At 60.2% G+C, this 207,747-nt stretch carries 206 protein-coding genes, 1 tRNA gene, 2 rRNA genes and 5 pseudogenes (1 of these 214 running past the window's edge); 84 read left to right on the top strand and 130 right to left on the bottom strand.

Annotated elements, in window-relative coordinates:
• Positions 1–273 precede the first annotated feature (273 nt).
• From ACFOKF_RS23375 to ACFOKF_RS23360, 4 genes are all read left to right on the top strand, one after another.
• Positions 274–3,067 (top strand): 23S ribosomal RNA (locus tag ACFOKF_RS23375).
• A gap of 135 nt (positions 3,068–3,202) precedes the next feature.
• Positions 3,203–3,317: ribosomal RNA gene (gene rrf, locus ACFOKF_RS23370) — 5S ribosomal RNA — on the top strand.
• A gap of 69 nt (positions 3,318–3,386) precedes the next feature.
• A tRNA-Met gene (locus tag ACFOKF_RS23365) sits at positions 3,387–3,463 on the top strand.
• 197 nt (positions 3,464–3,660) lie between these two features.
• Positions 3,661–4,947, top strand: coding sequence for a tyrosine-type recombinase/integrase (locus ACFOKF_RS23360; protein WP_380798995.1), 1,287 nt, complete (start codon positions 3,661–3,663; stop codon positions 4,945–4,947).
• Here ACFOKF_RS23360 and ACFOKF_RS23355 read toward each other — a convergent pair.
• From ACFOKF_RS23355 to ACFOKF_RS23345, 3 genes are all read right to left on the bottom strand, one after another.
• Positions 4,932–5,129 (bottom strand): helix-turn-helix transcriptional regulator, encoded by a 198-nt coding sequence (locus ACFOKF_RS23355; RefSeq protein WP_380799345.1) that lies wholly within the window; start codon positions 5,127–5,129, stop codon positions 4,932–4,934. The genes ACFOKF_RS23360 and ACFOKF_RS23355 overlap by 16 nt on opposite strands.
• A gap of 258 nt (positions 5,130–5,387) precedes the next feature.
• On the bottom strand, positions 5,388–6,155 hold the full coding sequence (locus ACFOKF_RS23350; RefSeq protein ID WP_380798994.1) for a hypothetical protein: 768 nt from the start codon (positions 6,153–6,155) through the stop codon (positions 5,388–5,390).
• 56 nt (positions 6,156–6,211) lie between these two features.
• Complete coding sequence (locus ACFOKF_RS23345) at positions 6,212–6,838, bottom strand: hypothetical protein (protein WP_380798992.1); 627 nt, start codon at positions 6,836–6,838, stop codon at positions 6,212–6,214.
• Positions 6,839–6,985: 147 nt separating this feature from the next.
• On the opposite strand from ACFOKF_RS23345, the gene ACFOKF_RS23340 reads away from it, so the two are divergent.
• The 3 genes from ACFOKF_RS23340 (at position 6,986) to ACFOKF_RS23330 (ending at position 9,688) form a co-directional block, all read left to right on the top strand.
• Positions 6,986–7,957: a hypothetical protein gene (locus tag ACFOKF_RS23340; protein WP_380798990.1), complete on the top strand. Its 972-nt coding sequence runs from the start codon at positions 6,986–6,988 to the stop codon at positions 7,955–7,957.
• 73 nt (positions 7,958–8,030) lie between these two features.
• Complete coding sequence (locus ACFOKF_RS23335; protein WP_380798989.1) at positions 8,031–8,882, top strand: YozE family protein; 852 nt, start codon at positions 8,031–8,033, stop codon at positions 8,880–8,882.
• Between the two features lie 11 nt (positions 8,883–8,893).
• The gene (locus tag ACFOKF_RS23330) at positions 8,894–9,688 is read left to right on the top strand and encodes an HNH endonuclease (RefSeq protein ID WP_380798987.1); all 795 of its coding nucleotides are present in this window, start codon (positions 8,894–8,896) and stop codon (positions 9,686–9,688) included.
• Between the two features lie 12 nt (positions 9,689–9,700).
• Here ACFOKF_RS23330 and ACFOKF_RS23325 read toward each other — a convergent pair whose 3' ends face one another.
• Positions 9,701–10,408 carry a DUF6988 family protein gene (locus tag ACFOKF_RS23325; RefSeq protein ID WP_380798985.1) on the bottom strand — a complete coding sequence of 236 codons (708 nt, stop codon included), beginning with the start codon at positions 10,406–10,408 and terminating at the stop codon, positions 9,701–9,703.
• Positions 10,371–10,532, bottom strand: a complete 162-nt coding sequence (locus ACFOKF_RS23320; protein WP_380798984.1) for a hypothetical protein — start codon at positions 10,530–10,532, stop codon at positions 10,371–10,373. Before ACFOKF_RS23320 ends, ACFOKF_RS23325 begins: the two co-directional genes overlap by 38 nt.
• A 146-nt stretch (positions 10,533–10,678) precedes the next feature.
• Here ACFOKF_RS23320 and ACFOKF_RS23315 point away from each other — a divergent pair, with 146 nt between their 5' ends.
• The 4 genes from ACFOKF_RS23315 (at position 10,679) to ACFOKF_RS23300 (ending at position 18,503) form a co-directional block, all read left to right on the top strand.
• The gene (locus tag ACFOKF_RS23315) at positions 10,679–11,848 is read left to right on the top strand and encodes an ABC-three component system protein (RefSeq protein WP_380798982.1); all 1,170 of its coding nucleotides are present in this window, start codon (positions 10,679–10,681) and stop codon (positions 11,846–11,848) included.
• Complete coding sequence (locus ACFOKF_RS23310; protein ID WP_380798981.1) at positions 11,845–12,354, top strand: three component ABC system middle component; 510 nt, start codon at positions 11,845–11,847, stop codon at positions 12,352–12,354. Before ACFOKF_RS23315 ends, ACFOKF_RS23310 begins: the two co-directional genes overlap by 4 nt.
• On the top strand, positions 12,354–14,327 hold the full coding sequence (locus ACFOKF_RS23305; protein ID WP_380798979.1) for a DUF3732 domain-containing protein: 1,974 nt from the start codon (positions 12,354–12,356) through the stop codon (positions 14,325–14,327). Before ACFOKF_RS23310 ends, ACFOKF_RS23305 begins: the two co-directional genes overlap by 1 nt.
• 177 nt (positions 14,328–14,504) lie before the next feature.
• Complete coding sequence (locus ACFOKF_RS23300; RefSeq protein WP_380798978.1) at positions 14,505–18,503, top strand: nSTAND3 domain-containing NTPase; 3,999 nt, start codon at positions 14,505–14,507, stop codon at positions 18,501–18,503.
• A 212-nt stretch (positions 18,504–18,715) separates the two neighbouring features.
• Here the strand turns inward: ACFOKF_RS23300 and ACFOKF_RS23295 are convergent, their stop codons facing one another.
• The 7 genes from ACFOKF_RS23295 to ACFOKF_RS23265 form a co-directional block, all read right to left on the bottom strand.
• Positions 18,716–19,573 carry an alpha/beta hydrolase gene (locus ACFOKF_RS23295; RefSeq protein WP_380798977.1) on the bottom strand — a complete coding sequence of 286 codons (858 nt, stop codon included), beginning with the start codon at positions 19,571–19,573 and terminating at the stop codon, positions 18,716–18,718.
• A gap of 69 nt (positions 19,574–19,642) precedes the next feature.
• The gene (gene msrA / locus ACFOKF_RS23290) at positions 19,643–20,350 is read right to left on the bottom strand and encodes a peptide-methionine (S)-S-oxide reductase MsrA (RefSeq protein ID WP_380798976.1); all 708 of its coding nucleotides are present in this window, start codon (positions 20,348–20,350) and stop codon (positions 19,643–19,645) included.
• A 16-nt stretch (positions 20,351–20,366) separates the two neighbouring features.
• Positions 20,367–21,116: an HvfC/BufC family peptide modification chaperone gene (locus ACFOKF_RS23285; protein ID WP_380798975.1), complete on the bottom strand. Its 750-nt coding sequence runs from the start codon at positions 21,114–21,116 to the stop codon at positions 20,367–20,369.
• A complete protein-coding gene (gene bufB, locus ACFOKF_RS23280; protein ID WP_380798974.1) occupies positions 21,113–21,943 on the bottom strand; it encodes an MNIO family bufferin maturase in 831 nt (276 codons plus the stop codon). The genes ACFOKF_RS23285 and bufB overlap by 4 nt, the downstream gene beginning before the upstream one ends.
• Positions 21,944–22,005: 62 nt before the next feature.
• Positions 22,006–22,281: a BufA2 family periplasmic bufferin-type metallophore gene (gene bufA2 / locus ACFOKF_RS23275; protein ID WP_380798973.1), complete on the bottom strand. Its 276-nt coding sequence runs from the start codon at positions 22,279–22,281 to the stop codon at positions 22,006–22,008.
• 85 nt (positions 22,282–22,366) lie between these two features.
• Positions 22,367–23,008 (bottom strand): DUF1109 domain-containing protein, encoded by a 642-nt coding sequence (locus ACFOKF_RS23270; RefSeq protein WP_380798972.1) that lies wholly within the window; start codon positions 23,006–23,008, stop codon positions 22,367–22,369.
• Positions 23,005–23,544 carry a sigma-70 family RNA polymerase sigma factor gene (locus ACFOKF_RS23265; protein WP_380798970.1) on the bottom strand — a complete coding sequence of 180 codons (540 nt, stop codon included), beginning with the start codon at positions 23,542–23,544 and terminating at the stop codon, positions 23,005–23,007. Before ACFOKF_RS23265 ends, ACFOKF_RS23270 begins: the two co-directional genes overlap by 4 nt.
• A gap of 153 nt (positions 23,545–23,697) precedes the next feature.
• Between ACFOKF_RS23265 and ACFOKF_RS23260 the strand changes: the two genes are divergently transcribed.
• Together ACFOKF_RS23260 and ACFOKF_RS23255 are read left to right on the top strand one after the other, a co-directional pair.
• Positions 23,698–23,964, top strand: coding sequence for a BufA1 family periplasmic bufferin-type metallophore (locus ACFOKF_RS23260; protein ID WP_380798969.1), 267 nt, complete (start codon positions 23,698–23,700; stop codon positions 23,962–23,964).
• A 73-nt stretch (positions 23,965–24,037) separates the two neighbouring features.
• Positions 24,038–24,493: a DoxX family protein gene (locus tag ACFOKF_RS23255; RefSeq protein ID WP_380799344.1), complete on the top strand. Its 456-nt coding sequence runs from the start codon at positions 24,038–24,040 to the stop codon at positions 24,491–24,493.
• A gap of 166 nt (positions 24,494–24,659) precedes the next feature.
• Here ACFOKF_RS23255 and ACFOKF_RS23250 read toward each other — a convergent pair whose 3' ends face one another.
• The 5 genes from ACFOKF_RS23250 to ACFOKF_RS23230 all read right to left on the bottom strand — a co-directional run bounded on the left by ACFOKF_RS23250 (position 24,660) and on the right by ACFOKF_RS23230 (position 32,060).
• Positions 24,660–26,018, bottom strand: a complete 1,359-nt coding sequence (locus ACFOKF_RS23250) for an HlyD family type I secretion periplasmic adaptor subunit (RefSeq protein WP_380798967.1) — start codon at positions 26,016–26,018, stop codon at positions 24,660–24,662.
• A 309-nt stretch (positions 26,019–26,327) separates the two neighbouring features.
• Complete coding sequence (gene istB / locus ACFOKF_RS23245; RefSeq protein WP_007011060.1) at positions 26,328–27,095, bottom strand: IS21-like element ISSsp5 family helper ATPase IstB; 768 nt, start codon at positions 27,093–27,095, stop codon at positions 26,328–26,330.
• Positions 27,092–28,585 (bottom strand): IS21-like element ISSsp5 family transposase, encoded by a 1,494-nt coding sequence (gene istA, locus ACFOKF_RS23240; protein WP_011608156.1) that lies wholly within the window; start codon positions 28,583–28,585, stop codon positions 27,092–27,094. Before istA (ACFOKF_RS23240) ends, istB (ACFOKF_RS23245) begins: the two co-directional genes overlap by 4 nt.
• Before the next feature lie 76 nt (positions 28,586–28,661).
• The gene (locus tag ACFOKF_RS23235) at positions 28,662–29,339 is read right to left on the bottom strand and encodes a GAF domain-containing protein (RefSeq protein WP_380799343.1); all 678 of its coding nucleotides are present in this window, start codon (positions 29,337–29,339) and stop codon (positions 28,662–28,664) included.
• A gap of 150 nt (positions 29,340–29,489) precedes the next feature.
• Positions 29,490–32,060: an HWE histidine kinase domain-containing protein gene (locus ACFOKF_RS23230; protein ID WP_380798966.1), complete on the bottom strand. Its 2,571-nt coding sequence runs from the start codon at positions 32,058–32,060 to the stop codon at positions 29,490–29,492.
• A gap of 112 nt (positions 32,061–32,172) precedes the next feature.
• Between ACFOKF_RS23230 and ACFOKF_RS23225 the strand changes: the two genes are divergently transcribed.
• The 5 genes from ACFOKF_RS23225 to ACFOKF_RS23205 all read left to right on the top strand — a co-directional run bounded on the left by ACFOKF_RS23225 (position 32,173) and on the right by ACFOKF_RS23205 (position 36,009).
• Complete coding sequence (locus ACFOKF_RS23225) at positions 32,173–32,418, top strand: hypothetical protein (RefSeq protein ID WP_380798965.1); 246 nt, start codon at positions 32,173–32,175, stop codon at positions 32,416–32,418.
• Positions 32,408–32,776, top strand: coding sequence for a chloride channel protein (locus ACFOKF_RS23220; RefSeq protein ID WP_380798963.1), 369 nt, complete (start codon positions 32,408–32,410; stop codon positions 32,774–32,776). The genes ACFOKF_RS23225 and ACFOKF_RS23220 overlap by 11 nt, the downstream gene beginning before the upstream one ends.
• A 60-nt stretch (positions 32,777–32,836) precedes the next feature.
• Positions 32,837–34,972, top strand: a complete 2,136-nt coding sequence (locus ACFOKF_RS23215; RefSeq protein ID WP_380798962.1) for a TonB-dependent siderophore receptor — start codon at positions 32,837–32,839, stop codon at positions 34,970–34,972.
• Positions 34,973–35,239: 267 nt separating this feature from the next.
• Positions 35,240–35,407, top strand: coding sequence for a DUF1328 domain-containing protein (locus tag ACFOKF_RS23210; protein ID WP_093088302.1), 168 nt, complete (start codon positions 35,240–35,242; stop codon positions 35,405–35,407).
• A 152-nt stretch (positions 35,408–35,559) separates the two neighbouring features.
• Positions 35,560–36,009: a pyridoxamine 5'-phosphate oxidase family protein gene (locus tag ACFOKF_RS23205; protein WP_380799342.1), complete on the top strand. Its 450-nt coding sequence runs from the start codon at positions 35,560–35,562 to the stop codon at positions 36,007–36,009.
• Between the two features lie 113 nt (positions 36,010–36,122).
• Here ACFOKF_RS23205 and ACFOKF_RS23200 read toward each other — a convergent pair whose 3' ends face one another.
• From ACFOKF_RS23200 to ACFOKF_RS23165, 8 genes are all read right to left on the bottom strand, one after another.
• Positions 36,123–36,749, bottom strand: a complete 627-nt coding sequence (locus ACFOKF_RS23200) for a phosphatase PAP2 family protein (RefSeq protein ID WP_380798961.1) — start codon at positions 36,747–36,749, stop codon at positions 36,123–36,125.
• Between the two features lie 12 nt (positions 36,750–36,761).
• Positions 36,762–37,004 carry a hypothetical protein gene (locus ACFOKF_RS23195; protein ID WP_380798960.1) on the bottom strand — a complete coding sequence of 81 codons (243 nt, stop codon included), beginning with the start codon at positions 37,002–37,004 and terminating at the stop codon, positions 36,762–36,764.
• A gap of 184 nt (positions 37,005–37,188) precedes the next feature.
• Entirely contained in the window at positions 37,189–37,455 is a 267-nt protein-coding gene (locus ACFOKF_RS23190) for a hypothetical protein (protein WP_380798958.1), read from the bottom strand.
• A 67-nt stretch (positions 37,456–37,522) separates the two neighbouring features.
• Entirely contained in the window at positions 37,523–37,705 is a 183-nt protein-coding gene (locus tag ACFOKF_RS23185) for a DUF3008 family protein (RefSeq protein ID WP_380798957.1), read from the bottom strand.
• Positions 37,706–37,770: 65 nt separating this feature from the next.
• Positions 37,771–37,995 (bottom strand): hypothetical protein, encoded by a 225-nt coding sequence (locus ACFOKF_RS23180; protein WP_380798955.1) that lies wholly within the window; start codon positions 37,993–37,995, stop codon positions 37,771–37,773.
• A gap of 341 nt (positions 37,996–38,336) precedes the next feature.
• On the bottom strand, positions 38,337–40,628 hold the full coding sequence (locus tag ACFOKF_RS23175) for a xanthine dehydrogenase family protein molybdopterin-binding subunit (protein ID WP_380799341.1): 2,292 nt from the start codon (positions 40,626–40,628) through the stop codon (positions 38,337–38,339).
• A 17-nt stretch (positions 40,629–40,645) separates the two neighbouring features.
• Positions 40,646–41,632: an FAD binding domain-containing protein gene (locus ACFOKF_RS23170; protein WP_380798954.1), complete on the bottom strand. Its 987-nt coding sequence runs from the start codon at positions 41,630–41,632 to the stop codon at positions 40,646–40,648.
• Positions 41,629–42,150, bottom strand: coding sequence for a 2Fe-2S iron-sulfur cluster-binding protein (locus ACFOKF_RS23165; protein WP_380798952.1), 522 nt, complete (start codon positions 42,148–42,150; stop codon positions 41,629–41,631). The genes ACFOKF_RS23170 and ACFOKF_RS23165 overlap by 4 nt, the downstream gene beginning before the upstream one ends.
• Before the next feature lie 208 nt (positions 42,151–42,358).
• Here ACFOKF_RS23165 and ACFOKF_RS23160 point away from each other — a divergent pair, with 208 nt between their 5' ends.
• Both ACFOKF_RS23160 and gstA read left to right on the top strand, forming a co-directional pair.
• The gene (locus ACFOKF_RS23160; RefSeq protein ID WP_093088315.1) at positions 42,359–42,685 is read left to right on the top strand and encodes a hypothetical protein; all 327 of its coding nucleotides are present in this window, start codon (positions 42,359–42,361) and stop codon (positions 42,683–42,685) included.
• A gap of 10 nt (positions 42,686–42,695) precedes the next feature.
• Positions 42,696–43,286, top strand: a complete 591-nt coding sequence (gene gstA / locus ACFOKF_RS23155; RefSeq protein WP_380798950.1) for a glutathione transferase GstA — start codon at positions 42,696–42,698, stop codon at positions 43,284–43,286.
• Between the two features lie 560 nt (positions 43,287–43,846).
• Here gstA and ACFOKF_RS23150 read toward each other — a convergent pair.
• A complete protein-coding gene (locus ACFOKF_RS23150) occupies positions 43,847–44,053 on the bottom strand; it encodes a hypervirulence associated TUDOR domain-containing protein (RefSeq protein WP_380798948.1) in 207 nt (68 codons plus the stop codon).
• 294 nt (positions 44,054–44,347) lie between these two features.
• Between ACFOKF_RS23150 and ACFOKF_RS23145 the strand changes: the two genes are divergently transcribed.
• The gene (locus tag ACFOKF_RS23145; protein WP_093088319.1) at positions 44,348–44,719 is read left to right on the top strand and encodes a PRC-barrel domain-containing protein; all 372 of its coding nucleotides are present in this window, start codon (positions 44,348–44,350) and stop codon (positions 44,717–44,719) included.
• A 47-nt stretch (positions 44,720–44,766) separates the two neighbouring features.
• On the opposite strand, the gene ACFOKF_RS23140 is transcribed toward ACFOKF_RS23145, so the two are convergent.
• Both ACFOKF_RS23140 and ACFOKF_RS23135 read right to left on the bottom strand, forming a co-directional pair.
• On the bottom strand, positions 44,767–45,033 hold the full coding sequence (locus ACFOKF_RS23140) for a DUF2171 domain-containing protein (protein WP_380798947.1): 267 nt from the start codon (positions 45,031–45,033) through the stop codon (positions 44,767–44,769).
• A 110-nt stretch (positions 45,034–45,143) separates the two neighbouring features.
• Positions 45,144–45,995, bottom strand: a complete 852-nt coding sequence (locus ACFOKF_RS23135; RefSeq protein ID WP_380799340.1) for an SDR family oxidoreductase — start codon at positions 45,993–45,995, stop codon at positions 45,144–45,146.
• A gap of 106 nt (positions 45,996–46,101) precedes the next feature.
• Between ACFOKF_RS23135 and ACFOKF_RS23130 the strand changes: the two genes are divergently transcribed.
• Genes ACFOKF_RS23130 through ACFOKF_RS23120 form a run of 3 tightly spaced genes read left to right on the top strand, consistent with a single transcriptional unit; the run spans position 46,102 to position 47,873 of the window.
• Positions 46,102–46,710: a flavodoxin family protein gene (locus tag ACFOKF_RS23130; RefSeq protein WP_380798945.1), complete on the top strand. Its 609-nt coding sequence runs from the start codon at positions 46,102–46,104 to the stop codon at positions 46,708–46,710.
• Between the two features lie 34 nt (positions 46,711–46,744).
• Entirely contained in the window at positions 46,745–47,353 is a 609-nt protein-coding gene (locus ACFOKF_RS23125; RefSeq protein WP_380798944.1) for a DedA family protein, read from the top strand.
• Positions 47,346–47,873 (top strand): MgtC/SapB family protein, encoded by a 528-nt coding sequence (locus tag ACFOKF_RS23120; protein ID WP_380798943.1) that lies wholly within the window; start codon positions 47,346–47,348, stop codon positions 47,871–47,873. The genes ACFOKF_RS23125 and ACFOKF_RS23120 overlap by 8 nt, the downstream gene beginning before the upstream one ends.
• A gap of 524 nt (positions 47,874–48,397) precedes the next feature.
• On the opposite strand, the gene ACFOKF_RS23115 is transcribed toward ACFOKF_RS23120, so the two are convergent.
• The 4 genes from ACFOKF_RS23115 to ACFOKF_RS23100 all read right to left on the bottom strand — a co-directional run bounded on the left by ACFOKF_RS23115 (position 48,398) and on the right by ACFOKF_RS23100 (position 53,015).
• Complete coding sequence (locus tag ACFOKF_RS23115) at positions 48,398–48,889, bottom strand: AAA family ATPase (RefSeq protein WP_380798941.1); 492 nt, start codon at positions 48,887–48,889, stop codon at positions 48,398–48,400.
• Positions 48,890–49,703: 814 nt separating this feature from the next.
• Positions 49,704–50,261 carry a type 1 glutamine amidotransferase domain-containing protein gene (locus tag ACFOKF_RS23110; protein WP_380798940.1) on the bottom strand — a complete coding sequence of 186 codons (558 nt, stop codon included), beginning with the start codon at positions 50,259–50,261 and terminating at the stop codon, positions 49,704–49,706.
• Positions 50,262–50,282: 21 nt separating this feature from the next.
• Complete coding sequence (locus tag ACFOKF_RS23105; protein ID WP_380798939.1) at positions 50,283–50,819, bottom strand: hemerythrin domain-containing protein; 537 nt, start codon at positions 50,817–50,819, stop codon at positions 50,283–50,285.
• A 36-nt stretch (positions 50,820–50,855) separates the two neighbouring features.
• Entirely contained in the window at positions 50,856–53,015 is a 2,160-nt protein-coding gene (locus tag ACFOKF_RS23100; protein WP_380798938.1) for a catalase, read from the bottom strand.
• A gap of 299 nt (positions 53,016–53,314) precedes the next feature.
• Between ACFOKF_RS23100 and ACFOKF_RS23095 the strand changes: the two genes are divergently transcribed.
• From ACFOKF_RS23095 to ACFOKF_RS23065, 7 genes are all read left to right on the top strand, one after another.
• Positions 53,315–53,503 carry a hypothetical protein gene (locus tag ACFOKF_RS23095; RefSeq protein WP_093087388.1) on the top strand — a complete coding sequence of 63 codons (189 nt, stop codon included), beginning with the start codon at positions 53,315–53,317 and terminating at the stop codon, positions 53,501–53,503.
• 322 nt (positions 53,504–53,825) lie between these two features.
• A complete protein-coding gene (locus tag ACFOKF_RS23090; protein ID WP_380798936.1) occupies positions 53,826–54,158 on the top strand; it encodes a hypothetical protein in 333 nt (110 codons plus the stop codon).
• A gap of 1,041 nt (positions 54,159–55,199) precedes the next feature.
• Positions 55,200–55,493 carry a hypothetical protein gene (locus ACFOKF_RS23085; RefSeq protein WP_380798935.1) on the top strand — a complete coding sequence of 98 codons (294 nt, stop codon included), beginning with the start codon at positions 55,200–55,202 and terminating at the stop codon, positions 55,491–55,493.
• Positions 55,494–55,619: 126 nt separating this feature from the next.
• Positions 55,620–57,122, top strand: a complete 1,503-nt coding sequence (gene istA, locus ACFOKF_RS23080) for an IS21 family transposase (protein WP_380799335.1) — start codon at positions 55,620–55,622, stop codon at positions 57,120–57,122.
• On the top strand, positions 57,119–57,964 hold the full coding sequence (istB, locus tag ACFOKF_RS23075) for an IS21-like element helper ATPase IstB (RefSeq protein ID WP_380798881.1): 846 nt from the start codon (positions 57,119–57,121) through the stop codon (positions 57,962–57,964). Before istA (ACFOKF_RS23080) ends, istB (ACFOKF_RS23075) begins: the two co-directional genes overlap by 4 nt.
• A 160-nt stretch (positions 57,965–58,124) precedes the next feature.
• A complete protein-coding gene (locus tag ACFOKF_RS23070) occupies positions 58,125–60,962 on the top strand; it encodes a DEAD/DEAH box helicase (RefSeq protein ID WP_380798934.1) in 2,838 nt (945 codons plus the stop codon).
• A gap of 51 nt (positions 60,963–61,013) precedes the next feature.
• Positions 61,014–61,580 carry an SDR family oxidoreductase gene (locus ACFOKF_RS23065; RefSeq protein WP_380798932.1) on the top strand — a complete coding sequence of 189 codons (567 nt, stop codon included), beginning with the start codon at positions 61,014–61,016 and terminating at the stop codon, positions 61,578–61,580.
• A 7-nt stretch (positions 61,581–61,587) separates the two neighbouring features.
• Here the strand turns inward: ACFOKF_RS23065 and ACFOKF_RS23060 are convergent, their stop codons facing one another.
• The 5 genes from ACFOKF_RS23060 to ACFOKF_RS23040 form a co-directional block, all read right to left on the bottom strand.
• On the bottom strand, positions 61,588–62,457 hold the full coding sequence (locus tag ACFOKF_RS23060; RefSeq protein ID WP_218147021.1) for an inositol monophosphatase family protein: 870 nt from the start codon (positions 62,455–62,457) through the stop codon (positions 61,588–61,590).
• On the bottom strand, positions 62,438–63,328 hold the full coding sequence (locus ACFOKF_RS23055; RefSeq protein WP_380798931.1) for a diacylglycerol/lipid kinase family protein: 891 nt from the start codon (positions 63,326–63,328) through the stop codon (positions 62,438–62,440). Before ACFOKF_RS23055 ends, ACFOKF_RS23060 begins: the two co-directional genes overlap by 20 nt.
• A gap of 46 nt (positions 63,329–63,374) precedes the next feature.
• The gene (locus tag ACFOKF_RS23050) at positions 63,375–63,665 is read right to left on the bottom strand and encodes a hypothetical protein (protein WP_093087380.1); all 291 of its coding nucleotides are present in this window, start codon (positions 63,663–63,665) and stop codon (positions 63,375–63,377) included.
• Between the two features lie 403 nt (positions 63,666–64,068).
• Positions 64,069–64,632 (bottom strand): PRC-barrel domain-containing protein, encoded by a 564-nt coding sequence (locus tag ACFOKF_RS23045; protein WP_256215428.1) that lies wholly within the window; start codon positions 64,630–64,632, stop codon positions 64,069–64,071.
• Entirely contained in the window at positions 64,622–65,404 is a 783-nt protein-coding gene (locus ACFOKF_RS23040; protein ID WP_380798929.1) for a class I SAM-dependent methyltransferase, read from the bottom strand. The genes ACFOKF_RS23045 and ACFOKF_RS23040 overlap by 11 nt, the downstream gene beginning before the upstream one ends.
• Before the next feature lie 71 nt (positions 65,405–65,475).
• Here ACFOKF_RS23040 and ku (ACFOKF_RS23035) point away from each other — a divergent pair, with 71 nt between their 5' ends.
• The gene (ku, locus tag ACFOKF_RS23035; protein ID WP_380799339.1) at positions 65,476–66,369 is read left to right on the top strand and encodes a non-homologous end joining protein Ku; all 894 of its coding nucleotides are present in this window, start codon (positions 65,476–65,478) and stop codon (positions 66,367–66,369) included.
• Between the two features lie 28 nt (positions 66,370–66,397).
• Positions 66,398–66,631: a hypothetical protein gene (locus ACFOKF_RS23030; protein ID WP_380798927.1), complete on the top strand. Its 234-nt coding sequence runs from the start codon at positions 66,398–66,400 to the stop codon at positions 66,629–66,631.
• A gap of 6 nt (positions 66,632–66,637) precedes the next feature.
• Here the strand turns inward: ACFOKF_RS23030 and ACFOKF_RS23025 are convergent, their stop codons facing one another.
• Positions 66,638–66,886 carry a KTSC domain-containing protein gene (locus ACFOKF_RS23025; protein ID WP_256215426.1) on the bottom strand — a complete coding sequence of 83 codons (249 nt, stop codon included), beginning with the start codon at positions 66,884–66,886 and terminating at the stop codon, positions 66,638–66,640.
• Positions 66,887–67,019: 133 nt separating this feature from the next.
• On the opposite strand from ACFOKF_RS23025, the gene ACFOKF_RS23020 reads away from it, so the two are divergent.
• The 3 genes from ACFOKF_RS23020 (at position 67,020) to xth (ending at position 71,355) form a co-directional block, all read left to right on the top strand.
• Positions 67,020–67,952, top strand: a complete 933-nt coding sequence (locus tag ACFOKF_RS23020; RefSeq protein ID WP_380798926.1) for a GNAT family N-acetyltransferase — start codon at positions 67,020–67,022, stop codon at positions 67,950–67,952.
• 98 nt (positions 67,953–68,050) lie between these two features.
• Positions 68,051–70,555 (top strand): DNA ligase D, encoded by a 2,505-nt coding sequence (gene ligD, locus ACFOKF_RS23015; RefSeq protein ID WP_380798925.1) that lies wholly within the window; start codon positions 68,051–68,053, stop codon positions 70,553–70,555.
• Positions 70,552–71,355 carry an exodeoxyribonuclease III gene (gene xth / locus ACFOKF_RS23010; protein ID WP_380798923.1) on the top strand — a complete coding sequence of 268 codons (804 nt, stop codon included), beginning with the start codon at positions 70,552–70,554 and terminating at the stop codon, positions 71,353–71,355. Before ligD (ACFOKF_RS23015) ends, xth begins: the two co-directional genes overlap by 4 nt.
• A gap of 79 nt (positions 71,356–71,434) precedes the next feature.
• Here xth and ACFOKF_RS23005 read toward each other — a convergent pair whose 3' ends face one another.
• Positions 71,435–71,698 carry a DksA/TraR family C4-type zinc finger protein gene (locus ACFOKF_RS23005; protein ID WP_093087375.1) on the bottom strand — a complete coding sequence of 88 codons (264 nt, stop codon included), beginning with the start codon at positions 71,696–71,698 and terminating at the stop codon, positions 71,435–71,437.
• 436 nt (positions 71,699–72,134) lie between these two features.
• Positions 72,135–72,287 carry a hypothetical protein gene (locus ACFOKF_RS23000; protein ID WP_380798922.1) on the bottom strand — a complete coding sequence of 51 codons (153 nt, stop codon included), beginning with the start codon at positions 72,285–72,287 and terminating at the stop codon, positions 72,135–72,137.
• A 332-nt stretch (positions 72,288–72,619) separates the two neighbouring features.
• Here ACFOKF_RS23000 and ACFOKF_RS22995 point away from each other — a divergent pair, with 332 nt between their 5' ends.
• Complete coding sequence (locus ACFOKF_RS22995; RefSeq protein WP_380799338.1) at positions 72,620–73,504, top strand: extracellular catalytic domain type 1 short-chain-length polyhydroxyalkanoate depolymerase; 885 nt, start codon at positions 72,620–72,622, stop codon at positions 73,502–73,504.
• Positions 73,505–73,511: 7 nt separating this feature from the next.
• Here the strand turns inward: ACFOKF_RS22995 and ACFOKF_RS22990 are convergent, their stop codons facing one another.
• From ACFOKF_RS22990 to ACFOKF_RS22960, 7 genes are all read right to left on the bottom strand, one after another.
• On the bottom strand, positions 73,512–73,805 hold the full coding sequence (locus ACFOKF_RS22990) for a DUF3253 domain-containing protein (protein WP_380798920.1): 294 nt from the start codon (positions 73,803–73,805) through the stop codon (positions 73,512–73,514).
• Positions 73,806–74,002: 197 nt separating this feature from the next.
• Complete coding sequence (locus ACFOKF_RS22985; protein ID WP_380798919.1) at positions 74,003–74,269, bottom strand: hypothetical protein; 267 nt, start codon at positions 74,267–74,269, stop codon at positions 74,003–74,005.
• A 75-nt stretch (positions 74,270–74,344) separates the two neighbouring features.
• Entirely contained in the window at positions 74,345–74,548 is a 204-nt protein-coding gene (locus tag ACFOKF_RS22980; RefSeq protein WP_093087367.1) for a hypothetical protein, read from the bottom strand.
• A gap of 272 nt (positions 74,549–74,820) precedes the next feature.
• Positions 74,821–74,952, bottom strand: coding sequence for a hypothetical protein (locus ACFOKF_RS22975; RefSeq protein WP_256215424.1), 132 nt, complete (start codon positions 74,950–74,952; stop codon positions 74,821–74,823).
• A gap of 1,355 nt (positions 74,953–76,307) precedes the next feature.
• Entirely contained in the window at positions 76,308–77,462 is a 1,155-nt protein-coding gene (locus tag ACFOKF_RS22970; protein ID WP_380798917.1) for a lysozyme inhibitor LprI family protein, read from the bottom strand.
• Complete coding sequence (locus tag ACFOKF_RS22965; RefSeq protein ID WP_380798916.1) at positions 77,459–78,007, bottom strand: hypothetical protein; 549 nt, start codon at positions 78,005–78,007, stop codon at positions 77,459–77,461. The genes ACFOKF_RS22970 and ACFOKF_RS22965 overlap by 4 nt, the downstream gene beginning before the upstream one ends.
• Before the next feature lie 9 nt (positions 78,008–78,016).
• Positions 78,017–78,193, bottom strand: coding sequence for a DUF2256 domain-containing protein (locus tag ACFOKF_RS22960; protein WP_380798915.1), 177 nt, complete (start codon positions 78,191–78,193; stop codon positions 78,017–78,019).
• Between the two features lie 99 nt (positions 78,194–78,292).
• On the opposite strand from ACFOKF_RS22960, the pseudogene ACFOKF_RS22955 reads away from it, so the two are divergent.
• Positions 78,293–79,842: pseudogene (locus tag ACFOKF_RS22955) on the top strand (cryptochrome/photolyase family protein).
• A 135-nt stretch (positions 79,843–79,977) separates the two neighbouring features.
• Here the strand turns inward: ACFOKF_RS22955 and htpG are convergent.
• From htpG to istA (ACFOKF_RS22935), 4 genes are all read right to left on the bottom strand, one after another.
• A complete protein-coding gene (gene htpG, locus ACFOKF_RS22950) occupies positions 79,978–81,864 on the bottom strand; it encodes a molecular chaperone HtpG (RefSeq protein ID WP_380798914.1) in 1,887 nt (628 codons plus the stop codon).
• A 685-nt stretch (positions 81,865–82,549) separates the two neighbouring features.
• Entirely contained in the window at positions 82,550–82,921 is a 372-nt protein-coding gene (locus ACFOKF_RS22945) for a phosphatidylserine decarboxylase (RefSeq protein ID WP_380798913.1), read from the bottom strand.
• Between the two features lie 72 nt (positions 82,922–82,993).
• Complete coding sequence (gene istB, locus ACFOKF_RS22940; RefSeq protein WP_007011060.1) at positions 82,994–83,761, bottom strand: IS21-like element ISSsp5 family helper ATPase IstB; 768 nt, start codon at positions 83,759–83,761, stop codon at positions 82,994–82,996.
• Positions 83,758–85,251 carry an IS21-like element ISSsp5 family transposase gene (gene istA / locus ACFOKF_RS22935; protein ID WP_011608156.1) on the bottom strand — a complete coding sequence of 498 codons (1,494 nt, stop codon included), beginning with the start codon at positions 85,249–85,251 and terminating at the stop codon, positions 83,758–83,760. Before istA (ACFOKF_RS22935) ends, istB (ACFOKF_RS22940) begins: the two co-directional genes overlap by 4 nt.
• A gap of 443 nt (positions 85,252–85,694) precedes the next feature.
• Between istA (ACFOKF_RS22935) and ACFOKF_RS22930 the strand changes: the two genes are divergently transcribed.
• Positions 85,695–87,461: a GGDEF domain-containing protein gene (locus tag ACFOKF_RS22930; protein ID WP_380798912.1), complete on the top strand. Its 1,767-nt coding sequence runs from the start codon at positions 85,695–85,697 to the stop codon at positions 87,459–87,461.
• Positions 87,462–87,600: 139 nt separating this feature from the next.
• Here the strand turns inward: ACFOKF_RS22930 and ACFOKF_RS22925 are convergent, their stop codons facing one another.
• From ACFOKF_RS22925 to ACFOKF_RS22885, 9 genes are all read right to left on the bottom strand, one after another.
• On the bottom strand, positions 87,601–88,458 hold the full coding sequence (locus ACFOKF_RS22925; RefSeq protein WP_380798911.1) for a glycosyltransferase family 2 protein: 858 nt from the start codon (positions 88,456–88,458) through the stop codon (positions 87,601–87,603).
• On the bottom strand, positions 88,443–89,024 hold the full coding sequence (locus ACFOKF_RS22920) for an SAM-dependent methyltransferase (protein WP_380798909.1): 582 nt from the start codon (positions 89,022–89,024) through the stop codon (positions 88,443–88,445). Before ACFOKF_RS22920 ends, ACFOKF_RS22925 begins: the two co-directional genes overlap by 16 nt.
• Positions 89,021–89,683, bottom strand: coding sequence for a PIG-L deacetylase family protein (locus ACFOKF_RS22915; protein ID WP_380799336.1), 663 nt, complete (start codon positions 89,681–89,683; stop codon positions 89,021–89,023). Before ACFOKF_RS22915 ends, ACFOKF_RS22920 begins: the two co-directional genes overlap by 4 nt.
• Positions 89,683–90,789 carry an acyl-CoA dehydrogenase gene (locus tag ACFOKF_RS22910; RefSeq protein WP_380798908.1) on the bottom strand — a complete coding sequence of 369 codons (1,107 nt, stop codon included), beginning with the start codon at positions 90,787–90,789 and terminating at the stop codon, positions 89,683–89,685. The genes ACFOKF_RS22915 and ACFOKF_RS22910 overlap by 1 nt, the downstream gene beginning before the upstream one ends.
• Positions 90,786–91,835: a glycosyltransferase gene (locus ACFOKF_RS22905; RefSeq protein WP_380798907.1), complete on the bottom strand. Its 1,050-nt coding sequence runs from the start codon at positions 91,833–91,835 to the stop codon at positions 90,786–90,788. Before ACFOKF_RS22905 ends, ACFOKF_RS22910 begins: the two co-directional genes overlap by 4 nt.
• Complete coding sequence (locus tag ACFOKF_RS22900; protein WP_380798906.1) at positions 91,832–92,752, bottom strand: glycosyltransferase; 921 nt, start codon at positions 92,750–92,752, stop codon at positions 91,832–91,834. Before ACFOKF_RS22900 ends, ACFOKF_RS22905 begins: the two co-directional genes overlap by 4 nt.
• On the bottom strand, positions 92,749–93,855 hold the full coding sequence (locus tag ACFOKF_RS22895; protein ID WP_380798905.1) for a glycosyltransferase: 1,107 nt from the start codon (positions 93,853–93,855) through the stop codon (positions 92,749–92,751). Before ACFOKF_RS22895 ends, ACFOKF_RS22900 begins: the two co-directional genes overlap by 4 nt.
• Before the next feature lie 278 nt (positions 93,856–94,133).
• Entirely contained in the window at positions 94,134–94,334 is a 201-nt protein-coding gene (locus ACFOKF_RS22890; RefSeq protein WP_093087344.1) for a hypothetical protein, read from the bottom strand.
• Positions 94,331–95,077, bottom strand: a complete 747-nt coding sequence (locus ACFOKF_RS22885; protein WP_380798903.1) for a Crp/Fnr family transcriptional regulator — start codon at positions 95,075–95,077, stop codon at positions 94,331–94,333. Before ACFOKF_RS22885 ends, ACFOKF_RS22890 begins: the two co-directional genes overlap by 4 nt.
• A gap of 239 nt (positions 95,078–95,316) precedes the next feature.
• Here ACFOKF_RS22885 and ACFOKF_RS22880 point away from each other — a divergent pair, with 239 nt between their 5' ends.
• The 4 genes from ACFOKF_RS22880 to ACFOKF_RS22865 all read left to right on the top strand — a co-directional run bounded on the left by ACFOKF_RS22880 (position 95,317) and on the right by ACFOKF_RS22865 (position 96,489).
• On the top strand, positions 95,317–95,658 hold the full coding sequence (locus ACFOKF_RS22880; protein WP_380798902.1) for a hypothetical protein: 342 nt from the start codon (positions 95,317–95,319) through the stop codon (positions 95,656–95,658).
• The gene (locus ACFOKF_RS22875; protein WP_380798901.1) at positions 95,655–95,921 is read left to right on the top strand and encodes a hypothetical protein; all 267 of its coding nucleotides are present in this window, start codon (positions 95,655–95,657) and stop codon (positions 95,919–95,921) included. Before ACFOKF_RS22880 ends, ACFOKF_RS22875 begins: the two co-directional genes overlap by 4 nt.
• Complete coding sequence (locus tag ACFOKF_RS22870) at positions 95,921–96,094, top strand: ankyrin repeat domain-containing protein (RefSeq protein ID WP_380798900.1); 174 nt, start codon at positions 95,921–95,923, stop codon at positions 96,092–96,094. Before ACFOKF_RS22875 ends, ACFOKF_RS22870 begins: the two co-directional genes overlap by 1 nt.
• A 212-nt stretch (positions 96,095–96,306) precedes the next feature.
• Entirely contained in the window at positions 96,307–96,489 is a 183-nt protein-coding gene (locus ACFOKF_RS22865) for a hypothetical protein (RefSeq protein WP_093087339.1), read from the top strand.
• A gap of 443 nt (positions 96,490–96,932) precedes the next feature.
• On the opposite strand, the gene ACFOKF_RS22860 is transcribed toward ACFOKF_RS22865, so the two are convergent.
• The 3 genes from ACFOKF_RS22860 to ACFOKF_RS22850 form a co-directional block, all read right to left on the bottom strand.
• On the bottom strand, positions 96,933–97,445 hold the full coding sequence (locus ACFOKF_RS22860; RefSeq protein ID WP_380798899.1) for a hemerythrin domain-containing protein: 513 nt from the start codon (positions 97,443–97,445) through the stop codon (positions 96,933–96,935).
• Between the two features lie 113 nt (positions 97,446–97,558).
• Positions 97,559–98,209 carry a DUF6766 family protein gene (locus ACFOKF_RS22855; protein ID WP_380798897.1) on the bottom strand — a complete coding sequence of 217 codons (651 nt, stop codon included), beginning with the start codon at positions 98,207–98,209 and terminating at the stop codon, positions 97,559–97,561.
• A 159-nt stretch (positions 98,210–98,368) separates the two neighbouring features.
• A complete protein-coding gene (locus ACFOKF_RS22850; RefSeq protein WP_380798896.1) occupies positions 98,369–99,400 on the bottom strand; it encodes an alpha/beta hydrolase in 1,032 nt (343 codons plus the stop codon).
• 45 nt (positions 99,401–99,445) lie between these two features.
• Here ACFOKF_RS22850 and ACFOKF_RS22845 point away from each other — a divergent pair, with 45 nt between their 5' ends.
• From ACFOKF_RS22845 to ACFOKF_RS22820, 6 genes are all read left to right on the top strand, one after another.
• Complete coding sequence (locus ACFOKF_RS22845; RefSeq protein WP_380798894.1) at positions 99,446–100,021, top strand: SRPBCC family protein; 576 nt, start codon at positions 99,446–99,448, stop codon at positions 100,019–100,021.
• Positions 100,021–101,211 (top strand): zinc-dependent alcohol dehydrogenase, encoded by a 1,191-nt coding sequence (locus ACFOKF_RS22840; protein ID WP_380798893.1) that lies wholly within the window; start codon positions 100,021–100,023, stop codon positions 101,209–101,211. Before ACFOKF_RS22845 ends, ACFOKF_RS22840 begins: the two co-directional genes overlap by 1 nt.
• Positions 101,212–101,276: 65 nt before the next feature.
• Positions 101,277–102,005: an SDR family NAD(P)-dependent oxidoreductase gene (locus ACFOKF_RS22835; protein ID WP_380798891.1), complete on the top strand. Its 729-nt coding sequence runs from the start codon at positions 101,277–101,279 to the stop codon at positions 102,003–102,005.
• A gap of 9 nt (positions 102,006–102,014) precedes the next feature.
• Positions 102,015–102,197, top strand: coding sequence for a hypothetical protein (locus tag ACFOKF_RS22830; protein ID WP_380798889.1), 183 nt, complete (start codon positions 102,015–102,017; stop codon positions 102,195–102,197).
• A 28-nt stretch (positions 102,198–102,225) separates the two neighbouring features.
• Positions 102,226–103,320 (top strand): catalase family protein, encoded by a 1,095-nt coding sequence (locus ACFOKF_RS22825; protein WP_380798888.1) that lies wholly within the window; start codon positions 102,226–102,228, stop codon positions 103,318–103,320.
• Positions 103,321–103,331: 11 nt separating this feature from the next.
• Entirely contained in the window at positions 103,332–103,628 is a 297-nt protein-coding gene (locus ACFOKF_RS22820) for a plasmid stabilization protein (RefSeq protein ID WP_380798887.1), read from the top strand.
• A 551-nt stretch (positions 103,629–104,179) separates the two neighbouring features.
• Here the strand turns inward: ACFOKF_RS22820 and ACFOKF_RS22815 are convergent.
• On the bottom strand, positions 104,180–104,752 hold the full coding sequence (locus ACFOKF_RS22815; RefSeq protein ID WP_380798886.1) for a DUF4142 domain-containing protein: 573 nt from the start codon (positions 104,750–104,752) through the stop codon (positions 104,180–104,182).
• Between the two features lie 125 nt (positions 104,753–104,877).
• On the opposite strand from ACFOKF_RS22815, the gene ACFOKF_RS22810 reads away from it, so the two are divergent.
• Complete coding sequence (locus ACFOKF_RS22810; protein ID WP_380798884.1) at positions 104,878–105,312, top strand: DUF3597 domain-containing protein; 435 nt, start codon at positions 104,878–104,880, stop codon at positions 105,310–105,312.
• A 107-nt stretch (positions 105,313–105,419) separates the two neighbouring features.
• Here the strand turns inward: ACFOKF_RS22810 and ACFOKF_RS22805 are convergent, their stop codons facing one another.
• The gene (locus ACFOKF_RS22805; protein ID WP_380798883.1) at positions 105,420–106,313 is read right to left on the bottom strand and encodes an SDR family oxidoreductase; all 894 of its coding nucleotides are present in this window, start codon (positions 106,311–106,313) and stop codon (positions 105,420–105,422) included.
• Positions 106,314–106,476: 163 nt separating this feature from the next.
• Between ACFOKF_RS22805 and ACFOKF_RS22800 the strand changes: the two genes are divergently transcribed.
• On the top strand, positions 106,477–107,589 hold the full coding sequence (locus tag ACFOKF_RS22800; RefSeq protein ID WP_380798882.1) for a glycoside hydrolase family 15 protein: 1,113 nt from the start codon (positions 106,477–106,479) through the stop codon (positions 107,587–107,589).
• A gap of 55 nt (positions 107,590–107,644) precedes the next feature.
• On the opposite strand, the gene istB (ACFOKF_RS22795) is transcribed toward ACFOKF_RS22800, so the two are convergent.
• Positions 107,645–108,490, bottom strand: coding sequence for an IS21-like element helper ATPase IstB (gene istB / locus ACFOKF_RS22795; RefSeq protein ID WP_380798881.1), 846 nt, complete (start codon positions 108,488–108,490; stop codon positions 107,645–107,647).
• Complete coding sequence (gene istA, locus ACFOKF_RS22790) at positions 108,487–109,989, bottom strand: IS21 family transposase (RefSeq protein WP_380799335.1); 1,503 nt, start codon at positions 109,987–109,989, stop codon at positions 108,487–108,489. Before istA (ACFOKF_RS22790) ends, istB (ACFOKF_RS22795) begins: the two co-directional genes overlap by 4 nt.
• Positions 109,990–110,179: 190 nt before the next feature.
• On the opposite strand from istA (ACFOKF_RS22790), the pseudogene ACFOKF_RS22785 reads away from it, so the two are divergent.
• Positions 110,180–110,962, top strand: a pseudogene (locus ACFOKF_RS22785) (glycoside hydrolase family 15 protein); the annotation flags it as partial.
• 50 nt (positions 110,963–111,012) lie between these two features.
• Here ACFOKF_RS22785 and ACFOKF_RS22780 read toward each other — a convergent pair.
• The 5 genes from ACFOKF_RS22780 to ACFOKF_RS22760 all read right to left on the bottom strand — a co-directional run bounded on the left by ACFOKF_RS22780 (position 111,013) and on the right by ACFOKF_RS22760 (position 113,997).
• On the bottom strand, positions 111,013–111,210 hold the full coding sequence (locus ACFOKF_RS22780) for a hypothetical protein (RefSeq protein WP_380799334.1): 198 nt from the start codon (positions 111,208–111,210) through the stop codon (positions 111,013–111,015).
• Positions 111,210–111,653 carry a pyridoxamine 5'-phosphate oxidase family protein gene (locus tag ACFOKF_RS22775; RefSeq protein WP_380799333.1) on the bottom strand — a complete coding sequence of 148 codons (444 nt, stop codon included), beginning with the start codon at positions 111,651–111,653 and terminating at the stop codon, positions 111,210–111,212. Before ACFOKF_RS22775 ends, ACFOKF_RS22780 begins: the two co-directional genes overlap by 1 nt.
• A 100-nt stretch (positions 111,654–111,753) precedes the next feature.
• Complete coding sequence (locus ACFOKF_RS22770; RefSeq protein ID WP_093087319.1) at positions 111,754–112,551, bottom strand: alpha/beta hydrolase family protein; 798 nt, start codon at positions 112,549–112,551, stop codon at positions 111,754–111,756.
• On the bottom strand, positions 112,548–113,666 hold the full coding sequence (locus tag ACFOKF_RS22765) for a DUF3182 family protein (RefSeq protein ID WP_380798880.1): 1,119 nt from the start codon (positions 113,664–113,666) through the stop codon (positions 112,548–112,550). Before ACFOKF_RS22765 ends, ACFOKF_RS22770 begins: the two co-directional genes overlap by 4 nt.
• Before the next feature lie 121 nt (positions 113,667–113,787).
• Positions 113,788–113,997: a hypothetical protein gene (locus ACFOKF_RS22760; protein WP_093087316.1), complete on the bottom strand. Its 210-nt coding sequence runs from the start codon at positions 113,995–113,997 to the stop codon at positions 113,788–113,790.
• 148 nt (positions 113,998–114,145) lie between these two features.
• Between ACFOKF_RS22760 and ACFOKF_RS22755 the strand changes: the two genes are divergently transcribed.
• Positions 114,146–114,904, top strand: a complete 759-nt coding sequence (locus tag ACFOKF_RS22755) for a histidine phosphatase family protein (RefSeq protein WP_380798879.1) — start codon at positions 114,146–114,148, stop codon at positions 114,902–114,904.
• A complete protein-coding gene (locus ACFOKF_RS22750; protein WP_380798877.1) occupies positions 114,901–115,821 on the top strand; it encodes an NAD(P)H-hydrate dehydratase in 921 nt (306 codons plus the stop codon). The genes ACFOKF_RS22755 and ACFOKF_RS22750 overlap by 4 nt, the downstream gene beginning before the upstream one ends.
• 15 nt (positions 115,822–115,836) lie before the next feature.
• Here ACFOKF_RS22750 and ACFOKF_RS22745 read toward each other — a convergent pair whose 3' ends face one another.
• From ACFOKF_RS22745 to istA (ACFOKF_RS22735), 3 genes are all read right to left on the bottom strand, one after another.
• Positions 115,837–118,149 carry an FdhF/YdeP family oxidoreductase gene (locus tag ACFOKF_RS22745; protein WP_380798876.1) on the bottom strand — a complete coding sequence of 771 codons (2,313 nt, stop codon included), beginning with the start codon at positions 118,147–118,149 and terminating at the stop codon, positions 115,837–115,839.
• A gap of 170 nt (positions 118,150–118,319) precedes the next feature.
• Entirely contained in the window at positions 118,320–119,087 is a 768-nt protein-coding gene (gene istB, locus ACFOKF_RS22740; RefSeq protein ID WP_007011060.1) for an IS21-like element ISSsp5 family helper ATPase IstB, read from the bottom strand.
• Complete coding sequence (gene istA / locus ACFOKF_RS22735) at positions 119,084–120,577, bottom strand: IS21-like element ISSsp5 family transposase (protein ID WP_011608156.1); 1,494 nt, start codon at positions 120,575–120,577, stop codon at positions 119,084–119,086. Before istA (ACFOKF_RS22735) ends, istB (ACFOKF_RS22740) begins: the two co-directional genes overlap by 4 nt.
• A 92-nt stretch (positions 120,578–120,669) precedes the next feature.
• Here istA (ACFOKF_RS22735) and amyA point away from each other — a divergent pair, with 92 nt between their 5' ends.
• Positions 120,670–121,716, top strand: coding sequence for an alpha-amylase (amyA, locus tag ACFOKF_RS22730; RefSeq protein ID WP_380798874.1), 1,047 nt, complete (start codon positions 120,670–120,672; stop codon positions 121,714–121,716).
• Between the two features lie 152 nt (positions 121,717–121,868).
• Here amyA and ACFOKF_RS22725 read toward each other — a convergent pair whose 3' ends face one another.
• Complete coding sequence (locus ACFOKF_RS22725; RefSeq protein WP_380798872.1) at positions 121,869–123,113, bottom strand: AsmA family protein; 1,245 nt, start codon at positions 123,111–123,113, stop codon at positions 121,869–121,871.
• 880 nt (positions 123,114–123,993) lie between these two features.
• Between ACFOKF_RS22725 and ACFOKF_RS22720 the strand changes: the two genes are divergently transcribed.
• Complete coding sequence (locus ACFOKF_RS22720) at positions 123,994–126,075, top strand: catalase (RefSeq protein WP_380798870.1); 2,082 nt, start codon at positions 123,994–123,996, stop codon at positions 126,073–126,075.
• A gap of 37 nt (positions 126,076–126,112) precedes the next feature.
• Here ACFOKF_RS22720 and ACFOKF_RS22715 read toward each other — a convergent pair whose 3' ends face one another.
• Positions 126,113–126,310 carry a hypothetical protein gene (locus ACFOKF_RS22715; protein ID WP_380799362.1) on the bottom strand — a complete coding sequence of 66 codons (198 nt, stop codon included), beginning with the start codon at positions 126,308–126,310 and terminating at the stop codon, positions 126,113–126,115.
• On the opposite strand from ACFOKF_RS22715, the gene ACFOKF_RS22710 reads away from it, so the two are divergent.
• Positions 126,267–129,134 carry a hybrid sensor histidine kinase/response regulator gene (locus ACFOKF_RS22710; protein ID WP_380798868.1) on the top strand — a complete coding sequence of 956 codons (2,868 nt, stop codon included), beginning with the start codon at positions 126,267–126,269 and terminating at the stop codon, positions 129,132–129,134. The two genes, ACFOKF_RS22715 and ACFOKF_RS22710, sit on opposite strands and share 44 nt — an antisense overlap.
• A 5-nt stretch (positions 129,135–129,139) precedes the next feature.
• On the opposite strand, the gene ACFOKF_RS22705 is transcribed toward ACFOKF_RS22710, so the two are convergent.
• Positions 129,140–129,991 carry an SDR family oxidoreductase gene (locus tag ACFOKF_RS22705; RefSeq protein WP_380798619.1) on the bottom strand — a complete coding sequence of 284 codons (852 nt, stop codon included), beginning with the start codon at positions 129,989–129,991 and terminating at the stop codon, positions 129,140–129,142.
• 107 nt (positions 129,992–130,098) lie between these two features.
• Here ACFOKF_RS22705 and ACFOKF_RS22700 point away from each other — a divergent pair, with 107 nt between their 5' ends.
• Positions 130,099–130,707, top strand: a complete 609-nt coding sequence (locus ACFOKF_RS22700) for a flavodoxin family protein (protein WP_380798620.1) — start codon at positions 130,099–130,101, stop codon at positions 130,705–130,707.
• Between the two features lie 5 nt (positions 130,708–130,712).
• Positions 130,713–131,660 (top strand): cation diffusion facilitator family transporter, encoded by a 948-nt coding sequence (locus tag ACFOKF_RS22695; RefSeq protein ID WP_380798621.1) that lies wholly within the window; start codon positions 130,713–130,715, stop codon positions 131,658–131,660.
• Here the strand turns inward: ACFOKF_RS22695 and ACFOKF_RS22690 are convergent.
• The 8 genes from ACFOKF_RS22690 to coxB form a co-directional block, all read right to left on the bottom strand.
• Positions 131,657–132,592 (bottom strand): cation transporter, encoded by a 936-nt coding sequence (locus ACFOKF_RS22690; RefSeq protein WP_380798623.1) that lies wholly within the window; start codon positions 132,590–132,592, stop codon positions 131,657–131,659. The two genes, ACFOKF_RS22695 and ACFOKF_RS22690, sit on opposite strands and share 4 nt — an antisense overlap.
• Positions 132,589–132,987, bottom strand: coding sequence for a hypothetical protein (locus ACFOKF_RS22685; protein WP_380798625.1), 399 nt, complete (start codon positions 132,985–132,987; stop codon positions 132,589–132,591). The genes ACFOKF_RS22690 and ACFOKF_RS22685 overlap by 4 nt, the downstream gene beginning before the upstream one ends.
• Positions 132,988–133,264: 277 nt before the next feature.
• Complete coding sequence (locus ACFOKF_RS22680; protein WP_380798626.1) at positions 133,265–134,632, bottom strand: amidohydrolase family protein; 1,368 nt, start codon at positions 134,630–134,632, stop codon at positions 133,265–133,267.
• 26 nt (positions 134,633–134,658) lie between these two features.
• On the bottom strand, positions 134,659–135,693 hold the full coding sequence (locus ACFOKF_RS22675; RefSeq protein ID WP_380798627.1) for a c-type cytochrome: 1,035 nt from the start codon (positions 135,691–135,693) through the stop codon (positions 134,659–134,661).
• On the bottom strand, positions 135,690–136,280 hold the full coding sequence (locus ACFOKF_RS22670; RefSeq protein WP_380798629.1) for a cytochrome c oxidase assembly protein: 591 nt from the start codon (positions 136,278–136,280) through the stop codon (positions 135,690–135,692). Before ACFOKF_RS22670 ends, ACFOKF_RS22675 begins: the two co-directional genes overlap by 4 nt.
• Positions 136,277–136,657 (bottom strand): hypothetical protein, encoded by a 381-nt coding sequence (locus tag ACFOKF_RS22665; RefSeq protein ID WP_380798631.1) that lies wholly within the window; start codon positions 136,655–136,657, stop codon positions 136,277–136,279. Before ACFOKF_RS22665 ends, ACFOKF_RS22670 begins: the two co-directional genes overlap by 4 nt.
• A 10-nt stretch (positions 136,658–136,667) precedes the next feature.
• The gene (gene ctaD, locus ACFOKF_RS22660; RefSeq protein ID WP_380798632.1) at positions 136,668–139,190 is read right to left on the bottom strand and encodes a cytochrome c oxidase subunit I; all 2,523 of its coding nucleotides are present in this window, start codon (positions 139,188–139,190) and stop codon (positions 136,668–136,670) included.
• Entirely contained in the window at positions 139,187–140,158 is a 972-nt protein-coding gene (gene coxB / locus ACFOKF_RS22655) for a cytochrome c oxidase subunit II (RefSeq protein ID WP_380798634.1), read from the bottom strand. Before coxB ends, ctaD begins: the two co-directional genes overlap by 4 nt.
• A 182-nt stretch (positions 140,159–140,340) precedes the next feature.
• Between coxB and ACFOKF_RS22650 the strand changes: the two genes are divergently transcribed.
• Complete coding sequence (locus ACFOKF_RS22650; protein ID WP_380798635.1) at positions 140,341–140,997, top strand: sigma-70 family RNA polymerase sigma factor; 657 nt, start codon at positions 140,341–140,343, stop codon at positions 140,995–140,997.
• Between the two features lie 66 nt (positions 140,998–141,063).
• The gene (locus tag ACFOKF_RS22645; protein ID WP_380798636.1) at positions 141,064–141,936 is read left to right on the top strand and encodes a formate/nitrite transporter family protein; all 873 of its coding nucleotides are present in this window, start codon (positions 141,064–141,066) and stop codon (positions 141,934–141,936) included.
• A 7-nt stretch (positions 141,937–141,943) separates the two neighbouring features.
• On the opposite strand, the gene ACFOKF_RS22640 is transcribed toward ACFOKF_RS22645, so the two are convergent.
• Positions 141,944–142,903: a L,D-transpeptidase family protein gene (locus ACFOKF_RS22640; protein WP_380798866.1), complete on the bottom strand. Its 960-nt coding sequence runs from the start codon at positions 142,901–142,903 to the stop codon at positions 141,944–141,946.
• Positions 142,904–142,959: 56 nt separating this feature from the next.
• Here ACFOKF_RS22640 and ACFOKF_RS22635 point away from each other — a divergent pair, with 56 nt between their 5' ends.
• Positions 142,960–143,613: a DUF882 domain-containing protein gene (locus ACFOKF_RS22635; RefSeq protein ID WP_380798865.1), complete on the top strand. Its 654-nt coding sequence runs from the start codon at positions 142,960–142,962 to the stop codon at positions 143,611–143,613.
• An 8-nt stretch (positions 143,614–143,621) separates the two neighbouring features.
• On the opposite strand, the gene ACFOKF_RS22630 is transcribed toward ACFOKF_RS22635, so the two are convergent.
• The 5 genes from ACFOKF_RS22630 to ACFOKF_RS22610 form a co-directional block, all read right to left on the bottom strand.
• Positions 143,622–145,046 (bottom strand): L,D-transpeptidase family protein, encoded by a 1,425-nt coding sequence (locus ACFOKF_RS22630; protein ID WP_380798864.1) that lies wholly within the window; start codon positions 145,044–145,046, stop codon positions 143,622–143,624.
• A 63-nt stretch (positions 145,047–145,109) separates the two neighbouring features.
• The gene (locus tag ACFOKF_RS22625) at positions 145,110–145,748 is read right to left on the bottom strand and encodes a retropepsin-like aspartic protease family protein (RefSeq protein WP_380798863.1); all 639 of its coding nucleotides are present in this window, start codon (positions 145,746–145,748) and stop codon (positions 145,110–145,112) included.
• Positions 145,745–147,061, bottom strand: a complete 1,317-nt coding sequence (locus ACFOKF_RS22620; RefSeq protein ID WP_380798861.1) for a PQQ-dependent sugar dehydrogenase — start codon at positions 147,059–147,061, stop codon at positions 145,745–145,747. Before ACFOKF_RS22620 ends, ACFOKF_RS22625 begins: the two co-directional genes overlap by 4 nt.
• Complete coding sequence (locus ACFOKF_RS22615) at positions 147,058–147,447, bottom strand: DUF2231 domain-containing protein (RefSeq protein ID WP_380798860.1); 390 nt, start codon at positions 147,445–147,447, stop codon at positions 147,058–147,060. Before ACFOKF_RS22615 ends, ACFOKF_RS22620 begins: the two co-directional genes overlap by 4 nt.
• A 118-nt stretch (positions 147,448–147,565) precedes the next feature.
• A complete protein-coding gene (locus ACFOKF_RS22610) occupies positions 147,566–147,778 on the bottom strand; it encodes a hypothetical protein (protein WP_380798859.1) in 213 nt (70 codons plus the stop codon).
• Between the two features lie 146 nt (positions 147,779–147,924).
• Between ACFOKF_RS22610 and ACFOKF_RS22605 the strand changes: the two genes are divergently transcribed.
• A complete protein-coding gene (locus ACFOKF_RS22605; RefSeq protein WP_380798857.1) occupies positions 147,925–148,152 on the top strand; it encodes a hypothetical protein in 228 nt (75 codons plus the stop codon).
• 42 nt (positions 148,153–148,194) lie between these two features.
• A complete protein-coding gene (locus ACFOKF_RS22600) occupies positions 148,195–148,986 on the top strand; it encodes a transglutaminase family protein (RefSeq protein ID WP_380798855.1) in 792 nt (263 codons plus the stop codon).
• 279 nt (positions 148,987–149,265) lie between these two features.
• Here the strand turns inward: ACFOKF_RS22600 and ACFOKF_RS22595 are convergent, their stop codons facing one another.
• The 5 genes and pseudogenes from ACFOKF_RS22595 to ACFOKF_RS22575 form a co-directional block, all read right to left on the bottom strand.
• Positions 149,266–150,036, bottom strand: coding sequence for an SDR family oxidoreductase (locus tag ACFOKF_RS22595; RefSeq protein WP_380798854.1), 771 nt, complete (start codon positions 150,034–150,036; stop codon positions 149,266–149,268).
• A 13-nt stretch (positions 150,037–150,049) separates the two neighbouring features.
• Positions 150,050–152,557 carry a DNA ligase D gene (gene ligD, locus ACFOKF_RS22590; RefSeq protein WP_380798853.1) on the bottom strand — a complete coding sequence of 836 codons (2,508 nt, stop codon included), beginning with the start codon at positions 152,555–152,557 and terminating at the stop codon, positions 150,050–150,052.
• Positions 152,554–153,027, bottom strand: coding sequence for an MgtC/SapB family protein (locus ACFOKF_RS22585; protein ID WP_380798852.1), 474 nt, complete (start codon positions 153,025–153,027; stop codon positions 152,554–152,556). The genes ligD (ACFOKF_RS22590) and ACFOKF_RS22585 overlap by 4 nt, the downstream gene beginning before the upstream one ends.
• A pseudogene (gene ku / locus ACFOKF_RS22580) lies at positions 153,027–153,904 on the bottom strand (non-homologous end joining protein Ku). Before ku (ACFOKF_RS22580) ends, ACFOKF_RS22585 begins: the two are co-directional and overlap by 1 nt.
• Positions 153,905–154,006: 102 nt before the next feature.
• Positions 154,007–154,231: a hypothetical protein gene (locus ACFOKF_RS22575; RefSeq protein ID WP_380798851.1), complete on the bottom strand. Its 225-nt coding sequence runs from the start codon at positions 154,229–154,231 to the stop codon at positions 154,007–154,009.
• 469 nt (positions 154,232–154,700) lie between these two features.
• Here ACFOKF_RS22575 and ACFOKF_RS22570 point away from each other — a divergent pair, with 469 nt between their 5' ends.
• The 4 genes from ACFOKF_RS22570 to ACFOKF_RS22555 all read left to right on the top strand — a co-directional run bounded on the left by ACFOKF_RS22570 (position 154,701) and on the right by ACFOKF_RS22555 (position 160,661).
• Positions 154,701–155,171, top strand: coding sequence for an Lrp/AsnC family transcriptional regulator (locus tag ACFOKF_RS22570; protein WP_380799331.1), 471 nt, complete (start codon positions 154,701–154,703; stop codon positions 155,169–155,171).
• Positions 155,172–155,455: 284 nt separating this feature from the next.
• Positions 155,456–157,345, top strand: coding sequence for a hypothetical protein (locus ACFOKF_RS22565; RefSeq protein WP_380798850.1), 1,890 nt, complete (start codon positions 155,456–155,458; stop codon positions 157,343–157,345).
• A gap of 5 nt (positions 157,346–157,350) precedes the next feature.
• Positions 157,351–158,766, top strand: a complete 1,416-nt coding sequence (locus tag ACFOKF_RS22560; RefSeq protein ID WP_380798848.1) for an MBL fold metallo-hydrolase — start codon at positions 157,351–157,353, stop codon at positions 158,764–158,766.
• Entirely contained in the window at positions 158,763–160,661 is a 1,899-nt protein-coding gene (locus tag ACFOKF_RS22555) for a hypothetical protein (RefSeq protein ID WP_380798846.1), read from the top strand. Before ACFOKF_RS22560 ends, ACFOKF_RS22555 begins: the two co-directional genes overlap by 4 nt.
• A gap of 35 nt (positions 160,662–160,696) precedes the next feature.
• Here the strand turns inward: ACFOKF_RS22555 and ACFOKF_RS22550 are convergent, their stop codons facing one another.
• From ACFOKF_RS22550 to ACFOKF_RS22530, 5 genes are all read right to left on the bottom strand, one after another.
• Positions 160,697–163,957, bottom strand: a complete 3,261-nt coding sequence (locus tag ACFOKF_RS22550) for an error-prone DNA polymerase (protein WP_380798845.1) — start codon at positions 163,955–163,957, stop codon at positions 160,697–160,699.
• On the bottom strand, positions 163,957–165,780 hold the full coding sequence (locus ACFOKF_RS22545; RefSeq protein WP_380798844.1) for a DUF6504 family protein: 1,824 nt from the start codon (positions 165,778–165,780) through the stop codon (positions 163,957–163,959). Before ACFOKF_RS22545 ends, ACFOKF_RS22550 begins: the two co-directional genes overlap by 1 nt.
• Positions 165,698–166,474, bottom strand: a complete 777-nt coding sequence (locus tag ACFOKF_RS22540) for an ImuA family protein (RefSeq protein ID WP_380798842.1) — start codon at positions 166,472–166,474, stop codon at positions 165,698–165,700. The genes ACFOKF_RS22545 and ACFOKF_RS22540 overlap by 83 nt, the downstream gene beginning before the upstream one ends.
• Positions 166,475–166,559: 85 nt before the next feature.
• On the bottom strand, positions 166,560–166,979 hold the full coding sequence (locus tag ACFOKF_RS22535; RefSeq protein ID WP_380798840.1) for a DUF1810 domain-containing protein: 420 nt from the start codon (positions 166,977–166,979) through the stop codon (positions 166,560–166,562).
• Positions 166,976–167,599: an SOS response-associated peptidase family protein gene (locus tag ACFOKF_RS22530; protein WP_380798839.1), complete on the bottom strand. Its 624-nt coding sequence runs from the start codon at positions 167,597–167,599 to the stop codon at positions 166,976–166,978. Before ACFOKF_RS22530 ends, ACFOKF_RS22535 begins: the two co-directional genes overlap by 4 nt.
• A gap of 155 nt (positions 167,600–167,754) precedes the next feature.
• Between ACFOKF_RS22530 and ACFOKF_RS22525 the strand changes: the two genes are divergently transcribed.
• The 5 genes from ACFOKF_RS22525 (at position 167,755) to ACFOKF_RS22505 (ending at position 171,247) form a co-directional block, all read left to right on the top strand.
• Complete coding sequence (locus tag ACFOKF_RS22525) at positions 167,755–168,180, top strand: SOS response-associated peptidase family protein (RefSeq protein WP_380798838.1); 426 nt, start codon at positions 167,755–167,757, stop codon at positions 168,178–168,180.
• Positions 168,181–168,205: 25 nt separating this feature from the next.
• The gene (locus ACFOKF_RS22520; protein ID WP_380798836.1) at positions 168,206–168,802 is read left to right on the top strand and encodes an alpha-ketoglutarate-dependent dioxygenase AlkB; all 597 of its coding nucleotides are present in this window, start codon (positions 168,206–168,208) and stop codon (positions 168,800–168,802) included.
• A gap of 159 nt (positions 168,803–168,961) precedes the next feature.
• Positions 168,962–169,501, top strand: coding sequence for a hypothetical protein (locus ACFOKF_RS22515; RefSeq protein ID WP_380798835.1), 540 nt, complete (start codon positions 168,962–168,964; stop codon positions 169,499–169,501).
• A 30-nt stretch (positions 169,502–169,531) separates the two neighbouring features.
• Complete coding sequence (locus ACFOKF_RS22510) at positions 169,532–169,921, top strand: hypothetical protein (RefSeq protein WP_380798833.1); 390 nt, start codon at positions 169,532–169,534, stop codon at positions 169,919–169,921.
• 168 nt (positions 169,922–170,089) lie between these two features.
• Positions 170,090–171,247 (top strand): extracellular catalytic domain type 1 short-chain-length polyhydroxyalkanoate depolymerase, encoded by a 1,158-nt coding sequence (locus tag ACFOKF_RS22505; protein WP_380798831.1) that lies wholly within the window; start codon positions 170,090–170,092, stop codon positions 171,245–171,247.
• Between the two features lie 111 nt (positions 171,248–171,358).
• On the opposite strand, the gene ACFOKF_RS22500 is transcribed toward ACFOKF_RS22505, so the two are convergent.
• From ACFOKF_RS22500 to ACFOKF_RS22490, 3 genes are all read right to left on the bottom strand, one after another.
• Positions 171,359–171,988 (bottom strand): hypothetical protein, encoded by a 630-nt coding sequence (locus tag ACFOKF_RS22500; protein ID WP_380798829.1) that lies wholly within the window; start codon positions 171,986–171,988, stop codon positions 171,359–171,361.
• Positions 171,989–172,019: 31 nt separating this feature from the next.
• The gene (locus ACFOKF_RS22495) at positions 172,020–172,319 is read right to left on the bottom strand and encodes a thermonuclease family protein (protein WP_380798828.1); all 300 of its coding nucleotides are present in this window, start codon (positions 172,317–172,319) and stop codon (positions 172,020–172,022) included.
• A 271-nt stretch (positions 172,320–172,590) separates the two neighbouring features.
• Entirely contained in the window at positions 172,591–173,517 is a 927-nt protein-coding gene (locus ACFOKF_RS22490) for a bifunctional helix-turn-helix transcriptional regulator/GNAT family N-acetyltransferase (RefSeq protein WP_380798826.1), read from the bottom strand.
• A 196-nt stretch (positions 173,518–173,713) separates the two neighbouring features.
• Here ACFOKF_RS22490 and ACFOKF_RS22485 point away from each other — a divergent pair, with 196 nt between their 5' ends.
• The 3 genes from ACFOKF_RS22485 to ACFOKF_RS22475 are packed head-to-tail and all read left to right on the top strand — an operon-like array spanning position 173,714 to position 177,557.
• Positions 173,714–175,255 carry a UvrD-helicase domain-containing protein gene (locus tag ACFOKF_RS22485; RefSeq protein WP_380798825.1) on the top strand — a complete coding sequence of 514 codons (1,542 nt, stop codon included), beginning with the start codon at positions 173,714–173,716 and terminating at the stop codon, positions 175,253–175,255.
• Positions 175,252–175,893 carry a DarT ssDNA thymidine ADP-ribosyltransferase family protein gene (locus ACFOKF_RS22480; RefSeq protein ID WP_380798823.1) on the top strand — a complete coding sequence of 214 codons (642 nt, stop codon included), beginning with the start codon at positions 175,252–175,254 and terminating at the stop codon, positions 175,891–175,893. Before ACFOKF_RS22485 ends, ACFOKF_RS22480 begins: the two co-directional genes overlap by 4 nt.
• 2 nt (positions 175,894–175,895) lie before the next feature.
• Entirely contained in the window at positions 175,896–177,557 is a 1,662-nt protein-coding gene (locus ACFOKF_RS22475; RefSeq protein WP_380798822.1) for an ADP-ribosylglycohydrolase family protein, read from the top strand.
• Between the two features lie 52 nt (positions 177,558–177,609).
• Here the strand turns inward: ACFOKF_RS22475 and ACFOKF_RS22470 are convergent, their stop codons facing one another.
• Positions 177,610–177,738: a DUF3732 domain-containing protein gene (locus ACFOKF_RS22470; RefSeq protein ID WP_380798821.1), complete on the bottom strand. Its 129-nt coding sequence runs from the start codon at positions 177,736–177,738 to the stop codon at positions 177,610–177,612.
• Between the two features lie 88 nt (positions 177,739–177,826).
• On the opposite strand from ACFOKF_RS22470, the gene tnpA reads away from it, so the two are divergent.
• The 4 genes and pseudogenes from tnpA to ACFOKF_RS22450 all read left to right on the top strand — a co-directional run.
• Positions 177,827–178,219, top strand: a complete 393-nt coding sequence (gene tnpA, locus ACFOKF_RS22465) for an IS66-like element accessory protein TnpA (RefSeq protein WP_380798820.1) — start codon at positions 177,827–177,829, stop codon at positions 178,217–178,219.
• The gene (tnpB, locus tag ACFOKF_RS22460) at positions 178,216–178,572 is read left to right on the top strand and encodes an IS66 family insertion sequence element accessory protein TnpB (protein ID WP_347881915.1); all 357 of its coding nucleotides are present in this window, start codon (positions 178,216–178,218) and stop codon (positions 178,570–178,572) included. Before tnpA ends, tnpB begins: the two co-directional genes overlap by 4 nt.
• Before the next feature lie 55 nt (positions 178,573–178,627).
• The gene (gene tnpC / locus ACFOKF_RS22455) at positions 178,628–180,235 is read left to right on the top strand and encodes an IS66 family transposase (RefSeq protein WP_380798819.1); all 1,608 of its coding nucleotides are present in this window, start codon (positions 178,628–178,630) and stop codon (positions 180,233–180,235) included.
• Between the two features lie 20 nt (positions 180,236–180,255).
• Positions 180,256–180,684, top strand: a pseudogene (locus tag ACFOKF_RS22450) (plasmid pRiA4b ORF-3 family protein); the annotation flags it as partial.
• Here ACFOKF_RS22450 and ACFOKF_RS22445 read toward each other — a convergent pair.
• The 3 genes from ACFOKF_RS22445 to ACFOKF_RS22435 form a co-directional block, all read right to left on the bottom strand.
• Positions 180,596–181,381, bottom strand: coding sequence for a DUF3732 domain-containing protein (locus tag ACFOKF_RS22445; RefSeq protein WP_380799330.1), 786 nt, complete (start codon positions 181,379–181,381; stop codon positions 180,596–180,598). The pseudogene ACFOKF_RS22450 and the gene ACFOKF_RS22445 overlap by 89 nt on opposite strands.
• Before the next feature lie 1,325 nt (positions 181,382–182,706).
• On the bottom strand, positions 182,707–183,186 hold the full coding sequence (locus tag ACFOKF_RS22440; protein ID WP_380798818.1) for a three component ABC system middle component: 480 nt from the start codon (positions 183,184–183,186) through the stop codon (positions 182,707–182,709).
• A 2-nt stretch (positions 183,187–183,188) separates the two neighbouring features.
• A complete protein-coding gene (locus ACFOKF_RS22435; RefSeq protein ID WP_380798816.1) occupies positions 183,189–184,403 on the bottom strand; it encodes an ABC-three component system protein in 1,215 nt (404 codons plus the stop codon).
• A gap of 228 nt (positions 184,404–184,631) precedes the next feature.
• Here ACFOKF_RS22435 and ACFOKF_RS22430 point away from each other — a divergent pair, with 228 nt between their 5' ends.
• Positions 184,632–185,567, top strand: coding sequence for a hypothetical protein (locus ACFOKF_RS22430; protein WP_380798814.1), 936 nt, complete (start codon positions 184,632–184,634; stop codon positions 185,565–185,567).
• A 203-nt stretch (positions 185,568–185,770) separates the two neighbouring features.
• Here ACFOKF_RS22430 and ACFOKF_RS22425 read toward each other — a convergent pair whose 3' ends face one another.
• The 3 genes from ACFOKF_RS22425 to ACFOKF_RS22415 are packed head-to-tail and all read right to left on the bottom strand — an operon-like array spanning position 185,771 to position 187,356.
• Positions 185,771–186,691, bottom strand: a complete 921-nt coding sequence (locus ACFOKF_RS22425) for a HEPN domain-containing protein (protein ID WP_380798813.1) — start codon at positions 186,689–186,691, stop codon at positions 185,771–185,773.
• Positions 186,692–186,703: 12 nt separating this feature from the next.
• Positions 186,704–187,123, bottom strand: a complete 420-nt coding sequence (locus tag ACFOKF_RS22420; RefSeq protein ID WP_380798811.1) for a type II toxin-antitoxin system VapC family toxin — start codon at positions 187,121–187,123, stop codon at positions 186,704–186,706.
• Complete coding sequence (locus ACFOKF_RS22415; protein WP_380799329.1) at positions 187,123–187,356, bottom strand: FitA-like ribbon-helix-helix domain-containing protein; 234 nt, start codon at positions 187,354–187,356, stop codon at positions 187,123–187,125. The genes ACFOKF_RS22420 and ACFOKF_RS22415 overlap by 1 nt, the downstream gene beginning before the upstream one ends.
• A 155-nt stretch (positions 187,357–187,511) precedes the next feature.
• Between ACFOKF_RS22415 and ACFOKF_RS22410 the strand changes: the two genes are divergently transcribed.
• Complete coding sequence (locus tag ACFOKF_RS22410) at positions 187,512–187,937, top strand: hypothetical protein (RefSeq protein WP_380798809.1); 426 nt, start codon at positions 187,512–187,514, stop codon at positions 187,935–187,937.
• On the opposite strand, the gene ACFOKF_RS22405 is transcribed toward ACFOKF_RS22410, so the two are convergent.
• The 3 genes and pseudogenes from ACFOKF_RS22405 to ACFOKF_RS22395 form a co-directional block, all read right to left on the bottom strand.
• Positions 187,934–191,683 (bottom strand): conjugal transfer protein TraG N-terminal domain-containing protein, encoded by a 3,750-nt coding sequence (locus ACFOKF_RS22405; protein ID WP_380798807.1) that lies wholly within the window; start codon positions 191,681–191,683, stop codon positions 187,934–187,936. The genes ACFOKF_RS22410 and ACFOKF_RS22405 overlap by 4 nt on opposite strands.
• A 16-nt stretch (positions 191,684–191,699) precedes the next feature.
• A pseudogene (locus tag ACFOKF_RS22400) lies at positions 191,700–193,117 on the bottom strand (conjugal transfer protein TraH).
• Positions 193,118–193,163: 46 nt separating this feature from the next.
• Positions 193,164–193,742: a hypothetical protein gene (locus tag ACFOKF_RS22395; protein WP_380798805.1), complete on the bottom strand. Its 579-nt coding sequence runs from the start codon at positions 193,740–193,742 to the stop codon at positions 193,164–193,166.
• Between the two features lie 64 nt (positions 193,743–193,806).
• On the opposite strand from ACFOKF_RS22395, the gene ACFOKF_RS22390 reads away from it, so the two are divergent.
• Together ACFOKF_RS22390 and ACFOKF_RS22385 are read left to right on the top strand one after the other, a co-directional pair.
• A complete protein-coding gene (locus ACFOKF_RS22390) occupies positions 193,807–194,058 on the top strand; it encodes an AbrB/MazE/SpoVT family DNA-binding domain-containing protein (RefSeq protein ID WP_380798804.1) in 252 nt (83 codons plus the stop codon).
• The gene (locus tag ACFOKF_RS22385) at positions 194,055–194,453 is read left to right on the top strand and encodes a type II toxin-antitoxin system VapC family toxin (protein ID WP_380798803.1); all 399 of its coding nucleotides are present in this window, start codon (positions 194,055–194,057) and stop codon (positions 194,451–194,453) included. The genes ACFOKF_RS22390 and ACFOKF_RS22385 overlap by 4 nt, the downstream gene beginning before the upstream one ends.
• Positions 194,454–194,506: 53 nt before the next feature.
• Here ACFOKF_RS22385 and ACFOKF_RS22380 read toward each other — a convergent pair whose 3' ends face one another.
• The 15 genes from ACFOKF_RS22380 to ACFOKF_RS22310 all read right to left on the bottom strand — a co-directional run.
• On the bottom strand, positions 194,507–195,325 hold the full coding sequence (locus tag ACFOKF_RS22380; RefSeq protein ID WP_380799328.1) for a conjugal transfer protein TraF: 819 nt from the start codon (positions 195,323–195,325) through the stop codon (positions 194,507–194,509).
• Positions 195,326–195,384: 59 nt separating this feature from the next.
• The gene (locus ACFOKF_RS22375) at positions 195,385–195,984 is read right to left on the bottom strand and encodes a S26 family signal peptidase (RefSeq protein ID WP_380798801.1); all 600 of its coding nucleotides are present in this window, start codon (positions 195,982–195,984) and stop codon (positions 195,385–195,387) included.
• Positions 195,956–196,852 carry a type-F conjugative transfer system pilin assembly protein TrbC gene (locus ACFOKF_RS22370; RefSeq protein ID WP_380798800.1) on the bottom strand — a complete coding sequence of 299 codons (897 nt, stop codon included), beginning with the start codon at positions 196,850–196,852 and terminating at the stop codon, positions 195,956–195,958. The genes ACFOKF_RS22375 and ACFOKF_RS22370 overlap by 29 nt, the downstream gene beginning before the upstream one ends.
• A complete protein-coding gene (gene traN / locus ACFOKF_RS22365; protein WP_380798798.1) occupies positions 196,824–197,915 on the bottom strand; it encodes a conjugal transfer protein TraN in 1,092 nt (363 codons plus the stop codon). The genes ACFOKF_RS22370 and traN overlap by 29 nt, the downstream gene beginning before the upstream one ends.
• On the bottom strand, positions 197,912–199,861 hold the full coding sequence (locus ACFOKF_RS22360) for a hypothetical protein (RefSeq protein ID WP_380798797.1): 1,950 nt from the start codon (positions 199,859–199,861) through the stop codon (positions 197,912–197,914). The genes traN and ACFOKF_RS22360 overlap by 4 nt, the downstream gene beginning before the upstream one ends.
• The gene (locus tag ACFOKF_RS22355; protein ID WP_380798795.1) at positions 199,858–200,001 is read right to left on the bottom strand and encodes a hypothetical protein; all 144 of its coding nucleotides are present in this window, start codon (positions 199,999–200,001) and stop codon (positions 199,858–199,860) included. Before ACFOKF_RS22355 ends, ACFOKF_RS22360 begins: the two co-directional genes overlap by 4 nt.
• A 155-nt stretch (positions 200,002–200,156) precedes the next feature.
• Entirely contained in the window at positions 200,157–201,173 is a 1,017-nt protein-coding gene (locus ACFOKF_RS22350) for a TraU family protein (RefSeq protein WP_380798793.1), read from the bottom strand.
• Positions 201,170–201,754: a conjugal transfer protein TraW gene (locus ACFOKF_RS22345; RefSeq protein ID WP_380799326.1), complete on the bottom strand. Its 585-nt coding sequence runs from the start codon at positions 201,752–201,754 to the stop codon at positions 201,170–201,172. The genes ACFOKF_RS22350 and ACFOKF_RS22345 overlap by 4 nt, the downstream gene beginning before the upstream one ends.
• Before the next feature lie 31 nt (positions 201,755–201,785).
• Positions 201,786–202,019: a hypothetical protein gene (locus ACFOKF_RS22340; RefSeq protein WP_380798792.1), complete on the bottom strand. Its 234-nt coding sequence runs from the start codon at positions 202,017–202,019 to the stop codon at positions 201,786–201,788.
• Positions 202,016–202,351, bottom strand: coding sequence for a hypothetical protein (locus tag ACFOKF_RS22335; RefSeq protein WP_380798790.1), 336 nt, complete (start codon positions 202,349–202,351; stop codon positions 202,016–202,018). Before ACFOKF_RS22335 ends, ACFOKF_RS22340 begins: the two co-directional genes overlap by 4 nt.
• Complete coding sequence (locus ACFOKF_RS22330; RefSeq protein WP_380798789.1) at positions 202,348–204,873, bottom strand: TraC family protein; 2,526 nt, start codon at positions 204,871–204,873, stop codon at positions 202,348–202,350. The genes ACFOKF_RS22335 and ACFOKF_RS22330 overlap by 4 nt, the downstream gene beginning before the upstream one ends.
• On the bottom strand, positions 204,870–205,493 hold the full coding sequence (locus ACFOKF_RS22325; RefSeq protein ID WP_380798788.1) for a TraV family lipoprotein: 624 nt from the start codon (positions 205,491–205,493) through the stop codon (positions 204,870–204,872). Before ACFOKF_RS22325 ends, ACFOKF_RS22330 begins: the two co-directional genes overlap by 4 nt.
• A gap of 35 nt (positions 205,494–205,528) precedes the next feature.
• Positions 205,529–206,875: a TraB/VirB10 family protein gene (locus ACFOKF_RS22320; RefSeq protein WP_380798786.1), complete on the bottom strand. Its 1,347-nt coding sequence runs from the start codon at positions 206,873–206,875 to the stop codon at positions 205,529–205,531.
• Positions 206,872–207,591: a type-F conjugative transfer system secretin TraK gene (locus tag ACFOKF_RS22315; protein WP_380799325.1), complete on the bottom strand. Its 720-nt coding sequence runs from the start codon at positions 207,589–207,591 to the stop codon at positions 206,872–206,874. Before ACFOKF_RS22315 ends, ACFOKF_RS22320 begins: the two co-directional genes overlap by 4 nt.
• A gap of 40 nt (positions 207,592–207,631) precedes the next feature.
• Positions 207,632–207,747, bottom strand: the 3' end of a protein-coding gene (locus tag ACFOKF_RS22310) for a TraE/TraK family type IV conjugative transfer system protein (RefSeq protein ID WP_380798784.1). It continues 520 nt past the right edge of the window; only the last 116 of its 636 coding nucleotides appear in the window; its start codon lies beyond the right edge, outside the window — the gene reads right to left on this strand; its stop codon occupies positions 207,632–207,634.

The raw sequence follows: 207,747 nt of genomic DNA, 5'->3' as shown, positions 1-207,747 counted from the left end.
TTTCGCGACGCGGTTTAGATATTTCCAGAGATGAAGAGTAGCGGTTTGCCGACTTAGGTCGGTGATATGGCTCGCGCTGCGGGCCTCTTTGACATTGTGAATGGGTTTTTTAATCGATGCCGTGGCGACATGGTTCGGTTTTTGGCGGTTGCCGCAAGGCGGGCGCGCAAGGATCGAAGCGTTGTCGACACTTAAATATCTGGCTGAGTTTAATAACCGCGCGATCGACAGGGCTCTGAGCAATCAGGGTTGTTGTTGGTGGTGTGGACTCTCAAGCGTGAGGTAAGGGCATCTGGTGAATGCCTTGGCATGTACAGGCGATGAAGGACGTGGCACGCTGCGATAAGCGTGGGGGAGCTGTGAGCAAGCTTTGATCCCGCGATTTCCGAATGGGACAACCCACCTTCACCATTTAAGGTTTGCCCAGCAGTAATGCTGGTCGAGCGTTAAATGGGAGAGGTATCACTAAGCTGAATAAAATAGGCTTTGGTGAGGCGAACCCGGAGAACTGAAACATCTCAGTACCCGGAGGAAAAGACATCAACCGAGATTCCGTTAGTAGTGGCGAGCGAACGCGGACCAGGCCAGTGCCTGGATGGAAGTTAGCAGAACCTTCTGGAAAGTAGGGCCATAGCGGGTGACAGCCCCGTATGCGAAAATTACCATTCAGGACTTGAGTAGGGCGGAGCACGTGAAACTCTGTCTGAACATGGGGGGACCACCCTCCAAGCCTAAATACTCGTACATGACCGATAGCGAACCAGTACCGTGAGGGAAAGGTGAAAAGCACCCCGATGAGGGGAGTGAAACAGTACCTGAAACCGGATGCCTACAAGCAGTGGGAGGGTCCTTGAGACCTGACCGCGTACCTCTTGCATAATGGGTCTGTGACTTAGTGTATCATGCAAGCTTAAGCCGTTAGGTGTAGGCGCAGCGAAAGCGAGTCTGAATAGGGCGATTGAGTATGATGCATTAGACCCGAAACCCGGCGATCTATGCATGACCAGGTTGAAGGTGCGGTAACACGCACTGGAGGACCGAACCGTTTAATGTTGAAAAATTATCGGATGAGTTGTGCTTAGGGGTGAAAGGCCAATCAAGCCGGGAAATAGCTGGTTCTCCGCGAAATCTATTGAGGTAGAGCGTCGGATATTTGCCGTTGGGGGTAGAGCACTGGATGGATGCGGGGGTCGCGAGATCTACCAATTCTAACCAAACTCCGAATACCAACGAGTCTAGTCCGGCAGACAGACGGCGGGTGCTAAGGTCCGTCGTCAAAAGGGAAACAGCCCTAACCTACAGCTAAGGTCCCCAAGTCACGTCTAAGTGGGAAAGCATGTGGGATTTCCAAAACAACCAGGAGGTTGGCTTAGAAGCAGCCATCCTTTAAAGAAAGCGTAACAGCTCACTGGTCTAAATAAGAGATCCTGCGGCGAAGATGTAACGGGGCTCAAGACGTGCACCGAAGCTTAGGGTTCAGTCTTTGACTGAGCGGTAGCGGAGCGTTCCGTAGGCCGTTGAAGCGGAAGGGTAACCGACCGTGGAGGTATCGGAAGTGCGAATGCAGACATGAGTAGCGATTAACAGTGTGAGATGCACTGTCGCCGAAATTCCAAGGGTTCCTGCTTAAAGCTAATCTGAGCAGGGTAAGCCGGCCCCTAAGACGAGCCCGAAGGGGGTAGTCGATGGGAACCACGTTAATATTCGTGGGCCTGGTGGTGTGTGACGGATGGCGTAACTTGTTCGGCCTTATTGGATTGGTCCGGGCAGGGAAGTTGTCCCAGGAAATAGCCCCACCGTATAGACCGTACCCTAAACCGACACAGGTGGAATGGTAGAGTATACCAAGGCGTTTGAGAGAAGTATCCTGAAGGAACTCGGCAAATTGCCTCCGTACCTTCGGAAGAAGGAGGCCCCATCTTAAGGCAACTTTTGATGGGGGGCACAGGCCAGGGGGTAGCGACTGTTTAGCAAAAACACAGGGCTCTGCTAAGTCGGCTTCAAGACGACGTATAGGGCCTGACGCCTGCCCGGTGCCTGAAGGTTAAGAGGAGGAGTGCAAGCTCTGAATTGAAGCCCAGGTAAACGGCGGCCGTAACTATAACGGTCCTAAGGTAGCGAAATTCCTTGTCGGGTAAGTTCCGACCTGCACGAATGGCGTAACGACTTCCCCACTGTCTCCAGGATATGCTCAGCGAAATTGAATTCTCCGTGAAGATGCGGAGTACCCGCGGTTAGACGGAAAGACCCCGTGCACCTTTACTGCAGCTTCAGAGTGGCATTAGGAAAGAACTGTGTAGCATAGGTGGGAGGCTTTGAAGCATTGACGCCAGTTGATGTGGAGCCATAGGTGAAATACCACCCTGTTGTTTTCTGATGTCTAACCTCGCACCGTTATCCGGTGCAGGGACCCTCTGTGGCGGGTAGTTTGACTGGGGCGGTCGCCTCCTAAAGAGTAACGGAGGCGCGCGATGGTGGGCTCAGGACGGTTGGAAACCGTCTGTTAGAGTGCAATGGCATAAGCCCGCCTGACTGCGAGACTGACAAGTCGAGCAGAGACGAAAGTCGGTCATAGTGATCCGGTGGTCCCTCGTGGAAGGGCCATCGCTCAACGGATAAAAGGTACGCCGGGGATAACAGGCTGATGATTCCCAAGAGCTCATATCGACGGAATCGTTTGGCACCTCGATGTCGGCTCATCACATCCTGGGGCTGGAGCAGGTCCCAAGGGTTTGGCTGTTCGCCAATTAAAGTGGTACGTGAGCTGGGTTCAGAACGTCGCGAGACAGTTTGGTCCCTATCTGCCGTGGGCGTCGAAATTTGAGAGGAGTTGACCCTAGTACGAGAGGACCGGGTTGAACATACCTCTGGTGTACCAGTCGTCCTGCCAAGGGCGCAGCTGGGTAGCTATGTATGGACGGGATAACCGCTGAAAGCATCTAAGCGGGAAGCCTCCCTCAAGATAAGATTTCATCGAGCCGTCGTAGACCACGACGTTGATAGGTCGGATGTGGAAGTGCGGTAACGCATGAAGCTAACCGATCCTAATTGCTCTGTTCACGCTTAAACGGTTCATTACGAACCAATGAGTCCCACCATCAACAACAACCCTGATACCCAGGACCATGTTGATCATACGGTCTTATTCTCACCAGATATGCACGGATAACATCGATCAAAAAACAATGCGCAAGCTATATTGCTTGGTGACCATAGCGTCAGTGACCCACCCGATCCCTTCCCGAACTCGGCCGTGAAACCTGACTGCGCCAATGGTACTGTGGCTCAAGCCCCGGAAGAGTAGGGCGTCGCCAGGCATTATAGCTCGTGCATTAAACACAAAACCCATTCGCAATCTCAGGCTCCCCAAAAGAGCCAATCCATGGCGCGGGATGGAGCAGCCCGGTAGCTCGTCAGGCTCATAACCTGAAGGTCGTAGGTTCAAATCCTACTCCCGCAACCATATCCAGGTCCAAAAAGACCAACAACGTCCCAAATCGACGCCAAAAAACAGCCTATATTCAGGCTGTTATCTCATGTAACATGATCCCACACAGGATCATAACCGCTCAGGTGGTTGGCATGGGATTTGTTGGTAAATTTGTTGGTTCGAGAGCCAGGATTTTAAGTCCTGCGCACGGCATTCAGGAGTCCTGATCCGTGCTCACCGATACCCTTATCCAATCGATTCTCCCCGCCGATCGCATCATCAAGAAAGCCGATGGCGGTGGCCTCAATATCTGTGTCCTGCCCAATGGGCGACGCGAGTGGCGGCTTTCCTATCGCTGTGATCACAAGCAGAAGAGCATCACCGGTGGAGACTACCCGCTGATGAGCATCGATCGCGCCCGGGTGTGGCGCGAGGAAATGAAGGCGGCACTCGCCAACGGCAATGATCCGGCCAACATCAAGCGACAGCAAAGATATGAGGATCAGGCCGAACGTACGACATTCCGCCAACTGGCCCAGGAATGGATGATGGCCAAACGACCGGGGTGGTCAGATCGCTATGCTGGCGTGATCGAAAGACGGCTTGAAGCAGATATCTTTCCGACCATCGGCAAGCTGTCTGTCCGCTCTATCTTGCCGCGCGACATGCTCATTGCGCTCAAGACTATCGAGGACCGAGGCGCCATCGAGATGGCGCATCGGGTACGGGCCTATTGCAGCGAGATTTTCCGGTTCGGTATTCCAGACGGAAGAGTGAAATCTGACCCTTGTCGCGATCTCGGAACGGCCATGCGCAAGCGCGCCGCGGTGAACCATCGCTCCAAAGTCCCAATCAAGGAATTGCCACGCTTCTACGCAGCCCTGAATGCTGATACCGGCTCAAAGTTAAGTCATCTCGCCTTGCGCTGGACCATCCTCACGATGGTTCGGACAACGGAAACTCGCCATGCGCAATGGTCTGAGTTCGAGGGGCTGGGAGGACCAGAGCCGCTATGGCGAATTCCTGCTGAACGCATGAAGATGCGCGTAGAGCATCTCGTGCCCTTGCCACCGCAAGCTGTTACGCTTCTTCGGGAGATCAAAGAACTCAACGTCTATGGGAAATATGGCAACGAGCGGTTTGGGCAATATCTCTTCCCGGTGATCGGCAATCAGGGTGATACGATCAGTCAGAACCGCATGTTGACCTTGCTCCAGCGCTTAGGCGTCGGTGACAAAGCGACGGTGCATGGGTTCCGGTCGATCGCCAGCACGGTTCTCAACGAGACAGGGATGTTCAAGGCTGATTGGATCGAGCTTCAACTGGCGCATGTGCCGGGCGGCGTACGCGCCGTTTACAATGCCGCACGCTATCTGCCCCACCGTCGCAAAATGCTCGAATGGTGGGCGGACTATCTCGACAAGGCCGAACAGGCGTCAGCAGCCATCGCCATTGAGAAGGCGACTCCGGTTAGGCCTGCTGTAGGAACGCTGGAGTGGTTTCAGTCGTCCTGGTAAGCGCTCGGCGCCTGCATCCAGCGTAATATCCGTGATAGGCGCCAAGCGACCGCTCTGGCGCCTATCTTCTCTGGTGCCGGAAACCTACCTAAATGGATCTCGCGATAGATTGACGCTTTGGGCTTCCCCGTCTTCTCAATCACCGCCTTAAGCCGCAAAAACTGCTCGCCTCTTTCTGTCATCTGCAAACCTACTTTTAAAGTCTGGTCTGCCCGCGCCATCATCATGCCAATCCGGCATCGGCTTTTCAAGTGGAACCTGAGCCCGTCCCGAACCTAAATACCTATGGCCGCAATTGGGACCTAGCCGACAGTCAGCTTCAGAGTACCGCAGCGTTGATTCCGGACACCAAGCGTTGGCACAGAACATCTTCTCGCTTCGGTTGCAGCGCTGATCGAACTCGAAATCCGGGCAATCGGCCTGGTGATGAGGAGCTCAAGCTACTCGCTTAATCGCAAAGGCCCGGCCTGAAAGTCGATATACTCGTTAACTATGGGGATGAGCGCATCCGCTGTCGCCGGCGTGTAGGACGGCGAATGGCACAACAGGCCAACATCGAACGCTACGGTCGCGGCGAAGTCGTCCAATGTCGCCGTCGCAAATGGAACGGGCGCCAAGGCTAAGTCTGGCGCCAGTTTGACGAGGTGCCAATAGTCTGGCGAGGCGCCGTCCGCCGGCAGGTCCGGGCGCGTATATGCCTTCATCTCGATATAGCCCGATTCAACGTCCCCATTGCGGAAGTGGATCGCTGTCAGATCCTTTCCGCGCCGGGCCGGATGGACGTAGGTCAGCGCGGAGATGAAGTCCGCAGCGAGCGCATAGGCGAGCCAACTGCCCAGACTGAGAAGGTGATCGCCGCGTTTTGGATCGCGCCGCTCGGCGAGGGGCAAACCGACGTGCTCGATCAGGTCCACCCAGGATGCATCGCCCATCCCGAGATCGGCGTGCGCATCGACATGGACAACCTCGAGCGGTCGGCACGCATCGCCCACCAGCGCGCGCATGACGTCGAAGGCGCCGTCATGATCCTCCACGAACCAGCCCGGAATCGGGTGGTCCCTGGATAGGCCGCACTGGCGCTCTAAGAAATCGCGCAGCTGGGCTTCCGTCCATGGCTGATAGGCCTCGGGATCGAGGCGCCCACCGCCGTTGCGATAGAAGGCGACGGAACTGAGGAAGGCATCAAGGTCAATGTCGAGGAAACGCATGGGGCGGGTTTGCCGCGTCGGTGCAAGCGGCGCAAGCAGACGCCATCGACCATTGTTCAATAGGGCGGATTGGTAACGGCCAGCGGCTGCGGGTCGGCGAGACCCCAGAACCGGGTCGTCGCACGAATATAGTGCACGAGGTCGGTTTTCCGAAGACGAAGATGTTCGCTCGCAACGGGCGTGCCCGGAAGCAGGTCGAGATAGTCCGTGGCCGCGTCGTCCCACAATTCGGGCGCGAGCGCGCGCAGCCTGTCACAGGATGGCCCTTCGCCGTGGCGCACGACATTGGCGGCGACGAACATCTGGGTAAGATCCTCGCCCAGCCGATCGATTGCCAAATCGACCCCAGCCTCGCGCGCGCACCCTGCCAGGAGCGCCTCGAACCCGCGCAGCCGGCTCATATCGGTCTGGCCCAGGTCGTGGATCGCCCGCGCCCAGATGCTCATCTGCCTCTCGAAGACGCCGGCCAAGGTCAAGGTGAACGCCTTGGCGGCTTCGTTGCCCGTATAGTTGTCGACCTGCGCTGCGGCGCGGTCGAGGAACTGATCAAGGGTCGCGGCCACCCCAGTCTCCAGCACGGGATGGTGGGGCAGGTTCTCCAGCGCGGGGAGGATGACCCGCTCGAACAGTCGCGCTAGATTGGCTTGGAAGACGCGCGGCAGCGCATCCTTGGTCGCGTCCATGAAGAATCCCCCGCAGAATGTACGCCTCGTGAAGTGAATGACTATCATCGGCTTGCGAATCGTCATCGCCTCGCTGACATCCAGAGTGACGGCAAGGCAAGGATAGCCTTGGCATCGGTAGGGAGCCACAACGGACGCAAGCGAGAGATGACCGATACGCCGCCCGATATTGAGCGCCTGATACAGGATGTGCTCGCCGATCTCGGCTTCGACGCCGATGCCGGGGAGGTTGCCAGACGCGTGCGCAAACTCAACCACGGGCTCCCGGCCGAGGACGAATTTGCTGTTATCTGTGCCTGGCTTGGACGCACGGGGCTGCTGCACAAGCTCGACCAGCACCAAATCCCAGCCCGGTCCAAGTCCGATTTTCAGGTGCCCGATATCCTGGCGATGTTCGAAGCTGGCGGGCCTCTCCTGATCGAGGTCAAGGTCTGCAACGATCGGACGCTGTCGTTCAAACCGGACTATCATGCCCGCCTCATGCGTTACGCAGACCAGATGGGCCTGCCGCTGCTCCTTGCCTGGAAGCATTATTCGCTGTGGACCCTAGTGGACATTCGCCACGTCACGCTTGCTCGCAAGAATTTCAACATCAGCCATGGGGAGGCAATGCGGCAGAATCTTCTCGGCATCCTCGCTGGCGATGTCGCGTTCAAGCTGGCGGAAGGCGCCGGTATCCATCTCGACATCGCCAAGGAGCAATTGATCGAGACTCGCCCCAGCGACGATGGGTTCGAGGAGACATGGCAAATGCGCGTGACGGGCGTTCATTTCACGGTTGGTGGCGGCGCGGTGCGGACTGACCTTCATCCGGAAACCACTCAGCTCTTAGCGACATGGGATCTTGAGTCCTTTGAAGAGCACTCGCCCACCCATATCCGCCAGAGCTTCACCGTGGGTGCGGAAGGCATCGAATTCGCGCACCGGGCGCTTGTCTGCCTGCTGGCATGGGAGAAGCGTGCGGATGAGCCGACCAACTGGCGGACCTTGCTTCGGTCACCCGAGATAACGCGCAGCATTGCACATTTCGGCGCCGCGCTTGAACGCGGGTTGGCCGAAGGCGTGGTTCACCACATCCTTCATCAGCAACCCGTCGTCACTCCGGATTTCATGTGTTAAGAAAACTGAGTTTTCATCGAATCATTGAAAACTAAACTCAGTTGACATACATCAGCCTCGAAGGAGACTGCCGATGGCGATGACCGGAGACGAACTCAGAGCGATGCGCGTGCGCAAACGATGGACGCAATCGCAGCTTGCCACCCATCTGAAGGTCACGCCGCAATATGTTGGCATGATGGAGCGCGGGGAGAAAGACATTCAATCCCATGTCGAGGAGGCGGCGCGCAGCGCGATGGGCGACCCCGATCACCCGGATCTCTACGTGCCAGATGGTGCGCTCTACCGGGAAGCCCAGCAGGCCGTTCTCACCGCCCTGCGTCAGCATCCCGATCTGAGCCTGAATGGTTTTCGCTACACCGGCTTCGACAAGGATCCGTTCGAAGGCGCGAAATCCGAGCATGAGAGCCGGGCTCGGCTCTTTTCGGATGACAGCCTGGCGCAGATCGCGACGGCCATCCGGTGGATCGACAGCGTCAAAAGGATCAAGACCTACAAGTGCGGTTCCTATGGCGCGAAGCACCGAGCTGAAAAATGGGGCAAGGAAAATGGCCTTGCCTCTTATGTCGCCAATGGCGCGCTCATCGCCGCGGCCGTTCACCGCAAGGTCGGCCTTCGCCGGGAGCAGAACAATCCGAACGCCGAACTGGCCCTGGACCCAGATCCGATGCCGGAACCGAAGTCCGGCACCTTCGCGCACTGGCTGCACAAACAGGTCAAGCGGAATGACCCCGTCGGCGATCTCGCCCGCGATGCAGCGCAGGACCGCACTTTCCCGGTCGACACCAGCAGCGGCCCAAAGCTGCGATCCTATATGCGGTCCTGCTGGGCGAGCGACGCGGCGATCGACGCGCTTGAGGAGGCACTGACGGAATGGCGCGGTACCAAGACACGCCGTGTCCCCAAACCCGCAACCGGCCTTTGACAGGGGAGATCATGGGCGCGCGCAATCGGAAGCTCAGCACCGCGGAATTTCTCCTGCAGCATCCCCGTTGCTGTTTTTGTGGAGGGCGCCGTCCGGCCGTCGAGCGGGATCATGCACCCGCACGGATCATGTTTCGCGGCAAGCACGGGCCCGACCAATTCGAGTTTCCCGCCTGTGCCGAATGCAACCGCGCTGTGGCGCTGAGCGAGCAGGTCACGGCCTTCTATGTGCGCAGCATCGATCAGAGTTACGAGACGCTCGACGAAGAAGAGTATCAGAAGCTGATCGATGGCATCGTCAACAATGCCCCCGACGCGCTGCCCTACCAGGATCGGTCGCGGCCGCCGGCGCCCTATACTCGCTATATCGCGCCCGATGCCGAAGAGCGCACAGTCTCGATCCCGAAAAGCGCAAAGGCGCATCTGGAGCTGTTCGGCACCAAGATGCTTTACGCCATGTACTATCGCGTTACCGGCACGCCAGTGTCCTCGTCGTTGCGGCGGCTGGTCCACTGGGCGCAGGCAGGAACGCCGGCGGCAGATCAGATCCGGCAGAATGCCAGCCGGTGGTTCGATGATCTTCAGGTCGCCAAGCGCCCCAATGTCGATCTCGGCAACCAGTTTCGCTATCAAACCGGCCATAATCCAGCACATGGCTATCTGGGACTGCATATGTCGTTCGGCGAGGCGCTGGTCTATTTCTGCGTCCTCGGCCCGGCCCGCGAGATGATCCGGCTCAAGCCAAAGCCCGATCTCTATCAGAGCATCAAAGCCCTCGGTGATCGCATCAGCGTGCGCAACCCTTAGGTATGGCGCCGCTCAAGCGGCTGGGGCATCGGGGGAAGGGGCGCCCGTCATCAGCCCGTCGGCCGCCACGATAAGGTCTTCACGGTCGGCGAGTGCGGCGATCTGGCCGAAGGCGATCAGCGCCATCGTTGCCGAGAACTGGATGACCTCGAGCAGGGCGCCGTCCTCGAAACAGGGTTCGATATAGTCGCCATCCAGCCGGCGCGAGACCTGGTGGATGCCGCCATGCGTATAGCCGTGCATCGCCTTCATAGCGTTGTCCTTGACGGTCGACAGGAACTTGCTGTCGAAAGCCGGCTTCTGTTCGATCGCGTCGATTAGCGCGCCAAATGGCGGGTCGATTCGATCCTTTGCGATGAAGGTCTCGATCTCGGCGTCGCTGGCGCAATGGTGCAGCCAGGCACCGCGCACGAAGCATTCGAACTCGCTACGTACCAGTGCGAAGGCGCTCGAACAGATATTCGCCGCGATCAGATTGTTGATGCCTGAGCCGTGCTCTATAGCCAGATCGAAGAGCTGCGCTGGGATGCGATGACGATGATCGCCTTTCAGTTCGATACCGACCAGGTTTTCACGAATCCACGTAATCTGGGCGCATGCTCGATCGAGTCCGGTTTTTACCTCTTCAGAATGTGCCTTGCTTCCCATAGTCCCCCACGAATCTGCGGCGTGAAATCCGTTCTTACAGATCGAGATGATATTCCCAGAAGCCGAGGTCATCAGCCTCCATCGGCACGCCACTGGCCTGTTGGTCCTTCACGATCGCCTCGCCCTCCTCAGATGCAAGAAAGCTGACGAGGTCGTCAATCGCCTTCGACTTGAGCTTGGACCCATTCCATTGCACGGCATGCCCCTAATCCGTAGGCAGCATCTGGGACGAAGCCGTCATTCCAGTCGCATCGCCAATGTCGGCTTCTGGCAAAACCTGACATTTGACCGCTTGACCTTATGCTACGACTTGAACAGCATCGCCCTCAAGGGGGTGATCTGATGAACGCCGAGACAAAACCTGCCAAGCACAGCGCGCCGGGTCAGTATCTCGGTTTCGCTTTGCAGCCTGTGCGCGTCTTCTATCATCTCTTGACCGCACCCAGAGGCGCGAAAGTGTCCCTGGAATTCAAGGATGACGTGGCCGTCCACCATGCTGACGGCAAACTCGTGCTGGAGCAGACAAAGAGCGCTTTGCGCCAGAATCCGGTGTCGGACTGGGCTTCTGATCTCTGGAAGGCGTTCGAGAATTGGCGCGCCATGATAGTTGCCGAGGAGATTGATCCGAGCCTGACCGAATTTCGCTTATATGTGACACCGCAAAAGACGGGCGCTTTCGTTCAGGCGCTTTCTGCAGCTGGCGATGCTGCTGCGGCCGAAGCATCGCTGAAATTAATCCGCGCGAAACTTGCGAAGCTGAAGGTACCTCCCGGTTGCGCGGAGTATCTGCAGCCCTTCCTCGATGCGCCGATCACGCTGCAAACGGATATTGTGGTCCGGTTCAAGTTTGAGTCCGAGGGGACCGATCCGCTCGACGCCATCCGCACCGTACTGGCGCCCGTCATCAGCGAGAACCAGATCGATGTCCTCATCAAATCGGGTATCGGGCAGGCCAAGCAGCTGCTTGATCGCTTGATACAGCGTGGTGAAAGGCCGATACTAGATGCGGATGCATTCCGCCGCGATTTCCATGCCTTTGTCCGCCAAAATAACCTCCCCGGCCTGTTGACCTCTTTTGGGGGCGCCCCGAGCGATGGCCTCGTCACCGACGTCGCCTCCACCCGACCGACCTTTATTCGTCAACTCGAACTCATCGACGCGAACGATGAAGAGCGACTGAGGGCTGTCAGCGATTATCTGCGAGCATCGGCCGACAAAGCCGATTGGGCGGACCGCGGTGTCATCTTTCCAGGCAGCCTCGACACTTGGGACGATGATCTTATGCGCCGGTACGGAATGATCCGGGGCGATGTCGCCGATCTCCACGGCGATCGATCGGCGCTGGTTCAGGGGAGGCTCGTCTACCGCCAATGTGCACAGCATCAGGCACCGCTCGAAGGGCGGGCCGTTCCGGGCCATTTCGTCCATGGCAGTTACAATGATCTGGCCGACCGGCGCCTTGTGGGTTGGCATGCTGATTACGAAGCGCTGCTTGGCGAGGCCCCTGAATGACGGCCTTTGCCAGCGCGACCCTCACCGAACTCGATCTTGTCCAGAACCCCGCCATCGGCGCCTATTTGATCTGGAATTTCACGTTGGGCTATCAGGAGGATGGTCCTGACGCCGTGCCAGTGCTGCTCGCCTTCCTGCTCCTGCCAATGCTGCTGCACCGTCAGACCTTCGAGGCTGTCGCATCGACTAGGAAGACATCGGGGCTTACGCTCTTCGCAGCCAAGTTCGACCGTGAGCGCGAAGCGCTGGTCGAGCTGCATTCGCGTGCGCGCCTGCTCCGCCCGTTGACGCTTCAGTCTATCGGCGTCGCATCGACCTCGCGCCTCATCCGGATCGACCACGGCTCAGCTTTGATGCGCGGATATCCGCTCGATCTCCTTGAGGTAAAGAAGCCCGCCATTCCGGAACGGCTGAAGGGATTTCCGGCGGCTGCCGACAAGGTCGGTTACTGGTTTTCCAAGCTCGGACTTCCGCAAATAGCCTCAACCTTGAGGGTCGATTTCTAATGTACTTTCAGCTTCGCAAGTTGATCCTCTGGCCGCGTACGGACGAAAAGCCCCGCGAACTCGACTTCCACCCCGGCGTCGTGAACGTGATCAGCGGCGCGTCCAAAACCGGCAAGTCGGCCGTTATTCCAATTATCGATTACTGCCTCGCCTCCGATAAATGCGCGATCCCCGTAGGCGTCATCCGTGAAAACTGTAGCTGGTTCGGGGTCGTGATCGACACGGTCGAAGGCCAGAAGCTTCTCGCCAGGCGCGAGCCCGGCGATCAACAAAGCACGGGCGATATGGTCTTGATCGAGGGTGATGTCGTCGAGATACCGCATCGGATCGAGGACAAGGATACCACCCAAAAGAACGTCAAGAAGATGCTCGACCGATTAGCCGGGCTCACCAATCTGGGGTTCGACCCGGATTCCGAATCCGCCGCGCAATCCCGGCCGAGCTTCCGCGACCTGATGGCGTTCACGTTCCAGCCGCAGAACATCGTCGCCAATCCCGACGTCATGTTCTTCAAGGCGGACACCAGCGAGCATCGCGACAAGCTGAAGACGATCTTCCCCTACATCCTCCAGGCGGTCACAGCAGACGTCCTGCAGGCGCGGCATGAGCTTGATCGGCTGAACCGGTTGCTGCGGCGCCGGGAAGCCGATCTTCGCGCGCTCGTGACCGCCGGCAACGCCTGGCGGCTTGAAGCGACCTCCTGGCTTCGGCAGGCAATTGAATTCGGGCTGCTTCCGCCTGACCAGATAATCCCGACCGAATGGCCCGATATCGTCGACCTTTTGCGCGGCATCGTCGCCGCGAACAGCGAGGCAGCGCATCCGACCATTGCCGGGATCGATGCCGCGCTTGTGCGCCTGAAAGAACTGCGCGACGAGGAGACTAAGGTCGCCCGCGAGTTGACCCAGCGGCGACAGCGTTTGACGGAACTTCGCCGGCTGATCGAAAGCAGCGATGTCTATGGAAGCGCGCTGCGTATCCAGCGCGATCGTCTCTCAATCTCGGAATGGTTGAAGCAACTCTTGCCGGACGGCCGACCGGAGGATGCCATTGCGCTGCTGGGGGAAGGCGGCCGCGAGAAGGTTGAGCAACTCAGCGATGCTCTGGCCGCGATCGAGGTAAGACTGCGAACCCATCCTAGTGTGTCGGACACGCTCGATAAGGAAATCCTGCGGCTGCGTGCGGACGCTGAGACGTTTCTGGTCCGCTTGAACGAGATCAAGCGCGAGATCGGTCTGCTCGAACGCAACTCACAGCAGGCGAAGCAAGCGATCGACCGGTTCGATCGTATGGAGCGCTTCCTCGGGCGTCTCGAACAGGCGCTGGAACTTTACGACAAGACGGATCAATCGGCGGGGCTTCGTCAGCAAATCGATGCCCTCAAGGCCCAGATCGCGGAATTGCAGCGGCGGATCTCGGAAAGCGAGATTCAGCGCAAGCTCCGTAATGCCCTAGATAGTATTGAAGCCACAACGGGGCGCCTGATCCCGCAGCTCGACGCCGAATGGCCCGACGCGCCGGTGCGGCTCATGATCCAGGACCTCACGGTAAAGGTGATTCGCGGGACGCGTGACGATTATCTCTGGGAAATCGGGAGCGGGGCAAACTGGCTCGCCTATCATGTTGCGCTTACGCTGGCGCTGCAGACCTTCTTCCTGGCACTGCCACATCACCCGGTCCCGGGCCTGCTGATTTACGACCAGCCCAGTCAGGTCTATTTTCCACGGCGTGCGGCAGGCGACGACAGGGCCGATCTAATCTCTTGGCGCGATCAGGATGTCGAAGCGGTCCGGAAGGTGTTTGCATTGCTTGGCGAACAAGTCGTTGCTGCGTCGGGCCGACTGCAGGTCATCGTCCTGGACCATGCCGATGAGGACGTCTGGGGCGGTCTGGATCATGTCGTGCTTGCCGAACAATGGCGCGACCACGCGCTCGTTCCGCTCGATTGGCTTGAGCCTGACGAACAGGAATAAGGCTTTTGTCTTGATGCTTCCTTCGAGCGTTGCGGCTTCTGTCCCAAACCTCGCCCCTCGGCGTACAGTCGGCCCAATTATCGGGGCGAGAACAACGTGGTTCTGCCCGCCATTATCACGCCTTGCGTCGCAAACGATTTTACTCGCATTTGATAGTGAAGAAGCGAGATGACAAGGTTGTCGGGCAAGAAGACCTCACTTACTGGTGCTGCCGCAGCGCAGGCAGGCTATGACTACCAGGTCGACGTGTCGATCCTAGCGGCATTGCGACTTCTCCTGATCACCAAGGCGGCCAGTCGGCTCATCCTAGAACCCGCGAATGAGGAAGATCTCGAAGCGGACCTCGCGCCGGACGTGCCGGGGCGTGTCGAGCCGAGCGCGGTCGTGGCGGGTGGCTACAAGCTCGTCATCCAGGTCAAGCGACGAAGCGGAGAACCTTGGTCGATCGAAGATTTTCGCGCGCTGCTCAAGCATGGCAAGACGCGACGGCCCGCGCTTCACCATCTCGACGATCCGGCAGCGCGCTATCTTCTTGTAACTAGCGCCGATGCGAAAGGCGTCGCCCGAGACCTTCTGGTTAACGACTTTGAAGAGCCCTCCGACAAGAACGCCTTTCCATCGACCCTCAAGTCGACACTGAAGAGCAGCCCTGAAGGCAGGGTAGCGATTTGGGGAAGTCTGACCGAAAAGCAGCTCGCGGCCGACCTGCGCGACTTGATGTCCGACTTGCTGCATGTCCCCAAGGCACGACAAAATGACCTGCTGCTGGATCTCCGCGGAGAAGCAAAGCGGCGCATGCGCGCCTCGATCCCCGGCATCTGGACGCGCCAAGACTTGCTTGGCACCGTGAGAAAATATGGTGGTTTTCTCGCGAGTTCCGCCAGCCTTGAACTCTTCGTGCCGCCGTCCAATTTCGATCAGATGGCCAAGCTGCTCGAACAGCGCAGCGCGATCGTCATCCGCGGCCCATCGGGTACGGGCAAGACGCAGGCAGCCCTCAAGCTGTGTGAGTTCGCCCGGGACCGTGACGGAACATTGGAGATCGTGACGGTTGGACCCGACGACAGCCCGGCCAGCACGCGCAAGCTGGTCGATACCGGCCCCACCTTATACTATGTCGAGGACCCTTGGGGTCAGTATAGCCTGCGCGGCGGGTCCGAGGCCTGGACCACGCAACTGCCGCGCCTTCTGGAAAAGGCAAGGCCAGATCACCAATATGTGATCACATCACGCGACGACATGATGCGAAGCGCCGACGTGGGAACCGGGCTTAACCATTGGTCGATCGAGCTCGATGGCGATCAATATAGCGATGGTCCGCTCATCGCGATCCACGACAATCGCATGGACCAGTTGCCGGCCGACCTTCAGGCGAAGGCTTTCGCCTTTCGCACAGATGCGCTGCAGGCGTTCGAGACGCCGCTCGAGATCGATCTCTATTTCAAGGAATTGCAAGAAGGCCCTGCGGAAGGCGAAGCCGACCACGCCTTCTTCCGACGGCTTCGGGAGGCTGCGCACCGGGAAGCGGTGCAGAATGAAATCGGAAAATATCTCTCAAAGATCGACAGCGCGGGGCTACCCGCCATCGTCTGGGCACTGCTGGCGGCCCGATCGCAATTCGACCGCGCGCACCTGACCGCGCTTCAACGCGCGCTCCGCAGGATCGCGCCAGCTCTCGGCGATGAAGTCGACAAGGTCGTTGATCGTCTGGTGGCTACCCGTCATTTGCGCCAGCCTGCGCGAACCGTGGCATTTGCCCATCCAAGCGTCAAAGAGGGATTCGAGGCGTTCCTGCAGGCGAATTGGCCGCGCAGCGAGGGCGCGCTCGAACTGCTCATCGAGGCGCTCACAAAACTCGGCGGCAGCTACAGCGAGTGGGGGCTGGAAACCGCGGCGAGAGCGTTCCAGGTGACCAAGGCGTTCAGCAAGCGGATTGAGGGCATCGACCCACCCTTTGACATTGATCCGGACGCTCAGGCAGCGATCGATGCATGGCTGGACGATGGCTTGGTCGACGAAAAATCCGATTTCTCGCCTCTGCTCGAATTGTCGACCGATGTGGGATCCAGCGGATCGGTGCCGAGCGAAGTGGCGCGCTGGCTTCTCCTGGGCGTGCAGCGAGGCGCCTCAGTCTTCCTCAAGAAGTGGAAACCACCGACCTATTCTGACGAATGGTATGACCGTATCGCGGCGGATCCAGTGACAGCCAAGGTCGCAGGGCGCTTCGTGCGCGACGCCCTGCCATGGGAGCGAGGCAGCTTTGGTCGCGGCTTTCCTGACAAACTGGATCGCATCGCGCCCAACCTTGCTCCAGCCTATTGCGAGGCCGCCAGGAAAATGGTCGGCAATGGTTTCGAATCCAACGCCGACACCGTGGCAGTCGGGGCCGTTCGCGACCTCGCCGCCTTTGCGCCGATAGTCGAAGCCGCTCTCGATGATCTCACAAGCATCCGACGCTATTTCGCGCAGGAAGGCGCCGAGGAATGGCGCGCGATCCAGGATGGCGAGCGCGATCATGCCGTCGAGGAAGGCCACCAGTCGAATCATGAGGGTGACGGTTACACCTCGGGCGTCTTCGTCGACGCCTATATCGCCCAGCTGCGCCGCGAGGGGCGCTGGCGGAACGTCGCCGCCCACCCCCGCGTGGACGAGCTGCTCTATGCTTGGGCGCGCGATATCGCGACATCTGCCGAGCGCCCCGAGATCGTCGAACTTCGCGAGCTGATGAGGCTCAGTCAGGACAAGCCATCCGAGCATCAGGCATGGTGGGCCGCGCGAGAGAATTGGTACCCTGAACTTGCAGCCGATCTACGCGCACGCCTAATGGCCGACCCAGCTGAAGGCCAGCTGCGGTCGGAACTGGTCAGGACCGCCGTCCTACGTGCGCCTGACATGCTCATTGAGGTGATCAACGCTCTCAGTCAAAGGCCGGCCGCGCAGCTGCGACTGGTCGTCGACGTGTGGGAAGCTCGGGGCCGGCTCGGCGCGAGGGGGCGATCCGCCAAGCTCAAGCAGATTTCCGATAGGATCTCGCCGGACCTTGGCGAGATCGCTGATGCACTCGGGTTCAGGAAGCGCCCCGCGAAGGGCGTAGGCGCCACCGCGCTCGCCTATATTCTCAGCACGATCGGGAGCCTGTCCGCCTCCACGCTGACATCGCTCGTCCCGATCATTGTTGCGAGCGGCGGCGATGCCGCAGAGGCTGTAAAGCGATGGCTGATCGTCGCGGACGACAATGATGATGCGCGCGCGGCGGCTGAGGCAGCCGTAGGGCTTGGCAGTGAGCCTCTCATGGACCTGGCTTTGCATCACAAGCGCGCGGATGCCCGTCGCGTCGCGCTCATAGCGCTCGCAAAGGCACACGACACGCCGTTGCCGGACGCGGTCCTCAGACTAGCAAACGATCCTGGCAGCCGGGTCCGCCGCGCTTTGGTCGCGATCCTCAAGAACCGGCCGCATCCCGATCACCTCGCCGCGTTGCGCCCGCTCATTCACGACACTTGGTCGGACAACGACGCCTATCATCATGAGCCCGAGTCACATCCGATTGCCTGCGAAGCGATAGAGGCGCTTGCCCATTATGAAGATCTCCCGGCCGATCTGGGACCGGAGCTTCTGGATCTTGCGGACCGCACGCCCGATCGTGAGGTGAGCCAGTACGCCCTCATTGTGGCGGCCCATGCGTTCGGTGCGGATATCCGTACGAAGATATGGGAAATGGTGTTGATGCCAGTATCCCGCTGGATCCGGCTCGATGCACTCGATGCGTTGGCAGAGGCCGAGTTTGTCGAGCCGGAAATCGTGGTGCAGGTGACGGCGTCCTTACTGCTCAAGCTCCCGGCTGTCCTCGCCGTGTCGGCCACCGTCCTGCTCTGCAATCATGCCGCGCCGATGGAGGTGCTGAGCGTCTTCGAGCGCGTCGCCAGCTCGAACAACCGCCGCGCTCTGCTGCTGATCGGTGCAGCAACGCTCGCGCCGAATCATCCCGTGGAAGCTGATCAGATCCTCGATCTGTTGGAACCCGGTCATCCAGCGCGCGACTTGCTGTCGGCAGCAGCTCCCCTCCCAACGTCCGTGCTGGACGATCTCGGCACGGTTCGCCTGCGCCGGGCGGTACGCGAGCGGCTGGGAGATCGATTGATCGATCCGCCGGTAGTTGAAACTGCCACCACTTAGTACTGCGCCGTTGTCTGCCGGACGACGCCGTTCGCGCCGCCGGGGCTAACGGACAAGGGAAGTTCGGCTTTTTATTTAATCAACCGTTCAACTGCAAGTTGTTGAACGCCTTAATCTGGTCGAAAGGCATCGGAGAAGCGGACCGTCTGCAGCTAGGGATCGAAAATTTGGCTCTGAGCGACCGACATGGGTCGTTTTGCACTAGCAGGACGTCAATCAGTGTCTGCCACTGCCCTCATAAAGCGCGCGCTGTCTTCCAGCACTGATGCGCGAAAACGCAATGGCCGGGCGAAAGCGGTCACCATCCCGACATGACCAATGCCGGCATAGCGCTTGATTTCCACAGGCACGTTCACGGACCGCAGCCTGTCAGCCAGCGCTTCGCTATTATGTGCCCGAACGGTTTCATCCTTGTCGCCGATCAGCAGCAATGTTGGGGGATCGTCCGCGCCTGCCCATGTCACCGGCTGGGTTTCAGCCGCTTCAGGCCATTGCCCGAAGGCAGCTTTGCTGGCTGGCACGTCGAACGGGGCGAAATCATAGGGGCCTGCGATTCCGACCAAACCTCTGATCGCTCGACGCGACTGTCCGAGCCAGCGCCCATCCACTGCGAGCATCGCTGCGATATAGGCGCCCGCCGAATGACCGCTTAAGACGATCCTGTCGGTCGACCCGCGATAATTCCCGCCATGGGCGATCACCCATCGCACGACGTCGGCCCCATCGGTCACGAAATCGGGATAGACATTCTCAGGCCCGATCCGATAATCGGGGATGACAACCAGGAAGCCCTGCGCGGCGAGCGCCCGCCCGACAAAGCTGTAGCCGGTTCGTGTGCCGCTGGCCCAGGACCCGCCATAAAAGAAGATGATGATCGGCAGTCTTGCGCCGGCTTTGCGATTGCGTGGGGCGTAGATATCGAGCTTTCGCCGTGGCCCGCCTCTATAGGCGATGCCGCTTGCGATCCTGATGCCGCCGCTATCTTTGGGGACGAGGAAATCGAAGCTCTGGAGCGGAGTACGGACTGCAGCGAGCAGGCCCATCAACAGGCAAATGCCAATTCCTGTCATCAATCCGCGCTTACCCATGCTTGTCCCTAACACGGGATGCGGACATCCCCACCCCGCATATTCGTGCTTCTATCCCTTCACCAGCACTGGCTTGGCGCGGTACAATGTCGGGAAATTTGCTTTAAGCGCCGTGACCTTGGGCAGGTCGTTGGCGCGGATGTAGAAAGCGCCAGGATTGCGCGCAAGATAATCCTGATGATAGGCCTCGGCGGGATAGAAGCCTTTATAGGGCTCGACCCGCGTGACGATCGGCCGTTTCCATGCGCCGGATTTGCCCAGTTGCGCGATATAGCTTTGTGCCAACGCTTTCTGGCTGGATGAGAGAGGAAAGATCGCGGTTCGATATTGGGTGCCGTGGTCTGGCCCCTGATAGTTGAGCGTCGTGGGATCGGCGACGACCGAGAAATAGATGCGCAGCAGCGCGCCATAGCTGATCTGCGTGGGATCATAGTTGATCCGGACCGCTTCGGCATGGCCGGTGTTGCCCGATCCCACACGTTCATAACGGGCGTTCTCGCGACTGCCGCCGGAATAGCCGGATACCGCGCTGCGGACGCCTTTCACATGCTGGAACACGCCCTGCACGCCCCAGAAACAGCCGCCAGCAAAGATGGCGGTGTCGCTCTTCGCGGGATTGGGCGTATCCAAGGAAGGTGCCGGGATGCCGACCGCCGCCGGTGTCGCGGCGGTCGCCAGATCGGACCAGTTCCACAGGGCCGTGCCCGCGATCGTCAGTGCGGCGGCAGCGATGCCGATGGTCAGTTTGCGATAAGACATGCCATGTAGCTCCTTGTCATGCTGACGTTCCGACGATCAGGCCGTCACTGATCCACTGGCCCAGCAAGGCGGCGGCGCGAGCGATACCCTCGGTCTCGCCAAACGCATCGATCATCGACCCGCAAAGTGCGCCGAATGCCGCGCCGCCCATGCAGAGCGCTATCGCCCGTTCTTCCACCGCATCGACCGTCCGGAAGCAGGGGGTGAAATCCTGTCGCCAGACCAGCAGCGCGCCGGGCTCAGGCAAAGCAACAGCGTGGGGTGGCATCTCGCCTTTTGACAGCGCGGACCAGATGGCAGCGGCGTTGCTGGTCGCCGGAAGGATGGCGAGGCCCGGCGTGAAGTGAAGTGCGGCGCGGTCCCAATCGACACTAGCAAGCGCCTCCGGCGTCATCGCAATCGCATCGGCCGCAGTGAAGGCGCGGGAAAGCGCCCATTCCAGCGCAGCCAGTTCGGCGACCTCCGGATCGTCAGGATAGATCGCATCCAGGGTATCGACAAAATCGACAGGATAGGCGTCGAGCGTCCAGGCACTGGGCGGAGCAGCGTCGACATGGGTGGCAGCAGCAACGAGAAATGCCTCGTCACCCAACCATGCATGCGTCTGTTCACAGGTTTCGGCGAGGCATGCCATAAGCTGCGCGCGATAATTATTCTGATAGACCGACAGGCCGGGGCCGGCCGCTGGGCCGATCCGGGCCGCAGCTTCCGGCGATGCGTCGATCAGCCAGATGCGGAAATCGCTCTGAAGCGCGGCAAGGCTCATGCCGCCTTCCGATCGACCGATACGCCGATGGCGCGCGCGGCAGCAAGTTCGTCCAGCAGGTCGCCAAGCGGTGGGATAGCGTCGTCCCGCTCGATCATCGTCGCGACGGGACCGACACGCGCAATGGCCTGTTCGTAAAGCGCCCATACCGGTGGAGGGACAGGCTGGTCATGCGTATCGATCAGCATGTCAGCGCCCTGGCTGTGCCCGGCCAGATGAATCTGGCGCACGCGATCAAAGGGGATGCCGTCCAGGTAGGCAATGGCATCGAATCCGTGATTGGTTGCGCTGACGAAGATATTGTTGACGTCGAGCAGCAGGTGGCAGCCAGTGCGGGCGCACATCGCGTCGATGAACTGCCATTCGGTCATGGTTGATCCGTCGAAGGCGACATAGCTGGACGGGTTTTCGATGAGCATCGTCCGGCCCAGGACATCCTGCGCCATGGCGATGTTGGCGCATACGATGTCCAGAGCTTCCTGCGTGTAAGGAAGCGGCAGCAGGTCGTGGGAATTGAAGCCCTTAAAGCGGGACCAGCTCAGATGATCGGAAACGAACAGCGGCTCGATCTCGTCGACCAGCGCTTTCAGCCGATCGAGATAGGCGCGGTCGAGACCGTCCGCCGACCCGATCGACATGGACACGCCATGCAGTGCGACCGGATGGCGCTCGCGCACGCGGCGCACTATGTCGCGCGGCCGCCCGCCGGGAACCATGAAGTTCTCCGAGATGACCTCGACAAAATCCACCGCGACATGGGTTTCCAAAAAATCGCGATAATGATCCTTGCGCAAGCCAAGGCCGTAGCCGGAAAAAGATGCGATCAAGGCGACACTCCCGTGCGAAAGGATGTGCCCGGCCAAGGCGCACCATGACCGGGCAGGGAGACTTAGTTGGCCTTCGGCTCGGTCGTCGTGCCGCCAGCAGCGGTGCATGCCTTGGCCGACATTTCCTTGAAGCCATGGCCCTTGCACACATTCATGCCCTTGCAGTCATTCTGCGCGGTCTTGCAGTCCGACGTGCCCTTGCAGCTGTTGACGCCATAGCAATGGACGGTTTCAGCCTTTTCGCCCTTTGCATTGGCGGGAACGGAAGTGGCGGCAGCGCTGAGGGCAAGCAGGGCAGCGGTGGCGGCGAAGCTGATGCCGGTCTTGGTGGGGGTCATGGGATGCTCTCCAATAATATGTGCCTCATTGGCTTTGGAGATACGGAGCAAAAGAGCGGACGGTTACATGTCGCTCATATTATTTTTACCAGCGCAGCAGGCGCGGTCCCAGCAGGGCGCCGATCCCCGCCGCCAGAGCGATGCCGAGCGTATACCATGTGAGCACGAAGATGGCCGAAACCTCCGGGCAATGCAGGCAATAGAGTGTCGCCGCGCATGAGCCTGCCGCAAGGCCCGCCGTTGCCCCCGCCGCCCGCAGCCGGGTCGGAGCGAGCCGGCGGAACGACCAGAGCAGGCCGATGAAGATCGGCGCTGAGAGAGACAGCACCAGCCAGGGACAGATCTTCCAGCTATGGCCGAGCCACATCGCCAGCCAGTCGCGCGGCGGGGCATGGGCCAGTTCCAGCCCGCCGATCGCCGCCACCAGTCCAACCGGTATCGCCATCAGCCACAGCCAGCGCAGGTCCGTTCCGTTCGGCCGCGCCAGTCGCGCCACCATGAACAGCGCGCAAAGGCTGAGCGAGAGCGTGTAGGTCCATTTCATCCAGAAGGAATAGCCGCGCATCGCGAGGCCGAGATCGGGGCGGACGCCAAGGCCCATGATGATCAGCATTACCGTGACGACCGCGCCTGCCCCGATACCAAGCGCGATCCGGCGACCGACCGCGAAACGGCGCACGGGCCGCAGGTTGGACGACAGAGTTTCGATCAGGGAGCCGGTGCTCATCGCCTTTCCCCTGTTATGCGGGCGGCCAGCGCCTTCAGGCCGCGATGGATGGAAACCTTCACGTCGGACTCGCCGATCCCGGCGCGATCTGCCGCCTCCGATACGGACAGGCCGTCGATCTTCGTTGCGCGGATCATATCGGCCTGTTTGGCTGGCAGGCCGCCCAGCAGGCGATCCATATCCATGCGCGCATTGCTTGAGACCTCGAACCCTTCGGTGGCCAATATTTCTTCCAGTCCCTCGACTGTGCAGGTCTGCCGTCGGGTACGGAAATGGTCGATCATCTTGTAGCGCGCGATCGCGAACAGCCAGGCGGTGAACGGACGATCCAGATCATAGGTGGCGCGGCGTGTATGTACGGCTATCAGCGTTTCCTGCACAAGATCCTCGATATCGTCCGCGCCGTCGCGCATCCGGCGGCGGTAGAAGGCCTGGAGCAGCGGCACGAGCGCACGCAACAGCGCGGCATGGACCACGGCGTCGCCGTTCAGGCCGCCGATCATCATCGTCCGCAACTGATCTTCGCTTGCCCGCATCAATGCTCCTGACCCCCGTTCGGGGAGGACGCTGCAAAGGTTACAGGAGACATAGAATAAATTTCGACGCTTCGCACTGTAACCCGGTGGAGGTTGCAGCCGAATGCTCCTGCGTCACCGGCCCGATGTCCGGACCGGTTCAGGAGACCCGACATGAACAAGACTCACGCCACCATCGCCGCCGCTCTCGCCCTCTCGATCGCGGCAAGCGCCTCAGCCGCGCCCGCTGCCAAGCCAATGGAGAAATGCTATGGCGTATCGCTCGCGGGGAAGAATGACTGCAAGGCGGGCGCCGGCACCAGCTGTGCGGGCACGTCGAAAATCGACTATCAGGGCAATGCCTGGAAGCTGGTGAAGGCTGGCACCTGCGTCAAGACGAAGACGCCCAAGGGCTTGGGCTCACTCACGGCCAAGGCCTGACCCGCTCCCCAAGGCCCGCCCGCATCCCCTTTAGGATGCGGGCTTCCCATTCCCGTCTGTGGAGCATATCGCCATGTCGCTGATTGTGACTTCTTATGATCGCGCGACCGCGATCCTCGCCCGGTTGCTGCCCGATGCGCTGCTGCTGCTGATCGCGCGCATAGGCATAGCCGCCATCTTCTTCCTGTCCGGCCGAACCAAAGTGGACGGGTTGCTCACGATCACGCCCGCTACTTATGAACTGTTCCGCACCGAATATGCGCTGCCGCTAGTTTCGCCAGAAGTTGCCGCACATGCCGCGACTTATTCAGAGCATCTCTTTCCCATCCTGCTGATGTTGGGTCTCCTTACCCGGCCCGCTGCGGCGGCCCTGCTCGGTATGACAGCCGTCATCGAAATATTCGTCTATCCCGATGCCTGGCCAACGCACCTGAGCTGGGCGGCGATCCTGCTTCCGCTTATCGCGAGCGGTGCCGGGCGATGGTCGATCGATGCCCTGATCCGGACGGGGCTACGGCTGAAGGGATGAAGAGAAGCCGGATGAAGCTGGCTCCTTCGGCTCCGTTCACGGCATCGTCCCAGTGTCGTTTTCCCCCTATCGGCTTATGAGCCGCAGATTGAATACGGCAGACGGGCGCAGCGAGGAGCAAACAAGGCAACCACTATTTTGCGCCTCGCCACTGCCGGGCAATCCGTCACTCTTCCCTGAATCCAGTCCGCATCGTGTCGATCAGCGGCGAGAAGAGATAGTCGAACACCGTCCGATCGCGCGTGATGACCTGCACCGATACAGGCAGCCCCGGTTGCAGCCGGATGCCCGCCTGCGCCAGCGCTTTCGGATTGTCGATCCTGATCTGCGCGCGATAATGGCCTTCGCCACGCTCGCCATCCTTAACCTGCGCCGGGGAGAGGGTTAGTACCTTGCCGGCAAAGCTGGTCTGGCCGCTGGGCTTTATGCTCGTGAAGTTCAGTTTTACCGGGGCGCCTATCTGGACATCATCGATATCGGTTGGCTTGATCCGCGTCTCCACGATCAGAGAGCGAGAGGACGGCACGACTTCCATGACCGTCTGGCCGGGCGAGAGAACCGAGCCGGGACCAAGGCGGGCCAGACCCGATATGCGGCCATCGACAGGGCTGCGCAGCAAATCGCGCTGCGCATCATATTGCTTGATCCTGAGCGCCGGATCGACTTGGGCGAGTTGTTCTTCCACCTCGCCCAATTGCGTCGCGACCTGCATCGCCTGTTCGTCCGATACCCTTCGTGCCTGAAGGCCTGTGCGTTCGACATCACCCGCGCCGCTTTGGGTATCGGCTTCCAACTGGGCGACCGAGCGTTGCAGCGCCCGAAGCTGCGATTTGCGGGCGAAGCCCTTGTCATAAAGGGTCTGCACGCTGGCCAGCTCATCTCGGATAAGGGTCAACTGGCGGGCCGATGCGATCCGTTGGGCCTGCGCTGTGGCCAGTTGGGTATCGGCAATGCGACGATCGGCTTCCATGACCGAACGATGGCGCACGAAAATGGCCTGTTGCGCCTGCATGGAGGCTGTGACCGCCGGATCGGACATGCGCGCCATCAGCTCTGGCGGAAAGGCGATGGCATCGGCGCCGTCCCGCTCAGCGATCAATCGTGCCTGCTGGGCGCGCAGGGCATCGCGTCTGGCCTGCGCTTGTTGCGCTTCGGCTGCGGAGCGCACACCGTTCAGCCGAACCAGCGGTTGACCAGCCTTCACCATCTGGCCCTCACGAACCTGATATTGGTTGATGACGCCGCCTCGTTCCGGCTGGATGATGACGGGCGTGCCGCTGGCCGTGACTTCGCCTGCGGATTGCGATGCACCGGAAATCGGCGCCAGCAGCGCGAAGCCGACCAGCAGGCCGAAGAAAAGGATGGCAACGCCAAGCCCTACGCGGATGACGGGACGGGCATCGTCAAGCTGGCCGGGCAGGGGATCGTGGCGCGGGACAATTGTGGGGCGATGGGGTGGCTTACCTGCGCCTTTGCCACCATCGCCGTTGCCTGCGGTCGCGCCTGTCAGGAAATCGAGCTTCATGATCGTCAGGCCTTTACTGGTTCGCGGGCGATGGATTCGATGAGATCGGTCTTGACCTTGCGGAAGATGCGGGCACGCGGACCGTCCAGTTGCAGGCTGCCCTTGTTGAGGACGACCACCCGGTCGACGTGGGCGACCGGGTTCAGTCGGTGTGCGATCAGGATGATTGTCGATCCTTCGGCCTTGTGTCAACGGCGGAGCAAAAGTCGGCCATGCGGCGGCGTAAAACCAGGCCACGGTGTTACATGCCGGGGGGAGTGGCGTGAGGGCGTAGCCCGAAGGCCACTCCCCCCGGCATTGGCTTGATTTTCAGGGTCTGGTTTTGGCCTTTCGGGCCCGGCTGTGAGCGAGGCGATAGCTTTCGCCGTTCATCTCGAGGATGCTGACGTGATGGGTCAGACGATCGAGGAGCGCGCCTGTGAGGCGCTCGGATCCGAAGGTTTCGGTCCATTCGTCGAAGGGCAGGTTGCTGGTGATCAAGGTGGAGCCGCGCTCATAGCGCTGGGAGATCAGCTCGAACAACAGTTCGGCACCGGTCTTGGAGAGCGGTACGAAGCCCAGTTCGTCAATGATGAGCAGCTTGTATCCGGCCATCTGCTTCTGGAAGCGCAGGAGACGCCGCTCGTCGCGCGCCTCCATCATCTCGCTGACCAGCGCCGCCGCAGTGGTGAAGCCCACCGACAGTCCTTTCTGGCATGCTGCCAGTCCGAGCCCCAAAGCTACGTGCGTCTTCCCGGTGCCCGATGGCCCCAGAGCGATGGCGTTCTCACGCCGCTCGATCCACTCGCAGCGCGCCATCTCGAGCACCTGCATCTTGTTGAGCCTGGGGATGACGGCGAAGTCGAAGCTATCGAGGCTTTTGACGGCGGGGAAGCGCGCGGCCTTGATGCGCCGCTCGACCATACGACGCTCCCTGTCGATCATCTCCATCTCGACGAGACGGGCGAGGAAGCGGATATGATCGACGCCTTCAGCGGCACATTGCCGGGCGAGCTTGTGATGCTCTCGCAGGCACGTAGGCAGCTTGAGGGCCTTGAGATGGTGAGCGAGAAGAATCTCCGGTGCCTGATCGCTCATGCGGCCTCCTGCCTGTCGCAGAGCAGGCTCAGATAGGCTCTGGCAACGGTCTTCTCGACCGTGGTGCGAGGCAGGAAGGGATAGATGTCCAGGTCCAGTCTGGGCGGTACGCGTTCGACCCGGCACAGGACGAGGTGCTTGACGGCATCGAAGCCGATGGCGCCAAGGGCGATGGCCTGTTCCACCGCCGCCTGGAGATCGGCGAGGGTGAACGTTTCCAGCAGGCGCAGCACCTGCACATATTCGCGCCTGCCATGTTTGTGCATGCGCCCTTCCATCAACCGCTGCAGCGTCCCGAACGCTTCGGGCAAATCCCAGCCCTGCAAAGGGGCGGCCTGGTCGAATGCGTTGATCTTCTGCTCGACCAGCGGGAGATAGTGGAGCGGGGCGAAGATAACCTCCTCGCGGGCATAGCAACGAGGATGACGGGCGATAACTTCGCTGCGGCATCCGATCACCACTTCATCGACATAGGCCCTGATCCAGACCTCCTGATGGCCCCAGACTACCGGAACCGAATAATCGTTGGTCTTGTAGCGCACCAGAGATTGCGAGGAGACCCGCCCGCTCGTCTGATCGCAGGCCTCGAAGGGTGTAGCGGGCAGAGGCTGCATGGCCGCCAGATCGCGCTGCAAGCGCTCACCGATCGTCTCGCTCTCCCCGCGCACCTTGTCCTGCTGGCGCTTGCGGCATTGCTCCTCCAGCCACAGGTTGAAGGCCTCCCAGGTCGGGAACTTCGGGATCGGCACCATGAAATTGCGGCGGCAGTAACCTACCAGCCCTTCCACATTGCCTTTCTCGTTCCCCTTGCCCGGGCGGGCATAGCGGTCGCGGATCACGTAATGCGACAGGAAAGCGCTGAACAGCGTGGCACGCTTGCGCGTGCCGTCTGGCAGGATTTTCGCCACAAGGCAGCGATCGTTGTCATAGACGATCGAGCGCGGCACCGCGCCGAAGAACGCGAAGGCATGGACATGTCCGTCCACCCAGGCCTCCGCCACCGCCGCCGGATAGGCTCGCACATAGCAGGCATCACTGTGCGGCAGATCGAGCGCGAAGAAGTAGGCTTTTTGCTCCACCCCGCCGATCTCCACCAGAGCTTCCCCGAAATCGGCCTGTGCATCTCCCGCCGGGTGCGCCAGCGGCACGAACATCTCCCGGCTGCGCTGCTCGCGCTCCCGGATGTAATCCTTGATGATCGTATAGCCGCCGGTGAAACCATGCTCGGTGCGCAAACGGTCGAATACCCGCTTCGCCGTATGGCGCTGCTTGCGCGGGACACCGCGATCCCCCTCAAGCCATCCATCGATGATCCCCACAAACCCGTCCAGCTTCGGGCGCTGCGGTGCAGACTGACGCCGGTAACCCGGCGGCGATGAAAACGACAGCATCTTGCGCACCGTATCGCGCGACACATTGAAACGCTTCGCCGCCGCCCGCTGGCTCATGCCATCCGCGCAAGCCAAACGGACCTGAAGATAAAGTTCCACGCTGTAGATCCCCACACCCCCCTGACTTGGCAGAAAGGCTTCAAGGTGGACGACTTTTACGCCGCCCGCAGCAGGACTATCCCGCCGCTAGCGTGGCCGAATATTGCTCCGCCGTTCTCAGACGGACCTGATCCTCCGCCGCAATCAACTCGCGCGAGCGCGCCTCAACGCGGGCTTCCAGCGTTTCATTGAGGTCGCGCAACTGCTCTTCTGCGATCGTGCGTTCCAGCAGATCGGCTGCCTGACGGGCCACAATATCGAGCAGCCGCAAATCCCGTTCTGACGGCTGATGGGGTTTACCCCAATGGGTGGAGATCATGCCAAGCAATTTGCCGTTGCGTGACAGCAGTGGCGTCGTCTGAGCCGAACGAATGCCGGCGGCGCGAAACGCCTCCAGATCGGGCGTGCCGGCAATGGCGTCCCATGTCTCGAAATCGGGAATGATGGCACGCTGACCGAGCTTCAATGCCAGCGTGCAGCTGCTATAGGCCGCAGGACTGACCCACTGCCAGAAGCCGACGGCCTCGGGCGGAAGGCCGCGATGGGCCAGAAGCTGAAGCTGTCCGCCATGACCGGAAGGATCACCGGCGGGACAGAGAAGCTGCATCGTCCCGAACTGCGACCCTGTAATCGTCACCGCAGCCTCGACGATCCTGCCATAAAGCTCGAACCGGTCGTTTTCGCCGATCAGGGCGACGCTGATGCTGTGCAGCAGGTCAATGTCCGATGCGTCACCATCCGATGATGGCGACACAGACTTCAATGGCAACAGATCCGGACCCCGATGCGTGACAGTCATTGATACCCCCAAGGCGCGCTCATGATCTCGCCCAGAACGCTAAATCCTGCTGCACGCCAAAATGTTCCCGCCCGAGGGGGTGATCCCTTAACCTTGTCGCCTCGTTCAGTCGGCTTCCGTGCCAAACAGGTCCTCGATGGCCTTGGCGATATTATGCGTCGTATAGGGTTTCTGGACCACCGTGGCCGAACGATGCTCCATCGGCAGATTGGCCTGCTCCCCATAACCCGATGCGAAGAAGAAGGGGATGCCCAGCTCCGTAAGCCGGTCCGCGATACCAAAGCTGGTCTGATCGCCGAGGTTAATGTCCAGAATGGCGAAATCGACCCTGTCCTGATCCAGCGTATCATGCGCTGCCTCCGGCGTGGAAGCTGTAGCAACAGACGCACCGAAGCGATTGAGAATATCTTCAGCGTCCAGAGCGATGATGAGGCTGTCTTCGACCAGCAATACCGTCTTGTGCCCGGCCAAACCCGGATCGACAGGCTGCTGGCTGGAGACAGGCCTCCGGGAAAGGCGCATTTCAGGACCGCCACGGGATTTGGGCTCAGATACATGCCTTGATGGAATGCAAAATTCGGCGCGAACGCCATCGGGCGCATAGTCGATGCTCGCCTGTCCACCCAGGTCATAGGGGACGGACCGATTGACGATCGTTGTGCCGAAGCCTTTGCGCTTGGGCAGCGATACCGGCGGGCCGCCGACCTCCTGCCAGACCAGCACCAGATCACCCTTATGGTTGCGCGACCAGTTGATGTGCACCTCTCCACTGCCGGACAGGCTTCCATATTTGGTCGAATTGGTGACGAGTTCGTGGATCACCAGCGCCATCGTGGAATAGGCTTGGGGGTTCAGCAATATGGGCGCCCCCGTCGAAATGATGGCGCTCTGGCGCGTCGCGGCAAAGGCGGCGGCTTCCGCATCGATCAGCGCTTCGAGCGGAGCCGGCCCCCAATGATCGTCGGTAATCTGGTTATGCGCGCGTGCCAGTGCGTGAATGCGGCCGTCCACCAGCTTGACGAAATCCTTCACCTCCGCATTGTCCGGCTGGGATTGCCGGATGAGGCCGCGAATTACGCCCAGGATGTTGCGTACCCGATGGTTGAGTTCGGCGATCAGCATTTCCTGTCGCGCGGTCGACTGGCGCCGCTCCGCCGCCGCCTCATCCGCCAATCGCAGAACCACTTCGATCAGCGTTGCCCGTAATGTTTCCGCTACCCGAATTTCCGATGGGGAAAAGGGTTCGGCATGGCCGTCGACCAGTTCCTGCCACTCTGCAAAACTGGCACGCGGTGTAAGGCGCGGTCCGTTGGGACCATATTCGATCGGCTTATGCGGATCGCCAGCCCAGCGCACCGAATGTTTCAGTTCCGACCGGAACAGGACGACATAATCGCGCGGCGAGCGTGAGATCGGAATGGCCAGCAGCCCCGCTGCCATGTCCGCGAAGCCAGAAGCCTTATCGATCAGGCCGCCAATATGGTCGGTCGTATATACGCGGCCAGCGGCAAGGCCGTTTAATGCGCGAATGATCCGCCGGAAATCCTCGGTCGGCGGTGTCGATCCCGAAAAAGCATAATTGCCGTTAATCCATATGCCGACGCCATCGGCAGGGATCGCGCCCGTCAGAATGTCGGCTAGCCAATCGGGGTCATTGAGCAATGTCTCATCCGATGCGACCGCGCCCAGCAACTGATCGGAAATGTCCCGTGCGCGCCGGTCATAATCCGCAATCAGCCGGCGTTCCCGCGATTCCAGCCGCATCGAAAACATCTCGGCAAACAGTTCGCATACCGACCGTCGCTCGAAAGTCGGCGCACGCGGCGAATAATTATGACAGGCAAATAGCCCCCACAGCTCATCGTCAACCACGATGGAAATTGAGAGCGATGCCTGAACGCCCATATTCTTGAGATATTCGATGTGGATCGGCGATACCGATCGCAGGATCGAGAGCGACAGGTCCAGACGCTGTCCAGAAGCGTCGATGGTCGGCACGATCGGGATCGGCTCTGCATCTACGTCACGGATGACCCGAACAAGGTTCCGCTTATAAAGGGCGCGGGCCTGACGGGGAATATCGCTGGCGGGATAGTTGAGGCCGAGGAAGCTGCCGATGCCAGGTTTCGCCGCCTCCGCTACGACCTCACCCGCGCCGCTGGCCGCGAATTTATAGACCATGACCCGGTCATAACCCAGCATGGCGCGGACCTGACGGGCGCCTTCCCGATAAAAGGCTTTCATGTCCTTGGTCCGGTCAAGGCGCGACATCATGGCGCGCACGGAATTGGTGGCGTCGCCGCCACTCGCCACGCCCGGTTCCGCCTCGATCAGGATTTGGCCGGCGGAAAAATGCACGGCCACGTCATAAGGCTGGCCGGACGTGCCGATCTGACAGCCGAACATGCGTTCGACCATATCCGGCTCGGTAAGATAGGAAATCTTATTGCGCAGATCGTGCAGAAAGGCGCCGGGTACATAATCGGCCAAGGGGGTGCCGATCAGATGGTCGGGGTCGAAGCCCAGCAGGTCGCGAATATTCTTCGAAACCCGGGCAATGATCCAGTCCGTGCTTACGGCAATAAGGAAGCCGGGCGACTGGATGGCGCCCAGAAGATGGATCGGCTCGCGATCGCAGTTGGTGAGATCAACTTTGCCGAAATCCTGCACGTTCATCCTGCTATTTTGTCGGCACCGGGCCGGTTTTCCGCCCAAAGGCGCTCCACGCCATAACGCAAGAAGTGGAAACTTCGTTGCGGGTGCGTCGGATGGAACAGGGCTGCTGGTGATGGCGGCCGTCCTGATCGCGAGCATGGCCAGCCCCGGTCTTGCCGGCGATTATGTCTATTTCGGCGAGATGCGTCAGACGCTCAGCGCAAGCCAAGGACTGTTCGTGCTCCCCGTCGCCGGGCTTATCGGTGGCGTGGCCGGTGGGTGCTTCTCTCGGCTGATGCTGTCGGCAGGCAGGACGCCGTTCCGGCCAGTCGCGCGGTTGCGGTCGAGGCGGTTTTGTTCGCCGGGATATGCGGCATGACGGTGGCGATCTTCGGCGTCGAGACGGGGCTGACCTGGGCACGAGCTACCAGACCGCCCATGATGTCATCGCCGGGGACGATGTTCCTCTCTCGTTTGGCGCGGCCAAGTTTCTGGCGACGCTCGCCATGGCATCGGGTCTGCCCGATGGCATATTCGCGCCGTCCCTGTCGGTGGGAGCAGCAATTGGCGACGTGTTTCGCAGCATCTTACCCCCTTATCCGCCGGGAGCGGGAATGCTGCTGGGCATGGTCGCCTATTTCACCGGCGTAGTGCGGGCGCCTTCGACTTCCGTCATCATTATATCGGAGACGACGGCCAGTTGCGGCCTCACGTTGCCACTGCTCGGCGCTCCTTAGATATGCGATTGACCCGCAATAGCGATAAAGTTAAGTCGCCTTATGACGGAGGGGCCGACTATGAACAACAGATATTTGATTTGCTCGATCGCAGTGCCGGGGGTGCTTGCCATCGCTGCGACAGCAAAAGCAGCGGAAACTGCAGACCATGATGCGACCAATGAGCGCAGGGCGGACATCATCGTCAATGGCCTGATCGTCGATGAAGGCCAGAACAAGGTCACGGCTAATGGCGCGCTGGGCGCAAAGACGCTGCTCGACACGCCCTATTCGATCACGGTGGTGGATCGCGAAGATATTTCCAAACGGCAGGCTACTTCCATCGGACAGATATTCATCAACGATCCTGCCGTTTTTTCCTATTCTCCGGCTGGCACGACCGACTGGTGGGGCACGCAAATCCGTGGGCTGGGCGTGCGCAACTATTATATCGATGACGTACCGCTGATGCTCTATTGGGGCGGCACCTATCCGCTGGAATCGGTCGAGACGGTCGAGGCGCTGAAGGGTCTGTCCGGCTTCATGTATGGCTTTGGCGCGCCGGGCGGCACGATCAGCTATCGCACCAAGCGGCCGACGGCCGATCCGCTGCTCACGACCGAACTGGGATGGCGGGCGACGGGCGATGTCTATGCCCATGTCGATGCGGGCGGGCCGCTGACCCAGGATGGACGGCTGGGCTATCGCATCAATATCGCTGGTGAGAAAGGCCGGCTCTATAATGAGGCAAAGAACAACCGCTGGCTGGCGTCCGCCGCACTGGAATATGCGCTGACGCCCGACATCAAATGGTATGGCACGGCGGCATACGAGGAAAGCAAGCTCGAGGCGGAGCCGTTCCAGATTTATTGGTATGCCTATGAAGATGCGAAGCTGCCGAAGCCGACGACGGATTATGACAAGCTGAACATCGATAACAGCTTCTATCGCGTGCACACTCTGTCGGCAGCGACGGGCATCGACTGGGGCTTTGCCGACGGCTGGAACGCCAAGCTCACCTATGGCTATGCCAGTAAGAAACATTGGTCGAACAAGATGTTCGCCACCATCCATAATCAGGCGGGCGACTATACCGGCAACGCCTATAATTTCGCCTGGCTGGACAGAAGCCATTTTGCGCAGGCGATGGTGCAGGGCGAGTTTGAGACGGGGCCGATCCGCCATGCCATCGTTGCGGGCGCATCGGTCATCGCGACGGAAAGCTATCGAAGCAACGAATTTTACTGGAGTGAGGATTTCACCGGCAATCTCTATCAGGATCAGCCGTTCCGCGTGACGCGCGCCTTCGACTGGTCGATGGATCCGATCCCCGACAAGCAGCGTCAATATGCCCTGTTTTTGAGCGACACGATCCATTTCGGCGATCATGTGCAAGCGGTCGTGGGCGGGCGGCAGACCTGGTATCGGCTGCTGCCGCTGCCTGGCGATCCCGACAGCGGCTATCGGACATCTACCCTGTCGCCGACTTTCGCGCTGATCGGCAAGCCCGCGCCGTGGGCGTCGCTTTATGGCAGCTATGTCGAATCGCTGGAGCCGGGGTCTCAGGTCGGCGGCGAATATGCAAATGCTGGTGAGATATTGAAGGCGACCGTCAGCAAGCAGTTTGAGGTCGGCGCCAAGGTCGAGCATGGCGGCATCAGCCTCACTGCTGCCGCCTTCCGCATCGAACGTGTGAATACGGCCGAACGTTGGGAGGCCGGTGTAAGTCAGCCCTATCTGCGGCAGGACGGACAGACGCTTTATAGGGGCGTAGAACTGATCGGCAGCTGGCAGGTGGACAAGCAGCTGAAACTGGGCGCAGGCGTGGTCCGGCTCGACCCGGAATTGCGCAAGCTGTCGCCGGTGGTGGATGAGGATGGAAGCATCCTGCCGTCGCCGCTCATCGGCAACATCCCGGCGGAAGCCGCGAAATGGCAAGTCACGGGCAATGTCGAATATGCGGTGGCAGGGGTTCCGGGCCTCAGCCTGCACGCCAATGCCCGCTATTTCGGCAGGGCGCCTACGGGGGATGAGAATATCCTCTACATCCCTGACCGCACGATCGCCAACGCTGGCTTCCAATATGAGGCGCTGATCGGTGGGCGGAAGGTGGCCTTTACGGGCAACGTCAACAATCTGTTCAACAAGAAATATTGGGGCCTTGGCAATATCGGTGAAGGCATGAACGGCGCACTGAGCGCGCGCATCTACTGGTAACTGGAATTTTGGCATCCATTCGGGTCAACCGCCCGCCTGGATCGTCCGACTGGCAACTTATATGCTGCGCTGATTTTTATCGGGGCAGATGAGAACGTCGCACTTGGCGGACGCTGACATCATCTGAACGTTCGCGATCAGCGCGCCTCGAAATAGGATGACTGAATAGCTAACGTTGCGCATTTGGAACATTCATTTCGTGCGCTGGTTTTGACGATAGCGCGCTCTTGAACGTAATAGAAAGCCGCTTGTCTAAGGAGATATGTCATGTTTCGATGGGCCATTATTTTAGCAGTCGTAGCCATCGTGGCTGCGCTTCTGGGCTTCGGTGGTGTTGCAGGCCTCTCTGCTGAGCTCGCTAAGATTTTCCTTCTCGTCGCGGTTGTGCTCGTCGTCCTCGGATTTCTGTTCGGTCGGGGTCGCAGAGTGCCATAACCGTTTTGGCGGCGGGCAGCCAGTTTCCGCAAGACTCGCGCGATCGCGCGAGCCTTTGCTTCAGCGAAACCTGACTTGCCGCAAGGCGTTGTACTTCGCGCAACCTTGAGGAGAGTGAAATGGCAGTCGATACGCACAAGCTGAAGCAGCATATGTGGGATAAGCTTGAGAAAGGGCCTTTCATCATGATCGGCCTTGCGGACGACGAAAGTCATTCGGAGCCATTGACTGCGCAGCTCGACAAGGATCAGGTCGACACGATCTGGTTCTTCATCGGCAAGGACAACCGTCTTGCAAAAGGTGGCCGGGCGATGGCTCAGTTCGTGTCCAAGGGGCAGGACTTCTTCGCCTGCCTGTCTGGCAGCGTGGTCATCGACAATGACACTGCTATGATCGACAAGCTCTGGTCCAAGCAGGTGGAAGCTTGGTTTCCCGAGGGAAAATCCGATCCCAATCTCGCCCTTCTCCGCTTCGACATCGATGATGCCGAGCTGTGGGAGGCAGACCTGTCGCTGACCGGAAAGCTCAAGATGCTCTTCGGCGGCAAGATCAGGGCGGACGAAGAGGGTAGCCACGCCGTCGTATCGAACACCATCGTCTAATCCGCATAGGCGCACGGCAGCGCAGGGCTGTGCTGCCACGTCCCCCAAAGCAAACATTGTGGGGGCGCGAGCAAGCCAAACCTTCTGACTGACAGGGATAATAAGGGGCACGGCTAGGCAGCGGCCACAAGCTTCAGCCCCGTGGGCCGCAGCCCAATCATCCGGATCATGAGGTCGGCAACTTTCTCGGCAATTGCGCCCGCCACGCCGCCTGCCACGACGTCGCCAGGATAATGGGCGCCGCGGGGTATCTGCAAAGCGCCGATCACCGCTGCGGCCGCCAGCACCGACCCTGTATAGCGAGGATAGTCGCGAGAGAACGCCCGGGCGAGAGCCCAAGCGCTGGCGGTGTGGCCGCTTGGAAAGGAACGCAGCGCTGCAGCACGCGATTTGCCCTTCGCCATATGATAGCGGCCTGACCTCAGCTGCTTCTTCGGCCTCGTCCTGTCGACATTGTTCTTTCCCCATTGCTTGAGTGCGATCGCAATGAGATGGGCAAGAAGCATCCGGATTGCGGCTCTTTGCAATAGGGGCCTGCGCGCGATTGTCCCGCCGGCAAGCAGGGCAAGCGACAACCCCAGCAGCGGCGGTTCGTCGCCGACATTGCCGAGCTCCCCGATCCATTTTACGGTGGGAGCCTGAAGCACCGGCCGCAGCTTCTCGATGAATTCAACGTCTATCCGCTCGGGCAGCGACATCTTGGCGACGCGCTGTTTGGGAAGCCGCCTGACCTGTGGCATGATGTCCTCTCCTCAGATATTCCGGTCGATCGCAGCATCCACCATCGCACGGTAAATTGCTCGCGCCTGATCGATGTCACATCCACCCATTTTTGCGCCCGCTCGGGTCATATGCTCGGTCGGTTCAAGCATGCTGATCAGCAGGCCTTTCGCCTCGCGAGCGACGGCCTGCCATTGGGTATCGAAATCAAAATGGTGGTCGTCGGGCGGTACGCCTCGCAATTTACAAATGGTGCGGGCGAACCGCTCGATCATCTCGCTATCTTCCATGAGACTGAAACGACTGGTCAGCGCTACGGTTTGCCATCAATGCAAAAAAGGCCGGTCAGATGACCGGCGGATAAGTTTTAGGAAGATGCCGGAAAGGTACGTCCTCTTTCGCAGCACGACGCAAGCGCCGTAACAGATAGGGCGATTAACACCGTTGCAGGCTTTGCAATCAGGATTTCGCCTGCGGAAGGCCTTCATACCAACTTGCGTATGGCGTGTTCCTGATTAGGTGACGATTGTAATCCGGCGTGCCGTCGTCCCACCAGACCGGCCCGCGCTCGCCAAGCGCCCGCTTCGCCTCGTCCACAGTGGCGCGAGCCTTTTTCTTCGCCTCCATGTCCTGTGTCAGACGCGCGTCGCCCATTTCGCGACGAGCGCGCATCAGCACTTGGACCCAATGCTGGCGTTCTCGGTCTGACAAGGCTGGGTTGCTCATTCGCCATAGGCGCGCTCGCACCACGAAATATCGCCCGTCGGGCGTTACCGGATGGGTCGGTCTATGGTCAGTCTTTGTGCTCAGGCAGGTTCCTTCTCTTCGTACTGGCAAATTTTGCGAGCAGCTTTTCGGACATGGATTGCTCCATCTCTTTCGAGGCGCCCTTGAGTTTGAATTTGGGCTGCTCGCCGCCGGTGGCCGCGAGCGCCGCACCTGCGGCTTTCTGTCGAGCTTTCGACTTGGCAGGCATGATCTGCCGTCCTTTGTTGGCGGTGGAGCAGAGCATTGGCGGCCAACAGAACGGCTCTGCAGAGGCTAATTTATATTGCTGGTTGCCAAGTCACCCGCGTTGACATCGTCAGCGCCCGTGCGGTCGGTTTCAAAAAAGCCGGAGGCGAGCGCCAGGGCCAGAACAATCACGATCAAAAGGAGGCTGACCACCAGAATATTCCGGGTCATGCGTGCTGGCGATCCGCTGCGTGCTTCGGTTGTCGACAAATGCGTGACAACCCCGTCTTCTTCGCGGTCCTTGTGCATCATTGCTTCTCCTCATGGCCAAACCATTGTCCCAGGTCTGGGTTCCTTCGCGATGGAGAACGGGGCAGGGAGGCAACTGTTTGGCGAGGATTACCGCTTCATATGGACAATGGGATTTGACGACTACCAGTCGGAAAGCGGACGGCCGGCGGTTGAACAACTGATAACACGTCTGAATATAACATAAGGGGCACTTGTGCCCGACAAGGCGGTGGGTGTGGCCGATCTAAAATCGAGCTGACTAGAGCAGTTTCCGAGCCGATTGCATCGGCTCGCCTGCTCCAAGTTTTTGGTTTACCGCATTTTCCGGGTCAGCAGGTGATTCCACCTGCTTGGAAAACGCTCTAGATCAACTTGTCGAGTGTAATCGGAAGAGAGCGCACACGCTTGCCAGTGGCATTGTAGACGGCATTGGCTATTGCGGCGGCTGTCCCAGTGATCCCGATCTCACCGATACCGCGCGCACCCATGGGCGTGTGCGGGTCGGGAATGTCGGTCCACATCACTTCGATCTTCGGCACGTCCATGTGAACCGGGAGATGATAGTCGGAAAGGCTGGCGTTCATGATCCGCCCCTTACGTTCGTCAAACTGTGCCTCTTCGGTAAGTGCAAGGCCCAGCCCCATGATCATGCCACCGCGAAACTGGCTCGCGGCTGTCTTGGGATTGAGGATGCGGCCGCAGTCGAAGGAACCGAGGAAACGGCTGACGCGCGGTTCGCCGGTGATGGCGTTCACGCGCACTTCGCAGAACATGGCGCCATGGCTGTGCATCGACCAGTGCATGATCTCCAGGGGCATTGCCGGTTTAGCCTCGACCTGAAGCTCTTCGCGCTGCGCTCGGGCAAGGATGGCCGCGTAGCTTTCATGGGCGGCAGGATCGCCGATCTTGCCAAGGCCGCCATCGCGACCCTCGATCTCAGAGGGTTTGAGGCCTGCCAGTGGTGAGGTATTGCCTGCCAGCTTGAGCAATTCGGCGACCATAGCATCGAAGGCCGCGCGCACCGCAGCGCCGACGGCAGCGGTTTGCTGGGAGCCGCCCGCCAATATCGTGCCGGGGAGGGAGGTGTCGCCATAATTCACCGTCACCTGTTCCGAGGACAGGCCGAGCCGGTCCGCCGTAACCTGAGTATGGACTGTCGCCGTCCCCATGCCCATCTCATGCGCGGCGACATCAACGGTGACGTGTCCGTCCCTGCGCAGTGTCAGGCGCGCTGCGCTGCCGGGCATACGGTAATAGGGATAGGTCGCGCCCGCCGCGCCCATGCCTACCAGCCACTCGCCCTCGCGCCGCATCCCCGGCAGGGCATTGCGATCCGCCCATCCGAACCGCTCCGCGCCATCGCGCCATGCCTGGGCGCTGTGGCGGGCAGAAAAGGGGAGGCCATTGACGGGATCCTTTCCCGGCTCGTTGCGCAGGCGCAGTTCTATGGGATCGATCTCCATCCGCTCCGCCAGTTCGTCTATAGCCGATTCCAGCGCGAAGGTTCCGACGGACTCACCCGGCGCGCGCATGAACGTATTGGCCAGCATGTCGAGATCCGCGACCTGCACGTCCAGCTTGATCGCCTCGGCCCCATACATCGACATCGCAGGCAGGATGAACGGTTCGGGCATGGCGTTATGTGTGGTCATGGCGGCATAGCCGGTGTGGATCAGCGCCTTGAACTTGCCGTCGGTATCAGCCCCCAGAGCCACACGCTGTTCCGTATTCGCTCGTCCGCCGACGAGACGATAGACGCCCTCACGCGATAGCGTCACGCGCACCGGCCGCTTCGCGAGGCGCGCGGCTGCGGCGGCAAGGATCTGATGCCACCACAACGTCTTCCCGCCAAAGCCGCCGCCCACATAGGGTGAACTGACATGCACCTGGGATTCGTCCAGCCCGAATATCTGAGCCAGCGTCCATGCCGTATGCGCTACGCCCTGTGTGGCGTCGTGGAGCCGCAAGTCGTCGCCGTCCCAGATCAGGGTTGCAGCATGTAGCTCAATGGCATTGTGATTGTGGCGCGGAGTTTCATACAGTGAATCGACGGCGAACGGGGCGGCCGCAAGCGCTTCTTCCGCGTCGCCGATCGCGACCTGCAAAGGCTCGCCCTGAAATTCCACATGGCGGGCGTGTTTCTTCGCTTGCGCAAAGCACGTCTCTGCTGGCTCCTCTACATAGGTCGCGCGGATGAGCGATGCGGCATGCTGGGCCTGTTCATGGGTCTCCGCCAGAACCAGCGCTATGGGCTGACCGTTCCAGTAGATGCACTCGTCCTGCATGACGGGCAGGTCGCTGCCGCCCGCCGCCTTATCGTCCGACAAGAAGACGGGCGTGGGCTTGAGGCGGGGACAATTATGATGGGTCATGACGAGAAGGACGCCGGGGGAAGCTTCGGCTGCAGCGACGTCCAGCGCGGCGATGCGGCCCTTGGGGATGGTGCTGTACGCTAGGGCGGCATATGTCATGTTTTCAATATCGAACTCGGCCGCAAAGCGCGCGTGTCCCTGCACCTTTAGCGGACCGTCGATGCGGGAGAGAGCAGTGCCGATCGAGCCATTTTTGGCGCGCGCGATCAACGGATCGGGCACGCCGCCCGGGATCCAGCGATCAGGAGCGAGGCCAACACCCTTTTTCATGATCGCCTGCATCGCGCTCTTGAAACGGCTCACATCGGCTCTCCTGCCAGTTCGCCCAGCACAGCCGTTACGGTGCGTGCGGCCAACTCGATCTTGAACCCATTGCCGCTGAGCCGTCTCGCGTGCGCCAGTTCCGCCTCGGCCGCCGCGCGAAAACTGGCGGTATTTGCTGGTTGGCCAACAAGGTTATTCTCAGCTATCCTGGCCCGCCATGGCTTGAGCGCTACGCCCCCCAGGGCGACCCGCACGTCACGCACCAAACCATCCTCTACGGCCAGCGCCGCAGCGACAGAGACGAGGGCGAAAGCATAGCTAGAGCGATCGCGGACCTTGCGATAGGTCGAGTTCCAGGAGAAGGGCAAGGGCGGCAGTTCGACGGCGGTGATGAGTTCACCTGGTTCCAGCATCGTCTCGATCTCAGGATGATCGCCCGGCAGGTAATGGAAATCTTCGAGCGGCAGGGTGCGCGCGCCATTTGCGCCCTCCAGATGGACCACAGTGTCGAAAGTGGCGAGAGCAACGCACATGTCAGAAGGGTGGGTGGCGACGCAGGCAGGTGAAGCGCCCAATATCGCATGCATGCGATTGAAGCCGTCCACCGCGTCGCAACCCGAGCCCGGATTCCGCTTGTTGCAGGCGGACCCTTCCAGGTCATAGAAATAGGCACAGCGGGTGCGCTGGAGGATATTGCCCCCAACGGTTGCCATGTTGCGGATCTGAGGCGAAGCACCCGCTACGATGGCGCGGGTGAGGGCAGGGTAACGCGTCCTGACGGACCAGTTCTCCGCTAATGCCGTATTCTTCACGCTCGCGCCGATCAGCAGGCCGCCGTTGGCGCTGTCCTCTATGGTCGTAGAAAGACCGCTGACATCCACCAGGCTGCTGGGCTGTTCGATGGTTTCGCGCATCAGGTCGACGAGATTGGTACCGCCGCCCAGGAAGCGGGCTTGGCTCTCCTGCGCCTGGCGAACCGCTGATGCGTTATCATCGGCGCGCCCATAGCTGAACGGGTTCATTCCGCAGCCTCCTGCTGTTCGTCCTCTGCCCTGCAGTTTTCCGCGATGGCCGCGACGATGCCGTTATAGGCGCCGCAGCGACAGAGGTTGCCGCTCATCCGTTCACGCAGTTCGTCATGATTGAGCGCGATGGCGGCGGTCAGGTCCTGCGTAACATGGCTAGGTACCCCGCGCCGGGCCTCGGCTGACATCCCGATGGCTGAACAGATCTGCCCAGGCGTGCAGTATCCGCACTGGAAGCCGTCATGCTCGATGAAGGCCTGTTGCAACGGATGGAGGCCAGCTTCGCTTTCCAGCCCTTCGATGGTCGTGATCTCCCGCCCTTCATATTGGACCGTCAAAGCCAGACATGACAGGATACGCTCACCGTCGGCCAGAACGGTGCACGCACCGCATGCCCCCTGATCGCATCCCTTCTTGGTGCCGTGCAGGGAAAGATGCTCACGCAGATAATCGAGCAGCGAAACCCTGGCGTCTGTAGGCGCCGGTGCGGCGATGCCGTTGATGGTGATGGACATGGAGCGTGACCTCGCGCTGGGCAGTTCCTTTGTGGAGGAAGTCATCTCCGTACTCCTTGTTCCGCTCCACGCCGGCGCAGCGCGAATATCGAGCCTGTCCGGGTTGCCGTTGCGATGACCGGTTTTGATGCCGATCGGCCTGCGAGACGTACGGGAGGAAACCGGTCGACGCGGCGGGCGTTCCCTTGGCTTGAACGAGGAGAGGCGTATGTCCATGCAAAGTTACAAGCCCACCCTCAAAATGGCCTCAGCGGCCCGCAGGGGCTTGCGCCTGCGCGAAAAGTTCGACCGTGGTGGCACACAGGTGGGCGTTGATCGGGCCCATCAATTGGTTGAGCGCCGCGATCTGACGGCGGCAGACGTGAAATCCATGCACAGCTTCTTCGCGCGCCACGATGTCGACAAGGCAGGCAAGGCGCACAAATGGAATTCGGACAGCGATCCATCGGCGGGATTCATCGCATGGCTCCTATGGGGCGGCGACGCAGGCAAACAGTGGGCCGACCGCAAGGTTAGGACGATCAACGACGAATAGGAGAGAGACTGTGAAACTCTATTATTCCCCGGGCGCGTGCAGCCTGGCCGATCATATCGCGCTCATCGAAAGCGGCCTGCCGTTCGAAACGGAGAAGGTCGATCTCAAGGCGAAGACGACGGAAAGCGGCGCGGACTATGCCGCCATCAACCCCAAAGGCTATGTCCCCGCCCTGGCGCTGGACGAGGGCGGCGTGCTCACCGAGAACATCGCCATATTGAGCTATATCGCGGATCGGTCGGGCAATCTCATGCCGATCGACGACCGTGCCCGGTTCCGCGTCCTGGAAGCACTGGCCTATATTTCGACCGAGCTGCACAAGGGGTTCAAGCCTTTCTTCATGCCAGACGCCGACGACGACGCCAAATCGGCCGCAAAGGAACAACTTGCGAAGCGCTTTGCCCTGATCGATCAGAATCTCGAGGGGCGAGACCATGTGCTCGGCTCGTTCAGCATCGCGGACTGCTATTTGTTCGTCATGCTGTTCTGGGCGAAGACCAAGGTCGGCCTCGACTTGTCGCCCCGCTTGTCGGCCTATTTCGACCGCGTCTCGGCGCGGCCGGGCGTTCGCGCTGCGCTGGCAAGCGAGGGGTTGGACTGAGTCCAGGCCTTGTGGTCAGAAGCCTGACAGAAAGCCGTCATCGCGATCGGGTGATCCTTTCGCGCCAACGGCTTTGCAAATTTCCGCACGGCTGGTTTCGGCCCTTCCTCATAGGTCGGATAATAGAAGGGCATGGCCAAGAGATCGCTGGCAGTCAGACCTTGCGTAATCGCCCAGGCGAGCAGATGCGCGCTATGTTCGACGGAAGGGCCGACCAACTTGGCAAAGAGCAAGCGGCCCGCCTTCAGACCGACATAGATCCTGCCGATGGCTGCGTTGGTCATACAGACGTTGGTGCGGCCTTTCAGCAGGACCGGGCGCTGCATATCGAGGTTCGTGACGATACCGAAACTGGACGCGCGGCGCGCCGCTTGCGCAGCGGACGCCGCCGCGATCAGCAGTTTCGACGGCTTGCAGCCGACCGTTGCGCAGTTGGTCCCTGCAAAAGCTCATCGATAAGCACGGACGCCATGCGCACATGCGGCGCGTTCCGCCGCCAGCGCTGCTGTGCCTGCGCAGAAGATAGCGGCATCACATCGTATTTCGCGTGTCGCGCGCGATTAATCCTTGCGAAGGGCTTCGGGCTTGTGCGCAGCGCGCTTGCCATCTTGCGTCTCCACCAGATATTCAGGATTGTCGGTAGACGCAGCGACCTTATGTCTTTTTATCGTAGTTGGTTTCGTGAGCTTGCGAATGACCTTGCCACGCGCCTCCCCGCCGTGGCTCTTCCAGCTAACGGCGGTACCCTTCTTTAAAGACTTGGTCACATTGCTCTCCTCGGCGTCTGTTCAGGACAAACGGTCTCAGGGCAAAGGCGTTCTATGGGGAAGCATTCCGCGCGCCAATTTTCGGGAGGTAGAATATGACGCCGGAGTATAAAGCACGCACATAATAAAGGGAAACGTCCGCGCTTGAGAGCGAAAAAGAACGGCTTCCTCCTCTGCCACCAACGGCGATTCAACGACTTTTAGGGTCGCCCCGACGATCAGACCATGAACATTGGGATAGTGGGCCTGCTTGCCGCGTTCACCCTGAACCCCCAGCATGAAAGGAGAGATGTCATGGCACAGACCGACATCGTCACGGACGAAACCAATCGCCTCATCGCCTCGAACAAAGTCGAGGGCACCACCGTCTACAACGCGCAGCGCGAGAAGCTCGGCTCGATCTACAATTTCATGGTCGAAAAGCGCTCGGGCAAGGTTGAATATGCCGTGCTTCAGTTCGGCGGCCTGTTCGGGCTGGGGAGCGATTATTATCCGCTCCCCTGGGACGTGCTGACCTATGACACCGATCAGGGCGGCTATGTCGTCAATCTCGACAAGAGCGTTCTGGAAAATGCGCCTCGCTACGCAAGCGACAGCGAGCCAGCCTATGATCGCGCCTATGGGCGAGAGGTATATAGCTATTACGGGGTCAACTACCCCTACTGATCAGACAGAAGTGGCCGGCCCAGAGGGGCCGGCTATTTCTTTGCACCCTATGACGACTTGTCGCTCAGCGCCTCGCCGCCTTTTTCCTCTTCCAGGAGTATGGCTGCTGAGCCGGCGGCTGAAAGACGAACCATATTGCCTTCGACGGCAGTCACCAGTCCTCCAGAGAAATAATGATGGTGATCGGCGTGCGAACCGCTGTCCGCTTTCGTCATCTTGATCCGATCGCCTTCAATCTTGTCGACGGTGCCGATATGGACGCCATCTGCGCCGATGATCTCCATATGCTCCTTGATCTGGCTCAGGTCCGCCATCTCAGTTCCTTTCATCGGTTAAAAATTCTGTACTCATCCGTCGGGCCAAATTCGATTTGGAGGCTCCCGGCGTCGGGTCGTAATGCCCCTTGCTCGCTGGACGAAGCGATCTAGCCGTTCACAATGATCCCGCCATTTGGATGGAGAACCTGTCCGGACATGTAGCTGGAATCCTCGCAGGCGAGGAACAGGAAGGCGGGCGCGACTTCCTTGGGCTGACCCGGCCGACCAATGGGCGTGCTCTCGCCAAAATGCTCCAGCTTCTCCGGCTTTGCGCCACCGCATGGATTGAGCGGGGTCCAGATCGGCCCCGGCGCGACCGCATTCACGCGAATGCCATCGCCAACCAGATTTTCCGATAATGATCGCGTAAAGGCCGTGATCGCACCCTTGGTCGAGCTATAATCCAGCAGGTCCTTGCTGCCCTGGTACATGGTGACGCTCGTGCAGTTGACGATCGCCGCGCCAGCCTTGAGGTGTGGGCGTGCGGCCTGCGTCAGGAAGAACATACCAAAGATATTGGTCTGGAAGGTTCGACGCAGCTGCTCCTCGCTTATGTCTGTGATGTCCTCATCGGGATGCTGCTCGCCGGCATTGTTGACGAGAATGTCGATCCTGCCGAATGCATCGAGCGTCTGGCGTACGATCTCATCGCTAAACTCTTTCTCGCCGATATCGCCGCGGATGGCGATCGCCTTGCGGCCTTCGGCCTCTACGATCCGCTTCGTTTCGGCGGCATCGTCATCTTCGAGCAGATAGATGATGGCTATGTCAGCACCTTCACGGGCATAAAGCGCCGCCACAGCGCGTCCGATGCCGCTGTCGGCGCCGGTTATGATCGCGACCTTGCCCTTTAGACGCTCCGAACCCTTGTAGCGGGGTTGCCACTCGGGCTTTGGCTCGAGTTTGCTCTCATGCCCGGGAAGCGCATCTTCGTGGATCATCTGGACGGTCTCGGTCATGGCGGCATCTCCTTTGAAGGCAGAACCCTTTTCCCGCCGATGAGTTCTCCTGTCTGTAAACGGGTGATCGCATGCCTGCGGCAGCCGACACCAAAGGAGACGATCGATGCCACTCAAGGCCCTGGCTCTCAATTGCACGCTTAAAAGTGACGCGAACGAGGCAAGCTCTACCGACGCGATGATCGCGGTGTTGAAACAGGCATTTTCCGACCGTCAGGTCACGATTACCGAGACGGTGCGGGTGGCGGCGCTCGATACCAAAGCCGGCGTGACATCCGACGAAGGTGACGGCGATGCCTGGCCTGCGCTGCGCAAGAAAATAGTTGCGCACGACATCCTTATTATCGGCGGCCCGATCTGGATGGGGCAGATTTCCAGCGTCGCCAAGCGCGTGCTGGAGCGGATGGATGCATTCCTGTCCGAGACGGATGAGCAGGGAAGGATGCCGAGCTATGGCAAGGTCGCGGTGGCTGCGATTGTTGGCAATGAGGACGGCGCGCACTTCTCATCCGCCCAGCTTTTCCAGGCCTTGAACGACGTAGGCTGGACCATTCCAGCGGTCGCGGCATGCTATTGGGTCGGGGAGGCGATGGGCTCCACGGATTTCAAGGATCTGGCAACGACGCCGGACAAGGTGACGGAAACTGCAAAGATGGTGGCTGGTAACGCCGCCCATCTGGCCGGCTTGCTGCAGAAAAGTCCCTATCCCGGCTAAGTCGAAAACTTAATCATCTTCGGGATAGCGGCATATGACGGAATGGATCACAACCATTGTCGAGCAGATGGGGTATTGGGCCATCGCGCTGCTCATGCTCCTCGAGAATGTCTTTCCTCCCATACCCTCCGAAGTCATCATGCCCCTGGCGGGCTACACTGCAGCTAACGGCGGCCTCAACATCATGCTTGTCATCATGTCTGGCACGATAGGGACGGTAAATGGCGCCGCCTTCTGGTGGTGGTTGGCAAGCAAATGTGGCGAACTTCGATTGAAAAAACTGGCTGACCGCCATGGGCGCTGGCTGACCTTGTCGGCCAGCGATATTGATAAGATCGACGACTGGTTTGATCGACACGGCTCATGGGCTATTCCCGTCGCCCACGTCATTCCCGGTCTGCGCACGCTGATCTCGATTCCGGCAGGCCTGTTCGGCACCACTTTCCCACGGTTTATCATTTTGACTATCTCGGGATCAGCTGTGTGGACCAGTGTCCTTGCAGGCGCCGGATATTTTCTCGGCCGACAATTTTCGGCCGTCGATCACTATCTCGGGCCTGCTGGCCTGGCGATCATGGCGGCAGTCCTGCTATATTACCTCTACCGCGTCATCACCTTTAAGCCGAGTGCCGGAAATGCTTGAGGACGATCTTCCCGTCACCCTCATGAGGCTCGGGCTCGCAACGTTTCTGGGCCTCGTTCTGGGGTTCGAACGCGAACGCCACGGCCATGACGCAGGCCTGCGGACACATGGTCTTGTTGCGCTGAGCTCAGGCATGCTCACCTTGTCTGCCCTCGAACTTGTGGAGCAGCATGGAGAGGGCGACCCTGTCCGTGTCATACAAGGGCTTGCCCAGGCTATCGGCTTTATCGCCGGGGGCCTGATCTTTGTGCGCGGCGGTGATGTGCGCAACATGACAACCGCCGCCAGTCTCTGGATGGCAGCGGCCGTGGGCATAACGGCCGGTGCTGGGCAATATATTCTGGTCTTGGCCGGCACGGGCCTTGCTCTCTTGCTGCTAGTCGCTGCCAGCCTCGTTGAACGCATATTGCCAAAAAATGATAGTTTGCGAGATAGTGAGAAAACGGTGCAAATGCCGAATCGGCGTGGCTCTGCTGCACCGCCGCCTCCGCCCGCTCAGCTTAGCGAAGACGAAAAATAGAAATAGCTCCAAGAGCATTTCAGCAGGCTTAGGCTTTCAGCGTCGGGCGCGTTCCGCCTGTGGAATCCCGCCCAAGCGCGTAAATGAAATGGCTGATGGCGAGAGCCACCCCCATCGCCCTTTTTGAGCGGCAGGAAGCAATACTGCTCAATAAAAATGGACTGCCAGCTAACGGCCAGTCTCAAGCCTCCCGGTAGGTAAAGCGGACCGGCCGCATCGGGGGACGGAAAATTACGGCTCAGGGTCCGGGAAGTGTGCCCGCCGAAGCCATAGCGGCGCGTCCCTGATCGGTCGGCTTCGGGTTTGATGATCGGATTTCGTCATCAAAGCTATTTGATGTAGGCCAATCGACTTTTGGCTATCATCAAATATGCTGGAGGTGAGTAGATGATCATCAAGAATGAGGCTGCCAGGGCTTCATAGGATCGGGAGCTAAACGTACCCCTCCTATCTCCAAGCGCACCTATCCGCCCATCACCCTCTCCCAGCGCGCGCGCTTGGCGTAGCTGGGAGAGGATAGGTCGTTAGGCTCGATGCAGAACGACGTCGAACCCTTCCTCGGGCGCTGGCGGGACGAAATGCTTGGTGAATAATGCAAAATCATCATCACTCACGGTAAATTCGTGCGTACCGTCGCTGTTTCGCCGACTTAACCGGGATTTGCAGACTTCATCTGGTACGTCGAGGTAATGGAGCTGGTGCCCACACCTTGCCTCTTCAAACAAGGAGCGCATCCATGCCCGGATTACAGGTGTGTTTGCAGGAAAATCCAATACCACGGAAAGTCCTGACCGTAGCAGATCAATGAGATGTCCGCTCATTACATCTCGTAAACGTGTGGCGTTGCGAACATAATCGGCGAGAGAATTTTGCTCGCCAGGGAATAAGTGAGCCAGCCAATAATCTTCTATGACCACGACCGTATGGGGTTGCTTTCCCAAGGCGCTAGTAAGCGTGGATTTTCCAGCAGCGATTTTGCCGCACACAAGGTGCAGCGTTGGTTTTTCCAAAGACATTTCCAATCACCTTTGCAGATGCACGCAGCATCATGTCATTCACAAAGCGGATGGGCCCGGCCTGACGCGTCAAGCCGGGTCGTTAATTCGTCCGCTGATTGCAGTGGCGATGTGAATCACAAACGGCATGGCTTCGGGATGCCACTCTTCCTGTCGGCAGTCCAGTATGTCCAGCATGTTGCGGATTCCCGACTGGGAAGATGCAACAGGAGGCTGGTAGAGAGACCGTATTCATAGAGTCTGCAACATTTTTTCATAATGGCAGCTATCTTAACTCCATGCTGCAAAGCTGGCAGTCTCCTGCGGCTAGATGTACGCGGACGGCCCGCTAGCACCGCGCTTAATCCAGCCATTCAACTTCGATGATCGCAGATCGCAAAGCGGACATTCGGCGTGTGAGCAGAGCTGGGAGACACGGCCACTTCGACAGGGCGAAGAAGCCGCGCCCGGATGGGTGACGGGCGTCGACTAAGAAACCCAGAATAGGGTTGCTGCCTCGTCGGCTGCGATCGTCTTGCCCTCAACTTTGGATGAGCAAGCGATACGAAGCGGGATGCATAATATCTCCTTAGGGTCTCGCGGTGTCCCGGTCTTTTTCGGGATAGTCTTCAGGCGTCACGGTACCCACATTAGGTCGATCCTCGACCTTCTCCTGCGGCTGTGCGCCGCCCGTCCGCGGGTCCGCCTTCTCACGACCGGGCAGCGTATCACCGCCTGGCCCGCGAGGGGTTTCAGAATCCTCGCGGGGGTCTACTTTGTCGCTCATTGTTCATCTCCAGTTGATGCGCTTTTACCATCATCCGGCTGGTTGGCCTTATCTCGCACGTTCGTTCGCCAACGCAAACGCTTCGACCAGCTTCGCACAGAAGGCGGGCAGGTCATCGGGCTTGCGGCTGGTGATTATGCCCTCATCAACCTCAACTTCCCGATCGACCCAGTTTCCGCCAGCATTTTCGATGTCGGTGCGCAGAGTCGGATAGGATGTGATCGTGCGATCTTCCAGCACGGCTGCCTCGACCAGCAGCCACGGACCATGACAGATCGCGCCTACAGGCTTTTTCTGCGCCACGAAGTCGCGCACCAGCGCCACCGTTTCGCGGCTGGCCCGCAATTTGTCAGCGCCGACCGTGCCCCCGGGAATGATGATGCCGTCAAAATCATTGGCCGTTACATCCTGCACCACCTTGTCCACGGCATAGGCGTTACCGGGTTCGAGATCATGATTGTTGGTTTGCGCCGCGCCGCTTTCGAGGCTGACGACAGTGATGCGTCCACCCGCCGCCATGATCGCGTCACGCGGCTGGACGAATTCCGGTTCCTCGGTGCCCTTGGGGGCGATCAGGATAGCGATGGATTTGCCTTCCAGGGTCATGATAGTCTCCTATTTATGGGTCTATGCGAGGCTGGCGCCGTAACGCGTCGTTTCCTCGCGATAGCGTTGCGTCATGTGAGCCTGCACATGAGCCGGCAGTTCCTCATGCAACTTGAGGAAGCGGCTGCCTTCCTCCTCATAGACATGGTGCGCGACTGCGCCGCGCAGTTGGCCGAGCTTGTCGACCCAGTCCTGAGAGAGGGGATCGAGCGCCTCCAGGAGTGCGACCTGCACTTTGGCGGCCTGCTGCTCCTGATAGCTCATGCCCATTGGGCCTTTGTGCTCATGCGAAAGTTGCGGATAGATCACCGCTTCCTCCGCCATCGAATGGCCGGTCAGCAGCGCGCCCAGCTCCTTCAGAGCAGCGGTGCGATCGGTTGCACCGGTCGCGGCCTCCGCCTTGTCGAAGGCATCGTCGATCTGTTCATGATGAGTGAGGATTTGGTCGAGCCAGTCGCCGCTAACGGCGGTCTGCCGCGCCTCCTCCCGTGCCTTGGCCCGCGCTTCTGAACTTTCAGGCGGCGTCACCGCCGCGATAAGCTTGTCCATTACCGACATTAAGGGTCTTCTTGTAATAGACTGACATGTCTCCGCTTAGTTCGGCTGCGCGGCAAGGAAGCCAGCCGCGTCCAGGTCGACCTTATACTCTCGATCCCAAAGCCGCAGCGCGGCACAGTTCTGAAGGAACCGCTTCACGCTGTCCGCATCGGTCAGGGCGATCAGCCCCTCGTCCATGTCCGCCTCGCCGATACCTGCCGCGTCGATTAGCGGTAGTGCATCTTCGGTGTAGCCGATGAACTTTGCATGGGCGTAAGCATCGCTGACGAAGTCTTTTGCGGTTTTGTCCTGCGCCAATTGCGCCGCGCCATCGGGGGCCAGCATCAGGACGACCGCGTCATAGAGAACGGATGGTCCGCCATCGATCTTTTGTTTCGCCTCCACCAGACTTCCGTCATCCAGCGTGGCGCCGGCAATTTTTGGCGCGATAATTTCGTAAACGGCCCCCGCCGTCTCGACACCCGCCACGAGAGTCTTCAGCAATTTGGCCGGGGCCTCGTCGCTGACCACTATGCCGAGCTTTCGGCCGGCGAAGCTCTCGGGCCCCCGCGCCACAATGCTAAGCGCGGGCGAAGGTGGAAGGTCGGTGCGAGTGGGCACCGCCGCCTGCGCCGGCTCGGGGAGTTTCGGCAGCCCAAGGCCACCCGCGACTACGGTCGCCAGCGTTTCGTCGATGTGGCGCAGATGGCCGACGATCCGCTCGCGAATGTCCACGCGCTCGCATTTCGACAATTCGAACACCAATGCGTCACCGATATGTTTCTGCTCGATCGGCGCTTGGCTGATGAAGAATTGGCGGGCCTGGCTGTAATGGTCGGCGAAACTGGCGGATCGGACCTGCGCCTTTGGCCCATTTACCTCTTCGCCAAAATGACGATAGCCGCTCTTCGGGTCGGCGCGCGGATTATGCTCGTTCGCGGCCCAGCTATTGGGTTCATAATTGACGCGGCCTTTGGGGTTGCGCATCGCCATATGCCCATCCTGCTGGAAATTATGGATTGGGCACCCTTTGGGCGCGTTGATCGGGATATGGGTAAAGTTCGGGCCACCAAGGCGTTTTAGCTGCGTATCGAGGTAGGAGAAGTTGCGGCCCTGAAGCAGCGGATCGTTAGAGAATCCAATGCCGGGCACGACATTTTGTGTACAGAAAGCGACCTGTTCGGTTTCGGCGAAGAAATTGTCGACATGATTGTCAAGTACGAAGCTGCCAATGATCCGGACCGGCACCTGCTCCTCAGGGATGATCTTGGTGGGATCGAGCACATCGAACTCGAACCGCTCGGCGAAGTCATCGTCGAAAATCTGGACGCCAAAGTCCCATTCCGGCGGACTGCCCAGATCAATTGCGTCCCACAGGTCACGACGGTGGAAGTCGGGATCCGCTCCGTTGATCTTGACCGCTTCGTTCCAAAGGACCGATTGCAAGCCCTGCCGGGGCTTGAAGTGGAATTTGACGAAGACGCCCTTTCCATCGGCATTTATCAGACGGAAGCTGTGAACCCCGAAGCCTTCCATAAAGCGAAAAGAGCGCGGGATCGCCCGGTCCGACATGGTCCACATGATCATGTGCATGGATTCAGGCGTCAGGCTAATGAAATCCCAGAAATTGTCATGTGCAGTCTGCGCCTGCGGAAAGCCGCGATCCGGCTCCTGCTTTGCGGCGTGCACTAGGTCGGGGAATTTGATGGCATCCTGGATAAAGAAGACCGGAATATTGTTGCCGACAATATCCCAATTGCCCTCCTTGGTATAGAATTTGGCGGCAAAGCCGCGCACGTCTCGCGCCAAGTCGAATGAGCCCTTATTCCCTGCGACTGTCGAGAAGCGCACGAACATGGGCGTCGTCTCGCCCACCTCGGTCAGGATTTTGGCTGTGGTGAATTCTTCCAGGCTTTCAGCTAGCGTGAAGGTGCCATGCACGCCGAAGCCCCGGGCATGGACAACGCGCTCTGGAATGCGCTCATGGTCGAAATGGAAGAGCTTTTCGCGAAGGTGAAAGTCATCGAGCAGTGTCGGACCACGCTCCCCGGCCCTTAGGCTGTTCTGGTCGTCGGCTATCGGCACACCCTGCTGGGTCGTCAGGACCGTGCCATCGCCGCCGGGCAGCTGATGCAGTTCGCCCCCATTGCCAACATGCGTTTCGAATGTGCCGGCTTGCGCCGCTGCGCCCGTGTCCTGTCCAATCTTGCGCTTCATGCAACACCCTCCTTATCTGGATTACCATGTGGGCTATCAGGCGGAAGCGCTCGGGCGTCCGCTGGGCAAGGAAGCGCGCAAGGCCGGCGATGTTCCGCGCAAAACAACAGCGATTAATTTGTATCAGTCAGTTTCCTGGTAGCAGGCCTCGTATGGGCGATCCGTCCAATGGACCGTGCGCCTTTTTTGTACGAGCGAGCCCCCAACGAAATAGCTCCTGATCCAGATTAGTCGGCAATGAAATGCCGGAACAAGGCACTGGCCGGGCCGTTGCCCTATCTCAAGCACAGGAGAGAGACATGGTGGATGAAACGCGCGAAGGCGAAGAGAATCGCGATGTCCGAGATGACGAGATAGAGCAAATCGCGGAAGAGGCCGACGGTACCGATAGAGACGTAGATGTTGACGATGAGGACGACATCGACGCGCTTGAGGATGCTCAGAAAGACGCTGCCGAGAAGCGAGAAGCAGAGGGTGGATATCAGTAAGGAGGTTGGCCGTGTCAATATGACGCTCTCGCGTCGCTTAGTGATGTTGAACTTGTGGCGGCTTGGGATGCAGTTGAGGACTACTCTTCCCTGACGCAATTTGAGATCGCCATCTTTTTGGAGATGGCATCGCGTGACCTATGCGTTTGATCGTGTCCGCAGTTGGCACGCTATCTATCCCCTCAAGATCGCTACGATAATGAGTCTGAGGCTTTAACCAGATGGCGTTTCGCTCTGACGATGCGCACATCCGGTTCTCGAGCATCGCTCAGCTGGACGCTGGACACAAAATTCTCCACGAAGCAATGGAGTGCTGATCAAAATGAGCAAGGATGAACCCAAAGCGTTCGCACCGCCAGCCTATGACGGCGATCAGAAGGCCATCAACGGGAGCCTCGGTGTCACGCCGCTCAATAGGCCTTCTGTCCATGATCGGGGAAAGCGCGCCGAGCCCGGCTCCGGACCCGTCGTTGGCAGTGGCACCGGCGCAGGTGGTAGCTACGACGGAAATGAAGACTATGATGAGGACAGCGCCGGGGGCGGTGGCGCAACTTCGGCCCGAACCGATCCGTCGAGATCAAACAGTGCCGTGAAAGGAGACGCCTCTGGCGAGGCACAGGAGCCCAGCTTGCCTCCCGACACGACGTCCTTGTAATCGGCAGCTCTACGTTGCGCTGAACCCCAAATTCATGGCGCAAGTGCATCGACGATTTTTCTGCGCTATCTTTTTGTTGGGTTTGGCACGTCCGTCTGCAGACCCGCAATCTGCGGGTCGGCATCGGCTATGCTTTGAGGGGCGTCAGGATGTGATGGCTCTCACAACTACCTGCTCACCCCTCCTGGCAGCGCTTGGCGAAATCAGGCACCATAATTTATGGTAAAGTCTATTTGTCCGCAGGGCGTCGCGGACCCGGGACGGATCACCTCGTTCCAGCGCCTCGAAAGATGCGTGCATTTCGGCCAACCGCGAAGAAAAGTCGAGCCGACGTGTTATGCTACCCATGCGACAACAGGATGCATAATGTTCGCATAGGCCTTTCCATCAGGGTATGGATTTATCTGGAAGAATGAATGGCCGTCAGGTCGCCGAATGGCGGCCAAGTGGGGCCGTCCCAAACTCAGAATTTCGTTCGGCCCCGGCTATTCGAACAAATGCCCTAATCGGTTGCGGATGGCTGGAGTATAACATGCACATGATCGCCAAGCCCTTCCGTATCTACGCGATCGTAATAAGGTTCATGAGATAATAGACCGAGCGGATGAACTAAACCGAATGCGTGGCAGCCGATCAGCAGTAAGCCAAGCTGATCCTGAAAGCGGTCGCTAAGCGCGCGTCTTCCGTCTTTGGTTAGACCTGGACTTTTTGCCGCTGGTGGAACCTGCGACATCGTCGCGCAGTTAGCAGCCCACCTGTAGGAGAGGCGTGCTAGGATGGAAGAGAAAAGAAAGGGTCAGAACCCGGAGGCAGATCAGCGGAGGGTCGGGACGGGCGAGCTCTATGAGCAAGCCGCGCCAAAATCCAGCGCTCCTGCATCTGATAAGGAACGGGCCATAATCGAAGCTGCGCGTGAGCGTGCAGATCGCGATCGAGTGGCCTTGCGGGCAACCGGGCATGGCGATCATCAGGGCGAAGAAGGATTTTGATCCGGCTTATTATTAAGACTGCTCCGGTCGATTTTCGTGCGGCGGCGGGGCAATGAGCGTAGCTCTGGGGATTGGCGCGACCGCACTCATGCTGCTCGACGCGCTGCAGAACGGCGATTTGCTTTATCTGGCTGATGACGAGCAGGAAGCCGAAGCGGTGGCAGATGCTCTCATGTCCTTTGCGCCTGACGATCATGTCGTCTTTCTTCCATCGAGCGACACCTTGCCGGGTGACGGTGCGCCTTCGACTCCTTCGAATATAGGGAAACGTGTCGCCGCCTTGCTGCCGCGCGACAATCAGGATGAGAGAGCAGCGTCAATCAAGATGAGAATCGCCACCTGCTGATCCGGCGTAGGGCGTAGCCCGGAGCCGGATCAGCAGGTGGCGATTGCGCCCTTTCTGGGGGCGTTTCTGGTGGTTGCGGCCGGTCAGGTACTCAGAGGCATAACTTCGAGAGAGGGGATGCCGCGGATGCCGGGCCGCCACGTCAACGATCATCAGATGAGGCTCTACATGAAGTTCCGACATACCCATGCCGTGCCGGTGGCCGCTGCAAAGGCCGGGATCAGCACGGCGACAGCCTATCGCATTGAGGGAGATCCTCGGCTTCCATCCCAGAAACAGGCCCAGCGAGAGCGGCGGCGCCCGGATCCGTTAGCCGGGATATTCGAGGAAGAGGTCGTGCCCTTGCTTCAGGCGGCGCCTGGCATCAGGGTGGTTGCCATTTTCGAGGAGATGCTGCGCCGGCATCCTGATCTCGATGCGGGCATCCGACGAACATTGGAGCGACGTATCCGGGCGTGGCGGGCCATTCATGGCCCTGAACAGGAAGTGATCTTCCGACAGACGCATGAACCAGGACGGCTCGGCCTGTCGGACTTCACCGAGATGAAGGATGAGGAGGTAACGGTCGCTGGCGTGCCGCTCGACCATCGCCTCTACCATTTCCGTCTGATGTGGTCGGGCTTCGAACACGCCCATGTCATTCTGGGCGGCGAGAGCTATGTCGCTTTGGCCGAGGGGCTGCAAAACGCCCTGTGGGCCGTCGGCGGCGCCCCGACCGAGCATCGCAGCGACAGCCTGTCGGCCGCGTTCCGTAACCTGGATGCCGACGCCCGGCAGGATCTGACGCTGCGCTATGACGCCCTGTGCGAACATTATGGCATGACGCCGACGCGCAACAACCGCGGCATTGCCCATGAGAATGGCGGGATCGAGAGCCCGCACGGGCATTTGAAGGCGGCTATAAAGGACGCGCTGCTGATGCGCGGATCGCGGGACTTCGATGATCTGGCGAGTTACCGGCACTTCATCGACGAGGTCGTCAGCCGCAAGAACCGCCGCAATGGCCCGCGCATCGACGCCGAGCGTGCGGTATTGCAGCCGCTGCCTGGCGCGCGCACCAGCGATTATGAGGAGACGATCGTCACGGTCACCTCGAGCAGCAGCTTCACCCTTCGCAAGGTGTTCTACACCGTGCCCTCACGGCTGATCGGACACAGGCTACGGGTCCGGCTTTACGATGACCGGCTCGATCTCTTCATCGGCGGCACCCACCTGATGACGTTGCGGCGCGGACGGTCCTTCAACAATGGCGCCCACGGCCATGTGGTCGATTATCGGCACGTCATCCATAGCCTGCGGCGCAAACCCATGGCGCTCCTGAAGCTGGTCTATCGTGACCAGCTGTTCCCAAGGGAGCCGTATCATCAGACCTTTGACCGGCTCATCGCCGCGTTGCCCGAACGGACCGCTTGCCGGCAGATGGTAGAGCTGTTGGCAATGGCGCACGAAAGAGCCTGCGAAGCGGAACTCGCGGAACTGCTGGCCGCTGACGTGGCTGCCGATCGTCTCCCTGACATGGATGCCTTGCGGAAACGCTTTGCTCCAGATCCAGCGGCGCTTCCCGATGTGGTGGTGGAACTGGTCCCCCTTGCCACCTACGATGTTCTCCTGACGGGAGAAGCCGCATGAGCCGGAACGCACCCGCTATCGACGCCCAGCGCCTGAGCCTCATCCTCAACGACCTGCGCCTGCCGGCGATCAAACTGGTCTGGTCCGACTTCACCACGCGGGCCGATAAGGAAGGCTGGCCTGGCGCCCGTCTGCTCGCGGCGCTCGCCGAGCATGAGATCGCAGAACGGGATCGTCGCCGGATCGAAAGGCATCTGGGCGAAGCCCGCCTGCCACCGGGCAAGACCCTCGACAGCTTCGCCTTCGACGCGGTGCCGATGATCTCGCGCGCCCAGGTCACAGCGCTGTGTTCCGGCGATGGCTGGCTCGAAAAAGGCGCCAACCTCATCCTGTTCGGTCCACCGGGCGGGGGTAAAACCCATCTGGCAGCGGCAATCGGTCTCGCGCTGATCGAAAATGGCTGGCGTGTCCTGTTCACTCGCACCTCCGATCTGGTCCAGAAACTTCAGGTCGCCCGCCGCGAACTGGCGCTCGAGGCCGCGATCGCCAAGCTCGACAAATATCATCTGCTGGTCCTCGACGACCTCGCATATGTGACCAAGGATCAGGCCGAAACGTCCGTCCTGTTCGAGCTGATCAGCGCGCGGTACGAACGGCGCTCCACGCTCATCACCGCCAACCAGCCCTTCGGTGAATGGAACCGGGTCTTCCCCGATCCCGCCATGACGCTCGCCGCCGTGGACCGCCTTGTGCATCACGCGACGATCTTCGAAATGAACGTCGAGAGCTACCGCCGCCGCTCGGCGATCCAGCGACAATCACGCGCTGGCCGGCCAGCGACCTTCGCGACAATCAAGTCCACCGAGGAAATGTCGCGCAGCGACAATCAAACCTGCGAGTAGCGCTTGCCAGCGTCAATCAAAGCAGGCACCACATGAACACCGCGACGATCAGTTCTCATCCTGATTGACGCCAGCTTCTCATCCAGATCGCCGCGCTATAGCCTTGCGGCATCTTAGGCAGCTTGCCGAGAAGTCCAAGCGCCGCCCTCTTGCTACTATAATGAGCGGCGAAGCGGCCGCGCGGCTTTATGCAGACCCTGCCGACTTCGACGCTGCGCCCCCTAGTCTGCAGCTTGGCGAACGGATCGATCCGATCAACTTTGCCGCTGAAATGGAAAGGCTGGGTTATGTCGTTGACGATCGTGTCGATGAACCGGGTGAGGTGGCGGTGCGCGGCGAAGTCATCGACATCTTTCCTTCTGATGCCGGGCTGCCGGCCCGTATCGATATCGCTGCTGGGCGCATCGTCGGCATAAGACTTTATGATCCGATCACGCAGCTTACGCAGGAGCCATGCGAGCGTCTGGAGATCGGCCGCGCGGCTGAACCGGAATCGAAGAAGGTCACCATATTGGCCCACCTGCGGCCAGGACGACTTTACGTTTCGGCAAAGGCCGAGCAGCGTCGCGCGCGTTTCCTCCGCCTGGCCACCGAAGCCGCCAGCAATAGCGGTTCAGCGATCGATGCCGCAGCCCAGTCACTATGGGCAAAGGATCTTGCCGCTTGGTGTGCAGGCGATCCGGCAGATTGCGACGTGGCGCCCATTCCTCGCTTTGTAGAGGAACGCTCACCCCTGTCAGCATTGAAGCGCTTTGCGGCACCGCAATTACAGGAGAGTAAGCGCCTGCTGCTTGTCGGCAGCGAGCGGGATGTCCGCTTCCTCCGACCCAAGATCGCCAAGACATTCAAAGCCGCGGTCGAGGCCGTCGGCTCGATCGCGGCGGTCCATGAACTTGCGCCGGGAGCGATAGCTGTGCTGGTTGCGCCGGTAGACCGGGGCGCTGATGGCAGTGAGCTGATAATGATTGCTGCCGCCGATCTACTAGGTAGCCGGGCGATCATAGGCGCAGCGCAGGACAGCGTGGCCGTCGGGCTTGCCCAGGCGGTCGGCGACATTCGGGCGGGCGATCTGGTTGTACATCAGGACCATGGTGTCGCGCGCGTCATGGGTCTTGAGCCGGATCCAGGAGAAGGCGACGCAGAACTGATTGCGCTAGAATATGCCGATGGTGCCCGGCGCCTTGTTACGTCACAGGAGGCGGGTCTGATATGGCGTTACGGCGCCGATGGTGATGCGGTGCGGCTCGACAAGCTGGACGGGTCGAGTTGGCAAAAGCGTCGCGTTGCGATCGACGAGGCGGTGGCCCAAGGCGCCCGCGACCTCCTTCGACTGGCGCAAGAGAGGGCTCAGGTCAAAGCCCCGATCATCGAACCTGATAGTGCCGCGTACGAACGATTTGTGGCCAGCTTTCCATTCAACGAAACGGCGGATCAAGCCCGGGCAATTCAGGCGGTGCGAGACGATCTTGGCAGCGGAAGGCCGATGGATCGTCTGGTGATCGGCGATGTGGGCTATGGCAAGACCGAGGTAGCCCTACGGGCCGCAGCGCTAGCCTCGCTTGCAGGATATCAGGTTATCCTGGCCGCACCGACGACGGTTCTCGTTCGTCAACATATCGAGACATTTCAGCGCCGCTTTGCCACTACCGGCATGGTCGTCGCTGGTCTTTCGCGCCTTTCGAGCGCGGCGGAGAAAAGGGCAGCGAAGGCAGGGCTGGCGGACGGCTCGATCGATATTGTTATCGGCACGGCCGCAGTCATGGCGAAGGATATTCGCTATGCTCGACTGGGGCTTGTCATCATTGACGAAGAGCAGCGCTTTGGCGCGGCAGACAAGAAAAGGCTGCGGAGACGCACCGACCTTCATCTTCTGGTGATGAGCGCGACGCCCATCCCCAGAACCTTGCATCGCGCCATGATCGGCCTGCAACAGATGTCCGTGATCGCGACGCCGCCAGCCCGTCGCCAGCCGATCCGGACGAGCCTTGCCAACCCAGACGATGCGATGATCAGGACGGCGCTGTTGCGCGAGCGATCGCGTGGCGGACAAAGCTTTGTCGTAGTGCCGCGCATCGAGGATCTCGCGCCGCTGGCCGAACGGCTGGATCGGATCGTGCCAGACCTCGCGTTGATCCAGGCGCACGGCAAGATGGCGGCAGCCGCCATCGACGACACCATGGTTCGTTTTGGCCGCGGCGAAGGCGATGCTCTGCTCGCGACCAACATCATCGAGGCAGGACTGGACGTGCCGCGCGCCAATACGATGGTCATCTGGCACGCCGACCGCTTCGGTCTCGCCCAGCTTCATCAACTGCGCGGACGGGTGGGCCGGGGTAATCGCCGGGGCCAGGTCATTCTAATGACTGAAGCGGGCGAGATTGCGGAACGCACGATGAAGCGTCTACGCACGCTGGCGACCTATGACCGGCTGGGTGCGGGCTTTGCGATCAGCACAGCCGACCTCGATCAACGGGGCGCTGGCGATCCCCTTGCCGACACGCAGGCGGGCCATATGAAGCTGATCGGGGTCGATCTCTATCAACATTTGTTCCAAGCGGCATTGAAGGAGGCGCGCGGCGAAGATGCCGGACTGTGGACGCCCGAACTCAACCTGGGCAGCGCAGGCTGCTTGCCATCGGAATGGATACCCGATGCCGACATCCGCCTGGGCCTTTATGTCAGGCTCTCGCGGCTTGTCGACGAAACCAGGCTGGATGCTTTGGAGGGTGAACTGGCGGATAGGTTCGGTCCGCTGCCCCCTGCTGCCGAACGTCTGATCGATGCCAGCAGAATTGCTATCCTTGCGCGCGCAACCGGCATCGCACGGATCGATGCTGGCCCGGCGGCGATAGCGATTACCCCGCGCGAAGCAGCGCAAGACATGAGCAAATGTGTAGGGCTTGCCAAGAAAGATGGCCGGTGGCTGTTGAAGGAGCAGACCGACGACGCTGATCGGCTTGCAAGAGTGACCAGCCTGCTCGAAAGCATTGGCGCTTAGCGAAACTTACGCCTGGCGTTCGCGTCGATCGACATCACCTGCGGCACGGGAATGTCGGATCATCAAGGGTGCGGATTTCATAAGAAGGCAGCGGTGGTCACAGGCCGTGCTCATGGCATCGGCAAAGGTACCACCCAGACATTATGGGCCCAGGGCTGGAAAGTAGCGGTTCTGGATCAGGGTGCCGAAGCGGTTCGAGATCTTTCCGACGAGATGCCGACCGACGCGCTTGTTTCGATCCGAGCAGACGTTGACGGCGGGCGCGACGTCGAAAAGGCGTTCGATAAGATTACGGACTGGACCAAGGCCATGAAAGAGATGGAGGGTATTGATTGGCTCATCTCCAATGCGGGCATTGCCAATCCGGCCTCGATATCGGCGTCAATGCTTCCCTGCCCACGTGGATTGAAACTCGCCCCCTGCGCCAAAGCAGGCGTGCGCGGAGCGGTGGAGCATCGCACGATCAACCTGGACCGGCATCTAGTCGACAGCGTCGACGATCCATCAGGCATCGCGGCGACCGTTTCATTTCTGGTGTTCGAAAGTGCGGGGTTCATCACTGGGCAGCGAATCGCCGTCGATGGCGGCATGCCTCGAAAGATGACCTACCCGCATTGACGGTTTTCTATATCTGTTGGCTTTGATCCTGCGCATCCGCGCGCTGAATATCGGTCATGCGGACAGCATCCTCAGGCTTCCCAAGGATCAAGGGACGCCGCCACCGCGCCATCTGCGCTAGTTGGCCGCCAAAGCTGTTGAATGGCACCCAATTTCCATCCTCCTCCTGAAAAACGCAAGCGCCCGATGCGCGCGCAAGAGCTGTCCCCCCCGCGACATCCCAGATGTTTGGCGCCGCAAACCTGGCGACTTGCAGAAGACCTGCCGCCACGAAAGCACATTCGATCGCGGCCGATCCTGTCTTGCGCCCATCCCACGGACCCGCATCAGACTGGCCGTGCGGATCACCCGCAAGCCGTTTACGAACAGCCGGGTTGGGCATGCGTGACATCTGTGCGCCATCGAACCGCAGTCCGCCAGAGCCGCCGCAGTGATAGACGCCAGGCGTCAACAAATGCGTTGTGCTGCACCATAATGCGCCGACGACGGGAACGCCGCGATACAGGACGCCAACGGATGACGCGAATAGTGGAAAGCCATTGATAAAGTTGCTCGTCCCGTCGATCGGATCGACAGCCCAAACGAAATCATTGTCCAGTCCAGGATGGATGGCCATTTCCTCGCCGATGATGCCATGGTCGGGGAAATGTTGTGCCAGTTGGTTGCGGATCATTGCTTCGACCCGGCCATCGACTTCGCTTACCGGATCGCGCATCAAAGCAATGGCGTCATCATCGCCCTTATATTGAACGGCCATAAGGCTGCCCAACGTAGCCATGATTTCCCGACCTCCAATCGTGGCCAGTTCCACCGCCACAGCTTCCATGCGTGCAAGTAAGTCGGGCGTTGGCAAAAGCTCAGCAGGCGTCATCGTCATGTCCCGTCATGCTGACCGGCACCAATATCGTCACCGGCTCGTCGTCCAGCGCTACTTCGACCGTCCATGCGTCGTCAGGCATATCGATAGGGCGGTCATCGATCCGGGGACAAAGACCACTGGCCTGAAGCCTGACGACGCACCCCGTTTCCAATCGGGCCGGCGGCGGGCCGGAGAAATGTTCGGCCCATCCCACCATGGCGTCTCGATCGGCCTCGCTAACAAGCAGGATGTCGAGTTGCTTATCTTGCGTGTCGGCCCGTGGGGCGAACGGAAGCCGGGGGCCGATCGCGCCGATGTTGAGAATTTCCACAAGCAGCCATGGTCCGTCGAAGCGGCGTCCATCGATCTCGACGGTGCATGCGATCGGTTTAGCTGTGCGCAGCGTCTCCCGAAAAGCTGAGCGGCCGTTTTCGCGCTTTTCTTCCGGGGTGTCGGGCGATTCATCGACGAGTTCGATAGATTGATTGAGCGCGCCAAGACCTACCGCTTCCAGAAAGCCTCTGCGCCCGAACGGCCCGGTAATGCTGCCTACAGTGAGCCTCTTTTCGCGCGCATTGTCGAGACCACCAATGACTGCTTCGAGAGACTGACGAATGCCAAGTGCCCTTGCGACATTATTGGATCCGCCCATCGGCAGAATAGCAATGGGTACAGACCGGTCGGGTATCTGGGTGGCCACCGAAGCTACGGTTCCATCGCCGCCAGCGGCAATCGCCATGTCCATGTCGTTCATTCTGGATCGAATATCGTCCCGGCCATGTTCACAATAGCGGATGGCAAAACCAGTCTCTTCCAATTGACTGATGAGCGACCGGATCGGCTCGGGCTTTGTGCCCGCATTGGGGCTATGGACCAGCAGTGCTTTCACCCGGAGTATCTGCCACTCAACCTAGGTCGCATTACCGACATATCAATCATGGTTGCACACCAAATTCTTCCAACGCAGCCGTAACGACTTCGACTTTTGCGTCATCCTGCAAATCGATCGAGACCGTAATGCCTCCAGCAAGAGGGACATCATCTCTTCCGTCCTCATCCACCGTTTCGCTGTCTGCGCCTCCAATCCGATTGCCTACGCTGTTGTCCGGTCCGGATGCAGTCACGAAAATGTCGGTTCGTTCAATGCCGATTTCCTGGACCAGTCGTTCCACGGCCATGTCCGCCTGGTCCCGGCTATCAAATGTGCCTGTCAAAGTGGTGCTCATGGTGATCCTTTCATGGAATTGGCACGATAGGGATAAGGGTAATCTTCTGGTTTTGTCGCGCTGACGGAGTAGCAATCCTCTACATCCTCGTGCGACTGGCTACCGCCTATGCTAGGATCGGCATCAACGCCATTGGGTCGTACTTCGTGGGCAGCTCTATGACGGGGCGACATGTGCGATTGACCCTTTTCAAGGTAGAAAAATTTTCGTTCTAGCCATGTTTTCGATCCTTCGCCAACGCGGTGACTGGAAGCGACGCCCGGCCTTGGTATGAAGTGCTGGTGCGGCGATCGGTTGCATTCTGTTTCGACATTTATTGCAGGAACCAGATACAGTACGGCCCGCTCAAAGCGACATCGGACTGGGAGGCAAATAGTGCCATCGGCGCTCTGCCGGTCCGATCCTATGGGCGCCAATCGGGCATCCCATCAACCTCTTCTGCTTGCATGGACAACTGAATATGCTCTGCGCCGCAGCAAATCGCGTCTGCAGATATGGCAATCAATCGTTCCCCAACGCCAGCTATCCCGCCACGGCGCAAAATGATCGTTTGCAATTTTTGGCTCTTACAATCGAGCATGGCATCAACAAGGCTACCAATCTTGTTGTCCGATTGATCGAGCACGTCCATTTCGATCAGGCTGCTTGCTGTCAGCAGGGTAGGTGCGGGCGAGGCCTTACTCGCCTCGACCGCCAGCCGTCCCCCTTCTTCGTAACGGGCCTGCCGCCCAAGCCAGCGCCAGATGCCCACGCCGTTGACCAAAGTCAGGAAGCCGTTGGTCCAAAGCAAGTTGGCTTGGCCAGACGCTGCGCCAACAATCGACCAACAGATCGAACCGACAGTGAAGACGGCGAAGCCCCAACCGGTCACTCGTGCTCCGAGGTTCGAAGCCGTCATCACGGCGGCCAACATCGTCGCTGTTGGCGCGATCCAACCCGCCATATTCGTCAGATCTTCACCGCCCATGCCGCACGCCACTCTCGCCCAAGCATGCGCGATAAAGATGGCAAGGCGGCAGGTTCCACCACTCATAATCATGGCTGACCTTGTCAAACCGCGCTTCGAGATAGGGGCGAATTCCAGTTCGCATCTGATAGGCAAGGAAACTACCAGACGGGCGCAGAAGGCGCGCGCTGGCATCGATAATAAGACGCGCCTCTGCCTCGGACAGAGTCGAGAAGGGCAGACCCGAGAGGATGCAGTCAACGCGATTCAGTCCCTGCTCCGCGAGAATGGCTTCGACATCGCTAGCCGAACCGGTCGCGACGATAAGGCGGGGATCGCCGCAAAGGGCGCGTTCAAGATGCTGGGTGAAGTCAGGACTGGTATCGATAGCGAGCAGTCTCGCATCGGAGCGAAGCCGGGCGAGGGCAGTCGCGGTGAAAGCGCCGGCTCCCGGACCATATTCAACCATGAGATCAATCGCGTTCCAATCAACGCTTTGGAACATATGCGAAACCATTCGCCGGGAGGCAGGGAAGGATGACCCGACCATGCTGGGATGGCGGAGGAATGTCCGTGCCACGATCCAGAAATCTCGCAGCCCACCACGATGGGCAGCGCATACGCGGTTCCTGCTTGCGCAGTGACGTCCTGCTTCGATCATAAGATCTTCCTTACCAATCCGGTCGTCGTCATAATGGCGCGCCGGATCGCTAGGTTTCACGGCAGGCACGAAAATCGTGCTGATGCAGGTTAATCGCCATCGCATAAGAGCTTCATTCTTGCCGAGCTTCAAAAGCGCATGGCCCGAACTTTGGAACGGGGCTTGCCGGAAAAAGTTATCGGGAAAATGGGTTGGAGATGATCATGGCTGCACGACCTTATTGGAAAGGCCAGATTCGCCTGGCTCTGGTTTCGATCCCTGTCGAAATCTATTCGGCGACCAAGAGCGGCGCGACCATTGCGTTCAATCAAATTCATGAGCCGTCCGGCAAGCGCATCAAATATGAGAAGGTCGTGCCCGGCATCGGCCCGGTCGATCTCGATGAGATCGTCAAAGGCTTTGAATATGCCAAGGGCGAATATGTCCTGCTCGATGAGAAGGAGATCGAAGGCGTCAAGCTGGAGAGTAAGAAAACGCTCGAACTGACGCAATTCGTTGATAGCCACGATATCGACCCGATCTATTTCGAAAAGCCCTATTATATCGTGCCAGCCGACGACCTAGCCGAGGAGGCCTTCATCGTGCTGCGCGAGGCGCTTCGTCGCAGCCGGAAGACAGGACTTGGGCAGCTTGCGATGCGCGGCCGGGAATATGTAGTCAGCATCAAAGCCTGCGGACGCGGAATGGTCATGGAAACCCTGCGTTACGCTTACGAAGTCAACAAGGCGGCGAGCTATTTCCGTGAAATCGGTGATGGTGATCCCGATGACGAACTGCTCGATCTCGCCACGACCCTGATCGAAAAGAAGACCGGCAGGTTCGATGCCAGCGACTTCCATGACCGCTATGTCGATGCGCTCAAGGACCTGATCCAGCGAAAGAAGAAGGGAAAGACCCTTAACATCGACGAAGACGATGGCGAATCCGATCCGCGCGGCAGCAACGTCGTTGATCTGATGGCTGCACTCAAAAAATCTTTGGGCAGCGGCGGTTCCAAGCCCGACGCGAAGAAGACGCCTGCCAAAAAGGCAGCGAAAAGCGCCGATAGGAAAGCGGCAGCGAAGACCCCAGCCAAGACCACGCGCAAGCGGGCGTGATCTCATGCCCAATCAAAACCCCAGGGCGATGAGCAACGACGACGATGATGCCGCTTTCGCGGAGGGCGCCATCACTCTCTGGAGCAACCTGCTGGCGCTGATTGGCACGCACTTGCTCGAAACCGGCATGCCACGTCACGAAGTGCTCGATATGCTTAAAATGCTCCACGAAACCAATGAGGAAACCGTGCGATCGCCCCGCGCACGCGCCATCGCAGGACAGCATTTGAAGTCGGTCTACGACGCGCTTGGAAAGGCCTGAAGGTTCCTAATCTGTCGGACCAAAACGCCGACGCTCCGGGTCGCGACGGCACGCAAACCGACCCCTGATCTGCTCATTGAAAAATGAGCCCACCGAGGCGGCTTTGCACAACTCCTCAAAGATGATGGCAGGTACGTCATAATAGAGGTATTTGCCGGTCTGGCGGAACGAGATACTCAGCGTGCGCGCCTCATCATCGAACGCGACACGCTCAATCATCGAGGACTTGTTGAAACGGCAGGCACGCATCAGCATTTAGCGAAAGAACCAAGGGCGCGTTCCCTCCCAGTAGACGAGCGGAATCACAAACAAGGCCGGATGAAAGTCCCGTGCTGACATGGGGATGGATGCGCCATGAACCGGGGGCCAGCTAAAGGGTTGTCGTGAAATGGCAAAGGCAGCGACCGACGAAGAACTACGCGAGATGGCCGGCCATCGCGGCCTCAAGCTTGTAAAATCACGCAGGCGCAAACCCGGTGTAGGCGACTATGGCAAGTTGGGGCTGACCGACGCGGCTGGCAACCCGTTGCTCGGCATTGGGACGCAGGGGCTGGAAGCATCGGCACAAGATGTCGAGGCCTATCTGCGGGCCGGTGCCGCAAGAAATTGGAAGGCGTCGGCGGAAACTACCCCTGCTGCACCAGCACCCAAAGCCCGACGCGCGGGCAATGGCAGTGATAACCCAGATCTTGAACCGCCCATCCGGCCGCGCGCAAATCGCAGGTCCGTAAAACAGCCAGAACCGCTAAGCAGACGACATTCAGAAGAACAAAACAAAGCCGAAAATCGGCCAAGAGCTCGACTTAAACCCGCCGCAGACGAGGCTGCCAGTGTCAGGTCAGCATCTCGCTCAAGCGACCGCCGCTCCAAGCCTGCGCCGCTGCCTGTGCCGAAACTGGTCATCCGTGCCGCCAAGACAAGCGACGCGGAAGCACTTGTTCCGCTCGTGCGACAACTGTCCGGGGTAAGGCTGGACAAACTCGGTGTCGCCCGGAATTTGAAAGCGGCAATGAAGGCGGATGCCGGCATGGTCATCGCTGAATGCGGTGAGGTGGTCGGCTGCTGCCACTGGGTTGTTATACCTACGATTCAGAACGGGCTGGTCGGAAGACTGACATTGCTGCTCGTTGCGCAAGCGCACCGAAGAAAAGGTATCGCCACCGCCTTGGTAGATGAGGCCGTGACGTTGTTGCGCAAGGCAGGTTGCACCCGGCTCGAAGCAATGAGCGACATTGAGGTCAGGAATGCCCATAATTTCTTTCGGACCTTGAAGTTCGAGCAGACAAGCTACCGGTTCGCGCGATCAATCGGCCGGGAATGATTTTTTTTGTCCAGTTTCTCCGCGTCGACGAGGCGTGGTGCACGCAGGAACGAGTCACGGCATCTGCGGATTAAGGAGCAAAGGAATGTGAGATCAACATGGGCAAAGCGCAGATCAGGACAGAGGATAGTCTCGCAACATACCGCGCCAAGCGGGACTTCGCGCGCACTGCCGAGCCGACCGGGGCGACGCAGCACGCCGCCGGCAATGGCTTTGTGGTCCAGAAACATGCCGCGTCCCGTCTACACTATGATTTCAGACTTGAGCTCAACGGTGTTCTTCTTAGCTGGGCCGTAACGCGCGGCCCCAGTGCCAACCCGGATGACAAAAGGCTGGCCGTGCGGACTGAGGACCATCCGCTCGACTATGCCCGGTTCGAAGGCACCATTCCCAAGGGCGAATATGGCGGCGGCACCGTCATGCTGTGGGACAACGGAACGTGGGAATCCATCGCTGGCAAGGATCCGCGCGAAACCTTGCCCGAAGGCCATCTCCATTTCATCCTCCATGGTCGCCGGATGCAGGGCGAATGGATCCTGTTCCGTATGAAACCGCGCGGCAAGGAAAAGGGCGAGAACTGGATTTTGCGCAAGGTGAACGACGCCTTTGCTGGCGGCTCGGACGATCTGGTTGGGCTTCACCTGACCAGCATCGATACTGGGCGCACCATGGAAGAGATTGCGGCCGGCAAACCGATCGCAAGATCGAAGGCCAAGGCATCGCCTGCGGCCCCTGCTTCAGCCGGCAAATTTGCAAGAACTAAAAAGCGCAGTAAGGCTGGTGGTGTCTTGCCGTCATTTCGTCCGGTGCAGCTGGCGACTCTGGTCGATCATGTGCCTCCGGGCGACCGCTGGCTTCACGAGCTAAAATATGACGGATACCGGATGTTGATCGCAATCGGCGGTGGCGAAGGTCGCGCCTACACGCGCTCGGGGTTGGACTGGTCGGACCGGTTCGCGGAACTGATCGGCGACGCGGCCATGCTTGACGCACAAAGTGCCTTGATCGACGGTGAAGCTGTCGTGGTCTTGCCCGATGGTCGCACCAGTTTCCATGCTTTGCAGGCAGCGCTCAAGGGCGACCCAAACACAATCGATTATTTCGCATTCGACTTGCTCGAGCTCAACGGCGAAGATTTGACGCCACGGCCCCTGCTGGAGCGCAAGGAGCTACTAGCCGCGCTGATCGGGCAGAAGCAGGGCCATCTGCGTTATTCCGATCATATCATCGGGCGCGGCGAGCAGCTTTTCGAAAATTTTTGCGGCGCGGGACTGGAGGGCGTCATTTCGAAGAGCACCGACGCGCGCTATTCTGGCTCGCGCTCGGGGACCTGGGTCAAGACCAAGTGCATCCGCCGCCAGGAGTTTGTGGTCGTCGGATGGACACCTTCGGACAAACAGCGGGGCTTTCGCGCTTTGCTGCTGGGAGTGAACGAGAAGGGTGTACTGCGATACGCAGGAAAGGTTGGAACCGGGTTCAGTGGCGAGGAGATCGAGCGCTTGATGGCGTTGATGGCGCCGCTCCAACAGAAGACCCCGACCGTGGAGGCACCCAGGGCTGCGGTGCGCGGCGCACATTGGATCAAGCCGAAGCTCATTGCCGAGGTTGCCTTCATCGAACTTACCGACGAAGGCGTGCTGCGGCATTCGAGCTATCTGGGGCTTCGCGAGGACAAAAAGCCAGAAGCGGTGGTTGTCGAAACCGAGGTGCCGGTCGGCGAGCTGACCGCTCCCGCCGCCAGCGCCACCGTCAAGATCAGCAACCGCGAGCGTGTCATCTTTCCCGAGGGCAAGCATACCAAGGGCCAGCTCGCTGACTATTATGAAGCTGTTGCGGAGATCATGCTACCCTGGAGCGGCAGCCGACCGATAAGCCTGGTGCGCTGCCCGCAAGGGCGCGACAAGAAATGTTTCTTCCAGAAGCATGATGCTGGCAGCTTTGGTGACGAGGTCAAGCATGTCGCGATTCGCGAGAAGGATGGGCATGATGAACCCTATCTGTTCGTCGACACGCCCGCTGGCCTTCTGACCTGCGTCCAGATGGGCACGATCGAATTCCATGGCTGGGGTGCGCGGATCGAGGACGTAGAGAAGGCCGACCGACTGGTGTTCGATCTCGACCCGGACGAGGGCTTGGAGTTCAAGGATGTGGTCTCGGCCGCTCTCCACCTGCAGGATGTGCTAGGTCAGATGGGTCTAGCAACCTTCCCGATGGTAACCGGCGGCAAGGGCGTTCATGTCATTGCGCCACTCACCCCGACTGCCGAGTGGCCGGTGGTCAAGGATTTTGCGCACCGCTTCGCCATGGCCCTGGCGCAGGCCGACCCCGACCGGTTCACTGCAGCCCTGGCCAAGGCCAAGCGTACTGGACGCATTTTTATCGACTATCTTCGCAACCAGCGCGGCGCCACTGCTGTCATGCCTTATAGCGCGCGTTCGCGACCCTTCGCGCCGATCGCGGTACCGCTTAGTTGGGAGGAATTGCGCGATCTGGACAGTCCGGCCCACTGGCATATCAGCGATGCCGCCGAGATGGTTAAGCGTGCAAGATCCAAAGCGCTCGCGCAATGGGGCCGTGCCGACCAGATCCTGCCGGACCTGTGAAAATCGCGACCTACAATGTGAACGGCGTCAATGGCCGTCTGCCAGTCCTGCTTCGCTGGCTGGCCGAGGCTGAGCCGGACATCGTAGTGCTCCAGGAACTGAAGGCGCCGCAAGAAAAATTCCCGCTAAGCGCTTTTCGCGACCTTGGCTATCAGGCAATCTGGCATGGTCAGAAGAGCTGGAACGGTGTTGCCATCCTCTCCCGCGTCGGCGAAATTCATGAAACCCGCCGCGGATTGCCACATGACCCCGACGGCAGCCAAAGTCGCTACATCGAGGCGGCGGTCAACGGCGTGCTCGTCGGCGGCCTATATTTGCCGAACGGAAATCCGCGTCCCGGACCAAAGTTCGATTACAAGCTTTGTTGGTTCGATCGCTTGATCGATCATGCGACAGGGCTGCTGGGATTGGGCGTTCCAGTGATTCTGCTCGGCGATTTCAATGTCATGCCGACCGATCGCGATGTCTACAAACCCGAACGCTGGCGCGAGGATGCCTTGTTCGCGCCCGAAGTCCGGACGGCATTTTTCAGGCTTCTTGATCAGGGCTGGACGGATGCGCTCCGGACCATCCATCCGGACGACAAGATTTTTACTTTTTGGGATTATTTCCGCAATGCCTACGGCCGAAATGCGGGCCTGCGCATCGATCATCTGTTGCTCAGTCCATTGCTGCGCGACCGGCTAATCGACGCCCAGGTCGATGTTCATGTGCGGGGCTGGGAGAAGTCGAGCGACCATGCGCCAGTGTGGGTCGAACTCTCCGACAAGAAGGCTCGACGCCGTAGCCCCAAGCGATGATGCGCCAGGGCGGTCGGGCAGTTGACCGTGATCCCACCCATTTCGAACGACCGGTTTGGCTGGTCATGTCCGCAGCGGATTATCTGAGCTGACTGTCCTTGCTACCTCGGCGATTGATGCCGATGGAACGGACAGTGGCGTCACGTTTCGACTGGCACACAACACATGTCCGCGTGCCGGGCAACGCCTGCCGACGGCGCTCGGGAATATCCTCGCCGCAGTCGTCGCAATATTCCGCACTGTCGCCTGTCGGCATCATCGTTCGTGCGCGCTGAACAGCGTCCTTGATCGTATCATCGATTTGATCTTGCACTGCGCCATCGGGTGCCCAACCATTTGCCATCGCCTTCGCCTCCAGACCTTAAATGGCGTTCTGGTGTCCCAAGTTCCAAGCGTGTGAACTGCTCATTAAGCATATGTTCTCCTTTTTACGTCATCATGGAGAGCGACCGTGCCCGATCGAGAGTTGGCGATATCGGCACCGACAAGCGATATGTTCGGCGTGACGATGAAGGTAAGTTCATCGGGTCTGATGATATCGGCACATCGCTGGCATCTGATGTCCGTGAGCAGGCCAAAACGAAGACGGAGCCGGGGCAGGATGATCGCGGCAGTCAGAAGGTTCGCGGATGGGCTCTCGGCGAGGCATCAGGGGTCGTCAGCTCAAGTGCCTTATCAATGGCCCTCGCCACTAGGGCTCGTCAGACGGCAGTTATGGTCGCGCGTGGGATTGTTCTACCAGACAAGGACCGCTCTCGTCTGGCTCGCCCCTGGCACGATCAACCACTGACCACATCAAACTCTCGTTTCGCCAATATCTCAAGCGTTTCACGGCTTTCGCCGCGCAACACCTCTTCTTCGTATGCCAGTAAATGTTTTCCACTTTGAAAGATCGATACACCACGCCTTGCAAGCTGGTCTAACAACCCCATATTGTGCAGTGCAGCATAGATAAGTCGTGGCTGAGCAGGGGCTGCATTGACGGGATGGGAGACTTCGCGTGGCCAGATTATCCGCTACAATCGCCCGACTGGCAGCAATGCGCGCCAGCCATCCGGGCCACATTATTGCCGGCGGTCCAGACCGATTGACAAACTTCGATGCTTTTGGGACCAACCCTGGTGCATTGCGCGCTAAAATCTATGTCCCCGATCAGATAGGTGAAAAGCCGGCACTCGTCGTCATATTACATGGCTGCACGTAAACCGCCGAAGGCTATGATCGCGGCGCGGGTTGGTCACAATTAGCAGATGAGCACGGTTTCCTGCTGCTGTTTCCCGAGCAGCAGCGCGCAAACAACCCCAATCTCTGTTTCAACTGGTTCTCTTTCGCCGACAATGGCCGCGATCGAGGCGAGGCGCTGTCCATCAAACAGATGATCATGGCGATGGTGGAATACCATGGTGCTGATCCATCTCGGATATTCGTGACCGGTCTTTCCGCAGGGGGCGCAATGACCTCCGTTATGCTTGCAAGCTACCCGGAATTGTTCGCAGGTGGCGCTATCATCGCCGGCCTGCCGTACGGGTCTGCGTCCAATATGCCGCAGGCGCTTGAAGCCATGCGCGGGGCAGGAGCCTTTAGCGCAGGTGACCTGGGTAACCGAGTCCGGCGTGCGTCCAACCATAATGGTCCCTGGCCTCGCATCTCAATATGGCATGGCAGCGCCGACGCAACAGTCAGCTGCACAAACGCGGACGCTATTCTCGCCCAGTGGCTCGCTGTGCATGGTCTCAATGCGGCGCCGGACGCTTCGGAGCAGATAGCCGGGCACTGCCGACGCGCCTGGAACGATGCAGCCGGGCGCCCGCTCATCGAGGATTATCGCATCGCCAATATGGGCCATGGCGCGCCACTGGCCACGTTTGGGCAAGACGCTTGCGGTATGGCGATGCCGTACATGCTCGAAGCGGGTATCTCATCCACGCGCCGAATGGCATCATCCTGGAGCTTGCTGGAGACCGGAAGGGAGCGCATATTCGCGCCACCCGTCGGCAATGGCCAGAAGGCGACTCTGCCTTTGCCTGTGTCAGGCGCAAGCCGATCGGAAGCTTTGCCCACAGATCCCTCCCGACCGGAAGTATCGGGGAAAGCAGGAGTTGAAAAAGCCATCCACGACGCGCTCCGCGCCGCGGGCCTCATTCGGTGATGAAATATTACCGCTTGGGTGGCGCTCGGCCGATCCGATAGGGCCCATGGCGTGATGCCATGACCTTTCCCTTCCAACTCAATTTGACCAGCCCATCGACCACCATCTGATCAATCGTAGTATGGACGATCGGCATTATCGAACGCCAGGTCTGCCCTTCCGTGTCAGCGCTCGCACTTTTGGCAAGCACTCTGGCGACCTCGCTCGGACAAACTGTTGCCGTTTCCGTGCGGCAATTGATCAGCTCCAAGATGGCGGTGCGCGCATCTTCCATCTGTCGCAGGCTGATGTCAGGGGTCATCAGGCTAACTCTTGATCGATGCAAGATTTAAGATGTCTATCATGACAGCTGCCCGACCCGCCTTCCTTGCAACACCGCGCCGAACGAAATTATCTGGTCCCAATCCCTTTGCTATCTCTCACGCAAGATAGATGCGATACCGCAACAAAAGCCCGATTGTTCAAGAAAGCTTCAGCTTGTGGTGCGTCATAAGTCGTTTAGAGACCGATTGCTTCGAGTGCGGAAGCGACCTCGGGATCCATGGCTTGATCGGATTTGGACGTCAGGCGATTTAGTGCGGTGCGGAGCCGCCTTTGCGCAACCTGCAGTGTCTTATGCCGCGCCTCGCGCGTGACATTGGTTCGCCATGATCTGCTCTCGCCCAGCAGGGCTGACCATTTCGCTTCTTCCGCTGCAAGGATAGACAGTGCCAAACGCAGACCATCCCGCCGGCCATGTGCATAATCCGGTTCCATGGCCATCATTCGAAATTTTCATATTGCGCGCTTCTACAGCGCGCAATTCTGACGATTGGAGTAAGCAACATTGTCACAACGATGTCAGTCGGTTGAGTCAGTGTCGGACATAACGCTCTGCAGGGATTTCACGACGCCGTATCCAACGACGGCAAGCACACCGATCTTCAGCGCAGCACTGACAATCCGAGGCGCGAAGTAGCCCATGAGGGCACCCTTCGCACCGCTGTCACCGTCCCGCTGATCTAATTTGGATCCTATAACTGCACCAATGACTTCCGTGATCATATCCTGTTCCCCAGTTCAGATCAGAAAGCGCGTGACATCGCTTGAGGTTCCACCTTCTCGTCCGCGTCATATCAGCCAAATCGTGGATCAGACAGCACCGCCAGAGGCGGACCGGCGGCCAAAAATGCGGGGCACATGCCGGTATCGCGCACGGTAAGCACATTGTGATCGGCAATGGACTGCTGAGATGCCACACAAGATCGTTTGCAGGTCGGCCGATTTCCCTGCAGTCGATACCTTCTTTGTTAACGGCTTCAGCAACTCTCGGGACGTCAGCCTTTATCGGTGGCGCGGCGTTGCATTTCATCAAACACTTGCTGTTCATACTCGGTCGGGCTGTCCGGATCGGCAGCGTTCCACAGCGCGATCAGCGTCGCGTCATCGAGATCCTCTACATCTGGCATAGCGACATTCCGGAGTTATACATCATAAATCCTATCCAATTTCCTTCGCTAACATACCGGCCTTTTTCCGAGAAAAATGGCCCTACGTTTATGCTGTTCGATCAGTAGAACGTCGTCACGACGGCATTGAGCAATGAGCGCGGCCGTCTCTTCTTCGACAGCCAGATTAACCAGGCGAGCATGTGGGATCGATCCCGGTCATATTGCTGTTTAGGTAGATTCAATTTTGTCGTTTCCTCTCTTGTCTATTTTATCTTCGACTGCCTGCTTTTCAGTTCAACCGCCCTGTCCGCCTGTCGAGGACATGGCGGCAGCTGATCGTCCTGCATGGAGGCCGCTGTGGCGGCGCCCTTTAAGTGATCGTACAAGGCGTATCTCAGGAGGGTCGGATAAAACAATATGTCCGCTTTCAGCACCGCACTATAACGATAGAAATAACCGCGCCGTCGCTAGGCAGGGTGCGTGATTTCATAAAAGGGACCGCCGGAACGACAAATCGGATGGCAATTAGTTCCTTATCCGCAACGATAAAAATTCAAGACATCATGCCAAGTTTGATTTTGTTTGGAACCCCATCCCTTTGATACCGTTCTGGAGACGTTGGACGGCTTAACCCCCCCGAAAGGCGTTCAACAGACCCTTCGATAGACCCCGCTGGCGTTCCCATGGCTGGCGGGGTCTTTATCTTAGGTAGCCTTTCAAACGATCAATCCGGCCCAGTCTCCTGGATCAACATGGACGGTCAGTGGTTCATCCTAGATAGTCAAACCAACTGCGCATGCGCTTTGTTTGCTTCGATGGTAGTGCGATAAAAGGAGAGCGAGAATGCCCAAGACACCCAAAACGACCGAAGGCCCTGAAGATACTGGCGCTGGCGGACCCACCAATCGGAAAGCGGCAGAAAAGGTTTCGCCGGGAGATAAAAGTGCGACGATCGCAGGGGAAGGGCTGGGAAGCCCGGCTATCTTGAGCACAGATATCGAAGAGCCGAGGGCTCCTGATCCAACAAGTGATCGCCCCCAGCGCGGGCCAAGCGGTGCAGCGACAGCGAGCAGGTTCCCAGACAATTTGCCTAAAAAAGCCTCGGATCTAATTCCAAGGTGCAATCCGAATGGGCTGGCCTGCCACCATTGCGGGTTTCGTCATCATGAACATAATTTTGCATGACGACGCAGATTGGGTCGGCCTCTCCATGCCGATGGCGTTCGTCGGCAGACTGATTTAAGGTGCAGATGGAATTCATGGACGCGCGCTTCATACCGGTGATAGGTGGCCGGACCGTCGCACAAAGGGCTCGCCCATTTGGCAATACGTTCTTTATATTGCCGGTGAATTGCCATGGCTGCTCCTGACCTTCAGGTGCCGCAGCTATGCGCGCTCGAGAGGATGGCGCCGATGGTGTCACTTGCCAGTCTTTTGGCGTCTTCGGGGGACTTGGCCAGATATTTGACATAATATCCTGTCAGTTCGGCGCGCGCGCTGTCTATGCCGGATGCGGCGACCACACGCGGTCGACCGTTTTCGTCGGCCTGCGTTCCAGTTGATTGTCCCAAGCGCGCCGCGTCAAGGGCAACAGCATAGGCGCGATAGGCGGCAAAGCGGATCGTGCCGTCGCAGGCCGGCCAGTTGTTGAGGATTTTCCGGTCAAGTTGGGAAAGGGCAGGGAGCGGCGGCAAAGTACGGGCGCAATCCGTGCGAAAGACGAAATTGTCCATGGTGGAGCCGAAGACCGCACCGGTCGCATTCAGCAGATCGGGGTGCCTGATGATCGCGGAGCAGGGCAAATCCCGCAGCATGATGCCAGCCTCTTTCTCTTCGGACAGATAGGGGCCAAGAACATTGAGAAAAGCTGCAAAATGACGATCGGAACGAAAAATGTCGTTGATATGGCTGACAACCGGATCGTCGCCGCTGGGACGTGACAGGATCGACCAGCCAAATGACTGGCTCTCGTCCGACTGCAGGGCCGTCAGATAGGGCGATAACAGGGCGACGATACGCTTCCGGCTTGTCGCCCGTTCAGGGACCGACCAGGATGCGTCGACCGGTTCGGCGGCCCAAAGCGCAATGACTTCGAGTATCGGGGCAAAGCCTGTGCCGTCACGGCGAAGAACAGGGTTCGCCTTATCCGGCTCTCGCGTCAATATAGCGGTCGCCAGCTCGAAATTACGCCGCGCGTAGAGTGGTGCAAGGCATTTCCCAATGGGTAGCGATCGAGCCATCCCTTCGCACGACCGCATGTCCTTAAGGGTTTGGCGCTGTGTTGCCAGTTCGTTGGAAGGACCGTTGCCAAAGGCGCTCGTGCGGGCGAGCGCAAAGAGGCTCGCCATCTCGCGATCTGCCGATGACAGCGCTGGGTCAGCACAGACGGCTTTTTCGACTGCGGTACGTGCCGAAGCGCAGGAAAAGCTCGGAACAGGCGCCTTGGCCGGGGCAGGGCGGTCAGGCTGAGGGCTGGTCGCGGCCGTCAGCAGGAGCGCAGCGGTGATGATCAGAAGGTTATGCGTCATTCAGCAACCCTTATCAGTTCGATATCTGGTTCCGACAGGCCTTGGCCGGCTGCGGCGATACGCTGTTTGAGGACAGCCCCGTCAGTGAAACCGCAACTTGATGCCGACTGCGGATCGCGCGCGATGAAGCCGCCGCTGGCTTCGACGGCGCCTGCAGTCTCTGCGTCGCAGGCAAGGATCGTTATAGCCGGATGCTGTCTGCGCATGTCGAGCAGCATATAGGTCGCCTTGATGGAACGTTCGGGCCTCTTGGGATCGCTTTCCTGTAGCTGAAGTATGAACCTCCCGCTTCCCGCCTGAAGCAGCGGTACGGTCAGCACACGCCAGGGATGGTCCGGGCCTGTCACCAGTAAGCTGCCATCATATTGGTTGCGGATGTTCAGAACATCGCCGCCCGGAGCGCTCGATCCCGGCTCCGCCAGACGATAGGCTCCGTCTTCGAGGGATTTGGCAGCATCGACGGCGGTAAAGAGCAGCGGGCCAGTCCAGCAGCCTGTCAGCATCAGGGTCAGTGGCAGGATCAATAGACAGAGTGCGCGTGACATGGCCGAACCTTAAGCGACAGGGGCACTGGATGCACCTGCTCCGGGTTTGGCGTTGGACCGGCACCGGTCAGAGCAATAGATGACCTTATCCCAGTCACGCGCCCACTTCTTGCGCCAGCTAAACGGACGCTGGCACACAGGGCAGATTTTCGACGGGAATTCCGATTTCTTCTGCATGCGGGGCATCAGCGGCGTCTCTTTTGGCTATCGTGCGCAAACATGACCTGTTCCGGGCGTTAACGCATCCGATAGGATCTAAACCCGTTTGGAAACCGAAAAAATCACATGACCATCCTCATTCCTGTCCTTGGCGACCAACTCAGCCACGAACTAGCGTCGCTCCGCGATATCCGACCGTCGGATGCGGTCGTTCTCCTCATGGAGGTGAGGGACGAGGCCACATATGTGCGTCATCATAAACGCAAGATCGCCCTGATATTCTCGGCGATGCGCCATTTTGCCGAGGAGCTTCGCGTCAAAGGCTGGCACGTCGATTATATCAGCATTGATGATGCTGACAGCAGTGGGAGCTTTACAGGAGAGGTACAGCGCGCAGTCGACCGTCATCGTCCGACATCCATCCGCATCGTCCAACCCGGCGAGTGGCGGGTGAAGCTGATGATCGATGATTGGGCGAAGCGATTCCAATTGCCGGTGGATGTGCTGGACGATGATCGCTTCATATGCGGTATTCTCGAATTCCAGACATGGGCTCAGGCACGTAACGACCTTGTGATGGATTTTTCTACCGGGACATGCGGCGCAAGACCGACCTGCTCATGGATGCAGACGGTAAACCGGAAGGGGGTGAATGGAACTTCGACAAGGATAATCGCGCGCCGCCTAAGCGCGGCCTGAATTATCCTGAACCCATGCACTTCCAGCCCGATGCAATGACACAGCAGGTGCTGGCGCTGGCTGAAGACCGTTTCTCCGGACATTTCGGAAGTCTGGACAAATTCAGCCTGCCGGTGACAGCTGGGCAGGCACGACGGGCGCTCGCACATTTTGTCCGAACCGCGCTGCCGGATTTCGGCACATATCAGGACGCAATGGTTACGGGCCAGGACTGGCTCTACCATAGCTGGCTCAGTCCTGCGCTGAATCTCGGTCTCCTGACGCCGATCGAGGTGGCTCAGGCTGCCGCCGACGCATATGCGACAGGCAATGTTCCCCTGAATGCCGCCGAGGGCTTCATTCGTCAGATCATAGGCTGGCGTGAATATGTACGTGGATATTATTGGCTGGAAATGCCGGAGGTCGGCGATGCCAACGCTCTTGAAGCAGTGCGCCCACTGCCGGAATTCTACTGGTCGGGTGAAACCGACATGCTCTGCCTATCCGAGGCTGTCCGCAACACGCGGGACAATAGCTATGCCCATCATATCCAGAGGCTGATGGTGCTGGGCAACTTCGCCATGCTGGCGGGTGTTCGTCCCCAGGACGTCGCAGACTGGTTTCTGGTTGTCTATGCCGATGCCTATGAGTGGGTCGAACTGCCGAACGTCATCGGCATGAGCCAACACGCCGACGGTGGCCGTCTGGCGACCAAGCCCTATGCGGGTGGCGGCGCCTATATCAACCGGATGTCCGATTACTGCGGCAAATGTCATTATGACGTGAAAAAGAAGACCGGGCCGGATGCCTGTCCCTTCAATGCACTATATTGGGATTTCCTTGCACAGCACGAGCGTCGCTTCCGCCGGAACCGCAGAATGGTGCAGATATATGCAAACTGGGATCGCATGAAGCCGGAGATGAGAGATGCCTATCGCGCCAGCGCGGCAATCTTTTTGAGAACGCTTGAGCCTGCCGCGGAAGGTTGGGCGCGATAGGGACAGGGGATTGGTTCGCAATCCGCTCCTGGGAATCGGGATTTGACCGCTAGATGTCTCCAGTGGGGGCTGTTGGCGAAGTCGCTCGGCCGAACCTTTCAGTAGGTGGGGAGCCTGTAGGCTCCCCACGGCCATTCATCCCAGAGCTTTCGTCATCAAACGCTCCAGCCGCTCGGCAAAGGCCCGTGGATCAGCCGGCGCCTCGCCTTCGGCAATCCGGGCCTCATCAAGCAAAAGAAACGCCAGATCCCGTCGCCCTTCCTCATCGCCACTGGCCTGCCCCAGCTTTGCGATGAGCGCATGGCCGGCATTCACCTCCAGAACCGGCTTGGCTCGCTCGGGCGCACGGCCGGCCGAGGCCAACATCTTTTCCAGCTGAAGATCCATGGCGTTGTCCGCCGCAACGATGCAGACCGCGCTGCTGGTCAGGCGGTCTGAAATGCGGACGTCGGACACCTGATCTGCCAATGCCTCCTTGGCGAAGATAATGAAGTTATTGGCCTCTTCGCTTGGGGTTGCTGCAGCACTGCTCCCTCCAGCCAGCGGGATGAGGCTCAGATCAGCAGCGCCTTGGGTGACAGATTTGAAAGGCTTCCCCTCATAATCGACGCCCATCGTCGTCCAAAAACTGTCAACCTGATCGGGGAGAAGCAGAACCTCGATACCACGCGCCTTGAAGCCCTCGATCTGAGGCGATTGCGCAATCCGATCCAGGTCATGGCCGGTCGCATAATAGATGGCGGTCTGGTTTTCTTGCAGGGTGCTGACATAGTCCTTTAGCGAACGCCATTCGCCATCGGACGTCGTGCTTTTGAACCGGGCCAAGCCCAGCAACGCGTCGCGACGCTCGAAATCTTCGTAAAGCCCTTCCTTCAGGACCGGTCCGAAATTTTCCCAGATAGGGGCATATCGCTCAGGCTCGCTGACCGATAGCTTGTCGAGTTCGGAGAGGATGCGGTTGCTTACGCCCTTTTGAATGGCGGACAGAACCGGGCTGTCCTGGATCATCTCGCGCGACATGTTGAGCGGCAGGTCGGCGGAATCGACAAGACCGCGCACGAAACGAAGATAGCGCGGCAGGATATCCGCCTCATCAGTGATGAATACCCGGCGCACATAGAGCTTGATGCGACCCTTACGGTCGGGGTCGAACAGATCGAACGGTTTGGTTTCGGGAATGAAGGTCAGAACGGAATATTCGTGACGCCCCTCTGCGCGGTAATGTAGCGTCAGAGCTGGCTTGTCGAACTGCCCTGCCAGGCTGCGATAGAAATCGGCATAATCTTCCTCGCTGATGTCGTTCTTCCCCTTGGTCCACAGCGCGACGCCGTCGGCTACCTGCGCTGGCTCCTCCTCGCTTGCGACTTCCTGGAGGAAGATGGGAACCGGCACATGGCCAGATTGCGCCTTGATTATCCGCTCAACCGTGTAGCGCTCGGCATAGGTCTTGGCATCCTCGAGCAGGTGCAATGTGACGCGTGTCCCGCGCGCAGGGGCTGCTGCAGGATCGGCCGGTGCAATCGTATATGTACCCAGCCCGTCGGAACTCCAGATGGCTGCATCAACCTCTCCGGCACGGCGAGAAACAACCTCAACCTTCCCCGCCACCATGAAGGCTGAATAGAAGCCGACGCCAAATTGGCCGATAAGCTGCTGCCCCTCACCATTCTTGTCAGCAGCAAGCTTGTCCATGAACGCCTTCGTGCCCGACCGCGCAATGGTGCCCAGTGTCTCACCCATGTCGGCGGCAGTCATGCCGATGCCGTTATCCTCGATCACGAGCGTGCCGGTTTCCTTGTCCAGCTTCAGGTTGATGCGCGCTTGGGGTTCGTCGCCGAGCAGTGCCGGGCTGGAGATCGCCTCATAGCGCAGCTTTTCGCATGCATCGGCAGCATTGGAAACAAGTTCGCGCAGAAAAACGTCTCGGTCGGAATAGACCGAATGAACCATCATGTGCAGAAGCTTGGAAACATCTGCCTCGAAAGCATGTGTTTCAGGGGCGGTAACGGCATCCATTGTCATCGTCTCTCCGGCTCGCATTCCTAAATCGGCGTGCGACAGATGGATCGAAAGCTTTTGTCGTTCAAGAGGACAGAGCTGGCCATTTTTCAAAATGGTGGACCGGTCAGAGGGCGGAGATACGGTCGCGGATTGACGTCAATGAAAAGCGGACACGCGCAATCCTGCAACCAGGATTTTGCTGGCCGGCCTGCAAGGGGCGACGACCGCGACGGCAACCTATAGGCCAATCCAGGTCATGAACTTAGAAACGGACAATCTACCGCAACTAACCGCTGCAAACTTTAGGTTTTGTCAAAAAGCGGTGCCAGGTGGACCGCCCTTATGAGGCACTGAACAGTGACCATCCTTTCCGCCACATCATAGGTAATCAATAGTTCGCGCCCGAGCGCCAGCCTCCGCAAGCCCGGAGACAAATCATAGCGCGGTCATCCACGAACAGGAATATCGGCCAACGCCGCGATGCGTTCTTCAAGTCTGGCAAGATAACCACCGGCCGCGGGAACGTCGGCTTCCCCGCATATCCATTGGCGACGAGCATTCAAATCCTGGAGTGCCAATGGCTGAAGTTGTGCATCATAGATCGGGCGCGCCGATAGAGAGCCAGACCGGCAGCGCTGGAGAATAGAAAATCAGCCGCCGAACATCGTGGCAGGTCAGAACAAGCATTTAAGCCATCAACCCGGCTTCAGCTCCTGCGATTTCCCATCATTTCGCCGAGCCGAACAGGCCTTTCCGATCTCCATTCTTCATTAAATTTGATGGCCCCTCTCGTAAATAGCATCACGATGGTCGAGCCAAGCAGGAAACGGCCCATTTCATCACCTTGCTTCAAGCAGATTTGTTGATCGGGATACGTCCACTCAGACGACGTCTTAGTCCGTTTCGGGTTGACGACGCCGTGCCATGTCGTAGCGATGCTGCCGACAATCGTGGCACCTACCAATATCATTGCAAACGGCCCATGTTCCGGCGATTCAAAGATGCACACCACCCGCTCATTGCGGGCTGTCAACGGCGGAGCAAAAGTCGGCCATGCGGCGGCGTAAAACCAGGCCACGGTGTTACATGCCGGGGGGAGTGGCGTGAGGGCGTAGCCCGAAGGCCACTCCCCCCGGCATTGGCTTGATTTTCAGGGTCTGGTTTTGGCCTTTCGGGCCCGGCTGTGAGCGAGGCGATAGCTTTCGCCGTTCATCTCGAGGATGCTGACGTGATGGGTCAGACGATCGAGGAGCGCGCCTGTGAGGCGCTCGGATCCGAAGGTTTCGGTCCATTCGTCGAAGGGCAGGTTGCTGGTGATCAAGGTGGAGCCGCGCTCATAGCGCTGGGAGATCAGCTCGAACAACAGTTCGGCACCGGTCTTGGAGAGCGGTACGAAGCCCAGTTCGTCAATGATGAGCAGCTTGTATCCGGCCATCTGCTTCTGGAAGCGCAGGAGACGCCGCTCGTCGCGCGCCTCCATCATCTCGCTGACCAGCGCCGCCGCAGTGGTGAAGCCCACCGACAGTCCTTTCTGGCATGCTGCCAGTCCGAGCCCCAAAGCTACGTGCGTCTTCCCGGTGCCCGATGGCCCCAGAGCGATGGCGTTCTCACGCCGCTCGATCCACTCGCAGCGCGCCATCTCGAGCACCTGCATCTTGTTGAGCCTGGGGATGACGGCGAAGTCGAAGCTATCGAGGCTTTTGACGGCGGGGAAGCGCGCGGCCTTGATGCGCCGCTCGACCATACGACGCTCCCTGTCGATCATCTCCATCTCGACGAGACGGGCGAGGAAGCGGATATGATCGACGCCTTCAGCGGCACATTGCCGGGCGAGCTTGTGATGCTCTCGCAGGCACGTAGGCAGCTTGAGGGCCTTGAGATGGTGAGCGAGAAGAATCTCCGGTGCCTGATCGCTCATGCGGCCTCCTGCCTGTCGCAGAGCAGGCTCAGATAGGCTCTGGCAACGGTCTTCTCGACCGTGGTGCGAGGCAGGAAGGGATAGATGTCCAGGTCCAGTCTGGGCGGTACGCGTTCGACCCGGCACAGGACGAGGTGCTTGACGGCATCGAAGCCGATGGCGCCAAGGGCGATGGCCTGTTCCACCGCCGCCTGGAGATCGGCGAGGGTGAACGTTTCCAGCAGGCGCAGCACCTGCACATATTCGCGCCTGCCATGTTTGTGCATGCGCCCTTCCATCAACCGCTGCAGCGTCCCGAACGCTTCGGGCAAATCCCAGCCCTGCAAAGGGGCGGCCTGGTCGAATGCGTTGATCTTCTGCTCGACCAGCGGGAGATAGTGGAGCGGGGCGAAGATAACCTCCTCGCGGGCATAGCAACGAGGATGACGGGCGATAACTTCGCTGCGGCATCCGATCACCACTTCATCGACATAGGCCCTGATCCAGACCTCCTGATGGCCCCAGACTACCGGAACCGAATAATCGTTGGTCTTGTAGCGCACCAGAGATTGCGAGGAGACCCGCCCGCTCGTCTGATCGCAGGCCTCGAAGGGTGTAGCGGGCAGAGGCTGCATGGCCGCCAGATCGCGCTGCAAGCGCTCACCGATCGTCTCGCTCTCCCCGCGCACCTTGTCCTGCTGGCGCTTGCGGCATTGCTCCTCCAGCCACAGGTTGAAGGCCTCCCAGGTCGGGAACTTCGGGATCGGCACCATGAAATTGCGGCGGCAGTAACCTACCAGCCCTTCCACATTGCCTTTCTCGTTCCCCTTGCCCGGGCGGGCATAGCGGTCGCGGATCACGTAATGCGACAGGAAAGCGCTGAACAGCGTGGCACGCTTGCGCGTGCCGTCTGGCAGGATTTTCGCCACAAGGCAGCGATCGTTGTCATAGACGATCGAGCGCGGCACCGCGCCGAAGAACGCGAAGGCATGGACATGTCCGTCCACCCAGGCCTCCGCCACCGCCGCCGGATAGGCTCGCACATAGCAGGCATCACTGTGCGGCAGATCGAGCGCGAAGAAGTAGGCTTTTTGCTCCACCCCGCCGATCTCCACCAGAGCTTCCCCGAAATCGGCCTGTGCATCTCCCGCCGGGTGCGCCAGCGGCACGAACATCTCCCGGCTGCGCTGCTCGCGCTCCCGGATGTAGTCCTTGATGATCGTATAGCCGCCGGTGAAACCATGCTCGGTGCGCAAACGGTCGAATACCCGCTTCGCCGTATGGCGCTGCTTGCGCGGGACACCGCGATCCCCCTCAAGCCATCCATCGATGATCCCCACAAACCCGTCCAGCTTCGGGCGCTGCGGTGCAGACTGACGCCGGTAACCCGGCGGCGATGAAAACGACAGCATCTTGCGCACCGTATCGCGCGACACATTGAAACGCTTCGCCGCCGCCCGCTGGCTCATGCCATCCGCGCAAGCCAAACGGACCTGAAGATAAAGTTCCACGCTGTAGATCCCCACACCTCCCTGACTTGGCAGAAAGGCTTCAAGGTGGACGACTTTTACGCCGCCCGCAGCAGGACTATCCCGCCGCTAGCGTGGCCGAATATTGCTCCGCCGTTCTCAGACTTAATCCAGGATAAGAATAAGTGCGACCCAAGCTGAAGACTTTAGCTGCGGAAGATTGCAATCAGTCGATCGTTCGGTGGAGGATCAACATTTTATCCGGTGGTGCATCCGAGGAATAAGCTGTTGTGCTTCACAATCCGCCCTCGCATTCCAACCCTGACGACATGATCTTCCGTAACTGATCGACGGAATGGGACCAGTCAGCTTCGCCGCAAAGGGGAGACATGGTCTTTCCATCTACCGGAAAAAATCCATCGGTTCGGAGGAGTTCACCGCATTGTCCATGATATATTCGCTACTTTGCCATAGTCCGCGCTGCCATGGTTCGCGAATCGCCGATGCTACGCCTTTTGAAGAAAATCCTGGCTACCCTGTGCCTGATCGCCAGCGCGGGATTGGTAGGGCTATGTGGGTCATCGCCTGTATCGGCCCAGGCGCTACGGATAAATCATCCCCTGTGCCATGCAGTAAGCGAAGAAGTGGCACCCTGGAACGTCGCTCCCTCAACATTCGCGTGTATCGGCCAACCAGAGCGCTATCAGCGGGGAACGCTTTGGCTCCAGGCTATGATACCACCAAAAGCGTATGATCGTGACGACCTCTCTTTGATCGTTCATAGTTCCCGATTCGATCGTTTGATCGTTGCTTTCTTTTATGCGGATGGTGCCGTGGAACGGCAGGCTGTCCGCAGCGGAGATTTTGGAACGCATTGGCGGGCGGGTGGGCAGCTTGCTTTTCGTGCGCCACAACGAGACGCATCTTTGACAAAAGTGACGCTGCGCTTCGACAAGGTGGCGAGTGCCAGGCTGTTGCGCATGCGGCTGGTCGGACGAGGTGAAGAAGGCACCCAGACTACGGGATTAGCGACGCTGATCGGCGCGGCGCTTGTCCTGCTGCTGTCGGGCGCGCTCTACAATGCCTCGCTGGCACTTGCCGTGCGCAGACAGTTCTCGGCCTGGCAGGCGGCTTGGGCGGCCTCCATGCTGGCCTGGGGCACATGCTGGTCGCAACTCCACCTCTTCTTTTTTCCGGCCATGGCTGGCGCCCTCTCAGCACAAATATGCACGGGCCTCTCCTGCCTCGCCATTGCTCTTGCCACATTGAGTGCCATCACGGCACTTGAGCAGGTCCATGTGAGCGTCTACCTCAGGCGGACTGCACTTGGGCTCACGGGATGCGTGTTTGCGCTTGGCTTACCGCTCTCTTTGATGCGATCCGGGCCGATCGAGAGCCTTGGCGCCGTGCTTGCTATGCTCGTCCTTGCAAATTTGCTCTCAGTGGCCTTCTCGATCGGGCAGGCCTGGCGACGGGGGAGCCGCGAGGCGCGCAGCTTTGCAGGCGCCTGGGCGGTGCCGATGCTGGTACTTGGCTCCACGAGTTTCTTTGACGCTGATACCATGTTCTGGGGCGGAGGATCGCAGATCCTCGTCCTCTTTGCAGCAGCATGGCAGACATTATGGCTCTCGGTAGCGGCCTCGCGCACTTACGCCCGACTGCGGGTGGAACGTGACATCGCGCGCCAGGCTGAAGCCCAAGCACAGGAACTGGCACGTCGTGACGCCCTGACCGGACTCCCCAATCGGCGTGGATTCATCGAACGGGCCGGATCCATCCTCAATATATCGCGAGGTAGAGGCGACGTGGTGGCGTTGCTCCTGATCGATGTCGACTGGTTCAAGTCCATCAACGATGTTTACGGTCACGAAGCGGGGGATCTGGTTCTACAGGGGATTGCGTGTTGTCTTGCCCCCCACGAAAGCCCGTTCAGCGCAACCGCACGTCTGGGCGGCGAGGAGTTTGCGGTGCTGGTTGCCGGAATGGGAGATGTGGAACTTATGCGTTTTGCGGAGGCTCTTCGCCACGAAATTAGCAGTTACGACCATGGCGACGTCATCGGCCATCGCAAGGTCACCGCGAGCATAGGCATCACAAGATCCACGATCGCTGCCGATTTTCATAGTCTCTATCGCGTCGCGGACGAAGCCCTTTACGAGGCCAAACGGGGCGGACGCGACCGGGTTGCAATCCAATTGATGGACGCGCCTGATAGATATAGTGATCTTGGCGAAGTCGCGCTGAAATGCTGAGGATGGTTTCGGCCGCGCCGTGGCTGATGCCTGGCTACCTTGGAAATTGCAGGAATTAAAAGAAAAATGGAGCATGATCCGATCCGGAGGGACGGTTGCGTCACGATATCATTCTCAAACTGCGCTTCGTCAGTCCATCTCACCCGGTCGGTTCTACTCTGGACGCTTCCATTTCGGCGTGGGTTGGCAGACGCAGCAGCTCAAGCCTCTCGCCTTCCCATGCCACTAGCCCGATGCGGGCAAATGCGTCGAGCCAACCTTCCATCGGCCACCGATCCCAACGCGCCTTGAACCGCATCGCATTACGTACGATATCAGCGACATGCTGGACCGGCGGTTCATAGCTGTCATGATATTGGTGACAGGCAATCGCCCGACCCACAAACAGCAGCTTCAACCCGCATGTAGCGGCCCTGAAGCCAAAGTCGGTGTCTTCGGCGCCATAGCCTGTGAACCCATCATCAAATCCGCCAATTGTTTCGAAAGTCGATCGACGCAATGCGAAGGCGAGGGACCAGAAGAGCCCCGCATTCTTCTCTTCCCGGACCCCCCGATTGGGAAACAGGCGCGCCGGATGGGAACGGCCTTGCGCGAGTAAGTCCGTCTCCTCCCAGACGCCACGTGCGTCATATGGACCAAGATAGCGGACATCTGCACAAAGCAGGGCATCATGGCTGGAAAGAGTCTGACACAAGACAGTGATGCAATCACGCATCGGGATGCAATCGACATCGAGGAACAGCAGCATGTCATGGTTTGCGAGGGACGCTGCTCGGTTGCGCGCAGCGGCAAGCGGCAGGCCTTGCGTTTCGAACCGATCGATGCGAACCGGAAAACTGGTGGGCCCCACGATGACCGGCTCATCGCTCATATCGACGATAATGAGTTCGTCAGGCTTCCGATCACTGCGCCGAAGCCCTTCCACCAGCTGCGCCAGATGCGCGCTACGATTGCGAACAAGGGTGAGGACGGAGACCCCCATCAGCGACGCTTCCATAGATCGAGCCGATAAGTATCCCGGCGCTCTGTCTGCTCAATCTCAAAACTTGCGTCCAGCGCCGACCAGAGGATCTCGACTGCGTCATCGCCGCTATGGGGATAGTCGGTCTTTCCTGTATAATGGACAAGGATGACACGGCCGCCGGACCTCACCTTGTTGCGCAGCCACTCGCTTGCACAGTCGAGATCGACCAGATCCCAATAATAGGCTACCTCGGACAGGACTATGAGATCAAAGGGCTGGTCATCCGGAGCTTCCTTTGGAAATGCCATCCGGGCAAGAGCCACGCCGGGACGATCGCCAATGCGTTCATGCGCCTTTGCCAGGGCATTGGTGCTGATATCGATGGCCAGAAGCTGGTCACAGAGGCGCGCAAGGTGGCTTGTCAGCACGCCATGCGCACATCCAACCTCAAGCGCATGAACATATCGACGATCTGACAGCACATCATGGGTATGCGCGAACTTGGCGGCCTCATATTCGCTCGATGCCAAATTCCAGGGATCCTCATCCGACGCAAAGATGCCATCGAAATACGCAGCTGGCAGGCTCGAGCCGGTCATCGGCAATCACTCCTCAATGTGAGGACGTCGCATGCGGTCATGCGGAACTTGTCGCGCGGAAGCCGAAAGCCATCACCCAGGATCGGCGACATCTGACTGCGATGAGCCCGAAGGGCGTATCGGCGTCGGCCGGACAGCATGGGGGGCGTCGCGACACGCCGGGCACCAGGCGGTGGTTCGCTCCACACATGATAAGCGAACAAGGCGACAGCGCGCTTTGCTCTGCGCAGAGCAGCAGCAGCCAGATAATATGCCGCTACATGGTCGCAATGCGCTTCGCTATGATCTGACACGGCAACGGCATCGATCCGTTGCCAGCGGATCAGGGCAGCAATGCGATCAGCGTCTCGCGCAAATATGTTGCTGTTGACAGGATGGGGATGGGCGTCCCGCCAGCCCATCCAGACTGTGGAGATTTTTCCGGCACCCATCCTGCCGATGGCGTGGCGCGCTTCCCTTCGCCGGGTTATGGCTACGCGCGGCGTACCGTCAGGATGCGATCCGGTTCCGTCCGTCAGAAAGATGATCCCACCCAGTCGTTCATGGGCAGCGCAATGCGCTATCAAGGCTCCGGCACCCAGCGTTTCATCATCGGGATGGGGCGCAAATATGAGCCAGCGCGCCTTTGCCCAGCGACTGCGTCTCAAAGGTTCATTCATTACCATAAGCGCTCGCCTCCGGACCAGATGTCGTGATCAAGAAGCGTTTTGGCGGCTTCATCGTGCGCATGATCCGGGCCGCCCTGCCGCAAATAAAGAGAAAGGTCGCGGATGATCTTGTCAGTACGCTGCCCGTCAAAAGCGCTTTGCGTCCCAAGAATGCGCGCAGCCGCTTCCATAACCGTGAATCCTGCATTTTCGACAACCCTGCGCGTCAGTCGTGCCATTGTCACGGCATTCTCATGACCCGCCGCGAAGGACTCAGCCGACTTTGCTACCCACAAGCCAGCGGTTCGCATGGCGACCACCGCGTCAGCAAAGCGTGCCCGCTGAACCGGATTCGCGCGCGCGCCATCACACATGGAGCGCTGGATCTCCAAGACCAGCGCCTCGATGCCGCCAAGCTGGGTCGCGCAAAAGCGCCAGGCGCCCGCGGTGAAGCGGGGATCTAGATCATAGTCCCCTGGCTCGCCCAGCAGCATCAACGGTTCAACCGCAACGCCTTCCAATGAATAGCGTCCGCTGGCGCTCGCCCGCATGCCGCGCACCCGCCATCCAGACAGGTCAGCCCGTGCCTTGTCGCTGGCGGATACGATGACCAACCTCCGTGCATGGTCCGTGCTGGCCGCAGTTACGAGCGCATAATCGAGGCCGCCAGCACCGCTGGCGAAGATCTTCTCGCCTGAAAGTGAAGCGTTGCCAACCTGTGTCAGTCTGACACCCGGCGCCTTTTCCGTCGCCCACACGCCGAACCAGGCACCGGAATCGAGAGCGTGCGTCAGCCAGCGATGCTGCTCACTCGTGCCGTACCAGTCGAATAGCAGCATTGCGTTGACATGCCCTTCATAAAGGCGGCCAATGCTGAGATCTCCACGTCCCACTTGGCGCAGGTTCTTTGCCATTGCGCGGTTACGCGCGGCCTCACTGTCGAATGCTTGTCCACCACAGCCCTGCGGCGCAAAGCGCCGGTGATGTCCGCTTCTGATCAGAGCCGCCATGCTTTCGACAGGGAAATTGGGTGCGGCATCATAGCGGGCGCCGAGCGTCGCAAGCCGATCGACGATATCGACGGTGTCAGTGAATTGTTCCTCGATATCCTGGATCACGCGATGTCGCTCCTGCCTCTGATCGTTGCGGGGCAAAGGCTGTCGAGCCAGGAGGCCACCCTTTCCGCCCCGCCCTCGTCGGTCAGGCAGGCTGGCCAGTGATCAGCCTGTTCGATCGCCTGCAAGATCAACACAGGCCACTCTTCTTGCTTTGGCCAATCATAACGCACGAGCGCTCCGCCTGTTGCCGCAAGCCTCCTTGCCTTCGACAATTGTTCAGAGAAAGGTCGATCTTCAGGCAGACAAATGAAGGGACGGCGAGCCGTCAAAACGGCACTGACTACGCCATCCCCGGCGCCGCCGATGATCACGTCTGCCCCGCAAATATGCGGAGCGACGTCATCCACCCAGCCTCGCAAATCGAGATTGCCCGGAACGTCCAGCGGGATCGTGCAGGGACCGAGAATTCGCCACCGACGCCCGGGTGTCGATCGAGCGGCATCCGCCCACTTGTCGCCGTCGGAGATGCCGCCCCCGCGGCCCAGGATGACGAGCACAACGCCATCGCCTTCGTGCGACCTACTGGGAAGCGATCGAACGATATCAGGTGCATAGAAAGTCTTTCCGCGTACCCAGGCCGGTACATCGTCATCGTCCAGCGATTCATGAAAAGGGGCCAATAAAGCGGTTGCGCCACGGAAGGCGTCAAGATGCGCTGTATCGATCCGTCTGCCGTTCAAGCGAACATAAACAGTGGGCACAGAAGCTAGCCGGGCCAGCATTGCGACCTCGACTGACACATCGACCACCATCAAACGCGGTCGGGCCTGCGCTATCCAGCCCGTCATAAGTGCGGTGCGCTCCCGGATGCCTTCATGATCCAGCGGGGCGTAATGCAGCGCCGACGGCCGTTCCACATGGTCCACGCCGGAGAAATCCTCGCCAAGGCGGTCGTCAGGGAGATCGAGAGTGGGCAGATGATCCGCTTTCCCCGCCATTGCGGTCCCAATAAGCGTGACGTTGTTCAACATGGAACCGATCGCTAAGGCACGCTGACGGTGGCCGTCGCCATGATGATGCACATAATATCCGATCGGGCGGTTCACGCAGTTGCGCCCGCTTCTGGAAGCAGCATGTCACAAGGCATAGGGACAAGGGATCGTTCGGCCTCCCTTAGCGCTGTTGTCCCCAACACCTTCCTCGCTCGCCGGCGCCATCGCGCCCGAGCTTCCCAATGCACGAAGGCAGGCACGATCGGAACATTCCCGCTGTTTGCATAATCAATCCATCGCTGCATGTCGGCTGCCATGCCGGCTTCAGCGCGTCCCGCTGTTCTGGCGGAGGCTCTCGTCCATACGACATTGGGGTGGACGAGCCTTCCGCCTGCAGCAATTGCCGCGTCCACTAAAGCATGATCCTCTCCGGTGGAAATAAGCGGCACACCGCCAGCGCGCCGGTAAAGATCAACAGAGAGCGCGAGGCTCGCGCCAGTGTGGTCACCATGCCTGGGCGGCATATCCCATTCGACTGGGTCTATCGCATCCTCAATCGCTCGGACTGCTGCCCAATAGGCGTCGAAGCGACTACGTATCGAAAAGATCGCCGGCATGGCGTCAGCCTCCAGTTCGTCCAATTCGATACGGCCGCCGACAATATGATCCGTTGCACAATGCTGAAGATTGGCTTCCACCCAAATTTCTGGTGGGCGGCAATCTGCATCCGTGGATATGAGAATGCCGTCAGCGGAAAGCAGCTCAGCGCCCAGGTCCATCGCAGCACGTCGAGCAGATCCGGCATGGGCAAGACCGGGCTCGAACTCGCATTCGAAAACATGCAAATGAAATCGAGCGTTGATTTTTCTCATCGCGCTCATCGCCGTTGCGCGGGTGGCGTCGCTACTGTTGTTGATACAGATCGCAGCTGCGAAATTCTGGACAGTCTGTTGTGCCAAGGCCTCGATCAGCTGGCCGATATGCTGCGCCTCATTACGGGCCGGTACGCAGACGCACGCAGCCAAGTTCACGCCACGCTCGCAACAAGTGGAGCGGTGACGACCTGTTCGATGCCGCTGTCAGTATGAGTGGCAAAAACTTTTTGATAAACCGCTTCATATTGATCGACCATGCGTTGGGCATCGCAATATCGCTCAGCATGGGCTCTGCAGGCGCTGCGGCTCAGTATCGAAGCCGCAAGCGCAGCCGACGCGAGAGACGCAACGTCGTCTGGCTCAGCGAGAACGCCGCAATCTTCGCTCAGAAGCGCAGGTACGCCGCCGCGCCGGAAGGAAGCGACCGGCGTGCCGCAGGCGAGGGCTTCAGCTACCACAAGGCCGTAGGGTTCTTCCCACCGCGGCGTGCAGAGCGCGGCCGTCGCGCCGCCTACAAGTCGGGCAAGATCGCAATGGGCCAGATGCCCTACATATTCAACATCCAGCCCCAGGCGAGGGAGGATCGCGTTGTCAAAATAGCCCTGGTTAGAGATCGGCCCGGCGATGCGCAGAGGCAAGCCGGTCAGGCGCGCGGCATCGATCGCAAAGTCCAATCCCTTTTCTGGTACGATCCGCCCGTACCAGACCAGATAGGGCGTTTGGCTGGCGACGGGCTGGAAAGGAAATTGCGTAAGGTCGATGCCGTTCGAGATGACATGATCTGTTTTAGCAACATGGCTCCACATGGCGGCAGTCGCTTGCGATACGGCGACATAGGTCATAGGTCCCCGGTTCAGTCGAACGCCGCTTTCCAACCAGCAGAAGGGAGGGGTGTGAAGGGTGGTCACGACGGGCGTGGTGAGCGTGTCGGCCATGCTCACCGGAAGATAATGCAAGGAGTTATTATGGATCACGTCGAAAGAACGTGACCGCAGTTCGGTCATCAGGCCTAGATACGCATGATGCTCTCGAAAGAAGGCGACATCATTAGCCTCCGCTATGCCGGTCTCCAGAAGCGAGGTCTCTGGACATATGGCTTCCACGCCAAGCGACGGGTCCGAGCGCGTCGAAGCAAACAACGTAATTTCATGCCCGCGCTCGCGTAACGAGCGCGCAAGCATATGCGTGTGCATTTCGAGACCGCCGGCGAACGGCTCGGAGATGGGATATTTCAGATGAGCAATGATCGCGATCCGCATTTTGCCTCCCCGACGCGATGTGCAGGAAGTGCCATCAGTCCATGTCTAAACGTTGCCGCTGTATAAAATTTCCAAGGCGGTGACGTTGCACAGCCGGGATTCACATTGATAAAAATCAACTTCCGCTTTTATGGCTAATCGATCCCTTCAATCGGGATGCTGCCCTTTAGGTCGAAATTTGCGAAACGAATATGTACAAGATTTAGATCGGGCCCTTCCATCATGAATTCTTCAGTCAAAAAACTATATGTTCCCCAAAGCAGAAAATAATTGCCATGCTATGAGTTGGCTTCATCAGCGCCCTTTGTCTGCTCCAAAGCCGCTTCACCAGCTTCAACCAGGCTACGTCCCGTTGCCACGGCGGCTTGTGGTGTCAGAGTGATTGCGATCCCATCCGGGCCATCGAGAACGACGTGCCCATCTTCCACTGCGGCAACCCCGGCGTCGGCGAAGGGTTCGACGGATTGATTATCCTTCATTTCAACTCTTCCTCATCCTTGTTAGAAAGCGGACTTTGTTCCAGATACAGATAGTGGGGACTGAAATCCCCGCGCCGCATGAGGGCGGAGAGATCTTCAATTTCGACCAGCGAGGCGCGCATGTTGCAAAGCCCCGCCTCGCGCAATTGACGAAACGCTCTGTTGGTATGGACGGTGGTCAATCCGCATATTTCGGCAATATCGCTTTGGGTGAGAGCCAGCACGAAGCGCCGCCCGTCGGAAAGGGCAACAGCTTCGAGGCGCGCATTGATCTCACACAGAAAATGCGCAATCCGGCCTACCGCATCGAGCCGGCCAACCCGAAACAACCAGGCACGATGCATTGCTGCATCGATCAGGGTAGAAAACCATAGCTTTCGAGCGAGCTCCGGGCGCGGATTCAAAATTTTCTCGAGGGCGCTGTGCGGAACGATAGCGACGGTTGCCGCGGTCAAGGTGCCGACAGAATGATCAAGCTCGCGCATGGGATAGGCGTGCAGATCCACGAATTCTCCGGGCACATGGACGGCGACCAATTGTCGCAAACCTTTCTTATCGTCGATAAATCGCGATAATATGCCTTCCAGCAAATAGGTGCTGGCGCAAACTTTCTCCCCCGCTTCGATGAGCGTACGACGCGGTTCCACCGATCGAATTTCGCTGATCGCGCCTTCAAGCAGCGACCTTTCCTCATTGGTGAGATCGACGCCACGGCGGTTGGCAAGAAAACGGTCCAGAAACATGGTCGAGCAGCAGATCCTCGCAGTCAATGATCCAATTGTGCTTAACCGAAAAGCCGGCCGTGCGATCCCGCGCTCATGATCTTTCGCTATGATGTTTGTTAATCTGCGTCAGCGTGATGCAACAGCACGGGCACCGGATGGTTGGTCGACGATGCTTGAATTTCGTGCGTTCTCTCACTGGCATACAGGAGCCGTCTTCATGGCTATGGCCCCCTGACGGGCGCAAGGATCGCGCTGCTGTGAAAAGCTCGCCCAAAATGGGCGATCGGAAATTTCCCATTCGAGCGGGCGAGTTTGAGAATCGATTTGGTGACGGTGACGAAGTTCATCAGGTAGGAAAAGGAACCACACTCACTCCGCCGCAGGGCGTCCCCGTTCGGAATGATCAGAACAGCCTGAAACTGATGGAAGCCGCCAGCGTAGCCGAAATGAATCGCGACGAGGGTATCATCGCCATCGCCAGCGCTGCTTATGCTAAAGCCTTCCTTGAATTGCCCGATCAGGTCCGTTTTTGGGATCGCGCGCTTGTCGTCGACCTCGATGCTGCGGCGTTTGTCGAGGCTAGCTGCATAGAAGCATGACGCCGGGCATGTCAAACGACCCTAGGCAGCCGCTGTCTTCTGCAGAGCGACTGCAATCCTTGCTATTTGAAGAAGCACGGCTTGGCCGTGATGATATGATAGCTGCGCTTCTGCAAGCGGGGGGGGACATAGAGGCAGTCGATGAAAAAGGGCATAGCAGCCTCATACTGGCAAGCTATCATGGCCATGAAACAACGACTGATCTTCTCCTTTCATTAGGCGCAGCGCCAGACGGCGTTGCAAACGAGGAAATTCTGCGTTGATGGGCGTCGCCTTCAAAGGCAATGAAAACATAGCAAAGTCCCTGATCGAGGCCGGTGCTGATCCTGACCATGGCAACCGCGCCGGTCAGACCGCATCGATGATGGCCGCTTTGTTTGGCCGCGAGCCTGTTATCAATCTGCTACTTAAAGCAGGAGCAAATCCCGCTCTGTGAGCCCAGGATGGGAATGATGCGGCGGCCTTGGCGCTTGCTCAAAAGAGCGAGGAATTGCTACCCGCCTTACTGCAAAACAAGTTCTCTCGCCAAAATCATTGTAAAAAGCTGATCATGATCAAGATTTATCTTAGTTCGAATATAAGGTGGAAAAGGGAACGCGATGATTGGCTGGGTGTTCTGAATATGTCCCTACATTGAAGGAGATAATCATGAGCATCGAAGGTAAGGCAAAAGAGGCGGCTGGCTTTGTAAAAGAGGAGCTGAACGAGCATAGCGACACGCCTGAAGCGAAGAAGAAGGCGCAGGAAGGTCGCGATCTTCGCAACGAAGGCCGTATCGAGGACGGCAAGGCTCCCAAGACGACCGAGCCTGGAACCGGTGCCAAGGAATAATTCCACCGTCATGGTGTGCAACGCCGCCCGGTCCCGGGCGGCGTTTTCATTCCTATCGATTTAGTCCGCATCAAAGATTGGCTTGCTCATCTTCCGGCAGGTCGGCATGGGCGAATTATAAGGCGGCGCATTCTCGCGCAGGCATCCGCCTTCAATTACCATATCATCGCGGTAGGCGTCGGTGACAAGTGCGAGCGTGTCGACATGCTTTGCCTCGAAATATATTACATGCATATCTTCCCGTCCTGCGCCATTGATAAGTGTAAATTACAAAGCGCAAACGTCAGACAGGGTGACTTCGACGCTGGTCGATAGACGATTAGCTTCCGGGGACGCCTTAGCACATGAGAAGGCTTACTCCGAGTTGGAGGATTCCAGGCTTTTATCGCGGGAATAAGCCGCCGCCATTTTCAGACGCCGGCCCATCGCGTTTTACCGGCTGATCAGGCTGCGAGCAGGTTCACAGCTGTCGGCTTTGCAGCGGGCAGCCCGTCTGTCTTTGCTTGCGCGAGCAATTCCTTCTTGCGTGCGGCCATCGCGTCGCGAAGTGCCACAAGATCGACATCCGTCTTCCGACACTGAGCGAACATGCCCTCCGACGGCATTTCCTCCTCATGGACATGATGCTTGATTTCTTCCGAAAGTACCTTGACCTTTGCATCGTAGAAAGCGTCGTCTGGCGACCCGGCCTCCAAATCGTTGATCAGCACCTTGGCGCCATCATGTTCGACATAGGCTTCGTCGAGCGTGTCGTCCTCGATCAACCCGCGGAAAGCGGGATAGAAGATTTCTTCCTCGATGAGCGTGTGGATTTTGAGCTCGACGCAAATCTCGTGCGCCAGCGCCTGCTTGCGCTCTGCGGATTTCGCGCCCTCGAACTTCTCGAACAGATCCTCGACCTTGCGGTGGTCGGCCTTCAACAGGGCGATCGCATCGGTGAATTGCGGCTCGGCCATCCTAATTTTCCTATGGGGCGATGGCCAATGAAGCTATCGGCACCAACTATGGTTCCTCGCTAACGACTCGCAAATAGGAAGGAGGCCGGGAGTATGGAGCCATCCATACCTGCTTACTCGCCCGTCTGGTTATGATGGGCTGCAACAGCCTTGGATTCCGGCGATTCCCGTTGGCGCAGGAAAATGGATAGAAGCACCAGAACTGCAGTGGAGAGAAATTCGCTTTGCCAGTTTTGGAAGGATTCAAACCAAAGCTGAGTATCGCCGAGATAGGCTATCGTTGTCAGCGGCTGTTCTCCATGTGCTATTGCATCCTGCGCCGCCACCCTGGCGCTTTGGCTCCAGTGGATGACGAAAGAGATGACGAAAAGGGCGGCCAGAGCCAGGCCGAGCGATTGCGCATAGAGAGCGCGCCAGATTGGCCCCCATCGCAGGATTTTCGGTGCACCGGGCTTGCTCGCCTGGAGATCGAGGTCTGCGTCTCGCGGCGGCCCGTCCGGGTCCTTGGATTCGGCCGAACCGTGCTGGATGAGGAAAGCTGTCAGCACCACATAGGCTGACATCTGAAGGAACTCGCTCTCCCAATTTTCAAAGACACTGGAGAGAAATTCGGGGCTGAAGCTGTAGGCGCTGAGCGAAAGCGCCTGTTCGCCATGGCGGTGCGCATCTTCGACCTGAACATGCCAGCCCGCGATCCATTGCCCGATAATGCTCGCTCCAAAAAACAACAGTAGGACGAGTGTCAGTCCGTTGTTCCGCACCATGACCATCCTCCAATCCTCATGATCCTGTGGGTGACGGCTTCCTTGCTTTCGGTCCGTCGGTAAAGAATGCCACGTGACACTCCGTGGGCAGCAGTCCGGGGTTGAATGGACAAGTCTGCGCCGGCCCGAGGCGCCTTGCCTGCGGACCGGCAGGGGCTATCAGATGATCGCGCCGACGCTGGTTGCGGCGCTGTTGCGCTCGATAAACTGGTAGGCGGCTTCCGCGACATCCTGCCAGCCCGGTTCACTGCAAATATAGTGGCTGCGACCGGCGAAGGGCAGAAACTCGGTCAGGCTCGCGGCATCCGTGTACGCCTTGAAATTCTTCTCGGTGAGGTGCGCAGGGATGATCTGATCCTCTTCACCACCAATCAACAGCAGTGGCGCGTGGGGCGCGTCGAGATCGATCCGGCCATCCTCGCCCATGCAATCGCGCAGCACATTGCGGCTGTCATGCGTAGCCGTTGCCTCGAACTCGGCTGCAGCCTCGGCTTCGCTGAGCGTGTTGGCGAAGGTGCCATGGAAGGTTTTTTCATCCATAAGCACAGGCGCATTGCCCTTCAGGGGGTTTGCGATGATCGCGCTGTTCTTGATGAAGCCCCAGTCGAGATCGATCATCGCGTTAGGCGCGACCGAATTGATCGCAACGCCGCTCGACAGCAATCCGCGACTAAGCAGGATCTGGGTGATGAGCCCACCGACCGAATGACCGATCATGATCGGCAGGTCGTAACGCCGCACTTGGGCCTCGATCGCTTCGATCACCTCATGAAGGTGGAGATCGCCCAAGCCTTCAGGCGGGCTCTCACGCAGATCGACGGGGTTTCCCGCATGAAGCGGCCAGGCCGGGGTCACGCAATCATAGCCCTTCTCGCTAAAATAACTGGTCCATTTCTGCCAACTGACAGGATTTTGAAACATGCCATGGACGAATATTACAGTCTTCATGGAACACTCCTCGACTGGTGGGGATGGCCGAGCGAACGGCTCACGCCACTGTCCGTTCCAGCAGCCCAAGGCAGTATTTACACCAGAAGAGGCTTGAGAGGCCATTTGTGGCGCGGCCCAGCGCATAGCGCGGTGCCAAAACTGATCTCTATCAATAAGATTTATGCTGCCGGTCATGGGGCTATTGTCGAGACCGTAGCGTTGAGTAGCGGCGAGACCAAGGTTCGCCTTTGATGCGCCCATCCATGCTGGCGCAGCCCATTTTCCCATGCCCAAGGAGCTATGCCCATGAGCCATGCGACAGACGATGCCCCTGCGGCCACTGCAAAGTCGAGCGAGCAGAAGAAACAGGCCGCAACCGCCATCGAGGGGGCGGGCCATGAAAGCCTCATCGGCAAGTCCGTGACCATCAACTGCCCTCGCGCCGAACTTTTTGCCTATTGGCGCGACTTTACCCGGCTGCCCAGCTTCATGGACAATGTGGAGCGCGTGGACATTCTGGCCGCTGAACGCTCCCACTGGGTGGTGAAGGCGCCGGCGGGAAAGACCGTCGAATGGGATGCCGTGATCACAGAAGAGATAGACGGTGAGTTGATCGCCTGGACTTCTGTCGAAGGCGCTGACGTCCCCAATAGCGGCCGAATTGAATTTCGGGACGCAGGCGAACGCGGCACGATCGTCACGGCCACCATCGCCTATGACCCGCCCGCCGGGTTCATAGGCAAGATCGTCGCCAAGATGTTCCAGCGCGAACCAGCCATTCAGGCGCGGCGCGATCTGCGGCGCTTCAAGCAGCTTATGGAAACCGGTGAGGTCGCCACTGCCGCCCGCACCGCCCAGCAATTTGCCGAGGAGAAGAACTGATGCGCGCGCTCACCTGGCACGGTAAGCATGATGTCCGCGTGGATACCGTCGACGACCCTGAAATCCTCAATCCGCGCGACGCCATCATCAAGATCAGCTCGACCGCCATCTGCGGTTCGGACCTGCACCTTTACGATGGCTATATCCCGACGATGAAAGCGGGCGACATCCTTGGCCATGAGTTTATGGGCGAGGTGGTCGAGACCGGCGCAAAATCGACCTTGAAGAAGGGTCAGCGGGTCGTGGTGCCTTTCACCATCGCCTGCGGGAGCTGCTACCATTGCGGCAAACACCAATATTCCGCCTGCGATAACGGCAATCCCGCCGACAATCAGGACATCGGCCAGGAAATGTATGGCCAGCCGATGCCCGGACTGTTCGGCTACAGCCATCTGACCGGCGGCTATGCGGGGGGCCAGGCCGAATATGTCCGTGTCCCATTTTCCGACGTCGGGCCGATCGTCGTTCCCGATGGGTTGGATGATGACCAGGTCCTTTTCCTCTCCGATATTCTGCCAACCGGCTGGCAGGCGGCGGAATATGCCGACATCGAGCCGGGCGATACCGTCGCCGTCTGGGGCTGCGGGCCGGTCGGCCTGTTCGCGGTCCAGTCCGCGTTCCTAATGGGCGCGCAGCGGGTGATCGCGATCGACCATTTCCCTCATCGGCTTGAGCTGGCGAAGCGCTTCGGAGCCGAAACCATCAATTATGAGGAATCGAAGACCTATGAGGCGCTGATGGAGATGACCGGCGGCATCGGTCCTGACGCGGTTATCGACGCGGTCGGTCTCGAAGCGCACGGCTTCTTCCTCGACAATGTGGTCGATCAGGTCAAGGCGTCGATGTTCCTCGGCACCGACAGAACCCATTCGATCCGACAGGCGATCCATGCCTGCCGCAAGGGCGGACGGGTCTCCATGCCGGCCGTCTATGGCGGCTTTGTCGATAAATTCCCGCTGGGTGCCTTCATGGAGAAGGGGCTGACGCTCAAGACCGGCCAGACCAGCGTTCAGCATTATATGCCCGCGCTCTTGGATGCGATCGTCGAAGGGAAGATCGATACGACCTTCCTCATCTCGCACCGCATGGGGCTGGAGGATGCTCCCAAGGGCTACAAGATGTTCCACGACCAGCAGAACGAAGTGACCAAGATCGTGCTGAAGCCCGGCCTTGATCGCGTCGCCGCGTGAGGAAAAAAGATATGGCTGATTAATTCGCAATCATCACCGGCGCGTCGAGCGGGATTGGCGCCAAATTGGCAAAACTGGCGGCTAAGGACGGCTATGATCTCCTCGTCGTTGCCGACACGCCCTTTGCCGATGCCTCGGCTGGACTCGCGAGCTTCGGCGTTGCGGTCGATACGCTCGAGGTCGATCTTTCGACTATCCAGGGCGTCGATCAATTGTTCGATCGTGCTGGCGGGCGACAGGTCGACTTGCTCTGCGCGAACGCAGGGCATGGCCTGGGAAACGCATTTCTCGACCAGCAACTGTCCGATTGGCGCCATGTCATCGACACCAACATCACCGGCACCATCTACCTTCTTCAGAAGGTGCTTGGCCCGATGGTAGCGCGCGATTCGGGAAAGATCCTGGTCACCGGCTCGATCGCCGGTTTCATTCCCGGCAGCTTCAACGCGGTCTACAACGGCACCAAGGCTTTCGTCGACAATTTCACCGAAGCGCTGCGCAATGAACTGAAGGATCATAAGGGCGTCACGCTGACGACGCTGATGCCCGGCGTGACCGACACGGAATTTTTCGACCGCGCTGGCCTGGGCGCCGACACTGCGGTAGGTGCCGACGATAACAAGGCCGATCCGGCCAAGGTTGCAAAGGATGGCTGGGACGCGCTCCTGGCCGGAAAGGGCCATATCGTTTCGGGCTTCTCGAACAAGCTGCAGGTCGCAGCAGCGGGTCTAGTTCCACAATCAATATTGGCTGAGCAGCATCGTAAAATGGCTGAGCCCGGCAGTGCGCAATAGGAGGCTGAGATGTCCGAAGACACCCGCAAGGTAGCGCGAGGGCCGCTCGGCGATGCGCGTCCAGTCCATGAGGCTGAGGATGATCGGCCTAAGGGGAAGCCCTTCGAAAAGGTCGAGGACCGGCCTAATGTCGGCACGGTAAAACCCGAGGACTATCCGGCCGGGGATCGCGACAGCGCGCGCCCGGATTGAGATGTTTCAAACTATCGCCGGAGGCCCGATGAGCAGCCCGATCCCCTATACGACCGACATCGAGCGGATTTACCAGGATGAGGCGGACGTAAATGCCGAACTGGCGGACACTTTCCGCCAGATCATCGAGACTACATATCGTGATCTGGGCCACGGGTTTCGCGGCGTCCATGCCAAGAGCCATGCCCTCCTTCAGGCGCGCGTTCGCGTGCTTGAAGGATTGCCGCCTCACTACGCGCAGGGCGTTTTTACCGAGCCGAAGAGCTTTGATGCTTTGGTAAGAATATCCACCGGTGCTGGCGACATATTGCCTGACAGCGTCTCATTGATCCGTGGCTTTGCAATCAAGCTCGTCGGCGTCGAAGGCCAGAGGCTGGCAGGGAGCGAAGGCGACAGTACGCAGGATTTCCTGTTCGCCAATGGTGTTGCCTTTCCGACCCCGGGTCCAAAGAAGTTACTCGCGAACCTGAAGCTGCTCGCCAAGACCACCGACAAGGTCGAAGGACTTAAAAAGGCAGTATCTGCCGTCTTTCGAACGGCCGAGAAGGGCGTCGAAGCACTGGGCGGCGAGAGCGCCTTGCTCGAACAGCTTGGCGGCCATCGCCACACCCACCCCCTTGGCGAGAGCTTCTTCACCCAGGCGCCGATCCGTTATGGCGACTATATCGCCAAACTTGGCGTCGTCCCGCTCTCAGAGAATTTCAAGGCGCTCGAAGGCCAGGAAATCGACATCGCCGGTCGTGACGATGCGCTGCGGGAAGAGATTGCCAGCCTGCTGGCGGCGCAGGGCGGTGAATGGGAAATATGCGTTCAGCTTGCCCGTGATCTTACTGCCAATCCGATCGAGGATGCGGCGGTTGCCTGGCCTGAAGAGGACAATCCCTATGTTGCGGTCGCGGTCATCAGCATTGCGCCACAGCCGAGCTGGACTTGGGACAGAGCGCGGGTGCTCGACGATCAGACAGCGTTCAATCCTTGGCATGGGATCGAGGCGCATCGTCCGCTCGGTGCGGTGATGCGAGCGCGCAAAGTGGCCTATGCTGCGTCGTCCGAGCTGCGCGGGCGGTTGAACGGCTGCCCTTTCCATGAGCCGTCAAATGCGCAGCTACCCGATGCCGAATAAGGAGAGATGCGATGCCGAAAGGTGACAAGTCGAGCTATAGCGACAAGCAGAAACGCAAGGCCGCCCATATCGAAGAGGGATATGAGGATCGCGGCGTTTCTCACAAGGAGGCCGAGCGTCGCGCCTGGGCGACGGTCAATAAGGAATCGGGCGGCGGAAACAAATCGGGTTCCGGACGCGGCAAGGCTGAAAATCATGACAGTTCGCGCGAGGGCGGACGCAAAGGCGGTTCCAGCCGGAGCGCTTCCGACCGGTCCGCTGCCGCGAAAAAGGGTTGGGAAACGCGGCGACGTAAAGGCAACGCCTGATTTCCTGCCTCATGGGCAATCATGACCAGACACCAAAATCCTAATCTGCAAGCAGGAAAAGATCATGGTCCTCAAGGCGCTGGCGATAAATTGTACGCTCACCCTCAAATCCGGCCGAGCTTCGAAAAACTTTGAAAGCTATCTCGGCACAAGGCAGACCAAAGGCTGCCGGTCCCACGCCCAAAGAGCATCATCACAACAACAGTCTGGTGCATAGGGACCGGCATCGACCTGCCAATAGCCCATAACCGTCCGGTCATCGGCAAGATCGCACGACGACCCAGTCGATCGATGACGGAATATCCTGAAACACAATGGCCCGGCGTACTTGAAGTGAGAATATGAGGGCGTCGCAGCGTTGTGTCGGGTGCCTTCAGTCCAGGCCGGTACGAGGATAAACGCACGATATCCTCGACGCGGCATTTGCTGGCAGGGCCAAAAGCCCCGTCGATCTGCCTCATGCAAGATCGAAGGGGCAGGGAGCCGGGTCATTGGCGATCACCGCCATGGCCCGTCCGTACACGCAGAGATTCTGAAAAAGGAACCTTCGCTCAGGACTTGAGGCCCTTAGCCATGTTGAGATGGGCTGTCACGATGGGAACAAGCTTGGTCGCGAATTCCTTCAACGAGGGAACGTCCCCATTGGCAGAATAGGCTTTGAGCGTTTCGAGCGTCTCCTGATGTCCCCGGGTCTGCGCTTCGATATAGGCGGCATCGAAGTCTGCCCCTTTCTTGCCCTTGAGCGCGTCGAGCGACTGTTGCTGCGCGCTGGACAGGAGCGGCTTGGGTACGATGGCCGGGGACGCAGCGCTCGCAGCCTGGCCGAGCTTTGCCGTTGAATCGGTATGCGCCTTGATCATCGACTCCGCAAATTTCTTTACGGACGCCGACTGGCTGTTGGCTTGCGCCAATCTCGAGCTTTCGATTTCGAATGTATCGCTCGCCGCTGCTGTATTGGCGAACATCTGACCTGCGCTCTCCGCAACGCGCGCCGGTTCGATGGCGTTGACGCTGTTCAACGGCGCTGCCGCGGCATTGTTGGACGTCGTATCGACCTTCTTGCCGCATCCGCCAAGTGTTAGCGCTGCCAATGATATCGCCACTGTCGCGAACTGCATCTTCATCGATCGTCTCCCGGATCATCCTCTGTCGGAACGTCAACCCGCCGCGTCCAAGCTCGTTCCCATGGGAGCCTTCTTTGCCACCCGCCGTTTGGTGATGATTGAACCATCAAACGGAGGACAGGCACATGGGCATCTTCAGCAAGATCAGGGACAAGATTTTTGGTCATGACGACCAGAAGGCAAGCAATGGCGCTCCTGCACCCGCCACGAATGTCCAGACGGCCAGGCCGACCCCGCCAGCCACTACGCCCCCTGCGTCGCCCGCCGCGGCCACCGCGTCACCTGAGGCAGCCTCGCTGCCGCAGGTCGATGTCGGCGCGGTCCTTTCGGCCATGGCCGACGCCAAGGGCGGCGGTGGAAATTACCAAAGTTCGATCGTCGATCTGTTGAAGCTGCTCGATCTCGATTCCAGCCTTGCGGCGCGCAAGGAACTGGCCGACGAACTGGCTGTCCATGAGGGCGCTGATGGCAGCGCCGAGCAGAATATCGCGCTGCACAGGGCGGTGATGACGAAACTCGCTGAAAATGGCGGCGTGGTTCCCGATAGCCTGCGCGACTAAGACCTCTGGCCGTGCCGCTCCGTCTTGAGGTGGCGGCCCGGCGTTATCCTGTCAGAACCATATCTGTTGGGACGGTGGCCCCGCGGTGACGCGGGGCCATCCTTGCGTCAAGCGATCCCTGCGCCGCCGGTCACGCCATAGACTTCACCGGTGATATAGCTACCCTCCTGCGAGGCCAGCAGCACATAGACGGGCGCGATCTCGACCGGCTGACCGGGACGGCCGAACTGGCTCTGCTCCCCGAACTTGGTGACCTTGTCCTGCGGCTGACCGCCACTGGATTGCAGGACCGTCCAGAATGGACCGGGGGCAACCACATTTGCCCGGATGCCCTTTTCGATCAGCTGTTTGGCCAGCGCCTTGGTATAGGCGACGATGCCGGCCTTGGTCGTGGCATAATCGAGCAATATGGCCGAGGGCTCATAGGCCTGGACGGAGGCGGTTGTGATCACCGACGCGCCGGCGGGAAGATGCGGCACGGCGGCCTGTGTGATCCAGTGCATGGCGTAGAGATTGGTCTTGAGCGTGCGGTCGAAATCTTCCGAACTCACTGCCTCAACATCATCGCGATATTGCTGGCTGCCAGCGTTGATGACGAGAATGTCGAGCCCGCCAAGACCATTTACCGCTTCATCGACGAGCTTGCGGCACCAGTTCTCGTCCGTGATGTCGCCAGGCAGTGCGACCGCCTTGCGGCCCTCTGCCTCGATCAGGGCGATGACCGCCTTTGCGTCCTCCTCTTCGCTTGGAAGATAGGAGATGGCGACATCGGCGCCCTCGCGCGCATAGGCGATAGCGGCAGCTCGGCCGATGCCGCTGTCACCGCCGGTGACCAGCGCCTTGCGGCCCTTGAGTTTGCCCGAGCCGGTATAGCTTTCCTCGCCATGGTCAGGCCTGGGATCCATGTCCGCAGCGATACCGGGAACCGGCTGCGGCTGCTCTGGAAAGGGGGGCTTGGGATATTGTGCGCGCGGGTCCTGCATGGTGAGACGCTCTGCCATGTTCGCTCCTTGCTGATGGGGATGATGGACGACAGTCCGGTTTGCCGTTCTAGGCGACACGGCAAACTACGAGCCGCAGAGCCATCGAGTTCCACACCGGGCTCAGCAGGATGGCAATCTTATTCAAAGCTCTGATCTGGATCAGGAAAACAGGCCGCCTCTCGTGCGTTCTCGCCTGAAATCAGTTCAAGGGAATGTCGTCATTAACAGGACTCGGCTCGACAACGCTCGCCCCCGGCGCGACGCGGACAACTATCTTCATCTCGAACATTATGCGGCCCTGGGCGATGGCCGGACCGTGGCCCTGAGCGGTAGCGATGGGTCGCTCGACTGGTGGTGTGTCCCCAATCTCGATTCTCCGCCCCTGTTCGATCGGTTGCTTGATCTGCAGGAGGGCGGCTATTTCGCCATCACGCCTGTTGAAGCGTTCGAGGTCGAGCGGGCCTATCGTCCCGAGAGTAATGTCCTCGAGACTATATTCACGACCGCTGGCGGCAAGGCGCGAATGGTCGAATCGCTCAACAGCGGTTCTGCGGGACGCTTGCCCTGGTGCGAATTGGCGCGGCGTATCGAGGGTCTGGAAGGCTCGGTACATTTCGACATCGCGTTGAGGCTTGGCCACCGGGCGGGGACCGCCTCCCCCTATATGCAGAATGTCGGAGGCCATGATGTCTTCCATGTCGGCAGCGTGCTGGGCCTCTTTCTGCGGGGATCGGGCGTGATCATAGAGCATCTGGGCGATAATGGCGCGACCGCAAGTTTAGCGATCGAGGCAGGTGAGACGGAGTTTCTCGCGATCGTGGCAGGCGAAGACGAGCCGCTGGTGGTACCTTCGCTTGACGAAATAGACGCCCGAATTGACGGCTCGGATGAGGAATGGCGCACATGGGCGCAGACGGTCCAATGTGACGGACCTTATCGGGAGGCATTGATCAGAAATGCCCTCGTCCTCAAGCTCCTGCTCTTTTCGCCCAGCGGTGCGATCGCAGCGGCGGCGACCACCTCTCTTCCTGAACGGATTGGCGGGTCGAAAAATTACGACTATCGCTTCGCCTGGGTCCGCGACGCAGGCTATACCATTAACGCCTTCCTGCGCGTTGGTGCCCAGGCGGAGGCGAAGGCTGCTCTGACGTGGCTGCTCAAGCAAATCGAGAAAGTGGGGCCGCGCGTCTGCTATTCGATCTGGGGCGGCGCAGCTTCAGACGTCCGGACAGTCGATCTGCCTGGCTATTATAGCGCGGCGATCTGGATGAGAAGCTGGCGTCAATCAGGATGAGAACTGATCGTCGCGGTGTTCATGTGGTGCCTGCTTTGATTGACGCTGGCAAGCGCTACTCGCAGGTTTGATTGTCGCTGCGCGACATTTCCTCGGTGGACTTGATTGTCGCGAAGGTCGCTGGCCGGCCAGCGCGTGATTGTCGCTGGATCGCCGAGCGGCGGCGGTAGCTCTCGACGTTCATTTCGAAGATCGTCGCGTGATGCACAAGGCGGTCCACGGCGGCGAGCGTCATGGCGGGATCGGGGAAGACCCGGTTCCATTCACCGAAGGGCTGGTTGGCGGTGATGAGCGTGGAGCGCCGTTCGTACCGCGCGCTGATCAGCTCGAACAGGACGGACGTTTCGGCCTGATCCTTGGTCACATATGCGAGGTCGTCGAGGACCAGCAGATGATATTTGTCGAGCTTGGCGATCGCGGCCTCGAGCGCCAGTTCGCGGCGGGCGACCTGAAGTTTCTGGACCAGATCGGAGGTGCGAGTGAACAGGACACGCCAGCCATTTTCGATCAGCGCGAGACCGATTGCCGCTGCCAGATGGGTTTTACCCCCGCCCGGTGGACCGAACAGGATGAGGTTGGCGCCTTTTTCGAGCCAGCCATCGCCGGAACACAGCGCTGTGACCTGGGCGCGCGAGATCATCGGCACCGCGTCGAAGGCGAAGCTGTCGAGGGTCTTGCCCGGTGGCAGGCGGGCTTCGCCCAGATGCCTTTCGATCCGGCGACGATCCCGTTCTGCGATCTCATGCTCGGCGAGCGCCGCGAGCAGACGGGCGCCAGGCCAGCCTTCCTTATCGGCCCGCGTGGTGAAGTCGGACCAGACCAGTTTGATCGCCGGCAGGCGCAGGTCGTTGAGGATGAGGCTCAGGCGCTGGGCGTCGATAGCGGGTGCGTTCCGGCTCATGCGGCTTCTCCCGTCAGGAGAACATCGTAGGTGGCAAGGGGGACCAGTTCCACCACCACATCGGGAAGCGCCGCTGGATCTGGAGCAAAGCGTTTCCGCAAGGCATCCATGTCAGGGAGACGATCGGCAGCCACGTCAGCGGCCAGCAGTTCCGCGAGTTCCGCTTCGCAGGCTCTTTCGTGCGCCATTGCCAACAGCTCTACCATCTGCCGGCAAGCGGTCCGTTCGGGCAACGCGGCGATGAGCCGGTCAAAGGTCTGATGATACGGCTCCCTTGGGAACAGCTGGTCACGATAGACCAGCTTCAGGAGCGCCATGGGTTTGCGCCGCAGGCTATGGATGACGTGCCGATAATCGACCACATGGCCGTGGGCGCCATTGTTGAAGGACCGTCCGCGCCGCAACGTCATCAGGTGGGTGCCGCCGATGAAGAGATCGAGCCGGTCATCGTAAAGCCGGACCCGTAGCCTGTGTCCGATCAGCCGTGAGGGCACGGTGTAGAACACCTTGCGAAGGGTGAAGCTGCTGCTCGAGGTGACCGTGACGATCGTCTCCTCATAATCGCTGGTGCGCGCGCCAGGCAGCGGCTGCAATACCGCACGCTCGGCGTCGATGCGCGGGCCATTGCGGCGGTTCTTGCGGCTGACGACCTCGTCGATGAAGTGCCGGTAACTCGCCAGATCATCGAAGTCCCGCGATCCGCGCATCAGCAGCGCGTCCTTTATAGCCGCCTTCAAATGCCCGTGCGGGCTCTCGATCCCGCCATTCTCATGGGCAATGCCGCGGTTGTTGCGCGTCGGCGTCATGCCATAATGTTCGCACAGGGCGTCATAGCGCAGCGTCAGATCCTGCCGGGCGTCGGCATCCAGGTTACGGAACGCGGCCGACAGGCTGTCGCTGCGATGCTCGGTCGGGGCGCCGCCGACGGCCCACAGGGCGTTTTGCAGCCCCTCGGCCAAAGCGACATAGCTCTCGCCGCCCAGAATGACATGGGCGTGTTCGAAGCCCGACCACATCAGACGGAAATGGTAGAGGCGATGGTCGAGCGGCACGCCAGCGACCGTTACCTCCTCATCCTTCATCTCGGTGAAGTCCGACAGGCCGAGCCGTCCTGGTTCATGCGTCTGTCGGAAGATCACTTCCTGTTCAGGGCCATGAATGGCCCGCCACGCCCGGATACGTCGCTCCAATGTTCGTCGGATGCCCGCATCGAGATCAGGATGCCGGCGCAGCATCTCCTCGAAAATGGCAACCACCCTGATGCCAGGCGCCGCCTGAAGCAAGGGCACGACCTCTTCCTCGAATATCCCGGCTAACGGATCCGGGCGCCGCCGCTCTCGCTGGGCCTGTTTCTGGGATGGAAGCCGAGGATCTCCCTCAATGCGATAGGCTGTCGCCGTGCTGATCCCGGCCTTTGCAGCGGCCACCGGCACGGCATGGGTATGTCGGAACTTCATGTAGAGCCTCATCTGATGATCGTTGACGTGGCGGCCCGGCATCCGCGGCATCCCCTCTCTCGAAGTTATGCCTCTGAGTACCTGACCGGCCGCAACCACCAGAAACGCCCCCAGAAAGGGCGCAATCGCCACCTGCTGATCCGGCTCCGGGCTACGCCCTACGCCGGATCAGCAGGTGGCGATTCTCATCTTGATTGACGCTGCTCTCTCATCCTGATTGTCGCGCGGCACTGGCTATCGCCGTTCAGAGCCGGTTGTTGCTGGAAATCGCGCCACGGATCAGCGGCAGCATGGAATTTATGGCGATATCTTCGAGACCGCGGCATGCTTCGTAGACCATGGCAATATTCTGGACGCGCGCAGCGCAGAAATATTGGCCCATCTTGCCGATCAATGTGCAGACATCTGGCGCCAGAAGGATAGCGGCATCTGGGAGCTTGCCCAGGAGCAGCATTATACCATGTCGAAAATCAGTTGCTGGCAGGCCCTGGCCCGCGCGGTCGAGCTGGCCGACGCAGGACAATTGCCGACGACGTGCCGCGATCGCTGGTCACGCGAACGAAACAGGGTCGAGGCCTGGATAACGGAGCATTGCTGGTCCGAGAGCCTCGGCGCCTATAGTTTCTATCCGGGCTCGGATCGCCTCGATGCGTCCCTCGCCCTTGCTGTGCGCTTTGGGTTCGATGGACGGGATCGCCTTCGTCGAACGATCGAGGCGATCGATCGGGAGCTCGGCTGTGGACCCTATCATCATCGCTATTCCGGAGCCGACAAGGAAGAAGGCTGCTTCCTCGCCTGCACCTTCTGGATGGTCGAGGCCAAAATTCTGCTTGGTCAGCCTGAAGCGGCGTCCAGGGCATTTACCCAAGCGATTGAGGGGCTGGCGCACACAGCTGGCGTATATCCTGAAATGATCGATCCTGTGTCCGGCCGCTATCTGGGCAACATGCCGCAAGGGCTGACCCATCTTGCGATCATTCAGGCCCTCATGTCGCTGCAGGCTGGCAGCGGCTAGGCTCCCCTGAACATGGTCCAGCTTCCAAGCTCCGCTGAAACCTGTAGGGTTCAAGGCTGCTGGTTATAGGATGGGCCGCTATGCTCGGTCGCGACGTTGTTGCCGGTGGCCTGATCCTGTTCAAGTTCCTCGCCATGCCAGACATTTCTCGCGACAAATATGAAGATGAAGAGGGCGATGATCACGCCGCAAATGACCGCGCCGGCCTTTGCGAGGCGGCGCGGCGAGGGCTTCTCATCCGATCTCATCATCCGGCATCCTCCAAAAATAATTCGCCTTCCTCTTCGCCATCCCAAAAATGCGCACGTTCGCCAATCACCTGGATTAGGACGAGGCCAGGTGTCTGCGGGCCCTGCGGCCACCATTTTTCCAGGCCTTTCGTCCAATGCGCTTCAAATTGATCCTTATCGCGGATGAGCAAGGCGGTGCCTTCTACCGCCAAAAAGAAGGGGCGCTGGCCTAGCAAACCCGATTTTCCTTGATAGCTCAGGTTGACCGCGGGATCGGCCTCAATATCCGACACCATGCGCGCGGTATCTTCCGTAAAAAACCAGGCGCTACCCTTATAATCGACTTCACGATTATTGCTCATCGGACGCGATCCGATCGCACCGTCGCCTGTATGGGTGGCGAGCATGGCGAAATCGATCTCTTTCATCTTGTGCGACAGATCTTCAACCGACATGGACATGGCCATCAACTCCTATTGTTTCGGCACCAACGCACGAACAGGAATAATGGGCCATTCCACAGTTCAGCATCGCAACGAGTATCCATCTGCTTGCAAACAATTACCCCTGCGCAAGCTTTGTCGCCTGCGATGGAAGATTGGCCTCTGCCTGGGCGTCGGATGATGACGCACGGCGACCGCCACGGACCATTTCCTCTATCCAGGTCAAAAGCAACTGGTTGTAGGCGCGCCGGCCGCCTTCATCCCGCAGCGAATGATCAGCGCCCTTTAGAATACGGTAGCTCAGCGAATTACTGTTGTGGAACGCCGACATATAGGAGCTGATGGTCGCGTGCGGAACATAATCGTCATGTTCCGATTCAACGATCAGAACGTCGCCGGCAAAGCGCTCGCAAGCGGCAAGAGCCCTGTCTTCCCGGCCCGTTCGAAAGCGCGCCCGATAGGCATTGATGAGATCGCGGTCGAGCTTCGCCTTGGGCACATCCCAATGTTCGTCAGGATAGAGCGCAGGAACACGAAGCGCTAACCAGTTGACCGGACGAGCCGCAGTGAGCAATGCCGCGAGATAGCCGCCATAGCTGGTGCCGACGACCGCAATCGCCGACGGATCGACCTGGTCCTGCCTGACGAGATAATCATAGGCCGCTGTCACGTCTGCAAGACCGTGCGAACGGGTTACGACATTGCGCTCCTCGGCATGTTTGGCATGGCCTCGCAGATCGAACGTGAAGCAGATGCAGCCCAGTTGAGCGATCTCCTCGGCTCTCACCATATCCTGCTCGCGCGAACCGCCCCATCCGTGGATGAAAAGGATGCCAGGGACGAGCTTGTCAGGCGACAACAAGGTTGCTTCCAGGCTCTCTCCCTGGACATCAAAGGTTAACTGACTGCCTGTCATTCCAACTCCATCGCATATTTTGTCATTGGCCCTGCGACGGGATCGACACCGCTATAATAGATAATGCTGCCATCCGGAGCGGCATCGACCTCGCCATAAATCTCCATCGTCATGCATGTCACAGCCGACCGGTCGGGATCACGCGCCAGGGCTTCGAACGCCGCGATCTCCGCGCCGCTCGCGCCGCCAGCACGCCAACTCTGCTCGAGCACGCCGACGCGACGTTCCCCGTACGAATTGACGCCGGCTGCTACATCGTAATTGCGGCGAGACGCCAGCAAATCCGGATAGAAACGTGAGACGATAGCATCATAGGCTATCGCTTTATCGATACCCTGCTGCAATTCCTCGGCCAAACCGAGGCTCGCAAGCCGCTCCAGCCCCCCCCTCACGACATGTAGGGTGGAGCCGCCATAGACAGTCGCGCCGCTGTTGTTACTGGTGAGCCGCTGCGTACCCCAATAGGAAATCGCCTCGCCAAACAGTCGCGTCGTGCCGACGCTGTAAGTGACGACATCATCGAGATTCTCCTCGATCACCACGCCATGTCTGGCGATGGCAGCCTCGTCGAGCTGGGCCATTGCTTCGTTTAGTTCCTTGACCGACGTAACGACGAACTGGCCTAGTCCGGCAGTGGCTTCAACCTCCTTCAGGCGGATCGCCGTACGCCCGAGCATATCAAGAGCGGCAGCGCGGACCGTATCGAGAGTGAAGGCCGACCAGCCTGAAAGCACATGGGGCGCAAGAGCGGACCCCAGTTCAGGACACCATCCGGCCGGAATTGCAGGATCGTCCCTGAAGGCCGGATGTGTGATGACCTTGCTGCCGACAAAGGGAAACGGTACGACGCCCCCGTAGATCTGGCTCTCGGTCCGGATGCCCAGTTCTTTTGCCGTCGAAAGGTCGATCGTCCCCGTTGGAATGAACAGCGTGTCAGTTGGACCCCCTGAAGTCTGTTGGTCGCCCAAAATGTCATGATCGACAAATCTTCCCTTGCCGAGACTGGCTATCCTGCGCGCAAGCTCGCTTCGCGAGGCTTTGTCATGCTCATTGTTAAGGCTACTGGATTGACTGGGATGGATCTTCACAAAATGGGTCTGATGCGAGCGAGCCATTGGACCTCACGGAATTCGAGGGACTGCCAAGTGGCAGTCTTGCAACAACCCCACGCCCGAACATTATATCCATGGCTCGATAGACATGCCTTCCTTGTTGAGGGTTCATATGAGGATCTGGTCATGACTTTGTTTGGAATGCGCGCCACCAGGGCATTTCGCCGCGCAAATGCCCCTGTTCGCCCGCAAAATGATCCATGATTTCATGCAGGTGGTCAGCGCATGCGAGCACCAGGATCCAGCTTGGATCGCTTTTATTTTGCGTCGCAAGGTCTCGGAGGAGAGAAATTTCCTCCGCCATGAGCGTTAATGCTTCGACATCATCACGCATGCATGATTCCCGGCTAATAGGTTCCTCTCATTCCGGTGAACTCGATTGAAGAGAGAAATATCCTTGATCGTGCTTCATTTCCGGGCACTAACGGGGATCATTTGGGCACTCTATCCATTTCTGCGAAAAGGAAAAAGCGGAGAAGCCGATGCATTGGCCGAGGAAATTGACACTCGTTCGGCATGGTCAGAGCGCAGGCAATGTCGCGCGGGATGCTGCCATGCAGGCCAATGTCGATCGCATAGCTCTTTCCGAACGAGACGCGGACGTACCCCTGAGCGACCTGGGCCGTAACCAGGCCCGAGCGCTCGGACGTTGGTATGCCGGTGAGGCACCGCATAAGCGTCCCGATGTGCTTCTTGCGTCGCCCTACCGACGCGCTTGCGAGACTGCCGATCTATTTCGCCAGGCTGGAGGCTGCGCAAGCAATGTGCCCATCTGCTTTGATGAGAGGCTGCGGGAGAAAGAATTCGGTATCCTTGATGGACTTACATCCATGGGAGTGAATAGCATTGAGCCGCAGCAGGCAGAATTTCGCAAGCTGTTAGGCAAATTCTATCATCGCCCCCCAGGGGGTGAAAGTTGGTGCGATGTCATTTTGCGACTGCGCTCCGTCATGGACACGATTGCGCTTCATCATGCAGATCGGCATGTGATGATCTTCACCCATCAGGTCGTGGTGCTATGTTTGCGTTACATCGTCGAAGGCATGACCGAGGTTGAGATATTAGAGATCGACCGTGAAGGCGATGTCGCCAATTGCGCCATCACCGAATATGCGTTCGACGCGGACAGTGGCAAAAGGGGAGGACTATTGCTTGGTCGATACAATGTGACGGCCCCGGTCGAGCAGGACGACACGCCCGTGACCCGTGCGCCCGATGCCATTGCCGGCGCACGCGGATGAGCTGCCTCCCGCTCGACGAGGCGTGGCTGAAGCGACATCCGCTGCCGGCGATCAAGCAAGGTGCCGACAAAAACAGCCGTGGCCGCGTTCTGGTCGTGGGAGGTTCGGAATTTGTGCCTGGTGCGCTTCGCCTTACCGGAGAAGCCGCGCTGCGCGCAGGTGCCGGAAAGCTGCAAATGGCTACGGTGCAATCTTCGGCTCTGTCTTTGGGTGTTCTTGTGCCCGAGGCCGCCATGATCGCTCTGCCTGCCGACGGCGATGGAGAAATCGCTTCCAACGCGGCGACATTATTGACGGATCGGATCGCCGCCTGCGATACGCTCATTCTGGGGCCGGGTATGAGCACGACTGCAGGTACAAAGGCGTTCTTGATCGATCTGCTCGACCGGCTCTGCTTTTCTGGCAGTCTCATTCTCGACGCAGCCGCGCTTGTCGTTCTTCGTGAATATAGCCCGTCCGGTGGGGGCTTGGGCGATAGAGCGATTTTGACGCCTCATCATGGCGAAATGGCCGCCTTGAGCGGTTTGTCTCTCGAAGAGATCCGGGCTGAGCCCGCCGCGGTCGCAATCGAGATGGCGGCGCGGTGGAACGCGGTTATTCTCCTCAAAGGAGAGATCAGCTATCTGGCGTCGCCTGACGGACAATGTCTTGTCCACAGCGGCGGCTGTGTAGGTTTGGGGACAGCAGGATCAGGCGACGTCCTTGCTGGCCTCATAGGTGGCTTGACTGCCAGAGGCTCGGCAGCATCTCTCGCTGCTGCCTGGGGTGCGTGGATCCACGGACAAGCCGGTAAAGCCGCGGCGGCGGCGATTGGCGAACTGGGCTTTCTGGCACGCGAACTTATTCCGGTCATACCCGCACTGATTGAAGGCACGCTCAACAGCCTTCCTCGCAGTAAGACTGTTCAAAGACCCTGAATCATATCGCGCCGTTCACATAAACGGTTTCTGGCTGTTGGTGGGTAGGAGTTTGACCGGAACTGACTTGGCTGCAAGTACATGGCTCTGCTCTGCGTGATGCTCGACAGGGATGAGGCAGTTACATTCTGGATAATAAGCACCCAGGCATCCGCTAGGAATGTCGTACGGGGTCACGATCAGGCCTGAGCGCCGACGTGTAATTTCGTCATCCAGGGCGCACTCAAGCGTCACGATGTCGCCTTCGCTCAACGCTTCACGCACCATGTCTTCAGCGTTCATAAACAAAACGTCCCGCGTGCCCTTCACACCGCGGAAGCGATCGTGGAACCCATATATGGTGGTGTTGAACTGGTCATTCGAACGCAAAGTCATCAGGCGATATCGCCCTGCAACGTCAGCAAAGCCAGTGGCCGAAAGACCGGTTGGAACATGAAACTCCGCCTTCTTGCTAGGCGTGAGCCAAATGCGCTCGGATGCCTTATTGCCTTTCCAGAAGCCGCCGCGCTGAAAGAGGCGTTCATTGAAATTTTCAAAGATATCGGGGTAGGTCGCTTCAATCGCATCCCGGATGCGTGCATAGTCGGCAACCCATCCGTCCCAATCTATTCGAGGGTTGGATGGCACGATCCGTTTAGCGATGGCAGCCACAATAGCAGGCTCCGAAAGAAGATGTGGGCTGGCAGGCTTTGCCTTACCCACGGAGCCATGGATGCAGCTGCTCGAATCCTCGACTGAAACGGCCTGCGGGCCGCTAGCCTGGATATCCTGCTCGATCCGCCCGAGGCAGGGAAGAAGATAGGCGACGCGGCCCGGCAAAAGATGGCTTCGATTAAGCTTGGTGGCTATATGGACGGTAAGGTCTAGCGAAGGCCATGCCGCCTCCATCGGCCCTGTGTCCGGAACGGCACGGAGAAAATTGCCTCCCATCCCGATGAAGGCTTTGACCGACCCATCGATTACACCGCGACAGGTTTCGATCGTGTCCAGCCCTTTTTCCGTGGGCGGATCGAAGCTGTATAGCTCCTTCAACTTCTCGACAGGGGCCAGTTCTGTTTTCTCTGTAATGCCTACCGTGCGCTGTCCCTGAACATTGCTATGGCCGCGAACGGGTGTTGGGCCAGCACCGGGTTTACCGATGTTGCCGCGCAGGAGAAGGAAGTTGACCAGCATGCGAACGTTTTCGACGCCCCTCACATGTTGTGTAAGGCCCATGCCGTAGATCGCCATCACAGCTTTTGAGATCGCATAGACGCGTGCCGCTTGCTCCAGCGCGCCACGGTCGAGCCCTGCTTCCCGCTCGATATCGTGCCACTCGGTAGCGCGAACCCGGTCGGCGAAAGCGTCGAAATCATGGGTATGTCTTTTTATGAAATCATGGTCGAGAACAGGAGCATCTCCCGCTGCGGCAGCGACATCGTCCCATTCGATAAGAAACTTGGCGATGCCCATGATAGCAGCGATATCGCCGCCTGCCTTAACCTGATGATATTGGGTCGAAATGCCCGTTTCGGATAACGTCGCCATTTCGATCGGATTTTGTGGATCGGTAAATCGCTCGAGCCCGCGTTCACGCAGGGGATTGAAGGTAACGATCTCTACCCCTCGCTTGCGCGCGGCGCGCAGGTCATGGAGCATCCGCGGCGCGTTCGACCCGACATTTTGGCCAAAGAAGAATATTGCATCGCACTCTTCAAAATCCTTGAGCTGCGTCGTTCCGACAGGGACACCGATAGCCGCCTTGAGGCCAACAGAGGTGGATTCGTGGCACATGTTCGAGCTGTCGGGCAGGTTCTGGTTACCGTACATTCGGGCCATCAGGCCGTACATGTATGACGCCTCCAGACTGGTGCGGCCCGACGAATAAAATATGACAGAATTGGGATCATAGGTGCCTAGCGCCGCAGCAATGGCATCAAATGCTTCATCCCATGAACAGGCGACATATTTGTCTAAATCTATGTCATATCGCATGGGATGCGTCAGCCGCCCATGTTGCTCGAGATCATAGTCCCGCCACTGCCGGAGCGCGGTGAGACTATAGTCCTTGAAAAACTCAGGCGTTGTGCGCAGTTTAGTCAGTTCCCATGCCGTCGCCTTGGCACCTTCCTCGCAAAATTCGGCGGGATGAGGATGGGCAGGCTTGGGCCAGGCGCAACTGACACAGGCAAAGCCAGCGGGTTTGTTTTGCCGGGCAAGCTCTCGTAACCCTTGAACGGGCAGCTGCTCGCGAGGCAAGATTTCTGCGAGGGAACGAACCGACCCCCAGCCGCCGGCCGGCCCCTCGAACGTCTCGATACGAGGTTCGTCAGATTTTTGCCTGGCCATAGCTTTTCCGTTCCTTTTCCCAGTCAACGGCAACGAGCGGGGTTGGCTGTCAACGGCGGAGCAAAAGTCGGCCATGCGGCGGCGTAAAACCAGGCCACGGTGTTACATGCCGGGGGGAGTGGCGTGAGGGCGTAGCCCGAAGGCCACTCCCCCCGGCATTGGCTTGATTTTCAGGGTCTGGTTTTGGCCTTTCGGGCCCGGCTGTGAGCGAGGCGATAGCTTTCGCCGTTCATCTCGAGGATGCTGACGTGATGGGTCAGACGATCGAGGAGCGCGCCTGTGAGGCGCTCGGATCCGAAGGTTTCGGTCCATTCGTCGAAGGGCAGGTTGCTGGTGATCAAGGTGGAGCCGCGCTCATAGCGCTGGGAGATCAGCTCGAACAACAGTTCGGCACCGGTCTTGGAGAGCGGTACGAAGCCCAGTTCGTCAATGATGAGCAGCTTGTATCCGGCCATCTGCTTCTGGAAGCGCAGGAGACGCCGCTCGTCGCGCGCCTCCATCATCTCGCTGACCAGCGCCGCCGCAGTGGTGAAGCCCACCGACAGTCCTTTCTGGCATGCTGCCAGTCCGAGCCCCAAAGCTACGTGCGTCTTCCCGGTGCCCGATGGCCCCAGAGCGATGGCGTTCTCACGCCGCTCGATCCACTCGCAGCGCGCCATCTCGAGCACCTGCATCTTGTTGAGCCTGGGGATGACGGCGAAGTCGAAGCTATCGAGGCTTTTGACGGCGGGGAAGCGCGCGGCCTTGATGCGCCGCTCGACCATACGACGCTCCCTGTCGATCATCTCCATCTCGACGAGACGGGCGAGGAAGCGGATATGATCGACGCCTTCAGCGGCACATTGCCGGGCGAGCTTGTGATGCTCTCGCAGGCACGTAGGCAGCTTGAGGGCCTTGAGATGGTGAGCGAGAAGAATCTCCGGTGCCTGATCGCTCATGCGGCCTCCTGCCTGTCGCAGAGCAGGCTCAGATAGGCTCTGGCAACGGTCTTCTCGACCGTGGTGCGAGGCAGGAAGGGATAGATGTCCAGGTCCAGTCTGGGCGGTACGCGTTCGACCCGGCACAGGACGAGGTGCTTGACGGCATCGAAGCCGATGGCGCCAAGGGCGATGGCCTGTTCCACCGCCGCCTGGAGATCGGCGAGGGTGAACGTTTCCAGCAGGCGCAGCACCTGCACATATTCGCGCCTGCCATGTTTGTGCATGCGCCCTTCCATCAACCGCTGCAGCGTCCCGAACGCTTCGGGCAAATCCCAGCCCTGCAAAGGGGCGGCCTGGTCGAATGCGTTGATCTTCTGCTCGACCAGCGGGAGATAGTGGAGCGGGGCGAAGATAACCTCCTCGCGGGCATAGCAACGAGGATGACGGGCGATAACTTCGCTGCGGCATCCGATCACCACTTCATCGACATAGGCCCTGATCCAGACCTCCTGATGGCCCCAGACTACCGGAACCGAATAATCGTTGGTCTTGTAGCGCACCAGAGATTGCGAGGAGACCCGCCCGCTCGTCTGATCGCAGGCCTCGAAGGGTGTAGCGGGCAGAGGCTGCATGGCCGCCAGATCGCGCTGCAAGCGCTCACCGATCGTCTCGCTCTCCCCGCGCACCTTGTCCTGCTGGCGCTTGCGGCATTGCTCCTCCAGCCACAGGTTGAAGGCCTCCCAGGTCGGGAACTTCGGGATCGGCACCATGAAATTGCGGCGGCAGTAACCTACCAGCCCTTCCACATTGCCTTTCTCGTTCCCCTTGCCCGGGCGGGCATAGCGGTCGCGGATCACGTAATGCGACAGGAAAGCGCTGAACAGCGTGGCACGCTTGCGCGTGCCGTCTGGCAGGATTTTCGCCACAAGGCAGCGATCGTTGTCATAGACGATCGAGCGCGGCACCGCGCCGAAGAACGCGAAGGCATGGACATGTCCGTCCACCCAGGCCTCCGCCACCGCCGCCGGATAGGCTCGCACATAGCAGGCATCACTGTGCGGCAGATCGAGCGCGAAGAAGTAGGCTTTTTGCTCCACCCCGCCGATCTCCACCAGAGCTTCCCCGAAATCGGCCTGTGCATCTCCCGCCGGGTGCGCCAGCGGCACGAACATCTCCCGGCTGCGCTGCTCGCGCTCCCGGATGTAATCCTTGATGATCGTATAGCCGCCGGTGAAACCATGCTCGGTGCGCAAACGGTCGAATACCCGCTTCGCCGTATGGCGCTGCTTGCGCGGGACACCGCGATCCCCCTCAAGCCATCCATCGATGATCCCCACAAACCCGTCCAGCTTCGGGCGCTGCGGTGCAGACTGACGCCGGTAACCCGGCGGCGATGAAAACGACAGCATCTTGCGCACCGTATCGCGCGACACATTGAAACGCTTCGCCGCCGCCCGCTGGCTCATGCCATCCGCGCAAGCCAAACGGACCTGAAGATAAAGTTCCACGCTGTAGATCCCCACACCTCCCTGACTTGGCAGAAAGGCTTCAAGGTGGACGACTTTTACGCCGCCCGCAGCAGGACTATCCCGCCGCTAGCGTGGCCGAATATTGCTCCGCCGTTCTCAAATGCTTCACCGGCGTCGATCATATCGAGGAGCCGACCGAAGACGGGGTATTCCGGCTGGTCAACGAATATGGCGATGGCGAGTGGAATAGCGAGGTCGATAGCGAGAAGGGCAATTTCGATTATCTGATGGGATCAGACGTCGAGTTTCGAAACAACGCTGTTTACGAGGAACTAAAATATTGGGGGCGCTGGCTGGCGGAACAACTGCCGTGCGACGGGTTTCGCCTGGATGCAGCCAAGCATATCCCCGCCTGGTTCTTCCGCGACTGGGTGGGCCATATGCGCGAAAGCGTGAATAGCGAGCTTTTCGTCGTCGCCGAATATTGGCATCCCGACATGGAGGCGCTTCAGGCCTATCTTGATCTGGTGGATCAGCAACTAATGCTGTTCGACGTCGGTTTGCTGCACCGCTTTCATGACGCGGCGCGGGCCGGTGGCGATTTCGATTTGCGTACCCTATTCGATGGTGCGCTGGTTGCGGCATCGCCCGACCATGCCGTGACGACCGTGGGCAATCATGACACGCAACCCCTTCAGGCTCTCGAGGCCCCAGTCGAGGACTGGTTCAAGCCGCTGGCCTATGCATTGATCCTTATCCGTGAACAGGGCGTGCCGTGCATCTTCTACCCCGATCTCTATGGCGCGAAATATAGTGATGCGGGCGGGGATGGCGAAACCCATGAGATAGAGATCATGCCGGTTCCTTGCCTGCCAAAGCTGATCGAGGCCCGGCAGCTTTTTGCCAACGGGCCGCAGACCGACCTGTTCGACGATCCGGATTGCCTTGGCGTTATCCGGCACGGTACAGCGGGGCAGGCCGGTTGCATTCTCCTTGTCAACAATGGCGCAGAGACGACCAAGATCGTCGAGCTTGGGCCAGACCATGCCGGGGTAAGCTTTCGCGACTTTTTGGGTCATTGCGAAGAAGAGGTAGCCGCCGATGATGCCGGAAAGGCGGCGCTGCGCGTCAATGGCGGCTCCGTCAGTCTGTGGGTGCGGACGGACAGTCAAGGCTAAGTCGGCGAGGCGTCAGGATCGAGGCGGTCGAGCAGCCAATATTCGTCGTTCCATCGATCCGCAATCCACCGCCATAGGCGTAGCGTCATCATCCATATCGCGCTTCTTCGTTAGGCCCAGCGCCCCGCCAATCGATTTGCCAACCGCTTTGATTATGGAGCCCGCGCTCGCCTTGCTGCCGGGGGATCGCCGGCGGCGCTGAGGGTCGGTGCCGAAAAGCTGCCACCCACCCTGATCGGATCGACAAGGCGCAGGCCGCTCGGATCGCGCGATCTCCCCCTGATCGTGAGTGCTATGCGCTCGGTTGCAAGCGACATTGTTCCCTGGCCTGTACCAGAGGATATGGATGTATCGACCAGAAATGGAGAAGGGGTAAGGATGCCACCTTTGGCGGCAAAGTCGATGGCAAGGCAACGCAAGGGTATTTCCGCGTCCTTGTTGCGCAATGCAGCCCCGATCGCCTTGCCCAGATCCTGCCCCAGCACGGCGGCGAGCGTGCGTTTCACCTGCCCGTCGCGCACCACTAGCCCGGCATGTCCGTCGGCCCTGCCAAGCGCTTCGCGAATGGTATCGCCTGTACCCGACAGCTTAACCCGGCCGCGCAGAGCGCCGGTTGCGCCCTGCGTCCCGATCAATTTTTCAAGGCGCCCGTCGGTGAAGAGCAGGTCCATGGCAAAATATGGTTTTGTGGCGCCGCCGCGCTGATCGATCCTGACGGTGCCGTTCATCCGTCCGCTCGACATGTTCGCATGAATATCATCGAGTTCGAGCAATTTGCCGGTGAGCCGGATCGTGCCAGCCAGCGACTGGAACATCGAACCCGTCAGCAACAGCCGATCCGCCTTGAATCGGATGACGCCATCGGTCGGCCCCACCTTTGCAAGGTTGATGCGGGTGCCGGGCAGGACGCGGGGCCCGATCCGAGCTTCGACCGCTCTGGCTCTGGCTTTGCCTTGCGCGTCGGAAAGATCGTCGAAATCGAAGGCGCTGAAATGTACGTCGGCATCGATCTTCGTGCGCTCGTCGCGCTTCAGGATGTCGGCTTTCGCGACCAGCGGGGATCGCCCTATACGACCTGTCACATGCTCGACGAACCAGTCCCGCCCGGCATGGCGGACCTTGGCGTGGAGATCGATGGGCTGGGTGCCGAACAGGCCGGCTTCGATCACATCATCGAGATATTTGAGGTTCGGTGATGTCGCACGGATTTCGAGCGACATGGATCGCAGGTTGAGCGGCCCGCGTGTCTGCCCCGAAGCGTCAAGATGCAGCAAGGGCGACTGGAGTTTCAATGCGATCGGATAAGCCGCATCGGGCCTTCGGCCAGAGATGGACGCGCCCCTGATCGCCAGGCTTGCAGGTGCGTTGTGGAAGCGACCGGCTGTATCGATGCGCAAGCCCTTCCCATCAGAAGCAAAGGTGCCGGAAAGCGAAAGGGCGCGCTTGGCATCATTTAGGGAGAGGCGGCCATCGGGCACGAGCAATCGCCCCAGACCGGTGCCTTGAGCGTCGCTGTCATGTCCATCCTTTGGTCTTTCCCAGTTCGCCCGCCCTGACGCGTCGCGAACCAGCGCAAGGGATAGTCCGCGCGCCACCGCATCGTCTGGCCGGGCACCGCCGCCTGTCAAGAGAGAGAGGATCGAAATTTGGACTTCCACCGACCGGGCCTGAACCATATTGCCAGTGCCAGCCCATCGCGGCTGCCGGATCGCGAGATTCCGTATCAGGATCGTCGGCGTGAAGGAGAAAACCTCGCGCCGTCCGATCGAGCCGATCGACACATTCGTTGCGAACCTTGCGCCGATGTGACGAGCGATCCTGTCCTTGAATAGGCCAACGGGAAAGGCGGCGAGGGCGATGAGGCAGGCTGAAGCCAATATGGCGAGGCCAACCAATAGCCAGCCGATCCACCGCAGGCGGCGCCCTCTCTCCATCCTTATCATTGCGCGCTAACGCTTGGACCATTCGGCGGGTCCATGCTGGCGGGATACAGTGTGGAATTTTATGGGTCGAAATCGCGTGAATAGCCGCGCTGATGGCTGGCGATAACGAGCACAGTAAATCCAGGTTAAACCGTCAGGGGAAAATCGGTGTGGAGCGCGATCCAGCGGTGAACAAACTGCGTCTGGCGCGTTGTGAAGGCTCGGGTCGATCTCGTCGGCCAATGCCTCGAACAGCAGGGACGGACCTTCGACATGCGTGCGACAGACGCATCGCGACAGCAAAATATGGTCCGCCCCATTCCGATCGAACGACATGCAGAAAGGCGACATTCAAATGGCAAAGACTCCGAAATCCAGCAGCAAGGCAAGCGGCGGCGAAACCCATCAGACTGCCGGGAACCTGGATACGGCAGTCCTCACGACCAATCATGGCGTACCGATTTCCGACAATCAAAATTCGTTGAAGAGCGGATCGCGCGGACCCACGCTGCTGGAGGATTTCGTCCTTCGCGAGAAGATCTTTCACTTAGATCATGAGCGCATCCCCGAGCGGATCGTCCACGCGCGCGGATCGGGCGCCCATGGCATATTCGAGGCGACTGACGACATTTCCGATCTGTCCAGGGCAGCGGTCTTTACCAAGGGCGAGAAGACCGAGGTATTCGTCCGCTTTTCGACTGTGGCGGGTGGCGCGGGATCGGTCGACACGCCGCGCGACGTGCGCGGCTTTGCCGTCAAATTCTACACGCGTGAGGGCAATTGGGATCTGGTGGGCAACAACATCCCGGTCTTTTTCATTCAGGACGCGCTCAAATTTCCCGACCTCGTCCATGCAGTCAAGATGGAGGCCGATCGCGGCTATCCGCAGGCAGGAAGCGCGCACGACACTTTCTGGGACTGGGCTTCGCTGATGCCCGAAACCACGCATATGCTGATGTGGGCGATGTCCGACCGGACCCTGCCACGCTCGTTTCGCATGATGGAAGGCTTTGGCGTCCACACCTTCAAGCTGGTCAATGCAAAGGGTGAAGCGCATTTCGTAAAATTCCACTGGAAGCCGCGGCTTGGGCTTCAGTCGACCATCTGGGATGAGGCATTGAAGCTTCAGGCGGCCGACAATGACTATCAACGCCGTGACCTGTTCGAGGCGATCGATGCAGGCGATTTCCCGCAATGGGATCTGGGCATTCAGATCTTCGATGAGGCCTTCGCCAATGCGCAGCCTTATGACGTACTCGATGCGACCAAGCTGATTCCGGAAGAGGACGTGCCGGTGCGCCTTATCGGTACGCTGACGCTTAATCGCAACGTCGATAATTTCTTCGCCGAAACAGAACAGGTTGCATTCCTGCCCTCGAACATCCCGCCGGGCATCGATTTTTCGAACGATCCGCTGCTTCAGGGGCGGCTCTTTTCCTATCTCGATACCCAGAACTCGCGGCTCGGCACCACCAACTTCCATCAGATCCCAGTAAACGCGCCGCGCTGTCCGTTCGGTAATTTCCAGCGCGATGGTAAGATGCAGACAATGGTGCCCAAGGGGCGCGCCAATTATGAGCCCAACAGTCTGGCAGCGCATGGCGAGGAGGGCGGCCCGCGTGAGAACCAAGATACCGGCTTTGCCACGGTGAATGCCGCCACCAGCCCTGACGAGAGTGGTGACAAGCTGCGCATACGGTCGGAGACTTTCGCCGATCATTACAGCCAAGCCCGACTTTTTTACCGCTCACAGACGGCCAGCGAGCAGGCGCACATCGCTTCGTCCTTCGTGTTCGAACTTTCGAAGGTCGAACAGCTCGATCAGGTTCCGGATCGGATGGTCGCCAATCTGCGTAACGTCGACGACGATCTCGCCAGGCGGGTTGCCGATGGCCTTGGCATCGATCTGCCGAAGAAGGCGCCGGCAGCAAGGGCGCCGATCGATATGCCGCCGTCGGACGCGCTTTCGATCCACAAGAATATGCAGGCCACGCTTGAGGGACGAAAGGTCGGTGTTCTGATCGCGGATGGAAGTGATGCAGGCGAGTTGGCCGCGGTTGTGGCAGCAGTGAAGAAAGCCAAAGGCAAGGCAGTGATCGTCGCACCAAAGGTTGGAGGCGCGAAGCTCTCCGATGGCAAGCAGCAGAAGGCTGATGGTCAGCTTGCCGGGTCGCCCAGTCAGATTTTCGACGCGGTGGCGATCATATTGTCGAAAGAGGGCTGTGCGATGCTCGTCAACGAGGCGGCCGCTGTCGAATTCGTGATGAACGCCTACGGCCATCTCAAGGCCATCGGCGCAAGTGCTACAGCACAGCCGCTGCTCGACAAGGCAGGGGTGGTGCCGGACGCGGGTATTACCGGGATCGATGGCGCATTCGTGAAGGCGGCGGCTCTGCGCTTTTATGACCGTGAGCCGTCGCTACGTATCCTCGCCTGAAAGGATGTGATGATCCATTTTCCAAGCGCCCGGCGGTTCAGGTAAATCGCGAACGCAGGCTTGAGCCGCCGAGCGCTATGTTTTCATGAATGGAGCGCGCCAGACCAAAGGCGTCGGCACCCAATGGATGGCTGATCCATGTTGCAATCCTGGCGAATGACATGGCTGGAAAGACCGGATATTGGAGTTGAATGGCCTCGATTTTTTCCGCACCGCCCTCATCGGACGCTTCCATAAGGGTAAGCGTGAATAATTTTGACTGGTCCACCACCGCCCTTGGGGCTCGCGCGCAATGGCCCATATCCCTGCGGACGACCGTCGATCTAGCGCTCGCTTCTCATTTTCCGATGTTCGTCGCCTGGGGCGACGATCTCACTTTCCTATATAATGACGCTTACGCCCCGTTTCTGGGTGATCGGCATCCTGCTGCACTGGGCCAACCGATGCAGATGGTCTGGTCCGAACTCTGGGAAGATCTTGAGCCGCTCATTGCCCGCGTGAAGGCGGGCGAAACGGTGTCAGTCGAGGACATGCATCTCGTCATGACCCGCAACGGCTATGCCGAAGATACCTGGTGGACCTTCAGCTACAGCCCGCTGCGCGACGATCATGGGGCGATCGTCGGCCTTCTCGACGTTGCGGTCGATACGACGCAGAAATTTACCGATGCCCGGCGGATCGCGGAAGAAGGAGGCAGGCGCGCGGCCAGTGAATCGCGCTTCAGCGCGCTGGTGGGGGCGACGTCGGACGCCATCTATCAGATGAGCGCCGACTGGCAGGAAATGCGGCAGCTCGATGGACGGGGTTTTCTGGCCGATACGGAAGCCCCTTCGGTCCGCTGGATCGAAGCCTATATTCCGCCCGAAGAGCGGCCGGTCGTTCAGGATGCCATCGCGCAGGCCATCGCCACCCAATCGCCTTTCGTTCTGGAGCATCGGGTGTGGCAGGCGGACGGCGCGATCGGCTGGACGGCGTCGCGCGCCGTGCCGATCCTGGGGCATGATGGCGAGATATTGGAATGGTTCGGTACGGCGACGGACGTGACGGCGGCGTACAGGGCGCGCGAAGCGCTTGCCACGAGCCGGGACAAGCTTGAACTGGCGACCCGCGCGGCGCGAATGGGGCAGTTCGACTATTGGCCGCAGACCGGCCAGTTGGAATGGGATGACCGATGCCGTGCGCTATTCGGCCTCAGCCCCGGCGCTCCTGTCAGTTACGAGACGGCATTTCTCGCCGGTTTGCATCCCGATGACCGGTCGGCGGCGGATGCAGCCGTTCGCGCGGCTCTGGATCCTGCGGGAACAGGCGTGTTCGACACAGAATATCGGACGGTCGGAATCGAGGATGGGGTCGATCGCTATATCCATGCGCAGGGCGTGGCCCTGTTCGAGGATGACGTGCCGATCCGCCTGATCGGCACGGTGCAGGATGTGACGGCCGATCGCCTTGGGCAGAAAGCGCTGCGCGAGGTCGAGGAACGTCTTCGGCTGGCGGGGCGGGCCACGAACGACGCTATCTGGGACTGGGATCTGCGCGCCAATCATGTGACCTGGAATATCGCGCTGGAGCAGGCTTATGGCCATCGGCTGGAGCATGTCGCGCCGACCGGCGAATGGTGGCTGGAGCATATCCATCCCGACGATCGCCAGCGGGTCGATGACAGCATCCATCGCGTGATCGAAGGCACGGGCACAGACTGGACCGACGAATATCGGTTCAGACGCGGCGATGGCAGCTATGCCGATATCCTCGACCGCGGCTATGTGTTGCGCGACGAGAATGCCGCGCCGCTTCGCATGGTCGGCGCCATGCTGGATGTGAGTGAGCGCAAGGCGCTGGAACGCGCGCTGACGGAGGAGGTCGTCACGACCACGGCCGAGCGGGACAGGGCCGAAGAGGCGCTGCGTCAGTCGCAGAAGATGGAAGCGGTCGGTCAGTTGACCGGTGGGCTGGCGCATGACTTCAACAATCTGCTGACCGGCATTTCCGGCGCGCTGGAAATGATGCAGATACGCATCGCGCAAGGACGCATTGCGGAGATCGACAAATATTCGGTCGCGGCGCAGGGGGCGGTCCGCCGCGCCGCTGCCCTGACCCATCGTTTGCTCGCCTTCTCCCGGCGCCAGACGCTGGACCCCAAGCCGGTCGATGTGAACCGGTTGATCTTCGATCTTGAAGAGCTGATTCGCCGTACCGTCGGGCCGCAGATCGAGGTGGAGACGGTCGGCAAGGCGGGCATCTGGACCACGCTGGTCGATCCCAACCAGCTTGAAAATGCGCTTTTGAACCTGTGCATCAATGCGCGTGACGCCATGCCTGATGGCGGTCGTATCACGATCGAAACCGCCAACAAATGGCTGGACGAGGCGGCCTCGCGGGAGCGTGATCTCGATCCCGGCCAATATATCTCGATCTGCGTCACCGATACCGGCACGGGCATGACGCCGGAGGTCATTTCGCGCGCGTTCGATCCATTCTTCACGACCAAGCCGATGGGCGAGGGGACGGGGCTGGGCCTGTCGATGATCTATGGCTTTGCGCGCCAGTCGGGCGGCCATGTCCGGATTTACAGCGAATTGGGCATGGGCACGACGATGTGCATCTATCTGCCACGCCTGTTTTCCGGAGGGGAGAGCGCTGACGACGGGATCGGCGCTGCCCTGGTTCCCAGTCTGCAAGGAGAGCAGGAACAAAGGGCCGGTGCGGTGCTGGTGGTGGATGACGAACCGACCGTCCGCATGCTCGTCGTAGAGGTTGCCGAGGAGATGGGCTATACCGTGCTGGAAGCCTTTGACGGCCCCAGCGCGATGCGCCTGCTACAGGCGGATGCCGGGATCGACCTGCTCATTACCGACGTTGGGTTGCCGGGCGGGATGAATGGGCGGCAGGTCGCGGATGCGGCGCTCAGTCTGATACCCGATCTGCATGTTCTGTTCATCACCGGCTATGCCGAAAATGCCGTTATCGGGAATGGACAGCTTGCGCCGAACATGGCGCTTCTAACCAAGCCTTTCGCAATGGATATATTGGCGCAGCGCATCCGCGAGATCATGCCATAAATCAGTTATCCGTTGACGATGGTACCGCCATTGGGATGCAGCACCTGCCCGGACATATAGCTGGAGTCGTCACACGCCAGGAAAAGGAATGACGGCGCGACTTCATTGGGCTGGCCGGGGCGACCCATGGGCGTACTTTCACCGAAATGCTCCAGCTTTTCGGGACTGGCGCCCCCACAGGGGTTGAGCGGTGTCCAGATCGGGCCAGGAGCGACGGCATTCACGCGGATGCCGTCGCCGACAAGATTTTCCGACAGCGACCGGGTGAAGGCGGTGATGGCGCCCTTGGTCGCGCTATAGTCCAGCAGCTCGGAGCTACCCTGGTACATGGTCACGCTTGTACAGTTAACGATAGCGGCGCCCGCCTTGAGATGTGGGCGGGCGGCCTGCACCAGAAAGAACATGCTGAAGATGTTTGTCTGGAATGTTCGGCGAAGCTGGTCCTCGCTGATGTCGGTGATGTCTTTGTCCGGATGTTGTTCACCGGCATTGTTGACGATAATGTCAATCTTGCCGAATGCTTTCAGCGTCTGGGCTAAGACATCGTCGCAAAAGACTTTCTCGCCAAGGTCGCCGCGGAGGGTGATCGCTTTGCATCCTTCCGCCTCGACGATATGTCTGGTCTCTGCGGCGTCATCATCTTCCATAAGGTAGACGATCGCGATATCGGCGCCTTCTCGCGCATAGAGCGCGGCAACCGCCCGGCCGATGCCACTGTCGGCGCCGGTAATGATCGCGACTTTTCCGGCGAGGCGGCCAGATCCGATATAGCGCGGCTGCCAATCGGGTTTGGGCGAGAGCTTGCTCTCATGGCCGGGCAGCGCGTCCTCATGGATCATCTGTGCGGTATCGCTCATCAACTATCTCCTTCATTCCCAAGAACCCATTGATGGCTCAAGAGTTCTCCCTGTGATGAACGGACGGTCGCACCCTGCGGTCGACAAGACCGGAAAGGAGATGATCGATGCCGATCAAGGCTCTGGCGCTCAATTGCACCCTCAAGGCGGATGCCGGAGAGGACAGCTCGACCGACGCTATGATCGCCGTCTTGGCAAAGGCTTTTGGCGAGAAGGGGGTAACATTAAGCGAAACCGTTCGGGCTGCTGCGCTCGATATAAAGCCCGGCGTCACTTCCGATGAAGGCGATGGCGACGCATGGCCGGCACTGCGGAAGAAGATACTGGCGCACGACATTGTCATCTTCGGTGGTCCGATCTGGATGGGGCAGATCAGCAGCGTCGCCAAGCGCGTGCTGGAGCGGATGGACGCCTTTCTGTCCGAGACCGACGATCAGGGCCGGATGCCCAGCTACGGCAAGGTCGCGGTCGCCGCGATCGTGGGCAATGAGGACGGTGCGCATTTCTCGTCTGCTCAGCTTTTTCAGGCGCTGAACGACGTTGGCTGGACTATCCCGGCGGTAGCCGCCTGTTACTGGGTCGGCGAAGCGATGGGATCGACCGACTTCAAGGATTTGAAGGAGACGCCGGACATGGTGACAAAGACTGCGAAGATGGTCGCGAGCAATGCCGCGCATTTGGCAGATTTGCTGCAATCCAGTCCCTATCCGGGTTAAGCTGCATGACTGGTCCGTCAGGCAGGTTTCGCGAGAATATTGTCCTTTACGGCGCCCTGTTCGCCAATGTCGGGATCGCCATCGCCAAATTCGTGGCGGCGGCGATCAGCGGCTCCTCTTCCATGCTGACCGAAGGCGTGCATTCTTTGGTGGATAGCGGCAATCAGGTTCTGCTGCTGTACGGGCAGGCCAAGGCAAAGCGTCCGCCCGATACCACCCACCCTTTCGGCTATGGACGCGAACTTTATTTCTGGGCGTTCGTCGTCGCGATCCTCATCTTCGCGGTAGGGGCTGGTGTCTCGATCTACGAAGGCTGGTTGCACATTGCCAAGCCGGAGCCATTGCGCGACCCGACGATCAACTATGTGGTGCTGGGTGTTGCCGTCCTCCTGGAGGGAACGAGTTGGGCCATCGCGGTGCGGGAATTCAACGGGAAGCGCGGTGCGAGCAGTTGGTGGCAGTCGATCCGCCGGTCGAAGGACCCGGCAGGGTTTATCGTGCTGTTCGAGGATAGTGCGGCTCTGATCGGTCTTGGCATTGCGGGCATCGGCGTATGGGCCAGCCATCATTATGCCGATCCTCACATTGATGGTGTCGCGTCGATCGCGATCGGCCTTATCCTGGCGGGTGTTGCGGCCCTGCTCGCGCGCGAAGCGAAGGGCCTGTTGATCGGCGAAAGCGCGGAGCCAGCTATCGTCTCTGCGGTGTGGGCAATCCTCGACAAGCGGCCGCAGATCAGCGCGGTCAACCATGTGCGCACCATTCACACGGCGCCCGATGCCGTGTTTGTCGCGATTAGCGCCGATTTCGTTGACCACCTGCCGATGGGGGAGGCGGAGAGCCTGATCGAAGATATCGAGCGTGAGATGAAGGCAAGCGTACCGCAGTTGACCTCCATCTATATCAGGCCGGAGAAGCAGGCCGACGCGATCCGCCAGCCGCCGCCGATCTAGCTCTCATTGTCATTCTGCATTGGTGGAATAAAGCTGACCTGTGCCAGCCGCCAGGCCCGATCCTCCTCGTCGGGCCAATAATGTCGGGGATGGCGGCATTCCGACGGCGGATGGGTGTCATGCACCTCGGCCCGGATCAGCCGCCCGGTCTCGCGCAGACGCACTGTCGCATCGGGAAATTCTGCCTGTAGTCGATCGCAGACCTTCTGTGCGTCCTCAGACAGGTCCGTGCTGGACAGCGCCCGCGGCGCGCCGTCGACCAGTTCGGCGGTGGAGGACCGCAGCGCTTTGATCCCGTCATTGAGCACATCGACAGATATGATCGCCGCCGCCACCGAATCCGCCCACCACCAGCCAAGGCCAAGGCCGATGATCCCGGCCAGCCCCGCCGCGCCGGTCAGCCAGTTGGCCTTGTTCATGAGCGCGTCGGTATGGAGCAGCTTATCGTTGAGCTGTTCAGCGAGCGGCAGTTCCTTGCGCCCGATGAAGAGGGGAGGGATCAGCGAATAGATTTGCGCGGCGAGCATCAGCCAGCCGAGCCACAGATCGTGCCCCAGAATGACAATAGAGCCGACGGTGGCATGCTCCCGTGAGCCGAGCGCCATCAACGCATTATAGAGCAGCAGCGCGCCGACCGCCGTCAGCGCGACCGCCGCGACGAAGAAGCCAAGCCCGTTGACCCGTTCAAAGCCGAAGGGAAAGCGGCGGGAGCGATGGCTGTGGCGCTCCATATGCGCCGCGATCAGGAACATGATCGGCGGGACGAGTCCCAGCGTATCCTCGATCCAGGCGGTCTTCATCGTCTCGCTTTGGCCCAGCACCAGCCCCATGGTGACGATGATGGTGAGCGTCCAGAAGATGTTCCAATATTCAAGGCGGACCGCCTTGGCCATCGTGTCGCGCAGTTCCTGCGGAAGGCTGGTTTCGCTCATTGGTTGCGTGCCTCCTGCGATATTGTCCGGCTGGCGCGCTCGACGGTCATGATCCACCGGTTCTCGCCATTGCGCATCGCGGCTTTCAATTCGATCTGCGCGTCTCCTATGTCACTTGTCGAAAGGGCAGGAGCAAAGGCCACGCCGGTTGCCCAGGGGCTATCGGCCGTGAAGCGGCCGATGACCAGATCAAGGGAGCCATCGTCGAGTTGCTGGAACAAGGACTCACCCGATCCGCTGCGCCATTGAGCATGCGCATTGGTGCGCCGCTCGATTTCCGCGACAAGCCTGCCGACCTGCGGCGCGGACGAGATGGCGGGGTCTGCAAGCGCGACGGTGAAGGTGCGACTATGCTCGATCCGTGTCGATGTACCGGCCGGATCGTGCGGCAGCATGTCACATGCGCTAAGCAGCAGTAGTGCTAAGGAAGCTACCCGCGTCATTTTGCGGCCACCCCTCTGACACAGGCTGCTCATGACGGCTATTCCTTGTCGCACAGCAGGATGTGGGTCGGCGGGATGTCTCCAGTCCGCCTCCCTCGACGGTAACGTGGCGGCGCGGAGGTTAAGGGTTTCACTGAGGCCGGAGTGCGTCATGAAATCTTTCTGGATTATTGCTCGCGAACAACGCGCGAAACGCCAAAAGAGCCAATCGGCAGAACTGCGACACCCTTCAGACGGCAGTAGTCGATCGCATTCGCGCGATAGAAGCCGCCGCTTGCGCCTGGATCGCCGGCAGATCGACCCGGATCAAATGGCCATCGCGCTTGTGCACCACGCCGTCGATCAGGACGAGCGACACATCATCGGGTCGTGCGGAATGGGTTAGTAGCGAGGGCAGATCGGCGGGGGGCATCGTATTCAGTGTGTTTACCCGGACTGCAATGACATCGGCGCGCATCCCCGGCACCAGCGCACCGACCCGCTTCCCCAGACCCAGGCTTTGAGCACCAACTGCCGTGGCCCAGCGTAGCGCCGTCATGTCCTCCACCAACAGCTGATCGCGCGAGACCCCACGCGCTAGATCCGTCGACAGACGCATCACGGAAAACATGTCGGCCTGTCCTGCCAACACCATATTATCGACGGAGAGACCCATCAGCAATCCGGCCGCGATCATATCCGGAATGGGCGGCACACCATAGCCGACCTCCAGTTCGGTCCAGGGGCTAATTGACACGGGTGATCCGACCTTTGCCACACGGTCCATATCTGCGCGCGATGCAGCTGTCAGGTGGACGAGCTGTACGTCGGGGCCGAGACCATCTCTGGCCGCGAGCGCCGCGATGCCGCCGCCCGCTGCTGCCTTGGCGTCGGACGCCATATGGGTGGAAATTGGCAGGCCCAGCCGCCGCGCGGCGTCCCATTCCGCCTGCCAGACTTCGGCGTCGGAACGATCCGGGCCACGTGCGCAAATCCCGATGGAGACCAGAGCCGATGGCGGCCTACGTGCGATCGCGGACAGATGGTCGAGGTCCATCGGTTGGTCCTTGTCGGCATCTTGGGCGTAGCCATAGGCAAAGCGACCGCGAACGCCGGATCGGACCATTGCGGCAATTTCGGCTTCCGCGTGGGCGGGGCTGCGTAGATTATGCGCCCAGTTGTGGACGGTGGTGATGCCACTGCTCACCGCTTCGGCGAGCGCCAGATCGACGCCGATCGCCACGTCTGCTGGTGTGAAATGCGGTGCTATCGCCGCCATAGTTGGCATGAAGCCTCCTTTGGCGCTTCGCCATAGCCCTCGCGCCGCCGTGTTCCACATATGCCAATGGGTATCGACAAAACCGGGCATCAGGATGTGCCCTGAAAGGTCGATGACGTCTGCCTCCCTGACAGGCAGGTTGGGACCAATCGCCTCGATCCAGCCGCCGGAAATGAGCAGGTCCGTTTTCTGGCGCGGCACTCCGGTCATCGTCAGCAGGTGATCCGCGCCCCGCAGCAACAAGCGGCGCGGAGATGCCGCTCGCGCTGCTATCGTCATTGCCAATGGCGCTGTCGCCAGCAGGGCGCTTGCCTGCCTGCGGTTCATGATGGTCGGCAATTGCGATCCTTTCCGGTCGGGCAATTTCACGGTTCAGCAAAGGCGGCAGCGATCGCATCGATCTGATCCGGCGGAATGCGGCGCGCGATGACCGCCATGCCATGGGGAGGTTTGCGCGCATCGACCACGGTCGGGTCGCCCTGCCAATGGCGCAGACGTGCAGCGAGATAACTGCTTCGTTGACCGGACAGAACAGGCGCGTCCTTGCCCGGCGCATGACAATTGCCGCAGGCCGGCAGCTGGCGGGCAGGATCGCCCTTCGCAATGATGGGCAAGGTCGGCATCGGTCGCTGTTCCAGCCCCGGCATCGCTGCGAAATGTGCTGCCAACCTCTTCATCTCCTCCTGAGTGAGTGCGGCTGCGGCCACCTGCATCGGTGCGCTTTTGCGAGTCCCGGCCGCATAGTCGCGCAAGGCCGCAAGGAGCGAGGCTGGCTTTTGCCCACCCAGCAATGGAATATCGCGCTGCCCACGCCCGCGTCCGTCGCTGCCGTGACAGGAAGCGCATGCGGTCAGCGTGCCGGGGCGCGTGCCCGGAAGGTCGGCTGGCACGGCTTCCTGCGTCAGTGCGCGATATTGCTCTGATGTCATACCGGGCAAGCGCCGCACGAAGCCGACCATCCGCCAGACCTCGTCATCGCGATCCTCCACCGGCCAGGCCGGCATGGCGGTAAATTTGACGCCGTGGCGGATGATCCAGAAGAGTTGGCGATCACTCCATTCTTTTGCGGTGACCGACAGGTCCGGGGCTGGGGGTGTCGATGCCTGCATGACCGGGGAGGGCTTCACGCCCGGAGCCCCATGGCAGACCTGGCAAGCCTGCCGAAAATGACCGGCTGCGCTGACGAGATCGCGCTTGGGCGCCTTGCCTTCGGGTGTCTGAAATGTGGAATAGGTCCGCACCGAATTGCGCATTACCCAATGGAGGAACCAGTCGGTTACCTTCCAGTGGCCCGAAGACGCCGACACCTGCATCGCGCCAGACCAGGCGAACAACATCCCCGCCGCAAACAGTAAGGAGACAGCGATGATCGCGCGCTTCCAGGTGATGCGAATGATCATGCCGGTTCGTCCTCCCTCGCCCTGAGCAGTCCGGCCAGCAGGACCAACCCGCCGATCATGTAGCTGGCGCCACCGATGACGAGCATGACCACGCCGCCAAACTGCTGGTCGGCAAGGGCATCGAGGCCGAAATTTGTGTCGTGATGGGTGTAGAGCGGGCGAGGGGCGAGACCGATCAGCGCGCCCAGCAGGGTCATGTGCATGGAGGTAAGAAGCAGCGCGCCAATGCCGGCGATGCGCTGCGGCGCATGAAGGACCGATGACCAGAGGAGCAGGCCGGCCACGAGGAAGCAGGCTTGTTCAATCGCCATGACCAGCCATGAACTATGGGCGGCGGCGCGCAGGCCGGGCAGGTGCCAGAACCAGACCGTAGCGAGTTCGACCAGCATCATCGCCATGGGAGAGACTATGCGCGGCCAGCACGCTGCTGGATCGACGCGTGTGTTCGACAGGCCGTGGGCGATCAGCGGCGCGGCGATGGCGACGGTCATCATATGGCCAACCATATGACCGGTCATGCCCATGGCGCTGGCGATCCAGCCCAATGGCAGCAGCAGGAGGCCAGAGATAAGGCTCGTCCGCTTCATAGGCAGTCTCGCAGATAGATGACAGGCAAGGCGGTGAAGAGCACCGCAACGAAGCTGAGGCCCGCCAGCAACAGCGTCGATTTCGCCAGGAAGCGCAGCCGGTCGATATCGGTCGAATCCTCATGTGGCGCGCGGCCACCGGGCATCCGACCCTGGTTCCAGGCGATCCAGCCGGACAGGGCGATCAGGATCAGGGCAAGGACGGTGCCAGCGACGAACAAGGTAGGGAAGGTCGCGAACGCACCGACCTTGGCGCAGGATATGGATGCCCAGAGATAGGAGAAGAGGAAATGCCCCGCCCAGATGGTCGGCGGGACGATCAGCGTCCAGAGCGTGACCTTCAGCCGCTCGGACCAGTGGGGCCGTCGATCCCTCATGGTTTGGCGCTCATGACAGCACCGGGAACAGGCCGATGGTCGCATAGGCCACTACCGCAGTCAGCGCGAAGAAGTGCATGTAGACCGTGACGTTGCGAATGTCTGCGTCATGCTGTGGGTCCATCTTGCCTGCCATGCTGCGGGCCAGGGCATAGCTCTGCATGATCGCGGCGACGCCAGCATGGGCCACGGTCCAGATGACGAGCGTCCACACGATTGCGGGATAGCTGTGGCTTTCCGGGTTCATGCCATGCGTCCATGGTCCGGCCAGGCCCGTAGCGATGCCTGCGAGGCTTACGGCTATGCCCAGCACCAGCAGCAGGCGCGCGATCCCGACGCCACCGCGTGCGTGGACTTCGCGCGCGGCGATGGTGGCGAGCCAGCTCGCCAGCCCGAGCGCCAGCGCCGCCATCGGCCAGAATATGCCCGGCCCGTCCGCTTGTGCCACAGGTGGGAAATCCGCATGACGGGTCCAGAAGAAATAATAGCCGAAGACGAGGCCGGAAAAGGCGGTCGCGTCGGCCATCATGGTGATGAACATCGCCCACCATCCGGGCGCAGCGGGACCGGACATGTAGAGCGGCAGTTCGATCCCATGGCCGATCGGCTTGCATGGTTTTTCCGGGATTTCGGCCGTCCCGGTCCATAGCCACCAGAGCGTGCAAGCGAGCGTCGCCACGGCGCAGGCGAGCGCCGCCCAATAAAGATGATAGGTCGTCAGGATGAACACGCCGCCCAGCGCCAACGCGGTCAGGATTGGGATGACGCTGGGCGTGCCGAGGCGGATCACCGCCAGCGGTCGGGCGTCCAGCACGGTCGTCACGATCGTTTCGCGCCTTCCTTCTTCCGCATCGGGCAGGAAGAATCGGCCTTCATCGACCTTCTGCACGAAATCCTTCTGGTCCCAGATCGGGTAGCGACTTTCGATCAGTGGGACCGAGCGTATACCCCAATCCTCGTCATCGGGATGGGCCAGCCATTCGAGCGTCCCGGCGCCCCAGGGATTGCGCTGCGCCTTTGGCCGGCGCGGCGAGAGCGCGAGGTCCACGCAGATCACGGCTACGCCGGCGGCGAACAGCCACGCTCCAAGAGTCGAGGCCATGTTGAGCCCGCCAAGCCCCAGTTCAGCCGGATAGGTGAAGACCCGGCGCGGCATGCCCATCAGCCCCGAAAAATGCATCGGGAAGAAAGTGAGGTTCGCGCCGACGAACAGCATCCAGAAGGCGATGCGGCCGAGCCGGTCGGAGAGCTTCTTGCCTGTAATCAGCGGCCAATAATAATAGAGACCCGCAAACAGCGGCAACAACGTGCCGCCGATCAGCACATAATGGAGATGGGCGACGATGAAATAGGTGTCGTGCGCCTGCCAGTCGAAGGGCGCGACGGCGACCATCACGCCGGTCAGGCCGCCGATGACGAAGATGGCGAGGCTGCCCGTCGCATAGAGCAGAGGCGTGGACCAGGTGACGCGGCCCGCCCAAAGCGTCGCGATGAACGCGAATATCTGCACCGCCGTCGGGATCGCCACGGCTTCGGACGCAGCGGAAAAGAAGGCGAGGCTGATCTTGGGCAAGCCGGTCGTGAACATGTGGTGGACCCACAGGCCAAAGGACAGGAAGGCCGTGCCCACCGCCGCCAGCACGATCCAGGGATAGCCCAGCAGATGCCGGTTGGAGAAGGTCGGCACTAGCATGGCGAACAGCGCGATAGAGGGCAGGAAGACGATATAGACTTCCGGGTGGCCGAATATCCAGAACAGATGCTGCCACAGCAACGGATCACCACCCCGGCTCGCGTCGAAGAAAGGCCAGTTCAGCAGCCGCTCCATTTCGAACAATATGTCGCCCGCGATCAGCGGCGGGAAGGCGAACAGGATCATCACCGCCACGACCAATATGTACCAGGCATAGAGCGGCATGAGATTGAGCCGCATGCCCGGCGGTCGGCATTTGAGGACGCCCACGATCAACTCGACGGCAGCGGCGACCGAGGACACCTCGATGAAGGACAGGCCCAGCATCCAGATGTCTGCGCCAAGGCCGCTCAGGTCCGTTCGCGTGGTGAGCGGCGGGTACATGAACCATCCGCCATCAGGCGCGGCGTTGAAGAAGATGGAGCCGCCGACGAACACCCCGCCGAGCAGGAAGGACCAGTAGCCAAAGGCCGAGAGGCGCGGAAAGGGCAGGTCGCGCGCGCCCAGCAACTGCGGCAACAGGATGATCGACACCGCCTCGAACATCGGCACGGCGAAGAGGAACATCATCATCGAGCCGTGCAGCGTGAAGAGCTGGTTGAACGTCCCTGCGCTCACCAAGTCGTTGTCGGGCACGGCCAGTTGCGTGCGCATGATCAGCGCCAGCACGCCCGCAAACAGCATGAAGCCGAAGGCCGTCAGCACATACCAGACGCCGACCCTGTTATTGTTGCAGTCGGTCCAGCGCAGGAAAAACCCCTTGGGTGGCGCCCAGACGGCTCGCAGCCTCTCCTCCTGCGCAGCGCGGAGCGCGGGATCGTCCTGATCGTGCAGGCTCATTTCATGCCCTTCAGATAATGAGCGATAGCGCGGGCATCCTCTTGGCTGAGTTGCGGATAAGCGGGCATTCGCACGCCGGGCTTGGCCTGTTGCGGCGTGCGGATGAACGCGGCAATATTGTCGATGGTTGGCGGCAATATGCCTGCGCCCAAGGTCAGCCGCTCGCCAAAGCGGCTGAGGTCGGGACCGATGGTGCCGACATGGGGCGTGCCACGGATCGTGTGGCAAGCGCCGCATCCCTGCGCGTCGAACAGGGCGCGGCCAGGCGTAGCGATGGCAGGCAGCGGGACGACGGCGCGGGCATCGGCCAGCCATTTATCGAAGGGGGCCGGTTCCATCGCGATCACGTCGAACGCCATCAGCGCATGACTGAGGCCGCAAAATTCCGCGCATACGCCACGATAGCGTCCCGGCTTCTCCGCCTTCACCACTAGCCGGTTGGTGCGGCCGGGGATCATGTCCATCTTGCCGGCAAGGCCGGGTATCCAGAAGCTGTGGATCACGTCTTTGGCCATCAGTTCGAATACGACCGTCCGGCCGACGGGTACGCGAATTTCGTTGGCCGAAGACAATGGTGGAGCATTATCGGACGGCCAATAGGCAACCCGCCACCAGAATTGCTCGCCTTCCACCCGGATTACCAGATCGCCCGGATCGGCCGGGCGGGGACGCATGGCAGGCAAAGCGTAAAGCAGCAGCGCAGTCAGAATGAGCGTCGGCCCGATCGCCCCGACCCAGAGGATCATGCGCATGCCCTGTTCATGGCTGAAACTATGCTCGGACGCACGGACGGCCCGAACATAGAGGGCGACGGTGATTGCCAGGATGAGGATCGCGCCTGACGTCAGAATGATCGCGATGTGCCGGATTGCGCGCGCATCGGCGCCAAACACTGCCAGCGTCGATTGCTCCGCATTACAGCCGGTCAGAGCAGCGACCAGCATGGTCAGAAGCAGCATCCGCGCCATTTGGTGTGATAATCCCCTGTCGTTTCCCTGCGTTATATTCTCTTCCAACCCGTCAATTGTCGGGAGGTTCAAACATTTCTGCGGCGCAACAGACGGGCAATCGAAAATGGGGGCGACGTGGGCGCCGGAACCGATACCCTATCGAAATGTTCTTCTTCTCGAATAGTTTTAAAGGGGATTATATGTCGGACACCATCGCATCGCAGGCTGAGCCTGCCCGTCTTTCCGATGTCGCCTTCAAAGCAGAATTGACCAGGGTTATCCCACAGTTACGCGCCTTCGCCCGCAGCCTTTGTGGAAACCACGATCTGGCGGACGACCTTGTCCAGGAAACGATGATGAAGACCTGGGCTGCTCGGCAACGCTATGTCGCTGGCACGAATTTCCGTGCATGGACGTTCACGATTCTGCGCAATCATTATTTCAGCCTGACACGTCGCCGCCGCTTCACTGGGGAATGGGATGACCTGGTGGCAGACCGTGTTCTGGCCGCGCCCGCTTCGCAGGATACCAGCATTGAACTGCGTGACCTCATGCGTGCGCTTATGCAGTTGCCGGAGCCGCAGCGCGAAGCGTTGATCCTCGTCGGGGCCGGTGGAATCTCCTACGAAGAAACCGCTGAAATCACAGGGGTCGCCATTGGCACGGTCAAAAGCCGCGTGGCCCGAGCGCGCATGGCGTTGGACGCCTTGATGATTGGTGGGGTGCTCGAAACCGCGCGCGGCGATTTTGACAATGAAGAAGATGCCGTTGTCAGCATCTTTGCTTATCTCGACAAAATTCAGAACCGTCAGCCAACGCGACCTGATGTGTCAGGGCTGTTGGCACTGGCCGCCTGAGCGGATGAGGAAGCGGAACAAGGTTCGACCCGGCCCCGCTTCTCGGTTTCGTCGGGGCCATAGCCAATGACATCCGATCAAGTTCAGCCACTGGCGGACGATCCCAGCGCACCGGATGACGCGCTGTCGCCCGATGAAGCGCAGGAGGTCCGGCGGCGGCAGGCCAGTTCGCACATGGTGGTGCATGAGGCTGTGCGGCTCCAGGGCGAGGAGGAACTGGCAAGGCCGGTCGTCGCGTTGATGCTCTCTGGCCTCGCGGCCGGTCTCGCCATCACCATATCGCTGCTGGCTGAACTCTATCTTCGCATGCGCCTGCCCGATGAGCGCTGGGCTGAGCTTGTTTATCTGCTGGGCTATCCTGTCGGCTATGTGATCGTCATCTTGGGACGGCTACAGCTTTTTACCGAGAGTACGGTAACTGCCGTGCTCCCCGTGGCCGCACGGCCCAGCATTGCGGGGCTGGCGCGGCTTGCAAGGCTATGGTCTGTCGTATTGACCGCAAACCTCATCGGTGTGTTGATCGTAGTTGCGCTGATGGCGGGAGAGATCATCATCACGCATGAGCAAAGGCTCATCGCGATCGACATCCTGCAAAAACTACCCGCGCAGGAGGGCTTCAAGACGCTGACTCTGGGTATTCCGGCCGGCTTCCTGATGGCGTCCATCGCCTGGCTCCTGCCCAATGCAAAAGGCAGTGAATTCTGGGTAATCTCTTTATTGACCTATGTCATAGCGCTTGGTGGCTTCAGCCATGTCGTGACCGGCTTTTCGCAGACTGCCTTTCTCTGGCTGAACGGTTCCATGACCGTTGCGGACATGCTGCTCGACTTTCTTCTCCCAGCGCTTGCCGGGAACATCATCGGAGGCACCGGTCTCTTCGCGGTGTTGGCGCATGGTCAGATGCGGGGTGACAGCGAGGCAGCGGACGAGAAACACTAACGAATTTTCATTCCTGAAAAATGACCTGCGTTGAAGTACTGGTCATCTGTGCCAGACGCGCCGCATCCCAATTGCTCAGGCGAACGCAGCCATGGCTTTGCGAGCGTCCGATCCGCGATGGTTCGGGCGTACCATGAATGCCAAAATGGGGCTTGCCGAGGTCGATCCACACTACGCCGACGGGATTGTTGGGACCGGGCTGCAACACCGCTTTTCCGTCACCCTCGGCGGCATCCCAGAACAGGTCCGGATTATAATGATAGGTCGGCAGGAAGGCGATGGCCTCAATGGCCCATTGGCCGATCGGCAGGGGGTCATGATCGCTTCCGGTCGTCGCGGGAAATTGCGCGACGAGACGGTCCTGAGCGTCAAAAACCTTGAGCAGGCTTTCGGACTTGTCGACGAGGATCTTCGCGGCCTGGGGCTGTCGCGCGCTGATGTTTAGTGTCGCGAGCGTATCGCGCCATTGGGGCGACAGGCTGTTGCCATAGGCCCGATGGGCAGGGATCAGGCTTGGCAGTCGCAGTTCCATACCGGCCTGCGGCGCCTTGAGTGCGGGATTGAGCGCGAGCAGAACGTGCGGCGTCGTATGGAAGCGCTCGGCAAACCGTTCCACAATATCGCGGTAGCCCAAATTGGGCAGGGCGGCCTGGTCGACGATCTTTGCAGGAATGTCGGGCGTGAAGTCGGCCGCGAGGGCTTCATCCTTCAGCACCATGGTCATGAGCGCAGGGGCATTATCCTTGTCGAGGGCGGCCCGTGTCGCACCATCAAGCTCGCCCGATTGTGTCAGGCCTTGCGCAGCCTGATAGCCCTTCACCGCTGCCGTGAAGAAGCGCCCCTTGCGCCCGTCGATGACCCCTGGGCCAAAGCCCGCCCGGTCCAACTGGACCTGAACGCGAAATATGGATGGATCAATGTTGGTCGCCCTGAAAGCGTTAGCTTGCGTTGCGGCTGGGTTCGGCATCTGCGCTCCGGCTGCCGACTGCATAAGGCCAGCGGTGGCCAAAATCAGACAGTGCCATGGAACCCATCTTTTCATTCGGAAAATGCACCCTATCTCTCAGTGAGATAAGTAACGCGCGGGTGCGGCTTTATCTCCCTGACACGATTTCGGGACGAACGACTTACATGTTGATGGATAGACGGGCGGTGCTGCTGGGCGCCGCTGCTTGTGGTGCAACGCAGCTTTTTCCTGCCACCACATGGGCCGCTCTGCCGGAGCGGCGCCTGTTGTTTCGCAATGCGCACAACGGGGAGAAGGTCGACGTCTGCTATTTTTCGGGCGGACGTTTGCGGGCTTCGGGGATTGCGGAACTCAATCATTTCCTGCGCGACTGGCGCACCGGGGAAGTAACCCGCATGGACACCGATCTGTTCGATACGCTGGTGCAACTGCATGCGGCGACCGGCGCAGATAAGCGGGCTTTTTTCACGCTGATCTCCGGCTATCGCTCACCGAAAACCAACGCCCGGCTGCATCGCGGCAGCCATGGTGTTGCGTCGAAGAGCCAGCATATGCGGGGGAAGGCAGTGGACATCCAGCTTCGGGATGTCCGCCTCGCCAATCTTCAGAAAGCGGCGCTGTCCCTGAAGGCGGGAGGTGTCGGCTATTATCCGGATGACGGGTTCGTCCATGTCGATACCGGACCAGTCCGCCGCTGGAATGGCAATTAGGTCGAGTGTCAGGGGCCGATGTCGCCCCCTGATCCGCGCAGGCGCGCGCCGCTGCCGGCCTTGAAGCCGAGCGCGACCGAGACCCTGTCGTTCCAGCCATAGGGATCGGCGCGCACCACCGGTTCGCCCTGATCGTCGAACAGCACGGTCTGGTACAGCAGGCGAACCGGTATCTCGCGGGGTAGGGGCACGAAGCTCTCCTTCCCTGTTGCGCGGGCCTTGTTCCATTGATCCGTAATGCCCGCGTCCTGCGCCAGCATTGCGGCAAAGCCCTCTGCATCCTCGACCCGGACGCAGCCATGGCTGCGCTGACGCTGCACCTCTGCAAATAACTGCTTCGCTGGGGTATCGTGCAGATAAATCTGATGCTCGTTCTTCATGTCGAACTTGACGAGACCGAGCGAATTTTTGGGTCCGGGTTGCTGGACGATCCATCCATCCTTGCGGACCATATTATTGCGCCGCAGATAGGCCGCGCCCTTGCCGGCGATCTCCTTGCGTTCGATCGAGCGGGGCACCGTCCAGGTCGGGTTCGCCACCAGCCGATAAATGGGTGATCCAAGCTGCGGGGTTTCGGTGTCAGGATCCCCGACCACGACCTTGCGGACATTGGCGAGCTTGCCTTCGCGCCAGTAGCTGAGGCGCGCGGCGGCGAGATTGACGTCGATCCGCGTGGCGGGCGGATTGCGATCGAGCCAGCGCGTGCGCTCCATGGCGACGGCGATGGCGCGCGCGCGATCGGCATCGGACAGGTTCAGGATTTCCAGCGCCTGACTGCCGATCGAACCGTCAGGCTTGATGCCGAAGTCCTGCTGCATCCGTTTGATCGCGCGCACCATCGGCTCGCTGTAGCGCTCGCCGCCCGCCTGCCCCTTGTCGAGATAGTCGGACGCGACCAATTGTCGCGCGATGGCGGGAATGCGGCCATCGCTCTGTCCCGGCTCGATTGCTTTGCTTGTGGCGGGGATAGCCGTAGCGGGCGCGTCCGCCTGCCGGCTCAGCGCCACATAGGCTTTGGAGAGTGCGCGATATTCCTCGCTCTGCGGCGCAAGGCTTTCCAGCCAGTCGGACAGCTTGCCGTCCGCCATCGCCTTGGTCAGACCCGCGCGCAGATCAAGGTTCGGGCGCGGGACGGTGTAAATGTCGTAGAGCTTGGTGGGGTCGCTCGCGCCATGCGCCAGGGTTGCGGCGTAGCGCAGCGCGAGATCCGTCTGCGCATCCGGTCCGTCCCCCTTGGCCTCGAAAGTGAGATGATCGAGCCCGTGCTGGGCGCGGCGATCAATTGCCTCGCGCAGCTGGCGCAGATTGCCGTCCGTCCACTCCGCCTGACCCGTAGAGGCCGTTCTGTTCTGGGTCGTGACGATGTCGCAGGCGACGAGTGGCAGGGACAGGGCAAGGATCGAACCAGCAATCAGAAATCGGCGTAGCATCATATCTCTTTCACGTCGAATATGTTCAACGCGCCACGGCGGTTTGCGCTCCGTCATGCTGCGCGATCAGGGCGATGTGGGAACGAGGATCAAAATTCTGCCTTCGACGCGCCAGGAGGCGAGTTGGGACAGAAAGTTCATGCCCAGTATGTCGACCGGGCCGAGCGCCGGGGAGATGACCGTCTTGAGGTTGCGCGCTTGTATGGAGCCGACGGCGAGGCGGTCGATCGAACCAGTTTCAGCCCGCACTGCGCCATTGGCGGTCTGAAGAATGACCGGCACCAAGCTGGTTCCTTTGACGACATTCGCTTGGGTTGCAGTCTCCTCGGATATGGCCGAGATGGTCGCGCCGCTGTCGATCAGCATGCGGCGCTCGACTCCATTGATCGACACCCGTGCCCAGAAATGGCCATCGGGACTCATGGCGATGCGCACATCTTTGCCGGTCACGCGCTGGTCATCGAGGCCGAGTCGTGCCCTGATCCGGGAGAGCGTCGGATCGAACGGCGCCTGCTGGAACAGAAAGAAGAGACAGAGCGCCAGCAAACCGATCGAGAACAAAGTGCGCAAGATGCGGCCGATGAAAGGGATGTTGAAAAGGATGATGAGGACGAAGGCAACGGCAACGGCATAGATTGCCATTTGCTGCCATTCAGGGTTGGCGCTGATCTCGACTGGCCCGCGCCAGCGCAGGGCTGGGGTCATCGGGCGGGCTTGGCGTGGGCGGGCGCGACCCGCCAGACCGTGTTCGACAGGTCGTCTGCGACGATGAGGCTGCCGCGCGACGGATCATAGGTCACCCCGACCGGGCGGCCGCGTGCGTGCCCATCCTTGATGAAGCCGGTCAGGAAATCGATGGGCTTGCCCGCTGGGCGACCATTGGCGAACGGCACCCAGACGACCTTATAGCCCGATAAATCCTGTCGGTTCCAGCTGCCATGTTGCCCGACGAAAGCGCCCTGTGTGAAGGACGGGCCAAGGCCGGCGCCGGTCATGAAACTTAGACCGAGGGCGGCGACATGGGAGCCCAGAGCATAGTCTGGGCGGATCGCCTTTTCGACCATCTTCGGGTTCTGGGGATGGACGCGCGGATCGATATTGTTGCCCCAATAGCTGTAGGGCCAGCCGTAGAAGGCGCCGGGGCGCACGGATGTCAGATAGTCCGGCACTAGCTGCGGCCCAAGCTCATCCCGCTCGTTCACGACCGACCAGAGCGTCTGCGTCTGCGGATTTATGGCAAGCGCAGTAGGATTGCGGATGCCGCTGGCATAGGTGCGATGAGCGCCGGTCGCGCGGTCGATTTCCCAGATGACGGCGCGATCCTCTTCGACCGCCATCCCGCGCTCGCCCACATTGCTGTTCGAGCCAATGCCGACATAGAGTTTCGTGCCGTCCGCGCTGGCCGTCAGCGCCTTGGTCCAGTGATGATTGAGGCGAGACGGTAGCTTAGTGACTTCCTGACCGGGCGTCTGGATCCGTGTTATGCCGTCGCGATAGGGGAAACGCAGCAGGGCATCCTGATTGGCGACGTAGAGGCTGCCGTCCACGAAGGCGAGGCCATAGGGCGCGTTGAGGCCGTCGATGAAGGTGGTGCGCATCTCCGCCTTGCCATCGCCATCGGCATCGCGCAGCAGCGTGATGCGATTGCCACCCTTTACCGGCGTTTTGCCCATGCTCTTGATATAGCCTGCGATAACATCCTTGGGGCGCATTGGCGGTGCGCCGCCGCCTGACCCTTCTGCTACGAGAATGTCGCCATTGGGCAGGACAAGCGTCTGGCGCGGTATCTGGAGGCCGGTTGCCAGTGCGGTCACGGTGAAGCCCTGTGGCGCGGTCGGGCTTTCACCATCCCAGCCCTCGGGCGTCGCGATTCTGATCGGCGGCACAAGCGTCTGGCGCTGCCCCGGAAGGTCGGGATTGGCGCCGGTCTGGTCAAGCCCGGGCTGACTGCTGCCACATCCGGCGAGCGCGAGGGTGATAAGGGCAGCGCAAAGGCTGCGCGTCGGCGCGATGCTCATCGTGCCATCTCCCGAACGGTGCGGTGAGCGACCCAACTGGCCGTCAGGGCAAGGGCCGCGCTGATGATCGACAGGATGAGACCGGTAACGCCAACCGAACTCCAGCCGTCCTGACTATGTTGGAACGCGTTCACCAGACCCGCAATCCACATGATCGCGATCAACACGGCGTAGATCAACGATGGCTGCCGATGCGCCAGACGCCAGGCGACAACTGCGAGAATGATGCTCCAGATCAGCACCAGAGCGCCACCCAGCAGAGCGCCAACGATCAGCCAGGAGGAGAAATTGGTCCACTGGATTTCAGCGGTCTGAAGATAAGCGATGTCGGTGAATAGCGCGAACGTGAACAGCGCCACAGGAAAAGCGAGGAGCAGGCCATGCAAGGGATGCAAAAAGGGCCTGAAGCCCATAGGTATATTGGGCAAGGATGCTCTCCTGCGCGAATGGGAATAAGGAAAGAATGCGCCGCCTGCTCAAATGGTTGCGGCAATGACGCTGCGCCTAGCGGCTCCGGCCATAATCCCATAGGCGGCGGCGCTCGGTCGAGGTCGCAGCATCATGATGTCCGCCTGACGCTCGGCGGTTCATCTCGCCAAGAACGGCCTGATCGAGGGGGGACTTGTGGTTGGCCTCAGCTATCAGCAGGAAAGCCTCGACCAAATCCTGATCGCTCCATGCCTTGATGTTGCGCTGATCGGTTTCATGTCTGGGCATGCGTGATCCTCCAGATGCCGGCACTGTTGCGGCTTGTACGGCAGAACCATGCGCGCAGGCCCGTGTTCCGACGGATTGATGCAGATCAGCACACTTTTCCCGCGCGGAACAGAGCATCCTGACGGCGGTTCTGATCAGAGAGGAGAATGATGATGCATAAGGAAAAGGAAGATGGTGAAGTTGTAACGCACATGTCTACGACAGAAGCGCGCAGCGGCTCGCCAACCCGAATGACGCGAAACATATTGGTGATCAGCCTGATCCTGGTGGCGATCCTGTTGTTCATTGCCGTCGGCTTCGGGTTCTTTGAGACAGGCCAGACAGGCGCTGACAACATCAATGCTGACAATACAGCCGCCGGATCTGTGAATTGAAGCGATCATGTAATTGCTTTGACCATGGCGGGTATCTGACCCTTGAGCCGTGACATCAAGCTGGATAGCGCTGCGCTGGCGCTAAGTTCGCTCGATCATGCAGGCCAGGATATCGAACTCTATCTGGAACAGCTGCGCCAGATCAGCGACGCGGTCGAGGCTGCTCGCAAACAGCGCGTCGCAACAGATCTGGCATCCGGGGAAGGGCAGGGGGCGTTGATCGCAAAGGTGATTGGCGAACAACTGGGTTTCGTCGGCGATAGCGACAGCTATGATGCGCCGCTTAATGCAGACATGATCCGGGTTCTCGATCGACGCCGCGGTTTGCCGGTCAGCCTCTCCATCCTGTACGTGGCAGCTGCCCGCCGAATGGGCTGGCGCGCGGACGCGCTCAAGACGCCCAGCCATGCGCTGGTGAGCATAGGCCCAACGGATGCCCCGACGCTGATCGATCCGTTCAACGGCGGTCGGCTTGTGCTGCCGGAACAACTGCTGGCCTTGCTCGAACAGGTGTCGGACGCAGGCGGCTGGCCGAGCGAGACGCACGTCGCCCCCATGTCGAACCGCATGACTCTTGTGCGCCTGCTCCTCAATCAGGTCAGCCGTGCAGAGCAGGCGGGCGATACGCTCCGCGCCAGGGCGCTGTACGAGCGCATGACAGTGATGGCACCGGACCATGGCGCGGGCTGGTGGGAATTTGCTTGTCTTCAACTCGTCCATCGCGAAGTTGACAAGGCGCGAGCCAGCCTCGGGGCGATGCTGGAAGTCACCAGAGATATCGAGCGTCGGGCTCATATCCATGCTGCGCTCGCCCGCCTGACGACTGGTGATTGATCGGGCCGGGTGTGGCAATTCAGCCCGGCCATGATCGGGCCAGTAGGCCAGAAACAGAGTTGATGGAAAATTAGGGCGTTATTTGCGGGAACTGCAACGCTTGCCGTAGGTTATTGAAGGTGTCGGACTGATAATTTTGCCCCCCGCTCGATCCGTCCGGCTCCCATAGAGGCCCCGCCATCCCCCCGGCGGGGCCTCATTCTTTTTAGGCGATGTGGCCATCATGGAAATGCCGATCGATCCGGCGTGCTGATCGATGCGCGTAACCAGACGATAAAATCAGTGGGCATAGATCATCTTGCGAGTCATGCCGCCATCGACGGTTATCTGCTGACCTGTGATGAATTTCGCTCCGTCCGAGGCGAGGAACAAAACGGTCGCAGCGATGTCGCAGGGTTCACCGACGCGGCCGGCCGGATGTTGCTCCCTGTCAATATCGCGGTGCTCCACAGTCTCTCTGGTCTCCGCTTTCGCCCATGGCCTTGTCTCGATCCATCCCGGCAGGATCGCATTGACCCGGATGTCGGGGCCAAGGCTGATCGCCAACGCATGGGTCATGGCGCAGATCGCGCCCTTTGCAGCGGCATAGGCTTCCGTATGTGGCTCCGACTGCAATGCGCGGGTCGATGCCATCATGACGATCGCGCCCTTGCGCAGGCGCAGTAGGGATACCGCATTGCGGACCATCAGAAAGGCGCCGGTGACATGACTGTCCTGCCATGACTGCCATCTCTTGAGATCCAGCTGTTCGATCGGTCCGCTCGATGGATTAGCGATGCCGGCGTTGGACACCAGCAAATCGATACCGTCCTGTTCGCCGCTACCCTCCTGCCATGTTGCGATTTTCTGGAACGCTTTTTCAACATCCTTCTCGCTGGCGACATCGGCGCGGATCACGATGAGATGGGAAGAAGGCATCTCCGTGGTTAGGTCGCGAACGGCCTCGGCATCCTGGTCGATGACGGCGACGCGCCAGCTTTGCGCCAGCAGGGCCTGCGCAATGCCCCTACCGATGCCCTGCGCGCCTCCGGTGACAATGGCTGTTTTCACGGAGCCTTCCTTTCTAGATTTCCGGCAGGCTCTGAGCCGCGAAGCCCCAGCCTTTGAGTTTGGTCGCCCGTTTCAGCAGCGCTTCGACGTCATCGATTGAAAAGGGGTGGGCATTCTTCATGGCCGCGAGTTCACTCCACTCGATCGGTACAGCGACCGGGGCGCCCGGGCGGGCGCGGGCGGAATAGGGCAGGATCGCGGTGCTGCCGCGCTGGTTGCGCAGCCAGTCGATAAAGATGCGGTCCTTGCGCTTGGCCTTGCTCATCGTCGCGGTGAAGCGCTCGGGCTCTGCCGCGCTCAGCGCCTGTGCGAAGCGGGAGGCGAAATCCTTGTGCATGTCCCAGTCATGGCCCGGCGTCAGCGGAACGACGACATGCACGCCCTTGCCGCCCGAGAGCATGGCGAGGGAGACGACGCCAATATCGGTCAGATGATCGCGTATGTCTGCCGCCGCCTGCTTCACGATGTCGAAATCGAGCCCCTCATCGGGATCGAGATCAAAGATCATCCGGTCTGGTTTCTCCACCGCGTCCGCGCGGCTCGCCCAGCCATGAAACTCGATCGTTCCCATCTGGACGCAGGCGAAGAGGCCGTCGGCGTCCTCGACATAAATATAGTCTTCTGACCCGCCATTCTTTTCCCGGATCAGGATCCGTCGAACGGCGTCACCAAGCGCGCCGCTGTCATGCCTCTGGAAGAAGCATTGCTTCGCGCGGCCTTGAGGGCAGCGGACGAGGCTGATCGGTCGGTTGGCGGCGAAGGGCAGCATCAGCGGGGCGACAAGGGCATAATAGTCGGCGAGGTCGCCCTTGGTCTGGCCGCTATCCGGGAAGATGACCCGCTCGCGGTTGCTGATCTTGATGCTGCCGTCTGGGAAAGGGGCGGGCGCCGGCTTTTCGGGCTTTACCGTCTTTGCCGGCTTGTCGGCCCGCAGGCCCAGGAAACTGCCATGGCGGACGCGCCCGTCGCCGGTGAATTCCGCGAAGGCGACCTCTGCGACCAGCTTCGGCTTGATCCATGCCGCTCCGCGCGCCTCTATCCGAGGCACGTCGGCTGGCGCCTTGTCAGTGGCCAAGGGGCGCATCATTTCGGCGAGGTTGTCCATAGTCGCGCTGTCGAAGCCAGTTCCGACCTTGCCCTTATAGATCAGCGCCTTGGCCTCATGCTGCGCAAGCAGCAGTGATGCGAACGGACGTCCTTTCGCCTTGCTCCTCGACCAGCCGATGATCACGAACTCCTGTCGTCTCGTGCATTTGACCTTTACCCAGTTGCGGGTTCGTGCGTTGCGATAGGGGGCGTCGGCTCGTTTTGAGATGATGCCTTCCTGTCCTGCGTCGCACAGCGTCCGGAACAGCGTTTCGCCAGCGCCCAAGACATGGTCGGACATATGGATCGGGCTTTCGGCATCACCCAGTAACGCTTCTAGCCGTTCCTTGCGCTCGATCGTGGTTAGGCTCTTCAGATCCTGCCCATCGAGCGAAAGGAGGTCGAAGGCAAACAGATGCAGCGGATGGTCGGCATCTTCCTCGCCATGTCCCCGCTTCAGCGCATTCTGCAGTGTCGAGAAATCCGGATTGCCGTCATCGCCCAGCGCCACCACTTCGCAATCGATCAGGCAGGGCGGCAGGTCCAGCGCGGCGATCGATGCTACCAGCGATCCAAACTTGTCGGTCCAGTCGAGGCCGTTGCGGGTGTAGAGCCTGACCTTCTCCCCACTCGCCGTGACCAAGGCGCGATAGCCGTCATATTTGATCTCGTGCAGCCAGTCATTACCGGTTGGCACGGCGTCTACTAGCGTTGCGAGCTGGGGCTTCACGAAGCGGGGCAGGGCGGCGGAGCGGGCCTTGCGCCTGGGGGCGATCTTCGCATTATGATTTCCGGCTGCCTGCATTTTGGCGGAAAAGGCCTTTCCCTTCGCGCCCTCAAGCGATTGCTCGCCGCCCTTGTCCGCCTCGATCTGCGCCATGGAGCGGTCGGTGAGGACGCTCCTCAGCCCGCGCTCGACCAGCGTGTCGCCGGACCCGGCCTCCTCGTCGTCGATCTTGCGCAGCAGCCAGTTCTCGCGCTTCTCCTTGGGTCGGCCCTTCATCCGGACCAGCAGCCATTCGCCTTTCATCCGCTCGCCATGCAGGATGAAATGCAGATGCCCATCCTTGATATCGTCCGCGCTCTTGCCCGCGATCGGCTCCCAGGTGCCCCGATCCCACAGCATGACCGTGTCGCCGCCATATTCACCCTTGGGGATGGAGCCTTCGAACGTCCCATAATCGAGCGGGTGATCTTCAGTCCGCACCGCCAGCCGCTTGTCGGCGGGATCGATGCTCGGCCCCCTGGTCACCGCCCAGCTTTTGAGCACGCCGTCCATCTCCAGCCGGAAGTCCCAATGCAGTCGGGTCGCGGCATGCTTTTGCACGACGAAGCTGTTGCCGCCGGTTTTGGCGATCTTGCCCCTGGGCTCTCGGGTCCGGGCGAAGTCGCGTTTGGCATTATAGGTGGAAAGGGCATCCTTAGCGGCCATCATTCTTTCCGATCCTTCGGGTCGAGCCAGCGCCGTTCGAGGATGCCAAGCAGGGACAGCATGATGACGGCGATGGCGGTCGCGCTCGCCACCAGCGGCCATAGCGCTGCGCCGCAGGCGATGCCGATGACTGCCGCCAGCCAGATATGCGCAGCCGTCGTCAGATTCTTGATTTCTCCCTTGCTGAAGACGATCAGCCCCGCCGCTATGATACCGGTGAATGCCGCGGAAGCCTCGAACACGCGGAGCGGATCGATATTTCCTTGTCCCCGCAACTCGAGATTGAGGGCTATGGCGCAGACGGTCATCAGCGCGGAGGTAAAGCAGATAAGCCCATGGGTGCGTATCCCCGCCGCATGGCCGCGCAGTTCCCGGTCCAGCCCGAGCAGCAGGCCAAGGATCGCCGCGACGCCCAGACGAAGCAGGGCCGGACCGTCGATCAGGTGGAGCGGCGTGTCGGGATTGAGTTCCATCAGGCGCTCTTGCGCTTGGGCGGTGCCTTCTTCGCGGGGGCTTTCGGCTTTGCCGCCGTCTTCCTCGCTGGCGCGCCTTTCGCGCCGCCGGCCGACTTCTTCAGCGCAGCCATCAGGTCGATGACGTTTCCGGCCTTGCGTCCCGTCGGTTCGTCATCGACATCCTCGATGATCCGCTTGCCCTTAGCCTTTTTCTTCTTTTCGATCAGGCGATGGAGCGCATCGACATAGCGGTCGTGAAACTCGTCCGGCCTGAAGGGCGCGGTCTTCTTGTCGATGATGCTGACAGCGAGATCGAGCATATCCTCGTCTACCGTATCGGCCGGCAGCCCCTTAAAATAGCTCTGCGCCTTGTTCACCTCGTCGGCATAGCGCAGCACTTCGAGCACCAAGCCTTTGCCGCAGGGTTTCAGGGACACAAGCTGCTCGCGGCCGCGCACCGAGAGCTGGCCAAGGCCAACCTTCTTGGTTTGCCGCAGCGCGTCGCGCAGCACAGCATAGCATAGGCCTCTTCGGCCAGATCGTCTGCCGGAACCACAAAATAGGGCTTTTCATAATAAAGGACATCGATCGCATCGGCTTCGACAAACTGGACAAGGTCCAGCGTCTTGCGGCTCTCGATTTTGATCGCTTCGATTTCCTGCTGCTCCAGCAGAACAAAATTGCCCTTGGACAGCTCGAAGCCCTTGAGGATCTCGTCGCGATCAACCGGGCCGACCCCGCTGACCACCTTCTCATATTGGATGGGCTTGCCAGTGGGTTCGTGAATCTGGCGAAATGAAACCGCTGCACCGGATTTTGTTGCAGGATAGATTTCGACCGGGATCGACACCAGCGCAAGCTTGATCTGACCCTGCCAATATGCGCGCGTTGCCATGAGAGACCTCCGACAGCTTTAGCGAGCAGCATTTGCTTTAGTTCCTTGGAGGAACAAGCCAATATGAACCGCGCCTCCCAATGTTTTGATAAGACCCTCGCTTCAACCTCTGACCTTGACGAGCCGATCATCAGCCCACCGCAAAACCTGTTGGGAAACATATTTTCCTGTAACGATGATGTCGGACCTGTCTGACGTTTCGGGAGCATCTGTCGCCCAGGCCGAACCGATAGGAAATGCGATTGCAGCAAGGGCGGTCGTATTCACAAGAAGTTTGGAAAGTCGGCAGCGGGCGCGGGCATCCAGGCGTGCGGATTTTTGCTTCATATATCCCCCGTTGTTTGGAACATTTTTGTTTGAGCCGCGTGAGTTCGCGGCCGGCTGACCTCTTCGGACGCAGAAAGACAAAATTTTGACGCTCTCCGCCTAACGTTCGTTGGGTGGCTGCGTCTGAGCTGAAAATTATGCGCTATCGCGAGGGCCTGATCTCGCGTGCGCGGGCGCTTGGATGGTTCTGCGTGCCTGAATGTTCAATCCTCGCCCCCGATGCCGCATTGGCATGCGCTCGCTGAAGGAAGGTGGAACCAGGAATTGCAGATCGTGATCGATCGGGTTGGACAGTAATGGACGAATGAAATGCCGCTCGCGACAGGTTAATCGCACGAGAAAGCCATGGCCTGTCATATCTTCTCCCGTCTTTTCGAGAGAATGATGACGAAGGACGGGGAGGAAATGTGATCTTTTTTAGGTGGAAATCGCAGGCGCAGCGACGGGTTCTGACTATAGGTTGGCCGAAATGGAGAAAATAATTCTCGACAGGGTCGATCGAAAGCTCCTCGCTCTTCTTCAGGAAGATGCCACCATGTCGGTCGCGACGATTGCGGAGCGTATCGGTCTGTCAAGTACGCCGGTCTGGAAGCGGATCAAGCGCCTTGAAGAGAGCGGTCTGATCAGTCGGCGTGTGGCGATCCTCGACAGGGAGAAGTTGGGCCTTGGAATCGTCGTCATGGTGGCGGTTCGCGCGGCGAGCCACAGCGACGAATGGCTGAGCGCGTTTTCGGAAGGGGTAGCTCGCATTCCCGAAGTTCTGGAGTTCTATCGGATGAGTGGCGAGATTGATTACCTGCTCAAGGTGATCGCTCGCGACATTGGCGACTATGATCGGATTTACAGAAAGCTGATCAAAGTCGCGGACCTGCGCGACGTTAGCTCGTCATTCGCGATGCAAGAAATCAAATCGACCACCGCTCTTCCGCTGTATGAGTGAACGCTGATCGGGATTTCTATCTGGCCGGCGACTGACGGATCCTTGCCATGGCGTGATGGCCGGCAAGTGGTCAGGAGTGCGTGATCCTGTCCTGGATCCATTGATTAGCTGCTTTAGAGGCTGCAGCTGTCGCGGCCATAAAGGAGCGATGACATTTATTGGTCCGCTCTGGACTATCCTGCTTCGTCCGCGCGAATTTTATGATAGGTTTACCGCAGCGACGCATGCCGAAGGGGGCGACTGCGGATGAACGGTATTTCCGTACATGTCAGGCTGGTCAGGGGATGAGCAAGGCTTCCTACCCCAAGCCGACGGCTCGTCGGTTCCGCGTCTATGCCTTCGATCCCAGGGCGAGCCTTGCACCCGAAACAGCGCTCATCAACAGGGCGGTCATCTCACTTCCTTATGAGGAAAATTACGAATCGCCCCTCGGTGCTGGGCCAACCAACGAATATATAGAGGTCGTTGATTTCGACGCGCCGGCAAGGCTTTTCTATGCGCCGATCGACCCGAACCATCCCGATCTGCTCCCGGAATATGGGCTTTGGCCCGACGAAGGCAGTCCGCAATTTCATCAGCAAATGGCTTTCGCCGTGGCGATGAAGACCATCAAAGGGTTTGAAAACGCATTGGGCCGAAAGGTGCTTTGGGCGTCATCGCTTTCCAGTCAGCGCGATGCCTATATCCAGCGGCTGCGCATTTATCCGCATGCCTTGGCGGAGCCCAATGCCTATTATTCGCCAGAGAAGACCGCGCTCCTCTTCGGCTACTTCCGCGACTCCTCGGACCTGGGGCAAGGTCTGCCTGGTGGATGGGTCTATACGTGCCTGTCCCATGATATCATTGCTCATGAGACGGCCCACGCCATCCTTCATGGAATGCACCGTCGGTCGATTGAACCCACCGGGATTGATACGCTCGCTTTCCACGAGGCTTTTGCCGACATAATCGCATTGCTCCAGCATTTTACCATGACGGACGTGGTTGCCCATCAGATCGCTGCGAGCGGTGGGCGTCTACGTATGGATAGCCTGCTGAGTGACATAGCGGGACAGTTCGGTGAGGCGACGCGGATCGGCAAGTCGTTGCGAAGCGGCCTGGATCGCAAGGTCGATCCGCTGACCGGCCGCCTGGCGCCGCCGGATCCGACCCTCTATGCCAAAACCGACGAACCCCATGGGCGAGGCGCGATCCTTGTCGGAGCACTCTTCGACAGTTTCCTTACCATTTTCGAGAACCGAACCCGTGATTTGATGCGCCTGGCCACCGGGAACTCGGTTCCGACCGGCGCCGAACTTCCTACAGAGCTTGTCCATCGTCTGGCGCGCGAAGCAGGTAAGGCCGCCGAACATCTGTTGAGGATGTGTGTGCGTGGCCTGGACCTCCTACCCGTCACGGATCTTACGTTCGGCGAATTTCTTCGCGCCGTCATCACAGCTGACATGGACCTCATTCCTGAGGATATGGCCTGCTACCGCGTAATTCTCTCCGATGCTTTCCGCCGCCGCGGCATTTTCGACCGCGGTTGGCCGTCCATGGCTCCGGAGAGCCTTCGGTGGGACGGACCCGATCATGTGTTCCCAGAAGCAAGCTTTGCATCTCTGCTCAGTTCCCTGGATCTCGTTCCTCAGTTCCGACGCGAGGATATCGCCAAACAGGAGCGCAAGAACCGCCGGGCTGTTCATAAATGGCTGGTGATTGCTGACGAGGGCAATCCGGATAGTGCGGAGGATTGGGAAAGGCTTCTAGGCGTTCGCTTCTATCGTGACGCGCCCTATTCCATTCGGCGTAATGACCAGGGCTTTCCAGCGATCGAGGTTCATTCTGCCAGGATCGCTCGGCGAACAGGCCCGAACGGGCGGGAGACACGTGAGCTTTTCGTCGAAATCACGCAGCAGCGTGGCGGTTATTTCGCCTTGGCTGACCAGAAGGCCGCCGAAAAGCCAAAAGCCAAAATGGGTAAACCAGATTTTGTGATGCGAGGCGGTTCGACGCTGGTGATCGATCTTACAGATGGCAGCCTTCGCTATACGATCCGCAAGCGGGTCGACGACGACAAGCGCCTGGAAGCGCTGCGGCAATGGTGTCTCTCAATCAGGGACTCGAACCTGGCCGCCACCTATTTCGGAGTTGATGCCGCGCGTGAACCATTTGCTCTGGCCCACAGGAGCTGACGATCATGAGCCGTCCGCCTGTCCTCGTTCGGATGTATCGTGACCTCCTTGGCGATTGCTTCCTGCTCACGATTGGCGATCCCAAGGCGGAGCGGTCAGCCCGCGCGCATATTCTCATCGATTGCGGCGTTCTCCAGCATGTGCCGGGCGAAGCCGACCTCATGAAGGCGGTAGCGGAGGATCTTCGCAAGACAGTCGGCGGCTATGTCGATCTGCTCGTCATCACTCATGAACATTGGGACCATATTTCGGGTTTCTCTCATGCGCGCAGTGAACTCATCGATACGCTCGAAATAAAGCAGCTCTGGCTCGCCTGGACCGAAGAGCGGGGTGACCCGCAGGCGGACGCTCTGCGGGCAAAATCCACCGGGGCCAAGGAGGTCATCGCTCGCCTCGATGAAATTCCCGGTGGTCGCGCGGCAACGGCCGGCTTGGCCGATTTCACTGGTGCAACAGCTGGCAAGCTGCGCAGCACCGACATCATTCCGGCACTTATAGCCCGGGCGGAGAAGACTGGTGCCATCGATTATCTCGAGCCAGGGCAGGTTTTGCCGACGCCCGGACCGCTCTCGCTGCGCGCCAATGTGCTGGGCCCGCCCCGCAGAATGGACCGGATTACCAAGGATCTCCCAACTCAGGGAGCGCCAGAGACATATCTGGCCGGTGATCTCGCGGCTGGCCTGGCGCACCGATACGCGATGGCGGACGCTTTGAGCAGCGCACTCGAATCGCGGGGCGATGGGCCTTTTGATCGCGCATATCGCCTCACTCCAGACGAGGTGCGGGATGGGCAGGGTGACGATTGCAACTGGCTACGCGCCCGGTATTTCGACAAGCAGCAGGCTTGGCGCACGGTCGATGACGACTGGCTGGATGCAGGCGGCGCGCTGGCGCTAAAGCTCGACAGCGACACGAACAATACGAGCTTGGTCCTCGCGTTCGAACTTGAGGCCGGCGGAGACGTGCTGCTGTTTGCTGCCGATGCGCAGGTGGGTAACTGGCTCTCCTGGCATGACCAGAGCTATCCGTTCCCTGCTCAAGCCGGATCGCACTCGGTAACCGCCCGCGAACTGCTTGGCCGTACCATCTTCTATAAAGTCGGGCACCATGCGAGCCATAATGCGACGCTCGAAGATCTCGGGCTGGAGTTAATGACCCATCCCAAAATGTGCGCGATGATTCCCGTCGTCGAAGCGGAAGCCCGCCGAGTGAAGAATGGCAAGGCGGTCCACCGCGGCTGGAACATGCCATTTCCCGATCTCTACACGCGCCTGCTCGAGAAAACGGGAAAGAGGGTTCTCCGAGGCGACGCCGAAGCGGGGTGCGGCCCTGGCCCGGATAATAAGGTCATCTGCAAAGACAAGGCATTCCTGTCGCGGGTAGAGAGTACGGACCTCTATCATGAGCTTCGCTTGCAATGACCGAAACGGTGGGCGAACAGGTACGCTATTGCGACCTCGTCATGAAGGGCGGGATCACCAGTGGTCTCATCTATCCGACCGCGGTCATGGAGATCGGGAAACGATATCGCTTCAAGAACATCGGGGGTACTTCGGCAGGAGCCATTGCTGCGGCTCTTTCCGCTGCTGCGGCACTCGGTGAACGACGCAAGGCCGCTGGCCAATCAGCCTCAGGTGGGCTTGAACGACTTGAGCCAACTGCCAAGAATCTTTCCAGCAAGGGCTTCATCTTCTCGTTGTTCCAACCAGTCCCGGCGTTGCGGCCAGCCTATAAGCTTCTTGCCCGGCTAAGCGCCAAGCCTTCCAAACTGATGGTGTATGCGCTGATCGTTGTCGGCAGCCTCTGCCTCGCACCTGTTCGCTTCATTCTCGTCCTGGGTATTCTTGCCCTTCTTGGATATCTTGTCGCCGGCTGGCCGGGGGTTGGCGCTGCGGCGCTGCCTGCGCTCGCCTGCGCCGTGGCGCTGGCTGTTCACGGCGCGATCATCGGAACAGCCGAGCGGCTGCGGGCCAATCACCTTGGCATGTGCCCGGGAACCAGACAGCGCGGCTATGCCAAGCCGGCCCTTTCCGACTGGATGCACGCCGAAATACGCGCGCTTGCCGGCCTTGGCGAGGATGACGGACCTCCCGTGGTGTTCGGCGACCTCTGGAGTGCGCCCGCCTATCCGGGCGAAGCGCCTGCGGGAGAGGGCGAGCGCATGCTTTCGCTTGAGGTCATCACGACGGACGTCTCCCACTCGGAGCCACGCACACTCCCCTTCTCCAAAGGTGCGCTCTGGTTCCGAGAGGCGGATATGAGGGCGCTGTTCCCTTCAAAGGTGGTCGAGGCCATGATCGGTGCCGAGCCCGAAAAGCTCAGCTTGGCCGACATGACCTATCATCGTTTCCCGCGTGCCGAGCGGCTCCCGCTCGTCGTCGCCGCACGCATGAGTTTGAGTTTTCCGGTGCTGATCTGCGCGGTGCCACTCTATGAGCAGCATTTCCTGCCCAAGCGCAATTCGGAGTCCGAAGCAGACGAACGCGCCGCACCTGCCGATGTAGCCGTTGGGTCCACGTCCCTTGACAAGGCGACGGAAGCCTTGACCTCCGTCGATGCCGGAAAGGACAAGGAGGCTAGCCAGTTCGAGATGCGGATTTGCTGGTTCACCGACGGCGGCGTCAGCAGCAATTTTCCTCTGCACCTTTTCGACCGTCCAATGCCGCGCTGGCCTACTTTCGCCATCGACCTCATCTATCCGCCCGAGGGTGCGCCGCCAGCCAAGAACCCGGTCTTTCTGCCGAATGCCAATAATCAGGGGTGGCGTCCCCGCTACACGAGCATCCGGCATAAGGACGGGCTTCAGGAAATGAGTGCCTTCCTGTTCGGTATCATTTCTACGATGCAAAATTGGCGCGATCAGCTTCAAGGACGCGCACCCGGGCATCGCGACCGGATCGTTCAGATCGAGATCACTCCCAAGGAAGGCGGTATGAATCTGGATATGGACATCGCTGCGCTCAAAGCGCTCAGTGGCAAGGGCGCAAAGGCCGGCGAAGTCCTGGCGACGTTCAATTTCGAAAATCATTTCTGGGTTCGTTATCGCAATCTACAGGCGGCCGCCGAGCGCTATGGCCTCGATCTCCATCGGGCGATGGCGACGCCGCCGGTAGGTGCCGAGGATGCATATAATCGGGCAATGAATGCCGGAGCGAACGAAGGGCCTTATCCTTATCGAGTTGAGCAGGCGCAGGAGGCGCAGCGGCGTCTCACAGCCGCCCTTGAGAAGATGGAGACCTGGGCGGATTGGGACGGAAGCCTTGCCGACGGCGCGCCCAACCCACCGCCCCAACTGAGGATCGTGCCAATCTTCTGAGGGCGGCACTTCGTCGGCGTCGTACCATCTGTCGCTCAATGGAAGTCATGACTGCGAATGGGGAGGATGCTGTCTTTCGTGCGTTCATGTCCATATGGAGGCGATCCGATTGTCCGACCATTTGGAAAGGCCGGGTCGCGTGGATCGGGGCCGCCACCATGGCTTGCGCCGTCGCCTCGCCCGGGGGCTACAGAAAATTCCATTCGTCCCACGGAGCGGAGCATCTCGTCATGGTCGATGATCCGGTCGCAGATAATGTGAATGACTTCTCCTTCCTTCTGGAGCCGTCCGCGCATGGCGATCATGGAGGCGGACATGACCTGCCGCCGGTAGATTTCGAACCTGTCAGGCCACAGGATGCCCTGAGCGACCCCTGTCTCGTCCTCGATCGTGACGAACAGTACGCCCTTGGCTGAGCCGGGCCGCTGACGGACCAGAATAACGCCTGCCACCTCGATATTGCGACCATCGCGGATCGACTTGAGGTCTGCGCACCGCACGATCCGCATGGCGTTGAGCTGAGGCCGCAGGAAACTCAGCGGATGATTGCGGAGCGAGAGCTGGAGCGAGCGGTAATCCTCCACAACTTCGCGGCCTTCGCTCATCGGCTGGAGCACGACCGACACCTCCTGGCCTTCAGACGAAAATTTCCCCTCCCGTTCGTCGGCCGCCGCAAAAAGGGGCAGCGGCGCTTCGCCCAGGCCCTTGACCTTCCAGAGCCCCTGCCGCCGGTCCTGCGCGATGCAGGCAAAAGCGTCGGCTTCCGCAAGCCGCTCGATTGCGGCGCGCGGCACGCAGGCGCGGCGCCAGACTTCTGCGACGCTCTCGAACGGCGCTGGGCCACGCGCCCCGACGATCGCGGCGCCGTGCAGATTGGCAAGGCCGCGCACCTGTCGGAAGCCCAGGCGCACTGCCTTATATCGCCCGCGTGCCGGTTCGAGCGTGCAGTCCCAATGACTATGGTTGATCGAGACCGGGCGGACCTCGACGCCATGGTTGCGGGCGTCGCGCACGATCTGGGCGGGCGCATAGAAGCCCATGGGCTGCGCGTTCAGGAGTGCGGCGCAGAAGACGTCTGGATGATGATGCTTCATCCAGCAGGAGGCATAGGCGATCTTGGCAAAGCTCGCCGCGTGGCTCTCGGGGAATCCATAGCTGCCGAACCCCTCAATCTGCTTGAAGGTCCGCTCGGCAAAATCCTTGGGGTATCCCCGCGCGATCATGCCGTTCACCAGCTTGTCGTAGAAATGGCTGACCCCGCCCGTCAGCTTGAACGTCGCCATCGCGCGGCGGAGCTGATCAGCCTCGGCCGGCGTGAACCCGGCACCGACGATCGCGACCTTCATCGCCTGTTCCTGAAAGAGCGGAACGCCCAGCGTCTTCTTCAAAACCGTCTCCAGTTCGGGCTTGGGATATTCGGGCACCTCCTTGCCCTCGCGGCGGCGCAGATAGGGATGGACCATGTCGCCCTGAATGGGACCGGGGCGAACGATCGCGACCTCAATCACGAGGTCGTAAAATTCTCGTGGGTTGATCCGCGGCAGCATCGACATCTGCGCCCTGCTCTCGATCTGGAAGACGCCCAATGTGTCCGCGCGCTGGATCATGGCATAGACGGCAGGGTCATCGTCCTGGAGATCGGCCATGCCGACGCGCAGGCCCTTATGCTCTTCCAGCAGATTGAATGCCCGGTTCATGCAGCCCAGCATCCCCAAGCCCAGCACATCGACTTTCATGAACTTGAGGGCATCGATGTCGTCTTTATCCCATTCAATAATCTGCCGATCTTCCATCCGCGCCGGCTCGATCGGCACGAGATCGTCGAGCCGATCCTGGGTGAGGACAAAGCCGCCGAGATGCTGGGAGAGGTGACGCGGCGTGCCGATGAGCTGCCGGGAAAGTTCCAGGGTGAGCTTCAGCCGATGATCCTCGGCGTTCAAATTGGCGCTCGCAATCTGTTCGTCGGTGATGCCGTCCATCGACCAGCCCCAGACAAGGCCCGTCAGCATCTTGGTGAGATCGCGCGGCAGGCCCAGCGCCTTGCCGACCTCGGCGACCGCGCCGCGGGTGCGATAGCGGGTGACGACGGCTGTCAAGGCTGATCGGGTGCGGCCATAAGTCTCATAGATCCACTGGATGATTTCCTCGCGGCGCTCATGCTCGAAATCGACGTCGATATCGGGCGGTTCCTTGCGCTCGCCCGAAACGAACCGCTCGAAGAGAAGCTCATGCTTGATGGGATCGATCGAGGTAATGCCCAGCATATAGCAGACACAGCTGTTCGCCGCGGAGCCTCGGCCCTGGCAAAGAATGCCGCGCCTGCGGCTTTCCGCGACGATCGAATTTACCGTCAGAAAATAGGGTGCGTAACCGAGCTGGTCGATCAGTCGCAGCTCATGGTCGATCTGGTTCCGGTAGGCTTTGGGAAGGCCTGCCGGGAACATTTTGTCCGCGGCGGCTTGCGTGAGAGCAGCCAGCGCCTGCTGCGCCGTGCGCCCTTCCATCACCTGCTCATAGGGATATTGATACTGGATTTCGCACAGATCAAAGCGGCACATGGCGGCGATATCGACGCTCGCCTGGATCGCGTCCGGGAAGGCGGAAAAACGCCGCTCCATCTCCACAGGGGATTTGAGGTTCCGGTCCATATAGCGTTCGCGCCTGAACCCCAGGCCATCTATCGTCGTCTTCTCCCGGATGGCGGTCATCACATCCTGGAGCGGCCGGACATCGGGCGAATGGTAGAGGATGTCGCCGGTGGCGACGCTGCGCACGCCTGCCGCGCGCGCCATCGCATCCAGCCGGTGAAGCCGGGCGATGTCGTCCGGTCGGCGGCGGAGTGCCAGCGCCATATGGGCGCGCACGCCGAAGACGGCCTTGAGGTCGCGCAGATGGGCCAGCGTCATATCGTCGGGCTGGTCCGGCAGGAGGATCGCGATGTGCCCTTCGGCATGGGCGACGACATCGGCCCAGTCGAGGAGGCAGCAGCCCTTCCCGCCGCGCGCCTTGCCGATCGAGAGGAGGCGGGTCAGCCGCGACCAGGCTGGGCGATCGGTCGGATAGAGGAGCAGGGCGCGGCCATCGTTGAGATCGACCCGCGCGCCCGCGATCATGCGCACGCCGGTCGCCTTCTGCGCATCCCAGCCGCGCACCACACCCGCAACGCTGCCCCAATCGGCAAGGCCCAGCGCCTTGTGGCCGAGCAGGGCAGCGGCGGAGAAAAGCTGTTCGGGAGAGGATGCGCCGCGCAGGAAGGAGAAGTGGCTCGTCACCTGGAGTTCGACATAGCGGGCCATCAGCCAAAGACCCCATGCATGAACCAGCTCAAATTGCCGGTCTGTTCGTCGACGCCGTCGCCCCGCCGGAACAGCCAGAAGCGCTGGCCACCTTCCGCTTCCACCCGGAAATAGTCCCGGACCGCCCACATTTCGCTCGCATTGCGCCACCATTCGCCATGGATGCGTTCCGGACCATCGCCGGCGATCACGCGATAGCTCGATCCTCGCCAGACAAAGCGCCGCGGTGGATGATCGGGCAGCAGCGCCACGACGGTAGAGAGAAGCTCGGGTCGCCGGAGCATCCGCACCGGACGCTTCCAGCCAGGCCAGCCCTTGCTCTTTGTCAGCGGCCCAACCCTGCGCACCGCGCGCTCCGGCACGTCGCTTTCATGGGAGGAGAGGCGGAAAGGCATGTCTGGATCAATCCGGCCCGCGAGTTGGTCGACCAGCAGCGCTATATCGGGCGCGCAATCGCCGGTGATAAGGCCAGCCTCCAGCGTCTGCGCCCTCAGTTCCTCGACGCGCGGCGCGACCAACGTCATTGCTTCAATGCCAAGGCCCGGATCGATCCGCTCGACCCGCATGGCCAGCATGCGCTTCAGATGCCGGGACTCCCGCGTGGCCCTTGCCGTGCCGATCGCGATGCGCTGCTCGCTCCCATCGACGATCTGGCAGGCGAGTATTGCGGTGCGGAGGCCAAGGCCCCGTCCGGCCAGCAGGGTGACAAGATCGTCGACCAGATCGCCGATGACCTGGTTGATCGCCTCAGCGGTGCCGATCGGTTCAAGCAGCCGCCGCTCCATATGGGGCGTCTCGAAGGGGACGACCGGAACGATGGGTTCGGCGATCATCCCGCGGGCCTGATCAAGACGCCGGACGGTGGCAAGGCCGAGGCGCCGCGCCAGCGGCCCGCGCGGCATGGGATAGAGCTCGGCGATACGCTCCAGACCGAAGCGGGCAGCAGTCTCCAGCACCCCCGGCTCCAGCCGAAGCGCGGCGAGAGGCAAATCGGCAATGGCCTGCGTCTCACTGCCTTCGGGAAGAAGGGTGATGGCCTCGCTCCTGTAGCGCGCGAGCGCATGAGCGGCGCCCGGCGTGCCAGCGATCGCGATGCTGGCGGTGAAACCCAGACGTTTCAGAAAGCGCAGCAGTCTGCGGCAGAAACGTTCCTCGCCGCCGAACAAATGGGTCGTGCCGGTCAAATCGAGCCAGAGGCCGTCCGGTTCCGAAACGCAGGCCGTCGGCGTCCAATGCGCGACCGCGTGTAGCGCCAGCCGGTCGAGCCAGGCGCGGTCCGCCTCCGGCTCCGCGTCGCACACCTCAAGGTCGGCCACCAGCGCGCGCGCATGCGCGGCCGCCATTCCGGGGCGAAGACCAAGCTCCAATGCAAGCGGGCAGGCGGCGGTCACGACGTCTCTTTGGCCAGTGCGCGTGACCAGGACGGTGGGCCTCCCCCACAGTGTCGCCCATGTGAGCGGAGCGACGGTCGTCGACGGGCCGCGGCCGCCACTGTCATCGGCGGGCATGGCCTTAAAGACATGCTCGGCCGCCTCGCTGCGCCGTCCCATCTCACGCATGGTTGGGCGCTGATGGGATGGCAGAGCGTCGATCTCGGCCTGGCTGGGCCTGCTACCGAGCGCCCCATCGCGCGCCCAACGCGCACCGGGACGCCAGCCGCCCGCCTTGGGGACAGAACAGGCGCCAGGATTGTCGTCGATCGGCGGAGCGAAGCGCGGAGTGATCGAAACGGAGGCAGGCTCAGGCTGCCTGGCGGGACGCTCTGCCTCCCGCAACCGCTCTATCGCGAGCTGCGGCAGGTAGAGCGAGGCGACCCGTGTCATCGCACGCTTCCAGTTCGAGAGAGAAGGGATTGCCGTTCCGCTGCCGGACAAGCTCGACCGACCAGCGCGGCCGGCCGAGCCCGGCATGGGGGAGGGGGCTTGAAGGCGCAGCGCCGATGCGCCAGCGCGTCATCGCCGACGAAAGCCCGCTCAAGGGGCAACGGTCGCGGCTGCGATGGCGGCGGAAGAGCAGCATCGGCGTCTTGCCGTCAGACGCCGCAAGTTGAAGCCTGCGGGTCGCGGTCTGGTCGGCGGCCTTCACCTCGGCGACGACGCAGGCGAGCGAGCCGTCGCGCAGGCCATCTTCGGCAAGCGCCAACACCTCGCTATCCTTGCGGCCCTGCGCATAGAGGATCTTGTCGGGGCCAAGGCCGATCTGCTCAAGGCCCGGCGCATAAAGATCAAAGCGCGTCACTGCCCAGAGGATGCTGAACCCCGGCTCGGCGGCGAACCGCGCCGCGATGCCCGCGGCAAACAGCGTGGCACAGGCATCGTCGGTGAAGCTTGCCGACGCGGCGGCGATCTCGTGCAGCCCCGCGCCATCAATACCATGATCGGCTAGGCGCTCGTCCATTTCGGACAGCCCGAAGGACAAGGCCGGCCCGCGCGCGGCTCGGGCTTGCACCAGATTTGCGCGAAGCGCGGTAAGCTGGTCGACCCGGTTCTGGTCGAGGGAGGAGGGGCAAGCGGACATGGGAACAACGACTCAATTTGTTCCCTATATGTTCCTTTGAGTTTGTCCATTCGTCAAGATGGATGAATCGGGTGGAAGGAATGGCTTAGGCGAGGAGGTGGAGCGTCGAGGCATCCCGCTCGCCGTCGAACCAGCGTTCGAGCGCGTCGCCGAGCAGCGCCGGTCCGCCGGCGGCTTCGAACAAGGTGAGCGATGAGCGCAGCTTCATCGCGTCGACCGATCCGAAGACGGCAACAGGATCGCTGCCGGCCAACGCCTGAAGCGCCTTCACGCAGTTCAGATAGCGCTGGCCCAGCACGGGATGATCGAGATAGGACCGGGCTTCGGAGAGCGAAGCGATGCCATAATAGTGGGCGGTTGGGCTGTGACCGAGCCCCCGAAGTTGCGGGAATATAAACCACATCCAATGACTGCGCTTGGCGCCCGCCCGGATTTCGGAGAGCGCCGTCTCATAGATTTTCGCCTGCGCCTCGACGAAGCGGGCAAGGGTGGCATCCTGCGTCACAGCAACACCTGTTGCGCGGGGGGAGAGCCATAGACCTGGGTAACGGGCAGACTGCCCTGCGGCAGCCAGCGCAGCACGTCTCTTGCCGGCACGGTCGGATCGAGCCAGTCGGCCCACTGGTCGCGTGTGAGAGGAATGATCTGGCGATGATGGTAGGGCGCCACATCGGGTCCGGCATCCATGGTCAGCATCGTGAACGCTTCACCCGCTGCGCTTTCCCGCCAAATGCCCGCGATGCAGAACCAGTCATGATCCTTCATGGCGAACAGCCATTTGTCGAGCCGCTTGTCCTTCGGGCGAGGGACGGGCGGATCGGTAAACTCGTAGAAGCCGTCAGCCAGGATGAGGGCGCGATGCGATCTGAACTCGCGTCCCTCGGTCCGGAAATTATAGACGGGCTTCCCATTGTTGCCCGGCCAGCTCCAGCGCCGATTGACCAGTTCGCCCATGCCGCGCTCGCACTCGACGCTGCGCACGATCGGCCCCATGTCGGTCACCCTGATATCGTCGCGCGCCGGCACATTGGGTTTGCCTTCGGGCATCTTGATCTTGATCTCGAGGTCTTCGAAATCCTCGACGATCGAGGCGATGTCGACCTTCAACGTGTAATCGTTGCACATGAGAGTCTCCGCGCGGATTTCTTCAGCTTGCCCAAATCGATCGTTCGCTATATGTTCTCATCATGGACTCGAAAGCAACACCCTTCGACTCCGACGCTCTCGGAAGTCGCCGTGCCATCATCCGACGCAATCCGGATGATTGCCAAGAGATTGAGATGATCGAGGCGGCCTGGGGTTCCAACCCGCGCTTTTCCGATGGCGTTTCCTACGAATTTATTCGCTCCGAAGGGAAAAGCTTCCCGAGTAGCCGCTGCCTTGTTCCGGCCTCGGAATTCCATATCCGCAATGGCGAGAAGAAATTCCGGGCCTTTCGCGAGGACGGCAATTTCTTCTATCTCGCCGCCATCTGGGAGCCGCCCATGGGCGACTGGCCGGTCAGCTACCGCATTCTCACGGTTGACTCGAACCCCGACGTCATCCGCTATCAGAGTCGGCATGGCGCGATCATTGAGCGGCGGCAGGTGATGCAGTGGCTGGATTGCAAGGTGCCCGAGGAGCAACTGCTGGTGACGCCGCCGGGTGACCTCTTCACGATCGAAGAGATGCTGACCAAGCCTGTCCAGACGAGCTTCGCCCTCTGATGGGCTAGACCCGAAGAACATTCCCATGACCCTGATGCTTCCCCTGGATATGCCGGCCCGGCCATGCCTTTCGGACGAACCGGTCCTGCCGGGGCTGCGCTTGGCGGAGGATTTCATCACGCTTGGCGAGGAGCAGGCGCTTGTCGCCGGGATCGATCGCGTAGGCCTCACGCCGTTTCTCTTCCAGCAATGGACCGGCAAGCGGCTGACCAGGAGCTTCGGCTGGAGCTATGATTTTCAGACCGGCATATTCGCGCGCGCAGAGCCCATTCCGGAATGGGCGACACCGCTCCAGGCGCGCGCGGCGCGGTTTGCAGGCCTGGAGCCGGATGATCTCGAGCAATTGCTGCTGATCCGCTATGATCCGGGCGCCGGGATTGGCTGGCATCGAGACCGGCCCGCTTTCGAGCATGTGATCGGCGTCTCGCTGGGTGAGCCGGCCACCATGCGCTTCCGCCGCCGCACCGAGACAGGGTTCGACCGGGCGAACGCGCCGCTTCCGTCCCGCTCCATCTACCATATGAGCGGTGAGGCCCGATATGACTGGGAGCATAGCATTGCGCCCATGGAGGCGCTGCGCTGGTCCATAACATTCAGAAGCCTCAGGCGGCGGGCGGCATAGCGAGGAAATGCGATCGTCCCGGAACCGAGGACCTATTTGCCCGTTCTTCTTTCATCGAGCCGCATATCATTGCCCCCCGCTCTAGCGGTTCGATGAAATCGGCGGCCCGTCAGTTCCCCCGACTGACGGGCCGTCTTCATCTGGCGGATGGCTGGCTTCATGGCGTCCAGACTGAAACTCTTTCGAACCCCGATCGGCTTTCACGACGCCTACGTCGCCGCGCCCAGCCAGAAGGCGGCGCTGAAAGCCTGGGGCGCCGACGCCGATCTGTTTGCACGAGGCATTGCCGAAAGGGTCGATGACCCCATGCTGCTGGCACAAGCGGCCGAGCAGCCGGGCACCGTCATCAAGCGCGCTCGCGGGACCGCGGAGGAGCATCTGGCCTTCGCCGGGAAGCGAGCGAAAACCGCGCCGCGAAAAGCGAATGGCAGAGCGAAGGTTGAGCCGCCGCTGGCGAAGCCCCGGCCGCGACCCAGTCGGAAGGCGCTGGATTTGGCGGAGCAGAAGTTGGCCGCGCACCAGCAGTCCGTCCAAACACGCATTGCGGAGCTGGAGGAAGAGCGCGCCTGCATTGGGGCGCAGATTGCGCAGGTCCGGAAAGAGGAGAGGGGACAAGCCGGCAAATTTCAGACGGCGGTCGACAAAGCCCGTGCGAAATATGAGGATGCGCTGGACCAATGGCGTAAGCAGAGCCGCTAGAGCTGAGCGAGCCGGCAGGATTGCTCTGGCATGGCTGACATGGAGGCGGGCATGGCTGATGACATGTTGACCGAGGAAGAGAAGGCCTTCTACACCCTCGCCTTGGTGGAGCAGTGCGTGCGTAACACCGGGCTGGAGGATCTCCATGCTGGCGTCACGCCCAACAGTGCGACCGGCGATTATAGCGATGTGAAGGTCGTTACCCCCTATGGCGAAATTCCCTGGACCAACCTCTCGCGCATTTCCGATGAGGAAATGAAAGCTCTAATGATCGAGGTGACGAACAAGGTGTTCACCTTCCTGACTCGCGGTGACGACCTGATGACGCTGGGGTCAGCGGCACGATGGAACAAGCCAGAGCTCGACCAAGGACTATCGGCGAAAGCGGATCGTCGCGCAGCGCAGCGCGGGCGCCGATGAAGGCAATATTGCCGTAAAGGTGTCTATGGGCGCAATTTTGCGTTATTTGTGCCACGATCTGGACAACGCTGCTCCGGCATTTTCAAAAATTATTGTGCGGTGCAGCAACGTATTTCGCAGTTGCAGCGTTATAGGGTCGGATGGGCGTCTGCCCATGGAGGGACAGTTATGACGAAACTGCACTCGACGATCGCACAACTCGGAAAATTCAGGGCATTATCGCTCCAGCCGCCGCCACCGTCTGACCGGGGACGGCTCAGCGACATGGAGGAATTCGGTTCTAATCCCGGAGGGCTGCGGGCCAGATATTATATCCCCAAAAATTTGGGTGGCTCAGATCAGAGGGGTAAGGCGCCGCTGGTCGTGGTGCTGCACGGCTGTACGCAAAATGCCGATGCCTATGACCATGGTGCCGGCTGGTCGCAATTGGCGGATGAGTTGGGCTTTGCCTTGCTGTTCCCGGAGCAGCGGCGCGCCAACAATCCCAATTGCTGCTTCAACTGGTTCGTGCCGGGCGACGCTGTGCGGGATTCCGGTGAGCCGCTATCTATCCGTCAGATGATCGCCGCCATGGTAGCGGCGCATCCGATCGACGAGGCGCGCATTTATGTGACCGGCTTATCGGCCGGCGGTGCGATGGCGTCGATCATGCTGGCGACCTATCCTGAACTGTTCGCCGGCGGCGCGATCATTGCCGGCCTGCCATACGGCGCGGCGGCGACCGTGCCGGAAGCCTTCGCGCGCATGCGGGGCGAGGGCTATCCCGATGACGATGCGCTGGGCGCCCTGGTCCGGTCCGCGACCGATCATGAAGGGCCGTGGCCGACCCTCTCTGTCTGGCAGGGCAACGCGGACCATACGGTGGACGCATCAAATGCCGAACGGATCATTGCCCAGTGGCAGGCCGTTCATGGCAGAGACGCCTCAGACGTTGAAACGCGGATCGTGGACGGCGCGCGCCAGCGCCTCTGGCGAGAGCCTGATGGCCGGGTGGCGATCGAAGCCTATGAGGTGGTGGGTATGGGCCATGGGACGCCGCTTGCGGTCTCCGGTCCCAGCGCTTGCGGGATCGCCAGCCCCTATATGCTCGACGCCGGGATATCATCGACCCGGCATATTGCGGCATTCTGGGGTCTCGGTGAGAAAGCGGCGGCTATGCCGATGGCGGTTGAGGCGGGCGAGGAGAGTAATCCCGTCGCGCACGAGCCTGCTTTAATTCCCTTCCCAATGCGAAAAAGCGTGTTCCCTTCTCGCCAAGCGCGAGGCCACATGAATGTGGGGACGATCATCGAGGACGCTCTGCGACGAGCAGGCATCATGCGATAGCGGTCTATCGTCTGTCATGGCACGAAGCTCGCGAACGGCTAGCTTACAGCACGGTGAAGCTCTGCCTGCTCTGCGAGCGTCGTCACCATCGCGGGCCGCGTGGTTTGCGCTTCAATCGGGCGCGAAGCCAAGGAGTCCGCGTTGATAGTCTTCAACAACATAGGCGATCGGCAGGCCATCTGCCCGGCTCATGACCGCGCGCTGGGAAAACAAAACCTGCGGCGGCTTAGTCGCTGCAGCTCCGCCTTCCTTCGGCGGCCATGCGGACGACGATCCGGCCGATTTCCGGTCGAGATGCATGGGCGCGACCACCCGGCCAAAAGGCGTGTCCGTCTGCTGGAGGCTTGCCTCCATGGAAGCGGGCAAGCGGGATGGGACATACCAGAGCCTTGCGACCGACAGGACATGCCCGTTGCAGCGCAATCGGACGTGCCGCAGCTGAACGCGGTCTGATGATCTGATCTGCAAAATGCGGCGCAGGGGAGCGGTGGCGGCGACCGGCTTGTTGGCGATTTTCTCGGCGATGACCGTGCCTTCTGGCGCCATATGTTTGGAGACACACCACCGGTCCAGCACTTGGGTCGCGGATGCAGCCTCGCTGATCTCGTCCCGTAATGCTCTGATCTCGGTGACAGATTTCGAGGTAGTGACGGCGCGCGCGGCCGCGATACCGGGGCCAGCGATCGATGGGGCGGCCAGTCCAGCCGCGAACAGGATGAGGATGTCGGATGGCCGAAGCATGCTCGCCCCTATGCCGTTGGGACTGCGGCTTTTACAAGCAAAGGATATAACCGTAGCGGCGCACCGCCTGTCCCGCGCTCAACTGACCACAGGACAGGTCCACGCCATTCGACGTGCATCTGGCGACCGTGCGGCCATATTTGTCTATGTCGGTCTTGCGGCATTGAACCGAACCAGCCGAGACAAGATTTTGGAGATTTTGCGTGGCCGCATAGGGATCGCCCGGCGTGCATTGGCGTCCCTGGCGGCAATGACCGGGGAGCTCTGGCGCGTCGATCCCTGACAGACGAATGCGCGTTGATCCACAATCAAACGTGTCACCGTCGATCACGCGGATGCTGCTGCATTGGAAGCTCGCCTCTTCCGAAGCGAAACCCGTCCCGCCGATCAGCTTCAGCCCCAGGGACGCCCCAAGCAACAGGCCGATGACGACGAGGATGCTTTGCCTGCGCGTCCATCGCCTTCGTTTCGTCCCGCGCCGATACGGCTGCCTGGATTGGGAAGAAGGTCTACGGCCATTCGGCGGCTTCCTAAATTTGTGAACATCCCCCATGAGCCTTGTATTGGGCATCGAGGGTTCACATGCAATCAGGAAGCCGACGTCACAGCGTCAGTGACCACGTCTGTCCGATCAGGTCATGGCCAAAGCTATGGTGCGGCGCTTCGTCCACCAATTTGAACCCGGCTCGCTGGTAAATGGCGCGCGCCGCTGTGAGGACGCTGTTGGTCCAAAGATCGAGCTGCTCATATCCCAGGTCGCGCGCCCGCGCGATGCAAGCCTCGACCAGCATTTTGCCCACGCCGGCGCCGCGGGCATCAGGCTCGACATAGAGGAGGCGCAATTTGGCGACCGCATCGCTCTCGCCTTTCACCAGAAAGATCGAACCGACCATTTGGTTGTCCATCTCCGCAATCCAGGCATCTTCACGGGCGGGATCGAATGACTGGTGGAAATCAGCCACGATCCGGGCTGCCAGCGCCTCATAGTCCTGGTTCCAGCCATATTCCTGCGCATAAAGTATCGCTTGCCGCTCGACGATCCGGCCAAGGTCGCCTGGTTGGAGGCTACGCAAGCGAACGGTCGGCTTCTCCTCGGCCTCGAAGATTTCCGAAATCGTTTCTGCTGCTGCGATCAGGCGCTTCCGTCGGAAAGCCGGCAACCCGAATAACAGCTCGCTCACCGCTTGTTGGGTTTTCGTGTCCAGAGCGTTGAACGACGCTTTCCCTGCCGCAGTAAGGGATAGCAGTTGCTGACGCCCGTGCGAGGGGTCGTCATTTATCTCGACCAGCCCGCGATTTGAAAAGCGCTTCAACGTCCTGCTGATTTGCCCGCGATCGAGGTGAAGCGCTCTGCCGATTTCGGCAGCGGTCGGAGCCACGCGATGGGCGAGTTCGTAGAGTATCCGCGCTTCGCTGAGCGTAAACGGGCTGCCATCGAGATGCGGGTTCAGCAGGCCGAGCCTGTTCGTATAAACCCGATTGAAGGCCCGCAAAGCCGCAACATCCTGTGATCGATCGTCAGTGACCATTACCGAATCCATTGTTGATTGAATCAACATTATTCGATGTTGTCTGAATCAACAAGGGCAGGGGCAAGAGCCCACGCTTTTTTTGGCCTTGCTCGAAAAAATTTAGGTTCGCTAAGTGCGGACCCGCAGCCTTCTGACCCTCAATTCCCAAATTGGCCGAATGAGAAATTCCCGTTTGCCCTAAAGCAGTTCCATAATGTTGGCTGGCGACGTTTGCGGCGGTCGGACTATTAGCAGGCTCCGCCTAAACCATTGTCAATGCCGGCTTGCTCTAAAAGAAGAGAGACGCTTAGCTACTATTGAAGGGAATCGAGTCGAATATCGCGGGGGATGTTGGAGAATGCGTGTTCTAAGGCGGGTGCCGCCTACGCCCGAACAAATCGCTGTAGTGCGACGGATACAAACGGGCGTCTCACTCATTCGGGGGGCTGCGGGAAGCGGCAAAACCACGACGGCGTTATTGGCGTTAAGGGCAGCAACGGGCGCCACGGTCAATCAATTTCGGAACGACGGTCGCCTTCCCGCAAATGTTCTTGTACTAACTTACAACAACTCGCTCCGCAGCTACATTACCGCTGTGGCGGAAGGTGAAATGGCGGATTATGCGGACGATGTCCGATTGTACATCTCAACATTCGATCGGTGGGCACTCGATACGTTGGGTTGGCGGGGGCCTGCCGTCGCATCTGTGCGACAGCGCCTCCTTCAACTCGCGTTCCCTTTTCCTCGAGACACGCCGTTCGTTAAGGACGAAGTGGAATATCTTCTTGGCCGCCTGCGGCCAGAACAGCTTGGTGACTATATCGCAATCGAAAGAACAGGGCGCGGAGCGTCTCCAGCTATGCCGCGTCCAATCCGCACGCAGCTACTTGAGCAAGTTGTTGAACCTTATTTGACCTGGAAGCAGGACAACGCCGCGCGAGATTTCAATGACATTGCGGTCGCCATGATGGAGGCTGACCCTGCCTTTCGCTATGATGTGATTGTTGTCGACGAGGCGCAAGACCTGTCAGCAAACCAACTTCGTGCTGTCATGCGTCACGCTGCTGATGATGGTACGGTGATGATCGTGACCGATTCCGCTCAACGGATTTATCCCCGAGGGAGTCCTTGGGCAGAAGCCGGCATCGTTATCGCCCCCGGGCGCAGCTTTCGACTGAACGTAAACTATAGGAACTCGCGTCAAATCGCGACTCTCGCGGCGTCGATTGCAGCAGGCCTCACACTTGACGACGATGGGAGTTTGCCTAACCCGGCGGTGTGTCGTCGCGACGGCCCAGTTCCCACATTGCTACTCGGTAGGTTTAGCAGACAGCTTGAATTTGCTATGGACCGACTGCGCCAGATCGATTTGTCGAGAGAGACAGTGGGTTTTCTCCACCTCAAAGGAGGTGGTTGGTTCGAAGATATACGCGCGGCTCTCAACGGCAGCGGCTTCGATTATTGTGAGTTGCAAGGCGCCACAGAATGGCCGGAAGGACCAGCAAACATCGGCTTATGCACTCTTCACAGCGCGAAGGGTTTGGAATTTGATCATGTGTTCATGATCGGCCTGTCGGGTCAGCATGCTACATATGGCAACGCGCCGGATGATGATCGATTTGAATCGCATCGCAGGCTTGTCGCAATGGGTGTAGGACGCGCACGTGAGACGGTATTGCTCGGCACCAAGCCCGGAGAAGATTTGCCACTGCTGGGCGTCATACCCGACGCCGTAATGGAAAGAGTCCAGTTATGAGTGTCGCGGATTTGATAGCGGCCCGTGGCATCAGCGAGGTCGTTCATTTCACCACGAACCATGGGTGCCTTGGAACTCTTTACACTGGAACACTCCTCTCTCGCGCGCGTCTCGAGGACGACGAAATGGTGCGCTTTTTATTTGGCGCAAACGCCGAACTTCGGCGCGACATAGCGTTCCTCGACCACATCAGCCTATCTATCGAGCACATTAACACACAATTTTATCGGGTGAGCGCCAATAACTGGCATCGGGAAGAGCCGATCTTTTGGTGTATCCTAGCCTTCGATCCCCTCGTGCTAACGCACAACGATGTTGTATTCGCAACAACCAATAATATCTACTCATCAGTCGCGAGAGGGGAAGGAGAAGCCGCTCTTCAACGCCTTTTCGATAACCCTGTGGTTCGATGGCGGGGCAATTCGATCGGTAGGCCTCAGACCATTCGATCATGCTATCCAACTTGCTTTCAAGCTGAGGCTCTCTATCCGGGATCGCTTTCAACTGAGCATCTGCAGCGCATATATGTGCGAACGGCTATGGATCAGTCGGAAACCGTCGGCTTCCTAAAAGCAACGTTTCACAGGGAGGTCGATGTGGTAGTAGCACCTGAGAAGTTTGAATTTCGGCCAGATTGAGTATGGATCGCGAGAAGCAAAACAGATTGTCGGCCGAATGGGCCGCCTATGGCGACGCTTTAGGCTTCATGACCGAGCTCGCTGACGCTGGGCGGGTGCAATACCGAATCGGCGCGGACCAAGTTGAAAACACAGTCCCGTGGCGACGAAAGGTTGGTGGCTATTCCGGGGCAAGCGTAGACTTTCCCGCAGGATCCTATTCAGATGACACTCAACTACGCCTTTCGACATCGCGGTCGATTCGGGCTGATGGAACTTTCGACGTCGCCGCGTTCGCTAAGGTAGAGCTGACAGCCTGGGCAAATTATGCGTTAGGAGCAGGCATCGGATCGAAGGAGGCGGCATCAAATCTCGCTCGTACTTCCGCGACTTGGTATTCCAATTTTTTCGATAGTAAACGGGCGAGCTACCTGTCCGCAGGTGGAAACGGAGCAGCAATGCGCGTGCAGCCGCACGCTTGGGCTGCACGTGACCTCTCCGATGAACGGCAAGTCCTCCTCGACGTATTCCGCAATTCAATTTGCACCCATGGTCATCCGCGTGGAATAATTGGAGCGTGCTTTCATGCCTGCTCGTTAATTTTCGCTCTGCGCGAAGGGCGGCCCGCACGGCTGCTCGAACTCAATCCGATGGTAGAGCAGCTGCGATCGCTATCAAGCCTCATACAAAGCGATGGTGATTTGCGACTTTTCTGGCTCGGCGCTTGGGAGGAAGCCAGCGGAACGTCGTTCGAGGAAGCAGCTGCTGTTGTTCTTCAAGAGATTGAAGAAGATTTGGCATTGCTCGAACGGTTCGAAGGCGCCCAACTCCCTGCAATTTACGTCGAAACCCTCGAAGCGCTTGGTGGGTATGAGCCATCTTCACGTGGTTCGGGAACGAAAACGGCTATTATCGCCGCTTTCGCGGCTTCGCTCTCGGACATATCAGACCCCCGGGACAGCCTGTTGACAATAATCAATGCTCTGGGCTCCGATACCGATTCGATTGCTACGATGGCTGGCTCGATCATCGGTGCTTGCACTAATCGCGAATGCGATGGGACGATTCAGGATCGGGAATACATTCAGTCAGAGGCAATTCGGCTCGCGTCGGTCGCGGAACGCCGCGAAGTAACATCGTTCCGATACCCCGATCTGCGATCATGGAAACCGGCCCGCGCAGCGATCGATGCTATAGGAGTCCTCGAAGGGAAATTGTGGCTAAGCGGGCTCGGCCAACTTGAGCCGCTGGATCGCATGATGAGGACCGGCGCAGATGCCATGGGTTGGTGCCAACTGCCGTTTGGGCAGACCATTCTTGCGCGGATTAGGTCAGATCCAAATCCAATCTCACCGGCGCAAGCTGGTCTCGCACGATCGAGTGAACAGGCAGCAGGGCGTGATGCGCCACCTCCACCGGGTAAATTACGCGACTTGTTCGGACAAGGCGATCCACGCTCTGCCGCCACGTCCGTGAAGCCGGATATTCAAGTCGGCGTTGAAGGGTTGACGCTGAATGAGCTTTTGCAAAAGGTTGTAAGCGAGGGCTTTCCAGCTGAACTAATTGGCCGGATACTTCTCGAGCAAGTCGATAGCGGCGCGAAGGACTTCGCTGAGCGAGGAATCGCGCTTACGGCCAATATACTCACCGCCTACGAAGCGCGTTCCCGACGTCGTCGCAGGTAATGGACAAGCAAGGCTGCCGCAACGCTATCTGCCCGATTCATTGGGGAGCGGATCAAATCTGCCAGTGAGCAGGGATGAGGCCATGGCCTCCGCGCCAGTTAGCAGCCTCCGCCACATTGGGGACTTCTCCCCAGGTGTCTTTGTCTGCGTGTTCTAGCACGATGATTTGAAGTCCCTTCAAGCCCTGTCTGACCGTAAGTGCCGACGGAAGGCGGCCTTGTCGGTAGTGCCGGAATAGGAAAGCTCGCGACCTTTAAGGAGGCGTGAGCATGGACATTGAGCAGTCAAACGAGCCTCGTATGAGCGGTCGTGGTGATGGCGGAGCGCTTGTACGGGTGGAGCGGCGTCGGAACTGGAGCGACGAGGAGAAGCTGGCGATCCTGAAGGAGACGACGGTGCCGGGGGCGATCGTCTCGGCCGTGGCTCGGCGGCACAGCGTTGGAACAGGCCAGCTTTATACCTGGCGCAAGCAACTGCTCCGCGGAGCGATGGCAGGCTTCGTGCCTGTCGAACTGGCATCGTCTTCGCCGGCGGCCAAAGCTCGGGAAGCTGGGCGGATCGAGGTTCGAGGGCGGTGCGGCCTGACGGTGTTGGTTGATGGCGAGGTTGATCGGGGAGCCCTGAAACAGGTGCTCGATGTCCTGCGGGAGCTGGATCATTGAGCCTGGCGTTCCCGCCTTCGACGAAGATTTACCTGTCGCTGGCGCCGTGCGACATGCGCAAGGGATTCGACGGGCTGTCGGCGCAAGTGCGCAATATCCTTCAGCTCGATCCATTCTCGGGGGCGGTCTTCCTGTTCCGCGGCAAGCGGGGCGACAGGTTGAAGGCCTTGGTGTGGGACGGCTCCGGGCTATGTATGTATGCAAAGCGTCTCGAGCGCGGAAAGTTCGTGTGGCCCCGTGCTCATGAGGGCGCGCTCCGGCTGTCGGCCGCCCAGCTTGCGATGCTCGTCGAAGGGCTGAACTGGAAGCAGGCGATCGTCCACGACGAGGTGATCACGCCGAGTCTCGCATAGCCAAAAAGATCAGGAAAACCGCCATTTTATGTAGGTTTTACCGTGGTCTTTCGCTATGGTCGAGGCCATGCGGTTCGCCCTTGATCGCCTTCCCACAGACACGGTCCTCCTGCAGAAAATGCTGCTGGAGATGGCCGATGTCATGGAGCAGGAACGGGCCGAACTGACGGCGGCGCAAGCCACGGTCAAAGCCCAGACCTTGCGGATCGAAAAGCTCGAGCATCGCGTCGCGCGACTGCTGCGCGTCCAGTTCGGCCGTAGCTCCGAGAAAATGGATATCGCCCAGCTGCGGCTGATGTTTGAGGAGGTCGAAGCCCCGGAACCTGCCAACGATGAGGCGCCGGCGGCGCCTGTGACGAAATCGGCCCGCAAACCCGGCGGTCGCGTTCCGCTTCCTGCGCACTTCCCGCGTCAGACGGTCGATCATCAGCCCAGCCCGTGCAGTGGCGGTTGTAACGGACCGTCAGCGCAGATCGACGAGGCCGTCTCTGAGGTCCTCGATTATGTCCCGGCGCGCTTCCGCGTCATCCGCCACGTCCGACCCAGGCTGGTGTGCCGATCCTGCGAACAGATCCGCCAGGCCCCCGCTGTCGATCTGCCGCTGCCCAAGGTCATGGCGAGCAGCGCCTTGCTGGCCCATCTCGTCGTCAGCCGCTTTGTCGATCATCAGCCCTGGCACCGGCAGTCGGTGATCTTCCGCCGGGTGGGGTTGCATATCGATCGGGATGTGATGAGCCGCTGGGCGCGAAAACTGGCATGGCTGCTGGCGCCGCTGGGCGAGCGGCTGTTCACCTATATCCGGGAAGCCGCCAAGATCCATGGTGACGACACGCCGGTCACGCTGCTGGGCAATGGCGATGGCAGCCGGACCGGGCACTTCTGGGTGTATCTGCGTGATGACCGCTCCAGTGGTGACATGAGCCCGCCTGCCGTAGCCTTCCGCTTCAGCGCAGATCGTGGCGGAGCGCATCCGGCAGAACATCTCGCCGGCTATCAGGGGTATCTACAGGCAGACGGTTTTGCGGGCTATAACGCGCTTTACCGCGACCCCAAAACCAAGGCGCCCAGGGACATCATCGAAGTTGGATGCTGGAGTCACAGTCGCAGGAAATTTACCGACATACTGGAGAAGAGCCCGTCTCCGATCGCGGCGGAGGCGGTCGTGCGGATCGCCGAACTCTTCGCCATCGAGCGCGATATCAAGGGCGCGCCACCTGAGGAGCGAAGACTTATCCGCCAGAGCAAGGCGGTGCCGAAGCTGGAGGCTTTACGCGTCTGGCTTGAAACCCAGAACCGAGGTCTGTCGTCCGACAGCAATCTGGCGCGTGCCTGTCGCTATCCGCTCAACCGCTGGCAGGCCATGATCCGCTACTGCGATGATGGTCGGCTCGAGATCAGCAACAATCTGGTGGAAAACGCCCTGCGCGGTGTCGCGCTCGGGCGCCGGAACTGGATGTTCGTCGGCTCCATGAAGGGTGGGGATGCGGCCGCGCTCTTTTACTCCCTGGCCGGCACATGCCGGCTCAACGGCGTCGAGCCCGAGGCGTGGTTCACCGACGTCATCGAGCGCATCGGCAACCACCCGATCAATCGGATCGATGACTTCCTGCCGTGGAAGTGGCAGGCATCAAGGCTGACCAACGATCTGGAGAAGGCTGCGTGAACAACGGCACTGTCGTGCGGATGAAGATTACGCTGGACGATGTCACACCGGCCGTCAGTCGAACGCTGGAGGTGCCGCTCAATATCCGGCTCGACCGCTTGCACACCGTCATCCAGACCGCCTTCTCGTGGACGGACTCTCACCTGTGGGAAATGAGCTTCGGGCAGACCGGCTTCGGCATCCCTGATCCTGAATACGGCTTCGACGGGCCGCTCGACGCTCGTAAGGCCACTCTCGCCCAGGTCCTGGCGGATACGAGGCGCAAGACCTTCCGATATCTCTACGACTTTGGCGATGCCTGGGACCACAGCGTCAAGATCGAGCGCATCAGCCCGGCCAGCCCGCACCTGACATATCCGCTCATCCTCGATGCAGTAGGCATGCGCCCGCCGGAGGACAGTGGCGGGCCATGGGGCTATGCCGAAAAGCTCGAAGCGCTCGGCGACCCCCAGCATGAATATCATGAAGAAGCGCTCGATACTCTCGGCGACGACCATGATCCCAACGCCCAGCCCGATATCCCACTGATCGAGGCAAGGCTGGAAGCGCTCGCGAAAAAATGGGCGCCGCGGACACGCCGGAAAGCCTGACAGGCCGCGTCAACGCCACCTTCCGTCGGCGCTTACGTCTGACCTTTGCCATCATCTCAAATATCTGGCGCGTTCGCTTCAGGTCTTCGCCTTTCATGGGAGCCACCTGATCCGTAGGCGGTTTTTCGATGAATTCCTTGTAGGTGTCGCTGGGGAAATACACCTGGCTGGGCTGATCAATCACGAGGAATGTAGGCACCGGGTTGTTCTCACGCCGGTTCAGGAAGACGGTGTGCAGAGCGAGCAGCATGGCTAGGTGGTACGCCATCCAATTCTCTCCGCTCCCAATCTCCCAAAGAAAATCATAGTGGTCGAAGCCATGACGCCGGAACCTCACATTCAGCTCTTTTTGGTCGAGGCTAGGGACACCATCCGCTCCTTTGACATCTAGAAGCTCGATCACTCGCCGGATCCCTTTTGTGATTACGCGATTGATCCCCGCTTCACGATCCAGCTTACCGGACTCATCGAGTTGCTTGTCTATTTCCCCTACACGTTCAAGGATGTCCTTGACCTGATCGGTAAGGCCACCCTCACCATCGATCTCTCCGAGCATTCGCAACGCCTGTTCGGTTCTACCGATGAATCTGTAAACCTTCTCAAGGGTTTGGGATTGACCGTGCTCCCGGTCAACGTCAGATTCGGCTATGATCCTCGTCTGACGCACGGTTAGCATGGCCTCCTCCGCAAGCAGCAGTTCGCGTTCGATATCCAGAATCTCTCGATCGACGATCGGTGGTGTGGATAACGCGCCAGCGGAAAGATCTTCAAGTTCCGCAATCGGTGCCTCAAGTTCTTCAAGCGCTCGGCGGGCGGCTCCACTTTCGGAACCACACAAAATACATTCATCGGCGACGATCGCTTCGCGAAACCATCCGACGCCACGCACCCTTTCCTGCTGATCGGTGAGAACTGCGCCATATTCTGAGATGGAGCCGCGGAGACTTTGAAACCGTCGAAGCCGACGCCGCGCATCGGCGATCTGGCGATCAAGTTCCCGCTCCTGTACGCGAAGCGCCTCAAGCCGCGATACAGCCTTCGAAATTCGTCCTGCAGTTGCCGCGCTTTTCCCACCGGCATCGACAACCTGACGTAGCAGACTTACGACCGCTTCAATTTTCTCTGGCATCTCTCCGGTCGGTAGAAGTCCCAGTTCCTGAGCCTGATAAAATGCTCCTGTCACGTTGCTTCGCCAGCGCTCCACCGCCTCCCGCCTGAGTTTCAACTCAGCTTCAAGTTGGCGCATTCGGTCGCGCAGCAATTTGCGATTGTGCATCCGGACAAGGTCGTCATTGGTGATAATCCCCAAAGCCAGCGGCATGACATTGCGCAGCTTTTCACGATGCTTGGTCGTGTCGGCCTTGAAAAACATGGTGTAGGGGTTAGCAACGATATGCTGCGGCAGAAAATTGAACGCTGCCATATCCCGAAAGCTCGCGCGCCCCGTAAACCCGCCGCCGTCGGGATCAGTGTCGAGGTTGGAGAGCTTGCTGAGATCATCGAATAGCAGTTTGATCCGGTCGGCCTTAGCATTGGCATTTGGGCGCCGCGGAAGCGGGTCTGAAAGATCATCACCCTGCTGCCACCAATAGGCGTCCGATACAGATCGCGTCCCTGGCTTCTCCCGAGCCAAACGCATCAGGCCGAGGTCGGTATCGATGAGGAGGCCATACCAAGAGGCTGTCTCACGGATGACGCCTAGCGGGATTGTGCTCGTTCCTGACCCGAGAACATAATTGATGATCGATACGATCGAGGTCTTGCCCGTTCCGCTCCAGCCCGTGACCACCATGATCTTCTCTGGATCGAATGGCACGATGTGAGGTTCGAAATTGGGATCCTCGGGCCAGATGATCAATTCGCGGATGAACAGCTTCATATTTAGAGCTTCACTCCCAGTCTTGCCTGCAGGATTGGTAGATCATCAGCGGCAATCCACGCTCCGAGTCTACGGGCAGCCGAATTCGTCGAATTATTCTGGCGGATCGGAATCGGAAGGGCCGCGCCACCTGCGCGAAAGGCTGGGAGTCCCGAATCACCGTCACGCATCAGCAACTGCGTGGACACCCCTACCTGAAGCGCTGTGAGACAAACTGGCAAAGCTGCTTCCACCCGGCGTTGCAAGCCAGCGAACAGCTCCGGTTCTTCGACGACAGCCTTTAGTAGGCCGCTTTCAAATTGCATCCGCGCGATTTTCTCGACGGTTCTCTCATGAAGAAGCATCGCGGTAGCGAGCACCATGTGGGCTAGCGTCGGGGAACGTCCTTCACGAGAATCCGAGAAGGTACGGGCGAAATACCAGAGCGCACAGGAGACGAATGCAGGATTCCGCAGGACAAGTTCCTCGTGATCCTCGCGCACTGTCAAACAGCCTTATAATCCGGATGCCAGCGAACCCGTTCATCATCCGCAAGGCGATGGTAGTGACCCGCAGTCATATATAGTTCGTCGCAGTTATTGCCGCCAAGATTTTCGCGGTGATTATAGGTGGTTTGGGAATACACATGGTAGCCGCGATCAACCGCCGAAACGTTCCTGTGCGTGCGAGCAGCCAAACGGTCGATATTTTCCCATCGGAGCCGAAGGCGTTCAGCACGATCCCCCCATTCCTCGTCAGGAATGTCACCGGAAAGCGCAAGGCGGTGACGCTCGGTGTTGAACCTCACCCAATGCTCGATGCCCTGCACGATCTCATCGTTATCAAGTTCAATGCGCTCAAGCTGATGGACAAAAGCCTTGCCCCTCGCGTTCGCGATCACATTCTCTGCGACCGGCAACTCCCGAGGAGGGCGGGGTAGCCATCGTCTCCTAATCTGACGGGCTTCGACCCCCCGGACATATCTCAGACAGTCTTCCTTCGAGATAGTCCCGCTTTGCTTGCTGTCCCAAGCCAATTTCAAGCAATTGACGATCCAGCCCATTGTCGCATCGAGGACGACATCGCGGTCCACATCCGGATGCAGTCCGAGCCTTGCTGCGATACCCGGACGCGCTGCCGCGCTATCATAGTTTTCGACAAGTTCGGTGCGAGCTGCGAGATCCAACAGTGTATCATCGTCCGTGGATAGCACATCATCGATGATAGTCTGGATCTTGCTGGTCGAGCGAATATCTGACCCGTCTGTCCGACGAAGTCGGCCTGCGGCCTTGAGAGCAGCGACGATTGCGGCATTCCGAGTAACATCTGCCGGGCGACGGATGGCCTCTGCGATTGTGCCACCGGGTTTCGCATTCGTGACGAGAAGATAGCGCGCGCTAGGCGTTGAGGTTTCGCGAATTCCTTGGACCCAGATTTGAAGCGTACGCCAAAGGTCTAGGCTTCTGTCACCAAGTATGGAATTTTTGCGCGTGAGGGTCTTCTTATTTTGTTCCTGTTCAACGGTCGCGCCAGCCTTGTGCCGAGATACATCATCTACCTGCTCGACAGCAACGGATTCGCCGTCAGCGGCCATAGCAAGATGGTAGAGCGCGCGTTCAAATTGGAGAATGACCCCCGAAACCATGGGCGCCGCGCTGTGATTAAATCGGGTCGCCAAATCTGCCTCATCCCTTCCAAACTCGGCATGATATTGCGTCACTCTTTGTGTTTTGCCAAGAACATATGAACTGATTGGGTTTGTACACATCCTGATCATTTGGCTGTCGCAAATCGAGACAAGAAATCGCTGTCGGATTGCCGCAACGAGCGGTGCGGGTGCACGGTTAGTTATCGACTGAGCACATATTTCCAAGGTTCAGATTTTTACAGCGACCTACTATATCCTTACACACAAACGATCCGCACAATGATGAACAAGGGAAGAAATATGGCGTTCGACGCAGCCACATTGTCCTACGTCGAGGACGCACTCAGCGAAGGGTTCAAGTTTCACAGCAATCTGGACGCTTTTCTTTTGAGGAGTGGCCTGAAGTCGGCGGTGCTCGCCGCTGCCCGGGGGGCTGCGGAGGATCGCAGCATCGCATCAGGCAAATATGCCAAGGCTCCGAAGCGATTCGTCGTTCAAGCGGTCATGGCAGAATTGGCTGAACAAGGTGATGCAGGCGATCACGTCCTCGCCGCGATAATCACGAGCCTAACGCAGCTAACGACATCTGACGCGAGTGACGCCGCCAAATCAGCAATCGAAGCTCTGCGCGGCAAAATCCGGACTGACCGGGAATTGAAGGCGGAAATGCGCGAGGAGAGGGAGAAGGCCGCTCGTGAAGCCGATGCCGCTGAGCATCGGGTCCGAGCGGAAGCACGTACGAGGCGAACTGAGACGCGCGACGCATTGCGCGATCGCTTCACCGGGTTGATGAGCGAGGGTAATGCTCAAGCCCGAGGGTATCTATTTGAGACGTTCCTCAGCGATTTGTTTGATTTCGAAGGATTGGACGCCCGTCGTTCATTCAAGCTGACAGGCGAGCAGATCGATGGCTCCTTCCTTTGGCGCGCGCGGACGCATCTGGTCGAGGCTAAATGGACTAAGAATCCGGCCGCGGGAAGCGAGTTTGGTGCGTTTGATTATAAGATACGCGGGAAAACGGCAGATACCCGGGGCCTGTTCGTTTCAATCAATGGCTATTCGCCCGAAGCTATCGCAGGAATGAACGGGAAGGGCGAGTTGAAGTTCGTCTGCATTGATGGAGTGCATCTGATGCGTGCCTTGTCGAGCGACGAGGGCCTCACGCCGTTAATGGAAAAGATTTGGCGGCATGCCGACGAGACAGGCGAGGCCTACTTACCAGCTTCGCGATTTTAGATATGTTTGACAACGACCGGCACCGTAGCCACCGGATGGGGGCGTCCGAGATCAGTGGCCCTTACTGAGTGCGCCGCGGAGCAGTCGCGCCGCTCTACGTATCATTGGCCGCTATCTCCATAGCCTTGCTCCGGAGAGGATTGGCTGGAAGGTCCGAGGGGCAAATGGAAATCCGCCAGTCCCTTCATGACCCTTTGGCTTCATTATGTGGCAACAGCCGCCTTCAACTCGGCGATCTTCTCGCTGCACACGATATGGGCCACGCGGCCCAGTTCCTCGACCTGTTTACCGAGCCAAGTCAGTTCTTCCTCGCTGATAGTATAATGCTTGGAATAGCGTGCCTTAACATAGGCGTCCTTCAGCTTCTCGAACATTCCCCGCTCGGCCCGCGTCTCGCGCGGCCAGACGTTGTACAGGCGAAAATCAAGCCGCTCGGCCTGGGTTCGCAGGAATCCGAGATTGTGGACGTGTGGGGTATAGAAGGTCGAGACGAGTAGGACGCAATGATATAGCCGCTCTGCCGCTTGGTGAAGCTGAAATGCCGCATTGTTGTATCTCGACAGGCCAAGATTGAATTTAAAGTTGTCGAAAAACTCGACGCCGCTGGGCATCCATTCCTCGAAATATTCTTTCGCCATAGCCAGCGCTTGCGCCGATGTTTTTGGCCTGGGTTTATGGAGTTCGCTCTCGTCTGCCTGATAGAGCGCGACCCCCTCACTGGCGACGTCCATGAAGAAATATCGCCCATGGGCGAGGCCGTCGTTGACCTCCTGCAAAGTGTGGACGATGAAGTTCACCGGGGTTTTGAGCGTCTGGGTGATGGCCAGTTCGCGCATCAGCCGCTCGTCGGTCTTTTCCCAATATTGGACCCGGTCGGTCAGCTCCTTCTGGTTGACGATGATGAGCAGGTCATAGTCAGACTTGTAGCCCTTGGCGGTGTGCGGCTCGTCCACCCATCCGCCCCGCGCATAGCTGCCGTAGAGGATGATCTTGTGAATGCGGCCCGCCTTGCGCTTGCCGGTGGCGAGATTGTTGGCATCCCCGAATTCCTCGAAGATGATCTGCACCACGCGCTCCAGTTCGCGCTGCTTTGAGGCTGGAAGGTGATCGAGGTTTGTTCGCATGGTTTTGAGCTGTCAGTGCGAAATCCAAGGGTTGATAACCGTGACGCCAACTGCATCGAAAGGCGCGGTGTCGCGGGTCGCAACGGAGAAGCCTGTCGCCTTTGCGATGGCGGCAATGTAGCCATCCGGGGTTGGAAAGCCTTTGCCGACCGCCCTGGCATGGGAGGCGAGGGCCGCGTAGCTTTGCGCAGCCTTGGTCTCAAACGGAAGAATCCGCTCATCAAACAGTTTCAAGAGTCCATTCAATGCAAAGGACAGGGCATGTTTGCGCTTGCCTTCGGGCAGCGCCGTAATGCCGAACAGCAATTCTGCGAGGGTCACGCTGGTCAAGTAAAGCGTCTCAGCAGGCTGGCGATTGAGCCAGTCGATGACCTTGGGCTCCGCTGACGGCTTCATGGCCTCGGAAACAACATTGGTATCCAGAACGATCATCAATCAAAGCTCATGGGGGCCGCTGGCCCACGCTTCTGGGCAAGCAAGTCTCCGTCAGCATCCGTCAGGCCCGCCTCCCTGCCGATCTGGGCGAGAGCATCCCCCATGCGAACACGGTCGGACGGTTTCACTGCCTGCTCCAAAATGTCCCGGATTTCCGCTTCCGTGCTTCTTCCATGGGAAGCTGCACGCGCGCGAATTGCCCGATGAACCTCATCTGGCAAATTCCTCACAGTCACCGTTCGCACAGGGCCTCCTCATAGCGCAAGCAGATTGCTATCACTTTACCGATTATGCTATCACTTGCAAGGAAGATGCGCCATATCGGCGACATCTCATAGCGCGAAGCAGGCGGAAATTTGCAACTGTCTGCGCGAGGCAGTGAAGCATGGATAGAACCGATAAAGCCCCGATCCCAGAGCCGTTAAAACGGCCGCTGCTGCGCGACTGGTTTTGGCGACCCTGGTACGCCAAGCTGTGGATAGCGCTCATTCTTCTCGTTCTGCTTCTTGGTCTCTTCCTCCCTCGCGACTTTTTGCGGTCTCATGAGGACGTCGCCACGTTGACGATGGCGCTTGTCCTGAACCCCTACCTTTTCATTGGTGGTCTCGGCTTCGGCTATTTTCGGGCCGCTTGGCGGTATCGATTTGGTTCCATGCGGCCGCTGACCGAGGAGGAATGGGAATTGCATAGGCGGCGGCGCGGAAATGATCCTACCGATCCCGGTAATCCAGATTGGTATTGGCATCCGATGAATCCGATGAGCTACCGGCATCGTCAGCAGCGCTTGGAGAGAGCCAAGGGAAAGCATTAGCGCTTTTTGAATGTGGGATCTCCATCGATCCAACTGCCACTGAGGTCGCCAGAGAACCGCCCGTCGCTCAGAATTTTCGCCTGCTCGGCCGAAGTAACTGGAGCAGATGCATCCCAAACGCCTCGGCCCGCATCTGCGTCTCCCAGATAGCGGTTCCGTAGACCTTGATCCCCAAGGATCTGTCTCCCTAACTCATGGGTGAATGCGGCTTCGGGGTGCGAGGAACTGGCCGCTGCCTTCTCTGCGTTGGCTAAAGAAGAACGCACGTCATAGTTCAATATGTCGATGGTCGAGCTGGCGTCAATCGCGCCCGATCCGCTGTCTGATGTACGACCACTCAGTTCAAAACCGGAATGGCCCAACGCTTGGTTTGCTCCCGCCTTGCGCCCCCGACTTTGGGCCCCTCCCAGTACATTCGATTGTCCGCCGATCTCGGCACCGACCGTGATGTTGTTCGATGTCTCATGCGTTGCGCTACGGCTCAGCGATCTCGTCCATCCCGATTGGGATATGAAGGCTTGAACATCCCGCTGTAAGGTATCTGCCACCTGCGGTTTCAAACGCCATTGGCCATGCCGGTCCATTTCAAACCCGCCTTTCAGCCATCTTGCCATCATTTCGTGACCTTCTTGACCGCCGCCCAGGAAATGCTCGACGGTGTCCGGGCCTGCCTGTTTGCCAGCCTCGAACCGCGTACTCGTGTCGCTCCGCGCGCTCTGCTCAAATCCCGCGCTGGACGAAACCAGCAGGTCGTTCCCCGCAAAGCTGAAGCGGGCATTGCCGCCATTGGCCACCACTCCAAGCTGGCTCTCGTTGATGAGGCCGGCCCGCCACATCTGCGCTGCGGTCTGCGGCGTCAGATTGAGGCTGAGGTCGCCATTCTGGTCCATCGCGAGCTGCCGCTTGGACATGGTGATGCCATTGGCGCGGAGCAGCCCCTGCATACGGGTGAGGCGTTCGGCATCTACGATCCGGGTGAGGCGGTCATTGCGCGCCCGATCGGCAATGCCCTCGGCGCCGCCTTCTGCCCGGTCGACCTGATTTCCGGCGGTTTGGCTGAGCGTCTTGATGAAGGCGTCGAGATTTGCGGCACCCCGGACGGACGTGCCAGCAGCTTCTGCGCCTTCGGCAAAGCCGAAATTATCGGATTGCCGCCGCTGCTCGCCGATGCGCGCCGCGGCCCGGGTGCCGTCATGCCCGACCTCCCGTTGGGCATCGAGCTTGCCCGACCGTTCGGCAAAATCATAGCCCGCTGCTTCTCTGGTCCGGCCATAGACGCTCGTGCCTTCCCGCGCGGCCTCGGCGGTCGTGCCGTCGGCGGTGCCCAGTTGCGTGGCCGCCGAGAAGGTGGCGAGAGCCTTTTCGACCTGAGCCTCGTTGCGTCCGGTCGCACGGGCAAGCTGGGTGATGGCCGAAGAGCGGGCTTCGCCGGAGAGGGCATTGATGAAGGAAATGCGGCGGCTCGTTTCCTGAACCGACAGGCCAAGCATGGCCGAGGCATTGCGCTGCCCCTGATTTCCGCCGGTCCGATGGGCCTGCTCGGTCGCGACGTTTCCGCGCTCGATTTGGGAGACATCCTGGCCAGCGAATTCCCGTCGGCCCTCCATGGCGCCAACATTGACCTGCGCGCCGGTGAGATCGTTCCGCAGCATCTGCTCCTGATCCCAGGCATTTGCGATGAGCTTGCCGAACGTGGGATCGCTCGACGCCTCGGCGATGATGCTCGTGGCCTTGAGTTCGGCGTCCTGGGCGCTGTAGCCCCCGCGCTCATAATGACGGGATGCTGCCTGATGCATCATTGCATAGGAGCGATTGTCCCCGAACGCCTTCCACTGAACCATGGTCTGGGCGAAGGCGGCAAAGGCGCGCTCGCCGGATTGCCCTTCACCAAAATAGCGGGTGCCCAATGACCTGAGTGCGTCCTTTTCGGCGAACTGATGGATTGCCGAGGTGGTGGCATTTGCGCGGACCGCCTTTGCGGCTTCAGGGCTGATGAGATCGCCTTTGGCCAGTGCTGGTGCGAAGCCGCCCAGCTGGCGCTGGGCTTCGAGGCCGCCGAGGCTGAGCGCCGTCTGGCCGGGCGTTGTGGGGCTTCCTTCGCCGATGATGGTTCCCGCCTCACCGAAGGACCGGGAGGCGGCGAAGGAGGCCCGCTCACCAAAGTCCCCGAAGCTGGAGGTTGCGGCCTTGCGGTGCGCCGTGCCCATGGCCGATCCCTGAGCTTCGAGCGCGGAGGCATAGCCCTCGCTGGTCGCCATGGGAGCGGCGGCACCAGCGGCCTGATTGTGGATGCCTTGGGAGGCGCTTGTCAGCGAGCTGAACATGTTGCCCGAGAAACGGAAGACGGTGAATACGAAGGCGCCGGCGAGGCCGGCGGCGGCCGTTCGGAACGTCCCGAAGATGGCGAGCGCCTTCATTGCGGAGGAGGGGGCCAGCATCCAGGCATTGGCCGCGACATGGTTAGCCCGCATCTCAGCGAGCACATCCATCGCCCGACCAAGTGTCAGCTGATAGATGCCCGCATCAATGACGCCCCAGAGCGCCACGAACACAAAGAGGCCCAGCGCATAGCTCAGGACGCGCAGGTTGATGGGCGTCAGCACGAACAACAGCGCGACCGGCACCATGAAGAGCATGATGCCGAAGATCGTCGCCCGGATCGTGGGCATCCACTCATTGGCCGCCGACATGGTCGCAAGTCCGTTGGAGATGACCGCCCGGTTCGCCATGACCCGGGCCGCGGTCGCCGGCGAATCCTCGAACAGCACATCGCCAACGGTGGTGCCGAGCATCACATCGGTCATGAAGGCCTGAAGCGAAAGCGGCGTCCCCATCATCATCTCGCCCATCTCGGCCAGCTGGCTCTTGCAGCGGGCGAGCTGCCCGGCATCGTCGACGTCGAATCCGGTGCGGATGCAGCTTTGCAGCACATAGTCGTCGAACAGCGTCGGTTCGGCGAGGCGAGCCGAGATGTGCTCCCAGGCGTCCGCGCAGCTCATCGTTTCGCCCGCTTTGTTCGCGGCTGTATAGACGGTCGAGAAGGTCGCCGGCCCAGCCATCGCAGCGAAGGCCGCGGGGAGATCGGTCGCCGTGCGGAACAGCATGTCGTCGTCCACGCCATAGGCGGGCGAGACGCGCGCGACCGGATAACATTGGCGGACATAGTCCTTGAGGGTCGCGTCGAGGAAGGTGTCGGTTATGGGGCCGCGCGGCGAGGCGGCGTTGAAGAAGAGGTTGAAGGCATGGCCGCCCGCGCCGAACTCCAGCTTTGCGGCAGGATCGAGCGTGTTGTCGTCGATCGTTTCAGCGAGCGACCTTTCGATGAGATTGGTGGTGCCCGCGACCAGCACAAGCAGATTGGGGACGTCACCCACGGCCTGATAGGCGTTGCGCACCCGGTCATAGACATGGACCGTCCCAGTGGTTGCGACAAACCCGACGAACAGGCCGACCCCCATCAGAATCTGGAAGCCAAATGCGACCAGCCCCATGCCCTGGCCCCTGATGCTGGCGAGGACGGCACCAAGCGCAATACCGGCGATCGCCATGATCAGCACCAGCGTCTCATAGCGCGGATCGGCAAATATCATCGAGACGAGGCGGAAAGCATCGACCGTTTCTTCAAAGCCATCGTAACTGCGATAGCTCGCTTCTAACGCCAGGGCAGGCGAGGGCAGGGCGGTCAGGGCCGCCGCCGCTATGGTGCCGAAGCGAGAGGCAAGGGCGGGGCGGATGGAACTTTGCATGGGTCAGCCTTTCCCTTCAGCGATTGCGGCTGGCGGCAACGCCGGCGGCGTTTCGCGCATCCTGATCGCGCTGCCGAAGCAGGCCGGCATAGTTGGCGGAGAGGTTGGCCTGGTTGAGCGCGGCCAGATAGGATTGCCGCATCTGCGCGCGCTGCCGCAGCACTTCCTCGCGCAGGTCCCGCAGCTGCTCGATCCCCTTGGTGAGGATGCGGGTTTGGCAGATATTCGCATTGCCGCTGTCGGCCGTGCCCGCCGTGGTCGCGCCGCGCTCGGCGTTGGTGAGCGCGAAGTCGATCGTCCGGGTGAGATCGTTCAGCATCTGATAGGCGAGGGTGAGGGCCACCAGTTCGTCGGTATCGGCGATCACCGAGTCCACAACGCCCTGCCGCACGCCCCATTCGAGCATACGATAGACGGGAAGCGTGCGGACATTGGCCACGAACTGGCGCTCATCGGTCGTGAGCGCCGCCTTCGTGCGGATCTTGCCGGCGATCGCCTCCAGCCGCTCGCGCGATAGGGCCAGCGCGCCTTTGCCGGCATCCTGCGAGCAGTCGCTGGAGGTCGCCGGGATATTGAGCGCGCGGGTCTGGACCTTGCCGGTCAGGAAATCGTCGGGCGCATCGCTATCCTGCGCCGGGCACGCGGGGATCGCGGAGAAGAGCGGGACTTTGTCATTATCGTCCCAGCGCATGTAGACATCACCCACCCGCGCGCGCATCACGCCCGCCCAGGCGCTTGCACCCACGCGGGAGGCTGCATGGGAGAGAAGCGATCCCGTCCGGAAGATGTCGGTAACTTCCGCCGGGCAGTTCGAAAGCGCGTCCTTCAGATCCTCGGTAGGATTGTTGGAATTGGATTCGATCTTTTCCCGGCTCTGCTGATAGCTTTTTGCAAAGCCCTGCTTCACCGAGCGATATCCGGTCATCTCCTCGATGATCCCCGACATATTGTCGTCGCCCTTGGCGATCTGGACCATGCGATTGGAGAGGCGGCAGTCGTTGACCTGAATTGAATTGAGGTAATTGGTCGCCGCCTCCATCTTACTGATTATATTGCCCATTTTCTCGTCGAGCGTTTCGAGCAGATACTGGAACGCAACCGCGGGCGCGGCTTGGAGAATGCTTTCGAGCTTCTGGACCAGATAATCGGGATCGAGGAACGACATGCCGCCCAAGAACATGTCGATTCCGCCGCACCCGGCCTTCACCTTGGGCAGTGTGAGGCTCATCAGATAGTCATTATGGACGTCGACCCGGCCCGACATGCCCCCAGCCGTCACATAGCCCGGGTCTGGTCCTCGAAGCTACCGGGGCTGGTGTACGTCACATTGTCGAACCAGCTCTCCGCCCAACCCTGGGCATGGGCGGCAGGGGCCGTGAGGCCGAGACCGACGGCAACGAGGCTGGTCAGCGTGCGCTTGGAAGCATGAACCATGGCGGGTATCCTTGTTGGAGGGGAAGAGGGCTGAGACCCGCCATGGTCAGCCCCCTTTACGCTTCGGTGTGGTCGAGGCAGCGGCGCTGGGCGCCACGATGCCGGTATATTTGGACATGGCGCGCAGGCCGATGTCTGGCCGGACGCCGGTCAGCATCTTGGTGGCCAGATAGATGTTTCGACGGAGATTCTCGTCATGATCGGTGCCGATCGCGGCCGGTACGAGGCGGGCCGGATCATTTGTCGGCCGCACCCAGAGGACGGGATGCCCCACCCATGGAAGCCCGAGCAGTCCGGAACGCAGCAGTGCATCGCTGGAGGAAATGGTGCGGACCTGCCAGCCATAGCTACGACCGAAGCGGAGGAGGCGCGCCCAAAGGTCGCCGCAGGGCAGGCAGCCGGGTGCCGAGCTCATCTCGACGACAAAGGTTCCACCCTCCGCGCGCAATGTCGGGTCGAGATCCGTCGGGAACTCGCGCGTGCGTGGAACCCTTGCCAGCCAGGCGCTCAATTCGCGGGGCGTCGTGACAGGATGGATCGCTGCGCGCTCGGCCTTGGCCTTGTCATTTCCTGTGCCATGTGCGGGCGTGGACACCGTCAGCAGTGCGAGGGGGAGAGACACCATAACCGCTCTCGGCTTGAATGTAATGGAAGTTTCCATTACATGACGGATTGAAAGGATCAGCCGGATGAACGCGCTCACCGTCACCGCCAAAGGGCAAATCACGCTTAAGAAGGATTTGCTCCAGCATCTGGGCATCCATCCCGGCGACAAGCTCAGCATCGACAAGATGCCAGGAGGCGAAATTCGGATCCGGGCTGAGCGGCCTTCCGGCAGCATTGCCGATTTCTGCGGATCGTTGAAGCGGGAAGGGCAGCCTTCCCTCTCGATCGAAGAGATGAACGAGATCATCGGCAAAGGCTGGGCCGGAGAGCTGTGAAGATCACGGCGGACACCAACATTCTGGTTCGTGCGGCTACCCAGGATGACCCCAAACAAGGGCCAATCGCGCGTAAGCTCGTGTCCAGTGCGGAACTTGTCGCCGTCCCGCTTTCGGCGCTTTGCGAGTTTTGCTGGGTTCTCAAGGTCGGCTACAAATTGAGCTCTGCCGAGATCGCTTCCTCGGTCCGGCTGCTGCTGAACGCCGGCAACGTCGTCATGGACCGCGGTGCGGCAGAGGCTGGCCTCGCTCTCCTCGATGCCGGGGGTGATTTTGCCGATGGCGTCATCGCGCATGATGGGCAGTGGCTGGGCGCTGATATCTTCATGAGCTTTGACCAAAAGGCCGTGAAGCTTCTGCAGGCCGCCGGGCAGAATGCGGCCCATCCCGACTGAGAGGGAAAGGCCCTCAGTCAACTGGGCTGAGTTCAGGGAAATGGGCGTTCGCATCATCGGTCAGCCCGCAATTCACTCGCGCCTGACGCATCATCAGCAGCGCTCGCTGACACCGGGCCATTGGCGAGGGCGTCGAAGAAGCCACCTTCTTCTCCTGCGCCCGTCATGAACTGTTCGGGGCGGATGTCGCCGTTCAACAGCCGAACCGCCTGATAGGCCATGGCCGAGAGATTGGGATAGGCCTCGACGCCGCTGGCGATCACCATCCGCTGAGCGCTGTCGCGCTTGATGACCATGATCGTGGGGGTCACGTCGACGCCGAACCGTTGCCCCAGCTCGGGATGAGTGTCGAGATCCTGCCGGATCACCTGCCAGCCATATTCCTCCTGGAAGCGCTGCGCGATCGGCCATTGCACCCGGCAATAGCCGCAGCTTGTCCGGCTGAACATCACAAGCGCATAGGCGCGGGCATTGGCGCGCAGATAGGTGCGGCGGGCGGCTTCCTTCTCCGCTCCCAAGGCGGCGCGCGCGTCTCCGACCATGGGATTGGCGGATTTGGAATTCAGTTCCGGGTGGGTCAACATCGCAATCTGCGTGACGCCGGCAAAGGCGCGGGCCTTGCGCCGCGCAAAATCCTGAAGCCGCCAGAAATCGGAGACCGCCTCGACGCTCAGCACGGTTGCGGCATAATCGCGCTGGGCCTCGATCAGTTTGCGGATGCGGGGTGGCGACCATCTGGCGAGTTCCGGCATCGGGGGAATGACCGGCTTCTCGATTTTCTCCTCCTCGACCTCTGCCGGCGCTGGGGGCGCTTCATACCACCAATAGCCCTGGCGAATTTTCGTGGGCGCCGTGGGGGAGGCTTCAGCCATGCCGCCGGTCGGGCTGATCAGTGCCGCGGCAAAGACCAGCGGCGAGAGAGCGCGCCGGATCACAGCACCCGCTCCATGCGGGTCAGCGCCGAGATCGGCACCAGCCCGAAATAGCGGCTGTCGAACCCGTCCTTGTAGGCGGAGCCGATATAGGCGCGGCCCTCGGGCACAGGACCGTTCTTCCAGCGGAAATAGTCGAGCCGCTGTCCGCTGCGGCCATAGGGCTTGCTGACTCCGATCAGGCTGCCGTTGCAGAAGAAGGCGGCCTCCAGCCGTTTGGGATAGCGGTCGGAGTGCATGGTGTAGGAGGCGAGCCTGTCTCCGGGCAGACAAAGCGCATATTTGGTGACGTTGACCGGCAACGGCCCTGCGAGCGGGTGACGCAGTTCGAACATGACGAGGTCATGTCGCTCGACCGTGCCGCCGACCTTTCGAACCGCCCAGGCATCGATCGAGGGACTACGCACCCAGATGAGCTGAGGAAGCGCCCACCAAACGAACAGCGCGATGGCGCTGACGATCAGGATTGCCTTCGCCAGACGGGTCTGAATGAAAGGCTGGCCGGGTTCGATCGATTGGAGGGCATCGGCAGCGTTCCGGGCCAGGTCGCGGATCTTGGGCCAGGCGACCTTACCGGCGTTCCAGGCGAGTCGCAGCATCGCGAACCTCCTCTTTTCCGCCGAGGCGGGAATAGGTTTCGAGCATCCCTGAGAGCGCCGCGTCGCCATAGACGAGGTGGCTCGCCCTGGCGGATGCCGGGCCTTCTTCCTCCCGCTCGCAATAGGGCTTGGTGGGATCACCGGGCAGCATCCCGAGCGCGGGCACGCGGGCTACGCCATGCTGGCGGAACAGGATTGGATCGACGATGAGCTGGACATCGCGCATCGCGCAGGCAGGCCCCTCGCAGCCCGGATCGAGCCGGAGGATCTGCGCCGAGAGCTTTGCCATGGGGCCAACCTTTGTCAGCCCTCCCGTTATCCCGCGGAACGCGAGCACGCCGCGGGCGCGTTCGAGCTGGCCGGCATAGGTTCTCAAAGTTGATACCGGCATAGACGATGAGACGAAGAGGACCGGCACCCATGCGCTTGGCGCAACCGGCGTCACAGCCTGCGCCACCGCCATCGTCGATGGCGCTTCGAGCCCGAGTGCCTCCGCCAGCCGCTTGCTCATCACCTCGCGGTCCCGCGCTAGCTGGGCTTCGCCGGCCTTGCGCGCCGCGCGTGCCCTTTCTTCAAGGCGCGGATCGGTCTTGTGCGACCGCATCGCTTCGAAGGCGCGCTTGCGCAATGCCGGGGACGGCGCGGGGATGTTGGGGGATGGGATCGGCTTGTCAGGCTTGGCATCGTTGCGCGCCCGCGCCTGTGCGTCCGCCAGCGCTTCCATGGCCTTCTCGCCCTCGGCCGCCGTGGCAGCCTTCGCCTTGGGCGGGGCTGCATCGGGGGCGGCCTGCGCTGCCGCGATCGACCATCCGGCAGCCAGCGTCAGGGGTATGATCAGCCTAGCGCTGAACGGCGTTGAGATACGCATCGACGCTCTCCTCCATGTCGGATTGGATGAGATCGGCCGAGCGGGCCTCGATCTCGTCATAATATTCGGCGAGGTCCATCTTGCTGAAGTCGAGGGCCTGAAACTCTTCGGCGGTGAAGCCGCGGCAGTTGGGCGACTTGACCTCGCCCCAGCCATTGGCGAACGCCTTCAATTGCGGGCGCCCCTGTTCCTGGATGATGCGGCCAAGCTTGCTGTTGAAGCAGCACTGGCTCTTCGCCTTCTGGACACAGAGCCCAAGAATCTTGGACGAACAATAGGTGCCGACCTCATGGCACATGCCCGAGCCGCGCAGCATGCCGGCCTCCATATCCTGCTGGTCGCAGCCCTGGAGCAGCACCTCCATCATGAAATTGATGGCGAGGCTGATGGCGATCGAGGTCGGATCGATGCCGACGATCAGCGCATTGGCGCCCGCGCTGGCGGCCTGGCTCGCTGTCGCGCCGGCCTTGAAGGCGGTGTAGGCGGCCTTCATGCCGGTGAATACGCCCTTGGCGATGGCGATCTTGGTGCCGATCGAACTGATCGACGATCCCATGCCATCCTTGATGATCTTGTCCTTGTCCTTGCAGCAATTCTGGAAGGTGACGCTGAGGCCCGGCGGTCGGCAGCGGAGCTTGCGTCCGCCGAAAATCTCGATCGTTCCGAGGCAATTACCGTCCGCGTCGACCTCGCCGTCGGCGGGGGTGCCGGGATCGTCGACCGGCACTTCCTCTTCGACCGGATTGGCGCTGGTGTCGATGCAGCTGTGGGGCGAGCAGCTCGGGGCCGATACGCCGTCGGGCGAGAAGCAGGCATATTGAGACCCGAGGGGGCAGGAATAGCCGCCGGTGGCGTTCAATGTGCAGGCCGTCTGCTCGATCGGGCAAAGATGATCGCCGCTCGCCGTCACAGCGCAGCTGGCGATCTCGCCGTCATCGGCCGCATCGCCATTGCCGTTGAGGTCGGCGGCGCACAGCCATTGCTGCGCATGAGCGAGCTGGGGCTGACCGCAGGTGGCGAGCAGCAGCGTCGCCCAGGCGAGGAGGGATTTTGGCGCCCTCATTGCGCGCCTGCCGTGCAGACCAGGTCCGCGCCCGCGAGCCGGACGGTTTGCATCATGGTGACGGCTTCGGGAAAATCATCAAGGCAGCCGCAGGCCGAGACGATCTCCTCGCCATCGCCTGCCGGACAGACATTGTCGGACGAGCAGACATGATAATAGCTGTTCCAGCCCTGGTCGGAGGTCTGAAGCTCGCCCACCACGCCGTCGAGCGCCGCATCGCTATTGGTGCGGGCCTTGCGGGTCTTGCAGATCGGTTCGCACGCCGCGACGGGGTCTTGCGCAGGCAGCGAGAAGGCGCGTGAGGTTTCCTGAACGCTGCCATCGGCCGCCTGAATGCGGTCATTGAGCATGGTCTCGGTTGAGCGGTCGATGATATAGGCGGCGCGGGACAGGTCAGGGGAAGCCTGGCTCCCTGTATCTATGACGCAAGCGTAACGACGTTCCTTCAGGAAGAAATCCCGCGTCAATTGGACGGCGCAGGTGCCGGTGCCCATTGTCCGGGTCTGCGGCAGCGGCGAGAGACCCGTGCCGACCCCGTTGTTGAACGTCACGACGTCATCGACGGTCTCGCTCTTTAGGTGGCATTGCGGGTCGGCCGCATAGCCTGAACACAGATCGACCAGTCGCTCGGTCGTCTCGCAGCTTGTGTCCACCTGCACTTCGACGGTGACATAGCCCCAATTTCCGCCGCCGCCGCCGCGCACACGCGCGCCGACGACCGTCGCGCCGCTGGTGACCTGGGAGGTGATGTCGATGGCGGTCCTGTTGTACCAGGGATCGTCGCTGATGCGGCAGTCGCCCGATGGCAATGCCTCGCCGAGCCAGGGACGCTTGCCGGCATAGCCGACGATCTGTCCGTTGACCCTGGCCTGGACCCAGTCGTCCGCGCCCATTTCGACGATGCGCGCAGATTTTATCCGGGCCGGCGCCAGTGGCTCGAATGTCGCGCTGTAGATGGGCGGTACGCTGTCACATGTGCCCGAGCCCCGGATCTCATAGCGCCGGCAGTCGGTGCCGCAGCTCGTGACCTTCGTGACCGATCCGCGCACGGCCAAAATGTCGTCGAAACTCCATTCCTTGACGGCGACCTCACGCTCGATCGAGCAACTGCGGATCTGCTCCCTCTTGCCGCTCCCTGCGGCCGACCCCGCCAGCGCCTGAAAGACGCTGCTGCCTTGCGAGACGGAAGTGGCGTCAGCCTGAATGTCCGTCGGGTTGCTGCGGTAGCGGGTTGCAGAAACTTGCGGGTCGGCAGTGCAGGACGTCGTCTGTGCGCCGGTGTAGCGGATCACCGTTCCCTCAATCTGCGCCTGCGCGACGCCGATCCGCGGGTCGGCGGTTGTGAGGGCGCCGACCACGCCGCCGCCCAGATCCTTCAGAACCTCCGAAATGTTGCCCCAGGCAAGGTTCGTACCGCAGCTGTTGTTTAGACAATAGCAGCCGGAAAGACTCGTCATCTGGGTCTGCTGGAGGTTGATGTTAAGCGCGCTATCGACCGCCCAGCCATAATAGCGGCAGCCCTCCCAGGTGCCGGGGTTGCAGGCGATGACGCCATTAGCGCAGATGCCTGAGACCGGCACCGGAAGCAGCGTCTGGCTGTCGAACGTGCCGTCGAAATCGCGGTCATGGGAGATACGGACCTGGCTGAGGTCACCAGTGCTTCCCGGCTGCACCAGCACTTCCAGAAGGGTCGATGTCTTCTGACAGCTAAGGTTCGCCGTAAAGCCGGTCTTGCCGTCAACGGTCGTGATCGTCTGGCCGCTCAGCCCCGGCGTCACAAAGTTGGACTGGAGCGCGTCGCTGGAGCTGGTACGGGCGCGCGAGGCGGTCGCAGCGCTGCGGGCGCGATCCTTGACGCTTGGTTCCGGTTCTTGGGCCAGCGCAGCGGCGGACAGCAGAAGCGTGGAACTCAAAGTTGCGAGGACCAGATCGCGTCGGAGGATCATGATTGATCTCCCTCGACGGTGCGGCAACCGTTGCGCAGCTGGATGAGGTCGCCGGTCGAGAGGCGAAATGCGGCCTGGCCTTCAAAGATGGTCAGCGCGGCCGTGAGCGGCGGGCGAGGAGAGGGGGCGCCCTGGCTCATGGGGGTTACGGCCGCGCTGACCGGGTTTGGAGCGACGCCGTCTGGGGGCGTCGGCGCCGCTCCGGCATCGCGCGCGCCTAGCCGGCCCCGAGGGCTGTGGCGGGCAGACGAGGAGGCCTTTGGGCCGCGCGCGGTGCATGGGGTGGGCGACCTGCTCATGGCGTCGAAATCCCGGCGCAGCAGATCACCTTTTCAAAAAGCATGAACTGGGCGTTGTCCTTGGCGGGCGCATGCTTGGCCGATGACCAGAGCGCGCCGGGTCGGCCGATATTGACGCACTTGCCGCCCTTCACAGGCTCCATGATCTGGAGCTTGTAGCGGCTCTTGGTCCAGATCGGCTGCGCCTTGAACGAGCAGCCGTCGGCCGAGGAGATGGTGAGGGCGCCAAGGCGTCCCATCATGAAAGTGCCGCGCGCGGCCAGCCCCGCCCAGGCCTCGACGCTGTCGCCAAAATGGATGTCGCCTGCGACCGGATAGGTCGAGCCCCACGACCCCAGGCACCAGAAGAGCGGATCGATGACCTTGCCGGCCGCCGCCGCGGCGCTGTCCGCCATGCAGGCAAGGCCGGCTGCTGGATTGCCGAACAATATGCCTTCGGGCTGGATGATGGCGCCCAATGTCCCCGACTGCCAGGTCGGCAGTACCTCGGTGATGAGCGCGACGTCGAACCCGTCATCCTCGATGCAGGGCAAGTCGGTGAACATGTCGAGCATCTTCCAGACCGGCGCGATATAATAATGCATCTGGGCGAACATCTTGTTGCTGTTCGTGCCGTCCGCGATGCCACTCTGGCTGCCCTGTAGCTTGCCGCCCGTCGGCATGAGGTCGGCGCCCAATGCCATCATGCAGCCCGGTTCCGTCACCACATCGACCATACGATTGGGGGACCAGAAGCTGACCTTGACCCCGAACCAGAAGCTTACCCCCTTGCGGCAAGCACAAAGCGGTTTACTCGCGGATTGGGCGTCCAGTTCCTTGTCCAGCTTGTCGAAGCTCCCGACCTTCACCCCGCCGATCGTGATCGGAAAGATGCAGGTCCAGCGAACCTTGGTGATGGGGTTGAAGATCGTTCCCGCCTCGCATTTTGAAGCTTGCGCGGGCGTGGCGGGTGCGATGAGGACAAGCAGGATCACGGCGGCAGCGGCGCGCAGGAGCGGAAGGAGCCGGCTCATCGCACCACCTGCTGCGGCTCGCGCGTCGGGGGCACCTCGGTCAGCAAAAGCCGCTGCCCGGCCTGGGCGACGATGACGGGCGCGACGGTGAGGCCAAGCCGGTCCTTCACCCGTTCCTCGAGAATGAAGAGCGGGCGACCGACCTTCTCCCCCAGCGCCAGCGCGTCGCCCGCCGTCAGGAGGATGAAGTCGGCGGGCCGCGCGGTGCGCAGCGCCCAGCCAAGATCACGCGGATGGACGACCACCAGGCGCTGGGGCAGCGACACATAGGTCAGCGGGTTGAACGTGTAGCCCTTGGGATAGAGCATCGTGCCGTCGGGCAGCTTGATGTCGAAATCGAGGGTGTAGAAGGGAATGACGCTCCGGGTCTGCGCCAGCGTCGCGATACCGAGCGACGCCGCCTGCATAGCCGACCAATTGGCCCGCGGCCCGAAATTTTGGGCGATGTCCGTCGGCTGCCTTGCGGCCCGCGCCTCGATCTCGGCCAGGGCATCGGGTTCGGCGATCGGCCAGGTCCGGCCGATCGTCGCGACATTGGCCTGCGCAGGTTGGGTCGTAGCCGTGGCGACCAGCGCGATCAGCCAAAGGCGCTTTGCAGGCCGTGCAGACGCGTTAGCCACGGGGCCGCCTCCAATAGGGCTGGAGGTCCGATTGTTCATTGCGGATCGCGAGCAGGAAGGCGGCCATGCCGGTCAGCAGCATGAGACCGACTGCGGCCCTCAGCATGATGGCGGATGGATCAGGCGCCATCAGCACCAATATGCAGGCGAGGCTGGACTGGATCAGCCCGCCGATCATCAGGCGCGCGGAAGCCGTCGAGGGGCAAGCAGAAAAGATGCCGCTCATGACCGCCACCGGCGGAAGCGCTTCGTGAGGGCGGTCCAGCCATGGGTGGCGCCGGCCGAGAGCCCGATGAGGATCATGCCGCTGCCAAAGCAGCCGGCGGCGACCAGCACGGCTGCGCGGAAAATCTCGAATGGCCCTTTGCCAAGAAGAATGCCCGCGACCGCGATCAGGCCCGCCATCATCATCGTCTCGATCGTGATCAGCCGGAAGCGCCAGAGAAAGGCCTTGTCCTTCATGCGCTTGGCGACGCGACTTTCGATCTCGCGCTCGATCGCCTCGCGCTGTTCGAGCGGCAGGACGAACTGGTTGCCGTTGTTGGGGCCGTGTTTCATTGCGCGGCCTCCCTCGGCGCGAACCGCGGCCCTAGAACATGGTCGGGATCGATGCCGGCCAGCTCGCACACCGCTTCCAAGGGCGAGGCACCGCGCGCCAGGAGGCGCTCGAATGCTGCCACCTCCTGGGGGGCGCTGGTGTTGATCCAGTAGGAGAAGGGATCGACGACAAGGCGCGCGATGCCGAGGCCCAGCGGTGAGTCGATGAAGACCTCGCTGTAGTTGGGCTTGTTGTTCCGGACCGATTTCAGGAGATCAAGGACGAAGCCCGAATAGTCGAGGATCTTGTTCTCGACCGCCTTGTCATAGGTCGAGCCCTGGAGAAGGAAGCGGGTTGCGGCATTTTCGAGGATCACCTGGCCGGTGCCGCCAAAGAGCAGCAGGTCGTTCATCGACTGGAGGACGATGCCGAAACTGCCCTGATATTTGCGCGCGCGCCGGTAGCCCTGGCCAAAGGCCTCGGCGAGGCGCGACAGGTCCTGGCCATCGCTCTTGCTCATGAACTGGGCGGCTTCATCGCAAAGGACGAAGCGGGGGCGATCGCGGCCCGAGAGATAAAGCTCCTGCGTGACCGCATTCACCACCACCATCACGATGACGTTGAACAGGTCCGGCATGTTCTTAAGCCGTTCAAGTTCCAGCACCACAAACTCATCGCTCGATATGTCGAGGGTCGAGGGGCCGTTGAAATAATGGCCATAGGCCCCATCGCTGGCGAAATCGCGGAGGTTGAAGGCGAGTTCGCGCGCCACCGGCACGAGATGATCGACCCGGTCCAGATCGGTGGCGACATGGGCGGGATAGGCGCCCAGCCATTCGCGGACCGCGTCGATGCCAGTGGTGGCGCGGCCCGTATCGATCGTCCACTGGACGGCGGACTTGATCAAATTCCATTGCGAGGTGGAGACGCCCTTGCGGGTCGCGGCATTGGCCATCTCGGCCACGATCGCGACCGCCATGGCGATCGCCGACTGCCGGTCATCGCCGTCGATCGCGAGCCCCATGTCGAACGGGTTGAGGACCAGTTGCTCCTCGCCGATATCGATATAGCGGCCTGAGCAAAGGGTGCAGAGCTTCCGGTAGCTGCCCCCGATATCGATGATCCGGATAAGCGCCTGGCTCGCATAATATTGCTGGCACAAATTATTGAGGAGGAAGCTTTTCCCTGCGCCGCTCTCGGCCGAGACGATGAAATTATAATTGTTGATGCGCGCGTCGAAGAGATCGAGCGTCACGAGCTGACCCTTGCGGCCCGTATAGAGGAGGGCCGGGCGGCCGCCGCCACGAAAGTCTGTCTGGACGGGCGCCATCAGCACCGCCGCCTTGACCGGCATGCGGAGGTCCCGTTCGAGCAATTTCATCGTCCGGCCTTCAGGATAAAGGCCGAAGGGGAGGCTCATCGCCAGCAGGACCGGATTGAGATAGCTCTCCTCCTGCATCATGAAGGGCAGGGGCTCGCTTTCCCACAGCCGTTTGGCGCGCGCCGCCATCTCGCGGGCCTGCGCGCGGGTTTCGCCGAACAGCCAGACGGTCGGAATGACCGAGACGAACTTGCTGTTGCCCGCTTCATCGAGCACCCAGCCAATCTCCTCGATCTGCTTGCCGACTTCGACCGCGAAGGAGCCGGCCGCCTTCTGGGCTGAGAGGATCTGGGCGCGTTTGTGAATTTCGAAGGCGCTGTGATCGAACAGGATGTTGAGCGTATAGAGGAAGGGGCCGCCGATCTGGTCGCTATCTTCCGACGATCCTCGCATGCCGCCGGTCAGGCGATTGACACGCTCGGCGGTTACGCGGCGCGCCGGCGATTTGGGCGTCAGGCAGCGCGCCACCTGATTGCCGAGAAAGACTTCGGGGCCTTCAAACAGCAGGTCCGGGCCGGCATCGATGATCTGCTTACGGACCGGCCGCGCCGCGATCCCATCCTCGCCGCGCGCGAAGACACCGGGCGCCGGGGCGTGGACCCCATTGAAGATGCGGCGGTAGAAGGCGACCAGTCGCTCGGGCGCCATCCGCTCGATGCCAAGCTTGGCAAGTTGCTCCTCGATCTGGCGGCGCATGTCATGGCCCATGGGCGTGCGGGTCTTGACCGACAGGAAGCTGCGGAAATTGCGGATCGGGATGCCGTGGAGGGCATCGAGGCCATGGCGGCCCTTCTGCAGATAGTCATAGGTCTGCTGGGCCGAGGCCTGGATCAGGGGATCGTCGCGCGTTTTCATATCGAGAAACGCGTCGAGCGCATCGTCAATCAACGGATCGGCGAAGGCGTGGAGCTGGACGACCGTGCCGGGCGGGAAATGGATGTTGAGCAGTCCCTGGAGCGCGCCATGGACATGGGCGAACATATAGGCGGCGGGAACCAGCTCCCAGGCATAGCCCCAACCATCATCGATGCAGAGAAAGGCTTCCTCTTCCTCGTCCCAGGCGACCATGGGAAGATAGTCTGAATAGGCGTCGCGCGCGACGCTCTGGCGCAAGCGGCGCAAGGTCATGCCGCCGCCGGTGCGGGAGCCGGGCGCCTTCATGGCTTCACGCTTTCGGGCGCATCATTCTCGTCCGAGGGACGCTCGCGCACCTGGTTCAGAATTGGAGCCTTGGCCGCAGGCGAAACCGGATCGACCAGATAATCGCCGATCACCCATTGCGGCTTGTCGAGCAGCGAATAGACGTAACGCGGCATATAGAGCCGATCGGGCCGCGCCCGGTCGGCATAGGGGAGGATCAGCGTGCGGACCGCGCGGGACGGACGAAGCATCGGCGTCACCGGCGCATCGATCAGCCCCTGCAATTCGCGATAGACGCTGTCGCGATAGCCTTGATAGGCGCTCGGCGCGGCAGCGGCCTTCGCTTTGCCCGTCCGCGCTGGAGAGTTTGGCGCCGATGTTGCCATCGTCTCGCCCTGCGCCTTCAGCAACGCATTGTCGTTGGTGACCGCCGGGTCCGAGCGCGAGGGCCGATCGGCCACTGCATCGACATAGGCCTTGTCGGGATGGATGCACTGGCCATGGTCGCTATTCTTGCAGGAGAATTTCTCCGAATAGGGCGACATCAGCGATCCGATGCTGGCGCAGCCGGACAGCGCAGCAAGGGCGGGGATCATCCATGCGATATGGGTTATGGATCGGGATTGGACTGGAGACTGCATGGGCATTGGCTCCTCTATGGGTGTCGCGCTGCGCATCAGAATTTCGACCCGGCGCTGGGCTTGATTTCGAGGGAGACGCCTTCCTGGAGGACCACGACGACGTCCTTGGCGGCGCCGACCTCGACGATGGGGCCGGCCTGGCGGGCGAGATCGAGATAGAAATCGGTCAATTTTTCAGACGACTTGCCAAGGCCGCCGGCGATGCCGGATTTGGCGGCCTCGCCTGCATCGAGCGTGCGGACATTGCCGAGCGCCGAGGTCGAGACGTCGCCGAAGCTCGATTCCACCGATTGGGAGAAGCCGCTGACGGTCCCGGCGATGAAGGAGCGAGCGAGCGCCGCGCCAGCCCGGGTGACGACCTTGCCCGAAAGGCCCTTTTTCCCGTCGGTGTCGACGAAGAAGCCCTTGATGGGCTGGTCGACCACCGAGCGCTCATCGAAGTCGACGCAGGAAAGCGAGACCAGCTGGACCTCGACCCGCTCCTTTGCCAGACTGCCGGTGGCATTGCCGACGACGAAGCAGCCGGCAAGGTTCGCCTTGACGTCATTGGGCAGGACCGCAGGCGCCTGGACCCGCGCGATCAGCGGTTCGGGATTGCTCGTCGCATCCCGGCTCGCCAGCGCGTCGATCCCCGTCAACAGCCGCGCCTTCATGAAACCAGGCGGTAAATAGATCGTGCGGGCTTTTTTTTTGGGTGCGGCTGCTCCTGCGCCATCGGTTGCGGTGATGGCACTGGCGCTGGTGGCGCTGCCGATCGAGCCTACAACCTTTTCCTGCGGTGGGGCAGGCGGAGCAGCAGGCGCCGTGGGCGGCGGGGGGATATCGCTTTGTTCGGGGCCGGATTGTGCGCTCTGTGCGCCGGTAGGCGGATAGGCAGGTATCTCGGCGCCGGGGAAGGCGGGCGGCAGGTCGCCCGATTCCACGCCTTCGCGCCCAGCCGGATCGACGGGGGATATCTTGCCCTCTTCAATCGCGCTGATCCGGTCGCCAAGGAGTGATTGGCCGTCGAGGATTTTTTTGAGGTCGCCGCGCATCTTGAGTTCGAGGCTATCACCGCGCAGGCCTGCGCCCATGTCGAGCTTGGAGGCGCTGGGCGGCAATTCGGTCGGTTGGCTCGACCCGCTGCTCGCCGTGTAAAGGCCATAGCCCAGGATCGCGATGCCGGCGGCGACGCCCGCCTGCTTGCAGCGCAGCTTCTGCGTCGCGCTGAGCGTTGCCCAATGGGCCTTGAAATCGAGCAGCGCCGCGCCGCGGGGATTCACGCCAGCTTGCGCACTGTCGGCATCATCCTCGGGTTTGAGGGGACGGGATAAGCGGGTGAGGCCGTCGGCATCGGGTTTGGGGGTTGTGTCCTGGCGGCCCGGAAGATTCTTGGCGGTCATGGCCTGTCTCCCCGCCGCACGACAATCAGGCGCGCGCTCTCGCCGGCTTTGAGGTCCGATCGATCGAGGGTGAGCGCGAATATGGTCGAGCCCAGTTCCGATCGCAGGAACGACCTCTCATCGAGATGGACAGGCTGCTTTGCAGTGACTGTGTATTCTGACGCCGAGAGACCTGCGCCATCGATCTGGATAGCCTTGCGCTCGGCGATGGTGAGATCGGGAAGCGCGGCGATCGCGATCGGCCCGGCGCGCGGGGCGGTTTCGGCAAAGCTTGCAGGCAAGCGGTCCGCGAGGAGCGATAGGGTGATCGATACCGCGCGTTCTTCTTCGACCAGCGGTCCCAAGAGGTCCATGTTCGCCGCTGCCCGCTGATGGGCGCCGGGGACCAGGGTGACGGTCTGGGCCGGGATATCGGCGGGTTCGGTATAGAGCGGGTAGATGGCGCCATTGCAGGAGACGAAGAATTCCGACGGTGCGGTCACATAGCTGCGCGTCACCTGGCCCTGGTCGTCACTTTCCTTCACCAGAAATTTGATCCAGGCGTCGGCGCCCGCGCGCTCGACGGCGATCGCCTTTTCGGCCGAGAATTTGACGTCTTCGATGTCGCCCCCGACACAGATAAGATGATTGATGTCGCGGTTCGAAAGACGGATCGTGCTGGTCTGGTCGGGCAGTGCAGCGAGGGGTTGCGACTGGGCGGCGGCAACCATGTGCATGCCCGACAGGCCCAGAACGACGGCGAGCGCGCCGAAGGCTTCAGCGTTCAGCATTGAAATTTTCCTCGGTAAGGGCGGTGAGCCAGAAGCGGCCATTGTCCAGCGCGAAGCGGATGCGCAGCGTGCCGCGGAACTTGCGGATCACCCCGCCGATGA

The sequence above is a fragment of the Sphingobium rhizovicinum genome, assembly GCF_042647625.1.
Taxonomy (GTDB): domain Bacteria; phylum Pseudomonadota; class Alphaproteobacteria; order Sphingomonadales; family Sphingomonadaceae; genus Sphingobium; species Sphingobium rhizovicinum.
The sequence above is the reverse complement of the archived record's forward strand: the minus strand, read 5'-3'. Positions and strand labels throughout refer to the sequence as shown.

What these genes read in the sequence shown, in the direction of transcription:
- ACFOKF_RS22670 (WP_380798629.1), bottom strand. Translation starts at nt 136,280, where the DNA reads ATGAAGCGGACGAGCCTTATCTCTGGCCTCCTGCTGCTGCCATTGGGC.
- msrA (WP_380798976.1), bottom strand. Translation starts at nt 20,350, where the DNA reads ATGTCTTATCGCAAACTGACCATCGGCATCGCTGCCGCCGCACTGACG.
- ACFOKF_RS23115 (WP_380798941.1), bottom strand. Translation starts at nt 48,889, where the DNA reads ATGTCTTTGGAAAAACCAACGCTGCACCTTGTGTGCGGCAAAATCGCT.
- ACFOKF_RS22690 (WP_380798623.1), bottom strand. Translation starts at nt 132,592, where the DNA reads ATGAGCGAAACCAGCCTTCCGCAGGAACTGCGCGACACGATGGCCAAG.
- ACFOKF_RS22770 (WP_093087319.1), bottom strand. Translation starts at nt 112,551, where the DNA reads ATGACAGGCAGTCAGTTAACCTTTGATGTCCAGGGAGAGAGCCTGGAA.
- ACFOKF_RS22505 (WP_380798831.1), top strand. Translation starts at nt 170,090, where the DNA reads ATGACGAAACTGCACTCGACGATCGCACAACTCGGAAAATTCAGGGCA.
- ACFOKF_RS23170 (WP_380798954.1), bottom strand. Translation starts at nt 41,632, where the DNA reads ATGAACCCGTTCAGCTATGGGCGCGCCGATGATAACGCATCAGCGGTT.
- istA (WP_380799335.1), bottom strand. Translation starts at nt 109,989, where the DNA reads ATGCCGGGCCGCCACGTCAACGATCATCAGATGAGGCTCTACATGAAG.
- ACFOKF_RS22720 (WP_380798870.1), top strand. Translation starts at nt 123,994, where the DNA reads ATGGCAAAGACTCCGAAATCCAGCAGCAAGGCAAGCGGCGGCGAAACC.
- ACFOKF_RS23145 (WP_093088319.1), top strand. Translation starts at nt 44,348, where the DNA reads ATGGCACAGACCGACATCGTCACGGACGAAACCAATCGCCTCATCGCC.
- istB (WP_007011060.1), bottom strand. Translation starts at nt 27,095, where the DNA reads ATGAGCGATCAGGCACCGGAGATTCTTCTCGCTCACCATCTCAAGGCC.
- ACFOKF_RS23310 (WP_380798981.1), top strand. Translation starts at nt 11,845, where the DNA reads ATGACGGCCTTTGCCAGCGCGACCCTCACCGAACTCGATCTTGTCCAG.
- ACFOKF_RS22610 (WP_380798859.1), bottom strand. Translation starts at nt 147,778, where the DNA reads ATGCCCAGACATGAAACCGATCAGCGCAACATCAAGGCATGGAGCGAT.
- ACFOKF_RS23355 (WP_380799345.1), bottom strand. Translation starts at nt 5,129, where the DNA reads ATGACAGAAAGAGGCGAGCAGTTTTTGCGGCTTAAGGCGGTGATTGAG.
- ACFOKF_RS22605 (WP_380798857.1), top strand. Translation starts at nt 147,925, where the DNA reads ATGATGATGCATAAGGAAAAGGAAGATGGTGAAGTTGTAACGCACATG.
- ACFOKF_RS22360 (WP_380798797.1), bottom strand. Translation starts at nt 199,861, where the DNA reads ATGATCCTCCGACGCGATCTGGTCCTCGCAACTTTGAGTTCCACGCTT.
- ACFOKF_RS22420 (WP_380798811.1), bottom strand. Translation starts at nt 187,123, where the DNA reads ATGATCGTTCTGGATACCAATGTTGTTTCCGAGGCCATGAAGCCGTCA.
- istB (WP_380798881.1), bottom strand. Translation starts at nt 108,490, where the DNA reads ATGAGCCGGAACGCACCCGCTATCGACGCCCAGCGCCTGAGCCTCATC.
- ACFOKF_RS22985 (WP_380798919.1), bottom strand. Translation starts at nt 74,269, where the DNA reads ATGATGGCCATGGAACCGGATTATGCACATGGCCGGCGGGATGGTCTG.
- ACFOKF_RS22920 (WP_380798909.1), bottom strand. Translation starts at nt 89,024, where the DNA reads ATGACCGGCTCGAGCCTGCCAGCTGCGTATTTCGATGGCATCTTTGCG.
- ACFOKF_RS23260 (WP_380798969.1), top strand. Translation starts at nt 23,698, where the DNA reads ATGAACAAGACTCACGCCACCATCGCCGCCGCTCTCGCCCTCTCGATC.
- ku (WP_380799339.1), top strand. Translation starts at nt 65,476, where the DNA reads ATGGCTGCACGACCTTATTGGAAAGGCCAGATTCGCCTGGCTCTGGTT.
- ACFOKF_RS22525 (WP_380798838.1), top strand. Translation starts at nt 167,755, where the DNA reads ATGATCGAGGCGGCCTGGGGTTCCAACCCGCGCTTTTCCGATGGCGTT.
- ACFOKF_RS22765 (WP_380798880.1), bottom strand. Translation starts at nt 113,666, where the DNA reads ATGGCTCGCTCGCATCAGACCCATTTTGTGAAGATCCATCCCAGTCAA.
- ACFOKF_RS22560 (WP_380798848.1), top strand. Translation starts at nt 157,351, where the DNA reads ATGAGCCGTCCGCCTGTCCTCGTTCGGATGTATCGTGACCTCCTTGGC.
- ACFOKF_RS22510 (WP_380798833.1), top strand. Translation starts at nt 169,532, where the DNA reads ATGGCTGACATGGAGGCGGGCATGGCTGATGACATGTTGACCGAGGAA.
- ACFOKF_RS23255 (WP_380799344.1), top strand. Translation starts at nt 24,038, where the DNA reads ATGTCGCTGATTGTGACTTCTTATGATCGCGCGACCGCGATCCTCGCC.
- ACFOKF_RS22895 (WP_380798905.1), bottom strand. Translation starts at nt 93,855, where the DNA reads ATGCGGATCGCGATCATTGCTCATCTGAAATATCCCATCTCCGAGCCG.
- ACFOKF_RS22555 (WP_380798846.1), top strand. Translation starts at nt 158,763, where the DNA reads ATGACCGAAACGGTGGGCGAACAGGTACGCTATTGCGACCTCGTCATG.
- ACFOKF_RS23085 (WP_380798935.1), top strand. Translation starts at nt 55,200, where the DNA reads ATGAGCGTAGCTCTGGGGATTGGCGCGACCGCACTCATGCTGCTCGAC.
- ligD (WP_380798925.1), top strand. Translation starts at nt 68,051, where the DNA reads ATGGGCAAAGCGCAGATCAGGACAGAGGATAGTCTCGCAACATACCGC.
- ACFOKF_RS23100 (WP_380798938.1), bottom strand. Translation starts at nt 53,015, where the DNA reads ATGAAGCGCAAGATTGGACAGGACACGGGCGCAGCGGCGCAAGCCGGC.
- ACFOKF_RS22625 (WP_380798863.1), bottom strand. Translation starts at nt 145,748, where the DNA reads ATGACCCCAGCCCTGCGCTGGCGCGGGCCAGTCGAGATCAGCGCCAAC.
- ACFOKF_RS22550 (WP_380798845.1), bottom strand. Translation starts at nt 163,957, where the DNA reads ATGGCCCGCTATGTCGAACTCCAGGTGACGAGCCACTTCTCCTTCCTG.
- ACFOKF_RS23050 (WP_093087380.1), bottom strand. Translation starts at nt 63,665, where the DNA reads ATGAGCACCACTTTGACAGGCACATTTGATAGCCGGGACCAGGCGGAC.
- ACFOKF_RS22780 (WP_380799334.1), bottom strand. Translation starts at nt 111,210, where the DNA reads ATGAGATCGGATGAGAAGCCCTCGCCGCGCCGCCTCGCAAAGGCCGGC.
- ACFOKF_RS22710 (WP_380798868.1), top strand. Translation starts at nt 126,267, where the DNA reads ATGGCCTCGATTTTTTCCGCACCGCCCTCATCGGACGCTTCCATAAGG.
- ACFOKF_RS22805 (WP_380798883.1), bottom strand. Translation starts at nt 106,313, where the DNA reads ATGGCAGAGCGTCTCACCATGCAGGACCCGCGCGCACAATATCCCAAG.
- ACFOKF_RS22870 (WP_380798900.1), top strand. Translation starts at nt 95,921, where the DNA reads ATGGGCGTCGCCTTCAAAGGCAATGAAAACATAGCAAAGTCCCTGATC.
- coxB (WP_380798634.1), bottom strand. Translation starts at nt 140,158, where the DNA reads ATGGCGCGGATGCTGCTTCTGACCATGCTGGTCGCTGCTCTGACCGGC.
- istB (WP_380798881.1), top strand. Translation starts at nt 57,119, where the DNA reads ATGAGCCGGAACGCACCCGCTATCGACGCCCAGCGCCTGAGCCTCATC.
- ACFOKF_RS23295 (WP_380798977.1), bottom strand. Translation starts at nt 19,573, where the DNA reads ATGACAGGAATTGGCATTTGCCTGTTGATGGGCCTGCTCGCTGCAGTC.
- ACFOKF_RS23110 (WP_380798940.1), bottom strand. Translation starts at nt 50,261, where the DNA reads ATGACCCTGGAAGGCAAATCCATCGCTATCCTGATCGCCCCCAAGGGC.
- ACFOKF_RS22825 (WP_380798888.1), top strand. Translation starts at nt 102,226, where the DNA reads ATGAGCAGCCCGATCCCCTATACGACCGACATCGAGCGGATTTACCAG.
- ACFOKF_RS23230 (WP_380798966.1), bottom strand. Translation starts at nt 32,060, where the DNA reads ATGAACGTGCAGGATTTCGGCAAAGTTGATCTCACCAACTGCGATCGC.
- ACFOKF_RS22685 (WP_380798625.1), bottom strand. Translation starts at nt 132,987, where the DNA reads ATGCTGCCGCACGATCCGGCCGGTACATCGACACGGATCGAGCATAGT.
- bufA2 (WP_380798973.1), bottom strand. Translation starts at nt 22,281, where the DNA reads ATGACCCCCACCAAGACCGGCATCAGCTTCGCCGCCACCGCTGCCCTG.
- ACFOKF_RS22565 (WP_380798850.1), top strand. Translation starts at nt 155,456, where the DNA reads ATGAGCAAGGCTTCCTACCCCAAGCCGACGGCTCGTCGGTTCCGCGTC.
- ACFOKF_RS22965 (WP_380798916.1), bottom strand. Translation starts at nt 78,007, where the DNA reads ATGTCACGCGCACTCTGTCTATTGATCCTGCCACTGACCCTGATGCTG.
- ACFOKF_RS23225 (WP_380798965.1), top strand. Translation starts at nt 32,173, where the DNA reads ATGGCGGCCGTCCTGATCGCGAGCATGGCCAGCCCCGGTCTTGCCGGC.
- ACFOKF_RS22545 (WP_380798844.1), bottom strand. Translation starts at nt 165,780, where the DNA reads ATGACACGGGTCGCCTCGCTCTACCTGCCGCAGCTCGCGATAGAGCGG.
- ACFOKF_RS23140 (WP_380798947.1), bottom strand. Translation starts at nt 45,033, where the DNA reads ATGGCGGACCTGAGCCAGATCAAGGAGCATATGGAGATCATCGGCGCA.
- ACFOKF_RS22815 (WP_380798886.1), bottom strand. Translation starts at nt 104,752, where the DNA reads ATGAAGATGCAGTTCGCGACAGTGGCGATATCATTGGCAGCGCTAACA.
- ACFOKF_RS23315 (WP_380798982.1), top strand. Translation starts at nt 10,679, where the DNA reads ATGAACGCCGAGACAAAACCTGCCAAGCACAGCGCGCCGGGTCAGTAT.
- ACFOKF_RS22325 (WP_380798788.1), bottom strand. Translation starts at nt 205,493, where the DNA reads ATGCAGTCTCCAGTCCAATCCCGATCCATAACCCATATCGCATGGATG.
- ACFOKF_RS23060 (WP_218147021.1), bottom strand. Translation starts at nt 62,457, where the DNA reads ATGACGATGACGCCTGCTGAGCTTTTGCCAACGCCCGACTTACTTGCA.
- ACFOKF_RS22530 (WP_380798839.1), bottom strand. Translation starts at nt 167,599, where the DNA reads ATGTGCAACGATTACACGTTGAAGGTCGACATCGCCTCGATCGTCGAG.
- ACFOKF_RS22480 (WP_380798823.1), top strand. Translation starts at nt 175,252, where the DNA reads ATGAGTGTCGCGGATTTGATAGCGGCCCGTGGCATCAGCGAGGTCGTT.
- ACFOKF_RS22860 (WP_380798899.1), bottom strand. Translation starts at nt 97,445, where the DNA reads ATGGCCGAGCCGCAATTCACCGATGCGATCGCCCTGTTGAAGGCCGAC.
- ACFOKF_RS23200 (WP_380798961.1), bottom strand. Translation starts at nt 36,749, where the DNA reads ATGCCACAGGTCAGGCGGCTTCCCAAACAGCGCGTCGCCAAGATGTCG.
- ACFOKF_RS23330 (WP_380798987.1), top strand. Translation starts at nt 8,894, where the DNA reads ATGGGCGCGCGCAATCGGAAGCTCAGCACCGCGGAATTTCTCCTGCAG.
- ACFOKF_RS22375 (WP_380798801.1), bottom strand. Translation starts at nt 195,984, where the DNA reads ATGCTGCGACTCGCCTGGAACGCCGGTAAGGTCGCCTGGCCCAAGATC.
- ACFOKF_RS22635 (WP_380798865.1), top strand. Translation starts at nt 142,960, where the DNA reads ATGGAACCCATCTTTTCATTCGGAAAATGCACCCTATCTCTCAGTGAG.
- ACFOKF_RS23335 (WP_380798989.1), top strand. Translation starts at nt 8,031, where the DNA reads ATGGCGATGACCGGAGACGAACTCAGAGCGATGCGCGTGCGCAAACGA.
- ACFOKF_RS22830 (WP_380798889.1), top strand. Translation starts at nt 102,015, where the DNA reads ATGTCCGAAGACACCCGCAAGGTAGCGCGAGGGCCGCTCGGCGATGCG.
- ACFOKF_RS22640 (WP_380798866.1), bottom strand. Translation starts at nt 142,903, where the DNA reads ATGCCGAACCCAGCCGCAACGCAAGCTAACGCTTTCAGGGCGACCAAC.
- ACFOKF_RS22445 (WP_380799330.1), bottom strand. Translation starts at nt 181,381, where the DNA reads ATGCTCGGAGAGATCGATGGTGAGGGTGGCCTTACCGATCAGGTCAAG.
- ACFOKF_RS22320 (WP_380798786.1), bottom strand. Translation starts at nt 206,875, where the DNA reads ATGACCGCCAAGAATCTTCCGGGCCGCCAGGACACAACCCCCAAACCC.
- ACFOKF_RS23180 (WP_380798955.1), bottom strand. Translation starts at nt 37,995, where the DNA reads ATGATGCACAAGGACCGCGAAGAAGACGGGGTTGTCACGCATTTGTCG.
- ACFOKF_RS23250 (WP_380798967.1), bottom strand. Translation starts at nt 26,018, where the DNA reads ATGAAGCTCGATTTCCTGACAGGCGCGACCGCAGGCAACGGCGATGGT.
- ACFOKF_RS22475 (WP_380798822.1), top strand. Translation starts at nt 175,896, where the DNA reads ATGGATCGCGAGAAGCAAAACAGATTGTCGGCCGAATGGGCCGCCTAT.
- ACFOKF_RS22500 (WP_380798829.1), bottom strand. Translation starts at nt 171,988, where the DNA reads ATGCTTCGGCCATCCGACATCCTCATCCTGTTCGCGGCTGGACTGGCC.
- ACFOKF_RS22855 (WP_380798897.1), bottom strand. Translation starts at nt 98,209, where the DNA reads ATGGTGCGGAACAACGGACTGACACTCGTCCTACTGTTGTTTTTTGGA.
- ACFOKF_RS22350 (WP_380798793.1), bottom strand. Translation starts at nt 201,173, where the DNA reads ATGAGCCGGCTCCTTCCGCTCCTGCGCGCCGCTGCCGCCGTGATCCTG.
- ACFOKF_RS23070 (WP_380798934.1), top strand. Translation starts at nt 58,125, where the DNA reads ATGAGCGGCGAAGCGGCCGCGCGGCTTTATGCAGACCCTGCCGACTTC.
- ACFOKF_RS23305 (WP_380798979.1), top strand. Translation starts at nt 12,354, where the DNA reads ATGTACTTTCAGCTTCGCAAGTTGATCCTCTGGCCGCGTACGGACGAA.
- ACFOKF_RS22970 (WP_380798917.1), bottom strand. Translation starts at nt 77,462, where the DNA reads ATGACGCATAACCTTCTGATCATCACCGCTGCGCTCCTGCTGACGGCC.
- ACFOKF_RS22980 (WP_093087367.1), bottom strand. Translation starts at nt 74,548, where the DNA reads ATGATCACGGAAGTCATTGGTGCAGTTATAGGATCCAAATTAGATCAG.
- ACFOKF_RS22370 (WP_380798800.1), bottom strand. Translation starts at nt 196,852, where the DNA reads ATGCGTATCTCAACGCCGTTCAGCGCTAGGCTGATCATACCCCTGACG.
- ACFOKF_RS22355 (WP_380798795.1), bottom strand. Translation starts at nt 200,001, where the DNA reads ATGAGCCAGGGCGCCCCCTCTCCTCGCCCGCCGCTCACGGCCGCGCTG.
- ACFOKF_RS22585 (WP_380798852.1), bottom strand. Translation starts at nt 153,027, where the DNA reads ATGGAACTCAATCCCGACACGCCGCTCCACCTGATCGACGGTCCGGCC.
- ACFOKF_RS23030 (WP_380798927.1), top strand. Translation starts at nt 66,398, where the DNA reads ATGAGCAACGACGACGATGATGCCGCTTTCGCGGAGGGCGCCATCACT.
- ACFOKF_RS22675 (WP_380798627.1), bottom strand. Translation starts at nt 135,693, where the DNA reads ATGATCATTCGCATCACCTGGAAGCGCGCGATCATCGCTGTCTCCTTA.
- ACFOKF_RS23125 (WP_380798944.1), top strand. Translation starts at nt 46,745, where the DNA reads ATGACGGAATGGATCACAACCATTGTCGAGCAGATGGGGTATTGGGCC.
- ACFOKF_RS22405 (WP_380798807.1), bottom strand. Translation starts at nt 191,683, where the DNA reads ATGCAAAGTTCCATCCGCCCCGCCCTTGCCTCTCGCTTCGGCACCATA.
- ACFOKF_RS22760 (WP_093087316.1), bottom strand. Translation starts at nt 113,997, where the DNA reads ATGCGTGATGATGTCGAAGCATTAACGCTCATGGCGGAGGAAATTTCT.
- ACFOKF_RS23265 (WP_380798970.1), bottom strand. Translation starts at nt 23,544, where the DNA reads ATGCGGGCAAGCGAAGATCAGTTGCGGACGATGATGATCGGCGGCCTG.
- ctaD (WP_380798632.1), bottom strand. Translation starts at nt 139,190, where the DNA reads ATGAGCCTGCACGATCAGGACGATCCCGCGCTCCGCGCTGCGCAGGAG.
- ACFOKF_RS22850 (WP_380798896.1), bottom strand. Translation starts at nt 99,400, where the DNA reads ATGGGCGCATCAAAGGCGAACCTTGGTCTCGCCGCTACTCAACGCTAC.
- ACFOKF_RS23215 (WP_380798962.1), top strand. Translation starts at nt 32,837, where the DNA reads ATGAACAACAGATATTTGATTTGCTCGATCGCAGTGCCGGGGGTGCTT.
- ACFOKF_RS23000 (WP_380798922.1), bottom strand. Translation starts at nt 72,287, where the DNA reads ATGGGGTTGTTAGACCAGCTTGCAAGGCGTGGTGTATCGATCTTTCAA.
- ACFOKF_RS23130 (WP_380798945.1), top strand. Translation starts at nt 46,102, where the DNA reads ATGCCACTCAAGGCCCTGGCTCTCAATTGCACGCTTAAAAGTGACGCG.
- ACFOKF_RS22650 (WP_380798635.1), top strand. Translation starts at nt 140,341, where the DNA reads ATGTCGGACACCATCGCATCGCAGGCTGAGCCTGCCCGTCTTTCCGAT.
- ACFOKF_RS23045 (WP_256215428.1), bottom strand. Translation starts at nt 64,632, where the DNA reads ATGGGCGGTGAAGATCTGACGAATATGGCGGGTTGGATCGCGCCAACA.
- ACFOKF_RS22700 (WP_380798620.1), top strand. Translation starts at nt 130,099, where the DNA reads ATGCCGATCAAGGCTCTGGCGCTCAATTGCACCCTCAAGGCGGATGCC.
- ACFOKF_RS23160 (WP_093088315.1), top strand. Translation starts at nt 42,359, where the DNA reads ATGTCCATGCAAAGTTACAAGCCCACCCTCAAAATGGCCTCAGCGGCC.
- ACFOKF_RS22540 (WP_380798842.1), bottom strand. Translation starts at nt 166,474, where the DNA reads ATGTCCGCTTGCCCCTCCTCCCTCGACCAGAACCGGGTCGACCAGCTT.
- ACFOKF_RS23205 (WP_380799342.1), top strand. Translation starts at nt 35,560, where the DNA reads ATGTGGGATAAGCTTGAGAAAGGGCCTTTCATCATGATCGGCCTTGCG.
- ACFOKF_RS23195 (WP_380798960.1), bottom strand. Translation starts at nt 37,004, where the DNA reads ATGATCGAGCGGTTCGCCCGCACCATTTGTAAATTGCGAGGCGTACCG.
- ACFOKF_RS22395 (WP_380798805.1), bottom strand. Translation starts at nt 193,742, where the DNA reads ATGGTGTCTCTCCCCCTCGCACTGCTGACGGTGTCCACGCCCGCACAT.
- ACFOKF_RS22775 (WP_380799333.1), bottom strand. Translation starts at nt 111,653, where the DNA reads ATGTCCATGTCGGTTGAAGATCTGTCGCACAAGATGAAAGAGATCGAT.
- ACFOKF_RS22810 (WP_380798884.1), top strand. Translation starts at nt 104,878, where the DNA reads ATGGGCATCTTCAGCAAGATCAGGGACAAGATTTTTGGTCATGACGAC.
- ACFOKF_RS23120 (WP_380798943.1), top strand. Translation starts at nt 47,346, where the DNA reads ATGCTTGAGGACGATCTTCCCGTCACCCTCATGAGGCTCGGGCTCGCA.
- tnpA (WP_380798820.1), top strand. Translation starts at nt 177,827, where the DNA reads ATGGACATTGAGCAGTCAAACGAGCCTCGTATGAGCGGTCGTGGTGAT.
- ACFOKF_RS22845 (WP_380798894.1), top strand. Translation starts at nt 99,446, where the DNA reads ATGAGCCATGCGACAGACGATGCCCCTGCGGCCACTGCAAAGTCGAGC.
- ACFOKF_RS22915 (WP_380799336.1), bottom strand. Translation starts at nt 89,683, where the DNA reads ATGAATGAACCTTTGAGACGCAGTCGCTGGGCAAAGGCGCGCTGGCTC.
- ACFOKF_RS22380 (WP_380799328.1), bottom strand. Translation starts at nt 195,325, where the DNA reads ATGGCTGAAGCCTCCCCCACGGCGCCCACGAAAATTCGCCAGGGCTAT.
- ACFOKF_RS22865 (WP_093087339.1), top strand. Translation starts at nt 96,307, where the DNA reads ATGAGCATCGAAGGTAAGGCAAAAGAGGCGGCTGGCTTTGTAAAAGAG.
- ACFOKF_RS22990 (WP_380798920.1), bottom strand. Translation starts at nt 73,805, where the DNA reads ATGACCCCTGACATCAGCCTGCGACAGATGGAAGATGCGCGCACCGCC.
- traN (WP_380798798.1), bottom strand. Translation starts at nt 197,915, where the DNA reads ATGAGGGCGCCAAAATCCCTCCTCGCCTGGGCGACGCTGCTGCTCGCC.
- ACFOKF_RS22575 (WP_380798851.1), bottom strand. Translation starts at nt 154,231, where the DNA reads ATGAAGCAAAAATCCGCACGCCTGGATGCCCGCGCCCGCTGCCGACTT.
- ACFOKF_RS22620 (WP_380798861.1), bottom strand. Translation starts at nt 147,061, where the DNA reads ATGAGCATCGCGCCGACGCGCAGCCTTTGCGCTGCCCTTATCACCCTC.
- ACFOKF_RS23005 (WP_093087375.1), bottom strand. Translation starts at nt 71,698, where the DNA reads ATGGCAAATGGTTGGGCACCCGATGGCGCAGTGCAAGATCAAATCGAT.
- ACFOKF_RS23350 (WP_380798994.1), bottom strand. Translation starts at nt 6,155, where the DNA reads ATGCGTTTCCTCGACATTGACCTTGATGCCTTCCTCAGTTCCGTCGCC.
- ACFOKF_RS23190 (WP_380798958.1), bottom strand. Translation starts at nt 37,455, where the DNA reads ATGAGCAACCCAGCCTTGTCAGACCGAGAACGCCAGCATTGGGTCCAA.
- ACFOKF_RS23095 (WP_093087388.1), top strand. Translation starts at nt 53,315, where the DNA reads ATGGTGGATGAAACGCGCGAAGGCGAAGAGAATCGCGATGTCCGAGAT.
- ACFOKF_RS22715 (WP_380799362.1), bottom strand. Translation starts at nt 126,310, where the DNA reads ATGGAAGCGTCCGATGAGGGCGGTGCGGAAAAAATCGAGGCCATTCAA.
- ACFOKF_RS22515 (WP_380798835.1), top strand. Translation starts at nt 168,962, where the DNA reads ATGGCGTCCAGACTGAAACTCTTTCGAACCCCGATCGGCTTTCACGAC.
- ACFOKF_RS22745 (WP_380798876.1), bottom strand. Translation starts at nt 118,149, where the DNA reads ATGGCCAGGCAAAAATCTGACGAACCTCGTATCGAGACGTTCGAGGGG.
- ACFOKF_RS22925 (WP_380798911.1), bottom strand. Translation starts at nt 88,458, where the DNA reads ATGGAAGCGTCGCTGATGGGGGTCTCCGTCCTCACCCTTGTTCGCAAT.
- ACFOKF_RS23175 (WP_380799341.1), bottom strand. Translation starts at nt 40,628, where the DNA reads ATGCAGGCGATCATGAAAAAGGGTGTTGGCCTCGCTCCTGATCGCTGG.
- ACFOKF_RS22705 (WP_380798619.1), bottom strand. Translation starts at nt 129,991, where the DNA reads ATGAGCGATACCGCACAGATGATCCATGAGGACGCGCTGCCCGGCCAT.
- ACFOKF_RS22410 (WP_380798809.1), top strand. Translation starts at nt 187,512, where the DNA reads ATGGATAGAACCGATAAAGCCCCGATCCCAGAGCCGTTAAAACGGCCG.
- ACFOKF_RS22875 (WP_380798901.1), top strand. Translation starts at nt 95,655, where the DNA reads ATGACGCCGGGCATGTCAAACGACCCTAGGCAGCCGCTGTCTTCTGCA.
- ACFOKF_RS22885 (WP_380798903.1), bottom strand. Translation starts at nt 95,077, where the DNA reads ATGTTTCTGGACCGTTTTCTTGCCAACCGCCGTGGCGTCGATCTCACC.
- ACFOKF_RS22335 (WP_380798790.1), bottom strand. Translation starts at nt 202,351, where the DNA reads ATGAAACACGGCCCCAACAACGGCAACCAGTTCGTCCTGCCGCTCGAA.
- ACFOKF_RS22340 (WP_380798792.1), bottom strand. Translation starts at nt 202,019, where the DNA reads ATGAGCGGCATCTTTTCTGCTTGCCCCTCGACGGCTTCCGCGCGCCTG.
- ACFOKF_RS22665 (WP_380798631.1), bottom strand. Translation starts at nt 136,657, where the DNA reads ATGAGGGATCGACGGCCCCACTGGTCCGAGCGGCTGAAGGTCACGCTC.
- ACFOKF_RS23165 (WP_380798952.1), bottom strand. Translation starts at nt 42,150, where the DNA reads ATGTCCATCACCATCAACGGCATCGCCGCACCGGCGCCTACAGACGCC.
- istA (WP_380799335.1), top strand. Translation starts at nt 55,620, where the DNA reads ATGCCGGGCCGCCACGTCAACGATCATCAGATGAGGCTCTACATGAAG.
- ACFOKF_RS22570 (WP_380799331.1), top strand. Translation starts at nt 154,701, where the DNA reads ATGGAGAAAATAATTCTCGACAGGGTCGATCGAAAGCTCCTCGCTCTT.
- ligD (WP_380798853.1), bottom strand. Translation starts at nt 152,557, where the DNA reads ATGATGGCCGCTAAGGATGCCCTTTCCACCTATAATGCCAAACGCGAC.
- ACFOKF_RS22330 (WP_380798789.1), bottom strand. Translation starts at nt 204,873, where the DNA reads ATGAAGGCGCCCGGCTCCCGCACCGGCGGCGGCATGACCTTGCGCCGC.
- ACFOKF_RS23325 (WP_380798985.1), bottom strand. Translation starts at nt 10,408, where the DNA reads ATGACCTCGGCTTCTGGGAATATCATCTCGATCTGTAAGAACGGATTT.
- ACFOKF_RS22960 (WP_380798915.1), bottom strand. Translation starts at nt 78,193, where the DNA reads ATGCCCCGCATGCAGAAGAAATCGGAATTCCCGTCGAAAATCTGCCCT.
- ACFOKF_RS22890 (WP_093087344.1), bottom strand. Translation starts at nt 94,334, where the DNA reads ATGAAGGATAATCAATCCGTCGAACCCTTCGCCGACGCCGGGGTTGCC.
- ACFOKF_RS23345 (WP_380798992.1), bottom strand. Translation starts at nt 6,838, where the DNA reads ATGGACGCGACCAAGGATGCGCTGCCGCGCGTCTTCCAAGCCAATCTA.
- ACFOKF_RS22840 (WP_380798893.1), top strand. Translation starts at nt 100,021, where the DNA reads ATGCGCGCGCTCACCTGGCACGGTAAGCATGATGTCCGCGTGGATACC.
- ACFOKF_RS23285 (WP_380798975.1), bottom strand. Translation starts at nt 21,116, where the DNA reads ATGAGCCTTGCCGCGCTTCAGAGCGATTTCCGCATCTGGCTGATCGAC.
- ACFOKF_RS23270 (WP_380798972.1), bottom strand. Translation starts at nt 23,008, where the DNA reads ATGAGCACCGGCTCCCTGATCGAAACTCTGTCGTCCAACCTGCGGCCC.
- ACFOKF_RS23340 (WP_380798990.1), top strand. Translation starts at nt 6,986, where the DNA reads ATGACCGATACGCCGCCCGATATTGAGCGCCTGATACAGGATGTGCTC.
- ACFOKF_RS22430 (WP_380798814.1), top strand. Translation starts at nt 184,632, where the DNA reads ATGGCGTTCGACGCAGCCACATTGTCCTACGTCGAGGACGCACTCAGC.
- ACFOKF_RS23025 (WP_256215426.1), bottom strand. Translation starts at nt 66,886, where the DNA reads ATGCTGATGCGTGCCTGCCGTTTCAACAAGTCCTCGATGATTGAGCGT.
- ACFOKF_RS23105 (WP_380798939.1), bottom strand. Translation starts at nt 50,819, where the DNA reads ATGTCGGTAATGGACAAGCTTATCGCGGCGGTGACGCCGCCTGAAAGT.
- ACFOKF_RS22490 (WP_380798826.1), bottom strand. Translation starts at nt 173,517, where the DNA reads ATGGTCACTGACGATCGATCACAGGATGTTGCGGCTTTGCGGGCCTTC.
- istB (WP_007011060.1), bottom strand. Translation starts at nt 83,761, where the DNA reads ATGAGCGATCAGGCACCGGAGATTCTTCTCGCTCACCATCTCAAGGCC.
- ACFOKF_RS22425 (WP_380798813.1), bottom strand. Translation starts at nt 186,691, where the DNA reads ATGCGAACAAACCTCGATCACCTTCCAGCCTCAAAGCAGCGCGAACTG.
- ACFOKF_RS23185 (WP_380798957.1), bottom strand. Translation starts at nt 37,705, where the DNA reads ATGCCTGCCAAGTCGAAAGCTCGACAGAAAGCCGCAGGTGCGGCGCTC.
- ACFOKF_RS23090 (WP_380798936.1), top strand. Translation starts at nt 53,826, where the DNA reads ATGAGCAAGGATGAACCCAAAGCGTTCGCACCGCCAGCCTATGACGGC.
- ACFOKF_RS22750 (WP_380798877.1), top strand. Translation starts at nt 114,901, where the DNA reads ATGAGCTGCCTCCCGCTCGACGAGGCGTGGCTGAAGCGACATCCGCTG.
- htpG (WP_380798914.1), bottom strand. Translation starts at nt 81,864, where the DNA reads ATGACAATGGATGCCGTTACCGCCCCTGAAACACATGCTTTCGAGGCA.
- ACFOKF_RS22315 (WP_380799325.1), bottom strand. Translation starts at nt 207,591, where the DNA reads ATGCACATGGTTGCCGCCGCCCAGTCGCAACCCCTCGCTGCACTGCCC.
- istB (WP_007011060.1), bottom strand. Translation starts at nt 119,087, where the DNA reads ATGAGCGATCAGGCACCGGAGATTCTTCTCGCTCACCATCTCAAGGCC.
- ACFOKF_RS22755 (WP_380798879.1), top strand. Translation starts at nt 114,146, where the DNA reads ATGCATTGGCCGAGGAAATTGACACTCGTTCGGCATGGTCAGAGCGCA.
- ACFOKF_RS22820 (WP_380798887.1), top strand. Translation starts at nt 103,332, where the DNA reads ATGCCGAAAGGTGACAAGTCGAGCTATAGCGACAAGCAGAAACGCAAG.
- ACFOKF_RS22520 (WP_380798836.1), top strand. Translation starts at nt 168,206, where the DNA reads ATGACCCTGATGCTTCCCCTGGATATGCCGGCCCGGCCATGCCTTTCG.
- ACFOKF_RS23220 (WP_380798963.1), top strand. Translation starts at nt 32,408, where the DNA reads ATGCGGCATGACGGTGGCGATCTTCGGCGTCGAGACGGGGCTGACCTG.
- tnpC (WP_380798819.1), top strand. Translation starts at nt 178,628, where the DNA reads ATGGTCGAGGCCATGCGGTTCGCCCTTGATCGCCTTCCCACAGACACG.
- ACFOKF_RS23210 (WP_093088302.1), top strand. Translation starts at nt 35,240, where the DNA reads ATGTTTCGATGGGCCATTATTTTAGCAGTCGTAGCCATCGTGGCTGCG.
- ACFOKF_RS22485 (WP_380798825.1), top strand. Translation starts at nt 173,714, where the DNA reads ATGTTGGCTGGCGACGTTTGCGGCGGTCGGACTATTAGCAGGCTCCGC.
- ACFOKF_RS22695 (WP_380798621.1), top strand. Translation starts at nt 130,713, where the DNA reads ATGACTGGTCCGTCAGGCAGGTTTCGCGAGAATATTGTCCTTTACGGC.
- ACFOKF_RS22645 (WP_380798636.1), top strand. Translation starts at nt 141,064, where the DNA reads ATGACATCCGATCAAGTTCAGCCACTGGCGGACGATCCCAGCGCACCG.
- ACFOKF_RS22630 (WP_380798864.1), bottom strand. Translation starts at nt 145,046, where the DNA reads ATGATGCTACGCCGATTTCTGATTGCTGGTTCGATCCTTGCCCTGTCC.
- ACFOKF_RS22975 (WP_256215424.1), bottom strand. Translation starts at nt 74,952, where the DNA reads ATGCCAGATGTAGAGGATCTCGATGACGCGACGCTGATCGCGCTGTGG.
- ACFOKF_RS23065 (WP_380798932.1), top strand. Translation starts at nt 61,014, where the DNA reads ATGTCGGATCATCAAGGGTGCGGATTTCATAAGAAGGCAGCGGTGGTC.
- ACFOKF_RS22390 (WP_380798804.1), top strand. Translation starts at nt 193,807, where the DNA reads ATGAACGCGCTCACCGTCACCGCCAAAGGGCAAATCACGCTTAAGAAG.
- ACFOKF_RS23135 (WP_380799340.1), bottom strand. Translation starts at nt 45,995, where the DNA reads ATGACCGAGACCGTCCAGATGATCCACGAAGATGCGCTTCCCGGGCAT.
- ACFOKF_RS23020 (WP_380798926.1), top strand. Translation starts at nt 67,020, where the DNA reads ATGGCAAAGGCAGCGACCGACGAAGAACTACGCGAGATGGCCGGCCAT.
- ACFOKF_RS22930 (WP_380798912.1), top strand. Translation starts at nt 85,695, where the DNA reads ATGGTTCGCGAATCGCCGATGCTACGCCTTTTGAAGAAAATCCTGGCT.